Raw genomic sequence first — 230686 nt, forward strand, 5'->3', positions numbered from 1 at the left:
GCTTTCAGCAGGTAAACCAGCCCACCAATCATCAGCGCGAAAATCACAAAGGCTATGCCCACGCGGCGATTGAGGAAAGCCACACCATTCACATAGCCATTGGTCAGACGATCGAAGCTATGGTTGAACCAGACGAAGAATTTGGCCGGTTGATGGTGGCCACTCTTGAGCAAAATCGCGCACAGAGCTGGCGTGAGGGTAAGGGCCACCAAGCCAGAAATCGCCACCGATACGGCAATAGTGATCGCAAATTGCTTATACATCACCCCGGTCATGCCGCCCATAAAGGCCACCGGCAGGAATACCGCGCATAAGACCAAGACAATCGCGACTACGGGGCCGGCGACTTCTTCCATCGCCAGAATCGCGGCTTCCTTGGCCGAGCATTTCTTCTCGGCCATGATCCGCTCGACGTTTTCAAGTACCACGATGGCGTCATCCACCACGATACCAATCGCCAGTACCATCCCCAACAGGGTGAGCAAGTTGATCGAGAAGCCCAAGACCAGCATGCCGGCAAAGGTACCAATCAACGAAATTGGCACGGCAATACACGGAATCAGGGTGGCGCGGAAATTCTGCAGGAACAGATAAACCACAATAAACACCAGCACAATCGCTTCAAACAGCGTGTGCACCACTTTTTCGATCGATACTTTCACGAAGACGGTGGTGTCATAGGGAATATCGTACTGAATACCCTGCGGGAAACGGGTTTTGAGCTGATCCATCTTGGTGCGAATCGCTTCGGCCACCGCTACGGCATTAGCACCAGGCTGCAGATAAATCCCCATGGCCACAGCTTTTTTGCCGTTCAGATTGGCTAAGAGGTCGTAATCCTTACCCCCCATCTCGATCCGTGCAACGTCTTTCAGGCGGGTTTTGGCGCCATCTGCGCTGGCTTTGATGATGATATTGCCAAAGTCTTCAGCAGTTTTCAGCCGGCCTTGCGTATTGACCGTAAAGGTGAAATCGACCTGTTTACTGGTAGGCTGCGCACCGATTTTACCGGCGGCAAATTGGGCATTCTGTTCACGAATGGCCGAAATGATGTCGGAAGTCGTGATACCCAGTTGCGCAATCCGGTCTGGCCGCAACCACACCCGCATGGCGTAGTCGGTGCCACCAAACATCGACAGGTCACCCACCCCTGGAATCCGCTTTAGCTCATCCACGATATTCAACAGCGCATAGTTGGATAGGTAAGTGGTGTCGTAGGTGTTGTCCGGCGAGCTGAGAGTAATCACGTTCAGAATCGAGGTGGATTTCTTTTTCACCGTCACGCCCTGGCGTTTTACTTCTTCGGGCAACTGCGCCATCGCCGCAGAAACGCGGTTATTGACGTTAATCGTGGCCTGATCAGGGTCGGTGCCGATTTCAAAGTACACGTTCAGCGACATCTGCCCATTCGAGGCTGAGCCGGACTGCACATAAATCATTTTTTCCACGCCATTGATCTGCTGCTCCAACGGGGCAGCGACCGTCTGGGCAATCACTTCTGGGGTGGCGCCAGGGTAAAACGCGGTAACCGAAACCACGGGCGGGGTAATGCCGGGGTATTGCTCCACCGGCAAAGAGCGCATCGCGGCCAAGCCGGCGAGCACAATAATGATCGAGATGACCGAGGCGAAGATCGGTCGTTCGATAAAGAATTTCGAAAACATGGCGATCCTCGCTTAGGATTTGGCGACGGCTGAGGCGCTGCTGGCGGCGACGGGTTTCACCACTGCGCCCGGTTTGGCCTTGATCAGGCCTTCCACAATCACGGTGTCACCCACATTCAGGCCAGACTCCACCCGCACCATGCCGGCGGTGGTACTCGGCTGCACTTTCACTGGGCGCGGATTGACTTTGTTGTCTTTATCTACCGTCATCACCAGTTTGTCGGCTTGCGACTGCACAATCGCGCGTTCCGGAATCAAGATCGCGTTCTGGTAGGTACCAAAATCAAGGTGCAAGCGCACAAACTGGCCTGGCAGCAATTTGCCTTGCGGGTTGCTAAAGATCGCCCGGGCGCGAATGGTGCCGGTTTTGGAATCCACCCGGTTATCCGAGAAATCGAGCTTACCACTGTGCTCATACGCGCTACCATCGGCAAGCCGAAGCGTGGTTTTGATATTGCGCTGATCGTTCAGATTCACCTGCTTGCTTTTGGCCATCTGCTCCAGGCGCTGGCGGTCTTCTTCTGAATACGAGAAGGTGACATACAGCGGATCAAGCTGCGAAATGGTGGTCAGCCGGCCTGATTCGCCCGATGGCGAGATCAAGCTCCCCTCTGATTGCGCTACCGTACTGGTCATGCCTGAAATCGGCGCCACCACTTTGGTGTATCCCAGATTTAGCTCGGCTTCGCGCACTTTGGCTTCGGCAGCTGAATTACTAGCCACTGCCGCGGCGTAGCTGGCCATTGCATCATCGTAATCTTTACGGCTAACTGCGTTTTCTTTAAATAACGGAATAATCCGGTCGCGATCGGCGCGGGCTTTTTCCAGCTTGGCTACTTCAATGGCCAGATTGCCTTTGGCCTGATCCAGTGCTGCTTTGTAGGGCTCGGGGTCGATTTCAAACAACACTTGCCCGGCGGCAACATTCTGGCCTTCCACATAGGTGCGTTTTTGCAAAATGCCGCTCACGCGTGAGCGCACTTCCACATCGCGATAGCCTGCGGTTTCACCCAAGACTTCGTAGCTCAGTGGCGCAGAGCCGCTGGTCACCTTAATCACGGTAACGGGGGCCGGTGGGATTTCCCGTTGTTGTGGCTTTTCACCGCAGGCGGTCAGTAAGCCAGCCAAGGCCAGCGAAGCCAGCAAAATGCGGCTGGATTGAGGTTTAAAAGCGTGGGTCATGGCCAGCTCCGTAGGGGTATATGATGAAAAGTATCGCTAATTATGATTTATATACGCATACCTGCCTGGGTATTCTTCTTTTGCAGGCAAGTTTACTAAGTGATTTTCAGTGTATCGCTAGGGCGCATAATTATGCTTGAACAATATTACGCGACCGTATGTATTTATACCTAAAGCTAGGCGTTGGTTCGTGTAATTTTTGCTAGAAAAAAGGGCCGCCAATCTGGTAGCCCTTTGTAAGTTTAATGCGATTGGCATTTAGCAGGTATGCTGACCACCATTGATGGCCAGATTAGCTCCGGTCATAAAACCGGAAATATCGCTCGCCAAATAGCTGATCAAGCCCGCGATTTCTTCCGGTTTACCTAGGCGTGCCACCGGAATTTGCGCCACAATTTTCTCGCGTACATCTTCGGGCACCGCCATCACCATTTCCGTTGCGATATAGCCTGGGGAAATCGTATTCACGGTTACGCCTTTGCGCGCCACTTCTTGTGCCAGCGCCATGGTGAAGCCATGCATGCCGGCTTTCGCTGCCGAGTAATTGGTCTGACCAAACTGGCCTTTCTGGCCATTGATCGAAGAAATATTCACCACTCGGCCCCAGCCGCGCTCAACCATGCCATCCACAAATTGTTTCGACACGTTAAACACCGAATCGAGGTTGGTGCCAATCACCGCATCCCAATCGGTTTTGCCGAGCTTTTTGAAGGTGGCATCACGGGTAATGCCGGCGTTATTGACCAGCACATCAACCGGGCCAATCTGGGCATCGACGGTGGCTTTGAGCGCCACGCAGGCGTCAAAATTGGTGACATCGCATTCAAACGCTGCAAAATCGTAGCCAGCCGCTTTGTTGTCGGCGAGCCAAGCCTCTTGTTTGCCTGGTTTGGAATAGGTGGTGATCACTTTAAAACCGTCGTCGGCCAGTTTGCGGCAGATTGCCGTCCCGATGCCGCCCATACCACCTGTAACGAGAGCTACTTTTGCCATACTTCGTATATCCTTGATGTTTGAATGAATGCCTCTGCCGCTGGTGGGCAGAATATTGTTGTTCTTGCGCAAGACCCTTGTGAGGCTGGGCAAGCGTAGCTAAGGGCTATCCCCTATGTAAATTGGAATATTGCCTTAAGTGACATAATGGATACACTTTCATGAATAGTAATCAACCGGTGGTGCTCATTTCTGGCTGTTCGAGCGGTATTGGGCTATATGCTGCGCAATTTATGCAACAGCATGGCTGGCAAGTGATTGCCACAGCGAGAAAAAATGACCATGTCTTATATTTGCAATCGCTAGGGCTTACTGCCTTACAACTGGATGTCGCCGACAGCGAGTCGATTGCTTTTTGTGTGGCGGCCACCTTGGCGCTCACTGGCGGGCGTTTGGATGCGGTGTTTAACAACGCTGGCTTTGGTGTGCCGGGCGCGGTGGAAGATTTAAGCCGCGCCGCGATGCGGCATCAATTTGAAACCAATGTGTTTGGCGCGATAGAACTCACCAATGCGGTATTGCCACTCTTTCGCCGCCAGGGCCACGGCCGGATTGTGTTTAATAGCTCGGTACTTGGCTTTGCGGCGATGCCGTATCGGGGGGCGTACAACGCCAGCAAATTTGCGCTCGAGGGTTTTGCCGATACTTTGCGGCAGGAATTAATCGGCACTCAGATAAAAGTGAGCCTGATTGAGCCCGGCCCGATTGTGAGTCGCTTTCGCGCCAATGCGTTTGAAGAATTTAAGCGCTGGATCAATAGTGAGGCGAGTTTTCACGCCCCGGCTTATGCCGCCATGGCGCGGCGCCTACTCAAAAGCGGGCCACCCGCGCCATTTACGCTACCAGAGAGCGCCGTGGCCGAGGTATTGCTCGCGGCGCTAACAAGTGCAAGGCCTCGCGCCCGATACCGCGTCACCAAACCCACGCAGTGGTTCTGGTATTTGAAGCGCATCTTGCCCAGCGCGTGGCTTGATCGTGTGTTACTGAAAGCTTCGGGTGATGAACCAGGCGTCGCCTATGGTCGCCGCAGCGAATAAAGGCGGTTAAAGTCAGTGCTAAATGCGAAATGCACAATAATGGCCCCTTGTCCAGAATTGAGCTTCGCCTTGTGGTTCGGGTAGAATAGGGGATTCAAACTTGTGCGCTCTTAACATGACCAAGTATATCTTCGTAACCGGTGGCGTTGTGTCTTCGCTCGGCAAAGGCATCGCCGCCGCGTCTCTGGCTTCGATTCTCGAATCGCGCGGCCTCAATGTCACCATGATGAAACTGGATCCGTACATCAACGTCGATCCGGGCACCATGAGCCCCATGCAGCACGGTGAAGTCTTCGTTACCGAAGATGGTGCGGAAACTGACCTCGATCTCGGTCACTATGAGCGCTTCATTACCGCCAAAATGGCGAAACGCAATAACTTCACGACCGGTCAGATTTATGACTCGGTGATCAAGAAAGAGCGTCGTGGCGATTATCTGGGCAAAACCGTACAGGTTATCCCGCACATTACCGATGAAATCCGTCTGTTTGTTGAGCGTGGCTCAAGCGGTGCGCAGGTGGCGGTGATTGAGGTGGGCGGCACGGTGGGTGATATTGAATCGTTGCCATTCCTGGAAGCCATTCGCCAGATGGGCGTCTTGCTGGGCAAGGAAAACACCTGCTTTGTGCATCTATCCTACGTGCCGTATATCGCGGCTGCAGGTGAGATCAAAACCAAACCCACCCAGCACAGCGTGAAAGAGCTGCGCGAAATCGGTATTCAGCCCGATGTACTGATCTGCCGCGCCGATCGCATGGTGCCGGATGAAGAGCGCCGCAAAATTGCGCTGTTCACCAATGTGTCGGAAAAAGCCGTGATTTCGTGTCCGGATCTGGATTCGATTTATAAAATTCCGCGTGCGCTGTCTGAGCAAGGCATTGATGACATCATCTGTCGCCAGTTTGGCCTCGATTTGCCTCCAGCTAATCTATCGGTTTGGGATGGCATCGTCGATGCGATTCAAAACCCTCAGCAGACCGTGAATATTGCCATGGTTGGCAAATACGTCGAACTGACCGAATCGTACAAATCGCTGATCGAAGCGCTGAAACACGCAGGCATTCATACGCGCTCGGAAGTCAAAATCCATTTCGTGGATTCCGAGTCGCTGGAAACCGAAGGCCCAGGCTGCCTGAAAGACATGGACGCGATCTTGGTGCCAGGCGGTTTTGGTAAACGCGGCGTTGAAGGCAAGATTGTGGCGGTGCGCTTTGCGCGCGAAAACAATATCCCATATATGGGGATTTGTTTGGGTATGCAGATCGCGCTGATCGAATTTGCGCGTGATCTGGCCAATATGCCGGGCGCTAACTCGACCGAGTTTGATCTGGAAACCGAATATCCGGTGGTGGCGCTGATCGACGAGTGGGTGAACCACGACGGTAAAGTTGAAAAACGCGACGAAAACTCAAATATGGGTGGCACCATGCGCTTGGGTGCGCAGCAATGTCGCTTGGAAACTGGTACGCTCGCCGCCAAAATTTATGGCAATGAGCTGATTACCGAGCGTCATCGTCATCGCTACGAAGTGAATAACTACTATCTGGATCGCCTGCAAGCAGCCGGTCTGAAAATCAGTGGTAAATCCGTGGGCGCCGAGCAGTTGGTGGAAACTATTGAGCTGGCTGAACATCGTTGGTTCTTTGCTTGTCAGTTCCACCCCGAGTTCACCTCAACGCCACGTGATGGCCATCCGCTGTTCAAGTCGTACATTGAGGCGGCGATCGCCTATGCGCGCGAAAACGGCCGTGAAGGTCTGAGCTGCTAAGCAATACTGCAGGATCTTTGATCCTGATCTACAGGGTATAGCCTGCAAAGCTATACCCTGTCTATTTCCCAAGGCAATACAAAGAAGGGGTATCTCATGAAGCTGTGTGGCTTTGAAGTTGGATTGGATCAGCCATTTTTCCTGATTGCCGGTCCATGTGTCATCGAAAGCGAGCAACTTGCCATTGATACCGCTGGCCAACTGAAAGAGTTGACCAGCGCGCTGAATATCCCGTTTATCTACAAATCTAGCTTTGATAAAGCCAATCGCTCGTCAGGCAAATCATTCCGTGGCTTGGGGATTGATGAAGGTCTGCGTATTCTGAGCGAAGTAAAAAAACAAATCGGCGTGCCGGTGCTGACCGATGTGCATACCGAGGCGGAAGCGCCCATCGTGGCGCAAGTGGTTGATGTGCTGCAAACCCCAGCCTTTTTGGCCCGCCAAACTGATTTTATCCACGCGGTCTGCGCCACTGGCAAACCGGTGAATATCAAAAAAGGTCAGTTCATGGCCCCGTGGGACATGAAACATGTGATTGCCAAAGGCAAAGAAGCCAATGGTGGTCTGGATAATCTAATGGTCTGCGATCGCGGCACCTCATTTGGCTACAACACGCTGATTAGCGATATGCGCGGCCTGATGGTGATGCGCGAAACCGGTTGCCCGGTGGTCTTTGATGCCACCCACTCAGTGCAGCAGCCAGGCGGGCAGGGCGATCGCTCCGGCGGTCAGCGCGAAATGGTGCCGGTCTTGGCGCGCGCAGCGGTAGCCTCGGGGATTGCGGGCCTCTTTATGGAAACCCATCCTAATCCGTGCGAAGCGTTATCTGATGGCCCTAATGCCTTCCCATTGCCACGGATGCAGGAATTGCTGATTACGCTCAAGGAAATTGATCGTGCGGTTAAGGCACACTCTTTCATTGAGCATACCTTGTAATTTCTTTGCGATATGCGGTGGGATTAATTCACCGCAGCTGTCATATTTATTGTATATATTCGTACCTATCTTCAAACCAACTGAGGTATAACGCCCATGAGCGCGATTGTTGAAGTGATCGCCCGCGAGATTTTGGACTCGCGTGGTAACCCGACTGTAGAAGCCGATGTATTGCTGGAATCAGGTGTTATGGGCCGCGCTGCGGTTCCATCTGGTGCCTCTACCGGCGAGCGCGAAGCGCTGGAACTGCGTGATGGCGATAAATCACGCTATCTGGGTAAAGGTGTTCTGAAAGCGGTTGAAAACATCAACACCGAAATCTGTGAAGCCATTATCGGCCTGGACGCTGCAGATCAAGCCTTCATCGATCAAACCATGTTGGATCTGGACGGCACTGAAGACAAGAGCCGTATGGGCGCTAACGCGATCCTGGCCGTATCTATGGCTGTTGCCAAAGCTGCCGCCGAAGAAGCCGGTCTGCCACTGTACCGCTACGTAGGTGGTTCAGGCCCAATGTCTCTGCCAGTACCAATGATGAACGTAATCAACGGTGGTGAGCACGCTTCGAACAGCCTGGATTTCCAAGAGTTGATGATTGTGCCAGTTGGCGCGCCAACCTTCCGTGAAGCACTGCGTTATGGCGCAGAAGTCTTCCACAACCTGAAAAAAATCCTGCACGACAAACACCTGCCAACTCAAGTGGGCGATGAAGGTGGTTTCGCGCCGGACGTAGCTGGCCCAGAAGATGCGCTGGATCTCTTGATGGCTGCGATTGAGAAAGCAGGCTACAAAGCCGGTACCGATTTCCGTATCGCACTGGATTGCGCGGCTTCTGAATACTTCGACAAAGAAACCGGTAACTACGTATTCAAGAAATCAGGCGGCCGTACTTTCACGTCGCTGGAAATGGTTGATTACCTGGAAAGCTTGGTTAACAAATACCCAATCATCTCGATTGAAGACGGTATGGGCGAGCGCGACTGGGATGGTTGGAAACTGCTGACCGACCGTCTGGGCAAGCGTGTACAGCTGGTGGGTGACGATCTGTTTGTGACCAACACCAAAATTCTGGCCGAAGGGATCAAAAAAGGCATTTGTAATTCGATCCTGATCAAAGTAAACCAAATCGGTTCACTGTCAGAAACTCTGGCTGCGGTTGATCTGGCTAAACGCCATGGTTACACCTCGGTAATGAGCCACCGCTCAGGCGAAACCGAGGATTCAACCATCGCCGATCTGGCTGTGGCCACCAACTGCATGCAGATCAAAACAGGTTCTCTGAGCCGTTCTGATCGTATCGCTAAATACAACCAGATCCTGCGTATCGAAGAGGAACTGGGCGATGCAGCGGTTTACCCAGGTGTGAACGCGTTCTACCAGCTGAAAGGCTAAGACGCGTTGTGTTATGGCTGCAGCGCTGATGTCAGCTCGACCTTGGCCGCGCAGCCATAGTAAGATCAAAACCGGAGTATGTACTCCGGTTTTTTCTATGAATGGTCTGTTTCGGTTTCCTGAATGCGTATTCTTGCTTTAGTTTTGGCTGTGCTGATTATTGCTTTGCAATGGCCGCTTTGGATTGGCAAAGGCAGCTGGATGCGCGTATGGCAACTGGATGAACAGCTGGTGCAACGCCAAGCTGAAAATGCCAAACTCAAAGAGCGCAATGAAGCACTGGATGCCGAGGTGAGCGACTTAAAAACCGGCTCGGAAGCTATCGAAGAGCGGGCCCGCAATGAGCTGGGTATGATTCGCCAAGATGAAGTGTTCTTCCAGGTGCTTGATCATAGCAAGCCAGCGATCATTAGTAGCAGTCCAACTAAAACTACATCACAAAAGTAAACTGTACCGGTACATTTTCCTAGGTACTGCACCCTAGGTCAATCTGTTATGCATTTGCGATATCGGCTATAGTACTCCTTACCCAAGGAGAGCCCGATGAGCGAACAAATCACCCCACCTCGCAAAACCCTGTATCTGCAATTGGCCGATGAAATGGCCGAGGCGATTAGTACGGGTGTGCTGCGCGTCGGGGAGAAAATGCCATCGATTCGCAAGCTGTCTGGTCAGCGCCAGCTGAGCTTATCCACGGTGATGGAAGCCTATCGGGAGCTGGAAGATCGTGGCTTGATTGAGGCGCGTCCACAGTCAGGTTTTTATGTGCGGCAGCGGCTTAGTTTTGCCACGCCCGAGCTCACAACGCCACCTAAAAATCCCTCACATGTCTTTATCGACCCTCTGCTTACCCCATCCGCAGTGAATCGCACCAATAAAGAAATTCGCGTCGATTTTGGCATGGCGATACTCTCGCCCAAATTATTCCCGAATGCGCAAATCCAGCGCATGCTCTCGCAAATCACCCGCCAATTCCCTGATCTGGTGGCTGACTACGGCGAACCACAAGGCGATTTGGAATTACGCCGGCAGATTTCTCGCCGCTCACTGATCTGGGGTGGCAAAGTGGAAGCGGACGAAATCATTATCACTCAGGGTGGGATTGAGGCACTGAATTTGTGCCTGCGCGCTGTGACCCAGCCGGGTGATGTGGTGGCGATTGAATCACCAGCCTATTTTGGCTTATTGCAGATTTTGGAGAGTTTTAAGCTCAAAGCCTTGGAAATCCCGACCCACGCTAAAACCGGTATTTCGATTGAAGCGCTGGAACTGGCCACGCGCAATGGCGAAGTCAAAGCTTGTGTGTTGCTGCCTAACTTTGCCAACCCATTAGGCAGCCTAATGCCCGATGAAAACAAGCAAAAATTGGTGCAGCTACTTGAAGAGCGCAATATCCCGCTAATTGAAGATGATATCTACGGCGAGTTTTGCTATCAGGGCGATCGGCCGATTCCGGCCAAAGCATTTGATAAAACCGGCAATGTCATGTTGATGTCCTCGTTTACCAAAATAGTGGCCCCGGGTTTTCGGATTGGCTGGGTGGTAGCCGGCAAATGGCAAAAGCAGATCGAGCAGCTGAAATTTATTAATACCTATTCCACGCCATCGCTGTTACAGCGGGCCATGGCGCGTTTTCTGGAAACCGGTGGGTATGATCATCACTTGCGCCGCTTGCGCAAAAGCTGCGCCGAGCAAGTGAATCACGCGGTGAATGCCATTCAACGCTATTTCCCGGCAGATACCCGACTCAATGTGCCACAGGGGGGGTATATCCTCTGGGTTGAGCTTAATAGCCGCATAGACACCATTACCCTGCTGCAAGACGCACTTGCCGAAGGGATTAGCTTCACACCTGGCTCGCTATTTTCACCTAGCAATAGCTACCGCAACTGTTTGCGCATCTGCTGTGTTGAGGAATGGACCACACGGCACGAAAAAGCCATCGCCCGCTTGGGCGAATTGGCCCGCAAACAGCTGGGCGCACCGGAAAGCGTGCCGCTAGCAGCACACTAAGTCCAGCACGCGCAGCGGAGTTGGCAAAGCTAGGGCCGCTCAAGCCAAGACCCAAGCCGAACCAGCCCCCGCTATTCGCTGGCCACGCTGCGGATTACCGTCGAGCAGCTATACGGGCCAGCGGCTTGGGCTTCGACACAGGCCGCGGAATAAGACATCTGGCAGGGGGGATTATCGCCTTTTTCATCCACCCACAGCACTTGCAGCCGCTCGCCGCAGCGCTGTTCGATCAGGGTGTTGATGTGCAATAGGTCTTCGACCAGCTCGCCAGCTTGAACGCTAGCGGCGCCAACGCATAAAGCGCCGGCCAGTAGGATAGAGCGCAGCATAGTGCCTCCTCGGCTAGCGAGGAGGATGCACCGTGCATCAAACGCCAACCTGTAATTGCACTATTGCTCCTCAAGCGGCGCTGGCAAGCGCTATTGCCTGAAAGGTTGAAACTTACAGACTAGCGGCAGAGTAACCTTACTGTTAGCAGGGTTAAGCGTGGCGGGGCTGGCTACCTGCATGCAGCCATTGCTGGGCCCACTGCAGCAGTGGCTGCCAGCGCGAGGTGCTGGGTTGGCTTGCGCCAATGCGCAATTGGCTATCGCTCAAGGCCTCGACCAGCACTGCTTCCCAGCCTTGTACTTGCCAGGCTTCGCCGGCCTGAAGCACGACATCATGGCCATCGTCGGTGAGCCAGATGGTGCCATGGTCACAGTGGATCCAGGCAAATTGTTGCTGATTCAGGCTGAGTAATTGTGAGCGGGTAAGGGTGGTCTGAGCCATGATCGTACTCCTGCGAGGTTTTAGCTAGAATACGCCGCCACCAGAGTACGCTACAGAGGCACAACTGTACTGTATTTAGGTGTACAGGCAGGTTGAACAGATGAACTGTTATGCTGTTTTCGGGCTCACACTGTCTGCTGCTGACAGCTTTAGCCGGCTTTGCGCAATTGCCGCAACTTAAATCGCGCCGGATCAATTGCATTCAATAAGCTTTTTTCGATGGGCTGTGGCTCAGCATTGAGCTGGCAAGCCAAAACTTCCGCCGCCAGTGCATGCCAAGTAATGCCGCGCGAGCCAAAGCCCACGCAGCAATACAGCCCAGATTGACGGGGCATTTGAAACAGTTGGTGCACAGGCTCATCGATTTCTCCCGCCACGTGCAGCTGCCCGACCAAGGGCAGGCGATCAAGCGAATTGGGGCGCGCGCAGGTGCGCGTGCTGGCCTCGGGGCTGGTAATTTCATGCCCGAGCAAATCGGCCGCGCCCGCCAGATTGCTGGCCGTGAGCTCGGCAAGGCTGGCCGCGCCTACCTCGGCTGCACCGGTGCAACGCCAGCCTGCTAGCGCAGGGGTAAGGTAGCGGGCCGCGGAGAGGCTAGGCACATGCTCAGATACGGCAACAGCGGGGATTTTCGTCACCGAACGCCAGCTTTCACTCAGCGGTAACTCGCCTGCCGGCCACAATTGCTGAACAGAGTGCGCATTGGCGAGGATAAGTACTTCGGTGCGGGCCAGTAACGTATTGTCCGCGCCGAAAATGTGCCATGCGTGCTCGTGTTGCTCGATACGGCTAACAAAGGTATTGACCTGTATGCTAATTAGATCAATCGCCGTAGCGATATACCCCTGACACAAACTATAAGGGTTCACCCACAGCGACTTTTCCAGCCACCACGCACCATAGCTGACCGGATAGCCTAACTGTACGGAACAGGTGGCGGCATCCAGATATTGCAACACGTCAGGTGGAAATTGCAGGGTAGCGGCGGTGCTCGTTAGCAGGGCGTCTTGTTCGGCGTCTTTGGCCAATTGCAGATGGGGCCCGCAGCCCGCAAGTACAGTTGAGCCCAGCTGCCCAATCCGCTGCCGGCTCAGCGCCAAGCCCGCCCGGCTCAGACGGGCGAGGGCGTTATCATCCTTGCTAAAGGTAGCGTGGCACAGGCCCACATGATTGCCCGAGGCGCGCTGGGCTACATCCGCTTCGGCCTCAAAGATTTCAACCTGCCAGCCACGCTGCGCCAATGCCGCAGCCGTCGCGCAGCCGGCCATGCCGGCGCCAATAATCACCGCACGTTTTGGGTGTGGGCGCGCGGGATGAGGACGAAACACGCGGGGCGGCTTGGGGATGCGCGCACAGCGCCCCACCAGCATTTGCCGTTTACTGGCAAAGCCCGCGACTTTTTCAACAGCAAAGCCCGCTTCGGTAAGCCCACGGCGAACTGCGCCGGCCACCGTGTACGTAGCGAGCGTGGTATCGGTATGGGCCAGTCGCCACAGCGCCTTAAACACGGGCAGGCACCACATCTCGGGGTTTTTGCTTGGGGCAAAGCCATCGAGGTAGATCGCATCCACCTTGGCCTGCAGCTCGTGCAGCATGCTTTGCACCTCACCCAACAGCAAGGTGAGAATGACCCGTCCACCCGCCAGCTCCAGCCGATGAAAGCCTGGGGTGAGCGCTGGCCAGATAGCCAACAGCTCGCTGGTGAAGGTACTTAGCTCAGGGTAGCGCTGATACAGCTGGCTTAAATCGGCGCGACTAAACGGATGTTGCTCTACCGAGATGAAATGCAAGCGCGCCGAGCGGTGCGGATCATTGGCCCAGGCCTGCCAGGTGGCTAAAAAACTTAAACCCTGCCCAAAACCAGTTTCAAGAATGGTGAAGCATTCGCGCTGCTGCCAGCGAGCAGGTAAGCCGTTGCCCGCCATAAACACGGCTTGCGCTTGCGCCAAGGCGCCATGCGCGGAATGGTAAACATCGGCATAGCGGCTGGAATACAAAGTACCATCAGCGGCGAAATCAAGCGTAGCGGCTTGCAGCGGGGTATAGACCATGGCAAAACAGCAGGGTTAGGCGGACGCAACGGGCGGATGCAGTGGTTCCCCGCGCAAAAAGGCTCGTCGTGCGGCAATGCCAAGGCTAATTGCCAGCACGCACAGCACCACAAAACTACGATTGCCCCACTGAGCATGGCCCCATTTTAACAGCTCGATGCCACCAGCAAACACCGCCATATTCAGCATGCCGAGCGCCGCGGCCACTACGCCTTTGGCTTGCTCACTACTAAATAAAGTCAGGCGATACAGTGCAGCATTAATCATGCCCATGCCAAACGCCGCAACGGCCAGCGACCAGGCCAGCCAGCGCCAAGCGGTGGGCTCGGCCAGCAGATACAAGCCCGCCAGCGCCCCAGCCAGCAAAGGGATCGAGCCGATGGTAATCAGCCGCTGTATCGGCAATTGGCTAATCAATTTGGCCAAAGCGATATTGCCGAGGATCAGGCCACCAAACACCGGAAATTGCCACCAGCCGTATTCCAGCGTGCTAAGCCCGGCATCCTGCATCAAAATCACCGGCGCCAGCGCAATCCAGCCCAGCAAGGGCACCGCATTCAGGCTGAGCGCCACCGCGCCCAGTACAAAGCGGCGATTGGTGTAGATTTGGCGATAATCTTGCCAGAGCTGGCGTGGATGCAATGGTTCGGCGAGCTTGGGTGAGGTTTCCGGCATTTTGTACCACAGGCCCAGGCAAGAAATCGCCGACACCACGGCCACTACGCCAAAAATCCAGCGCCAATCACCCAGCTGTAACACTGCAGCACCGGCTACCGGGCCAACTAGAGGTGCAATCAGTGCCACATTGGCCATCAGCGCCATCACCCGCACGGCCATGGTTTCGGTGAAGCTTTCCTGAATGGTGGCATAGCCCACAGCGCCGATAAAGCACAGGCCAATCCCCTGCAAAAAGCGGAAAGTGAGAAACAGCCAGAAACTATGCACCCAGATAATGCCAATACAGCTCAGGGTGAAAAACACGGCGCCGGCCAACATCACTGGCCGCCGGCCAAGGCGATCAGATAAAGGCCCCAGCAGCCATTGCAGGCTAGCGCCACCCAGCAGGCACAAGGTCATCGCCGTCGGTATCCAGGCGGGGTCGGCGGCAAACTCGCGCACCACGGCTGGCATGCCGGGCAAGATCATGTCATTGGAAATGTAGGTGGCAAACTCAAAGAGCACCAGAGCCAGCGGGAACAATAAAGTCGCCCAGCTCAGCTGGCTAATTGGGGCAGGGCGTGCAACAGACATGCAGTATTCGCTCGCAAAACCTGTATTGTCGCAGGCTGGCGGGCAGAAAGATTGGTAAAAATACACTGGCATGCGCATTTGCGCAGGCTGGGGCCAAGATTTATCCCCGCGCCAGCCTCACTGCGGCATAATGAAAGCATTCTTCCATGGGGGTCGTACAATGACAAAAACCGAATTGATTGCCATCATCCATAACCTGGCCAGCATCGAGCACCCGGATCTCAACAAAAAGACCGTTGCGGCTTTGCTCGACACCCTGTCGGAAGTGATTACCGCCACGGTAAGCGGCGGCGGCGAAGTAACCCTGCCGAATGTCGGCAAAATTGCGCTGAAATCGCGCGATGCGCGTGTGGGCCGCAACCCACGAACCGGTGAAGCGGTGCAAATCCCAGCCAAGAAAGTGCTGAAATTTACCCCAGCCAAAGCGCTGAAAGATGCGGTAGCAGGCGAGCAGAAATAAGCAGCGCACCGCGCGCTTTGCGCAGCCAATAAAAAACCGGCTTTAAGCCGGTTTTTTATTGATACCTACTGATTACTGATTGATACCTACTGCTAGTATAGGGCTGTAGCGCAGATTAAAAATAGCCTATAGCCCGATACCGCCGCTAAATCAGTCTTCGCGACGCATTTGCGGGAAAAGAAAAAATAAATTAAGTCTTTGAATTAAATGGATATATTGATTTTTTATATTTTAACATACCCCCATTGATACCCCCAGAAAAGTAAAACCCATTCCTTATTGTTAAAGATCGTTGCCTTCCTACCGCTTTAGAAGCGGCATCACTCGGCTTTGGCCTGCTGCGCAAGAACATCCAGAGGTTGAGTTTGCGCGATGAAATCAAGAATTTTTCCCACCGTAAGGCCGTGCTGTGTGGCCATATTTCGAAATGTAGCCCGGGTATTTTCGTCCACTTCCGTGTTCATCTGTACCGGAACCCATACATTTTTGTCGCCGGCGGCCTTGGCTGCTTGGGCGGCTTCGTAGCGGCTCTGGCGTGACTTTCGTTTGCGCGCTGCTGATCCGGGCATGGGTTTTCCTTGAGTGACTAGCGGCAGAGGATAGCGAGACAGGCGCGGCAGAGCAACGGGGTCAGAAATGGGGTGGTATTGCCTTCTCGATGCTGGAGTGAGTCGGGTGGTTATGGGGGCTGTTTGGCGGGGGTATCGCAGAGAAATAAGGGGGCTTTGTAAGGTCTTGATTTTGCGGTCGCTGGGAGGGCACACAGAGAAAAAAACAGGGTTTTTTGTAGTAGATTGCTGCTAAGTGATTGAATACAAAAGAATGTGCTTGCTCTATTTCGCTGGAAATCTACTACGTTTCGCTGCAAATCTACTACATTTCATTTTCGCCTTTTGGAGTAAATCGGGCGAAAAGCCAATGCTGCCGCGGGTTTGAGCGGTGAAAAGCAAAAAAGCCAAAACTACTACGTTTTGGAGTAGTTTTGCCGCGAAATGTAGTAGTTCGAAAAAAGGCCATTTTTGAAATGTAGTAGTTGCCTATTTTTTAATCTTTTCACTTTTCTTCTCTTTCTCTTTGAAAAATAAAGAAAAAAGAAGAAATATAGAAAGTGTTGCAAAAAAGACACGTAGTAGATTTTGGCCGAAATGTAGTAGATTTGGGGGGAAGTGTAGTAGATTTTAGAGGGTAGTGTAGTAGGGGGTTGCCTTAGATAATCAATGACTTAGCGCAAAGCTACTACAAACTACTACAGTTTTTTCACCTCCCTGTGACTTCCCAATGGGATTTTTAAGGGGAGAGAACCACTTATCCACAACAAAAAATAGGCAAATGGGCCTGATGGCCATTTTGATCCATTTCCCTTTTCATCGCGGTATTTCACGCCCTGTAACCAAAAATGCCGGATTCTGGCTTGTTCGTAAGATTTTCAAAGTGTATAAGTACGGGTACTCATACAAGCATGGGCTTTTTCTAATCGTGAAATACATTCGGAAAACCGCTAAAAAATTGATGGCTGAGTGTGACATTCAGACGGACGGCAGGGTGACTGACTTTGCCGAGAAGGCGCAAAACGCCTTAGAAAGAGTTGCTGATGCCAAAGCCGCAGGCGATAGCTGCGAGATGAGGGCTGCTGCGGCTGCTTATGGCGGCTTGGTGAAGCGTTGGCGGCGTTACGTGATTCAGCAGCTCACTGAAGCGGCTTTTCTCGGTTTGGATACCAGCCGGGTAAAAGTGCGGGAATGGCAACTGGGCTGTTTCGGGCAATCGTTGGCGTCCGCCGAACTAGCCCGCTATGCAAAACCCGCCCGTAGTGGAGGCGGGCGGGTGGATGCCAGCTTGCCGCAGGCGGTTATTGCACGGGAATGCGCCCGCCAATTCGAGGCGCTACGCGATGAACTGCGCCGGATCGGCAATTAGCCAGAATAAATCAGGCTGATTGCTTCTGCTGCTGATAGCCCCATGAAATGAATCATCAGCGGAGAAACGACTCAATTATCCTGCCTGTTCATGGCTCGGTGACAGATGGATGTTGAACTGTCCCAAGCGGTTTAGGCTGATTTCTTGCAGTTTTTGAACCCGTCGCCCAGCAATCACCTTAGTGGCTTCATCGCCAATGACCGCGCCGCTGGACAACAGTTGCTGCTTGAATACCCGACTAGTTTTAATCGGCATGGCGTCAAATTTGGAACGTAAATGGCTGGCTGTAGACAGGTGATCCATGATGTGGCTAGCGCGGACGCACAATACGGGTTCACCGTCTCGATTACTCCAGCAGAAGGGATAATCGAAACGCCCAGCCTCCAGCTCAGAGGCGAATATTTCCATGATCCACACCCAAGGTTGCCGATCACTATCGGTTTCCGTGATGTGGCGGTTCATTTCCGCCAGCAAGTCATTGACGAAATTGCCCTCGTCCTGGTCCAGCCCGGTAAAGTCGCACAGCAGCGTCCAAGCGGTCAAAATGGCCGCATAGTTCTCCCGCATCCGGGCTGCGGTCGGGTCTTGCAGGCTGGCACGGCTGTAATTGCTGCAAGTGGTCAGCCAGCGCTGAAAACTCTCCCGGATCGCGCTTGGTGCCGTCTTGGCCAGAAACTGCAGCCACTGCCAAAGTGGAAATTGTGACAAGTCACGTGGCAGCAACGGGCCTTGTTTGGCCACTGACAGCGTGGTGCGGCAAATCTTGGATTGCAGCGATTGCACATCCACTTCTTCACCGGCCAGCAGTACAGGGGCGCACATCAGGTAAGGCAGGGCGCTGGAGCCGACCTTGGTGTAACTACTACGGCAAGTGCTTTGCAGTAGCTCGTCGATATCACCCAGCACAACACGTGGCAGCTTGGAAAATTCATCCCAGGCAACCGGCTGTGAGGTGTACGACACTGACATGCGGCGGCGGTGATCTGTCTTGAGCGATTGCCCTGAAAACACCGTGAAAGCGGTATGGCGCTCCAGTGATTCCATCAGTTTGGACTTGCCCGCGCCTTTTTCTGCCTGCATCTGAAAGTGTGGGTAAAAATCTAGCACGTTTTTCAGGTGTGCGCCCAGTAGCCATACCAGCGCTATGCTGGCCGCGTTCTGCTTGAAGGTCTGCTGATAGGCGCGAATCACCCGCGCCGCCTGCTCTGGCGTACCACGTGGGAAAGTGAGCGTGGAATAGGGGCATTGCTTGTCCGGATCGAGAAAAAAGCAATCCTTGCCTTCCCGCGCCGTCAGTTCGCCATTATTCCAGGCGAGCCCGACGAAATTCACCACGTTTTGCTGATTCAGGCTGGCCGTGCGCTCCAGAATATTCACCATGCGCTTGAATTCGCCAGGTTTCCAGATTGCGCCAAAGCGCTGCCCCCACCAGTCCAGATTGTGCAGCTTGTCTTCGGTTGCCACATGGCGGCATAGCTGATCGCCATGCCGTGCTGTTTGTGCGCTGACGCCGAACAGTAGCTCATAACTGGTGTCCGGCATCCCGGAAAGTGTGGCCTGATGCCCCTGGATGCGCAGGCGGTTTAGCGCGGCAATACGGAATGAGCATAGATCACCCAATGTTTCCCGTTTCGGCTCTTCACCTTCATTGCTTTGCTCGAATTTTTCCACGTACTGGGTAAAGTCGGGGCGGCAGCGGAAACGCCAGTAAACGCTTAGATCGTGCGTGGGTAGGAAAATCCGGCGCCGACCTTCCAGTTTGCTGCGGTCTCCTTCGCCCCCAGCTGGCATACCAGCGATCAGCCAGGGTTCTAGTCTCTTCAGGCGTTTGGTCAATTCCGCTGCGCCATGCTGCTGAAGCACATCGTTGATGTCCTCGCCATCCTCCCAGTCCATCATATCGACAAGCTGTGCCGCGATACCATGACGTACCAGTTCATCGTTCAGTGCCCAAGCCGCCTTCAGCCCTGCACGCTCCCCACTGGCGGGGTTTACTGCATCGGCGTGATCCAGCGCCACAATCACACGCTTGCCATGTAGAAATGCCCAATCAATTTTGGTCGCATTGCTGGTGCCACGCAGCGCCAACACGGCAAAGCCATTGCCAAGCCCGTGCTCGGCGCAGCTTTCAATCGAAAGCGCATTGATCGGGCTTTCTACCAGATACACGACTCGCGCCCGCTGCAGGCGTTGTAGATCGCTAGTCCAGCCAATGCCGTCGCGCTCGCCCTGGCAACTGGTTTTGCTTCCGCCATTCAGTTCAGGATCGGCGTAACGCAGATCAACCGCCGCCACGCGTGCCGGGCTTTGCCGGCGGACGATAAAAGCCACCGCCGCGCCGCCGTGCCCAACCTGGCCAGCGGCGATGCTGCCGCTTTGCCAGCTATTCCAACCCAGTGATTTTTGTTGGATGGCATGCCTTATTACGCTCTCGGTAATGCCTCGCCCTTTGAGGTAATCCACAGCAGATTCCGGTTTTTCCAGGCAACGATCGGCGATGAACTCTGCTCGAGTTTTTTCAAGCGGTTTGCCGACAGGGCGGCTCTGTCCACTGGGCATCGGCAGACCGTACCAGTCGCCGAGCAAGCGAGCGGCTTCCACGGGGGTTCGCAGCTCCGGTTTGCAGAAAAGGGTCAGATCAATGCAACTGCCTTGCGCTTCGCCGGAATGGTCTTTCCAGGCTCGCCCACCATTGAAGACAGACAGCGATGCGCCTTTGTCTGGGTGATGCGGACTGTGGTAATTGCCATTCTTGCCTTGGCGTTTTAGACCTAGCTTCCCAGCCAGATCATGCAGGTCAATATGTTCTTTCAGGCTGGCAAAGTATCCGCCCAACTGGCCGGTTTCGTGTGTACCCGGAGTCATGATTGGTCTCCCCAACGAAACATTCCATAGGCGCGCTCCAGATAGTCATTCGCCATCATGCGTTCATCACTGCCATTACTGCTAAAGTGGTCGGCACGCGGCTTGGCGATGTAGTTCTGCAGCTCGGAGGCATCAGCAATGAAGCCTCGCAAAACACTTTCAGCACTCATGCGGTAACTGTTACAAAGCTCAACGAACTCAGGGGGGATTTGCAGGGTGAGTGGTTCTGTTTCATCCGGGATAAATGAGCCTTCAGCACCAGGTATAATCTCGGATGGAGCGCTGAATTCGGTCAGTTGATCGCACCACCAGCCTAGGTGTTGTTTATCCTCATCGCGCCAATCTAGGCCAGGCCTGCGCCGGAGAGTCGGCTCCAGATAGGGGGTGAAGCGCCAGAAGCCCTCATCATTGACGTATTGCTCAGCAATGCCTATTTTGCCTATTTGCTGGCATTGCCAATCATCACTGACAGGGGCACAAGGCAAGGTCAATTGCTGTTCGGTTTCGCCTAGAATCAGCGATATGGTCAGCTGCCCATCGGCTACGGCACGCAAGGTGGCGTCATAAAGCTTATTCATTGCACACCTCCGGAAGTAGATACAGCCTGCTGCACCATTGCGTGTAGGCGATTCAAGACAAGAGCGGCCTCTTGGTCGTCCAAAGCCACACCATTGAGCTGCAGCAAGAGTCCTTCCAGCACACCACGGGCATAAGCTGCCGCCGTATCAATCTGCAGGTCTGCGTTTTTACTCGTTAAGTCTCGGTCAATGCGAGCAAAGCTCTGCAGGCACTCACCCAGTTCCAGTCCAAGATTGCGTCCTTGCTGCTTTGCCAGATTGGCCATTTCATCCGCCATTGCTTTTTTGCGATTCATTATCTCGTCCCCCTCAGTCGATTAAGCTGTGTAGTGCAGTTGTGGTTTTCTCAAGACGTGCCACGATGGGCATCAGAAGACACTGCAGAATCGCGCAATTGATGGATTGGGTTTCCGAGTGTCCAAGCAGGGTGAGCAAGGCGCGTAATCCATCCTCCTGATCGACCAAGGCTTGATGTACATGGTGCAATTGCTCGCTCAGGGACTTCAGAGCCTCTGCCTGGGCAGGGGATTTGGCGCTGGCCAGTAGCTCGCTTAGTGGTAGTTCCACCACGTTGCATTCTGGGAGCGATGGGATAGTGTAGAGATCGCGCTTCATGCTACCACCCCCACTGCAAAGCCATTCGCTGTGGCGTGGTAGATGGCGCGCTGGCCTTTGGCGGTCAGCAATGCGGCCAAGGCGCGGGCTTCGGGCTCACTGGCCACGATGGAAACAAGGGAAGCAGAAACAGGGAATAGCGTGCGCAGGGCGCGGCGGAACTTGGACATGGGTAGTCCTCCAGTGTGATGAGCATGTAGCCCACCGCTCCGTCGCCAAACGGAGGAGGCAGGCGCGTGGCGGGGTTGGCGAACCGGCACACTGGAACCGGCATACCCGAAGGTATCCCCACCACGGCCCGCCATTGAAGACGTACCTGTAGTGTTGCAGACGGACGTAAAAATAGCCGCAAGGCGGCTGTCCGCCAGTGTAATCGGGTCGCCAAACCCGGCTGCACGATTGAGTGCAGCTGCTGCATTCTTGGTTGAACTGAAGGGCGTGTCAAGCCAGATGAGTGAAAAACGTTCTTGCTCACCCACACGCTGTGATGCAAAATGCAATTTCTTCTTACTCCGCGCTGATATGGGTTGGGTGAGGGGATTGAAAAATTGATTTGAGCCCCGTTCGCGGGGCTTTTCTTTTGACTGCTGCATAGCAAATTCCTTGATGATGAGCGGCATTGCCGCGTGTTATGTCCTCTTCGCTGTCCCGGTGAATGGTCAATTCGGTTGGCGATTGAATACGTACCCCACGCGTTCAATCCCGTTTAGCAATCGGCTGTTATGTATCCTTGTGCGTTGTATTGCACCCCGGCTGAATCAGCGACATAACTCATGACTTGATTGCGTTCAGTACTGACGTATTTGAATTTCTGCTTATTCAGAAACTTGATGCAGTCCTCGCAGATTTTTCCGGTGTTTTCATCGATGCGAATGGCGATATTGTCGAAAATAAGAACCAGATCGCCGTCTTTGGCGTTGGTGATTTTCAAGCCGCCAATCCCGTTGTCATCTAGCCAGCGTTGAATCAGCGGTATTTGCTGACTGTCTGCCGCGCGTCCGGTGAAAATGCGCACCTCATATTTGCCGTCATCCACCCACTTTTTAACGCGGGTCAGCATGCTGGCAATCGGGTTGCCAATCTGCCGTGCGGCAAGACCGCCGTACACGCTTTCTGCCAAGGTGCCGTCCAGATCGACACCAATCCATTTTTTGTTTGACATAGCATTCCTCCAAGCTGCAGAACACGGGCGCAGCAATCCCCGCACACTGGTAGCCAGTGCGAAAAAAATGAATGAGTTTTTGCTGTTAAACCGGCGGAGCTGCCGGGTCGGGCTTGACCACGGGCAAAGCACAGTTTGGGTTAGGGTGGTTGGCAGGAACTACTGTCCGTATTAGTTCGGTAACGCCGATCGCGATATGGCCACAATGGTCATTGCTGCAACGGTAGTAGGATTCCTTGCTGAGTAGCGAAGCAGTTTTGCTGGTGCGGATATGCATGGCTTTTCCGCAATGGGGGCAGAGCATGGACATGGCAAACCCTCATTTCAGACCAAGCTCTACCATGGCGCGGTGTCTAGCCGTTGCACTCAGCCATTCATATTCATTGCAGCTGGGTACCGCCGCAGCCAGGTCAGTGATCGAGTCCGGGATTTTCGGCGCAATATCCGGCATGGCTTTCCGGATTTCGAAAAGGGTCGACTCAAGATCCTTGCTGTGAATGCCGCCGGAAAACCAATCTTTCTCGGCATTGGTTTGCAGTAGTCGTGCGATAGCGGCAGGTGGCAATTCCTGATAATCCGGCAGCTGAATTCGCATCGCACTGACCAATAATCCCATTGCTTGGCTCTGGCATAGTACCTGGATGGCATGATCCCGTAGGATCTCGGCAATACGATTTTTGGCCAAATTACGCTGCTCTGCGGCATTGTCGCGCGCAGTCATGGTCTCGAAAACCAGCAACTGTTTTTCCTTGATCAGATCGGCGCGAAGCTCTTGATAATCTTCCAGCAGCGCGTAGGCACTGCGCTCTTTCGCTTTGGCTGCTTTCAGTGGCTTGGTGTCGCCGCCCAAAATCGAAGTAATCAGCGATTTACGCTCTGTGCGAGTGGCTTCGGCTTCACCTTCTGCGGCGGCAATCGTTTTGTCGATGGCCGTTAGCTTTTCATTCAGTCCCTGGACTACATCATGCTTGGCGAGAAAATCTGCTAAGGCGGACTGGTAATTAGCCTTCAGCATGTTGATCTCAACCTGCTGTTCTTGAGTTAAAAAATCCATTTCACACCTCATCAATTTTTGTGTACTTGCTGTTTCAGAATGCGTTGTTGCCAGGCAATCAAATCGCTTTCAAGCCAGGCGATGGCACGACCACCGCAGCTGATTTGCTTCGGAAACTCGTTCCGGGCCATGCGGGTGTAGATGGTCGTTGTGCAAAGTCCGGTGATGCGGCGTACTTCGGGGAGTCGTACAAACCGATCCAGTTTGGGTGATTGGGTAGGAGTGTCTGATTGAGCAGCGCTCGCCATGATTTACCTCTCGCTGTTGTTTACCAATAACCGCTGGCATGCATTGCCTTGCGGTATGGACTAACAATGCCGGATGGCGAAACGGTGGTCATTTGTTTGCTGTTGTGCCAGAGGCGGCACAACAAGAACTTTTAAATTGGCATCTTCCGGCATGTCAGCGCATATCGTTGAAACCCGAAAGCGGTATCTCGCTAAAACTATCCGTAACCATCGGCAGTGGAGGCTGCCGGGGCAAAAACGCCGGTTTTGCAGGTGCGCTGGCAGTTAAAAGCGGTCTGCGTGCCTTGGTGGAAGTCTGTTTTGCAGTTGCTCAGCTTGGCGTGTGCTGACAACTGGTTTGAAGTCCAAACACCACCTATGACATTGCATAAATCCGCAAGCTTTTTCCGAGCCTTTTACCTCCGTGCCACGCCAGCGCTTCTGCGGGCTGGCGCGTTTTATGCCGCTGCATTGAAAACGAAGGAGGAAGAGCGGGGGTGAGGCGGGGCTTCAATCGCGCGCCGGGAGTGCAGAAGGGTAGTGGCCTTAAAATGCCCCCTACTGGCGAGCCAGATGCCTTATTTGCATCGCATGAATGTCACGCCTACCTGTGCTAGTGTTCGAAGTGAGACGCGTCAGAGCGCGTTTATGTGCCAAACAACGGCAATCAAAGGAGAGGACAATATGGGTAAGTGGATTGGTGTAGATCTTGACGGAACACTGGCAGTGCATCACGGCTATATGTGCGGGGGGATTGGTGAGCCTATCAAACCGATGCTGGATCGAGTACGTGAATTGATCGACACCGGTAGAGAGGTGAGAATTTTTACCGCTCGCGCTTCTGACCCTAGTCAGTTGCAGCACGTAAAACAATGGTTATCCGCACAAGGTCTTGGCGGCCTTGCCATTACCAACATCAAAGATTTTGACATGGTGGCGCTATACGATGACAAAGCCATGAGGGTAAAGCGCAATACCGGCTACATCTGCCCAGGATGTTACCGAATGAAGTATCAACATGCATAAAGGCGCCCATTTTTTAAGCAGGGTGGTTGGCCGCCCAATTTACAAGAGTGCGCCCAACTAGTTTGCATGCTTATCCACACAATTCGGGGATAACTTTGTTCGGTGCCAACAGGGGCAAGGACACACCTTCCTTACGAACCCTGTCCAGATAATCCGCCCAGCACTGCAGCATCGCCAAGCGTTCCGGCATGTAGTATGCACGGTTATAGGCTGCGCGAACCTGATTGGGCTCACCGTGCGACAATTGGCGCTCCACTGCATCTGGGTTAAAGCCTGCTTCATTCAGAATTGTTGAAGCAGTTGCCCTAAAGCCATGTGTGACGAGATGGCCGTTGCTTTTATCCTTCCCTGCATACCCCATACGTTCAAAAGTTTTAAGCGGCGTAGCGGCACTCATGTGTTTGTGTTTTTTTCGAGCCATAGCGGGAAATACATATGGGTTTCCATCTTGCCTAAACTTCTGCAACTCGGAAAAAATAGCTAACACTTGGGTGGGGAGTGGCACGACGTGTGGGCTGCCCGCCGCTTTAAGCTTGTGTTTCAGCTTTCGATTTTCTGGTGGAATTGTCCATTCCGCCTTATCAAAGTCTATGTGCGCCCATTCAGCCATCACTGTTTCTCCAATCCGAGTAAAGCAGATCATTACCACCTGGATCAGAAGTCGCGTCTGAAGTGCGCAGTCTTCGCTTGAAAAGAGCCGCTGTAAAAAAGCCGGTAGCTGCTCGCGTGAAAGCGCCGCCCGCGCTTTACTGACTGGCGCTTGCAATGCCCGAACCAAAGGAGCGGCAGGATCTGACTCCGCGAGACCTGAAGCAATCGCAAGCGCAAAAATTGCCGAACAACGTTCGCGTAGTCGTTTAGCGGTATCCCGCTTGCCCGTCTGTTCAATACGTCGCAATACAGTCAGCAACTCAGCGGATGTCAATGCTCGGATTGGCCTTGTACCTATGGATGGGAAAAGATGAATTTCCAGTGAGCGCAACACGCCACGTGCATGACCTGGAGCCCATTGTGCGGCCTCAATCCGGTGCCACTCCCTTGCAACAACTTCAAAGCTGTCGCGCGCGGCCATCTGACGCGCAAGTTTTACTGCCTTGCGAGCAGCTCCAGGGTCAGTGCCTTGAGCTAACAGCAGGCGGGCGGCATCACGCTGTTGGCGGGCCTCTTTGAGCGTTACCTCGGGATAAACGCCTAGAGCCAATAATTTTTCCTTGCCCCCCCACCGGTATTTCCAGCGCCAGTATTTTGCACCAGTCGGCATTACCCAGAGAGATAGCCCCAAGGAGTCGGACAACTTCAGGGGCTTGCCATCATTTCTTGGCTTAGCATTGTCTGCCTGTAACTTGGTTAGAGACATAAAACCTTAACTGGGGGTATCTGTTGATGGAGATGAACGAAATATACCCCTAAATATACCCCCAAAGATACCCGGTTTTTGCTAAAAGTTAGCGAAACTTGGCGAAAGAAAAAGCCCGCTTAAACCTAAGTTTTTCGCGGGCTTTTTGGGTCTTGATGGAAGATTTCGATTAATCTTCGCGACGCATTTGCGGGAACAGGATCACGTCACGAATACTTGGCGCGTCGGTCAGCAGCATCACCAAGCGATCGATACCGATACCGCAGCCGCCAGTTGGCGCCAGACCGTATTCCAGTGCGCGGATATAGTCGGCATCGAAGTGCATGGCTTCATCGTCGCCAGCTTCTTTCAGATCCACCTGCGCCTGGAAACGCGCGGCTTGATCTTCCGGATCATTCAACTCGGAATAGCCATTGGCGTGCTCACGGCCCACGATAAACAACTCGAAGCGCTCGGTAATGCCCGCTTGCGTATCCGATGCGCGCGCCAGCGGTGATACCTCCGCCGGGTAATCGATGATGAAGGTCGGTTCCCACAATTTCGCTTCGGTGTTTTCTTCAAACAGGCTCAGCTGCAGGCCGCCGATGCCATCGGTCAGCACGGGCTTACCACCCAGACGCGCGATTTCGGCTTTCAGGAAGGCGCGGTCGTGCAGTTGCTCGTCGGTGTATTCTGGGTTGTAGTGCTTGATGGCATCCACGATGGTGAAGCGGGCAAAGGGCTTAGACAGATCCACCGTTTTGCCTTGATATTCCACGACCGCATGGCCGGTGGCTTCGATCGCGCACGCACGGATAATGCCTTCGGTCATTTCCATCATGCGCTGGTAATCCGCATAGGCCTCGTAGAATTCCACCATGGTGAATTCTGGATTGTGGCGAGTACTCATGCCTTCGTTGCGGAAGTTGCGGTTGACTTCAAATACCCGCTCCAGACCGCCCACAACCAGACGTTTCAGATACAGTTCAGGCGCAATCCGCAGGTACAGCGGCATATCCAGCGCATTGTGGTGCGTCTGGAATGGCTTGGCCGAAGCGCCGCCCGGAATCGGGTGCATCATCGGGGTTTCCACTTCCAGATAACCTTCGCCCGTCATAAATTCGCGCAGGCGTTGCACGATTTTGCTGCGTTTAATGAAGGTGTTACGGCTGTTTTCGTTGGTGATCAGATCCACATAGCGCTGGCGGTATTTGGTTTCTTGATCGGTCAGGCCGTGGAATTTCTCTGGCAGTGGGCGCAGTGATTTGGTCAGCAGACGCAGCTCGGTCACATGGACGGACAATTCACCGGTTTTGGTTTTCATCAGCGTACCGCGTGCGGCGACGATATCGCCCAAATCCCAGGTTTTAAAGTCGCTGTATACGTCTTCACCCACGGCTTGGCCGCTGATGTAGAACTGAATGCGGCCAGAGCCATCCTGAATCGTGATAAAGCTGGCTTTCCCCATTACCCGCTTGAGCATAATCCGGCCGGCCACACTAACCGCAATGGCTTGCGCTTCCAGCGGCTCTTTCTCGAAGTGACCATATTCAGCGGCCAGATCGGCAGCCAGGTGTTCACGTTTGAAGTCGTTCGGGAAAGCAACGCCTTTGCTGCGGATCGCAGCCAGTTTGGCGCGACGCTCGGCAATGATCTGATTTTCGTCTTGCGGGAGGATTTGTTCTTCTGACATGGGTATGTGCCTGCAGTTTAGATCTGGGTTTATTTCGGGCAGATACCCCTGAGGGTATCTGCGTAATCACTTATACGCCCTGTTTCAGGCTGGCCTCGATAAAGCCTTCAAGGTCGCCATCCATGACCGCCTTGATATTGCCAACCTCGTAGTTGGTGCGCAAATCTTTGATCCGGCTCTGGTCGAAGACATACGAGCGAATCTGATGTCCCCAGCCGATGTCGGATTTGCTGGCTTCCAGCGATTGCTGGGCTTCCATCCGTTTGCGCAATTCCAGCTCATACAATTTCGCGCGCAGCATTTTCCAGGCTTCGTCGCGGTTTTTGTGCTGCGAGCGGTCGTTCTGACATTGCACCACGGTATTGGTCGGGATGTGGGTCAAACGCACGGCTGAATCGGTTTTATTAATGTGCTGACCACCCGCACCCGAGGCGCGATAGGTGTCGGTACGTACATCCGCCGGATTGATTTCGATCTCGAAGCTGTCATCCACCTCGGGGTAAACGAAGACCGAGGCAAACGAGGTATGGCGGCGGTTATTCGAATCATAGGGCGAGCAGCGCACCAGGCGGTGTACGCCGGTTTCAGTCCGCAAGAAACCATAGGCATAGTCACCGGTCAGCTTGATGGTGGCCTGGCTGATACCCACGATATCGCCATCGGATTGCTCCATCACTTCTACACTAAAGCCTTTGCGCTCGCCGTAACGCACGTACATGCGCAGCAGCATGCCGGCCCAATCTTGAGCCTCAGTACCACCCGCACCCGATTGAATATCGATAAAGCATGGGCTTGGATCCATCGGATTATTAAACATCCGGCGAAATTCCAGCTTGGCCACTTCGGCTTCCAGCGTGGTGTAGTCGTCGTTGATGGCGCCGATGGTGTCGAAATCGTCTTCCAGCTTGGCCATCTCGAAGAGTTCCAGCGCGTCAGTCACCGCGCCACTGACTCGGTCAAGCACATGCACCACGTCTTCCAGTGATTTGCGTTCGCGGCCGATTTCTTGGGCTTTTTTCGGGTCGTTCCAGATTTCCGGATCTTCCGACAGGCGCACGACTTCTTCCAGGCGATCGACTTTGCCGGGGTAATCGAGGTAACGTTTCAGTTCATCAGCGCGCTGGCCGAGTTCTTTAAGCTGGTTTTCAATCTGGTTGAGCTGTTCGCTTTCCATGCGATGTTCCGCGTCCATGCTGATGCAAAACATCAAATTATATCAGTCCGCCCCCGCTTTGGGGGCGGAATTTCAGCGCCACTCAGACGTTCAGCCGCTGGCGTAGCTCGCGGATCGCCGCCGAAATCATTGCAAGGTCAGCCGGGCAGGCGCGTAACTCGGCAAACATATGCTGCACACGGCCAATGGCCGCTTGCTCGCTCGCCAGCCACTCGCCCAGTGCATCACTGCGCTGTTCGCGCTCGGCCCACACGCGGCGGGTCAGGGCGATTTGCACGGCGCTCAGATCATCGCGCACCGCCATGCGTGCCAGTGTTTGCCAGCGATTATCGCGCGGCAGCTGCTCGATCAGGCTATGCAACCATGGCAGATCCAGTGCTTCGCCCACGGCCAGATGCAACTGCAATTGCTCGGCCAGCTGGCCGCTGTCGTTGGCCGCCAGTGCCAGCTCCAGCAAGGCTTGGATTTCTTGCAGCACCAACACCTGCATCGCAAGTCCCGCCGGTACTTTGGCCGCGAGCCACTGAGCTTTTTGCTCGGCGTGACGCTCGCTGGCGGCCAGCCATTCTGGCGCTTTGGGCAGGGCCAGCGCAGCGCAAGTGCGCAAATGATCGTGCTGCGCAGTGGTGAGCGGGGTTTGGATCAGCCAGCGCGCGACACGCTCGGTATAGCGGCGTATGTGCAGCAAGAGCTCGCCCTGCGTTTCGGCATCCACACTGCCATCGGTGGCTTCAATCGCCCGTGCCAGCGTTTCTGCATCGAGCAGCGTTTCGGCCAGCAGCAGCGCAGCCACGACTTCGCTGGCGCTATGCTCGGTTTCTTCCTGCAGCCGATAGGCCACAGTCATGCCGTAGCGATTAATTACATGATTGGTGAGGACGGTGGCGACGATTTCGCGGCGCAGCGGATGCTCGGCAATTGCACTGGCATAGCGCTCAGCCAATACCCCTGGGAAGTATTTGCCTAGCAGGCCGTTCCATTGGGGATCATCGATCAATACCTCGGCGAGCAAGGCTTGCTTGAGCACAATCTTGGCATAGGCTAGCAAGACCGCAAGCTCGGGGCGATACAAACCTAACCCAGCTTGCTGACGTTCCAGTAGCTGGCTATCGCTGGGCAGGTATTCGATCCGCCGCGAGAGTTTGCCCGCGGCTTCCAGTGCCTGCATCATCCGGCCATGCACGCTCAGTAGTGAACGCGCTTGCCGATGTTCCAGCGAAATGGCCAGCGTTTGCAGGCTATTGTCGCGCAAGACCAGCTGGCCCACTTCGTCGGTCATGCTGGCGAGCAGCTCATTGCGCTGCTTGAGGGTGAGATCGCCCGCGGCAATCAGCCGACCGAGCAGGATTTTGATGTTCACCTCGTGATCCGAGCAATCTACGCCTGCCGAGTTATCAATGGCATCGGTATGAATCCGCCCGCCCTTGGCCGCGTATTCAATCCGCCCCAACTGGGTAAAGCCCAGATTACCGCCTTCGGCCACCACTTTGCAGCGCAAATCGCGGCCATCAATGCGTACCGCATCGTTGCTGCGATCATTGGCTTCGGCGTGGGTTTGGCTGCTGGCCTTCACATAGGTACCAATGCCGCCGTTGTAAACCAGATCGACCGGCGCCTGCAAAATCGCCTGAATCAAGGCGTTCGGTTCCAATTCAGTCGCCTCGATCGCGAGCAGGGCTTGCACCTGTGGGCTAAGGCGGATGGTTTTGGCATTGCGCGGCCAAATCCCGCCACCAGCCGAAATTAGCTCGGCCGTATAATCAGCCCACGATGAGCGCGGCAGAGCAAAGAGGCGCTCACGCTCGGCGAAACTGGCAACCGGATCAGGGTTCGGGTCGAGGAAAATATGTCGATGATCAAATGCGGCCACCAGTCGGGTATGTGGCGAGCGCAGCAAACCGTTACCAAATACGTCACCCGACATATCGCCAATCCCCACCACCGTAAACGCTTCACGGCGGGTATCCAGCCCTTGCTCCATAAAGGCGCGCTCGACTGAAACCCAAGCGCCGCGGGCGGTAATGCCCATTTTTTTATGGTCGTAGCCTACCGAGCCACCGCTGGCAAAGGCATCATCCAGCCAGAAGCCATATTCTTGCGAAATCTGATTGGCGATGTCTGAGAAGGTAGCCGTGCCTTTATCGGCGGCCACCACCAGATAGGGGTCATCTTCATCGCGACGCAAAACATCGAGCGGCGGCACAATCTGCCCATTGACGAGGTTGTCGGTTAAATCCAGTAGCCCACGGATAAAGGTCTGGTAGCAGGCGATACCGCTGGCGAGCCAGGCTTCGCGCTCGGCGGGCGGATTTTTAACGATAAAGCCGCCTTTTGAGCCCACCGGCACAATCACGGTGTTTTTCACCATTTGCGCTTTCACCAGGCCCAGCACCTCGGTGCGGAAATCCTCACGCCGATCCGACCAGCGCAGCCCGCCGCGCGCAACTTTGCCACCGCGCAAATGCACACCTTCCATCGCGGGTGAATACACAAAAATCTCGTACAGCGGCACCGGCTGCGGCATAAAGCTGATCCGGCCCGAGGCGATTTTGAAAGAGAGATAGCCCTTGGGTTGGCCATGCTGCCGTTGATAATGGTTGGTACGCAGCGTGGCGCGTATCGCTTGCACATAGGCAGTCAGAATGCGTTCTTCATCCAGATTGGGCAGCGCTTTGGCCGCTTGCTCGACTTCTTCGAGCACAATATCGGCCACGGCCGGCTGGGCGTTGGCGGGGTTGAGCAGGTGATCAAAGGCATTCACCAGCTGTTTGCTCAGCAAGGGGTATTTGAGCAGGCAATCGCCGATCGATTCCATCGCAAATTTCAGCGCAACCTGCTTCAGATAGCGCGCATAGGCGCGCAGCAATAATACTTCGCGCCAGACGAGGCCGGCTTGCAATATCAGCCGATTGAAATGGTCGTTCTCGGCTAAACCTGCAAACAGTGCCAAAAACGCCTCGACCACACGCGCCCGTTCTTCCGGTTTTTCTAGCGAGGTATTGGCCGGCAAGCGTACGCCGATATCCATGATGCAAAAACTACTGTCATCAGCGAGTTGTAGCAGATACGGCCGCTCATCCAATACCCGTAAGCCCAGATTTTCCAGCAAGGGCAGGCAATCCGAGAGCTCGATCGCCTGACTGCGGAACAGCTTAATCCGCCAAATATCCGCCCGCAGCGGGTCGCCAGCTTGCAAGGTCACCACCAGCCGGTTTTCCAGTCGGCACTGCTCTAGCGCTTCAATATCATGGGTAGCCACTCGCGGGCTGAAGTCGGCGCAATAGGCGCTGCCAAAGGCATTTTGATAGCGCTGAAAAAGCTCGGCCGCACGCTCTTCGCCATTGGCCAGAATCAGCTCGCGTTGCAGGCTATCTGGCCAGCGCTGTGCTAATTCGGCTATCTGCGTTTCAATTGCTTGACCATCATAAAGGCCGCGCTGTTCGGCCGGCCGGCGCACAATAAACTGAATCCGTGCGAGGCTGGCATCGCCCAGCAATACAGTGTATTCGACGCTGCTGCCACCCAAGCGCTGCAACAGCAGCTTTTCAATTTTGACTCGTACCTCGGTGCTGTAATTATCACGCGGTACAAACACCATCACCGACACGTAGCGCTGATAAATATCATCACGGAAAAACGCCCGTACCCGTGAACGCTCATGCAGCGAAACAATCCCCAGCGCAATGCGCTGCAGCTCGGGCACTTCGATTTCGATTAGTTCATCCCGTGGGTAGGTGTCCAGCGTATTCAGTAGCGCCTTGCCGCGGTAGCCGCTTAAATCGGCCTTGCTCAATTGCAGCACGGCATCGATTTTTTGCCGTAGCAACGGGATTTTGCGCGGCTGTAGCATATAGGCGCTGGCGGAATAAAGCCCCACAATCCGCGTTTCGCCGCACAGCACGCCATTGGCGTCAAATTGGCGAACCAAAATCGTATCGAGATATACCGGCCGGTGGATGCTGGAGCGGCGATCCGATTTCGTGAGCATCAGTAGGCGATCTGGCGCATAAGCAATCGCGCGTAATTCGGGGCTAAGGCTGCGCCAGATTTTGGATGGCGTAGTTTCACCCGCATCGCGCAAAATACCAAGGCCGCTATTGGCTTGTAGCGTGAGCTCGTCGCTCGCAAACTGATATTGCCGCATCCCCAGAAACACAAAATGCCCAGCCAGCAGCCATTCGAGAAAGGCCACGCTTTCTTTGACGGCAGGGGCGGGCAAGGGCGGCGGCTGATGGCGTAGTACTTCCAGTAAATCAACAACGTGTTCGGCCATGCGGCTCCAATCCGCGACACAAGCCGTGATTTGCGCTAATACATTTTCGATGCGCTGCTGCAACTCGGCCAGCCTAGCCGGCTGACTAATGCGGGTGATCTCAAAATGCATCCATGATTCTTTGCACACCAGCGCATCATCTTGCTCGGTAAAATGACCTTGTTCGTCTCGATGCACGGTAATTACCGGATGTATCACCATGGAAGCCTGATATTTCAAAGCATTCAGCGCCATACCCACCGAATCAACTAGAAATGGCATGTCATTGATCACGATCTCGACAATCGTATGCATGCTTTGCCAGCCATGCTCGGCCTGATTGGGGTTGTAGATGCGGACTACGGCTTGTCCCGCTGGGCGCTGCTGGGCCAAGCGCCAATGCGCCAATAGTGCGCCACCCCAATCGCTGATTTGCCGCTGCGGCCAGTCTTCGTCCGGTACGTCGGCAAAATAGCGCTCAGCAAACAGCTGCTGTTCAGTTTGACCATGCTGGGCTAACCAGCTGCTTAATTCGTGCGGTAAGGCCATGACCGGCTCCGGGGTGAACTGATCTTTGCACTGTAGAACGCCGGCGCGGCTTTCTCTAGCTGGGGGAAGGCTTTACGTTTGACGGCTCAGATGTGGGATTTGCCACAATCAGCAAGCTGGATGCAGTAAATTGAATGACCAACGGTGTTGGCTTGTATATTATGGAATGCTAATATAGTCAAGTGAAGCAGTGCCATTTAAACAGGTGAGATCATGAGCCAGCCGCATATCCAGCGCCCCAGCACCGCACCATCGAGTAGTGCGCATGATCCCATGCTGCGCGCCTGTCGCGATATCGCCGTAAAAATGCTCACCGAGTCACTCGAGCAATTTTTTGTACGGCTAGAAGAAACCTATTTCCAGCTAGCCGACACCAGTTTTGACCGCCGCCTGCGCGATGATTTTTTTGCCGCCCGCATCGAAACACACAATAAACGCCAGCAACTAGCTAGCCAGTTTAAAACGCTAATCACCGAAGCGTTCGAGCAGCGGGTGAGCAATCCGGCCACTCAGCCCGAGCAAAAATTCTATTTTGTGAATGCCAACCTTGATCAGCTTAGCCTCGTCGCCAATGAAGAGTACGAAGAAAGCATTGCCGCAGATCAGGTCGTCAAAAGCATTAAACATCAAGGCGGCGAAGAGCTTGATCAGCTGGAGCAGCGCTTTGCTCGCCTGCTCGCCGACAAAAACCCCGATTTTGCCAACCCAATGGCCCCCGAAGCGATTTGCGATGCGTTTTTGCAGGCCTGCAAACAGCTTGAAACCGGCGTAGAAGCGCGCATGGTGGCGATGAAAGCCTTTGAAAAAGAGCTTTCTAGCCAGGTGGCGAATGTGTATCACCAAGTTAACCAGTATTTAATTAAGCAGAACGTGCAACCGTTGGTGGTACGCAGCGCGCCACGTCGCAGCCCTAGCCGCCAAGGTGAAGCCGGGGAAACCAGCGAACGCACGGTGAAGCCAGTGAATCACAGCCCCAGCGCGCTGGCTGATCACCTTAGCGAACTTACTTTGCCGGCTAGCTCGCCCGCCCTGCAGGCGCCGGTCGCGCAGAATGTGACTGAACTGGGCGCAAGTCTTGCCGTACCCAGTACCGCTGCACTGAGTTTGGAAGGGCAGACGCCCGAGTGGAAAACCTTTCTTGATTTGCTGCAACACAAAGGCAGCAGCGAGTTGGCACAGCTCAGCCAAGATCCGCTAGAGCAGGGCATTAATCTGATCGCGATGCTGCGCGAAAGTGGCTGGGCCAAACAGCTGCCCCAACTCAATGCCATGACGCTGGAACTGGTGGCGATGCTCTTCGAGCATATCTTTGATGATCCGCGCCTCAATTCTGTGATGAAAAGCTTGATCGGTCGTTTACAGATTCCGATCTTAAAAGTCGCGATGCTCGACGCGAGTTTTTTTGCGCAAAAAAACCACCCGGCACGGCTGCTCGTAGATCAGCTCGCACTGTGTGCGATGGATGATGAAACCCTGCAGCCAGGGCAGCCGCATTACGAAAAGCTAGCAGAGATTGTGCAACATCTGATCAAGCATTTTGATCAGGATGTGGGGGTATTTGCACAGAGCTACCAAGCGCTACAAGACTATTTGCAAAGCCTGGAAGCTGCGGCGATTGCCACCTTGAGCGAAGAGCTGGATCACTTGGCTGCGAATGAGCGGGCCGAATTGGCGCAAGTCACCGCTGAGCAATTGATTCAAGCTCGCTTGCAGGGGTATAGCGATCTAGCCCAAGTCATTCAAGACTTTCTGGCTATTACCTGGCAAGAGGCGTTACGCCTAGCCTATGGTACCGAAGCAGAAAACACCCCAATGTTTGTCACCCGTCTACAGGCTATGGATGATTTACTCTGGAGTGTGCAGCCCAAAGCCACGCCGGAAGAACGATTCAAAATGGTGAATCTACTCACCCCCATGTTGAAAACCCTGGAGGAGGGGGCATTGGCCGCGGGGCTGGATAAGACCGCCGCCAATGCGTTTTTTGCTGAGCTGGTGCAATGTCATGCCGCAGCAATCCGCAATGGCATCAAACCCGCAGCTAGGGTGGAAGTGCACGCTCCGGTTGAGCCCACACCAATTAGCGTTGCGCCAGTCATCGTCAGCACTTCACCAGCCGTCCCAGTGCAACCTGCAGCTGCAGTTTCTCAGCCTGAAGTCACAACAACTGCCACCACTGAGCTGGTCGAGCAGCTCAGTGGTGAGTTGGATAGCGCCAGCGATGAAGAAGTAAGCCCCGATATCACCCCAGAGTCCACCTTGCCCCGCAAAGGCGAATGGGTCGATTGGCAAACGCCAGAAGGGCATTTCATCCGCTTGCGGCTCTCGTGGATTAGCCCGCAGGGCACTCGGTATGTGTTTACCAATCGCACCGAAAAAGGTCGGGCCTTTTTGCAGGCCGAATTGTTAAATGAACTCTACAGTGGCCGCATGCAACGGCTGGATCAGCAGGCGACGTTGACTGATCGGGCAATGCAGGAGCTGATGAGTGATCTTAGGGCTTAAATTTTGATCTAAGCTTGGCAATCGACAATAAAAAAACCCGCTGTCAAGGCGGGTTTATTTATTCAAATATTGCACAGGATTACGCCACATTAGCCAGTGCTTGTGCCTGCTTTTGCAGCAGTTGCCCAATACCGTGCTCGGCCAAATCCAAGAGCTGATTCATTTCTTGGCGGCTAAAGGCCTTGCCCTCGGCAGTGCCCTGAATTTCAATAAACGCCCCACCCGCCGTCATCACCACATTCATGTCGGTTTCGCAGGCGGAGTCTTCCAGATAATCCAGATCCAGCACGGGCGTATCGCCATATACGCCAACCGAAATCGCGGCCACGGCTTCACGAATCGGATTCTGGCTCAGTTTACCGGCAGCAATCAGTGATTGAATCGCGTCTTGCAGTGCCACATAGGCACCAGTAATGCTGGCAGTACGGGTGCCACCATCGGCCTGAATCACATCGCAATCGATGGTAATTTGCCGCTCGCCCAAGGCTGCTAAATCAACCACGGCGCGCAGGCTACGCCCGATCAGGCGCTGAATTTCTTGAGTACGGCCACTTTGCTTCCCAGCCGCAGCTTCGCGTTTCATGCGGCTACCGGTCGAGCGGGGTAGCATGCCATATTCGGCAGTAACCCAGCCTTCACCTTTGCCTTTTAAAAAAGGCGGTACTTTTTCTTCAACGCTGGCGGTACAGATGACTTTGGTATTGCCAAATTCGACCAATACGCTACCTTCGGCGTGGCAGGTATAGTGGCGGGTAAGGGTAACCTGGCGCAGCTCATTGGGCTGGCGTTGAGAAGGGCGCATGGCATGTATCCGAAAGCGAAAAGTTAAGCCGCAGTATACCGCGCTAGCGGGCTTGCTGGCTCATGTTTGGCATGGCGGTTAGATTTAGCAGCGGTAATTGTTCTTGCTGCCAGGCAAAGAGTGCCTCGGCGGCCATCGGCTTGGCGATGAAATAACCCTGCACCTCATCACAGCCCATCACCGATAGAGCTTGCCAACAGCTCAAGGTTTCAACCCCCTCGGCCACCACGGTTAAGCCCAAAATATGGCCAAGCTCAATCATCGAGCTCACGATCGAGATGCTCTCAAAAGTATGACTCATCGACATCACAAAACTCTGGTCGATCTTGAGCTCATTAATTGGCATTTTGGCCAGATATGCAAACGAAGAATAACCGGTACCGAAATCATCCATTGAAATCTTTACCCCCAGCTGGCGCAGGCGCAGTAAATTTTGTAGCAGCTGATCAGCATGGCGCATAACCCCGGTTTCGGTGATCTCTAGGCACAGATTAACCGGCGCAGGGCAATAGCGAATTTGTGTCTCGATGAAATCGATAAACAGTGGGTCTTCCACATCCGCCACCCCTACATTCACCGAAATACACCAATCTAGGCCTTGCGCCTGCCAGGCTACTTGTTGCGCTAGCGCAGCTTTAATCACCCATTCAGTAATCAGCCGCAGCTTGCCCGATTGCTCGGCAAAGGCAATAAACGCGCCGGGAGGGATCCAGCCGCGTTGTGGATGTTGCCAGCGAACCAGCGCCTCTACCGAGTGCACTTGTGTGCTTTGCATATTCAGCTTGGGCTGAAAATGCAGCACAAGCTGATTATGATCGATGGCTTCGCGCAAATCCCCCATCAGCCGGAACTGATTTTGCCGATCCACTTCACGGCTGGGGTCATAACACACGCACAGTTGGCAGTGCTCTTTGGCGCTAAACAGCGCAATTTCAGCCTGCCGAAGCAAAGCTTCGGCATCGGTCGCATGCAATGGATGGCAGCTGAGGCCAAAACGCATGGCGAGATTGAGGCGATGCTCATCGATGGCGATCGCCGCCGAAATGCTCTGCTCGATATACACAATCATTTCATTCAGCTGAATGCTATTGGTGAAAGGGATTTGCAGTAGAAAATCATTCCCAGACACTCGGCCAATTTGGCGCACGACATTAGGCTGCATTTGCTGCAGCCGATCCGCCACCGTGCGCAGCACATTGTCACCCTCGGCAAAGCCAAAGCAATCGTTCACATAATGAAAATCGGCAAGATTCAGTAGTACTACCGCAAAACTACCTTTGCCATGGCGGATATCGGCGTCGATTTCTTCAACAAAGCGGGTGCGATTGGCCAGCCCGGTAATGCGATCAACAAACGCCAGCTGCTTGAGTAAGTGTTCCCGTGCGTGGATGGCGTCGCCCATCGCATTAAATGCTGTCGCCAGATTGCCCAGCTCATCGTACGAATGGACCGGCATCCGGATATCAAACTCGCCAAGGGTGAAACGCTGCACCGCATGACTAAAATGCCGCAACGGGGCAGTTAGCCTTGAGGCCAGTAACCAGCTCAAAGCACTGCCGATAATCAGCAAGGCCAAGCCAAGTCCAATGGTTTTTGCGCCCACCCACCACAGCTGGGATTGCACCTGCTGCTGCTCCATGTCGGCCCCCAGCAGATAGGGAGTACCATCTGCTGCCGTTCGAAACAAAAGAATGGAGCGAAAATCACCATAGGCATCATGCAATACCCCGCGATAATTTTCTCGACTCAGTAACGTATTGCGCACCCGACCATCATGATCGGCATACGGCTGCATAAAGTGACCAAATTTCCCGGCTGCCAGCTCGATTTCGGGGGCCGAATCCGCCAGATAGACTACCCGGCCATTAATCAGCGCCAAAAGATAAACGTAACGCAAGCCGCTTTGCTGGGCAAATTGGGCCATTTGCCGGGCATGACCGACGTAATCGCCTAATAGTACGGGAGGCTTGGCCAAAGCCTGATCGATGTAAGCCGGTGGCAGGATATAAGGAATGGCCGCGGCCGCAGTTTGCAAACGGCCATCTAGCTCGGCAAATAATGCTTCGCTTAGCTGCTTGTAAATACTGAAGGTAAGAACGACGCTAATCAGCAGATTAAGCGATAGCAGCACCAATAAAACCTTGGCACGGGCACTGCGTAAACGTTCGAGCGTGAATGCAGCCATGCGGGCAACAGGGGCTAGAAATTGAAAACTGCTTTGTTCTAGCCCAATCTGCTGCGCTGCGCAATTACTTAATTACAAAGGCATTGCGATTTATTTCTTCAGCTTGACCCAACTCTGATTTCAATCTAAAGCCCCAAGTGTCACAACGGGCTTTTTGCGGCAGCAAGGTCAATTGCAGCAATTCATCCCGCCGAAAAGCATGAATCTGCACCGGTGTGTTGGCGGTAAAGGCCTGCTGCAAACCATCAAATTGCGCCGCATTCACCCGTAGGTGATCAACGGCCACAATCACATCTCCAGCCGCTAAGCCTGCCGTGGCGGCGGCTTCGCCGCGCAGAACGTGCGTGAGTTTGATCCCAGCTGGATCGGCGCTGTAGCGCACACCCCAGCTCAGTTTTTCGATGAGACCATCCTGCCAGCCGCCTTTATCTTGCGCATTGAGCGCCGGACGGCATTGGCTGTCGATGCCCAGATAGGCAAGGCTTTCGGCTAATGGCAAGGGCTGCGTAGAGCGCAAGGCACGGTCGAAAAATGCGCTTAAATCAAGGCCGCTGGCCTCGCAAGCCAGCGCTTCCCACTGCGCTTCGCCAACGCCAACACCTTTGTGCTCAAAGTCGCGGCCAAAGCGAGCCCACAAGAGTTGCATTACATCATCCAGCGAGCGCTGATTGTGGGTGTGCTGGCGAATATGCATATCTAAACACAATGCCACCAGCGCGCCTTTGGTGTAATAGCTCACCAGCTCATTGGGCGCATTTTCATCTTGCCGATAATACTTCACCCAGGTATCTAAGCTGGAGTCTTCCAGTGTCTGACGTTGGGCGCCATACCCCCGCTCAACCTGCGTTGCCGTTTGTGCCAGCAATTGTAGATATTGCGTCCAATCTATCAGCCCAGTACGCAGTAGCGTTAAATCGTCGTAGTAGGAAGTGATGCCCTCAAAGGCCCACAGCAAGCGCGTATAGTTTTCCTGCTGCAAATCATACGGGGCAAAGACCGCAGGTTTAATGCGCTTTACATTCCAGCTATGGAAATATTCATGGCTACACAGGCCCAAAAACTGCCGATAGCCGGTGCTTTGTTCGGTCTCGCCCATTTTGGGCAAATCGCCGCGCGAGCAAATCAAGGCGGTCGAATTACGGTGCTCTAAGCCACCGTAACCATCCCCAACGGCCACCGTCATAAAGGTGTAATCGTTAAACGGTGCGGGCTCACCGAAAAGACGAATCTGATACTCACAGATGGCTTTTAGGTCTTGCGCCAAACGTGCTAAATCCCCCTGATGGCGGCCGCTAATCACCAAGCGATGTGGCACCCCGCAAGCGGTAAAGCGCACATCACTAAATGGCGCGATCTCTACCGGACAATCAATCAGTTCGTCATAGTTTGCCGCCTGATAGCGGCCAAAACCTTGTGTATCCACGGTGATGGCCGTTAAGCCAGTGGCCACCTGCCAATCGGCAGCGGGCCAGCTGGCGGCGGCGAGGCTCAGCTGATGGGCTTGCTGCTCTGCACCGAGCACTTGCAAGCAAACACTGGTGCCGTTAAAAAACGCCCGCGTCTGATCCAGATACGCTCCGCGCACCGATAAATCAAAGGCATACACTTCGTAATTAATCTGAATCGCCCCGGCAAATTGCGCCACTTGCCAGCTCGATTTATTCAGCTTTTGTACGCGCAATGGCACTAAATGGCCATCCGGCTGGACGCCATGAGCCTGTATCTGCACCACATTGCGGGCGAATTCACGGATGAGATAACTGCCAGGAATCCAAACGGGGAGTTGCAGCTGCTGGCCAGCGGGATCTGGGTGCGCAATCTCAAGTTGAACGGCAAACACATGCGCGCCAATGTCTTGCGGGCGCACTTGATAATGAATAGTCATGCAAATTCCTGAAAACTAGCGTTTGGCGAGGCCAACTTGATTGCGGCCTGCGGCTTTGGCTTCATACAGTGCCTGATCGGCGGCATCGATGAGATTTTGGGCACTCATACCATCAATCAGCTGGGCTACACCGGCGCTGAGCGAGGCCACAAACTGCGCATCATGGCCGCACTGGAGCAGGGCATTAAAGCGCTCGCGCAATTCATCCGTACGCTGGGCGGCTTTGATTAGCGTGTGGTCGCGCCAAATTACGGCAAACTCTTCCCCGCCATAACGGCCAACCAGCTCGGCATTGGGGCTAAATTCCTTCAACAAGCGCGACAAACTCTTGATCACCAGATCACCCACCGAGTGGCCATACTGATCGTTAATGCGCTTGAAATGATCAATATCGATCATGGAATAAGAGAGCTGGCGCGATTCTTTGCTGGCCCGCGCGACTTCCCGGCCGAGTGCGTCGATTAGATTGGTGTGATTGAGTAAACCCGTAAGGCTATCGCGGGTCATCCAGCGGCGCAGAGTGCGGTAACGCTCAACCGTGATGCTGACGGCAGCGATGAGTTCGTCGGGCTCCATATTCTTGACGAGAAAGTCATCGCCGCCCATGCTGCGCGCCATCAGTTGGCGGCCCCGGTGGGTTTCGGTCGAAAGAAACACAATCGGAATCGAATCAAACTGCGGGTGCTGACGAATCACCTTGGCAATTTCATCGCCATGGCACTGCGGCATATAGACATCGAGTAGCAAAATATCCGGCTGATCGGCTTCCAGTCGCTTCAAAATTTGCAAAGGATCGGCCAGATGCTTCACCACCATGCCCGCGCCATGCAGCACCGATTGCGCCCACTTGGCCACCATTTCCGAATCATCTACCAGCAAAATACGGTAGGGCGGTGGGTTACGCTGCTCATCATGATGATCAAGCCGATCAATCAGCGCCTGAATATTAAGCGGATACTCAAAAAAATCAGTAACCCCCGCGCGCAAAAACTCCAGCTGTTTGACGATATCTAGCGCAAATGAGGCGAGGAAAATCGGCCCCTCAAACAAGCGGCGGATTAAGGGCAGGCACTGCAGGGCGCTAAAATCGTTTAGCCCATGCTCATCCAGCACAACGGCGAAGGGTTGCGCACTGTGCATCGCAGCCAGCAGGGCGCTATTGCGATCAAACACCCGGTAATCAAAGCCGAAAAATGCCAGCTGGGCGCCAATTTTGGCCAGCGTGTCTTGATTCGGCGCCACAAAATAAATCAGGCGAGGGGTGGCAGACATGAACAGGTCTCGGTCTTATTCTTGTTGGTAAAGTTGATTGAGTTCGCGGCGCATTTTTTTCGTGGGCCGACCTTTGATATGGGCGTGATCAAACTGCGGTTGCATCGCGCGCATAAATTGCTCACGTTCACGCTGCGCAATACTCTCAGCGGTTTCTGCATACAAAGTGCGGGCCAGCTCGGCTGCGCGACGCTGTTCGCTCAGCGCCAGCACTTGCACCACAAAGCGCCCATGCTCGGTGCGTATTTCGAGGGTTTCCGCTGCTTTCAGGCTACGCGATGGTTTTGCCCGTTCGCCATTCACGTTAACATGCCCGGCAGCAATCGCTTGCACCGCCAAAGAGCGGGTTTTAAAAAAACGTGCGGCCCACAGCCATTTGTCCAGACGGACTTTATCCTGCGTCAATTTCGGCTTTCTCCCAAATCGATGCTTCAATTATATCGTTCAGTTGGCCACTAGCCATGGATAAAAAAACAATCGAGCAATTAAAACAACTGCGCAAAAATCTGCGTAGTGCCAAAGCCACCCCCATTAGCCCGCCCAAACCAAGCGAGGCCGAATTATTTGCCCGCGCCATGCAGGGGGTGCAACCATTAGCGCAGCAGTATATTCAGCATCCGCCACGGCATCCTAGCCCCTGGCCACGGCAACAAGCGGCTGGGCTTACTGAAGTCATCGCTGACATGAGCGACTTCTGGCCTTGGGATGAGCTAGAGCCGGGCGAAAGCCTGCATTTTGTGCGCCCCGGCTTGCGCGTAGAAACGATCCGAAAACTGCGGCGTGGCGATTGGCCGGTGGAGAGTGAATTGGATCTGCATGGTGAAAACATTGATAGCGCTCGCCCCAAAGTCGCGCAGTTTTTGAGCCAGAGCGTGGCGCGGCGTTTGAAATGTGTGCGCATTATTCATGGCAAAGGTCTGAGCTCTCCTGCCGGCCAACCCATTTTGAAACTGAAGCTTAAAAACTGGCTCGCGCAGCGCGATGAAGTGCTGGCCTACACTCAAGCCAGCCCGCAGCTCGGCAGCGCCGGAGCGGTGCTTATTTTGCTGCGCAGCGCCAAAAAATAAGGTGAAGTACATGCAAGCATTTTGGTGGTATTGGCAACATCCGCGCACAAAACAGAGCCTATTTGCGCTGTGGACGCTGGCCATTTGGGTAGGATCATTAGGGCCTGCCGCGCCGCAAGTGGTCGATCAGGGCGACAAAATTCAGCACTTCATAGGGTATGCCACGCTAGCCATTCTGGCATATAGGCTTTGGCCATATACCCTAAGAGTGTGGCTCTTTACTGCGACGATGGGGGTCTTGGTCGAGATCGCACAATCGTTCACCCCTAATCGCAGCTTTGATCCGCACGACATGCTTGCCAACGCGCTCGGCGCCGCGCTGGGCTTGCTGTTCATCCGCTGCTACTCGCGCTGGCGTCAAAGTTGACTAGGCTGGGGTAAACCAATCTGGAGGAATGCCCCATGTCTATGCCCCGCAGCAGTGTCATTAGCGCCATCAGCGCCCAGCTAGAACAGCTTAGCCCCGCCGAATTAGAAGCGCTGTATAACCGGCTATACCCGCAAACGCCCATCGTGCAAGTGGGCCCAGCCTTATTCGAACATCAAGATATGGATGATTGATTTAAAGCAAAAAACCCCGGCATCGACCGCTAATCTGCGCTGTAAATATTAACCGGCCAAAATGCCAAAAATGAATATCCGCTTGTGCGGGAAAGGCATAGAATATTTTCATGCATTCGGAATACCCAAACCCGAATGTCAGTCAGGAATCGAGTATGTAGCAAGCAAATCATTACAACACCGGCTAGAAACTGATCCAGATCAATTTTTTCCGCTGGCGTGGTGATTAGCATAATTGGATGTAATTTTTTTGTATCGGCCGATGCCTGAACGACGTTTGCCGAACAGCGGTAGAACAGCCAAAAGCGGTTTTGGCACAGGATGTCCAGCCGACATCGCCACAAGGAGATACTCATGAACGCCCCAATCGATAAAGCTCTGGATCAATCACAACTGGACGCCTGGCGCGGGTTTGCCGCCGGCGAGTGGCAACAGCAAGTTGCTGTACGTGATTTCATTCAGGCTAACTACACCCCATACGAAGGGGATGATCAATTCTTGGCGGGGCCGACTGAACGTACGACCCAATTGTGGAATGAACTGTCAGCCTTGCTGAAAGAAGAGCGTAAACGCGGCGTGCTGGAAGTATCCGCCCAGTTTGGCTCAACCATCACCGCCCACGATGCCGGTTATATCAATAAAGACCTGGAAACCATCGTTGGTCTGCAAACCGACGCGCCACTGCGCCGCGCGATTATGCCTAATGGCGGTTTGCGCATGGTGCAAAACGGCCTGAAAGCGTATCACTTCGAAATGAACCCGCAAATCGAAGAGATTTACACCAACTACCGCAAAGACCATAACAACGCTGTATTTGATGCCTACACTCCCGAAATCATGGCCTGCCGTAGCTCAGGCGTGATTACCGGTTTGCCAGATTCATATGGCCGCGGCCGGATTATCGGTGACTATCGCCGCGTGGCGCTGTATGGCGTAGATTTTCTGATTGCCGACAAAAAACGCGAAAAAGCCGAGCTCGATGATGTTGCATTCAGCGAAAACGTGATTCGCCTGCGTGAAGAATTGGCCGAGCAAATCAAAGCGCTGAATGAATTGAAAGTCATGGCCAAAAAATATGGCTTTGATCTGAGCCGCCCAGCCGCCACAGCGCAAGAGGCGGTGCAATGGCTGTACTTTGGTTACCTTGCTGCAGTAAAAGAGCAAAACGGTGCGGCAATGTCGATCGGTCGGATTTCGACTTTCCTCGATATTTACTTCGAACGCGATATCAAAGAAGGGCGCATTACCGAATCGCAAGCCCAGGAATACATCGACCATCTGGTAATGAAGCTGCGGATCGTACGTTTCCTGCGCACCCCAGAATACGATGATCTGTTCTCAGGTGACCCAACTTGGGTGACTGAATCAATCGGCGGTATGAGCGAAGATGGCCGTACTTTGGTCACCAAATCAAGCTTCCGTGTACTCAACACCCTGTACAACCTCGGTCCAGCGCCAGAGCCTAATCTGACCGTACTGTGGTCAACGTCATTCCCACAAGGCTTTAAAGAATTCTGCGCAAAAGTATCGATCGACACTTCGGCGATTCAGTACGAAAACGATGACTTGATGCGGCCAAAATGGGGTGATGACTACGCCATCGCCTGCTGCGTATCCGCGATGCGCGTGGGTAAACAAATGCAGTTTTTTGGCGCTCGGGTCAATCTGGCCAAAGCCATGCTTTACGCGATCAACGGCGGTGTGGACGAGAAAACCGGCAAGCTGGTAGCCAAAGGCTTTGAGCCAATTACAGGCGACGTGCTCAATTACGACGAGCTGATGGCCAAATACGACAAAATGCTCGATTGGCTGGCCAAAACCTACGTCACTGCACTCAATTGCATCCACTATATGCACGACAAATACGCTTACGAGCGGATCGAAATGGCGCTGCACGACCGCGATATCCTGCGCACGATGGCCTGCGGGATTGCCGGCCTGTCAGTGGCGGCCGATTCGCTGTCCGCCGTGAAACACGCCAAAGTGCATATCAAACGTAACGAAGCCGGTCTGGCGGTTGATTATGTAATTGAAGGTGAATACCCAGCCTACGGTAACAACGACGATCGCGCTGATGATATTGCGGTGTGGCTGTCGACCACGTTCATGGACAAAATCAAAGCCCAGCCGGTGTTCTACCGTGACTCGATGCCAACGCAATCGGTACTGACCATCACTTCAAACGTGGTCTACGGCAAGAAAACCGGTAACACGCCAGATGGCCGTCGTGCCGGCGCGCCGTTCTCACCAGGTGCAAACCCGATGAATGGCCGCGATAAAAATGGCTTTGTGGCTGCGGGCTTCTCCGTGTCGAAAATCCCGTACGAATCAGCACTGGATGGGGTGTCTTGGACTGCGTCTATGACGCCAGATGCGCTGGGTCACAATGCCAGCGATCGCGTCAAAACCCTGGCTGCGTCGATCGATGGTCTGTTTGGTCCGCACGGCGATGAGTGCCCAACTTGCCAAAGCGCGGAACGCGTAGACCAAGCACTGGCCGAGCTGGAAGAAGGCCCGGATCAGTTGTTCCACCTGAATATGAACGTGCTGAATAAAGACACGCTCCTGGATGCGATGGAACACCCAGAGAACTATCCGCAGCTGACTATCCGCGTTTCAGGCTATGCCGTGAACTTTGTCAAACTGACCCGCGAACAGCAGCTGGACGTGATTAACCGGACTTTCCACGCGAAGTGCTAAACCCAGCTTGGCGATACACCACCCGTGTATCGCCAGCTCAGCAAAGCGTATCAAAGCTTTGTAGCCTATACCCCACAAGGAGAAATCATGGCCCAGTTATTTCATCTGAATATGAACGTGCTGAACAAAGAAACCCTGCTCGATGCGATGGAAAACCCGGACAAATATCCGCAGCTCACTATCCGCGTTTCAGGCTATGCCGTGAATTTTGTGAAACTGACTCGCGAGCAGCAGCTGGATGTCATCAATCGGACATTCCACGAGCAGTGTTAAGCTACAATCCGGAGTAACCCCCAACGGATCGCCGGGCGCGATCCGTTTTTTTTGCATCATTTTTTGCCGCGAGTACCCATATGGAAGCCAATAAACCCCTAGGTGAAATTATCGCACCGGCCTTCGATGCCGAAGGGCGGCAATATGGCTATGTTCATTCCATCGAAACCGGCGCCGCGGTTGATGGCCCCGGCATGCGCTTTGCGCTGTTTGTATCGGGCTGTCAGTTTCGCTGCCTGTATTGCCACAACCCCGACACCTGGAAGCTGCATACCGGCAAGCAATGGACAGTGGATGACATCGTGGCCGAGATTGGCAAATACGCGAGTTTTTTGCGAGTAGCCGGTGGCCTGACGATTTCAGGTGGCGAGCCGCTGATGCAGGCGCATTTTATCGGCGAGATTTTCCGCCGCGCCAAACAAGATTTACGCATCCATACCGCACTGGATACCCAGGGCTTTCTGGCGGCGCATTTGCCGGATGACTATTTCGACAATATCGATTTGGTCTTGCTCGACATCAAGCAAATGAACCCAGAGAAATACGAGGCCCTTACGGGTAAACCACTGCAACCTACGCTCGATTTTGCCCAGCGCCTGTTTAAAATGGGCAAAAAAATCTGGCTCCGTTATGTGCTGGTGCCGGGGTGGTCGGATGATGAAGCAGATGTGCAGGCTTTAGCCGATTATCTCGGTGACATGTCACGCCAATATCCAAATGTGCTGGAGCGAGTCGAAGTACTGCCATTTCACAAAATGGGTGAGAACAAATGGGCAGAGCTAGGGCTGAAATATGAATTGGCCGACACCCAGCCACCGAGCCAAGCTGTGGTGCATCGGGTCCGCGAGCAGTTTCGAGCGCAAGGTATATTTTGCTGTTAAGGGGGTATCAGCCCCTGAAGCATAATTAATAAGAGCTACAGAAATATACCTCCGCCGCAATATTCAGCATCCAAATGCAATGCCAATAAATAACCTCGCCGCAGCGAGGTTTTTTATTGTGCGAGCAACAGCCTGGGACGGCTTATTTTTCGCTCAGTGCTTCTACGCCTGGCAGCGCCTTGCCTTCCAGGAATTCGAGCGATGCACCGCCACCAGTCGACACATGCGATACTTTGTCTTCCAGACCTGCTTTTTCAACTGCCGCAACAGAATCACCACCACCCACAACGGTGATCGCGCCATTGGCAGTAGCATCCACCAGGGCGTGCGCCACGGCGAAAGTACCTGCCGCAGATGCGTCGATCTCGAATACACCCATTGGGCCGTTCCACAGGACAGTTTTGGCTGATTTGATGATATCAGCGTACGCAGCGCGCGTTGCAGAGCCAATATCCACGCCTTCTTGGTCGGCAGGAATCGCAGTAGACGGTACTTCTACCAGACCATCTAAGGTGCGAGCATCAAAATTCAGTGCGCGTGTCACCATGGTATCGCTTGGCAATACTAATTTGTCACCCGCTTGCGCCATCAAATCTCGTGCCAGATCAACTTTGTCGTTTTCACACAGTGATTTGCCGATTTCTAGGCCTTGAGCTTTGAGGAAGGTAAAGGCCATGCCGCCGCCGATGATCAGCTTGTCCACTTTAGGCAGCAGCGCTTGAATCACATCGATTTTGCCCGAGATTTTCGAGCCGCCGATGATGGCCACCAGTGGGCGTACCGGGTTGTTCACGGCTTCGCCGAGGAAATCCAGCTCTTTTTTCAGCAGGTAGCCGGCCGCGCGTGGCAGCTCAACGCCCACCATCGACGAATGTGCGCGGTGGGCAGTACCAAACGCATCATTAATAAATACATCGCCCAGTTTTGACAGGCTGGCGCGGAAGGCGGCCACTTGCGCAGGCTCAGCTTTCACGCTGTTGCCATCGGCATCTTTGGCTTTGCCTTCTTCGGCGATATGGAAACGCACGTTTTCTAGCAACACCACGCTACCCGCAGCCAGCGTCGCGCAAGCGGCTTCTACTTCAGGGCCGACGCAGTCAGCCAGAAACTGTACTGGCTTGCCCAGCAGCTCTTCCAGGCGTTTAGCTACAGGCGCCAAGCTATATTTTTCGACTTTCTGACCGTTTGGACGACCCAGATGCGACATCAGTACAACCGAAGCGCCTTGATCCAGCGCGTAGCGGATGGTTGGCAGCGCGGCGCGAATGCGCTTATCGCTTTCCACTACACCATTTTTCACTGGCACGTTAAAGTCCACGCGCATCAGCACGCGCTTGCCGGCAAGATCCAAGTCTTCGATAAACAGTTTGGCCATAGCTTCCTCAGAAACAGGGGTAGTGAAAAAAGCTTATTGTAGCAAGAGTGGCTGCCTTGAAGCTGACGACGGTTAAAGTTTCTGCTGCTAGTTTGGGTAAAAATGCAGGAAAAGCTGGCCTTGGGTAGAATGAGGGCACTTTCATTGCACCCAAAGCTCGGTTATGTCCCGTTATTTGCCTGAACCTGAATTTGCCCACCGCAATCCATCCAAGATCGGCGTTTTGCTGGTGAATCTGGGCTCCCCGGATGCGCCTACGGCCAAAGCTGTTCGCCCCTATCTGAAGCAGTTTTTATCTGATCCGCGCGTGGTCGAAATCCCCCGACCAATTTGGTGGTTGATTCTCAACGGCATTATTTTAAATATTCGCCCCGCCAAGAGCGCGGCCAAATACGCCAGCATCTGGCAAAAAGAAGGCTCACCCCTGCGGGTGTGGACTGAACGTCAGGCTCAACTGGTGAAAGGCCTGCTGGGCGAGCGTCACCGCGGGCAGCTGGTGGTCGACTATGCCATGCGCTACGGCAACCCATCGATTGCGAGCCAAATCCAAGCCTTGAAAGCGCAAAACTGCCAGCATCTGCTGGTGGTGCCCCTGTATCCGCAGTATGCCGCCAGTACGACCGCCAGTGTGTTCGATGAGGTGAGCAGGGTACTGCAACAAACCCGCTTTATGCCCACGCTGAAAATGCTGGCCCCGTTTTACGATGAAGCAGCCTACATCAATGCGCTAGCTCAACGCGTTCGGGAACACTGGCAGCAAAATGGCCGCGGAGAACATCTATTGATGAGTTTTCATGGCGTGCCACGCTACACGCTCGACAAAGGTGATCCGTATTTCTGCCACGCCCAGAAAACCGGACGCTTACTCGCTGAAGCGCTGCAGCTAGATAAAACCCAATACACAATCGCGTTTCAATCACGCTTTGGGAAAGCTGAATGGCTTAAACCCTACACCACCGACGAGCTCACCCGACTGGCCAAAGCCCAAACTGGCAAGCTAGATGTTATTTGCCCCGGTTTTGTGGCTGATTGCCTGGAAACACTGGAAGAAATTGCCATGGAAGGCAAAGCCGATTTTCTGCAGCACGGCGGTGGTGAATACCGGTTTATCCCGTGTTTAAACGATCATCCAGCCTGGATTAGTGGTCTTTCGGAGCTGATTGAGCGCGAGCTGACAAGCTGGCTGACAAACGGTCATTTTGCCAAAAATGAAAAAAATGCACTAGAACAAAGAGATAGATTAAGTAAGGATTTATTCTTACAAAAATGATCTTGGGCTTTGGCGAAATAACCGCTAAACTCTGCGGTAAGTTTATTCTTACAAAAATGAGGAAGCTGAAATGGCGACTCGACTGTTCCTGGCTGAAGATGATCTGATTCTGGCCGACGCGCTGAAAACTAGCTTGTCGCAAGCTGAATTCCAATGTGATTGTGTGAACGATGGCGCGCTGGCGCTGCAAATCTTGCTGCACAATGACTACGACGCGGTAGTGCTGGATATCGGTCTGCCCAATATGGATGGCCTGACAGTGCTGAAAAACGTTCGCCAGCACAAACCGTCGCTGCCTATCCTGATTCTGACTGCGCTGGATGGCCTGGATGAGCGCGTAGCCGGTCTGGATGCCGGTGCCGATGATTATCTGACCAAACCATTTGAATTCTCTGAGCTGGAAGCCCGCCTGCGCGCCTTGCTGCGCCGTAGCCAAATTCTGCCGCAATCTGTGCAGCAACTGGGCAATCTGCGTCTGGATCGTGCCGGCCAGCGCGCTTGGTGCAATGATTCGCCACTAGATCTGTCTGCGCGTGAACTGACCGTGCTGGAAATCCTGATGTCCAATATCGACCGCGTGGTGACCAAAGAACAGATCGTGAGCGAGCTGGGCAACGAGAACGCGGAAGTAGGTCTGAACGCCATCGAGGTGTATGTACACCGCCTACGTAAAAAACTGGAACCATGCGGTGTAGTGATCCGCACCATCCGTGGTCTGGGCTACCTCCTCGAGAAACAACAACCTCTGGCTACGGATGCTGCTAACTAAGCGTTCACTGCAACGTCGTATCGTTTTATGGACCGTTTTGCCGTTGCTGGCCTTGTGGCTGGCGGCGGCGGCGGTCATTTATTTTGTCTCGTTTCATTACCTGACCGATAACAACGATGCCACGCTGGCACGATTTCAAATCGAGCTCACCAAAACGCTGCAACAGGATGTACAGCAGGGCAATGAGCTGACTGCGGGCCTGATCCGGCAGCGCACAACCCAATTGCTGGCATTAAGTCAGCCTGAGCATTTTCATTTTGCCGCGCTAATCGATCATCAGCAGGCCATCAATACCCCACTGCAAGCCTTTGATAGCCACCCGAGCGCACAAGCTCAGCAGCGCCTTTTTGATCACAGCGTTCAGCATCATGCTTATCGGGTACTGCATGCCAATATCCCGCCTTCCGGCCAACACCCGGGTTGGCAAATCGAAATTGCCAAATCCCTAGATAGCCAGATCGATGCCCTGCATGCGTTTATGCTGCGCATTGCCTTGCCCCTGATCGCCATTTTGCTGCTGATTAGCATTTTGATCTGGTATGGCATTAAAAATAGCCTTAAGCCATTGCTGACCTTAAAGCAAATGGTAGAAACCCGCCAACCACAAGACTTATCACCCTTGGTCTTGCCCAATGCACCGGAAGAGCTCGAAGCACTCTCCAGCGCATTGAATCAGCTACTGACCAGCACCGAAGAAAGTATGAACCGGCAGCGGCGCTTTATTGCCGATGCGGCACATCAACTGCGCACCCCCTTAGCGGGCCTAAAATCGCAAACCGAGCTCGCCATGCGTGAAAACAGCCCGGAAGGGCTGCGCGAGCGGCTGAATATGGTCCACACCAGCGCCACCCGCAGTATTCACTTAGTGAATCAGCTGCTCACGCTGGCCCGCTCTGAGCCGGGTAGCCTTAATGGCATTCCGAAGGTGAAAATGGATTTGGCGCGGATTATCCGCGACCTGACCAGTGAGTTGGTACCACGGGCTTTGGCGGCAAGGATTGATCTGGGATGCGATTGCCTTGTGAATGAGGCGTGGATTGAAGGTAACTCTGCGCTGCTGCGCGAGCTATTTATCAATCTGGTCGAAAATGCCATTAAATATATTCCGCGCGATGGCAGCGTGACGGTACGTCTGACCGAGACCCCAACTCAATACGTGGTAGATGTAGAAGACAATGGCCCCGGCATTCCCGATGCGGATAAGCAGCGGGTATTCGAGCGTTTCTTCCGCCGCGAGCAAACCGGCAATGGCTGTGGCTTGGGGATGGCGATTGTGAAAGAAATTGTCGAGCGGCATGACGGCACGGTAGAGCTGCTGGATGCTGACCCATCAGGCCTGATCGTGCAGGTGGTATTGCCAAAGAACCTAATCAATTCATAGCACTCAGGGCAATACCCTGGATGGGTATATTGCTTTTACAGAGTGCTAAAGTTAAAAAGCCATCCAGCCCTGATCGACAGGGGCTGGATGGCTTTTTTATTGGCTCGCCGTCAGGCTAGCAGTAGGGGCTGCGCTTAAAACAAGCGAGCAAGTAGGGCTTTATCGTACTGGGCGGCCAGCGGAATTTGCACCTGAATGCCATTACCTGGCGCTACTTCGATGGCATTGCCGCGCTTGTCACGCATAGCTTCTACTTGCACATTGATATTGCCACTGGGGTGGATCACTTCCAGCGTGTCACCGAGCGAAAATTTGTTTTTCACTTCGATGCGCGCCCAGCCATCTTCGATGCTCACGATTTCACCCACAAACTGGCTACGTTTGGCTTTGGAATGACCATCCATATAGTTCTGGTATTCGTGCGTGTGGTGACGCTGATAGAAACCATCGGTGTAACCACGATTGGCCAAGCCTTCCAGATCGGCGAGCAGAGCCGGATTAAATGGACGACCGGCCACCGCATCATCAATTGCTTGCCGGTAAACCTGCGCCGTGCGCGCCACGTAATAGAGTGATTTGGTACGGCCTTCGATTTTCAGCGAATCGACGCCAATTTTAACCAGCCGCTCCACATGCTCCAGCGCACGCAAGTCTTTGCTGTTCATGATGTAGGTGCCGTGCTCGTCTTCCATAATCGGCATCAACTCACCCGGGCGATTACCTTCTTCGATCAGATAGGTTTTATCGGCCAGCGGGTGACGTTCGGCGCCACCGCAGGCGGCAAAGCTCTGATTGGCGTCGCTCATTGCTTGATTGAAATCAAACTGAATCACCTGCGCTTTTGGCGCGACATCACCAGCGTCATCAGTCACGGTGTCATGGGTTTTGTAATCCCAGCGGCAAGCATTGGTACAGGTGCCTTGATTCGGGTCACGATGATTAAAATAGCCCGAGAGCAAGCAACGGCCCGAATACGCAATACACAGCGCCCCGTGCACAAAGACTTCCAGTTCCATGTCCGGGCACAGTTGGCGTATTTCTTCAACTTCATCCAGGCTCAGCTCGCGCGACAAAATCACGCGCTCCAAGCCCAACGATTGCCAGAATTTCACCCCGGCGTAGTTCACGGTATTGGCTTGCACCGACAAGTGAATCACTTGCTCCGGCCATTTTTCGCGCACCATCATAATCAAACCCGGGTCGGCCATGATCAGGGCATCCGGTTTCATCGCGATCACCGGTTCCATATCCGCCAGATAGGTTTTGACTTTGGCGTTGTGCGGCAGAATATTGCTGGCCACAAAGAATTTCTTGCCCCGAGCGTGCGCCTCGGCAATCCCGACCCCGATTTCTTCGAGGCCAAAATCGTTATTCCGTGCCCGCAGGCTGTAACGGGGCTGACCGGCATACACCGCATCAGCACCAAAATCATAAGCGGCACGCATCCGGTCTAGCGTACCGGCCGGCAGCAGTAATTCAGGCGCTTTTAGCATCTTGATTTCCCAAATAAAAAACCTCGCAAGGGCGAGGTTGTAGGCCGCGACAAAAGCCGGCCAGATCAATAACTTAGCGCGATTATAGCAAAAATGCCCCCACAACGAATAGGGGGAAGCAGGCAATAATTAGCACGCCTCATTTTCCTGCGCCGCCAGCAAGCTATGCGCCGTGACGAGGCCAGCATCCCAGGTCATTTCTGGCAGCCGCGCGATCGTGTCGGCAGCGCTAAACCGCTGAAAACCGGCCACTTCGCCATCCTGATTATTGGGGGTCACGCCTTCGGGCACGACGAGATCGTAGCAATACAGCACCTCATGGTGCGTGCCATCGCTTTCGTTACGCAGGGTGCGTAGCGTAGCGGTCGGGATGGCTTGGGCGGCCAAGGCAGGGGCGATGCCTGCTTCCTCACCCAGCTCGCGGATCACGCACTCGCCTGGTGATTCATCATGGGGTATACCGCCAGCAGCCAGATTATCTAAGCGATTGGGGTCTATACCCTTGGTAGAAGCGCGCCGGCCTAGCCAATAATCGCCATTGACCGTACGGCCATTGATATGCGCCGCCTGACTACACAAACCCAGCCGCCGAAACGCACCGCGCTCGAGGGTAAATAGGGCCGTACCTAAATCTGGCGCATCGTCAGCGAGTAGCGGGTGCACGCTGTAGCGCTCGTTGCGCCACACTTTGATGAGGCCCGCCGCGCGCAACGCCAACGCCGCCTCATCAAGCAGCGCCTGCACCTCAGACTCGCTGCAGTCAAGCCGCAACTGGCCGGCTTGTAGTTGAAAATGGGGTGACCAGCTAGTTAAAAAGGCCAGTGTCGGCGCCTCTAGCCAACCCAACCGGTGTTCTTGCCAATACCAGGGGGTCAGCCCCGCCGAAGAAAAGACGGGCTGGCTAGCCAGATAAGCAGTAATTGCGTCGCGCAGCGGCATTTTGGGTACCTGTTCACCGGGAAAGTGTCGGTCAAAGCGGCAATTTTGCTACAATCGCGCCATAACACGCTACCGCAAAACAAGAACCTATCCTTGGAGTCACCACGATGAGCAAGATTCGCCAGGACGATCTGATCGCCAGTATCGCCGACAGCCTGCAATACATCAGCTACTACCACCCCAAAGACTACATTCAGGCCTTGGGCCGCGCCTACGAGCTGGAAGAAAGCCCTGCCGCGAAAGACGCTATTGCGCAAATTCTGACCAATAGCCGCATGTGTGCCGAAGGCCATCGCCCGATTTGCCAAGATACCGGCATCGTCACCTGTTTTGTGCGGGTTGGGATGGATGTGCAGTGGGAAGGCGCTACCATGTCGGTCACCGATATGATCAATGAAGGCGTACGCCGGGCTTATCTGCACCCCGATAACAAGCTGCGCGCCTCAATCTTGATGGACCCAGCTGGCGGGCGCAAAAACACCAAAGACAACACCCCGGCCGTAATTCACTATGAAATCGTGCCGGGCAATACCGTTGAAGTCGATATCGCGGCCAAAGGCGGCGGCTCGGAAAACAAAACCAAATTCGTGATGCTCAATCCATCGGATTCGATTGTGGATTGGGTGCTGAAAACCGTGCCGTTGATGGGCGCGGGCTGGTGCCCACCCGGCATGCTCGGCATCGGTATCGGCGGCACGGCCGAAAAAGCCATGGTGATGGCCAAAGAAGCGTTGATGGAAGAAATCGATATCCATGAGCTGATCGCCCGCGGCCCGCAAAATCGGGTTGAAGAACTGCGTATCGAGCTGTACGAAAAAGTGAATGCGCTGGGGATCGGCGCGCAAGGCCTGGGTGGCTTGGCCACCGTGCTGGACGTAAAAATCAAAGACTACCCAACCCATGCTGCCAGCCTGCCGGTGGCAATGATTCCAAACTGTGCCGCCACACGCCATGTGCACTTTATCCTGGATGGCTCAGGCCCGGCCGAGCTGGAAGCGCCCAAACTCGAAGACTGGCCAGCCGTCACTTGGACACCATCTGCTGCAGCCACCCGCGTGGACCTCAACACCGTAACCCGTGCAGATGTAGCCAACTGGAAACCCGGCCAAACGCTGCTGTTGAACGGCAAAATGCTCACCGGTCGCGATGCGGCGCATAAGCGCATCGTCGATATGCTCAATAAAGGCGAGCAATTGCCCGTGGATTTCACCAATCGCTTTATCTATTACGTGGGCCCGGTTGATCCAGTACGCGATGAAGTGGTCGGCCCCGCGGGCCCAACCACCGCTACGCGGATGGATAAATTTACCGATCAAGTGCTCGAGCAAACGGGCTTGCTGGGCATGATTGGTAAAGCCGAGCGCGGCCCAGCGGCCTGTGAGTCGATCAAAAAACATCAATCGGTGTATTTGATGGCCGTAGGTGGCGCAGCCTATCTGGTCTCAAAGGCCATTAAAGCCAGCCAAGTCGTCGGCTTTGCCGATTTGGGCATGGAAGCAATCTACGAATTTGAAGTAGTAGATATGCCAGTGACCGTGGCGGTGGATTCTTCGGGAACTTCTGTGCACGCCATCGCACCGAAGGAGTGGCAAGCGAAGATTGGCAAAATTCCGGTGAATGCCGGCTAAGACCGCCCACTCTGCGCAACGCCACCTTCGGGTGGCGTTTTTGTCGGCATGACTTAGTTAAGGTCTTCAATATTAAGACAAAAACGGCGAAAAATTGCCTCGGAATAAAAAATCTGCAATAATCGCCGCCTTTTCGGGCTGAAGTAGCCGCGCTACTTTGGCAATTGATTGATTTGATGGCTTGCCCACCCATCGTTGCAGCGCATTTTGACTGCACAAAGTGGCAAGACCTTCTAGCCCAGGGGGTATTGGACATGTCCAATCTGGCTACAGCTACCAACGCCATTGCACGTAAAATGGCCGAGCTGGATTTAACTTCACCGCTGCCAGTTGCCGCCTATTTTGATGAGCAGCTGTATCAGCTCGAAATGGAAACCCTGTTCGCACAAGGCCCACGCTATATTGGCCACGAACTGATGGTGCCCAATCTGAATGACTATCACGTCCTCGAATCGTCGCACGGTGCGCGTTACCTGAAACGCACCGACCAAGGCGTGAAACTCTTTTCCAATGTGTGCCGCCATCGCCAAGCCGAAATGCTCAGCGGGCGTGGCAATGCCAGCCATACGGTCTGCCCGCTGCATCGCTGGACTTACGATCAGCATGGCCAATTGGTCGGCGCGCCGCACTTTAGCGCCAACCCGTGTCTGCATCTACCGCAAACCGAGCTAACGCACTGGAATGGCCTGCTGTTTGAAAACAATGGCCGCGACATCGAGGGCGACTTGAAAAACCTCGGCGTGCGCAAAGACTTGGATTTTTCCAAGTATGTCTTGCACAGCGTGCAGGTAGATGAATACCAAGGTAACTGGAAAACCTTTATCGAGGTGTATCTGGAAGACTACCACGTGGTGCCATTTCACCCTGGGCTGGGCCGCTTTGTGGAATGCAATGAGCTGAACTGGGAATTTGGTGACTGGTATTCGGTGCAAACAGTAGGCGTGCATCACGAATTATCGCGCCCCGGCTCGAAAATTTATGACGAGTGGAGCAAGCAGGTTAAACGCTATGAAGCAGGCAAAAACCCAAAATATGGCGCGATCTGGCTAACTTACTACCCCAATATCACGGTGGAGTGGTATCCGCATACTTTGGTAATCTCTACCATTATTCCAACCGGGCCACGTAGCTATAAAAACGTGGTGGAATTTTATTACCCAGAAGACATTGCCTACTTCGAGCCGGAGTTTGTCGCCGCCGAGCAGGCCGCCTACGCCGAAACGGCGGTGGAAGATGTGGAAATCATCAACCGGATGGAAGCAGGCCGTACCGCGCTGTTTAAGGCTGGCCGCAATGAAGTTGGGCCTTATCAAAGCCCAATGGAAGATGGCATGCGGCATTTTCATCAGTTCCTGCGCCGGGAGCTGGGCGAGGCCATCGACCGCTTAGCGAAGTAAGCTTAACCCCAACAAGGCAGCGCAAGCTGCCTTGTTGCTTTATAGGGTATTGCCTGCAAAGCTCGATCATTTGATCGTCTCAGGCACATACCCCAGGATGTATTTTGTCTTTAATTGAACGCTGTAAACAATCCGGCCCATTCTGGATGGTGCTCGCCGGCCTGTCATTTGCCATCATGGGTGTTTTTGTTAAATTGGGTAGCGCCCAATTTAGCACCGCGGAGCTGGTGTTTTATCGCTGCGCAGCCGGCTTGCTAGGCATTGCCGCCGTGGTGCTGCCGCAAGGGCAAACGCTAAAAGTGGCCGGCCCTCAGCTACGCCTGCATTTAACGCGTAGTATTTCCGGCTTTTTGGCGCTAATGCTGTATTTCTACGCCATCGGCCACCTACCACTGGCAACCGCAGTCACGCTCAATTACACCTCGCCCATTTTCTTTGTGCTGGTCTTGAGTCTGCATCGGCGCGCCTGGCCACAGTGGCAGCAGGCCGCAAGTGTGGGGTTGGGTTTTTTGGGGGTAACGCTACTCTTGCAACCCACCCTCAATAGTCGGGCGTGGCTGGCCGGGCTAATGGGGCTGGGCTCGGGGATGCTGGCGAGCATTGCCTATCTGGGCGTGAGTGAACTAGGCAAAAGCGGCGAGCCCGAGTGGCGGACGGTGTTTTATTTCTCGCTGGTTTCAACCGTAGGGGCCGGGGCATGGATGCTGCTACAAAGTCAGCCCTTGCATCTGCCCAACTGGCACGAAGCCGGCATTTTGCTGGCCATGGGCATCGCCGCCACGCTCGCCCAACTGGCCATGACCCGCGCCTATCGCAAAGGGCGTTCGCTGGTGGTGGTGAGCCTTGCCTATCTCACCGTGGTGTTTTCTACCTTGTTTACCTGGCTGTGGTGGGGCGAGGCAGGCAACGGCCTCTCGCTCTTGGGGATGCTGATTATCGTGCTGGCAGGGATCTGGGCAGGTGCTACACGGCTGCAACGGCAATAAGGCGCTTGTTTGCGGCATGTCCGGATCATATTAGAATGCGATCAAGAGAGAGGTTTTGATGCGTTTTCTGTTAAGTAATGATGATGGTTATTTCGCCCCAGGCATCGCCGCTTTGGCCATGGCGTTGGGCGAGGAAGGCGACGCCTTAGTTTGTGCGCCCGAACGTGATCGCAGCGGCGCGAGCAACTCCCTCACCCTGGATCGCCCTTTGCAAGTACGGGTTGCACCATCAGGCTTTCATTACGTCAACGGCACGCCCACCGATTGCGTACATCTGGCCGCCACCGGGCTGATGGATGAACTACCCGACATGGTAGTGTCCGGCATCAACCATGGCCCCAATATGGGCGACGATACGATTTATTCCGGTACCGTCGCCGCCGCCACGGAAGGGTTTTTGCTAGGCATTCCGGCCATGGCCATTTCACTGGCTTCGCACAACCCCCAGCATTTTGAAACCGCCGCCAAAATCGCCCGCGAGTTGGTGCAGCGTTTTAAAGCCAAGCCATTAACTGGCCCAATCTTACTGAATGTGAATGTCCCTGATCTGCCCTATGAGCAATTGCGTGGCATTCGCATCACTCGTCTTGGGCGCCGCCACAAATCTGCACCGGTGATCCGCAGCGCAAATCCGCGGGGCGATACCATCTGGTGGGTGGGGCCCATCGGCAAGGTGGCCGATGCCAGCGATGGCACTGATTTTGCCGCTGTCGAGGCGGGGTATGTGTCTGTAACCCCGTTGCAGATTGATCTTACCAATCATACCCAGCTTGGGCAGGTCGAGACATGGCTGAGTCATTCATGATCAGTCACGGCAGCGGAATGACCTCGGCCCGCACGCGGGCGCGCTTGGTCGAGCGTTTACGCCAGCAGGGCATAGGCGATGAAACCGTGCTGGCGATCATCGGCCAGATCCCGCGGCATCAGTTTGTGGATGAAGCTTTATCGCACAAAGCCTATGACGACACCTCATTGCCGATCGGCTTTGGGCAAACGATCTCCCAGCCTTATATCGTTGCGCGCATGAGCGAGCTGGCAGCGCAAGTGCCGCAACGGCAGCAGGTATTAGAAATTGGCACCGGTTGCGGCTACCAGACTGCCGTGCTCGCTAAGCTCTTTAAAACCGTGCACAGTATTGAACGCATTGGCGGCTTGGTACGCCAAACACGCGAGCGTTTGAGTGGCTTAGGCATTCATAATGCCCGCCTGCGCCATGCCGATGGCTTGCCTGGCCTGCCTGAGCTGGCTCCATTTGATGCCATTGTAATTACCGCCGCGGCACCCATCGTCCCAGAAAACCTCAGTGCACAGCTGAGCGATGGGGGCAGGCTGATTTTCCCGGTGGGCAGCCAGCAGCAAGAGCTGCGCATGATCGAGCGCCGTGGGCAAGAGCTGTTTGAAAGTCGGCTCGAAAAAGTCAATTTTGTGCCTTTGCTGCCGGGCATTGCCTAATAAGCACGTCGCATTGCAACAGGATGCTGATAATTACCTGCCGTTTCTCCATAGCTGCCGTGTAAACTAATGCCTTTCGGATCGTCTGCGCACCGCGCAGCGAGGCCCTCATTTGTTTTTGCGGAGAGATGACGTGCGCGTCCCATCCTTGCTGATTGTCTTGCTAAGTACTCTATTGGCCGCCTGCGCCAGCCCACGCACCAGCCCAGCCCCGATTATTGATGGCCAGCAGACACCGACGCCGGCCCCCGTGGCCACCCCCATAGCCGCAGTAGCGACACCATCTCCGGCGCAAATGGGCAATAAAACGCATACCGTTCAAAAGGGCGATACGCTCTACCGGATTGCCACTTTGTATGGGGTAACCACCGCTGAGGTGCAACGCTGGAATCAGCTCAGTGACAGTGGCATCAAAATTGGCCAGGTGCTGGTAGTCGCAGCGCCATTGGGCGAGGGTGGCGTAACCGTGACGCCACTGCAAGATGCCGCACCGAGTAAGGTACAAACCTTCGCGACACCACAGCCGCCGGTCGGTAGTAATACGCCGGTCATCACCAAAACGCATCCCAAAGCCGTCAAGGAAGTCTATAGCCCTCAAGCAGCTAGCCAAGTCGCTAAACTGGCAGACGGCAACACAGTTGCAACAAAACAACAAGCAATTGCAAGCTCCGCGACAGCATCTATAACAAAACCAGTTGCTGCTTCTGCTGTCGCAAATTCAACACCAAACCCCAATAAAGCTGCGGCTTCAGTGGCATCATCTGCGACGCAAAGCAATACCAACGGCACCGAGTTTGGCATGCCAACCAGCGGAAAAGTGATCCGCAAGTTCAGTGAAGAAAGCAAAGGCATTGATATTGCAGGAAAACTTGGGCAATCTATTGTTGCGTCAGCACAAGGAAAGGTAGTTTACGCGGGCGCCGGATTGCGCGGCTATGGCAAGATGATCATATTGCAGCACAGCAATGGTTATCTGACGGCCTATGCTCATAACGATAAATTGCTAGTTAAAGAGGGAGATGTCGTTAAAAAAGGTGAAAAGATCGCCGAAATGGGCAAGTCCGATGCCGATCAAGTGAAGTTACACTTCGAAGTCCGCAAAGGAGGCAAGCCCGTCGATCCGGCGAAGTTCATCGCGACAGAATAGACCATGAGCGAACAGATCGAAGCCATTGAGCAAGACCTCATCGACGAAGTTGAAACACTGGATGAAGAAGCGCAACTGGGCGAGGACAGCGAGGACCTCGACAGCGAAGCCAAGGAAGAAACCGAACGCTACACCAGCGAAAGCACCGGCGATGTTACGCAGATTTATCTGAATGAAATCGGCCAGTGCAAACTACTCACTCCGGATGAAGAGCGCGAATTATCTCGGCAAGTGGTGAAGGGTGATTTTGCGGCGCGGCAAAAGATGATTGAGCACAATTTGCGCTTGGTGGTGAACATCGCCAAGCACTACATCAACCGCGGCATGACCTTGCTTGATCTGATCGAGGAAGGGAACATCGGCTTGATGCATGCGCTGGAAAAATTCGACCCTGAGCGTGGCTTTCGCTTCTCGACCTACGCCACATGGTGGATCCGCCAAAGTATCGAGCGCGCGATCATGAATCAATCCCGCACCATCCGCTTGCCAGTGCATGTGATTAAAGAGCTGAACGTCTATCTGCGCGCGCAACGCCATCTGGAAGCCACACTCGGGCACGACCCAAGCATTGAAGATATTGCCCATCTGCTGGGTAAAGATGTCGAAGATGTGCGCCGCGTCATGGGGCTAAATGAGCGGGTGGCCTCACTGGATGCGCCGCTGGATATTGACCCGATGCTGACTATTGGTGAGTCAATCCCGGATGATCAGCATGATGGCCCCGAATCGACGCTGCAAAATGCCGAAGTCGAGCGCTATGTACGCGAATGGATGAAGCAGCTGAATGAAAAGCAGCGCATGGTGATCGAGCGCCGCTACGGCCTGAATGGCTATGAGATCTGTACTTTAGAGGACCTAGCCGCCAGCCTAGGTCTGACACGGGAGCGGGTACGCCAGATCCAGATCGAGGCCCTGGATCAACTGCGGCGCATCTTACGCCGCTACGGGGTGACGCGTGAAGTTGTGCTCTAAATGCACTCAATGCTAATGTTCAGCCATAATCGTCCATGGCGAGCACCGCAGAAATGAAAAAGCCAGTCAACCGACTGGCTTTTTTACTAGAGATATATCGCTTAACAGCAAGCCAACCGGCTTTGCAGCCAGATACCCCTATGGCGTATTAGATACCGCGCAGCAACTCGTTGATACCAACTTTAGAGCGCGTTTTGGCGTCAACCTTTTTCACGATTACAGCGCAATACAGGCTGTATTTGCCATCGGCACTTGGCAGATTGCCTGATACCACCACCGAGCCGGCTGGAATGCGGCCGTAGCTCACTTCGCCAGTTTCGCGGTCATAAATGCGGGTAGATTGGCCGATGTAGACGCCCATTGAAATCACCGAGCCTTCTTCGACGATTACGCCTTCTACCACTTCCGAACGTGCGCCGATAAAGCAGTTGTCTTCAATGATGGTCGGGCCGGCTTGCAGTGGCTCCAGTACCCCACCGATACCCACACCACCTGACAGATGCACGTTTTTACCGATCTGTGCGCAAGAACCCACAGTGGCCCAAGTGTCGACCATCGTGCCTTCATCGACAAAAGCGCCGATATTGACATATGAGGGCATCAGCACCACGTTTTTGGCAATAAACGAGCCTTTACGCGCGATCGCATTAGGCACCACGCGGAAACCGCCGGCGCGGAAATCCGCTTCGGTGTAATCAGCAAATTTGCTAGGTACTTTGTCGAAATAGTTGGTGCAGCCACCGTCGAGCACCACATTGTCATTGATCCGGAATGACAGCAAAACGGCTTTTTTCACCCATTGATTGGTGATCCATTCGCCACCATTTTTTTCCGCAACACGCAGCTGGCCTTTATCCAGCGCGTTGATCACTTCATTGATGGCATCACGCAGCTCGGCGGATACATTGCTGGGGGTGATATCGGCGCGATTTTCAAACGCGGTTTCAATAACAGTTTGCAAATTACTCATCTGAACTCTCTCAAAAAAACGAGTGCTGGTTGCTCACTCTGAAACAAAAATTTTAAACAGCCGCAGTTTTCCATTGCTGACAGAACGCAACAATCCGCTCTGCTGCGGCGACACATTCATCCAGTGGCGCGACTAGCGCAATGCGCACGTAGCCTTTACCCGGGTTCACTCCATGCGCCTCACGGGCTAGATATGAGCCGGGTAAAACGGTGACGTGCTGCTCGGCAAATAGGCGTGCGGCAAAGTCTTCGTCATCGATCGGAGTCTTGGCCCACAAATAAAACGCTGCATCCGGCAAACCAACCTCTAACACCGAAGCCAGGCGCTCGGTCACCGCAGCAAATTTAGCCGTGTATTGCGCGCGGTTTTCAATCACATGCGCCTCATCGCGCCAGGCTGCAGCGCTAGCCGCCATCACCATGGGGCTCATCGCACAACCATGGTAGGTACGATACAGCAAAAACTTAGCCAAAATCTGCGCATCACCGGCCACAAAGCCTGAGCGCATCCCCGGTACGTTCGAGCGTTTGGACAGCGACGAGAACATCACCAGATTACGGTAATCGCGCCCAAGTTTTTGAGCCGCTTCCAAGCCACCGAGCGGTTTTTCTTCGCCAAAATAGATTTCCGAATAGCACTCATCCGAGGCAATCACAAAGCCATATTGGTCAGAAAGCGCAAACAGCCGCTCCCAATCAGCCAGCGAAGCCACCGCGCCAGTCGGGTTACCCGGTGAGCAAACAAAAACTACCTGAGTCCGTGCCCAAACCTCGGCGGGTACGGAGTCCCAATCGGGTTGGAAGCGATTTTCTGCCACGCAATTGACATACCAAGGCTCTGCGCCCGCCAAGAGCGCCGCACCTTCATAAATCTGATAAAACGGGTTGGGGGACAGTACCACGGGCTGCGCAACCGCACTGGTATCAACCACCGCCTGCACGAAGGCAAACAGAGCCTCGCGACTACCGTTCACCGGCAAGACCTCGGTAGCCGGGTTCAAAGCCACCAAACCATACCGCGCCTTTGCCCAATCCGCGATGCTCTCGCGCAGTTCATCCGAGCCCAATGTGGCCGGATAGCTGGATAAGCCCGCCATGTGACTAAGCAGCGCATCTTTCACCAATTGTGGCGCTGGATGTTTAGGCTCGCCGATCGATAAATTGATATGGGACAACGCCGCAGAGGGGGTAATGCCAGCAAATAGCTGACGCAATTTTTGAAACGGGTAGGGGTGGAGCAGTTCTAGGCGCGGTGACATAAATGGCACGGGCAAAGTAAGGGAAAGCCGCAATTATAGCGGATTGGCGCGCCCTTGCGGCGCGCACCACCGAAGAAATCGGGCTGATTTAGGCGAGTAATTCGTTAAAACTGTGCATGAATTTCTGCACTTTCGGTCCGACCACGGCCATGCAGTAGGGCTGAAATGGATGCTGATTGTAGTAATCGGCATGCTCGATTTCGGCGGGGTAAAACTCGGTTGCAGCCACAATCTCGGTCACGATTGACGCCGGCCAATCGGCTTGTGCTGCCGCGACGGCCGCTCGAGCCAGCTCGGCCTGCGCTTCGTCTTGATAAAAGATTGCAGACCGATACTGGCTACCGACATCGTGCCCTTGGCGATTGAGCGTAGTAGGGTCGTGAATCGCAAAAAACACCGTTAGCAAGGTGGTGTAGCTCACTACTTCAGGGTCATAACTGATCATAACCGCTTCGGCATGACCGGTATTGCCGGTACAAACAGCCTGATAGCTGGGTTCAGGCACATCCCCCCCGATGTATCCAGACTGAACAGCACTCACCCCGCGTACGCGCTGAAAAACCGCTTCCAGGCACCAGAAGCAGCCACCGGCCAAAATTGCTGTTGCGCTTGTTGCCATCAGATTCTCCTGATTTTATTGCCGTGCTGTACGTACGTTGAGCGGCAGATCGGCATTAAAATTAGCCCGATAAGGATTGATATCTAGTCCACCACGGCGGGTATAGCGAGCGTATACCGCCAGTTTTAATGGTTTGCAGGCCTGTTGCAGATCGACAAAAATGCGCTCGACGCACTGCTCGTGAAACTCATTGTGGTTGCGAAATGAAATCAGGTAGCGCAACAAGCTTTCACGATTAATTGGCTGACCCGTGTATTGAATCTGGACACTGGCCCAATCGGGTTGACCGGTAACCAAGCAGTTGGATTTGAGCAAATTAGAACACAGGGTTTCGGTCACCGTGGTGGTGGAGGCATCACAGCGCAAGAGATTGGGCTGGGGTGAATAATCACTCACCTCGATATCGAGGTTGTCGAGATAAAAACCGGGCAGTTCAACAATTTTTTGCTCGGCAAACCGTTCGGTTTCGATCAATTTAACCTGAATATTCGCCCCCACCGCCGCACCAATATCTTGCTTTAGCAGCGCAAGCAGCGCTTCGCCATCAGCGAGCTTGGTCTGGTTAAAGCTATTGAGATAAAGCTTAAACGACTTAGACTCAACAATATTTGGGCTGTCAGCCGGGATTTGAAAACTGACCAGTGCGACCTGCGGTTTGCCGCGAAGATTGAGCCACGACACCTCGTAGGCATTCCAATAATCAAAGCCAAAAAAAGGCAGGGCGCTGGTGATGCCAATCTCGGCGCGCTTACCGCTGCGCGGGATGGGGAACAACAACTCGGGCGCATATTCGGTGATGTAGGAAACTGTTTTGCCCAAGGGCGAAGCGTTAACGTCAGACACAGGCGAGCCTTTTTTGTTCAGCAAAGGATAATTTTAGCGGGAGCGAGGCACAGATGTAGCGCTGTTTAGCGGTATTTACGCATCAGCCCTACCACCACGCCGTAAATCTCTAAGCTTTCGCTGGGACGAATAATGGCAAAATCGGGGTTGTGCGGAATCAGGTAATAGCCCTGTTTATCGCGCCCTAACTCTTTCAAGGTGTATTCGCCATCGACTACGGCCACCACCAAGTCGCCAACATGCGCGGCATGGCGTTTTTCAATGACGGCCAGATCGCCATCATAAATGCCGGCATTCATCATCGAATCGCCGCGCACCTTGATCAAAATTGAATTGGAAGGGCGCGGCATCAGATATTCGTCAAGCGAGATCGCCTCGCTCATCGCATCATTGGCGGCCGCAGGTAAGCCCGCTGGCACATTAAAATCAGCCAACTCACGCTCAAAAAAACGCTTGGTGGGGGCAAGGCGTTTATCCGGCGTCATTTCTAGATACCCCGCCAGGGTAAGGCGCTTAACAAGCGCTGAAACCGCGGACTTCGAGGCCATACCCAGCAGTTCGCCAATAACAGCGTAAGAGGGGAGACTGCGATATTCGCTGTAATAATCCTGCAGTTTGCCCAGATATTCGTGGTCGCGATTTGGATTGGCCATGGCGGCACCCTATGGAACATTCGTTCTTTTAGGTTATTGAACGATCGTTCCGCTGTCAAGCGCCACGGCGGCCAATCTGGTAAACTGCGCTGTTGATTTGCGAATGTGGAAATACAACTGTGCGGATTTTGCTCGCGCCCATGGAAGGCCTGCTCGATTGCGTATTACGCGACGTGATTACTCGCGCTGGCGGGATTGATGAATGCGTAACCGAATTTGTGCGGGTCAGTGGCAGCGTATTGCCCGGGCACACCTTTGAACGGATTGCCCCCGAAATACTCACCCAAAGTCAGACCGCCTGCGGCGTGCCTGTGAAAGTACAGCTACTGGGCTCTGACCCGGCTATGTTAGCGGCCAACGCGGGCAGATTAGCGAGCTACAATCCATTTGGGATTGATCTGAACTTTGGCTGCCCGGCCAAAACGGTGAATCGCCACCGCGGTGGCGCCGTCTTGCTCAATGAACCTGAACTTATCTATCAGATTGTGAAGGCAGTTCGGGAGGCTACCCCGGCGCATATCCCTATTACCACCAAAATGCGCTTGGGCTATGAAGATAAATCGCCAGCTATTGAATGTGCGCAAGCCATGGAAAGTGCAGGGGCCCAAGAAGTGGTGGTGCATGCACGGACCAAAGTTGAGGGCTATAAACCGCCAGCCTACTGGGAACACATCGCTTTAATCCGCCAGGCCGTAAAATTTAATGTGGTGGCCAATGGGGAAATCTGGACCGTCGACGATTTAAAACGCTGCCTAGCGATTTCAGAATGCACCGATGTAATGTTGGGACGCGGCATTGTGGCCAATCCCGGCTTGGCGCTGGAAGCTAAAACTGGGCAAGCGTTAAGCTGGGAAGGTTTGCAGCCGCTGTTTACGGTGTTCTGGCAACAAGTAAAAACGCATTGCTATGCCAAGTATCAGGCTGGCCGCTTAAAACAATGGCTGAACTATCTGCGCCGGCATTACCCAGAAGCCGAGCAGCTATTTGCGCAAATCCGGACTTTGAATACAGCCGAAGAAATCGAACAGCAGTATCCCGCATTGGTCTTGGGGGCAAAATAATGCTGTGCCCAATTTTTATTCCAAAACCAAGGCAGCGAGAATTTTCTCGAGTGCTTCAGCTTGCGTGAGCTGCTGTTGCTGGCAATAGGTGCGGAACTTCTGATGCAAGCTAGCATCGATTTCTACTGACAATGCTTTCGGTAGACGCAACTGATGGTTTTGCGTGGCGCGCTTAATCTGCAACGCCCGCGAGCGGCGCTTGCGTTCAGCAACGCTCATCGCTTGCCCATGCAAAGGGCGCCGGCCGCGGGGCTTTTTATCTTTGCTTTGCTCCATACTGCACCAAGTCATCGTGACAAGTCGCGATAATAACAGCCAACGTGACTAGCGTGGTGGGGCTTCATGGATTTTCAGGCTTAAATGGACATGACATGAAGCCACACCCAGCTCATACTCGCGAGTGTACTTTACATAATATACATTATGCGTATTTTAGATGAAGTGCGTTTGAAAACATGAGAAATATCAACTTTTCATATCCATACTGCATCTACCATGCTTCCATCACCTGAAGATGTTGGCATCACTCAGCAAGTTTGGTCTTTTTTACACCGTTTCATGACGCGTAAATAAAGCACAGACAAGATTAGTTGTCAGACATAAGATGATTACCACAGAAATCCACTTAGTAAGTCAGGAGCACAAAATGGCTGTTACCAATGTTCAAGAACTGGATGCACTGGTCGCTCGAGTAAAAAAAGCTCAGCAACTGTTCTCAACTTTCACCCAGCAACAAGTGGACGAGATTTTCCGTGTAGCGGCGCTGGCAGCTGCTGATGCCCGTTTGCCACTCTCAAAAATGGCTGTGGCCGAAACCGGCATGGGGATCGTCGAAGACAAAGTAATCAAAAATCACTTTGCTTCTGAATATATCTACAACGCCTACAAAACCGAAAAAACTTGTGGCGTACTCGAAGAAGACGAAGCTTTCGGCACCATTACCATCGCCGAGCCAATTGGCCTGATTTGCGGGATTGTGCCAACAACCAATCCAACCTCAACCGCTATTTTTAAAGCCCTTATCTCGCTGAAAACGCGTAACGGTATTATCTTCAGCCCACACCCACGTGCTCGCAAATCAACTTGCGAAGCTGCCCGCATCGTTCTGGAAGCCGCAGTTTCAGCTGGCGCACCACGCGATATTATTGGCTGGATTGATGAGCCCACTGTAGAGCTATCTAACCACCTGATGAAACACCCAGACCTGAATCTGATTCTGGCAACCGGTGGCCCAGGCATGGTGCGTGCGGCGTATAGCTCAGGTAAACCTGCCATTGGTGTGGGTGCCGGTAATACCCCAGTGGTAATTGATGAAACAGCCGACATCAAACGTGCTGTAGCATCGATTCTGATGTCAAAAACCTTCGACAACGGCGTGGTCTGTGCGTCTGAGCAATCCGTTATCATCGTTGATAGCATCTACGAGCAAGTCAAAGAGCGCTTTAACAGCAACGGCGGCTACATTCTGAACAAGAAAGAAACCGAAGCGGTACGTAAAGTCATCCTGATCGATGGCAACCTGAATGCAGGTATCGTGGGGCAATCAGCGCTGAAAATCGCCGAAATGGCCGGCATCAAAGTGCCGCCGTACACCAAGGTGTTGATCGGTGAAGTGGCATCTGTGGGTGAAGAAGAAGCCTTCGCGCACGAGAAACTCTCCCCTACTCTGGCCATGTATCGCGCCAAAGATTTCTTCGATGCCGTGCATAAAGCAGAAGCACTGGTGGCATTGGGCGGGATTGGTCACACCTCATCGCTGTACACCGACCAAGACTTGCAGAAAGAACGTATCGTCTACTTCGGTGACAAAATGAAAACCGCCCGGATTCTGATCAATACCCCTTCATCGCAAGGTGGTATCGGTGACCTGTATAACTTCAAGCTGGCGCCTTCGCTGACACTGGGTTGCGGCTCTTGGGGTGGGAACTCGATTTCCGAGAACGTGGGCCCGAAACACTTGATCAACAAGAAAACTGTGGCGAAGCGAGCTGAAAATATGTTGTGGCATAAACTTCCGAAAAGCATTTACTTCCGTCGCGGTAGTCTGTCTGTGGCTCTGGAAGAGTTGTCGAACAAAAAACGCGCAGCCATCGTGACTGACCGCTATCTGTTCAACAACGGCTATGTGGATGAAACCATCCGCATCCTGAAACAGAATGGCCTGGAAGTTGAAGTGTTTTATGAAGTAGAAGCTGACCCAACTCTGGCCGTCGTGCGCAAAGGCGTGGCAATGCTCAATAGCTTCAAACCTGACGTGATCGTAGCCTTGGGTGGTGGTTCGCCCATGGATGCAGCGAAAATCATGTGGGTTATGTACGAGCACCCAGAAGTACACTTCGAAGATTTGGCCCTGCGCTTTATGGATATCCGTAAACGGATTTATAAATTCCCGAAAATGGGCGTTAAAGCCGAGCTGATCGCGATTCCAACCACTTCAGGTACTGGTTCGGAAGTAACCCCATTCGCGGTGGTAACCGATGAAAAAACCGGCATGAAATACCCTATCGCCGACTATGAGCTGACCCCTAATATGGCGATTGTCGATGCGAACTTGGTAATGAATATGCCAAAATCGCTGACTGCCTTCGGTGGGATCGATGCGGTGACTCACGCACTGGAAGCTTATGTCTCGGTACTGGCGAACGAGTTTAGCGACCCACAAGCACTGCAAGCGCTGAAACTGTTGAAACAGCACTTGCCATCAGCCTACAGCAACGGTGCGAATGACCCTGCGGCTCGTGAAGGCGTACACAACGCCGCCACCATCGCCGGTGTGGCCTTTGCCAATGCCTTCCTGGGTGTTTGCCACTCAATGGCGCACAAAATCGGTGCCGAGTTCCACCTCGCCCACGGTTTGGCCAATGCCCTGCTGATCAGCAATGTGATTCGTTACAACGCGGTGGATATTCCGACTAAACAAACGGCCTTTAGTCAGTACGACCGCCCACAAGCGAAATGCCGTTATGCTGATATCGCCGAGCATCTGGGCTTGCCAGGCAAAAACGATGATCAGAAAGTCGCCGCACTGGTGGCTTGGGTGGACGAGTTGAAAGCTGCGCTGAACATTCCGCAATCGATCAAAGATGCCGGCGTGAACGAAGCAGACTTCCTGGCTAAAGTAGATCGTATCGCCGAAGAAGCCTTCGACGATCAGTGTACCGGCGCCAACCCACGCTTCCCGCTGATCAGCGAGCTGAAACAGCTGTTGCTCGATAGCTTCTACGGTCGCGAATACAAAGAAACCTACGGCCAAGCCTAATCTAGGGTCGCCAACACAAAGCCCCGCACTAGCGGGGCTTTTTTTGTTCTAGATCAATTTATTGGCGCGTTTTGTTCAGTAATGTGCTCAAGTTAGTGCCTGCTATGCCGATAACATCAATAGTGGCTAATGCACTTGCCACCTGTGATGACAACCCAGAGCCAGACCATGCCGATTCGCCCGATTAACTACGCTGATGATTTGAGCACCGCGATTGCCCAGTATCTCGCCAATGCCAGCGAAGTACTCAAACGCGTGGACAGCCTACTGGCCGTCGAGCTCAAAAGCCAAGTCAACCCGCCCCATCACCCAGCCCGCGGCTAATTTCCCGTAGCCACCCATACCTCATCGTGAGTCGCAAGCCGGCTAGTGGCTGGACTTTTCGAGTGGACTTAACTGCAGCTGTTCACCCTGTATCTCCAGTTTAAAACGCCGCAGCACATTCATCCCCAGTAAGATCTCATCCCCCAAACGTGGCACCACTGCAGCAGACACCTGCCGCAAGGTAAATGGCCCTAAGCGCAATTCAGCCAGCACAGTGGCATAGGCCTCAACAGGGCCATTGGCCGTTTGCGTGGTAAAGCGCTCGCCCACCGGTAAATTCAGCTGCCGGGCCAGATCTTCATCCAGCGTCACGCTACTGGCACCGGTATCCATCATTAAAATGGCCGGCACACCATTGAGGGTACCGGGCAGGCGAAAATGTCCATCCCGCCCTTTGCGTACCTGCAGTACTTGGCCGCTCGTGGCTTCTAGCGTCGTGGCGGCCGGCTGACGGCTAAATACAAAATGCTCAAATGCCCCATACACACAGGCCAAAACTAACAGCCAAAACAGCCATAAACCCAGATTGCTACGCAGAAAATTCACAGGGGTATTACCCTCAAAGTTAGATATAAAAAAGGCTAGAGCAATATACCCTAGCCTTTGTTTGACACACTACACGATTTCTTCGAGCTCGCTACTGAGCTCTAACCATTGCAGCTCCAGCTCTTCCAACTGCGCTTTAACTTCGGCATCTTGCCGCAAGGCAGTTTGCAGCTCGTCTTTACGCTCAGCGCTATAGATGCTTTCCTCGGCCAGCAAAGTATTCAGCTCACTTTGCTGCGCTTGTAGCTGCGCCAGGCTTTTTTCAACTTTGGCGAGCTTTTGCTCTAGGGGTTTGCGCAGCGCAGCCAAGCGTTGCCGCTCTTGCGCCTCTTGCCGCTTTTGCTCTTTGCGATTATTGCTCTCACCTGAAGCTGCCGGCTGGGCGCTTGCCGCCTGCTCACCACGTTTTTCCTGGCTGTATCGGCTGTAATCGTCCAGATCGCCATCAAATGGCCGCACGCGGCCACCTTCAATCAGCCAGAAATCATCTACGGTGGCGCGCAATAAATGCCGATCGTGCGACACCACCAATAAGGCGCCTTCGAAATCCTGTAGCGCAAAGGTCAGCGCCTCGCGCATTTCGATGTCCAAGTGGTTGGTAGGCTCATCGAGCAGCAATAAATTCGGTTTTTGCCAGATCAGCAGCGCCAAGGCCAAGCGGGCCTTCTCGCCGCCAGAGAACGGCGCCACCGGGCAAGTGGCCATATCGCCGACAAAATTAAAGCCACCCAAGAAATTGCGATGCTCTTGCTCACGCGTGGTTGGGTCGAGCTTTTGCAAGTGCCACAGTGCGGATTCTTCCAACCGCAGATATTCGAGCTGATGCTGGGCAAAGTAACCCACGCGCAGGCCTTTGCCTTCGGTGCGAACACCTGCCAGCAGGGGCTGCTCGCCGGCCAGCGAGCGTATAAAGGTCGACTTCCCTGCCCCGTTCACGCCCAATAGGCCTAAGCGGGCTTTGTTTTCGAGGCTGAGGTTCAGCCCTTGCAACACCGGCGCAGCGGCCTGATAGCCTGCCACGCCATTTTCCAGCCGTACCAAGGGACTAGGCGACGATTCGGGCTCACGGAAGGCAAAACTAAATGGCGAATCGACATGCGCCGCAGCAATCCGCTCCATTTTTTCCAAGGCTTTCACCCGGCTTTGTGCCTGTTTGGCCTTGCTGGCCTTGGCCTTAAAGCGGGTAATAAAGCTTTCTAGGTGGGCGATCTGCCGTTGCTGTTTTTCAAAGGCCTGGTTTTGCTGGGCCAGTTTCTCGGCGCGCTGGGCTTCAAAATCGGCATAGTTACCGGTATAGAGCTGCATCCCTTGCTGCTCGATATGTAAGATCTGCCCCACGGTCGCATCGAGAAAATCACGATCATGCGAGATCACCAGCAACATGCCGCGATAGGATTTAAGCCAGCCTTCCAGCCAGACTACGGTTTCCAGATCCAAGTGATTGGTTGGCTCATCCAAAAGCAGCAGATCCGAGCGGCACATTAGCGCCTGCGCCAGATTCAAGCGCATACGCCAGCCCCCCGAGAAACTACTCACGGGCCGCTGCATTTCATCGCTGCTAAAACCCAAGCCGGCCAGCAATTTACCAGCCCGCGCAGGCGCAGCGTAGCCATCAATCGCTTCCAGCTGGGCCAGTAGTTCACCATGGCGCACGCCATCCCCCGCCACAGCTGCAAGCGCTGCCTCCACCCGGCGCAACTCCACATCGCCATCCAGCACATAATCTAGCGCTGAGCAGGGCAAAGCTGGTGTTTCCTGCGCCACATGGGCAATCGCCGCCCGCGGGGGCATTAAGAGATCGCCGGTATCCGGGTGGATTTCATCGCGCAGCAAGGCAAAAAAGCTGGATTTACCGGCGCCATTGGCACCGACCACGCCGGTTTTACTGCCGGGATTGAGGGTCAGATCTACGCTATCTAGCAGTACTTTCACCCCACGCCGCAGCGTGAGTGACTTTAATCGAATCATGTATACACCAAGAGGGTAGTAAGCCGCAGCCATTATTAGAAAAAAGCTACAGAGCCATACCCATTAAGAAATCCAGGGGCTAATCACCAATAAAACAGCTATCGCCATCGCGGCTGCCAAAATGTCGTCCACCATCACGCCTAAGCCACCTTTGATCTGGCGATCACACCAGCGAATGGGCCAGGGTTTGACGATATCAAATAAGCGAAACAGCGCAAAAGCCATCAGCCAGCCCAGCCAGCTCTCCGGCGCAAAACACAGCACCATCAACATAGCGACGATCTCGTCCCAGACGATGCCGCCATAATCACTGACGCCAAGCGCCCGGCCTGTGACCTCACAAAACCAGATACCCGCCGCAAACAAGGGCCAACATAGGGCAAAAATAATCGGTGCTGGCAGCCAGATATGCAAAAGCGCAAACAGCGGCAAAGCCACCAGTGTGCCCCATGTGCCCGGCGCGCGCCGAGCCAAACCAGCGCCAAAGCCAAAGGCCAGCCAGTGGGCGGGATGGCGCATTAAAAACGCCCAATCGGGCGTTAGTAATGGCGGCTGTTTTTTATCCTGCGTCATCGTCATCTCAAACTGTGCTCAGCGGCTTTAGGGGGCGCGAAAATGATCAAAGCCACCCAAGCCCAAATCCAGAGTTTCCCCAGCGGCACCCACAAACTGCACGCCTGCGCCCGCGGTTATCTGCCCGATCCGGCTTAGCGCCAAGCCTAGATCCTGGCCAATGGCGGCCAATTGCGGGCGGGCGCTGGTGGGGGCGGTAAAGAGTAGCTCGTAATCATCGCCACCGGCCAGTTTGGCTTCCAAAGCCAGCTCGGCAGGTAAAGCAGCCAATTCGGGTGCAGCAGGAACTGCGTCAACTTCAATTCTGGCCCCGCACTGCGAGCGCTGGCAAATATGGCGCAGATCACCCGCTAGGCCATCAGAAATATCCATCGCTGCATGCACCAGGGGGCGGATCGCCCGGCCTAAGGCCACACGCGGCTGCGGTAAATCCAGTCGCAGATCACAGCGCGCCGCGACCTCAGCCGCTAGATTGACTCGCCCGGTGCGATACATCACCGCCGCGGCGGCCGCGCCCAATGGGCCACTCACCCAGATATCATCCCCTAGCTGCGCCTGTGAGCGCAGCATACGGGCACCAGTTTCTACTTCACCAGCAATCTGGATTGCAATGGTCAACGGGCCCTTGGTGGTGTCGCCCCCCACCAGCTCGATCCCATGCGCATCGGCCAAGGCAAACATGCCGCGGCTAAAAGCGGCCAACCAGTCGGCATCGACACTGGGCAAGGCCAGCGAGAGCGTAAACCAGCTGGGCTTTGCTCCCATGGCAGCCAGATCAGATAGATTGACCGCCAAGGCTTTGTGCCCAAGCCGCTCCGGGTCAGCATCGGCAAAAAAATGCCGGCCGGCCACCAACATATCGGCTGACACGGCCAGCTGATGCCCGGGGCTGAGGCTAAGTAGCGCTGCATCATCGCCAATCCCCACCACCGCCCGCGGTGTGGGGCGAGTGAAATACTGGCGAATCAGATCAAACTCGTTCAAACCACGCCCTCGTTAGCCCTGACGTTTGGCACGAATCGCGGCAAACTCTTCGGCGCGCACTTGCTCGGCCACTTTATCCAGCACGCCATTCACAAAACGGTGGCCATCTGAGCCCCCGTAAGTTTTGGTGAGCTCAATGGCTTCGTTGATGATGACCGGATATGGGGTTTCTGGCATCGAGATAATTTCGAACGCGCCGGTATACAGCACGGCCAGCTCCACGGTACTCACTTCTTCCAACGGGCGATCCACATGCGGCTCGATGGCCTTGGTCAGGCTGGCGGCATCTTTAATCACGCCGAACAAAATCGCGCGGTACAGATTGGCATCGGCTTTACCAAAATAAGTACTGCTCGAGCGCAGATACAGGTCGATGTTGTTCACGGTTTCGTGACTCATCAGGTATTGATATACCCCTTGCACCGCAAACTCACGCGCCCGGCGGCGGGCGGATTTCATTGGGCCTTTTTTGGCCGGGGCTTTTTGTTCTTCGCTCATGCTACTGCCTTTAACAAATTAGCGGTTTCTACCGCAACACGCGCGGCTTCGCGCGCTTTTTCTACAACACGCACTTCGGCCTGTTCGTCGTTTTCGGTGGTCAGAATGCAGTTGGCGATCGGCATTTTGCTATCTAGCGTAATGCGCGTTACACCCGCACCGGATTCATTGGCCACCAGTTCAAAATGGTAAGTTTCACCGCGGATAATCGCACCCAGCGCGATCAGCGCGTCGTAACGACCGCTATTGGCCATCTTTTGCAATACCACCGGAATTTCCAGCGCGCCGGCCACACTGCCCAGCACGATATCGGCGGGCGCTACGCCCAGTTTCACCAGCTCATCCAGGCAGTTGTCGCGCAAGCCTTCGCACACCGGCGTATTAAAACGGCTCATTACCACGCCAATTTTCATGCCTTGGCCATTCAGATTCGGGGCAATTTGCTGGATACCTGCAGGTACACTCATGATTGATCCTTTAGTCTTTTATTGATTCGGTTGGGCAAAACCGGTGATTTCCAAACCAAAACCGGTCATGCTCGGAATTTTGCGCTCAGGCGACATCAGGCGCATGGCGCCCACGCCTAAGTCTTTCAGCATTTGTGCGCCAATCCCATAGGTGCGCATATCCCATTTCTGGGTTTTATTCAGCTGCAGTTCTGGCAAGGCGCGGGCCAGCAGATCTTCGCCAGATTCAGTCCGGTGCAGCAAGATCATCACGCCTTTACCGGCCTGATTGATGGCCTGCAAGCTCGCTTCCACCGACCAAGAATGCCGGCGGCCATCCAGATCTAGCCAATCCATGAGCGAGGCAGGCTCATGCACCCGCACCAAGGTTTCTTCTGTGGGGCAAGGCTGACCTTTAACCAGCGCCAGATGCGTCGATTTGGTGAGTTTATCGCGGTACACCGCCAGCTCGAATTCACCGGCAAAGGTGCGCACGGGGCGGCGGCCCACGCATTCCACCAACGATTCGGTACGGCTGCGGTAATTAATTAGATCGGCGATAGTGCCGATTTTCAGGCCATGCTGCGCCGCGAATTCCAATAGCTCAGGCAGGCGCGCCATGGTGCCATCGTCATTCATAATCTCGCAGATCACCGACGCAGGCGTTAAGCCCGCCATCATGGCCAGATCACAGCCAGCTTCGGTGTGCCCGGCGCGCACCAAAACCCCGCCAGGCTGCGCCATGACCGGGAAGACATGCCCAGGTGAAACCACATCGGCAGCCTTGGCATCAAATGCCACCGCTTTGCGGATCGTTAGCGCGCGATCATGCGCGGAAATGCCGGTGCTGACGCCTTCGGCGGCTTCAATCGAGGCGGTAAAATTAGTACCAAACGACGAGCTATTACTCTGCACCATGGTGGTGAGATTCAGCAGTTTGCAGCGCTCGGGAGTTAGCGTCAGGCAAACCAAACCACGGCCATATTTGGCCATGAAGTTGATCGCCTCGGGCGTCACAAAATCCGCAGCCAGAACCAGATCGCCTTCATTTTCGCGATCTTCTTCATCCACCAACACCACCATGCGGCCGGCTTTTAGCTCGGCGATGATTTCCTGTACCGGGGCAATCTGGCTCATGCGGCGCTCCCTTGCTGCTCTAGCGATACCATCCGTTCAACATAGCGGGCAATCAGGTCGATTTCGAGATTTACCTGCGCGCCAGCTTGCAGCTGGCCAAGCGTGGTCACCGACAAGGTGTGCGGGATTAGATTGATTTCAAATTCGCAACCTGCGGCAGTATCACGCACGGTATTGGTGGTAAGCGAGACGCCATTGACCACCACCGAGCCCTTCGCGGCAAGATAACGCGCCAGCGTGGCCGGCGCAGCAATGCGCAGCAGGCGATTTTCCCCGACCGGATCAAACGCCAGCACGGTGCCAACGCCATCCACGTGGCCGGATACCATATGTCCACCCAACATATCGCCCAAACGCATGGCTTTTTCCAGGTTCACCGGGCCTGGCCGATCAAGGCCAACGGTACAGCGTAGCGATTCATTGGAAACATCAATTTTATATTTGCGCGGGGGTATCTGCTCAATCACGGTCATGCATGCGCCGTTGTGAGCAATACTATCCCCCAGTACTACATTGGAAAGGTCTAATTCGCCTGCATCCACGGTGAGGCGTACGCCCCCGTCAAAGGCGTCCACTGCTTCGATCTGCCCGATGGCCTGAATAATGCCGGTAAACATGTTTAGTCCTTAGGTGCGGTGAATTGGGCCGGATTTGCCTCTTTCACCCGTTGCGAAGATTTCAGTTCATTACAGTGATTGCAGAAATAACTTTTCGCGCCACAAGCAGCGAGAATCTCAAGGGCTTGGCCACAATCGGGGCAACGCAGGGTCGTTGATTCAGTCATGATGAGGCTCCGGCTCAAGCCACCGCGGTGGCTTGAGCAAAGGCGATGTGCGGCTGTGTTAAACGCAAGGTTAGGCGCTGATCGGCGCCCACGCGGCGTTGCTCCAGTAGTGTTAGGCGGTGCTGATCAGCCAAGTCGCTTAAGGTAAAGTCGGCCATGCCGCGCCCTTTGCCCAGCAAGGTCATCGCCTGATAAAGAATGATTTCATCAACCAAACCCGCCTGCAGCAAAGCGCCTACCAGCGTACCTCCCGCCTCGACCAAGACCTGATTAAAGCCTTGCTGCCCCAGATATGCCATGGCGGCATGTAGGTCGAGCTCGCCATCGCACAGCGGTAACTGCACGGCGCAGGATTGCTCACTGTGAAAATGCTGCAGTTCCGCAGGCCCAGCGCCACTGAGCACATGGGTATAACCACCGCTGCTGGTGAGCACCTTTGCAGCATGCGGCGTACGACCTCGGCTATCGAGCACCACCCGTTGTGGCTGCCGGCTTACTGCCAGCTCGCGTACATTCAGCTGCGGATCATCGGCCAGCACCGTACCAACACCAGTGAGCACTGCACAGGCTTGCGCGCGCAAACGCTGTACATCCAGCCGCGCCTCAGCGCCGGTAATCCATTGGGATTGCCCATTCTCTAGGGCAATGCGGCCATCTAAGCTCGCGGCCAATTTAACTGTAACCCACGGGCGCTGGCGGATCATGCGGCTGAGAAAACCTTTGTGTAGCTCGCGCGCCTGCTCGGCCAGCAAGCCATGGGCCACTTCAATGCCATGGTTGGCCAGTCGCGCCAAGCCCTGCCCGGCCACCAAGGGATTGGGGTCACGTAAAGCGGTGATGACGCGGTCGATGCCAGCCCCAATCAACGCATTGGCGCACGGCGGGGTGCGGCCAAAGTGGCTGCAAGGCTCCAGGGTGACATAGGCCGTTGCGCCGACTAATTGACCCGGTGCTTTGGCCTTGGCCATTTTCAACGCCATGATTTCGGCATGTGCGCCGCCCGCTGCTTGGCTATGACCGTAGCCGATGATGTCTTCACCGGCCACAATCACTGCGCCCACACAAGGGTTTGGGCTCGTAAGTGCGGCACCTTGCGCCGCCACTTGCAGCGCTTTGGCCATCATGGCCTGATCAAAGGCGGAAAAACTCATTATTGCTTGCTCACTTCGCGAATCACATCGCGGAAGTCTTCCACATCCTGGAAGGAACGATAGACCGAGGCGAAGCGGATATAGGCGACTTTATCCAACTTGGCGAGTTCAGCAATCACCATCTCACCGATCTGACGGGACATGATTTCGCGCTCACCGATGGTGAGAACACGTTGAATAATGCGGGAAATCGCTTCGTCCACCAGCGGTGTGGGGACCGGACGTTTATGCAGGGCGCGCAGGAAACTGGTGCGTACTTTTTCGCGATCAAACTCAACCCGCTGGCCGGTTTGTTTCACCACCTGCGGCATACGGACTTCGGCGGTTTCGTAGGTGGTAAAGCGCTTATCGCAGATCGCGCAGCGACGCCGGCGACGCACGACATCCCCTTCGTCGGACACTCGCGAATCAACCACCTGCGTATCAGGTGAACCACAAAATGGGCACTTCATGCACGAACCCCGTAAAGATCAACAAAGAACATCAATTAGATCAGTGCTGCGGCGCAAAATACAAGCACCCCAAATACACCGAGTAGGTATATGGTGCCAAAGCTTGTGATAAAACAAGATTCGGGATATACCCTAGAGCACGCAAAAAGTGAATTGTTTGCTCTGTAAATAGAAAAAGGTGGCGCAGCGGCGCCACCTGTCTTCTGAGTACCGCTAAAACTTAGTCGCCGTAAACCGGGAAGCGCGCGGTCAGCGCTTTTACTTTCTCGGCCACTGCTGCGATATTAGCTTCGTCTTCTGGATTATCCAGCACATCGGCGATCAGATTAGCGACTTGAATCGCTTCTTCTTCCTTAAAGCCGCGCGTGGTAATCGCTGGGGCACCGATACGGATACCTGAAGTCACGAATGGGCTTTCTGGATCATTCGGGATCGCATTTTTGTTCACGGTAATGTGGGCTTTACCCAAGAAGGCGTCAGCAGCTTTACCTGTCAGGTTTTTCGGACGCAGATCAACCAGGAACACGTGCGACTCGGTGCGACCAGAAATAATGCGCAGACCACGCTCAGCCAGAGTTTTGGCCATTGCTGCAGCGTTTTTCAGCACTTGCGCTTGGTAAGCTTTGAATTCAGGCGTCGCAGCTTCTTTAAAGGCCACGGCTTTGGCCGCAATCACGTGCATCAGCGGGCCACCTTGCAGTGTTGGGAACACGTTTGAATTCAGGCTCTTTTCAAATTCAGCTTTGGCCAGAATGATACCGCCACGTGGACCACGCAGGGTTTTGTGGGTAGTTGAGGTCACGAAATGCGCGTGTGGCACAGGGTTTGGATACACGCCCGCCGCGATCAGACCGGCGTAGTGAGCCATATCCACCATGAAGTAGGCGCCGACTTTGTCGGCGATTTCACGCATGCGCGCCCAGTCAAAACGCAGCGCATAGGCCGAAGCACCACCGATCAGCAGTTTTGGCTTGGTTTCCAGCGCTACGCGCTCCATATCGTCGTAATCGATTTCTTCGTTTTCGTTCAGACCGTAGGCCACGATATTGAACAATTTGCCGGAAAGATTAGCTGGCGAACCATGCGTCAAGTGACCGCCATGACCGAGGTTCATACCCATTACGGTGTCGCCCGGCTTCAGGATCGAGAAATACACAGCCTGGTTGGCTTGCGAGCCAGAGTGTGGCTGTACGTTGGCGTATTCAGCACCAAACAGCGCTTTGATGCGATCGATGGCAAGTTGCTCGATCACGTCCACATGTTCGCAACCGCCGTAGAAACGTTTGCCAGGATAGCCTTCCGCGTATTTATTGGTCAGCTGCGAGCCCTGCGCTTCCATCACGGCTGGGCTGGTGTAGTTTTCCGAAGCGATCAGCTCGATGTGTTCGTGCTGACGCACGACTTCGCCGGCAATGGCAGCAGCGAGTTCTGGATCATATTGGGCAATGGTTTGTGACTTCGAGAACATGAGCGGGAAGCATCCGTGGCCGTTAAAAGATAGGTAATTCTACCATGACTTAGCGCAAAGCGAGATGCGCTCCAGTCAGGCTGCCACGCAAGATTTTCATACCGGTGGCTGGGCTTTCTTTTTGCGCCAGACATTGCGTAGCGCGACGAAAGCTTGCTTATTGCTCACCCGTTCATCGGACATGGCATCCAGAAACTCGGACAAACTCTTTGAGCGCGCCACGGTATAAAAAATCAGCCCTGCGGTTGGTAGCGATACCGCAGCAAAATACAGCAATTTCATCCACCCCGATTCGGCGGCCAAATCAAATAGATTCATGCCGAGAAAACCGGTGATAGTGGTGCCCAACAAGCCAAAGATAGTCACCACCGTAAGTCGCACCACGGTATCGGCCTGCCGGCGTAAATCATCGTTTTCAAGGTACTGATTCATACTCTGCACCGATTCACGGACTTCTTCATGTTGGCGCACAGTATCAAGGTGACGATTCATCATGCCAAACAGCTGGCTAGAAACGATTTGATGCGAGACTTCGCGAAACCAGTAGCGCTGGTTAAAGCGCAAAAAACTCTCCAGCAACAAGCGGATTTCACGCTTAAAGTGCCGAATCGATAGCGGGTCCTTTAAATTCAGCGCCGACAGCGCCGCCGCCATCCGATCAGAAAACAAAAGCAAAGCCGATTTATGAAAATGCGCAATCAGCACCAACAGAAAGTGCTGATGCCGAAACTGGCCCAGCACGCCGGTATACGGATTACTGTAAAACTCGTTGCCATGCTGCCCCACCATAATAAAGGCATGCCCAGAGCACATCATGCGGGTTGAGGCTGAGCGATGGCGCTGCTCAGGCGCCCAGAAGCGATCAAAGCAACAGTCAGCTTCAAAATCAGCCAACAGTTTCGGTGTAAGGGGCAAAATCTGATCTTCGCCAGGCTTGCCAACCGTACCTAGCGCGTAAAAATCTTCATCCCGTAGCGCAAACGGATCATCCACCGCGATATAGGCCATCAGTGGCATGCGGTGATATTCGATCTGGCGGTAGCGTACTTCTCCTTCAAGGCCGGAATGGTGTGGCACTAAGGGGTTGAGTAAATACGCCCAATGCTCGGCCATACGCGGCGCACGATATTGACCCATATGGCTCAGATAGGCCTGCCGCTCTTCATAGTCGGATTCTGCCAGCACTTCGCCATCTGCATCTAGCCAGGCGACTTTGCGCAAGCAATTGGCCGCCTCGCGCGGACCATCCCATTGCGCCGGGTAGGCGCGACCAAAGCGGAACAAGGCATCTTGCACCCTGCGCAACGGCAGGTCATTGCCCATGATCTCAAACGCTAGAATCACGACATCGACGTCATAAAAGAAATAAAGATCGATGTGCGCCACTTTGAAATGATGGGTAGCGCCATCTTTGAACACCATCAGCACCTGCTGAATGTCGCTACGGCGAAAAACATGCAAGGGAGAGCGACCATAGCTGGCAATATCGCCAGCCATACTCACTTGCTCGCCATACAAAAACCGCTGTACATAAGGCAGAAAGGTGATGAATTCGCGGTAGTGCCGCTCTTCAAATTGTTCAGGAGAAGTATCGAATTCAGTGGCGCGAGGCTGCCACGGCGAGCCTTCGCTGGCGGCGCGCTGCAAGATTTCCCACTGCCGCCCCATGGCTTTGAGTTCGCCGGGCAGGTGGGACATCGGCATTAATTGCAAGGGCCAGATCAGAATCTGGCGAAAATGCCGGACGAGAATATCGCTAGTTGGGGCCATGCCAATTCTCCCGCACGGGGAACTGGCATGGCGGCTGACTTACAAGCCTTTCACGGCGTAGATGGCCAGCGTATTGCGCCAGTAACCCTGGTAATCCATCCCGCAACCGAAGAGGAAACGATCTTCCACCTCTAGGCCCACAAAATCAGCCTTAATGCCTTCGGCTTTGCGATTGTGTTTTTTATCGATCAGCACGGCCACGTGCACGGCACTCGCGCCCTGCTGCTTGCAGTAGTCAACAATGGCAGCCAGCGTGTGGCCTTCATCCAGAATATCGTCAACGATGACCACAGTGCGGCCACGCATGTCTTCGCGCGGCTTCACTTTCCAGTCCAGCTCGCCACCGGAAGTTTCGTGACGATAACGGGTGGCATGCAGATACGCCATTTCCAGCGGAAACTTCAATCGTGGTAGCAAATGCCCAGCCACAATCAAACCACCGTTCAATACGGTATACACCACCGGATTGGTGTGCGCCAAAGCGGCACACATCTCTTGCCCCATGCGATCCAGCGCAGCCACTACTTCGCTCTCCGGATGCAGACAATCGGCGTTATCTAAAATCGTACGTGCCTCTGGCAATTCCATCGTCACAATTCTTTCCTCTACCCAGGCTTAATACCCGGCAAAATCACACACAGTAAACAACTCGATCCCTTGCTGGCGCACCAATTGCGATCCACCCAGCTCGGGCAAATCAACAATGGCCGCGGCCTCAACCACATTGGCACCAATCCGCCGCAGCAAATTGGCCGCCGCAATCATGGTGCCGCCAGTGGCGACCAGATCATCAATCAACAACACACGATCACCGGCTTTACAAGCGTCAGCGTGTAGTTCTACGGTGGCAGAACCATACTCCAGCTCGTATTCCTCGGCAATTGTGTCAAATGGCAACTTACCCTTCTTGCGAACAGGCACAAAGCCCAGATTCAGCTCATAAGCCACCACGGCCCCCAAGATAAACCCGCGCGCATCAACCCCGGCAACCACGTCCAGCTGCTGATCCATGTAACGATGCACAAAGATATCAACCAGCAGGCGAAAGGTTTTCGGGTCTTGCAGCAAGGGAGTAATGTCACGAAACATCACCCCTTCTTGCGGCCAGTTCGGCACCGTACGAATCCGCTCACGAATGTAGTCGGCGTATGGCAGCTCAGACACGGGTTTAGTCATGGCTTAGACTCCGTTTTAGTGGAACAGGGCGAACTTCACCACCCACAATGCAGCAATAATCACTACCGCCAGGCTCAAATCTTTAAAGCGGCCAGCCAATGCTTTGATCGCCACATAGCTAATAAAGCCGAACGCGATACCATCGGCAATCGAGAACGTGAACGGCATCGCCAGTGCAGTCATGACAGCCGGCGCAGATTCAGTCAGATCATCCCAATTGATTTCAGCCAGGCCACGACTCATCAGCACCGCTACGTAGCACAGCGCAGGCGCAGTCGCATACGCTGGTACTGACGCAGCCAGTGGCGACAGGAACAGCGCCAGCATAAACAGCACGGCCACGACAACAGCAGTCAGACCGGTGCGACCACCTACCGCCGTACCTGCGGCAGATTCGATGTAGGCTGTGGTTGAAGAAGTACCCAAAGCGGCACCCGCAGTAATGGCTACCGAATCAGCCAGCAGCGCTTTTTTCAGGCGCGGCAGTTTGCCATCTTTATCCAGCAAGCCGGCGCGGTGCGACACGCCCACCAGCGTACCGGTAGTGTCAAACAGATCAACAAAAAAGAAGACAAAAATCACCCCCAGCAGCGCGCCATTAAAGATGCCAGCTGGCGTCATCAAGGCACTGAAATCCATCTGCATAAAGGTAGGTGCCAGCGATGGGATTGGGGCGAAAACGCCTTTGAACTCTTGCAAGCCCATGGCAATCGCCAGAACGGTAACCGCCAGTACACCAATGATGATCGAGCCTGGCACACGGCGATATTCCAGCGCCACAATCAGGAAGAAGCCCAAAATCGCCAGCAGCACTTTGGGATCAGCCAGGTTGCCCAGCGTAACCAAAGTGGCCGGATGATCCACCACCACACCGGCGTTTTTCAGCGCGATAATGGCAAGAAACATCCCCACACCGGCCGAAATCGCCAGCTTGAGTGAGTGCGGAATGGCATTAACCAGCGCTTCCCGCACTTTAAACAAACTCACCACGAGGAAAATCAGGCCAGACACAAACACGGCACCCAGTGCGGTTTGCCAGCTCATGCCCATACCTTTTACCACGGTAAAAGTGAAATAGGCATTCAGACCCATGCCTGGCGCCAAAGCGATAGGATAATTGGCCACCAGCCCCATAATCGCCGTACCCAGCGCTGCCGCCAAACACGTGGCGACGAACACCGCATTAAAGTCCATCCCGGTAATCGACAAGATCGCCGGATTAACAAATACGATGTAGGCCATGGTCAGGAATGTCGTAAACCCGGCAATCACCTCGGTTTTAACACTCGTCCCATGCTCTTTGAGCTTAAAAAAAGCATCCAGCATGACTCTTCCCCAAACTAAGTTGATGTTATCGTGCATACGCACGTTGCTTTAAATACAAATACGAGCCGGCAGGTGCAACCACACCTGCCGGCTCGTATCGGCATCTCACTGCAAACCGGGCTTTACTGCCCGAAACCGACCAGTGCCAACACACCAATCAGCGCAAAAATCGCGGCGGCCACAAAGCGCACCATACGCAGCACATGCATACGCTTGGCAATCCAATCGCCCAGATACACGGCGGGCACATTGGCCAGCATCATGCCGATGGTAGTGCCAAACACCACCTGCCACAGCGGCTGATATTTTACGGCCAGCGCAACGGTGGCAATTTGCGTTTTATCACCCATTTCGGCCAAAAAGAAGGCCACACAGGTTGCCAAGAAGGCGCCATACGGTTTCACCGTCGCCTCCTCTTCATCCATTTCGTCCGGGATAAGTGCCCAGGCAGCAATCGCCAAAAAGCCGATGCCGACGACCCAGCGTAGCACATCCGCCGAAATGAGCCCGGCCACCTGCTGTCCGATCCAACCCGCTGCAAAGTGATTTAGCACGGTAGCAACAAAAATGCCCGCAACAATCGGTAGCGGGCGTCGGAATTTGGCCGCCAGAATCAGGGACAGCAGCTGGGTTTTATCGCCCATTTCTGCAATCGCTACGACTCCAGTCGAAATCAACAAAGCATCAAACATCATCATCTCCAGGGCAGGCGTAAGACACGAGGCTAGGCGCACGGCCCACCCTCTGAGCATGCGCATAACCTCGGGTCTCATCAGGTGACACTGGGTCACTGCCTGAACCATAAAGCCGCAGGGCTTCAAGTTTGTTGATTCAGGCTCGGCTCACTGCATCGGCCGACGATTACTCCCCCGAAGGAACATCGAATTTTAAAGCCTTCGCCACCTCCTTACAAGTAGGGGTTTGCCGCGATTAGCTTGGCGTGCGAGCAGCTAGTTGGTGTTGCACATGGGCCAAGACCCCGCGGCAACCGTCCTCCACTAAATCCAGCACGTGTTCAAAGCCTTCGGCCCCGCCATAGTAGGGATCGGGCACCTCGTCTTCCTGAAACGCGGCGGCATAGTCCAGAAAGAGCTGGATCTTGCTATGAAACTCAGCCGGGCAACGTTGGCGTAAAGCCGCAAAATGGCCTTTATCCATCGCCAAGATCAGATCAAAACGACTAAAGTCGCTGGCGGCCACCTGCCGCGCCCGCAAATTGGAAAGATCATAACCACGCTTGCGCGCATGCTGCTGCGCTCGGCGGTCCGGCGCCTCACCCACGTGATAATCATACGTGCCGGCTGAGTCGACCTCGATCACATCTTGCAGCCCTTGCACTGCCACCAGTTGCCGGAGCACGCCATCGGCAGTGGGGCTGCGACAAATATTGCCAGTGCAAACCATCAGCACAGAATAAGCTTGACCCATCAATATACCCCCTTCATGTATGAGCTTGAAATCAATACAAATAAATAATCACAGAGCAATACCCAACGCAAAAAATAGAAAAGCCGCCCCAAGGCGGCTTTTTTGCACCCCGAACATGAGCTTAACTAATCTGACCCACACTTGCCTAGCGCCAGATCAAGTCACGCTAATGTCGTACTTTGCTTAAAACTCAGCCCAATCCGCATCCTCGCTGGCTTGTGGCACACTAATTGCGGCCGGCTTTTTACTGGCCAGTTTCACCGGTTTGCTAGCCTTAGCGCTGGCGGCGGTCGGAACCGGTTTATGTACCGGCTCCACCGGTTTGCGGCTGAGCAGCATATGCGAAGTGCGATTCAGTTTAAACGAGCCAATCGCCTGCGCCATGGTTTGCGCCTGTTCTTGCAGGGCTTCGGCGGCCGCCGAGGCTTCTTCCACCAGCGCTGCATTTTGCTGGGTGGTTTCGTCCATCTGAATGACAGCCTGATTGATTTGGGCGATCCCGGCACTTTGCTCAACAGACGCGGCCGAGATCTCGCTCATGATGTCGGTGACCCGCTGAATACTCGACTCAATTTCGCTCATGGTGCTGCCAGCTTCGGCCACCAATTTGGCACCATCATCCACTTTGCTGACCGAATCATTGATCAGATGCTTGATCTCTTTGGCCGCTGAAGCTGAGCGCTGCGCCAGATTACGCACTTCGGCCGCCACCACCGCAAAGCCACGGCCTTGCTCACCAGCGCGGGCGGCCTCTACCGCCGCATTCAGCGCCAAGATATTGGTTTGGAATGCGATGCCGTCAATCACGCTAATGATGTCGACAATTTTACGCGACGATTCATTAATCGAGCTCATGGTTTCCACCACTCGCCCGACTACTTGCGCGCCTTTGGTGGCGACTTCAGACGAGGAGCGCGCCAGCTTGCTGGCAACCTGTGCATTGTCAGCATTCTGTTTCACCGTGCCGGTAATTTCTTCCATGCTGGATGCAGTTTCTTCCAGGCTGGCGGCCTGCCCTTCGGTACGGCGTGACAAGTCACTATTACCTTGGGCAATTTCACTAGCTGCCGCATTAATGGCCATGCCGGCATCCTGAATCTCACTCACCAGCTGCTGCAGATTTTCGACCGTGGTATTCACCCCCTGCTTGGTTTCGCCAAACAGCCCCGGATAATCTTTACTAATGGTCTGGGTGAGATCGCCGCCCGCCAAGGCATTGGCCACCCGCATTACATCGCGCAGCCCGGTTTCGGTCACGGTAGAGAGCTGATTCAGTAATTCACTCAAGCGACGGGTATAGCCCTGTTTTTGCTCAAGGCTAAGCCGCCGGCTAAAGTCGCCCCGCTCGGCGGCGGCTTCGACCACTTGCTCGATTTCTTGCACAATCGCATTGAGCGAGGCCACAGTTTGGTTCACGCCAGCTTTGGTCGCCCCAAACATACCCGGATAATCTTTGGTAATCGTCTGGCTCAGATCCCCCGCCGCCAATGCGCTAGATACGCGCAGCACATCATTAAACCCAACCTCGCAGGTCTCGATCAGCAAGTTCAGATCGGTGATCATCTCGCGGAACATAAATTGATATTGCTCGGCATGGGCCCGCTGGCTGAAATCGCCTTGCGCACCGTCTGCCGCCAGTTTTTTGATATCGCTGCTGATGCTGAGCAATGCGCTTTTCACTTGATCCAGCGCCGCCGTGATCTTGGCTTTGTCGCCGGGTAGGCGCGCCATATCTTGGCTGAAATCACCACGTGAATAGGCGGAGACGATTTCAACAATTTGCATTTTCACACTAATGTGCGAATTCACTAGCTGGTTGATCTCGGTCGCCATTTGCCCGAAACGGCCTTTGAAGGCTTCCGCATTCATTTGCTCCTTAATCCACCCTTTGTCATGCTCGCTGGCCATGCGCGCTTGCTCGGCGATAAAGGCCTGTATCGTTTGCTGCATTTGCTGCATGGCAAACATCACGCTGCGCTGATCACCCGGCTGCAAGTGAATTGGATTATCAATTTTACCCTCCGCCACCGCTAAGGCGACGGCCGCAGCATCGCTGGGCTCCCCGCCCAGCTGCACCATCAAGCGCTTAACGATCTGCCAGGTAATCACGAGGCCAAGTACGATGGCGGCCAGGGACAAATACAAAATCTGATTTTTGGCACTTTCGGCCATTTTCTCGGCCGCGGCCCCCTCCGACTTCATTAAATCTGATTGATAAGTAATGAGCGCATCAATTTTGTCGATGTAATTAAGCTGTGTGGCGCGCATCGAGCCGATCAATAATGCCTTGGCTTCATCGATGCGTTTTTCTTGATAGAGCTGCATGAATTTTTCTAGCTCTTGCACATATTCACCGCGAGCCAAGGTCACCTCTTTCATCAGCAAGCGGCCTTGCTCACTTTTGACGGTGCTATCTAGCTTTTCTAGATTTTCGCTGATCGCTTTACGAGCCTGCGCAATTTGCTCTAGCTGTTTGGATAACTCATTGGGGTCAGTCATCAACATTAAATTGCGCGTTGAACGTGCAACAAGGTTCATATTATTGATGATGGCGTTGGCCTGCACCGTTTTCGGATAACGGTCATTAACCATTTTATTCACGCTTTCATCCAGCAAATCCAGCCGGCTAAAGGCAATCGCGCCGATCACAATCATCAGCAGCAAAATTACGCCAAATCCAAGGCCTAGTTGCGTGCGCACACGCAGTGTTCGAGACGGTGACATGAGTATCTCCCCAAAGCAGCATTCAGCGCAGTCAGGCGGCTGCACGTTTGCATGCTAGACCGCCCTCTTGGGCGCCGCCGCCAAAAGTTGACATAGATCATGTTTTTAACTGTCTGATTCCGACATCTGGCAGTTAGGGCACACGCAAGCAATTTGGCATCGTCAGCGAGCATCGCCTATCTTTAAGCTGTATTACTAACTCCTGACGAGAATCATGTCAGCCTCCAGCGATCCAATGCTCAACACTGTCAGCGCGGCACCGTTATGCAGCGCGGCCTTGTTGCGTCTATTGGGGCAAGTTAGCGGCATGGTATATCGCTGTCGCCTTGATTCGGAGCGCACTGTCGATTTTGCAGCTGAAGCTGCGCTACGCCTGACGGGCTATCCCGCAAGCACGCCATGCCAAGAACTCCCCGGCGGTTGGTTAAGCCTGATTCACCCGGAAGATCGCCCCACTTTTGGGCAACAAAGCCTGGACCGGCTGCAAACACAGCAAGGCTATCAGCTGGAATATCGCTTGGTGCGCAGCGATGGCGCGACGGTATGGGTGCAGGATCAAGGTTATGGGATTTACGACGAAGCCGGGCAATTAATTGGTATTGAGGCACTGGTGCTCGATATTGCTGCGCGCAAAGAGCGCGAGCAGCATTTACTGAGTCACCAGCATCATCTGCAAGCACTGTACGATCAGTCGCCAGATTTATTACTAACCATCGACTGGCAACAGCAGATTATCCTCGACTGCAATCAGACTCTACTCAATACCCTGGGGTACTATAAGCACGAAATCATTGGCCAGAATTGGCTGCAGCTCTATACCCCCGAATCTGCCGCCCTATTTACCGAAAGCTGGCAGCCCTTGCTCTTAAGCAAGCAGGAATTACAGGATGTTGCGCTGGATTTACGCAGCAAACAGCAGCGGGTAATCAATGTTTTATTGCATGCGCACTTTGCCACACCAGAACAAGAAACCACGCCAATCCTGTCAGTCACTTGGCGTGACATCAGCAAACTGAAAAACACCCTGCATGAATTAGCCCGTAGCGAACAAAGGTTGGGCGCCCTACTGGAAAGCAGCGCCGTACCCACAATGATCTGCAGTGGTTTACGCGGTATTAATTATCTCAACCCGGCTTTTATCGAACTGTTTGGTTATAGCAGTGTGGATTTAATCGATCTCACTCAGTGGTGGCAGCAAGCATTTCCTGATCCACACTACCGTACCCACGTTGAGCAGGAATGGAATCAGCGCATCCAGCAGGCACAACAAGGCCAAAGTGCCTTTAGCCGTTTTGTGGCGCATGTTTGCGCTAAAAATGGTCAATACAAGAGCGTGGCGCTGCATTGCACGCCACTCGAAGACGATTGGCAAGATGAAATCGTACTGACCTTCACCGATCTGGGCGCGCAGCTGGCACAGCAAAACGAGCTGGTGGAGCGGGAATTACGCTACCGCTCGCTGTTTGATGCTGCACATTTATCGATCTGGCATGAGGATATGTCCGAGCTGGTGGCCATGCTGGACGAATTGCGCTTAAGCGGCATTAGCGATATCGACGCCTATCTGCGCGACAAACCCGAAGCGCTTTACAGCTTACTGAGCGGCATGAAGGTCACCGATGTCAATCCGGCAACGCTCATCTTGTTTGAAACCAGCAAAGAAGCGCTCTTGCAAGGATTTAGCCAGCTGTTTGGTGAGGGCGCACTGGATGTGGCGCGCGAGGAAATCCGCGCTTTCTGGCGCAAGGAAGAGCGCTTTCGCTCGGAAGTAAATTTAATCACCGCCACCGGCAAACCATTTAAGGCGATTTTGGCCTTCCCGATTCCAGCCAACGTGACCACGGCCAAATATGTCCCGGTGACAGTACAGGATTTAAGCAACCCGCTGGAGCTTAAAAACGAGCTGGCCCTACATGCCGAGATTGTCGAAAACCTGCAGCAAGCCGTGCATCTGATTTCAGCCCGTGATGGCCGCGTGGTGTATGCCAACCCCACCGCTGAAGCGATGTTTGGTTTTGCCGCGGAAGAAATGCTGGGGGTTTCGGTGGCCGAGCTCATCGTGAGTGATGAATCCGCCAGCCCGCATAACAGTCAGCGCCTGCTGCAACTGTTACAAGAACAGGGGCACTGGGAAGGTGAGCTACTGAATCGTCGCAAAGACGGCAGCCAATTCTGGAGCCGCTTAAGTAGCAGCAGCTTCGAACATATGCACTACGGGCCGGTCTGGGTGAGCGTGCAGCGCGACATCACCGAAGAACGCCATGCCCGTGAAGAACTCGATCTGCGCAATCTGCAGCTCAACGCGATTGTTGATATTCAGGGCGACTTTATTAGTAGTCAGAATGAGCGGCAAGCCTTTAACCTTATCCTGCTTGAGCTTCAGCGCTTAAGCCAGAGCGGTTTTACCCTGATCGCCGAAGTCTTGGGGCAAGGCGAACAACGGCAACTCAAAATAAACGCCATCCGCCACCAGCAGTGGGATGCCGCCACAGTGGCACTGTTTGAGCAAAATACCAGTTCAGGCTGGGAGTTTGACTGCACGCTCTGCCCGAGTGCAGCCGAAGTAGTGCAGCAGGGGATGGCTCAGTTCTTGCCACACATCCCCGCCCTTTTGGGCAAGACCGGAGAGCAACTGGGGCTGCCGGCCTTAGGCGCGAGCTGGCTCATTCCCATTCATTATGGCAATCGGGTTAATGGCCTGGTGATTTTGGGCGACCTGCCCACCGGCGGTCTGCAGGTATTAGCTACACTGGAACCGCTGCTGCTGACCTACAGTCAGCTGCTGACGGCGATGCAGAGCAAGCGTGAATTTCGCCGAGCGAACGAGGCCTTGTTTCAACGTGATCAGCTGTGGAAAGCCGCGATCGAGGGCTCCGGGCATGGCGTGTGGGATTGGGATTTGCGCAATCAGCAGATGACCTTCACCGAAACCTGGGCCAATCTCTTGGGCCTACATATTAATGAGCTGGCCAATACCTTTAGCGAGTGGGAGCAGCGCCTGCATCCGGATGATCGTCGCCAGGCGCTTGAACAACTGAACGATTACCTGCAAGGCCGCAGCCAGGCCTACGCTAGCGAATATCGCCTGCGTGGTAAATCGGGCCAGTATGTGTGGATTTTGGGGCGCGGCACGATTGTGCAGCGTGATGAGCAAGGCCAGCCACTACGCATGATCGGCACCAGCACCGACATCACCCAGCGTAAAGCCACCGAAGAGCAATTACTGGCCAATCGGGCGCAGCTGGCGGGCATGATTGATGGCGCTATGGATGCCATTGTCACCACCGATACCGAATTCAATATTATTTTGTTTAACCGCGCGGCCGAGCAGATGTTTGGCTTTCCAGCGAGCCAGATCTTAGGTTGCCCGATCGAGGCTTTGATTCCGGTGCGGCACACCCTCACCCACCGCGAATACATGCACCAATTTGCCCGCGAAGGTGACCACACGCGCAAAATGCGCAGCTACAACGTGCGCCAAGTGCACGGCCGCCGCGCCAATGGCGAAGAATTTCCGGTCGAAGTGTCGATTTCGTATTCGGATAATTACGGCAACCCGATCTACACCGCCATGGTGCGGGATATCACTGAACGCATCGAGCACGAACACAATATGGTTGAGCTCAATGTCAAGCTCGAAGAGCGAGTGATTGAACGTACGCGTGAGCTCGATGCCGCCCGCCACCTGGCCGAAAGTGCCAATCGGGCGAAAAGCGCTTTCGTCGCCAATATGAGCCATGAAATCCGCACCCCGCTCAATAGCGTGTTGGGCATGGCGCATCTGGCGCTGCAAACCGAACTTAATCCGAAACAACGTGATTATCTGCAAAAAATCACCGCCTCAGGCCAACATTTGCTCGGGCTGATTAATGACATTCTCGACTTTTCCAAGATCGAGGCTGGCAAGCTGGAAATCGAACATTGCCCGTTTAACCTAGCCGATATGCTGGCGGAAATTCGCGACATTATGGAGCCGCGCGCCAGCGAAAAACACCTGGCTTTTGATCTCTTTCACGATCAGCTTGAACTGCGCACGGTGGAAGGTGATGCACTGCGCCTGAAACAGGTGTTGCTCAATCTTTTAAGCAATGCCATTAAATTTACCGAACATGGCCGGGTTAGCCTTTGTCTCGCTAGCGATCCGGCCGAGCCAGAGCGGTTGGAATTTAAAGTCTGCGACACCGGTATCGGTATCCCGCAGCATGCGCAGCAACGCCTGTTTGAGCCCTTTGATCAGGCCGATAGCTCAACCACCCGTAAATATGGGGGCACCGGGCTTGGGCTGGCGATTAGTCGGCAGCTAGTTGGGCTGATGGGGGGTGAGCTCAAGCTGCGCAGCCAGCTGCATCTGGGCAGTGAATTTAGTTTTGCCATTCGCCTGCCCATCAGTGCCGAGCAACTCCCCGCCAGCACCACGCATGGCTCTGCACAGCAAACCTTGCCCAAGCTGGCTGGCAAGCGCGTACTCTTGGCGGATGATCATCCGTTTAACCAGCAAGTGGGGGCCGATCTACTTAGCCAGGTGGGTATTCAGGTGGTGATTGCCAACGATGGCCGCGAAGCCGTACGCCTCGCCGAGGCCGAGCTATTTGATGCGATTTTGCTCGACATCCAGATGCCCGAAATGGATGGCTACACCGCGTGCAAAATCCTGCGCCAGAATCCGCGCTTTAAAGACTTGCCCATCATCGCAATGACGGCGAATGTCTCGACCGAAGATCGGCAGCTGTGTCGGGAAGCGGGGATGAATGACTTTCTTGGCAAACCGGTCCAGCCTGACAAACTCTACCAGACCCTGACGTATTGGCTGCAAAGCAATACTATGATTGACCTGCCAAGCTATACCCCTACTCCTACAGATCGACATCCATTGTTTGATCCAGCCGTTTTAAACGCCATGTTTGGGGCTGACCCGCAGCGGCAACACAAATATCTGCAGAAATTTGCTGATACGCTGCGCGAGGGTTTGGCGAACCTGGCCCCAGAGCTGGCCGCCGGCAATTTGCATAAAATCAGCGCCGAATGTCATCGGCTGAAATCTGTGGCCCGCACCGTGGGCGCCATGGCCTTAGGCGAACGTTTGGCCGACCTGGATACCCACCAAACCACGCTACCGCTAGACGTAATGCGCGAAAAAATCGCGGAACTACAGCGCTTATTTACGCAAACCTGTGCCCATCTGCAAACCCAAGGGCTGCTTGCAGCCAGCTGCGAAGCGGAGCCACAGCTGAGTATCCATAATGTTGATCCGGAATTGCGGGTCATGCTGCTGGATGACGATGTATTTATGCTGGATTTACTGGCCCAGCATCTGCAAGACCTTGGCCTGGTGCACATTACCCGCTGCCTAGATGCCCATGCCGCCCTAGCTCAGCTGGAGCAAATGGAAACGCCAGACTGGATTTTGTGTGATCTGCAAATGCCGGATATGGATGGCATCGCATTTTTGCGCCAACTGGGCCAACAGGCCTTTACCGGCCAAGTGGCGATTTTGTCGGGGCTGGATGACAACGTTCTCAAAGCCACCGAGAAACTCGCCCATTCGTTCCGCCTGAATATCCATGGTGCGCTGAGTAAACCGATCCGCAAAGAGGATCTGGCGCGCTTGCTCAGTGAATCTGCGCAATTACAGCCACGGCTGCAGCATGCTGCCGGCTCGCAAACCATGCAGCTTGAGCGCAGTGAGCTGGAATGGGGGCTGGCGAATGGCGCGATTGAGCTCTTTTATCAGCCTAAAGTCAGTACCCGCACGCATACCGTCGTGGGGGCGGAATGCTTGGCGCGCTGGCGCCATCCGCAGCGTGGCCTGCTGGGTCCCTATACCTTTGTGCCCGCGCTGGAGCAACATGGCTTGGTGGATGAACTGACCTTTCAAGTATTGCGTCTGGCCGTGAGCCAGCTGCGGCAATGGCAAGCCGCTGGCATGCAGATCAAGTTGTCAGTCAATGTGTCGATGGACAATCTACACCGCTTGGAGCTGCCTGAGCTCTTTTGCCAAGTGCTGGACGACAATGACATCGCCCCGGAATCCATCACGCTGGAAATCACCGAAACCCAGCTCTCGCATGATTATGTATTGAGCCTCGACATCCTGACCCGGCTGCGGATCAAAGGGTTTGGGCTATCGATTGATGATTTCGGGACAGGGTTTTCCACCATGGAACATTTGATGCAAACCCCCTTTACTGAATTGAAGATTGATCGGGCCTTTGTGCGTGGCGCCAGCCAAGATCAATCTGCCCGCACCATTCTGGAACACAGCGTCACCTTGGGCAGTAAATTCAACCTCAATCTGGTCGCCGAAGGCGTGGAAACCCAAGAGGACTGGGATTTAGTGGTCTCAGCGGGTTGCCATGAGGTGCAAGGCTATCTGGTGGCCGAGCCGATGGCAGCTGCCGACTTTTTGGTCTGGAAGCAAAACTGGGAAGCGCACCATTAAGCGCATTAACGAAAAATAGGATCACACCATGTCGCAAGCAGAGCAACCAAGTGTACTGATCGTTGATGATGACCTTTTCATGCTGGATTTTCTGCATGATGCCCTGAGCGAAAGCTGCCAGCTGATTACCGCCGAATCCGGGCAAGAAGCGCTCGATAAAGCGCGACAACAGCATCCGCAGCTCATCATTGCCGATGTGCAAATGCCCGGCATGGATGGCTATACGCTATGCCGAGAGCTAAAAGACGATTTTGATACCTGCGATATTCCGGTGATTTTTTTATCGGCGCTCGATAGTATCGATGATCGGCTGCAAGGCTTTGAAATTGGTGGCGAAGATTACCTGCTCAAGCCGATCAATCCGAAGGTGCTGGAAGCCAAGGTGATCCAGACTTTGCGCCGGGTACAAGAGCGCCAGCAGCTCAAATCCCAAAGTCAATACGCCACCAATACCGCCATGGTGGCCATGACCAGCATGAGCGAAACTGGCATGGTGATTGAAGCCATCAAGCGCTTCAATTTATGCCAAACACCGCTGGCCTTGGCTAGCGAGCTGGTCAATGCGCAAGCGATGTTTGAGGTCAATAGCGTGGTGCAGTTGCTGCTGCCCAATGGTGACTCTTTGATTGTGAATCAGCATGGTCCAGCTTCGGAGCTTGAATCCTCCATCTTGCAGCATATGGCGGGCATGGACCGGATCACCCAATACCGCAATCGCCTCGCCATCACCTACCCGCATACCCGCACCCTGATTACCAATTTACCGCAAGACGACCCCGAGCGTTGCGGGCGGCTACGCGATCACCTTGCCATGCTGGTGGAGGCCGCCGAAGTACGGCTGGATTCGCTTAACACCTCCGCCGAATCCGAATCACGCGGCTCGGTCATTGAGCAAACCATCCAGCAGCTGACCGAAACGCTGGCCAATATTGATGAGCTACAACGCACTGGCCGGGCGTCGGCTTCGCTGATTCTGAATAACATCATCATGCGGGTGGAAGTCGCGCTGGTAGGGCTGCAGCTCACCGACAGCCAAGAAAACGCCCTGATGAGCATCATTCACGATGGGATGGAAGATGTTTCGAGCACCCTATTGGTGGAGGCGCATTTTCAAGATCAGCTCAGCGCCGCTATTCGTGATTTGCAAAAGGCGGTGGGCACTTACCCCACCACCGCGCTGCATAAACAGCAGCAATAAGCGCTACTCTGTACATAAAACAATGCCCCGGATTAACGGGGCATTGTTTTTTTGGGGACTACCGCTGGCACGTTCAATCACTGGCGCTGACTTCAGCGGCTGTTGCCATTACGTACGGTCTCAATTACATAATCCGCCAACGATCGCGCAAGCGCTCCAGGGTTTCTTCCTCGCAGCACAGCGGCCGCCGGCGTTGTGGCTGTTGCCAGTGGCTATTTAAATAGAAAGGTGAGTGCGAAAAAGCATCGTAAGCGGGGGTACGCGCGCCTTCTCGTAAGCGACGAACAAGCTCAGTAAGAAACCGTAGCATGATCAGCTCCTTTTGTTTTTGATATTGCATTAATGTCTCGATGCACTCATCATAGACGGGCGCTAATCCGCCGATAAGCGTTAAAAAACAAACACTCCGTTCTCTCATGAAAACAATCCTGCCACCCGATTCCTTACTTGCCTTTGAAGCACTGGCCCGTCTTGGCAGCTTTACCGCTGCCGCCGCTGAGCGTGGGTGCGCCAAAAGTCATATCAGCCAATTAATCCGTGAATTAGAGCAAGAGCTCGCCACCGTGCTGGTGCTGCGTAGTACCCGGCGGATGACGCTGACCGAGAGCGGGCAAAAACTCTTACCTCATGCGGTGGCCTTGCGCGAGCTGCTCGGCCAGGTCCGGCTGGATATTGAAGACACCCAGCAAGGCCTGGATGGCGATTTATGGATCAGCACCACGCCATCGCTATCGCAGTATGCAGTCGGCCCTTTGATGGCCGAGCTGGCGCGTTTACACCCGGGCTTGCGGATTCGGGTGGATTCCAATAACCGGCTGATTTCGCCTGGGGCGGACGGGGTGGATTTTTGTATTCGGGTCGGCCGGGTGGGCGATGAACGACTGGTGGCCAAAACGCTGGGCTATGCCCATGATAAGCTGTATGCCTCGCCCCGCTATCTGGCCAGCGCGCCACCGCTGACGCATCCGGATCAGCTATTGCAGCACACCACGCTGATTAATGATGATTACCAACATTCGCGCGCATGGCGCTTGCTCAATGGCGAGCAAGAGCTGACCGCCCCACTGCAACCGATTTTATGTAGCGACACCAACCCCACGCTGGCGGTCAGCGCAATCTGTGGTTATGGCATTGCGTTGTTGCCCCAATTTGTGGGGCAAACCTATTGCGAGCTCGGGCTACTGGAGCCCTTACTGCCTGAGTGGCATGCCAACCCCACCCCGGTATACCTCGTCTACCCTTTTCGCGCTTCGGTTCCACGTAAATACCGGGTGTTCATTGATTTTATTGTCGAAGCGCTACGCGAGCGCTTGGCCCCTGGCTAAGGTTTGGGGGCGGTGGCGACCTGGCCAATCGCGCTGGGCGCCGGATTGTCTGGCAATTTCAGCGCGGCATTAATCCCGCGGCTGGTTTGATATTGCTGATAAATATCGGCATACCAGCGTACTTTCTCGCCCTCCAGCTGAGCGGGCCAATACACAAAATACACTTTCACCGGCGCGGCCACCGCTTCGGTGTAGGTTTTTTTGCTCGCCACCCGCTGGCCAATGGTGCCGGCATTCACCCCCAGCACCCAAGCCGCCAACTGCTGCCATTGCTGTACCCGCACGCAGCCCGACGACGCTGCACGGTTTTCCCGGCCGAATAGCCCCTTGCTGGGCGTATCGTGCAAGTAAATGCCATTGCTGGCGGTTAGCTCGAATTTCAGCCGCCCCAAGGCATTATTCGCGCCGGGGTCTTGCACAAAGCGATAGCGCCCCAAGCCGCCTTCAGCCGATACGGTGGCCGGATCGACGGCATTGCCGTCCGCATCGAGCATGCGCAATTTATGCTTCTGGATTTTGGCCAGATTCAGTTTGCCGCCCTGCTGCAGATCATGTTTGATCACCACCGGCGGCACACTCCAGTTCGGGTTGTATTTAATCGCGGCAATCTGGGTGGCCAGCAGCGGCGTTTCGCGATCGGTTTTGCCAATGACAATCCGCGAGCTTAAAACTTGCTGCCCGCCCTGATAGGCCGTGAGGGTATAGGCTGGAATATTAATTACTACATAGCGTTCAGGCGCATGCTGTAGCAGGGTATACATTTGCGGTAATTGCCATTGCAGCAAAGCGGCCCGCTTGGAATCGGTGAGATTGAGATTAAAGCGGGTTTGTTTATCCAGCACCCCATCTTCTTTCATGCTCAGGCCCAGCTGAAACTCACGCAAAGTAGCATCTAGCTCGGGGCCAAATTGCTCATCCAGCGGCAGCGGAAAACCCAGCTCGGTCAGCCGCTGCTTGGCCAATTTCACGTCTTCACCCTGCATACCACGGCGTAATGGCCGCTCACCCGGCACCAGCGTCGCCGTGCTGGCGGCGGACGGGTTAAGCTGTTGGGCATAGTGCTGCAAGGCGGCATATTCCTGCGCCGTCACCGCGTTAGCCGATTGCACCCCAACCAGCCCTAAGCCCCCTAACGCCAACAGCCTGATTTTAAACACGCTCTTACCCGCCTTATTCGTCATCAGCTTTTCATCATGCCATTGTCTGCACGCTCGTTCATCAATGCGTAAGCATATCGAAATCAAATACAACAATTCGCCGCTCAAGCAGCGTTGCTGCCGGCGCTGCGCCGAAACCGGTATAATTTGCCAATGCATACGCTGATACGCCCGCTGCAAAGCAGCGATTTAGCCCCACTCGCCGAGATCGTGCGCGATAGCTTGCTCGCCTGCGATGAGCTGGATTTACAGGATTTAAGCGCCGAAGACATGGCCCGCTGGCAAGAGGAGATTTTGTATCTGCTCACCCATCCGCCGGCGGCCCAATTGGTGAGCCTCGTTGCGACGCAAGCGGGTGTGCTGCAAGGCGTGGCGCAACTGAATAACGATGGCGAAATCAATGTGCTCCTGGTGGCCCCCGCCTGGCAAGATCAGGGCATTGGCGCCGCGCTGTTGCAAGAAATCGCCCTGCATGGTCATTGCGCGCAGCTGGCACAATTGCAAGTGCACAGCACTCACACCGCCTATGGTTTTTTTTATCGCTATGGCTTTCGCCCCGGCAGTCGGGAATTTAACGAATGGCTGATCGCCGATCTTCATCAATGGAAATTCAATCATGAGCAACACCTTACTCACTAACGATCAGCTCGAAGCACTCGATGGCTTTCTGATGTCGCCCCGTACACCCGGCGAAACCATGGACGTGGAAATGCTTGATGGCTTTCTGGTGGCCCTCGCCATCGGCCCGGACGAAGTCGCCGAAGACGAATGGCTGCCCGCCGTTTTTGCCGGGACGCCCCCCGAATTTGACTCGCACGCCGAAGCGGACGAGATCTTTAGCCTGATTCGCCAGCATATGGCTAGCATCAAGGCCGCATTTTCCATCAGCCGCCGCGATAATCCAGGCGAAAATCCACTGTATGTGCCGGTGATTTTGTCGGATGAAGAACAAGACGAGCGCTGGCAAAAAACCATGGGGGCCTACTGGGCGTCCGGTTTTTATGCCGGGATTGAAGCCCGCGCCGAGGCTTGGGATAAGCTCTTAAGCCAGAGCGAAGAGCTCGATAGCGCCGTGGATAAAATTCTGGCACTGGCCCTGACCGATGAAGAAGACCTTGAAGAGGGCCAGAGTCTGCTGGGCATCAAGGAGCGCGAAGAGCGAATTTCCGAGCTGCCATGGCACATCGAAGACGTAATGTACTACGTGTTGGAAAATAAATTCGGCAAGGTTGAGCAAGTGGTTCGCGAAGAGCCGAAAGTGGGCCGCAACGACCCTTGCCATTGCGGCTCGGGTAAAAAATTCAAAAAGTGCCACGGCGCTTGAGCCTCGCCTAATGCTTGCCCAGCTGCTGGCCCCGCTTAAACCCCAGCTCAAAGCCTTTCACCCCTCGCGCATGTTGCTGGGGGCAATGGCGTTTGCTTTGCCACTCGGGGTTTTATTGTGGCTGGGGCAGCCGATGCAAGCCGGCATGCTGGGCTTTGCTGTTTTTTATACGCTGATTAGCGATATTGGCCATCGCCGCCGTGTACGGCTGGAAAGCATGCTACTGGGCAATCTGGCCATTCTGGCCGCCGCTACGCTCAGTATGAGCCTCAATGAGCACTGGGGCTGGTGGCTCAGCGGCATTGTGGTGCTCATTAGCCTCATTGGCGCCAATATGGCAGCGGGTTTTACGTTAGATATCACCCTGCGCTCGATGGCCAGCGCTTATCTGGTGGGGTATCCGGGCTCTTTTATCACCGCGGATTTTTTACCGATGTATGTGCTGGGCGCGGTGCTAACCATGGCGCTGAGTATGGCGTTTGCGCCGCGGATGAATAACCCGCTCAATCTAGTAAAGCCACCGAATTGGCGGCGTGAGTATCATTCACTGCGCAAAGGCGAACGGGCTGGGCTGACTTTTGGCATTTTGCTGGCCTTTGCCTGCACCTTTAGCTTTTTTATTGCCCATCAAGCGGGCCTATCGGTGCCTAGCATCGCGGCGATTACCACCTTGATGGTATTCAAACCCGAACACGCCCAAACCATGACCAATATCTGGCTGCGGATCGTGGGGGTGTTGCTAGCTTCATTGCTAGCCTGGTGGCTGATTTTTCCCTTACATAATTTGTGGCTACTGCTGGCGCTCATTTCGCTGGTGGCCGCCCTACTGCCGATCGCCTTTGCCAATGGGCTGATGTACATCGCTGCCGTTAGTACCCTGCTGATTTATATATTGCTGGCCTTTTTTGGCCTGCATGGCCAACTCGCGAAGCAGGCCGCTGAAAATCGCCTGCTTGAAACCCTGCTCGGGGTGCTGGTGGCTGCGATTTTTGCCATGATTTTTCAAAGCCTCAAACCGGCCAATCCGCCTGAGGCGCCTTTTTAATCCACGAGAAGATCCGCATGCACCGTCTTGTTATTCAGGCTCCGCACATTGAAACCCAGCACCTCAAGCAATTGGCCCGCCTTGCTGGCGCGCACAGCATCGAGGCTATCCATCAGCAAGGCTTTCGCCTGCAGGGCGCCGACATCGCCAATGAAGAGGCAGTAGCTGATTTTTGCCAATCCAATGCGCTGGATTTTGCGTTTATTCCCGAAGACATCCGCGTCACTGACATTGGTCTGGTGGTGATGGACATGGATTCCACCCTGATCACCATCGAGTGCATTGATGAAATTGCCGACATGGTCGGCATTAAGCCAGAGGTCGCTGCCATTACCGCTGCCGCAATGCGCGGTGAGCTGGATTTCAATGCCAGCCTCACCCGTCGGGTGGCCCTACTAGCCGGGCTAGAAGAAAGCGCCTTGGAGCGCGTGTACAGCGAGCGCTTGCGCCTGATGCCAGGTGCCGAGGCCATGCTGAAAGGCTTTCAGGCGGCCGGCGCCAAAACCTTGCTGATCTCGGGCGGTTTTACTTTCTTTACTGAAAAACTACAGGCTCGGCTGGGCCTGACCACCACCATTGCCAATGTGCTGGAAGTCGAAAACGGCAAGCTCACCGGCCGCGTGGTGGGCGATATTATCAATGCCGAGCGCAAGAAAACCGAGCTGATTGCCCACCGCGAAACGCTGGGTCTGCGCCCCGAGCAAGTGGTGGCCATGGGCGATGGGGCCAATGACTTGCCGATGCTGCACGCCGCTGGCTTTGGCGTGGCGCTGCATGCCAAGCCCAAAGTTCAGGCTGAAGCCCCGTACGTGATCAACACCGTGGGTATGGATGGTGTACTCAATTATTTCCTTTAATTGGGAGCAATACCCACTAAGGGTATATTGCAAGGCATCAAGAAAAACGGCACCCAAGGTGCCGTTTTTTACGTGGAGTGCTTAGCATCAGCGCCGCTGTTTAGAGGCCCTGCTGCAAATCGCGAATCAGATCATCCACGTGTTCCAAGCCCACCGAAATACGCACCAAACCATCGCCAATACCCGCAGCGGCGCGGGCTTCCGGTGTCAGGCGGCCATGCGAGGTGGTCGCCGGATGCGTGATGGTGGTGCGCGTGTCGCCCAGATTAGCGGTGCGGCTCATCAGTTGCACGCGATCAATCAAGGCCCAAGCAGCCGCTTTGCCCCCCACCAGATCAAAAGACACCACCCCGCCGCCGCCGGTTTGCTGGCGCTGCGCTAGCTCGTATTGCGGATGACTGGTCAGCCCCGGATAGTAGACTTTGCTCACTTGCGGCTGCGCCTCTAGCCACGTAGCCAATTTGAGTGCGTTTTCGCAATGCGCTTTCATACGGATACCCAAGGTTTCTAGGCCTTTGAGTAGCACCCAGGCATTAAATGGCGACAAAGTCGGGCCGGCAGTGCGCAGGAACAGATATATCGGCTCCAGCATCGCGTGACTGCCCACCACCGCGCCACCCAGCACACGCCCTTGCCCGTCGATGTATTTGGTAGCCGAATGCACAACGATGTCTGCCCCCAGTTTCAAAGGCTGCTGCAAGGCCGGTGAGCAGAAACAATTGTCCACCACCAACAAAGCACCATGCTGATGAGCAATCGCACTAATCGCAGCCAAATCGGCAATTTCAGTCAGTGGATTGGACGGCGTTTCGAGGAAAAACAGCTTGGTGTTCGGCGTAACGGCAGCGGCCCACGCCGCGGGCTCGGTAGGTGACACATAGCTCACCGTAACGCCAAACTTACCCAGGTAGGCATTAAACAGCTGAATCGTCGCGCCAAATAGGCTATTGGACGACACGATATGATCGCCTGCCTTCAAAAGTCCCATGCATAACGCCAAAATCGCGCTCATGCCGGAAGCGGTCGCCACCGCGCGCTCACCCCCTTCCAGCGCCGCCAAGCGTTGCTCAAAGGCGCTCACGGTCGGATTGGTAAAGCGTGAATAAATGTAGCCTGGCATTTGCCCGGTGAATTTGAGTGCGGCTTCTTCGGCCGAGCCCACCACAAAACTTGAAGTCAGATGTATGGCATCGGAGTGTTCGCCAAACTCGGTACGCAGCGTGCCCGCGCGCACGGCCAGGGTTTCGGGGTGCAGATCATCCAGGTCAAACATCAGTATTCCTTTGTCTTTTTATTCAACTGCGGCGCCAAGAAAAACGGGAGCCAAAGCTCCCGTTGCATGGCGTTCTCAGGCCATTAAATCAAATTTTGCTCACCAACACCAATATTGAGGTCGACTACCGAGCCCGTGTTATCGGCTTTGGTCGAGAGCGGCGACAGGCGTTTGGCTTCCAGTTCATCCAGATAAGCATCGGTGATGTCGCCGGTGATATAGCGGCCATCAAAGCAGGAAGTTTCAAACACGCTAATTTTGCCACCGCTGGCATCACTACAGGCTTGAATCAGCGCGCTAAGATCTTGATAAATCACGCCATCAGCACCGATTTCGGCGGCTATTTGTACTTCATCACGGCCAGTGGCAATCAGCTCATTACGGGTTGGCATATCAATGCCATACACGTGAGGGAATTTCACCGGTGGCGCAGCTGAAGCCAGGTACACCTTTTTCGCCCCCGAATCGCGCACCATCTGCACGATTTCTTTCGAGGTAGTACCGCGCACGATCGAGTCATCCACCAGCAGCACGTTTTTGCCACGGAATTCGACTGCAATCGGGTTCAATTTCTGGCGCACCGATTTTTTACGGCTAGCCTGCCCCGGCATGATGAAGGTACGGCCGATATAGCGGTTCTTCATAAAGCCTTCACGATACGGCAGGCCCAGCGCGTCGGCCAATTGCAGTGCGGCATCACGGCTGGTATCCGGAATCGGAATCACCACATCGATATCCAGCGCCGGCACTTGCTGGCGTACTTTCTCGGCCAGCTGCTCGCCCATTTTCAGGCGTGCTTCGTGCACAGAGATGCCATCGATGATGGTATCAGGGCGGGCAAAGTACACATGCTCGAAAATACATGGAATCAGTTGCGGGCTGCTGTGGCATTGCTGGCTATAAAACTCGCCATCAAAAGTCACATAAATCGCTTCGCCGGGGGCAATATCGCGCTCAAATTTAAAGCCCAAGACATCCAAGGCCACCGATTCGCTGGCGACCATATATTCGCGCCCTTCCGGCGTTTCATGCACGCCCAGTGTCAGCGGGCGGATGCCATGCGGATCACGGAAGGCCACCATACCAAAGCCGGCAATGATCGCCACCACTGCATAAGCGCCTTTCACACGGCCGTGTACGGCTTTAATTGCCTCGAAGATGGTCGCCGCATCCACTTGCGGGCCACTCACGCGACGTGAAATTTCGTGCGCGAATACATTACAGAGTGCTTCGGAATCTGAATTGGTGTTGATGTGACGCAGGTCGGTGCGATACATCTCTTCTTTCAGCTGCTTGTCGTTGGTCAGATTGCCGTTGTGGGCCAACACAATCCCGAACGGGCTATTGACGTAAAACGGCTGCGCCTCGGCCAGACTAGAGGCAGAACCTGCAGTTGGATAGCGCACATGGCCAATCCCCGCGTTGCCTTGCAAAGAGCGCATATTGCGGGTGCGAAATACATCGCGCACCAGACCCTGCCCTTTATGCATATGCAGCACATGCTGCTCGGCGGTTACGATACCGGCTGCATCTTGGCCGCGGTGCTGAAGCACCAGAAGGCCATCGTACAACATTTGATTAACCGGCGTTTTGGCGACCACACCTAGAATGCCACACATTGGTCAGAGCCCCTTCGACTTGCAAAAATTCATTCAAATTTGACCTTGCTGGCCAGCACCGGCGGCAGCAATGGTTTGACTAATTCGGCGCTACGCTCAAACAGCGGGCTAAACATGGCATTTCGCCATTCCGGCGAGCGCGGATAGCTCGTTAGTCCCGCCAGCATCACTAAGGTGAGCAACAGCAAAAAGCCACGCGCAATGCCAAACAATGCCCCAAGCAGGCGATCCACCGGCTTGAGGCCAGTGGCCGTAATAAACTGATTCAAGGTGATGCGCACAATGGCCGACAGCAGCCACGTCACAAAAAACACCACCACGAAAGCCGCAATATAGCGCAGGCTCTCAATCTGCAAGCTTGCCGGCAGCCAAGCGGCAACGGTTTCGGCAAAATGACTAGCAGCCCAGAAAGCCAGCACCCAAGCCAGCAGCGCCATGATCTCTTGCGTTAAACCGCGCAACACCGATAGCAGCATGGATAAACCAAGCACGCTAAGCACAATGTAATCAAACTGGGTCATGGTGCAGGTTTGCTAACCAGAGTACCTTGCACACCCAGCGACTCCAGCCGCTTGAGCCAGACTTTGGCCTTGGCCTCATCATTACCCGGGCCAATGCGCACGCGGGTTAGCTCGCCTTTGCTGGTCGTTACAACTTCGCTGCGTGCCGGAATACCAGCGTCTTTCAGTTTTTTCACGGTTTGCGCGGCTTTTTCAGCGTCAGCAAACGCACCAATCTGAATGTAATAGATTTTATCGCTACTACTGCTTGCAGGTGGCAAACCGCCGCCTTCGAGAATTGCTTTGGGATCGGCAGCCGGGGCTTTGGTGGCTTGCGGCTTTTTGGTGCTCAGCGGTGTGGGCTTAGCCGTGGGTTTGGGGGTTGGCGCAGGTTTAGCACTTGGTTTAGGGCTTGGCGCTTTGACAACTTCCACGGGCTGGGCAGGCTCGACCGCTTTCGGCGCGTTTTCCTGATGCGTCACCAATTTACCTGGCAAGGCCACCGGCGCAACACGTGAGGCATCCGCAACCGGCTCGGCAGGCAGTGACTCGGCTTCGATGGCGGCACTTGCCTCTGCGACTACAGCGCTGGCGACCTGACTGCTAGCGGGCTGTGGTGAGTTGAGACTGACGACCGACGATAAAGCCGGTGCGCTGGAAATGATTTCGACGGTTTGTTGCTCAAGTAAGGATTTAGGTGGCTCGCCATCCAGTGCCGTCCACAGCACGGTTAATGCAAAAACCACCAAGGCGATCGCCCCAACCAAACGTCGCCGCGCTCGTTTACGCAGCTGCAACAATTCGTCGCTTACATTCGCCATAAAATTATCCGCGTGCCTGCAGCACTTCCGACACGGTGAAGAAAGATCCAAAGACCAAGATTCTATCAGCTTCGGCAGCGCTCTCACAGGCGGCACGGTAAGCTTTTTCAACACTTTCGTATTGCACTACCCGTGCCCGTGGTGCCCGTTGCAAGATAAGCTCGGCCAGCTGCGCGGCTGGCAGCGCACGCGGCAATTGCGGGGCAGCCACATGCCAAACATCAATCCGGTCGGCCACAATGTCGAGCACACCCGCGACATCTTTATCCTGCATCATACCCAGCACAGCATGTGTCACCGGGTGATACGCCATCTGGTCAAGGCAGCTTTTAAAAACCAATGCCGCATGGGGGTTATGCGCTACATCCAGCACCACAACTGGCCTGCCGGGCAATACCTGGAAACGAGCCGGCCACTCGACTTCAAGCAGGCCACGTTTGATGTCGTTTAAGCTCACAGGAAGCTGCGGCTTGAGCGCCTCGAGCAAGGCGATGACCAAGCTGGCGTTTGCCAGTTGATATTTGCCGCGCAAAGCCGGAATGGGCAAGGCGTTTTTACGAATACCATTGGCCCCTTGCCAGCTCCACTGCTGACCTTCTGCCTGCAGTGCGTAGCCAAAATCACGGCCAATCAGCTGCAATGGCGCGCCGATCTGCGCAGCATGTTCAAGCAAGGTGTGGGGTGGCTGCGGATCAGCACAAAAGGCCGGCACAGCCGCGCGATAGACGCCGGCTTTTTCTAGCGCAATGGCTTCGCGCGTGTCACCCAAATAGGCTTGATGGTCGATCCCGATGGTCACCACCGCCGAGGCGGTGGGCTCAAAGATATTCACGGCATCCAGACGACCACCTAAACCCACTTCCAGCACCATGACATCTACTGCCGATTGCATAAAGTGGTGCACGGCCGCTAAGGTGCCAAATTCGAAATAGCTCAGAGATACATCGCCGCGGGCGGCTTCAATCTGGGCAAAGCTGGCCACGATGTCGTGATCCGCCGCGGGCTGGCCATTGATAGCAATCCGCTCGTTGTAATACAGCAGATGCGGCGAGGTATAAGTGCCCACTTTGTAGCCCGCCAAGCTCAGAATTTTACTGAGCATGGCGCAGACCGAGCCCTTGCCATTGGTTCCCGCCACGGTGATGACCGGACAAGTTGGCACCAAGGCCATTTGCTGCTGTACCGCTTGCACCCGTGCCAGCCCCATATCGATGGCCATAGGGTGCAAACCTTCAAGGTAGCTCAGCCATTCGGCCAGCGAATTGGCCTCACTTAACCTTGCAGCAGTCATTAATTCACAGCAGCCTGATTGTTCAAGAGGGTCAACACATCAGCCAGACGCTGACGCAGCTCGCGCCGATCGACGATCATATCGATAGCGCCTTTTTCCAGCAGGAATTCCGAGCGCTGAAAGCCTTCCGGCAGTTTTTCGCGCACGGTTTGCTCGATCACACGCGGCCCGGCAAAGCCAATCAGCGCGCCCGGCTCGGCCATCACCACATCACCTAGGAAGGCAAATGAGGCCGATACCCCACCCATGGTCGGGTCGGTGAGCAGGGATACAAACGGCAGGTTTTTCTCTGACAGTTTGGTGAGAATGGCATTGGTTTTGGCCATCTGCATCAGGGAATTCAAGCCTTCCATCATCCGCGCGCCACCGGAAGCGGCCACACAAATAAACGGCAGATCGTTTTCCAGCGCCACTTTTACGCCACGCACAAAACGCTCGCCCACCACCGAGCCCATCGAGCCGCCGATGAACTTGTATTCAAACGCCGCTACTACCACTGGCACGGTCAGAATACTGCCCTGCATCACCACCAGCGCATCATCTTCACCTGTACTGGCGGCCGATGCGGTCAGCTGGTCGCTATAGCGCTTGTTGGCCTTGAATTTCAGAATGTCGATCGGTTTAACTTCCGAGCCGATTTCATAGCGGCCTTCGGCATCGAGCAGCTGGTTGAGCCGCGCTCGTGCAGAAACGGCATTATGAAAGCCGCACTTCGGGCACACTTCCAGGTTGTTTTCCAGATCCGAGCGATACAGCACCGCACTGCAGGCCGAGCATTTGCTCCACAGGCCTTCTGGCACTGCCGAGGTATTCGGCGTGGTACGGCTCTTGATCTTGGGGGGTAAAAGTTTCTGCAACCAGCTCATTGTGTACTCCTGCGTCCTCAGACGCGCGCGCTATCCATCGCCGCACGCACTGCGGACAAAAATTCGGTCAGACGTTGCGCAAGCCCCGCCTCACCCTGTTCAACTTCCTGCACCAAGCGTGAGCCAATCACCACCGCATCGGCCACACGGGCCACCTGCTGGGCGGATTGCGGATCACGAATCCCGAAGCCAACGCCAATCGGAATCTGCAGATATTGTTTCAAAAAGGCCAATTTCTCAGCCACATTGGCAACGTCCAGATTGGCCGAGCCTGTTACGCCTTTCAGCGACACGTAGTACACATAGCCACTGGCCATGCGTGCGACTTCTTTTACCCGCTCTTCTGGCGTTGTGGGCGCCAAGAGGAAAATCGGGTCTAGACCGTGTCGTTTGTAAACGGCGACGGATTCTTCCGCTTCTTCGGGGGGCATGTCAACTGTTAATACACCATCCACACCGGCGGCGACCGCCGCTTGGGCGAAAACTTCATAGCCCATCGCCTCAACCGGATTGGCATAACCCATCAAAACCACAGGGGTCGTGGTATTGGTTTGGCGAAATTGCGCCACCAATTCCAGCACCGTGCGCAGTGAGACTTTGTGCGCTAGCGCTCGCTCAGAAGCACGCTGAATAACTGGGCCATCGGCCATCGGATCCGAAAATGGCACGCCCAGCTCAAGGATGTCGGCACCACCAGCGACCAGTGCATGCATCAGCTCTACGGTCAGGCCGGGCTTAGGATCACCAGCGGTAATAAATGGAATCAGAGCCTGACGCTGTTGCGCCTGCAGTTGCTGCATTACTGAATCAATACGTGACATGAGGGTATATCTACCAAACCTATGAATTAATTAGCCTACAGGGCAATACCCTGGCGATTAGAGTTGAATCCCCAATTTGCGGGCAATGGTTGGAATGTCTTTATCGCCACGACCAGACAAGTTCACCAGCAGTACTTGGTCTTTACTCATGGTCTTGGCCATTTTGGCTGCTTGCGCCAGCGCGTGGCTTGATTCCAGCGCCGGGATAATCCCTTCGTACTTACACAGATCATGGAAGCCCTGCATGGCTTCATCATCATTAATCGCCACATATTCGGCGCGACCAATGTCTTTCAGATGGCTATGCTCAGGGCCAACGCCAGGGTAGTCGAGGCCGGCAGAAATCGAGTGCGTTTCGCTGATCTGACCATCGGCATCGTGCATCAGATACGAGCGCTGGCCGTGCAGTACACCCACTTTGGCGTTGGAAGTCAGCGGCGCCGCGTGACGGCCGGTTTCAACCCCATCACCGCCCGCCTCTACGCCAATCAGGCGCACGCCAGGCACTTGGATATACGGATGGAAAATACCAATCGCGTTCGAGCCACCACCTACGCAAGCAATCACCGCATCCGGTTGGCGGCCAAGCATTTCCTGCATTTGTACTTTACATTCTTCGCCAATCACCACCTGGAAATCACGCACCAGCTGTGGGTATGGGTGTGGGCCGGCAGCAGTGCCGATGATGTAGTAAGTAGAATCGACGTTGGTTACCCAATCCCGCATCGCTTCATTCATAGCGTCTTTGAGCGTGCGCGTCCCGGATTCAACCGCAACCACTTTGGCGCCCAAGAGCTTCATGCGGAAAACATTCGGTGCCTGACGGGCCACGTCTTCGGCCCCCATGTACACCACGCACTCCATGCCATAGCGCGCGGCAACGGTGGCCGAAGCCACGCCATGCTGGCCAGCGCCAGTTTCGGCAATCACTCGTTTTTTACCCATCCGCCGAGCCAGCAAGGCCTGACCGATGGTGTTATTGACCTTATGCGCACCCGTGTGATTCAAATCTTCACGTTTCAGATAAATCTGTGCGCCGCCCAGTGCTTCCGACCAGCGCTGTGCATGATAAATCGGGCTTGGACGACCCACATAATGCTTCAAATCATGGCGATATTCGGCCATAAACGCCGGATCTTGAATGGCGGCTTCGAACTCGCGCTTGAGCTCTTCCAACGCAGGCATCAAGGTTTCGGCGACATAGATACCGCCATGTTGACCAAAGTGACCACGTGCATCCGGCTGCTGATATCTGTCGTTCATTTTTTTCTCACACTATGTACGGCATCAATAAATGCCTGAACCCGATCCAAATCCTTGATTCCCTTACTGCGCTCCACCCCGCTGGACACATCGACCGCCCAAGGGCTAACCCGCTCGATGGCCATCGCGACGTTATCTGGATGCAATCCGCCGGACAAAATCAGCGGCAGCGGCAAATCGGCAGGCAGTAACTGCCAGTCAAATGCTTCACCGGTACCGCCCGGCACACCATCCACCCAAGCATCGACCAAAAGGCCACGACACAAGGGATGCGCATATTGCTGGGCATATTCTACCAAATTTATGTCAGGTTTAACCCTGACAGCCTTGATAAATGCGCGCCCGTATTGCACACACTCGGCCAAGCTCTCATCGCCATGAAATTGCAGCAAATCGAGCGGCACTTTCTCCAGCACCGCCCGCACCTGAGCTGGAGTTGGGTTCACAAACAAGCCCACTAAACTCACAAACGCCGGTAAGCCCGAGCACAGCGCCGCAGCTTCCTCGACTGTGACACAACGAGGACTAGGTGGATAAAACACTAGGCCAATCGCATCTGCGCCAAGCGCAATGGTCTGTAACAAGGTCTCGCGATCGCGCAAACCACAGATTTTAATTCGGGTCTTCATTGGCACCCCATCAGATCAAGCCATAGCGGCGGTCTGGCTCGGTCGCCAAACCAAACTCGGCGGGATATGAAACCCCGGTCAGATACAGACCATCAGGCATAAAAGTCGGCGGCGCGACCGCGCGATTTTGCTGAGCGAGCAGCCACGCCATCCAGTCTGGCGATTCATTGCCTTTGCCGATATGCAGTAAGGCCCCCATGATGTTGCGCACCATATGGTGCAGGAACGCCGTCGCGGAGAAATCGAAATACAGCATATTCGCCTGCTGGCCGATTTCGACTCGCAGCATCTGCTTCACAGGCGAGAGGGCCTGGCATTCAGCCGCACGAAAACTGGAAAAATCATGTTCGCCCAATAGATAAGCCGAAGCGGCTTGCATCGCCTCTATACTCACCGGCTGATGCAGCCAGCCCACCTTACCCGCCAGTAGGCTTGGGCGAATGGGGTGTTGCAACAAGAGATAGCGATAATGCCGGGCAGTGGCGACAAAACGCGAGTGAAAGTGTTCGGGCACTTCCTGCGCCCACAAGACCGAAACCCCCGCCGGCAGGAAGCTATTTACCCCACGCACCCAAGCGGTTACAGGGCGATTGGCATCGGTATCAAAGTGAACAATTTGCCGCGTGGCATGCACCCCTGCGTCAGTGCGCCCGGCGGCATGGACTCGCAATGGATGACCAGCCATTTTGCCAACAGCCTGCTCCATGACGCCCTGCACCGTCTGGCGATCGGGCTGGATTTGCCAACCATTGAATGCCTGCCCGTCATACTCGACCGCCAGTGCAAATCGTTTCATACCCACTTTTTAATTCCATTTCAGCAACGTTAAGACACAAGCGCTTAACAGCAGGCATTGTACACCCCATTGCCACGGCTTTAACGTTGGCAGCGCTGGCAAAGGCTGATTTTCCGTTGCCGGCGCTTCGTTAGGCGTATGGAGCTGCGCAAGTAACTGCGCAAAAGTGTGTCGTGTTTCGAGCAACTGCTCTGCAGCCTCTATGGTCAGCGCCAAACGCACTGCAAAACGCTCAATCGGCACACGTAAAAACGACAGCGGCCAAAGTAAATGAACCAAGCCAATCACCAAGTCACGACGCGACAAGTAATGCAAAACGATCTGCAAACTGAGGATCACCGCCGACAAACGCAAGATTTGATCCAGCGCCAGCTTAATACCCTCTTGCGTGGGTGACCAGCTACTTGCCCAGATGTACTCTCCCGGCGTGGTCCAGCCGTAAATCAGCGCCGTAGCCAATAGCAACCACTTGATACGCGGCAGGCTGCGTCTAACACGCTCACGCGCAAGGCACCAAGCCGCAGGCAATAGCAGTGCCAGCAAGGCTAGCAATAAAAAACGCCCTGAATTTGGCAAGCAACAAAGCAGCCAAAGCCAGAGCGTGATTGAATGTACTGCAGGCAAAAATTAACCGTAGCGCTTAGAGTTCGTCCAGCAAACCTTTGGCGGTTGCTTGTTGCTCGCCATTACCTTCTTGCAGTGCTTCTTGCAAGATTTCACGCGCGCCCTCAACGTCACCCATATCGATATAGGCTTTGGCTAGGTCGATTTTAGTTTGCACCGGATCATCCGCCGCAAAATCAAGCTCGCCCGCGGCCGCCGCCTGAGAAAGATCCAAGCTAATATCACCGAAGGTGGTATCTGCTTCCAGCGACGTAGCCACAGCGCCAAGCTCAGGCGCAGCTTCGGCCGCGGATGAACCCAGATCAAAATCAAAATCCAAATCCAATGCGGAAGCATCATCCAAAGCCGCAGCCTCAAGTGCAGTTTCCGGCGCACCGGCTGCTGGCAGATCCAAATCGAAGGATTCAATTTCCTCAACAGCCGGAGCCGCGATATCCAGCGCAGATTCAAGCGGCGCCTCAACGGCCGGCAACTCAAACGACAGATCGTCTTTAATATCGGCCAATGCGGTCTCAGACAAATCCGCACCCAAATCGATCGGCAAATCGAGCGACAGCATGCCATCATCCATAGCGCCTGGCTCAACCGCCGCTTGCGGCTCGAACGCAGTATCTGCACCAAAATCACTTTCAATCAGTGAGTCAATCGCAGCCTCTACATTCTGCTCCGCATCCAGATCCAGATCAAAATCGGCAACCGCATTGTCAGCCGGCGACAAATCTAGTGCGCTAGCAGGCTCAACCACTGCCGCAGCGGCAATTGGCTCGGCAACGGCTGCGACTTCCTTGTCCAGATCCAGCTCAAAATCCAGGTCGTTATTGGCAAACAACTGTGCATCGGGTGCGGTAGGTTCATCCAGCGCCACCGCAGGCTCGCTCAGCGCAGCCGCAGCAACTGCAGCAGGTGCCGCCACAGCGGCTAGTTTGCTGGTATCCACCATACCTGCAGGTTCTTTTTGATACAGTGGATTTTCCGGATCAATTGCGCGGCCATTCATCGCCGCATCACGCCAGAACTCACCCTGACCATTGGTAATCGCAAACAAGGTCGAGGCATGCTCTTCGTAAGACGAAGTATCTTTGCGCGCAGCATAGATATCCAACAACTTCATCCGAATTTCAAGTCGCGACGGATCTTTTTGCAGCGCATCTTTCAAGATTTCTTCAGCTTGCGCATCACGACCATAGGCCATATACACTTCGGCCTCGGCAATAGGATCAACCTCATCGGTATCAATTGTGCCCAGCCCTTGGCGACTAAAGTCAGTCAGAAAAGAGTTTTCGGTTGCCTGCGTGCTAATTACGCCACCACCGGTACTTCCCAGCACAGTGTTGGCCTTTAAATCGCCGCCAGTAATGATGCTGTCTTCAAACACACTTGGCTGCTTGCGGCGGCGCGAATACCACACCCCACCTAGACCCAATGCCAGCGCCAATGCGCCCCCACCCAACACCAGCGGGTTACCGAGTAAGTCGTCAACCAAGCTCGTTTCTTCTTCAACTGGCGCTTCAATTTGCACGCGGCGTTTTGGCTTAGCCGTCGCAACAGCGCTGGCCACGGCTGAAGCAGCCACTGGCTCGCTGGCTGCGACCTCACTCGCCGCCACCGCTGTGGCCGAGGCTGCTGCAGTCGGGGCCGAGGTTGGCGCCGCAGTGGCTGCGGCAGCAGCAGAAGCTTTCATCGCGGCGAGCTTTTCCATGTCCGTGACATTCTTTTGCAGCATCGCGACGCGCTGATTCGCCTCGTCGAGTGCCTTTTGCCGTGCGGCAATTTCTTCTTCCAGCGCCTTCACCTTGGCCCGATCACCGGCTTTTTTGGCTGCATCAGCTGCCTTGGAAAGTTTCAGCACATCTTTGTTGGCATCTGCAGCGGTCTGGCCTTGATCTTGCACCTTAGCCGTAATCTTGCCGCCGCTCGCCTGCTCGCCCAGCTCTTTCGCCGGCGCTTTCGCTGCAGATTCAGCTAGCTTTGTTCGATACGACTTCCAGTCTGCCGCTTGCACCGCCACTTCTTTGCTGGCTTCTTGCCTTGAGATTTGCTGCATTTGCTCAGCAGCAGGCACATTCAGAATTTTGCCGCTTTTTAGGCGGTTCAAATTGCCATCAAACGCACTTGGATTGTTTTTGTAGAGACTGACCAGCACTTGCTCGAGACTCACGCCAGCTGGCTGCACCTCGCGAGCGATCGCACCCAGCGTTTCGCCACTTTTCACTTTATGCTGGCCCGAAGCCGCTGCACCTGCATCACCGTCGGCAGCACGCGATTCTTTCTTCGGTGCCTCACTAGGCGCTTTCGTTTCAGCCGAGCTGTCTGCTACGCGAGCTTTCTTTGCCTTTGCCCCTTTAATCGCACCCTTTGTTTGCGTACCTGGCAGATCGCTACTGGCATAACGTGCCGCGCGATCGGCATTAGCACCACCGGTGTAATCAGCTGGATCGATTAAAGCCGTGTATTCACGCTGAATCCGGCCAGCAGCCCAGTTGAGCTCAACCAGAAGATCAATAAAGGGCTCAGTAATCGGCTGTGACGAATTTACCACCACGTAATACTGGCCATTGGCCCGCTTTTCGATATTAAAACGCAGCCCCAACGATGCAGGTGGATAAGGAATCTGGGCGTTGGAGTAGCTCTCAGGCGGGGCCAAGCTCACCACCAAAGAATCAGCTTCATTTGGCTGCACAGAAACCAGATCGATTTCGCCACGCAGCGGCTGCCCCAGTCCGGACATGACATTCAAACGCCCCAAACCAGCGGCATGACTCATGATTGGCAGCGTGGCCATGGCAACGGCCAACACACAAGCTTTGAATCGAGGTGATTTATGCACGAGCAATCTCCGAAGCGGGCAAACCACAAGTTGCGTCGAGCAGCACACTTGTGGCAACAGGCGTCCCTGTCAGTCTACAAATTTTACTAAAAACAGCCTTCAGACCATCCATCAAGCATCGACAGTCTGGGCACAGTAAATCAGCTTTAAATAAATAATACGGACATTTCAATCATCTATTGAAATTTATATTCGTTTTTCTCGTCAAACGTAACAGCTACGCTACGTTTTTGCGGCATTTTGCCTGCATGCCAATGCGCAAATGCCCATGCCCACAACTCCGGCAAAGAAACTTTACGCAAGTATTCAGGCGGCTCTTGCCAAAGCAAATACAAAGCCTGCCACAGCTGCAAGACCTCGTTCTCCGCCAGCAGCGCCGGCGCCAATGTCTGCTTGCTTAATTTTTCACCACTGGAATTTGTAATCACTGGGATATGCAGATAGGCAGGCGTAGAAAAACCGAGAATTTGTTGCAAATAACATTGTCGCGTTGTCGAGTCTAGCAAATCAGCACCACGAACAATATGAGTCACCCCACAATCGGCATCATCCACCACCACCGCCAATTGATAGGCCCAAAAACCATCCGCGCGTAGCACCGTAAAATCACCAAGTTCACGCCAGAGGTTATGCGCAATAAGCCCTTGCACCGCATCTTGCACCGAGGTCACTTCATCTGGCACTTTGACGCGAATGGCATGTTGCACATCTATGGGCACCAGCAAGTCGCGGCAGCGCCCTACATAGCGAAAGCCATCGATTCCGAACTGCCCATCAGCCTGCAATAATTTCCGACTGCAACTACAGCGGTACGCCAGCTGACTGGCGAGCAGCTCGTCCAACACCTGCTGATATCGATCATGACGCTGGCTCTGCCTAATAACCTCGCCATCCCATTGCATACCGAACCGCAGCATTTCTCGCGAAAAAGTCTCTGCCGCCCCCGGCATTTCTCGTGGCGGATCTAAATCTTCAATCCGCAACAACCAGCGCCCACCACGAGTGCGCACCTCCAAAAAGCTCGCCACGGCAGCCATCAACGAGCCCATATGCAACAACCCCGTTGGACTTGGTGCAAAACGCCCAACATACTCCTTAGACAATATCGACTCCATCTACCGCAAACCAGATCGCGCAAGGGCAATCCAAGCTCTGTTAAAATATGCGCCTAGTTTACTAACCTTCGCCCTCAAGGACCAAGCCATGACCTATGTAGTGACCGACGCCTGTGTAAAGTGCAAATACACTGATTGCGTAGATGTCTGTCCAGTGGACTGTTTTCGGGAAGGGCCTAATTTCCTAGTGATTGACCCAGACGAATGCATTGATTGCTCGCTCTGCGTGGCCGAATGCCCAGTCGAAGCCATCTACCCCGAAGATGATGTGCCCGCCGAAATGCAAGAATACATCAGCCTGAATGCAGAGCTTGCCCAAAGCTGGCCAGCCATCGTGCAAAAGAAAGAGCCACTCCCTGATCATGCTGAATGGGCGGCAGTTCAAGGCAAGATCGATCAAATCGACAAATAAACTTACCTTGCTCAAGCAGAATCAAAGCGTTATACTCTTTGGTTCTTATCCCTTGCCTGACCGTGGTCGCTAACGGCAGGCTGCAAACCACAAGGAGCAACACATGCGACATTATGAAATCGTGTTTATCGTGCACCCAGATCAAAGCGAGCAAGTGCCTGCAATGATCGAGCGCTACAAATCACTGATTACGACTGGTAACGGTCAGATTCATCGCCTGGAAGACTGGGGCCGCCGTCAACTGGCTTACCCAATCCAGAAAATCCACAAAGCACACTATGTTCTGATGAACATCGAGTGCGGCCAAGACACTTTGGCTGAACTGGAACACGCATTCAAATTCAATGACGCCGTACTGCGTCACCTGACTCTGAAAACTGAAGCTGCCATCACCGAAGCATCACCAATGATGAAGGAAGAGAAATCAAAATCTCTGACTCAATCAGCTGGTGAAGGTCAAGCCGCTTAATTTTCGGACTTTGAATTCTGCGTAATCACGTTTTAATCGAAGGACTTCTACTCAACCGGCAAGCTTTACGAACTACCCCAGCTGGCGTTGCAATCATTGAGGGCACAATTAGCCATCAATCAGAGCAAACCGAAGCCGGGCAAAAACGTAAAGTCGATTGTGAAATTCTCTTTGTTGCCCTCGGCAACATCGCGCAGCAAATTGCTCAAGTACCGATTGGTACTGCAATTAAAAGCAAAGGGTTTCTCGCCGCTCGCAGTATGAAATTTCGACAAAGCCTGATTTTCCATCTCGAAGCTTTTGATTTTTTGAATTGAGGATTAAACCATGTCCCGCCAACTCTTCAAGCGCAGAAAGTTCTGCCGCTTTACCACTGAAGGCATCGCTCAAGTTGACTACAAAGACGTAGCCATCCTGAAAGATTTTATCGCTGAAAACGGCAAGATCATTCCTGCCCGCATCACCGGTACTAAAGCCAAATATCAGCGCCAACTGTCGACTGCCATCAAACTGGCTCGCTTCCTGGCTCTGCTGCCTTACACTGACCAACACTAATCGGGAAAGGAGATATCAACATGCAAATTATCCTGCTCGAAAAAGTGGCTAACCTGGGCCAACTGGGTGACGTAGTTAAAGTGAAAGACGGCTACGCTCGTAACTTCCTGATCCCTCAAGGCAAAGCGAAACGCGCGAATGCAGCTAACTTGGCTGACTTCGAAGCTCGCCGCGTTGAACTGGAAGCCAAGCAAGCTGAAATCCTGGCTGAAGCTCAAGCCCGTGCCGCCAAACTGGAAGGCGCTTCATTCACCATCGCGCAAAAAGCCGGTGTTGATGGCCGTCTGTTCGGTTCAGTAACCAACCACGACATCGCCGAAGCCATCAGCGCTTCAGGTGTTGCAGTGAAGAAATTCGAAGTACGTCTGCCAAACGGCCCATTCAAGGCAATTGGCGAGTACGAAGTTGCTCTGGCTCTGCACCACGACGTTGTTGTGAACGTTACTCTGCAAGTTGTTGGCGCCGCTTAATCTCGGCCCACAGCAGCAGCAGAAAAGCCACGCTTAGCGTGGCTTTTCTTTTTTCCGCAGCGAAAAATCTATTTCGCCAATTTCGCCAACACACGCGACACTGCTACCAAACCAAATGTCGCGGTCACTGTCATGGCAGCGCCGAAGCCACCCGCGCAATCCAGGCGCACACCCTCTCCCGCCTGTGGCTTAGCCGCACACACCGAGCCATCGGCCTGCGGATACATCAATTGTTCAGTTGAATAAACACATTCCACGCCCATTTTCTTGCCACTTTTGGCAAAGCCATACTCACGGCGCAATAAATTCCGCACCTTGGCCGCCAGCGGGTCCTGGATCGTTCGGCTTAAATCATCCACTTTAATTTGCGTCGGATCGATTTGGCCACCCGCACCACCCACCGTAATAACCGGCAATTTATTGCGCCGGCAATAGGCCAGCAAGGCTGCCTTCGTCTTAACGCTATCAATACAGTCGAGCACATAATCATGCCCAGCCAGATATTCAGCAAAATTCTCTGGCGCAATGAAATCTTCAATGCTGCGCACCTCTAGCTGCGGGTTAATCGCCAGCAAACGCTCAGCCACTGCCGCCACTTTCATCCGTCCAAACTGCCCCTCTAGCGCCGGCAACTGCCGATTGGTATTGGAAACGCAAATATCATCCAAATCGATCAACGTAACTTGCCCGATCCCAGAGCGCGCCAACGCTTCCGCCACCCACGATCCAACCCCGCCAATGCCGATCACGCATACATTAGCCTGCGCAAACCGGCGCAAAGCGGCTTGGCCATACAAACGGCCGATGCCGGCAAACCGGCGCAAATAGTCATCGCTCAAAGGCGTTTCAAACGCAGAATCTTCAATCACCATATTTTCACTTAAAACAAATCAGCCCCAAATGGGGCTGAGGGGTATATCTATACAAACCAATCAATCTAAGCGCTAGAGAGCAATACCCTATTCAACTTTACGTGGTGCCCGCTTGCGCGTAGCCGCTGGTTTAGGTTCAGCCACCGGTGTTTCTGCGGGAACCGCCGACGGCGGCGTAGTGGGATGCAAATCATCGCTAGCCGCCGCTTTCGGACCGCCGGGCATGCCAAATCCAGTGAATAAATGCTTCGCGCGCTCTTGCAGCTGCTGCTGCATTTCCACAAACATATTGGTACTGCTTTCCAAGTAGTTGCCCATCATATTCTGAATGGCCGGCCCTTGGAATTTCATAAATTCGCCCCAGAGATTGGCATTGCTGAACATCGGGTTGTCGGCCGACATAGTAGATTTGGCCTGATCTTGCAGCCGCCGCTGCATCTCGGCAAACAGTTGCATATTCTTTTCAAGGTAGTTCCCCATCAAGCCCTGCATAGCATGGCCATAGAAGCGGATGATTTGGGTTAGCACATCATACGAGAACATCGGCATGCCGCCGGCTTCTTCTTCCAGAATGATCTGCAATAGCACACTGCGGGTCAGGTCTTCCCCCGTCTTGGCATCTTGAATCAGAATATCGATGCCATCGAGCACCAGTTGTTTAACGTCATTAAGCGTGATGTAGCAGCTGGTGGTCGTGTCATATAAACGACGGTTGGGATACTTCTTGATGACCCGTTTTTCCATGCTCATCTTCCTTTGTTCTCATGCTTTTTGGCAGAGTTCTATTATCCTGCGAGCGCCACGTAATTGCCAGTTTTACCACATTGTGCAACGCAGCAATTAATATTTGACAACAGCAAACCCGTGTTCCACAATGACAGCGGATTGTGCATCGCAGCATCGCCTTTGCGATGTGGCCCAGTAAACCGAATCGTGGAGACCTCGTCATGACTACCGCACAGCAACAATACAGCAATTTTGCAACCGAACAAGTCGAAACCGCCCTGCGCTTTGCCCGTATTTCCCTGGATTCATTTGACCGTCTGGCCAAGCTGCAAATCGAAACTGCTAAAACAGCACTGGAAGACAACGCCAAAGCTGTTAAACAGCTGAGCGGCGTTAAAGATCTGCAAGAAGCAATGAGCCTGCGCCAAAAACTGACCGATGCCGCTATTGAGCAAGCCACCACTTACTCACGCAATCTGTACGAAATCTCTTCACAAGCGCAAGCCGAATTTTCAAAACTGATCGACGAGCGCAATGTCGAGTTCAATAAATCAGTGGTTGCGGGCCTGGATCGCTTTGTGAAAAACGCTCCAGCCGGCGCGGATGCTGCCGTAGCCGCCGTTAAATCGACCGTTCAAGCCACTGCTGCCGCAGTAGACAGCATGACCAAAGCAGCCAAACAAGTGGCCGAGTTTGCCGATGCATCGGTAAAAGCAGCTTCAACTGCTACGGCTGATGCGGTTAAAACTGCAGCCAAAAAAGCCAACGCCAATGGCGCAAACGCTTAATTAAAGCTGCAGCACAACAAAAAAGGCACCGCAAGGTGCCTTTTTTGTTTGCAACCCCTCGCTTTACGAGGGGCAATCAACATTACTCCGCCGCAGGCGCTTGCTCTGCTTCAGCCGCTGGTGCAGCTGCATTGGCTTCATCGTTCAGCACGGCTTTGATCGACAGACGGATACGGCCTTTTTCGTCTTGCTCGATCACTTTCACGCGCACGATCTGACCTTCTTGCAGATGGTCAGCCACATTGGCGATGCGCTCATTAGCGATTTGGCTGATGTGTACCAGACCGTCTTTGCCTGGCATGATCGATACGATCGCGCCGACGTTCTTGTCGAGGATCTTCACCACCGGGCCTTCATACACGCGACCGATTTCAACTTCAGCGGTGATTTCTTCGATCCGGCGACGCGCTTCTTCCGCGCCCGCACCTGAAATTGAGGCGATCGTAATGGTGCCGTCTTCAGCGATATCAATCTGAGTGCCGGTTTCTTCGGTCAGCGCACGGATCACCGAGCCACCTTTACCAATCACATCACGGATTTTCTCTGGATTGATCTTCATGGTGTACAGACGCGGCGCATGGGCGCTCACTTCTTCACGAGCGCCATCCAGCGCGCCTTTCATGATACCCAGAATGTGCTGGCGACCTTCTTTGGCCTGATCCAGCGCTACAGCCATGATCTCTTTGGTAATGCCGTTGATCTTGATGTCCATCTGCAGCGCAGTCACACCATTCTCGGTACCGGCTACTTTGAAGTCCATATCGCCCAGATGATCTTCATCACCCAGGATATCGGTCAAGACGGCAAATGAATTACCTTCTTTAATCAGACCCATGGCAATACCGGCTACGTGGTTTTTCAGTGGTACACCGGCATCCATCAACGCCAAGCAACCGCCACATACCGAAGCCATTGAAGACGAACCATTCGATTCGGTAATTTCAGACACCACGCGCATTGAGTAGGCGAAATCTTCTTTAGCTGGCAACATCGCCACCAGCGCACGTTTCGCCAAGCGGCCGTGACCGATTTCGCGACGTTTTGGCACGCCTACACGGCCAACCTCACCAGTTGAGTACGGAGGGAAGTTGTAGTGCAGCATGAAGTGGTCAGAATACTCACCGTGCAGCGCATCAATCTTCTGCTCATCCAGCTTGGTGCCCAGCGTTGCCGCTACGATGGCCTGAGTTTCACCGCGCGTAAACAGCACTGAGCCGTGTACGCGTGGCAATACGCCAGTGCGGATGCTGATTGGGCGCACAGTGCGGGTATCACGACCGTCAATCCGAGGTTCGCCGGCCAGAATCTGACCACGTACGATTTCTGCTTCCAGACCTTTGAAAATCGATTTGATTTCATTAGCGGCCAGTGTACCGGTCTCTTCGGTGATCAGTGCTGATTTAACCAGCGCCCAAGTTTCATTGATTTTTTGCGTGCGCAGTTGTTTTTGGCGCAGCTTGAATGCTTGTGCCAGACCTTCAGCTGCAATGCCGCGAATCTGGGCGATCAGCGCTTCGTTTTTAACTGGCTCATTCCATTCCAGCAGCTCTGGATTCACTTCATCGGCCAATTCGTTGATGGCATTGATCGCCACTTGCATTTGCTCGTGACCAAATACCACTGCGCCCAACATCACGCTTTCTGGCAATTCGTTGGCTTCTGATTCCACCATCAGTACGGCTTGGTTAGTACCGGCCACCACCAGATCCATCTGGCTGTCTTTCATTTCGGTTAGAGTTGGGCACAGTACATATTCGCCATTGATGTAACCTACGCGGGCCGCACCAATTGGGCCATCAAATGGCACACCAGAGATCGCCAGCGCGGCAGATGCACCGATCATGGCAGGGATATCAGAATCGATTTCTGGGTTGATCGACATCACGGTCGCAACGATCTGGATGTCGTTGTAGAAACCTTCCGGGAACAGCGGACGGATCGGACGATCGATCAGACGGCTGGTCAGTACTTCTTTTTCGCTCGGCTTGCCTTCACGTTTGAAGAAACCGCCCGGGATTTTACCGGCGGCATAAGTCCGCTCGAAGTAATCAACAGTCAACGGGAAAAAGTCTTGGCCGGTTTTTACATCGCGTGCCGCCACGACAGACACCAGAACCACGGTGTCGTCCATATTCACCATTACCGCGCCAGTGGCCTGACGGGCAATTTCACCTGTTTCGATCGTGACATTGTGTTTACCGAAGGTGAATGATTTGCTGATTTTATTGAACACGTTCTGTCCTTTTAACAATTTATCCGCGACCTGGATAAAGGAGATTCCGCTGCGGTAAAGGCGCCTGCTGGGGCTGATGCCACGGCAGTTTACCGCCGACTCCGGCACAACTTGACCCTGCTCTACCGCCGGAATCGCTATTGGGCAGCAACAGGGAATTGGGAAATTCGAGGAGGGATAAAATGAAAAAAGTCGCAGCCTAAGCTGCGACTTTTAGCTGAATTACTTGCGCAGACCCAGCTTAGCAATCACGTTGCGGTAGCTGTCTACGTTAGTGCGTTTCAGGTAGTCCAGCAGACGACGACGACGAGAAACCAGTTTCAGCAGACCACGACGTGAGTGGTGATCTTTTTTGTGCTCTTTGAAGTGAGGGGTCAGATCGTTGATGCGTGCAGTCAACAATGCGATTTGAACTTCAGAAGAACCGGTATCGCCTGGGGCGTGTTGGAATTCTTTAACGATGTCAGCTTTTTGAGCAACAGTTACAGTCATTTTACTACTCCATAAAAAGTGGCAGAGCCACTAGACAAGCCAGACCTGAGCAAACGCCCGGTGTGGCTCCATTAACTGGCGCGCGCCTAAGCGGTTGCCAGCAGACGTTTGGACCGCAGCACGCCATCAGCGCCCACTTCGCCCAAACCGATAAACCGTGCATTATCCGGCTTTTGCCCTTGATCGTAAAGCTTAACTTCACCCCGCTCGCTGGTCGGCAAACCCCGCACCGGCATGCCATGCCGAATGGCCGCGCTTTGCTCGGCCTCGAGATAAAGCGCCGGCAAATTGGATAGCAATTGATCTGCCGACAGCAATAACGCTTCACGCGCCGGCATCTCCAGCGCAATGAAATCATCAAGGCTCACTGCGTCTTCCAAGCGAAACCCACCAGTTAAGGTGCGGCGTAGACCAGTGAGGTATGCACCGCAACCCAAGGCATTACCTAGATCCTGAGCCAATACCCTAATGTAAGTGCCTTTGGAGCATCGCACATCCAACACCAGATCGGGCGCGTTGTACGACACAATGGTGAGCTCATCAATCCGGATTGGCCGCGCTTTGCGTTCCAGCTCCACCCCCTGGCGGGCATACTCATACAACGCTTTACCATCAACCTTGAGCGCCGAATACATGGGGGGGGTTTGTTCGATCTCGCCCATAAACTGCGCCAGCACCGCGGCAACCTCCGCTTCGCTGGCGGGCGCCACGCCCGTTACCGTGATCTCACCCTCGCCATCCAGCGTCGTGGATACCTCACCAAACCGGATATGTGCGCGATAGCCTTTATCCGCGTCCAGCATGCGCTGGGCAAACTTGGTTGCCTCACCAAAACACAGCGGCAATAAGCCGGTGGCGTAGGGATCGAGCACACCGGTGTGCCCACCCTTTTCAGCTTGCAACAACCAGCGGCATTTATTCAGCGCTGCGGTGCTGCTGATGCCAAACGGCTTATCCAGCAGCAACACGCCGTCGAGCTTACGCTTGGCCATCTTCGTCTTTGGCCTTGGGCAACTCGTTGGCTTCGCGGATTTTCTGCGCCAGATTCATCCCGTATTCAATCGATACATCGTAATGAAAATGCAGCTCAGGCATTTTAAACAGCGTAATGGTGCGGGCAATTTGCGCGCGCAAAAAGCCTTTGGCCCGCTCCAGTACCGCGGCGATCTCATCGCGCTCGGCCGCGTCACCCAAGAAGGTATAAAAAATCTTGGCGTGCGAATAATCGCGTGTCACTTCCACATCGGTAATGGTGATCAGCGATGCTTGCGGATGATCGAGCTCAGCGCGGATCACCGTTGCCAGATCACGCTGGATTTGCTGAGCGACACGATCAGCACGGGTAAATTGTTTGCCAGCCATGGTTTTCCTCCTTGGACAGGGCTTGATTACAAATGCAAACAGCGCAAGCCCCTGCGGACTTGCGCTGCCATCAGGCTACATAAAGCAGGTGCGGCAATTACAGCGTCCGCGCCACTTCGATCACCTCGAAGACTTCCAGCTGGTCGCCGACTTGCAGGTCGTTGTAGTTCTTCAGCTGCAAACCACACTCGAAACCGGCTTTCACTTCTTTGGCTTCGTCTTTGAAACGCTTCAGGTTTTCCAGCTCGCCCTGGTGGATCACGGTGTTGTTGCGCAACAGACGGACGCCTGCAGTGCGTTTCACCAAACCATCCATCACCAAACAACCGGCGATCGTGCCAACTTTCGACACGGTAAATACCTGACGAACTTCGACCAGACCGATCACTTGTTCGCGTTTCTCTGGTGCCAACATGCCGGACAGAGCAGCTTTCACATCATCAACTGCGTCGTAAATGATGTTGTAGTAACGGATATCCACGCCATCCGCTTCGGCCAGCTTGCGGGCCGCGGCATCAGCGCGCACGTTAAAGCCAATCACCACAGCTTTTGACGCCAAGGCCAAGTTGACATCCGACTCGGAAATACCACCCACCGCACTGTGCAGAATCTGCACGCGCACTTCGCTGGTCGACAGCTTTTGCAGGCTCTGCGACAGTGCCTCGCTCGAACCTTGTACGTCGGCCTTGATGATGATTGGCAGGTTTTGCACTTCGCCTTCGGCCATCTGCGCAAACATGTTTTCCAGTTTCGCGGCTTGCTGGCGGGCAAATTTCACATCGCGGAATTTACCCTGACGGAACAGCGCGATCTCACGGGCTTTTTTCTCATCCGCCAAGACCATCGCATCTTCACCAGCGGCTGGCACTTCCGACAGACCGAGAATCTCAACCGGAATTGAAGGGCCGGCTTCGTTAATCTGCTTGCCGTTTTCATCCAGCATCGCACGGATACGACCGTACACTTGACCGGCCAGGATGGTATCGCCCTTGCGCAGCGTACCCGATTGCACCAGCAGTGAAGCCACCGGACCACGACCTTTATCCAGACGCGCCTCGATGATAATCCCTTTAGCCGGGCCATCGACTGCTGCAGTCAGCTCCAATACCTCGGCTTGCAGCAAGATCGCATCCAGCAGCTCGTCAATCCCCATGCCTTTCTTGGCAGAGACAGGGATAAACTGGGTATCACCACCCCATTCTTCTGGCACAACTTCTTGCGCCACCAGCTCTTGCTGAATGCGTTCCAGATTGGCTTCTGGCTTATCGATCTTGTTCACCGCTACCACAATCGGCACACCGGCGGCTTTCGCGTGGTGAATCGCTTCGATGGTTTGAGGCATCACACCATCATCCGCCGCTACCACCAGCACCACGATATCGGTCAGCTTGGCACCACGGGCACGCATGGCGGTAAACGCCTCGTGACCAGGGGTATCCAGGAAGGTAATCATACCCTTACCGGTTTCAACGTGGTAGGCACCGATATGCTGGGTAATCCCGCCGGCCTCGCCTGCCGCCACCTTGGCGCGACGGATGTAGTCCAGCAGCGAGGTTTTACCGTGGTCAACGTGACCCATTACCGTTACCACTGGTGCGCGTGGCATCAGATCGTGTTCGGCTTTCTCGGTATCGCCCAGATAAGTTTCCGGATCATCCAGCTTGGCAGCTTTGGCCACGTGACCCATTTCTTCCACCACGATCATCGCGGTTTCTTGGTCCAGCACCTGGTTGATGGTTACCATCATGCCCATCTTCATCAGCGTCTTAACAACTTCAACGCCTTTTACTGCCATTTTGTGTGCCAGATCAGCCACGGAAATGGTTTCTGGCACTTCAACTTCATGCGTTACTGGCTCAGTTGGCGCCTGGAAGCCGTGCGCATTGTCGTTGTTGTTCTGTTTTTTGCCACCCACTTTGCGCGACTTCCAGTCATTGCTACCAGCATCGCCACCACGGGTTTTCAGCGCTTTCTTGTTGCGGCCATCATTCCAGCCGCCTTTTTCATCTTTTTTCGCACCGGCCGGTTTTTTATCGGCCGATTTCGCAGGCGCTGCGGCTGGCGCTGGTTTTTCCGGCGCTTCCAGCGGCGTATCGCGCGGGCGACGGAAATCAACACGGGCACCAATACGTGGACGATCAGCTTCATGACCCGGCTTCACATGCGGTTTAACCGCAGGCTTGGCAGCCGGTGCTGGCGCAGCAACTGGCGCAGGCGCGGCTTCAACCACCGGGGCTGCCGCTACGACTTCAGCTACAGGCTCCACTGGGGCGGCCACTTTCTCAGCCACCGCAGGCTCAACGGCCGCTGGCGCCACCGGCTCAGCCGCCGGTTTAACCGCCGCTTCAGCAGCCTTGGCTTCACGGTTTTGCTTCGCCTGCATTTCCGCAGCTTGAATCGCCGCCAATTCGGCCTGGCGTTTGGCTTGCGCCTCACGATTTTGGCGCTCGGCTTCATCAATCACTGGCGCAGCATTGCCAGCTGGCACCGCCGCAGTCGCAGCCGCGATCACATCCGGTGACACTACGCGTTTTTTGCGCACTTCAACCTGGATCGTCTTGGCTTTGCCCGTGGCATCCGTTTTACGGATTTCGGTGGTTTCTTTGCGCGCGATGGTGATCTTGGGCTTGTCGCCAGCCTGACCATGCTTTTGTTTCAAATGCTCAAGCAGACGTGCTTTGTCGTTGGCACTCAGGGTATCGTCCGCGCTGCTTTTTTGTACACCCGCCGCACGCAGTTGCTCGATGAGCTCCTGCGTGGGCATTTTTAGTTCTGCTGCAAATTGACTGACTTTGGGTTCACTCATTGATTACTCTCCCGCGCCTCGATTAAGCGAACCAGTGTTCGCGCGCTTTCATGATTAGTTGTTTGGCCGCTTCTTCATCGATTCCGGTCATCTCGGTCAATTCATCGACTGCCAGCTCAGCCAAATCATCACGGGTATGTACGTCGTTCTCGGCCAGTTTTGCAGCCAGTTCGGCGGTCATGCCGTCCAGCGATTTCAGGTCTTCGCTTTGATGCTCGAGTTTCTCTTCGCGCGCAATGGCTTGCGTCAACAGAGCGTCACGAGCGCGTGAGCGCAGTTCGTTCACGGTCTCTTCATCAAATGCTTCGATTTCCAGCATTTCATTCAATGGCACATAGGCCACTTCTTCCAGCGTATTAAAGCCTTCTTGCACCAACACGTTGGCGACATCTTCGTCAATGTCGAGTGCTTGCATAAAGAGTTCACGCACTTTCGTGTATTCCTCTTCATGTTTCTGCTCGGCTTGATCAACGGTCATGATGTTGAGTTTCCAGCCAGTCAGCTCGGAAGCCAGCTTCACGTTCTGACCACCGCGGCCAATGGCCATCGCCAGATTGTCTTCATCCACCACCACATCCATGCTGTGGTTGTCTTCATCGACGATGATGGAATTCACTTCAGCGGGCGCCAGTGCATTGATCGCAAATTGCGCCGCATCAGGTGACCACAACACGATGTCTACACGCTCACCGGCCAGCTCATTGCTCACGGCATTCACGCGGGTACCACGTACACCGATACATGTGCCTTGTGGGTCAACACGTTGATCGTTCGATTTCACGGCGATTTTCGCGCGCATCCCTGGATCACGGGCCACGCCCTTCAGCTCGATCAGGTTGTTTTCGATTTCCGGCACTTCCAGCTCAAACAGCTTGGCCATAAATTCAGGTGCAACCCGGCTTAGCACCAGTTGCGGGCCACGGCCCAAGCGATCGATACGCAACAGGAAAGCCTTCGCCCGGTCGCCCACGCGCAGGTTTTCTTTCGGGATCATTTGATCACGTGGCAGCACGGCTTCCAGCTTGCCCATCTCAATGATGGCATTACCGCGCTCGATGCGCTTGATAGTGCCAGTCACAATGTGCTCGCGGCGCTGCAGGAAATCATTCAGATTTTGCTCGCGCTCAGCATCACGGATTTTTTGCAAAATCACTTGCTTAGCGGCTTGCGCACCAATACGGCCAAATTCGATTGGCTCGAGCTCAACTTCCCACACATCACCCACTTTCAGGTCGGCGCTGTAATCAGGCGCATCGGTGATGGCGATTTGGCGTGACGGCTCTTCGTGATCGTTATCTTCAACCACTTCCCATACACGGAAACTACGATGTTCACCGGATTGACGATCAATCGAAACACGAATCTCAACTTCGTCTTCGTAACGTTTTTTGGTTGCCGAAGCCAGCGCCATTTCCAGCGCGGTAAACACCACATCCTTCGCAACATTTTTTTCGTGGGCAAGTGCTTCTACCAGCACCAGAATTTCACGATTCATTGATTATTTCCTCCGGCGAAATGCTTTGCCAAATAGTCGGGCAAGATATTTAAAACTGCGGCTCAAGGCGTACACGATCAATCTGTGACAACGGCAGATTCAGCACCTCGCCATCCACATCGACCACCACGCATTCGTCGATAAAACCTTTCAGCAACCCCACGAGGTTGCGGCGGCGATCAGGCAGCGGCAAGCGCAGCTTTACGCGCACCTTCTGGCCGGCAAACCGTTCAAAATCGGCCGGCTTTTTGATCAGGCGATCCAACCCAGGAGAAGACACTTCCAGCCGCTCGTAAGGAATCTCTTCCACCATAAACAGACGCGTGAGGTGATTACTGACCTCAACGCAATCATCGATGGTGACCCCGCCTTCCTTATCGATAAAGATGCGCATCAAACCATTCGCACCCAACTCGAAATCGACCAGCTCGTAACCCATTGCGGGCAATGTGTTATCCAAGACTGACTGTAAATTAACCGCCATGACCGTATTTTTGCTCCAGAAACAAAAAATGGGCTGCAATACTTGCGCCCATTCGTAAGCACTCCCACCACAGCGGGCGCCGCTAAGCACCTGCCACAATGAAGATTTTGGGGAATTCTATCAGAAAGTCTTTGTCAACGAAATACCACTGGTGAGCAAATGAGTTGAATTCAAACGCGATTTAACCCTACAGTACAACCAACTTGTAAGGAGAAGCACCATGGAAAAGGTATGGCTAGCCAACTACCAAGACGGGGTTAGCGATCAGATTAATCTGGATGAATTTGGGTCGATCCCCGAAGTCATGGCCAGTAGTGTCCGCAAATTCTCCCAGCGCCCCGCATTTGTGAACATGGGCAAAGTACTGAGCTATCAAGACCTTGATACGCTATCGCGTCAATTTGCCAGCTATTTGCAAAATGTCCTGAAACTCCCCGCCGGTAGCCGCGTGGCGGTGATGTCACCTAATTTATTGCAATACCCCGTCGCCATTTTCGGGATTTTGCGCGCCGGCTATGTGGTCGTGAATGTTAACCCGCTCTACACCCCGCGCGAGCTGGAACACCAATTGAAAGACGCCGATGCGGCGGCAATTGTGATTTTGGCCAATTTCGCCCATACCCTCGAAGCCGTGATTGCGCGCACCACCGTGAAGCACGTGATCGTCACCGAAATCGGCGATTTACTCGATTGGCCGAAACGCTGGCTGATCAACGCGGCGGTGAAATACCTAAAGAAAATGGTGCCGCCCTATACCCTGCATGGGCATATTCGTTTTAACGATACAATATCAGGCGGCCAGCAACATACCCTGCAAGAGCCCAAACTCACCCACGACGATCTAGCCTTTTTGCAATACACTGGTGGCACTACGGGCGTGGCCAAAGGCGCCATGCTCACCCACGGCAATATCGTCGCCAATATGCAGCAAGCGCACGCCTGGATTAAACCCGCCGTGAAGGAAGGCGAAGAGATCATTGTAACCGCCCTGCCGCTGTATCACATCTTTTCGCTCACCGCGAACTGCATGGTGTTCAGCAAAATCGGCGCGACCAACTTGCTGATCACCAATCCGCGCGATATTCCTGCCCTCGTTAAGACCATGGCGCAATACCCTGTGACCTGCATGACTGGTGTGAATACGCTATTTAATGCTCTACTGAATAATGCCGAGTTTGCCAAGCTGGATTTCTCGACATGGAAATTAGCCCTGGGTGGCGGCATGGCAGTCCAGCATGCGGTCGCCGAGAAGTGGAAACGCGTTACTGGCGTGCCATTGGCAGAGGCCTACGGTCTCACCGAAACCTCACCCGCCGCGGTGATCAACCCGATTAATATCAAAGAATACAATGGCATGATCGGGCTGCCGATTTCGCAAACCGACGCCGAGATTCGCGATGAAAATGGCCAGCCTTTACCGGCCGGGCAAGCGGGCGAATTATTCTTGCGCGGCCCGCAGGTCATGAAAGGCTACTGGCAACGCCCGGAAGAAACTGCCGCCGTTTTGGGGGCCGATGGGTTTCTGGCCACCGGTGATATTGCGGTGATGCAGCCGAGTGGTTATTTCCAGATCGTGGATCGCAAGAAAGACATGGTGCTGGTATCTGGGTTTAATGTTTACCCGAATGAAGTGGAAAACGTCGTCGCCGAGATGGCGGGCGTGCTGGAAGTGGCCTGCATCGGCGTCGCCGATGAAAAAACGGGTGAAGCCGTCAAACTGGTGATCGTGAAAAAAGACCCCGAGCTCACCAGCGAAGCGGTGATCGCGCATTGCCGCCAGCACCTCACTAACTATAAAGTACCGCGCATCGTAGAGTTTCGCGATAGCCTGCCGAAATCAAATGTCGGTAAAATATTGCGGCGAGAATTACGCCAACCCTAACCTGCGCTGCCCGCGTTGAGAGCAATATGAATCTTTTGCCTTTTTTTAAGTTGATGGCTGAGCGCAGCGCGTCAGATTTATTTCTGGCCGCTGGCTCCCCGATTGTGATCAAGATTCAGGGTGCTTGCCACCCCGTGAACAATCAGGTGCTCAGCGCCGAACACGTCAAACAGCTGGCTTACCAGCTCATGGGCCCCGAACGGGTGGCTGTATTCGAGCGCGAGCTGGAAATGAATATGGCCTATCCCGTGCCCGAGATCGGCAATTTCCGGATCAACGTCTTTAAATCACGCGGCACCGTAGCGCTGGTGGCCCGCTACATCAAACCGCGCGCCGACACCCTTGAAGAGCTCAGCATGCCGCTGCTGCTCAAAGACTTGGTGATGGAAAAACGCGGGATCATCCTGGTGGTGGGCGCCACTGGCTCGGGTAAATCGTCGACGGTATCCGCCATGCTGGAGCACCGCAATGAAAACCACAGCGGCCACATTCTGACGCTGGAAGACCCGATCGAATTTATCTATTCGCACAAAAAATCGCTGGTGAATCAGCGCGAAATTGGTACTGATACGCACAGCTATCACGACGCGCTACGCAATGCGATGCGCGAAGCACCTAATGTGCTGATGCTGGGCGAAATCCGCGACCAGGAAACCATGACCTACGCCATGCAATACGCACAGGCCGGGCATTTGTGCATTTCTACCCTGCACGCCAATAACAGCTACCATTCGCTGAGCCGGATCGTGAATTTTTATCCGCAAGAAGCGCGCGAATCGCTGCTCTACGATATGTCGACTTCACTGAAAGCTATTATTTCGCAACGGCTAGTGCGCACCAAAACGGGCAAACTCAAACCCGCGGTCGAGGTCATGCTCAACACCAACCGGATCGCCGAGCTGATTCGCAATGGTGAGCTCTCCGATATTAAAGAGGCGATGGAGCAAACGCTGGCCGAAGGCTCGCAAACCTTCGAGCAATCGCTGTATCGCATGTACCGCGCTGGCGAGATTGAATTGGACGAAGCGCTGCGTAATGCCGACTCGGCCACCAACCTGTCGTGGATGGTGAATAACGCACAAACCGTCGCCGAGCAGGAAGCCGCGCGCAGCAATAAAAACAAACCCGTCGAAGACGAAGACAACCTCAGCTTCGATATGCCGCTGCACTAAGCCCGCTGCAATTCATACGCGGCGCGACTTGTTCGCGCCGCAACTATTTCTACCGCCGCCATCTGCGCGCGCCATCAGGAACATAACCCATGCATCTTTACGGAATTCCGAACTGCGATACCGTTAAAAAAGCCCGCACCTGGCTCGCCGAGCAAGGCCATGACTACCACTGGCATGATTTCAAAAAGGAAGGTGTACGCATTGAAGAGCTCACGCGCTGGTGCAACGCAGTGGGCTGGGAGAGCGTACTGAATCGGCAAGGCACCACTTGGCGCAAACTGGATGAAGCCACCAAGGCCAGCATCGTCGATCAGGCCAGTGCCATTGCAGTACTGCAGGCCAATCCATCGATGATCAAACGGCCAGTGCTGGAGCGTGACGGGCTCACCCTAGTGGGTTTCAAACCTGAGCTCTATGCCGCGCACATAGGCTAAACTCAAGTTCCAAAATCAAGGGTATATGCTTGTAGACTTTGATTTAAAAAGGCTGCAAGCACATACCCATCATCAATTACGCTGCGCGCGCAATCGCGGCCAAATAGCCCTGCACCGTTTGCGCATAACCGACCTCCAGTGCGTCAGCAATCAGCGCGTGGCCAATCGAGACTTCTTGCAGCCCCGGTACCGCGGCAACAAAGCGGGTGAGATTGTCCTGATTCAGATCGTGACCCGCGTTAATGCCCAGGCCAGCGGCCTGAGCCGCTTGCGCCGCCGCCACAAAGCCCGCCAGCACGGGCTCTTGCTCGGGCGTGCCGTAGGCGATGGCATAGGTTTCGGTGTACAGCTCGATCCGGTCGGCCCCCAACTCGGCCACATAGGCCATCATTTCCGGACGTGGGTCCATAAATAGACTGACCCGCACACCAAGCGCGTGACATTCCGCAATCAAGGGGCGCAGCACCGCCATATCCTGCGGCAAGGTCCAGCCTGCATTGGACGTGAACTGATCCACCGTATCGGGCACAAAGGTCGCCTGATGCGGACGATATTGGCGGATAAAGTCCATCAGATTATGTGTAGGGTTGCCCTCAATATTGAACTCGGCCTGCGGCCAGTTTTGCATCAGGACGGCAAGCTCAGCCACATCGTTAGCGCGAATATGCCGCTCATCCGGGCGCGGATGCACGGTAATACCCTGCGCGCCAGCGGCCAGACACAGCTCCGCCGCGCGGGTGACACTCGGAATCCCCAAATGGCGGGTATTACGCACCAAGGCCACCTTGTTCACATTCACCGACAAGGCACAGCGCGGATGTTTTGTAGCAGACATAAACACTCCAGCCCGAAACCGCCCCAAGAGCCGGCCCCGGCACAATCAAAAAAGCAGCGACAAAAAAGCCGACTTTCGTCGGCTTGGGTTCCGGCCGGAGCCGGCAGGGGCAAGGCCCGCTTATTGGCGGTGGCTGCGAATCACTTGCAGCATTTGCCCAAAGACCCGCGGCGTACCACACAGTACATCGCCAGACTCAAGGTATTTCTCTTCGCCATTCAGGTCAGTCACCAGACCACCGGCTTCTTGCACAATCAGCGTACCAGCCGCGATATCGTGCAATTTCAGATCAAACTCAAAGAAGCCATCGAAGCGACCGCAAGCCACATACGCCAGATCCAGCGAAGCCGCGCCTGGGCGACGCACGCCAGCAGCTTTTTGCGCCATATCGCGGAAGATATTCAGATAGGTTTCCAGGTTTTCAAAGCGGGTATATGGAAAACCGGTGCCCACCAGCGCATCAGACAACTCGCGCACTTTTGAAACGCGAATCCGGCGATCATTCAGGAATGCGCCCACGCCACGCGTGGCGGTGAACAAATCATTGCGGTTCGGGTCATACACCACGGCCTGAGTAATCACGCCTTTGTGTTCCAGCGCGATAGAGATCGCATATTGCGGGAAACCATGCAAGAAATTGGTGGTGCCATCCAGAGGATCGATAATCCAGACGTACTCGGAGTTGCCGCGCGCACCCGACTCCTCTGCTAGAATCGCGTGATTCGGATACGCCTCAAGAATGGTATCGATAATCGCCTGCTCAGCAGCGCGATCAACTTCCGATACGAAATCATTGTGGCCTTTCTTTTCAGGGGTAATCAAATCCAGATTGTTGGACGCCCGTTGGATAACGGTTGCCGCACGGCGCGCAGCGCGCACCGCAGTGTTCAGCATTGGATGCATGGTTTCTCGATTTAAAAGAACATTATTAAGGATATATTCTACCTGCCTTGGCCCGCAGAATAAACCCAGCCATGAATAAAGAAATCAATAAAAATCTCCACGCTGGCGACGAAACCGCCTGTTTGCCACAGATTCGTGTGGTGCTTTCCCATACCAGCCACCCCGGCAACATCGGCTCCACCGCCCGCGCCATGAAAACCATGGGTCTGACCGATCTGTATCTAGTCAACCCGAAAGAATTTCCATCCGAAGTGGCCACCGCGCTGGCATCCAGCGCGGATGACATCCTCGCCAATGCCAAAGTAGTCGGTAGCCTGGCCGAAGCTTTGGCCGGCACCACCATGCAGGTGGCGCTCACAGCCCGCCGGCGCGAGCTCTCGCAAGCATTGCAAACCCCACGGCAAATCGCGCCGGAGATCATCCACACCGCGCGCAGTGATAAACAAGTCGCACTAGTGTTTGGCGCCGAGACCAGCGGCCTGACCATTGATGAGCTTAACCTTTGCAGCCATCGGGTTTCGATTCCGACCAATCCGCACTATTCCAGCCTGAATCTATCGCAAGCGGTACAGGTGCTAACCTACGAGCTACGCACTAGCTGCTTTGAACAGGATTATCTGGATGTGCAACATCTGGACGAAGAGCGTGAGCTGGCAAGCCACGAAGCACTGGAAAAATTCTTTGAACACCTCGAAGAAGTCCTGCTGCGCATCGGCTTTTTGCGCCCGCATGCACCAAAGCGGCTGATGCCACGCCTGCGCCGGCTGTTTGTCCGCGCGCGCATGGAGCGCGAAGAGGTCGACATCATGCGCGGCATTTTGAAAGCCACCACCGAGTTTGATCGCAAATTTTAAGTGGCAAAAAAAATGAAAAAGGGGCCACAAGCCCCTTTTTTATACCTAGCCTGCAGATACCCCACTAGGTATTGCCTTGCAGACCTTATTTGGCCGCCACTTCACCGCTATACTCTTCATACGCCAGCATCGCCTCGGCAGCCGTCATCATGCTGGGGCCACCGCCCATATACACCGCCACCTGCAGCATTTCCAGAAACTCGGCGCGAGTTACCCCTAGTTTTACGCAGGCTTGGGCATGAAAGCCCAAGCAGCCCTGGCAGCGCGCCGCAATCGCGATCGCCATGGCCATCAATTCTTTGTGTTTTTTGCTGATCGCCCCGTCGGTGTGGGTGGCCTTGGTCAGCGCGCCAAACGCTTGCGCGGTATCGGGGATTTCCTGATTAAACTCGCGCAGCTTGCCGCTGATCTCGCGCACGATCTGGTGATAATGTTGTTCGCTCATGCTGTTTCTCCTGTTTTTATCAGCTTAGCCAGTGTAAAACTACTGTTGACCGGCGGCCTTGCGCCAAAACAAAACCGCGCTTGCGCGCGGCTTTGTACCTACCCACCGACTTACAGCACATCCGCGGCGTAATCCGCCAAGCGCGAACGCTCGCCACGGGTGAGCGTGATATGACCCGAATGCTGCCAACCTTTAAATCGATCCACCACATAGGTGAGGCCCGATGAACCCTCGGTGAGGTAAGGCGTATCAATCTGGCTGATATTGCCCAAACAGACTACCTTGGTGCCCGGCCCCGCACGGGTAATCAGCGTTTTCATCTGCTTGGAAGTCAGATTTTGCGCCTCGTCGATGATCAAAAATTTATTCAGGAAGGTGCGCCCGCGCATAAAGTTCAGCGATTTGACTTTGATGCGGCTGCGGATCAGATCCCGCGTGGCTGCGCGGCCCCAATCACCGGCTTCGCTGTCGGTTTGGTTGAGCACATCCAGATTGTCTTCCAGTGCCCCCATCCACGGCAGCATTTTTTCTTCCTCGGTACCGGGCAGGAAACCGATATCTTCCCCCACAGGCACAGTCACCCGGGTCATGATGATTTCGGAGTAAATCTTCATCTCCAGCGTTTGTGCCAAACACGCAGCCAGCGTGAGCAGCGTTTTCCCCGTCCCGGCCTGCCCCAGGAGCGACACAAAATCGACATCAGGGTTCATCAAGAGATTTAGCGCAAAATTTTGCTCGCGATTGCGTGCGGTAATACCCCAAATGGCGTTTTTACTGTGGCTGTAGTCTTTCAGGCTTTCGATTACGGCTTTTTTGCCATCAATCGAGAGTACCCGCGCCTGCAAGGGTTGTTCGCCAGTTTGAAACAGCATCTGGTTTACATACAGCTCGGTCACATCCGGCCCCTGAATGCGCCAGTAGCTGCGCCCCCCTTCTTGCCAGCTTTCCAGGTCTTTGCCATTGCGTTCCCAGAAATTCTGGTCGATTTCACGCATGCCGGTGTAGAGCAGATCGGTGTCTTCCAGCACCTTGTCGTTGGTGTAGTCTTCCGCCGCCAAGCCCATCGTGCGCGCTTTGATGCGCATATTGATGTCTTTGGAAACCAATATCACTTGCCGTTTGGGCTGCATGGCCTGCAGATGATGCACCACGCCCAGAATCTGGTTATCGGCCTTGCCCATCGGCAATTGCGACGGCAGCACACTGGTAATGGCTTCGGATTGCAAGAATAAGCGCCCGGTGGCCTGCCCTTTACTCACTTCTTCCAGCGGCACGCCCTCTTGCAGCTTGTGCTCCATGCCGGCCACCAGCTCTTCCATAAAGCGGCTAGCCTGCCGGGCATTTCGTGCCACCTCGGTCATGCCTTTTTTATTGGAATCGAGTTCCTCCAGCGTCATCATCGGAATAAACAGATCATGTTCCTGAAACCGATACAGCGAGGTTGGATCATGCATCAGCACATTGGTGTCCAGCACAAACAGCTTGCTGACTTTCTGTGTTTTTTTGGTCGCCATGCTGCGTTCCTCCTGAGGTGGGCACAAAAAAGCGGCCAGAAGGCCGCTAAGGAATGACTACTTGAGAGACTGCACGAAGCTGAGCACTTCGGCTGCGTGATTGGGGACTTTCACCCCGCGCCATTCGCGGAGTATCTCGCCCGAGGCGTTGATCACAAAGGTGCTGCGCTCAATACCCCGCACCTGTTTGCCATACATGTTTTTGAGTTTCATCACTCCAAAGGCTTCGCAGGCTTGCTCTTCAGGGTCGGAAATCAATTCAAACGGCAAGCCCAGCTTGGCTTTGAAGTTTTCGTGGCTTTTCAGGCTATCGCGCGACACGCCAAATACCGCGGCACCCGCCGCCAGAAACTGGGCGTGCAGATCACGAAAATCGGCAGTTTCGGTGGTGCAACCAGGGGTATTGTCTTTCGGGTAAAAGTAAATCACCGCCAGCGGGGTGGTCAGGGCAGCCAGATCAAACTGGCCGGCATTGGTCGTGGGTAAAGCCAGTGCTGCACAAGTGGCAGAAGACATGTAAACGCATACTCCGTGATGTTGTTTTAGCTTTCTTTCATTCTCGGCAATTGGCCCTGCCAAGGCAAGGAACACAACAGCCCGTAATGCTTATCTGGGGTGGCGTAGTATCGAATACAAGATGCAGATACAATACGGGCTAAATATTTACAGGCGTGTGACAGCATGAGCATCAAATCTGACAAGTGGATCCGCCGCATGGCGCAAGAGCACGGCATGATCGAGCCCTTTGTGCCAGGCCAGGTCAAAGAAATCAATGGCGAGCGGATTGTCTCTTATGGCACCTCTAGCTATGGCTATGACATCCGCTGCGCCGACGAATTCAAAGTCTTTACCAATCTGAATTCCACCATCGTTGACCCGAAAAACTTCGACCAAAATAGCTTTGTAGATGTATCGGGCAAGGGTTATTGTATTATCCCGCCAAATTCATTCGCGCTGGCGCGCACGGTGGAATACTTCCGCATTCCGCGCAATGTGCTCACGGTGTGTCTGGGCAAATCCACCTACGCCCGCTGCGGCATTATTGTGAACGTAACCCCGTTCGAGCCGGAGTGGGAAGGCTATGTGACGCTGGAATTCTCCAACACCACTCCGCTGCCAGCCAAGATCTATGCCAATGAAGGTGTGGCGCAAGTGCTGTTCTTTGAAGCGGATGCCGATGACATCTGCGAAACCAGTTACCGCGATCGTGGCGGCAAATATCAGGGCCAACACGGCGTAACGCTACCCAAAACCTGAAATGCTGCTATAATGCTTGCTTTCGCGGGCGTCGTATAATGGTAATACCCAAGCTTCCCAAGCTTGTGCCGTGGGTTCGATTCCCATCGCCCGCTCCAGATTAAACAAAAAGCCCATGCTCGCATGGGCTTTTTGTTTGCCGTCTGTTTCTGCACTCCCCCATCCGATGGGTGCCAAAGCTCGGCTAGCCGCTATTAGCCCGCCGTACATCATTCGCCCCCCACTTAGCTATTTACCTACAATGTCTAATTACACGTTCAAGCGGCATCATATCTACGCCAAACTAGACGACTGGTCTAATAGAATAATGACTTGATGATTGATTGATGCAAAGGAGCAAATCATGAACAACGTTAATTTAGCTGGGCAACAGATCGTGATTTTAGGGGGCAGCTCAGGTTTGGGTCTGGCCACCGCACAGCGTGCGATTGATCAGGGGGCTCGCGTGCATATCGGTGCGCGCAATGCAGATCAATTGCAAACAGCGCTACAGCAACTTGGCCCACAGGCCAGCGGCGATGTCTTGGAGATAAGTGATGAAGCTTCAATCAGAGCTTTCTTTGCCAAGCTCACCCAGCTTGATCATCTGGTCATTACCGCGGCCAATAATGCGCCGGGCTTACTGTTGGATACCCCAGTCGAGCAGCTGCGCATTAGCATGGATACGCGTTTTTGGGGGGCGGTGCGCGCTATTCAGGCTGCTGCGCCCAAAATGCCCGCGCATGGCTCGATTGTGCTGACCTCGGGCATGATCAACCAACGCCCACGCCCCGGCATGGCCATCGTGGCCGCGGCCGCCAGCGCGGTGGAAAGTTTGGCGCAATCCTTGGTCGCCGAGCTCGCTCCGCGCCGGATTAATGTGATTAGCCCTGGCCCCATGCAAACCCCTTTGCTACAAAGCGCCATGAATACAGCCCAGCTCAAGCAGCTGGCAGAGCAACAGCCCTTGCAACGCATCGGCGATAGTGACGACTACGCGCAGGCGGCCCTGTTTGCGCTCAGCAATCCTTACCTGAACGGCAGTACCATTCAGCTGAATGGCGGCGCAGCCTGGGTATGAATTGGCCCGACGCTGTGGTTTAGATGCAGCAAGCATGCTGTTTACCACCGTTCACGGCACTAAACCGCCGCCAGCGTAGTGCACCCATGCAGATGCACTGCGCCAGTGGCGTCAGTTAGCGTGGCGCTTAACCGTGAACAGCCGGCATCACTACCGCTTGCGTACCCTGCCCCAGTACCGTGCCACCCTGCTCAGCCGCATATTGCGCTGCGCTGTGGTGATCCGCAAACCAGAGTTTAAGCTGGCCAGCCCCGCTGGCCATAAATTGGGCCGCCTGCAATTGCGGCGCGGCGCCCTGCTGCAAAACGGGGCGAAAAGCTTCCCAGCTGGCAAAACCGGCTTCCAGCGCGAGCATACGCAGCACATGTTTGCGCTGCACCGTGTGGCGCTGCTGAAATAGCTGCGGCAAAGTCGGCTGACCGCACACGCCGGTGTGCAAAATCCGGCGCAAAATCGGCAATGCCAGCGCCGGCGAATCGGACTGCGCCGCGCGGTGATATTGCCGGGCCTGACGCAAATAAAATTGCACGGCGGCCGAGTCGGGGGATGAAGGGGTTAAATCTGTATTGGGCATACCAGCTCCTTAAATAGTGGCCATCTCGCTGTGAGCCACGGAGGGTATGCAAGCTAAAGGCTTGCGCAAAAAATCAGGTGTTTGCACTTTCGCGAGTTGGGCGTCCAGTCAGCCCATGGGTATGGTAATCAATTGCCGGCGCAAAGCAAAGTGACACGCGATAATTCTTTCCCAAGCGTGTTTGCCGAGCGTATGATACAGAACATTCGTTCACCCCATTTTGCCATCATGCTTACACCCCATCTGCGGCAACTGGCGCTCAGCGCCCAAGGGCTGAGCTCGCCCAATCCATTCGGCACGGGTCTGGCCGGCACGCAGGCAGCGATTGAGCACCTGGGCTATGTGCAGATCGACACAATTGCCGTGATCGAGCGCGCGCACCATCACGTGCTGTGGACACGCGTGGCGGATTACTCGCCACAGTGGCTTAATCAGCTGGTAGCGAGCGGCCAGATTTTTGAATACTGGTTTCACGCAGCGGCCTATCTGCCGATGCGCGATTACCGGTTTGCCCAGCATCGGATGGGGCTGGTGCGCGATGGCCTATGGCAGGCCTACCGCGATGTGCCCACCACGCTATTGCAGGAAATACGCCAGAAAATCGCGCTGGCCGGGCCACTAAGCACCCGAGCGCTGAATCAGGGTCACGGCAAAAGCCAGGGCTGGTGGGATTGGGGCCCGGCCAAGCGCGCGATTGAAAAGCTGTTTCTGCGCGGTGAGGTGATGGTGCGCGAGCGGCAAGGCATGGAAAAGATATATGACCTCACCGAGCGCGTGCTCCCTGCGGGTGTCGATACCCGCGCGCCCAGCCGGGCAGAATATGCCGAGTATCTGTTTGCGCTGTATCTACGTAATCAGGCGGTGATCACGCTCAAGCAACTGAATCATTTGCAAGCCGATCGACAGATCAAGGCCTTATTGCAAGAACAGCTGGCCGCCGCCGTTCGCGACGGCCGGGTGCAGCCGCTCACCGATACCCACTCAACCCAACAAAAAACCCCATGGGGGTATATCAATACCGAGCATTATTATCAAGAATCAGCCAGCATTACCCCACCCCAACTTCATCTACTCTCGCCATTTGATAACGCCATCATTCACCGCGAACGCCTGCAGCAGCTGTTTGGCTTTCAGTACACCTTGGAATGCTATGTGCCCGCGGCCAAGCGGCAGTTTGGGTATTTTTGTTTGCCGATTTTGTATGGCCACGATTTTGTCGGCCGGCTGGATTGCAAGGCGCATCGGCGTGAAGTCCGACTGGAAATACTGAGCCTGCATCTGAGCGCCGACTTCCGAGCCGACGCTGCATTTAGCCAAGCGCTGCGCGCGCGCCTGCAGGATTTGGCGGCATTTAATCAGTGCCAAGTGGTGGACGAGCGGGCGATAACTGCCCAGTTACCGCGCAATTAGCGCGCTTGTAGTGCGAATAAAAAAGGCCAAGCGTGAGCTTGGCCTGCTGCGTATCGCGGGCGATGGTTCGCCGCTTTAGATGTTGGCTGCTTACGATGCTTTGCCCATGGCTTTGGCCAGCTGCGCAGCGGATTTTTTGGTGAGTTTATCGATTTCACGCTCCAGATAATCCAGCGTAATGGCTTTGTCTTTCACCTTGGTTTTGCGGGTTTCTTTCAGATGCACCGTGCCGGCCAACAGCTCACCGCTGCTTGCGTCTTCCAGCTGCGCCATGGTCCCTACGCGCACCAGATACGGCTCTTTGCCGACCGCCATTTTGGCGATATTGATGGCGGCTTTGGCGGGTAGCACATCAATCAGATCCAGCCCCGGGCGGGTTTGCGCCAGCCCTGTTACCGCAAAACGCAGGCGCAGGGTGTTGGCATCGGCGGTTTCTACCACTTTAATGCCCTGCTTTTGTAATTCGATGCTAAGTTTGGCTTTGAAGTAATTGGCAATCTTGCTGGCCTCATTCGGTTGCAGCAGCTCCCATTCCTGATTATCGCCCTGACGCAAAAACAGGGGCGCTTCCACAATCACTTGCTGATAGCTCGGCAGGCTCACGCCGGGCTTGAGATACACGCGCTGGCTGGGGTCTTTGGCATCGAGCTGATAAGCCGAAAGCGGAATGGTAAACAGATTATCGCGAACGGCGCTGGTGGCGCTGCTGGCGGCGGCCGTGTTTTCGGCCCAAACCGCTGGGGTGGTCAATAAGGCTGCGGCCAGCATGGCGGCGGTGAAGATCGGTTTCATCGTGGTATCCCTGTAGTTTTCAAACAAGATGATGGTCAGCGCTAAAGTGGCACGCACGTAAGTCGGTATGATGGGTTTTAAGTTCATTGTCAATTTTACCCAAGCACCCGGGCCGCCGGCGTCAGTATTGTTGCAACAGTCCCTCCAGCCGTTGCAAGGCCAGCGCCAGCGTAGTGGGGCTGCAGCCAAAATTTAAGCGCACCCAGCCCGGGAAACCAAAATCAGCACCATCCGATAAACCCAGCCCATGCGCCTCAAACACCGGCAAAGGCTGGCGCGGATCGATGGCGCGGGCATCAATCCAGGCCAGATAAGTGGCTTCGGGCACGGTGAGCTTAAGGCCACTGGTCGGATAGCGCGCAAACAGCGCCGCCAGCGCGGCCCGATTTTGCCGCAAGGTATGCAGTAATTGGGCATGCCAGGCGCCATCGGTGCGGTATGCCGCTTCAGCGCCCAGATAACCCAGCACATTCACGGACGGCACCAGCCCGGCCATTTCGCGGCGAAAGCGCGCCCGCAAGGCCGCATCGGGAATCACCGCCAGCGCGCAGCCCAGCCCGGGGATATTCCAGGTTTTCGAGGGTGCCAATAGCGTGATCGTGCGCGGAGCAAAATCGGCGTCCAGCGCGGCAAATGGCTGATGCTGCAGGCCCTCGTCCAGCAATAAATCGCAATGTATCTCGTCAGAGCACACAATCAGATTGTGTTGGCGGGCAATACCCAGCAGGGTATCGAGCTCATCGCGCTGCCAGGCCCGCCCAACCGGATTATGCGGATGGCACAAGAGCAAGAGCCGGGTGTGCGGGGTGATCGCCGCCGTCAGGGCCGCAAAATCAAACTGCCAGCGCCCCGCTACTTGCTGCAGCGGCACGGCAATCAGCTCGCGTTGCGCCAACCCCGGCGCGCGCAAAAACGGCGGGTAGACCGGGGTCATGGTCAGCACGGCATCACCGGCCTGCCCCACGGCGCGGCATGCCAGATTCAGCCCTTGCACCAGCCCCGGCAACCACACCAGCCAATCGGCCTCGATCTGCCAGTGGTAGACCCGCGCGGCATAATCCTGCACCGCCTCGACCAACGATGCCGGCGGGTTGGTATAGCCCAGCACCCCATGCTGCAAGCGGGCGGCCAGCGCGGCCAATACCTCGGGTGGCGCAGCAAAATCCATATCCGCCACCCACAGCGGCAAAATATCTTGCCCGGCGTATTTATCCCATTTCAGGCTGGCCGTGTGCGCGCGGCTGGGGGGCTGCGTAAACGCGCTCGGCAGTGTTTCGCTCATGCTCTCTCCTTCCCGATCTCGTTGTGTGCCGGCTTAACGTACGTGCACACTGGCCCAGCTTTGCCGGCCAAACGGGTTAACCACATAGCCATTCACTTTCGGCGAGCTAATCACCGCGGCCAGCGGGTGCGCCAGTGGGATCCACAAGGCTTGCTCGGCAATCTGCCGCTGCGCTTGCTGATAATACTGGCTGCGCTTGGCCTGATCGGCGGTAGCCCGCCCCGCCTGAATGGCACCATCGAGGGCTTTATCGCAATAGCGGGCAAAATTGAGACCCGACTCGACCGAGGCGCAGGCAAATTGCGGGGTAAGGAAGTTATCCGGGTCGCCGTTGTCGCCACTCCAGCCCATAAACAGCAGATCGTGTTCCCCGGCCTTGGCGCGCTTGATTAGCTCACCCCATTCGATGGTCTTGATCTCGGCTTTCACCCCGATTTGCGCCAGATCGGCTTGCAGCAGCTCGGCGCCCGCTTTGGGGTTGGGATTGAGCGTACTGCCATTGGGTCGGACCCAAATCGTGGTACTAAAGCCATTGGGCAGGCCGGCCTGTTTTAACAGCTGGCGCGCCTTGGTGACGTTGCGGCCGTTTTGTTTGGGCGGCAGATAGCTCCAGGTGGTGGGCGGATACACGCCCAGCGCGGCGGTGGCAGTGCCTTCAAAGACACGGGCCAGATAAGTATTACGATCAAACGCCAGATTCAGCGCTTGCCGCACGGCGACTTTATCCAGCGGCGGGTGGCTGGTATTGATGGCGACAAAGCCGGTGCCAAACATCGGCGTACTCAGTACTTTGAGCTTGGGGTCATTCTTGGCGGCAATCAGCTCTTGCGGCTTGGGCCCCAGCGCCAGATCACACTCACCCGCTTTCACTTTTTGCACCCGTACCACCGGGTCGGGGGTAATGGCGTAAATCAGCTTGTCGGCCTTGGGTTTGCCGGCCCAGTAGGCCGGATGCGCGTCATAGCGGATCACCGCGTCTTTTTGATAGCTTTTGAGGGCAAATGGGCCGGTGCCGATCGGTTTGCTATTTAGGTCTTTTTGCGCGCCCGCGGCTTCGAGCTGGGCGGCGTATTGCGCCGAGTAGATCGAGGCAAAGCCCATGCTCAAGAGCGGCAAGAAGGTGGCATTGGGCTCACTCAGGGTAAATTGCACGGTGTAATCGTCGAGCTTGCGGATCTCGCTAATCAGCTTATCGAGCTGAAACGATTTGGCGTGCGGATAGCCACTGACCGCCGTGCCATACCAGGGGTGATTGGAGTCGAGCATGCGCTGAAAACTAAACAGCACATCATCGGCATTCAGCGGCCGGCTGGGGCTGAAATAATCGGTGCGCTGAAACGCCACATTGCGGCGCAGCTTGAAGGTGTATTGGCGGTTATCGCTGCTCACCTGCCAGCTTTGCGCCAGACTCGGCAATAATTTGCCGCTGGCCGGGTCAAATTCCAGCAGCCGATTAAAGATCGGATCGGCCGCCGCATTGGTGTTGGTTAGCGAGTTGTATTGCACCACATCAAAGCCATCAGGGCTGGCTTCGGTACACACCACCAAAGGCTTGGCCAGCGTCATACCGGTAGCCAGTATACCCAGCAAACCCATCATCAATTTTGCTTGCATCGCGATACCCCTGTTGATTTTTGAACACTACGGCAAATCCAGCCGTGGCCGGCACAGGGTTTGATCTTAACGATTTATCGCGGCAATGTCAGTCTCATTTCAGCTTAACGCGCATAGGCAGTGGGCAAATCTTCCCAGCGGGTGGTCCAGCTGGGCGAGCGGCGCAGCTGGCGCATACTCCAGCCCGGCTGCTGGCCACCACAGCTGGCCAGCCGGATGCGGCCACGGCCAAAGCGCTGGTTAATCTGATCCAGCGTGGCATTGAGCCCCGCGCGGCGCAGCGGATCGGCGCTGGCGGCAAACAAATGCCCCTGCACCGCCTGGCGCGGGCACAAATCGCTCAAAATCACCCCCGCCTTGGCATAGGCATAACCGGGCTGATACAGCCGCGCCAGCAGCCACAGCGCCACCCGCGTTAGCTGCACGGTGTCATCGCTGGCCTGCGCCAGCGGAAACACCAGATGCCGGCGATACTGCGGCGCCTCGGCGCGAAAGGGATTCGTGCGGATAAACAGCCCGATGCTGCCCGCGGCCGACTGCTGCCGGCGCAGTTTTTCGGCCGCGCGGGCCAGATAAGTGCTAATGGCTTCGGCTAATTCCTGTTGGCTATATACCGGCCGGCCAAAGGAGCGACTGCAAAGGATTTGCTGCTTATCGGCCACCGCGCTTAAGGGCAGGCAACTGAGGCCATTCAGCTCTTGCACCGTGCGCGCCACCGGCAGGCCAAACTCGGCCCGTAGCTGGCTGGCGCTGGCTTGCTGCAAATCCAGCACGGTATGTATATGCCGCAAAGCCAAGCGCTGCGAGAGCTGGCGACCAATACCCCAGACTTCATCCACCGGCGTGGCCGCTAGCCACGCCTGCCGCTGCGTCGGCGTCAGCGTGCGCCAATCGCACACGCCATTGAGCTCAGGCCGCCGTTTGGCCCAGGCGTTGCAGAGCTTGGCCAGCGTTTTGCTAGGGGCAAAGCCCACGCAGACCGGCAGCCCGGTATGCTGGCGCACCCGCTGGCGAATCTGCTGACCAAAGGCTGCGCTATCGATCGCCATGCCCTGCAAGCCCAGAAAACACTCGTCGATGCTGTAGATTTCCTGCCGCGGCGCCATCTGCCCCAACAGCTGCATCACCCGCGCGCTCATATCAGCATACAGAGCGTAATTGCTGCTCAGGGCCACAATGCCATGCTGGCGAGCCAGCGCCTGCAATTCGTGCCAGGGCGCGGCCATATTCAGGCCCAGCGCTTTCACTTCATTGCTGCGCGAGACAATGCAGCCGTCGTTATTCGACAGCACCACCACCGGGCGTCCTTCCAGCTCGGGCTGAAAGACCCGCTGGCAGCTCACATAAAAATTATTGACGTCGACGAGGGCGAACATCTTGGCGAAACGCCTGATAGCAGCCAATCACCACGCCCCAGACTTCCAGGCTTTGCCCTTCTTGCAGCACCAGCGAAGGATAAGCGGGGTTTTCCGGCACCAGCGCCAGATGGCCATTGCGCATAAAGAGCCGCTTGACGGTGAAATCGCCATCCAGCACCGCCACCACCACATCGCCGTGGCGAGCTTCCAGCGCCCGATCCACCACCAGCAAGGCGCCGTGGGCAATGCTGCGCGCCGGATCCGGACCCTGCATGCTGTCACCATCCACGGTAAAGAAAAACGTCGCCTCCGGGTGGCGGATAAAACGCTGATTAAAATCGACCCGCTCTTCGGCCCAATCTTCGGCCGGCGACGGAAAGCCGGCCGGCACCCGCACCCCCATCAGGGGCACCGGCTGCGGCGGCATCTCGGGCGAACAGGGCCAGGGGCCCAGCAAACGACTGAACATGGCAAAACCTCATCACAGCAAGCAATGCCACCATTATAGAACGATTGTTCTATTTGCGCGAGTCGCTCGCCGCGTCGCCGCCCTGCCGCTGCTGATTCAGCGCCTGCAAAATTTCGCTCAAGCCCAGCGGCACCGGCAATTGCGCCAACAGCCAGCGCAGCGCCGCCATCACCGCCTCGGGCCGCGTTTCGGGCTGAAAAGCCTGCAGCGCAGCGCCATGCATCAGCAAGCGCAGCGCTAATAATTCGGGCTCATCGGCCGGCTGTTCGGCCAGTAATTGCTGCTCGGCTTCCTGCATCAGCGGCGCCAGCGCGGCCTGCAGCTGGGCATCGCCGCGGGCGGCCATCCACAGCTCCAGCAAAGCGCGGGTGGCATTCGAAGGCGCTTGGCTGCTGAGGCTATACAGCACCAGATACAACCGGCTGCGCACATCCAGCCCAGCCAGTGGCGCGAGGCGCTCAGCCTGGCCATCCACCACCCAGCGGGCAAAGGCGGTTAAGAGTTGATAGCGACCAGCCGGAAAGTGATAGCGCAAAGCGCCACGGCTCAGTTGCGTGCGCTGGCAAATCGCATCTTCGCTCCAGGCCGCATAGCCTTCGGTGGCCAGGAGGGTTTCGGTAGCGCGCAGTAGCGCCAGCTGAGTGGCTTGCGCGCGAGGTTGCAGACTAGACATGGCGGCATTGTTACAACCCGCCTACGCCGCGTCAACCACGAGTCAGCCTTGGCCGTGGCGAATTTATGCCATGGTCACAAAACATACATCTTTGTATGTTTTCATGGCGACACTTTTCCACGGAGACACTTGCATGACTCGCTCTTCCTTGCTGCTAGGCAGCCTCGCCATGGCGTTGGCCAGCCCCAGCTTTGCCCTCAATATTGTGTTAACCAATGACGATGGTCTCACCAGCAATCTGAAAGCGCTGTATGAAGCGCTCAAAGCCAAAGGCCATGATGTCATCGTCTCGGTGCCATGTACCGGCCAGAGCGGGATGGGGGCGGCAGCAAAATTTCTCACCCCGCTCACCCCGCTCTCGACCAGCAATGCCGATCCGAAAACCGGTGGCTGCCTCAATGGCGCGGCCAGCGCCGGTGAGCCGGCCGTAGGTAAAATGAGCAAGGCAGGCTTTACCAATGGCGACTACCACTATGTGAATGGCACGCCGATTATGGCCACCATGTATGGGCTGGATGTGCTGGCAATGAAACGCTGGAATAAAGCCCCAGATCTGGTGCTCTCCGGCCCGAATGAAGGCCAGAACGTAGGCAGTATCGTTAATAGCTCGGGCACGGTTAGCAATGCCCAGTTTGCCGCTGCCCGTAGCCTTGCTGCGATTGCGCTAAGCGCCGATAGCAACACCACCGATAACACCAATCTGGCCAACCCACTCTCGAGCACCGTCGCGCAACTGAGCCTTACCCTGCTTAATCAGCTGCAAGCCAAGGCCGGTAGCGGCCCGCTGTTACCCGCGGGCCTGGCGCTGAATGTAAATTTCCCTAAAGATCTCAGCAAACCTAGCTGGCGTTTTGCCAAATTTGGCAGCTACAACCTGTATGCACTCAAATTTGTGGAAGACCTTGGCAATGATCCGGCGGCCAAAGCCTACGGTCTGGGCAACTATCATTTCCCTGGCGTTACCATCAGCCCGGTCAGCACGCCAGCCAGCGCCCAGCAGCAGGATGACGAATCGGCCGTGGTACAAAACCAGATTGCCGTCACCGCCATGCAGGTGGGCTTTGAGCATCGCCCCCAAGCGCAAACCTGGTTGCGCTTGCGTCTGCGCGAGTTATTCCAATGAGCGGGGGTCAGCCGATGTGGAAATTGCAGCCCTACCGTACCCCGCTCCTGCTCGGGCTAACCGCACTCAGCTTATTCCTGAGCGCGTGTGGTGGCAGTAGCAGCACCCCGAGTGCCACTGCTAGCCCAACCCCGCAACTCACCGTACCCAATCTGCCAGCCGGTCAATACCGGGTGAGCGTGGGTGAGGATGAACAGCTGCAAATGGGGTTGTATTTCAGCCTCAACGATGGCAGCCGCGCACTACTGTTGCAAGATACCGCAGCTAATACCACGGCGCTGTACCAGCAACAGGCGGGTCAATGGCAACGTATTCCGGCCGCCAGCGGTACGGCTGCGCTGCAGTTCAGCCTGCAACAAGGGGCAAGCCTACCCGCCAGCGATCTGGCTGCCGGGCGTTATATCGCTCAATACAAGGGGCAAAATCTGGCGTGGCAGCTAAATGCACAAGGTGAGATTAGTGCGGCCAGCGGCAGCAGCTGCGCCCTCAGCGGCAAAGTGGCAGCCCCCGCGGCCAATGGTTTGCGCGCCTTGCAGCTCAAACTGGCGCAATGTGCAGGTTTGCCAGCAGAGCTTACGGGTTGGGTTGTGAGCGATCCGGAAGATCAGCCAGCGCAGCAGCGCTGGGTGTTGCACGATGGCCGAACGCTGTACGAATGGCTAGCGATCAGCGACGATCGTTAAGCTAAGTTAGGTATTGCTCTGCAGACCAATAAAATAAATGGCTCCAGAGCAATACCCAAGCATCACCACTCAAGCCAGCAAGCGATAGCCGACACCGGTTTCGGTAAGCAGATAAGTTGGCAGGGCCGGATCATGCTCCAGCTTTTGCCGTAAATGCCCCATATACACGCGCAGATACTGGCTGGATTCGCTGTGATTGGGCCCCCACACCTCACGCAGTAATTCGCGGTGGGTTAGCACTTTGCCGGCATGGCGAATCAAGGTACTGAGCAGCCGGTATTCAATCGGGGTGAGGTGGATAGCCTGCCCGGCTTTGCTCACTTGTCGCTGCACCAGATCCACGCTGACCTCGCCAAACTGAAAAATCTGCGCCGCTTTGGCGCTTTGCCCGGCATGGCGGCGTAGCAAAACCCGAATGCGGGCCAGACATTCATCCACGCCAAACGGCTTGGTCAGATAATCATCGGCGCCGGCATCCAGCGCGGCGACTTTTTCGCCCTCTTGCGCCCGCGCCGATAGCACCAGCAAAGGGATCGACGACCATTCACGCACGCGGCGAATCACTTCCAGCCCATCCAGGTCGGGCAGACCCAAATCCAGAATCACCAGATCCGGCTGCCGGCTGGCGATGGTGATCAGCGCGCGCTGGCCGGTTTCGGCCACATGCACCTGCCAGCCCGCCAGCTCCAGCGTGGTTTGCAAAAAGCGCCGGATCGGCGGATCGTCTTCCACCAGCACAATGCTGGCACTTAATTCGGTCATGCCTGATTCTCAAGGTTGTAGCGGGAGCGGCGGCTCAAGGGTCAGCGCCGGTGGCGGCCGCCGCGGCAGACGAAATTCAAATTCGGCGCCCTGCGGGCTGACATTGCGCGCGCTGATCTGCCCATGGTGGGCCTCAATAATCGCCCGACAAATCGCCAGCCCCAGCCCCACGCCGGGCGTGGCCGATTCGGCATGGCCACGGGTAAATTTATCAAACAAGCGCTCGGCCGCGCCAGGCGGCAAGCCGGGGCCATTATCGCGCAAACGCACGCACAAAGTGTCCGCATCGGTGTGGGCACTGAGCACTAGCGTGCTGCCGGCCGGCGTGTATTTGGCGGCATTTTCCAGCCAATTGACCAGTACCCGCTCGATCAGCACCACATCGTACTCCACCAGCGGCAAATCCGGCTGCAGCTGAATCTGTAGTTGATGCCCAGCCAGTTGGCTGGCGCAGGCACGCACGGCGCTGCCGATTACCTCTTCGAGCACATGCCATTCCAGCTGCAGCACCACGCCCGATTGCAGCCGCGCCATTTCAAGCAGATTAAGCACCAGCTGATTCATGCGCTGTACTTCGTCGGCCAGCGTGGCCAAGGTCTGGCGCTGTTGCTCGGCGCTGAGCCGCAAGGCGGGCTCGGCAGCGGCAGAGTGAATGCCGCCCCCTGCTGGCGCGCCTGCTCCCGCCTGCAACCCTTCTCCAGCCTGCAATAGGCTCACCAAACCCGCTAAGCGCGTAAGCGGCGTACGCAAATCATGCGACACGGCCGCCAGCACGCTATTGCGCAAGCGCTCGCCCTCCATCGCCACAATCGCATCCTGCGCTACTTCCACATAATGCACACGCTCGAGCGACACCGCGATCTGGCTGGCGCAGGTTTCCAGCAAGCGCTGCTGCTCGGGGCTGGCTAATAATTCGGCCTCACCCGGCTGCAGGGCCAACACGCCACGCAGGCGCATCGGCGCTTTGAGCGGCAGATACAGCGCTTTGGCCGCCGGCAAGGTGCGGGTACTCCAGCCGGCGGGCTCGCCCTGGCGAAACACCCAATCGGCCAAGCCCGGATCAAACTCGCCCAGCTCGCCCGCCGCTTGCAGCTCATCGCTGGCATTGGGCAGCAGCAAGAGGCTTTGCCCGCCGAATAATTCGGCCAATTTACGCTGGCCAATTTCCACCACGCCGGCACTGGTCAGCGCCGAAGCCAGCTCACGCCCCAGCTCATACAGCGCCCGTGTGCGGCGCTCGCGATAAGTGGCCACTTGCGCTTCAAAGCGCAGCCGCGCCGCCAGCTGGCTAATTACCAGGGCCACCACCAGCATCAATACAAAAGTAAACAGATACTGGGTATCGCTAACCGTGAACGAGAGCTTGGGCGCCACAAAAAAGAAATCAAAGGTCAAAACACTCAAGATCGACGCAGCCATCCCCGGCCCGCGCCCCCAGCGGATGGCCACCAGCACCACCGCCAGCAAAAAAACGATGACGACATTGGCCGGATCAAACACATGCAATAAGGGCAAGCTCAGCAATGTCGTCAGGCAACACGCGCCCAGCGCGCCAGCGTAGCCAGTCCAGCGTGAACGGGTGGGCACTGGAGCATAAAACGGCTGCGGCGCTTGCGGACGCTCGCCCGGCCGCAGTGGGTCTTCGGCCACCACATACACATCGATATCCGGCGTGGCCTCGGCCAAGCGCTCCGAGAGCGAGCGCCGCCACAGCGTGCGCCAATGGCGCGCATGCGGCCGCCCCAGCACCAGCTTGGACACATTGCGGCTACGCGCATACGCCAGCAGCGTGGTCACCAAGCTGGAGCCGGCCAAGACCGAGGTTTCGGCGCCTAATTCCTGCGCCAAGCGCAAGCTAGACAATACGCGCTCGCGCTGGCCTTTGCTGTGCTGCAAGAGCGCCGGGGTTTCGACATACACGGCCAGCCAATCGGCATGCAGGCTGGCAGCGAGCCGGGCGGCGCTGCGCACCAGTTTTTCCCCCGCCGCGCCCGGGCCCACGCAGACCAAGAGCCGTTCACGCGCCTGCCACACTGGCTGAATCGCCTGATCGGCGCGATAAGCACGCATTTGCGCATCCACCCGATCCGCGGTGCGGCGCAAGGCCAGCTCGCGCAGCGCTAGCAGATTGCCTTTGCGGAAGAAATGCTGCGCGGCACGCTCGGCCTGCGCGCCCAAGTACACCTTGCCGGCCGCCAGCCGATCCAGTAGCTCTTCGGGCGGTAAATCCACCAGCGTGACTTCGTTGGCGGCGTCAAACACCTTATCGGGTACTGTTTCGCGCACCACAATGCCGGTAATTTGCCCCACGATGTCATTGAGGCTTTCCAGATGCTGCACATTGAGCGTGGTGTAGACATCAATCCCCGCCGCCAGCAGCTCTTCCACATCTTGCCAGCGCTTGGCATGGCGGCTACCAGGCAGATTGGCGTGGGCGAATTCATCAATCAGCATCAGCTGTGGCGCGGCCTGCAAAGCCGCATCCAGATCAAACTCGCTCAGCTGCCGACCCTGATACTCGACCACTCGCCGCGGCAGCAGTGGCAAATCCAGAAGCTGGGCTTCGGTTTCCTGCCGGCCATGGGTTTCTACCACACCAATCAGCACCGACACGCCGGCCTGCTGGCGGGCGCGGGCGGCATTGAGCATGGCAAAGGTTTTGCCCACGCCAGCGCAGGCCCCAAAGAAAATCTTCAGCCGGCCGCGGGCCGCGTGGGCTTCTTCACGCTGCAGTTGCGCCAGCAAGGCATCAGGATCAGGGCGGGCCGAGCTACTCATTGCGCTAATTCATCCAAAGCTAAATTAAGGGCCAGCACATTCACCACCGGCTCGCCCAGAATGCCCCATTGTGCGCTGCGGGTATGCTGTTTGACCAGCCGCGCTACCGTCTCCACCGGCACCTGCCGCGCGGCCGCCACCCGCTCCAGCTGATAGGCCGCCGCCGCCGGGCTAATGTGTGGATCCAGGCCAGAGGCCGAAGTGGTCACCAAATCCAGCGGCACCGGCGCGCTTTGCCCCGGGTGCGCGGCCCGCAGCGCAGCCACGCGCTCGCTCACCTGCTGCTGCAAGGTCGGATTCGTCGGGCCCAGATTCGAGCCGCCCGAAGCCAGCCCGTTGTAGGCCAAGGTGGCCGTGGCCGAAGGGCGCGACCAGAAATACCGTGGACCGCTAAAAGCTTGCCCGATCAGCGCCGAGCCCGCCACTTGGCCATCGCGCTGCAGCAAGCTGCCATTGGCCTGCCATGGCCAAATGGCTTGCGCCAGACCGGTGGTCAGCGCCGGATACACCACGCCGGTAATGATCGTGAGGCCCAGCAACAGCACCAGCGCAGGGCGAAATTGTTGCGACAATGATTGCGACATCTTTGAACTCCTTACGGGATAGATACCCTACCCCGGTATAACGCTATAAATCAAACCAAACCAAGCACGGTGAGCAATACATCAATCAGCTTGATCCCAACAAACGGCACCAGCAAACCGCCCAGACCATAAATCAGCAGATTGCTGCGCAAGAGCTGCGCCGCGCTTTGCGCCTGATAACGCACGCCACGCAGCGCCAGCGGAATCAGCACCACGATAATCAGCGCATTGAAAATCACCGCCGACAAAATCGCCGAGGCTGGGCTGGTGAGCCCCATGACATTGAGCGCATTCAATTGCGGATAGGTGCTGGCAAAGGCGGCCGGAATAATCGCGAAATACTTGGCCACGTCGTTCGAGACCGAGAAAGTCGTCAGCGCGCCGCGCGTCATCAGCATCTGCTTGCCGATCTCCACAATCTCGATCAGCTTGGTCGGGTTGGAATCCAGATCCACCATATTGCCGGCCTCTTTGGCCGCCTGGGTGCCGGTATTCATCGCCACGGCCACATCAGCCTGCGCCAAGGCGGGCGCATCATTGGTGCCATCGCCGGTCATCGCCACCAGTTTGCCTTCGGCCTGCGTCTGGCGAATCAGCGCCAGCTTGGCCTCCGGCGTGGCTTCGGCCAGAAAATCATCCACGCCGGCTTCAGCGGCAATGGCCGCAGCGGTAAGCGGGTTATCCCCGGTGATCATCACCGTTTTGATCCCCATGGCCCGCAGCTCGGCAAAGCGCTCTTTAATGCCGCCTTTGACGATGTCTTTGAGCTCAATCACGCCCAGCACGCGCTGGTTTTCTGCCACCAAGAGCGGCGTAGCGCCACGGCGCGCCACTTCGTCGGCCTGTTTGGCCACGCTGGCCGGAAAATCCTGCCCGGCGGCCAGCACATACTGACGAATCGCATCCACCGCACCCTTGCGGATTTCCCGCCCATCCACATCCACGCCACTCATGCGCGTTTGTGCGGTGAACGGGATAAAGCTGACCTGATGTTGCTCCAGCTGCCGCTCGCGCAGATTAAAGCGCTGTTTGGCCAAGACCACGATGCTGCGCCCTTCTGGCGTCTCATCGGCTAGCGAAGCAAATTGCGCCGCATCGGCCAGCGCTTCTTCGCTTACCCCAGCCGCAGGGATAAACTGCACCGCTTGCCGATTACCCAGCGTGATGGTGCCGGTTTTATCCAGCAGCAACACATCCACATCGCCCGCCGCTTCCACCGCCCGGCCCGAGGTGGCAATCACATTGGCGCCCAGCATCCGGCTCATCCCGGCCACACCAATCGCCGAGAGCAAGCCACCAATCGTGGTCGGAATCAGGCACACCAACAGCGCCACCAGTACGGTCAGCGACACCGGTTGCCCACTACCCGCCGCCGCCACGCTAAATTGCGAAAATGGCAGCAGCGTGATGGTCACCACCAGAAACACAATCGTCAGCGCCACCAGCAAGATAGTGAGGGCGATTTCATTTGGGGTTTTCTGGCGTTTCGCGCCTTCCACCATGGCGATCATCCGATCAAGGAAGGCCTCGCCGGGGTTGGCCGTGACGCGCGCCACCACCCAATCGGAGAGCACCCGCGTACCGCCGGTAATCGCCGAAAAATCCCCCCCCGCTTCGCGGATCACCGGGGCCGATTCACCGGTAATGGCCGATTCATCGACCGAGGCCACCCCGACCAGCACTTCGCCATCGGCCGGTACCACGTCCCCAGCCAAAATCAGCAAGAGATCGCCTTTGCGCAGGCTGGCGCTATCGGTGATTTCGGGGTTGGCGGCGGGATCAGGGGTTTTCAGTTTGCGTGCCAGCACGTTTTTCTTGGTGCTGCGCAGACTGGCGGCCTGCGCTTTACTGCGCCCTTCGGCCAGTGCTTCGGCAAAATTGGCAAACAGCACGGTAAACCACAGCCACAGGCTAATGGCGGCAATCAGCCCGGCCGGCGCATCGCCCTGGCCCACGCAGGCTTGCACCCACAGCGCGCTGGTGAACCACGCGCCCACATACACCACCAGCATCACCGGATTGCGCCACTGTACTTGTGGCGCGAGTTTGGTCACAGCAGCCCACAGCGCAGGCTTGACCAGCGCGGGGTCCAGCAGTGATTGACTTTGTGACATCGTCAAATCCTTTTTCTGATTCTTTCTTGGGGTATCGCTATCAAGATCAATATTGATCAGATTTCGATAGCCATACCCACCTAGGTATTCTTCACAAGCAGCTTAGTGCGCCACCTGCCACAGCTGCAGATGCTCCACAATCGGCCCCAGCGCCAAAGCCGGGATGTAATTGAGCAAGCCCACCAGCAACACTGCCCCCACCAACAACCCGACAAACAGCGGGCCATGCGTGGGCAGCGTGCCGGCATTTACTGGCAGTCGCGGCTTGGCGGCCAGCGCGCCGGCCATGGCCAGCACCGGCACAATCACCGCAAAGCGCCCCAGCCACATCGCCGCCCCGAGCAGGAAGTTATAAAACGGGGTATTGGCCGAGAGGCCGGCAAAGGCCGAGCCATTGTTATTGGCCGCGCTCGAGAGCGCATACAGCACTTCGCTAAAGCCATGCGCGCCGGGGTTGAAAATACCGGCCCGGCCACTGGCCAGCGACACCGCCAGCGCGGTGCCCAAGAGCACCAATAGCGGCGTGACCAGAATCACTAGCGCGGTCATTTTCATCTCGAAGCTTTCGATTTTTTTGCCCAGGTATTCCGGCGTGCGGCCCACCATCAGCCCGGCGATAAACACCGCCAGCAAGGCAAACACCAGCATGCCGTATAAACCCGCGCCCACCCCGCCAAACACCACCTCGCCCAGCTGCATCAAGAGCGTGGGGATCATGCCGCCCAGCGGCGTGAAGGAGGCGTGCATGGCATTCACCGCGCCGCAAGACGCTGCAGTCGTGATGGTGGCAAACAGGCTACTGGCCACAATGCCAAAGCGCGCTTCCTTGCCTTCCAGATTCACCAGCTGATCAAGGCCCAGCGTGGCCCAGCGCGGATTACCGGCCTGCTCCGCCGCCACCAGCACGCCGTAGGCCAGCACAAACAGCACGGTCATCGCGGCCAAGATCGTCCAGCCCTGCCGGCGATCGCCCACCTGCTGGCCAAAACTGAGCACCAGCGCCGCCGGAATCAGGAAAATCGCCAGCATTTGCAGGAAATTACTCAGCGGCGTTGGGTTTTCGTAGGGGTGGGCCGAGTTGGCATTGAAAAAACCACCGCCATTGGTGCCCAGCATTTTGATCGCTTCTTGCGAGGCCACCGGGCCCATGGGCAAGGTTTGGGTCTGGGTTGACACGCTTTCAAGCACCGCGTGGCCTTGCGCATCTTTCATGGCTTGGCCAGCGGCATCAAGCTTAGGCTGGCTATAGCTTTGCGCCTCGAGCAGGCGGGCACTTTGGTAAGGCTTGAAGTTCTGGATTACGCCCTGGCTCACCAGCGCCAGCGCCAACAGCAGCGACAGCGGCAGCAAGATGTACAAAGTACTGCGGGTCAGATCGGCCCAGAAATTGCCGATCGTGCGCACCGATTTGCGCGCAAAACCCCGAATCAGCGCCACCGCCACCGCCAGCCCCGTGGCGGCCGACACGAAATTCTGCACCGCCAGCCCCAGCATCTGGGTGAGATAGCTCATGGTGCTTTCGCCGCCATAGCCCTGCCAGTTGGTATTGGTAACAAAGGAAATTGCGGTATTGAGGGCCGAATCGCTACTCACCGCGCCGAAGGCCTGTGGGTTAAGCGGCAGCACGCCCTGCGCACGCTGCAAGGCGTACAGCGCCAGAAAACCCAATACATTAAATAGCAACAGCCCCAGCGCATAGGCCAGCCAGTGCTGCTCTTGTTTGGGTTCGACCCCAGCCAGCCGATACAGCCCGTGCTCCAGCCATTGCACCGGCCGCAACACGCGGGGGATATCGCCGGCCATAACCCTCGTCAGCCAGCGGCTGAGCGGCATCGCCAGTAAAATCAAGACGCCCAGATACAGCGCCAGCTGAAAAAAAGCATTGGCGGTCATTTAAAAACGCTCCGGGTTAAATAGCACATACAACAACAGCCCCAGCAAGGCCAGCGCGAGGCCTGCGGCCACCCACAACATGCTTAACATGCGGTACCTCCCGTGCGTCGGCACAACTGCAGCAGCCCGTAAATCGCCAGATTCAAGGCAAAGGCCAGCAACAGACAATCAAGATCAGACATCAGAATCACCTTGCAAAACGCAGCACCCCCACGGCACTGCGGACGCTGTCACTGTAAGAATCGGCGGGTAAAATCGGTGCAAAAAGGCAGTGGCGCGATATAAAAAAAGTATAAAAATCGCCCGCCACGCCCCGTATTGCGACGGCGGATGGCGATTTTTATGCGCTCTTAATGGGGCAAGGCAGTTTTTTTGCACCGCTTTTGCAGGGCGCGGCCTAGGCTGGCGACGTGTTCAACCACGGAGCAAACCGATGCGACCCATCGCCATCTGCCAACACGAGCGCAACCAAGGCCCAGGTTTTTTACAGCAATACCTCGACCGGTATGCGCTGCCATACCGCATATTTGCTATCGATGAGGGCGATACCCCGCCTAGCAAAGCGGCCGAATTTAGCGGCATTGTGCTCTTGGGCAGCAATGCCAGTGCCAATGACGGCTACAGCTGGCTACGCCGCGAAGATCAATTACTGCAAGATGCGCTGGCGCGGCAGTGCCCGATTCTGGGGCATTGTTTTGGCGGCCAGATGCTGGCCCGGGCGCTGGGCGCCAGTGTGCGGCGCAATAGCGTGCCGCAGATCGGCTGGGGCAAGGTATTGCTCACCCGCTTTAGCGAGGCGCACCATTGGTTGGGGCCCCAACGGGAAATCGAGATCTTCCACTGGCATTTCGAGACTTTTGCCATTCCGCGTGGCGCCAAACGCGTGCTATTTGGCACGCATTGCATGAATAAAGGCTTTGCCTACGGCCCGCATCTGGCCTTGCAATCGCATCTGGAAGTCACCGCCGAGAGTATCGCTGCCTGGTGCGAAGAAGGTGCCGAGCAAATTCGCGCCTATCAGCATCTGCCCTCGGTGCAAAGCTGGGCCGAAATGCAGTTTAAGCTCGATGAAAAAGTCGCCCGCCTGCATCGGGTGGCTGAGCATTGCTATCGCAGCTGGCTCACGCGGGTGGCCGGCTGCCCGCCCGAATCACAATTAAGCCACGCCCCACTAACGGCCCGCCCCCGCGGTGGCGAGAGCTTTGGCAGTTGGCTCGCGCGCGAAGCAGCACCACTACGCGCCACGCAATAGAAAAATACCGGCGACACCACGGGCACTTTTGCCGCGGTGCGTAGTCCAGCGAAATGGATTGCGCCCATCAAGACGGCAGGCTGCTGCAAGCCAGTGGTCACCCCGCCTTGCGAGAATAGCTATCGATTCCATTATGAAATGCAATTAGATCAATCGATTGCCGAGGACTACAGTAAAGCCATCCTGAATTTCACCCACAAGGAGTGTCACCATGTCTTCTGTTAGCAAATGCCCGTTTGCCGCTGCCGCCGCGCCACAAGCCAAAGTCGCAGCCCCGACCAATGCCAGCTGGTGGCCTGAACAACTGCGCCTGAGCATCCTGCATCAGCACGGCGCCGAATCAGACCCGATGGGCGCCGATTTTGACTACGCGGCCGAATTTAAAACCCTAGATCTGGATGCCGTCGTAGCCGATCTGAAAGCGCTGATGACCGATTCACAAGATTGGTGGCCTGCCGATTGGGGCCACTATGGCGGGCTGATGATCCGCATGGCCTGGCACTCGGCCGGCACTTATCGCATTCATGATGGTCGCGGTGGCGCCGGCACCGGCAACCAGCGCTTTGCGCCACTCAATAGCTGGCCGGATAACGGCAATCTGGATAAAGCTCGCCGCCTGCTGTGGCCAATCAAACAAAAATACGGGCGCAAACTGTCGTGGGCCGATCTGATGATCTTGGCCGGTAATGTGGCGCTGGAATCGATGGGCTTTAAAACTTTTGGCTTTGCTGGTGGCCGCGCCGATATCTGGGCGCCCGAAGAAGATATTTATTGGGGGATGGAGAAATCCTGGCTTGCCACCAGCGATCTGCCCAATAGCCGCTACTCGGGCGAACGCCAACTCGAAAACCCACTCGCCGCAGTCCAGATGGGCCTGATTTATGTGAACCCTGAAGGCCCGGATGGCAAGCCCGACCCTGTGGCCTCGGGCCGCGATGTGCGCGAAACCTTTGGCCGCATGGCGATGAATGATGAAGAAACCGTGGCGCTGGTGGCCGGTGGCCACACCTTTGGTAAAGCCCACGGCGCGGGCGACCCGAAACTAGTCGGACCAGAGCCCGAAGCCGCACCGCTGGAAGCCCAAGGCTTGGGCTGGATTAATCAACTGGGCAGCGGCAAAGGCATTCATACCACCACCAGCGGTATTGAAGGCGCGTGGAAACCAAACCCAACCACCTGGGATAACGGCTACTTTGACATGCTGTTTGGCTACGAGTGGGAGCTAACCAAGAGCCCCGCCGGCGCGCATCAATGGACGCCGAAAAACTGTAAACCGGAACATTTGATTCCCGATGCGCATGATCCAAGCATCAAGCATCCGCCGATGATGACCACGGCTGATTTATCGCTACGCTTTGATCCGGCTTACGAAAAAATTTCGCGCCGTTTCCACCAAGACCCAGCCGCCTTTGCCGATGCCTTTGCCCGCGCGTGGTTTAAACTCACCCACCGCGATCTGGGCCCGCGCAGCCGCTACCTGGGTAAATTGGTGCCGCAGGAAGAGCTAATCTGGCAAGACCCCGTGCCGGCCGTAAGCCACCCACTGGTCAACGCCGCGGATATTGCCGCGCTGAAAGCCCAAGTTCTAGCCAGTAACCTGAGCATTAGCCAGCTGGTGAACACCGCCTGGGCCGCCGCCGCCACATTCCGCGGCAGCGATAAGCGCGGTGGCGCCAATGGTGCGCGAATTCGCCTCGCCCCGCAAAAAGACTGGGCCGTGAATAACCCACCAGAGCTGGCGCAAGTGTTGGCGCTGCTAGAAGACATCCGCAACCGCTTTAACGCCGCGCAAAGCAGCGGCAAAGAGATCTCGCTGGCCGATTTAATCGTACTGGCGGGCTCCGCTGCCGTAGAAGCCGCCGCAGCAAAAGCCGGCGTAACCATCAGCGTACCTTTCACCCCGGGCCGGACCGACGCCGGCGCCGAGCAGACCGATGTAGAGTCTTTCGCTGTGCTAGAGCCACGCGCCGATGGTTTCCGCAATTTCACCCAGCTAGGGCTAGAAAACGTCGCCGCCGAATTGCTGATCGATAAAGCGCAATTGCTCACGCTCAGCGCGCCGGAAATGACGGTATTGGTGGGCGGCCTGCGAGTGCTGAATGCCAACACTGGTGGCAGCCAGCATGGTGTATTCACCACGCGCCCCGGCGTATTGAGCACGGATTTCTTTGTGAACCTGCTCGATATGCGCACCCAATGGCAGCCAAGCGCTACCGCGGGTGTACTGGAAGGCAAAGATCGCCGCACCGGCGCACTGAAATGGACGGGCACCGTGGTTGATCTGGTGTTTGGCTCGAATTCGCAGCTACGGGCCCTCGCCGAAGTCTATGCCGCCGCCGACGCGCAGGAAAAATTCGTGCACGATTTCGCCGCCGCTTGGGTCAAAGTAATGGAACTGGATCGCTTTGATTTGCGATAAGCGTTTGAGCAGTAGTTAGATAGAAAACTACCCCGGCCCAGCGCCGGGGTTTGTTTTTGTGTGCTGCGCCGAGGCCTTTAGGTGATGGCCCGCAATCATCTAACTAGACCCAAAGTGAGACAAAGCATGCAAGCGATGTGGCTGTTTGATGACTACGATTTGGTTAAGCATCTGGTCGGATTAGCTGACCTCCAGGGCAACGCCCCAATATCGACCAGTAGTATCAACTATAAACGCGCTAACAGCTCAACTATTGACGATTTGGCTGCGGAGTCAGGCGCAGATAGGGGCGGATGGCGCGATAGCCTTGCGGGAAACGGCGGGCTATTTCTTCTGGATCTTGCAAGGACGGCACGATCACCACCTCATCACCCTCTTGCCAGTCGGCTGGTGTAGCCACCTTGTGGCTATCCGTCAGCTGCAAGGAATCAATTACCCGCAAGATTTCAGTGAAATTGCGCCCGGTGCTCGCCGGATAGGTCAGCGTGAGGCGAATTTTCTTTTCAGGGTCGATGATAAACACACTTCTGACGGTGGCATTGGCCAATGAATTGGGATGAATCATGTCGTACAGCTCAGCCACTTTGCGGTCAGCATCGGCCAGAATCGGAAAATTCACCGTGGTGGATTGCGTGTCGTTAATGTCTTGAATCCACTGCTGGTGTGATTCCAGCGGATCGACACTCACCGCCAGTGGTTTTACATTGCGCCGGGCAAATTCGCCCGCCAGTTTGGCCGTTTTGCCAAGCTCGGTGGTGCAGACCGGGGTGAAGTCGGCCGGGTGTGAAAACAGCACGACCCAGTGGGGGCCAGCCCATTCGTGGAAGCGAATTTCACCAATGGTTGATTGCTGCGTAAAGTCGGGGGCGATGTCGCCAAGTCTGAGGGTCATGTTGGGTCTCCGGTGGTGGACGCAATGAGCTTATCAAAGGCCAAAACAAACAATAAATAATATTAAGTGCATTATTTATATTTAATTGATCTAAACTAATGAGCGGGTTTGAAGCTCAGCAAAGCCTCAAGACCACTGGTTTTCGGCTTGAGCGCTTGGGGTTGATACTGCCCGCAAGGCAGCCAGCGCAGATGACGAATCGCCCCGCCGTAGTCCGCCTCGGTGCGGTGCATGGTCGCGCGATTATCGCAAATCACTAAGTCATCATCCCGCCACTGCCAGCGCACTTGATACTCGGGCAATAAGACACTGGCCTGCAGCTCATTAAGCAGACTGGCGGCAGTGGTGCTCTCCAGCCCATGCAGGCACGTGAGGAATTCACCCAGCAATAAATGATAAGCCCCCGTTTCGGGGTGCTGGTGCACCAGCGGGTGCAGCGCGCTATGTATGCGGCGAGCTTGGGCAAACTCGCGGCGGTGAATCCCGGCCAATTGCTGCACCAGATACTGCCATTTGAGTGGCAAGCTTAAATACCCCCCTGCCGTATTAACCCAAACACCATCGCCACCAAGATCTGGAACAGATACCCCCTGCACAATCGATACGGCAGGCAGAGTTGCAGCAAAAGGTACATCAGGATGCCAATCCGGAGATTGATGCAGGCCCTGCCGGCTGTCTAACTCGTAGCCAACACCCTCGCGGCTGTTCTGACTGAATAAGGGGTGGCGATAAGGAGCGCCAGCCAGGCCCAACCCGAGCTGCAGCAAACTAATGGGGCTAAGTGCTTGGGCGCGAAAAAACAAAACTTGATGACGCAACAAAGCCCCACGCAGCCAGGTCATTTGGTACTGATCGAGCCGACTTAGGTCTAGGCCGCTGATCTGGGCGCCGATCTGCGGACTTAGAAGTTGCAATTGCACACCCGCGGGCGGTTCAAGCGGATAGGTCTGGTACATAAAAATTACCCCACACTCTGCAGTGTGGGGCCCTGTTACCCCGCGCGCGATTACGCCGCAGTTTGGTTAGCGGCAGACTCGTCATTCACCGCCTGGCCTTTGCTGACCTTCGAGCGGGTATGGCTGCGGCGGCCATCGACGGCAAATGGCGCTTCACCATCGACCGTCACCCGGCGCACCACGCGATGGGCATCGCCATAATCATCAATCGCGTAATGCTGCGTAGCGCGATTATCCCAAATGGCCACGTCACCTTCCTGCCAGCGCCAGCGTACGGTATTTTCCAGTCGGGTTACATGGTTTTGCAGCACTTCAAAAATCCGGCGGCCTTCGCCGGCAGGGATACCGACAAAATTCTTAAAGAAATGCCCCAGGAGCAAATGCTTTTCGCCGGTTTCGGGATGAACATGCACCACGGGATGTTCGGTTTCATACACGGTAGAAGTGAACACTTCTTGATATTGCTTGAGCGCCTCGGCGGTGGCTTTGGGTTTGTAGGCGGCATAGTCGTATTCATTGGTATGCACTGCCCATAGGTTTTCGGCCAACTGCTGCAGCTCAGGGCTTAAATCCTGATAGGCCGTATGCGTATTTGCCCAAACGGTATCGCCGCCCGCGGCCGGAATGGTTACCCCACGCAGGATCGACGCTTTCGGGTAGGCATCTACAAAAGTAACATCGGTATGCCAAGAATTGGCCCGGCCGCCACGCTTGGAATCAAGCTCCAAAATTAGTTTGGTGCCAGTCTTGGTATGTGCCGTTGGGTGCTGTACCCCAGCCTGACCAAATAGGCTCACCAGGCCTTCTTGCTGCTCATCATCCAGATGCTGTTGGCCACGGAAGAAAATCACCTTGTATTTCAGCCAGGCGGCACGAATAAAGTTTTGTACTTCTGCCGGCAGGTCTGCGCTGAGTTGAATACCTCGGATTTCTGCGCCGATGCGGCCTGCAATCGGATGCACGCTGAGGCCCTGAGGAGGATTAGCCAGAATATCGCTCATGTTTGATCTCCAGATTGAATAAGGCTGCAAAATTGCAGTCACTCATTCTGTAGCAAACAGCGTGCCAATATTTCCATCAGAAATATCAATGGATTTATTAGAACAAATAAAGCTTTAGCGCCGCCACCCTGTTGCTTTCCCAACAGTCACGCAACAGGATGTGGTAATTGCAGGCATTAATCGTGCGCCAAGGCCAGCTCACCAATTGGGGCTTGCTCGGGCAAAAGGCCGCCGGACTGATGCGCCCAGAGCTGAGCATAGACCCCGCCTTGGGCCAGCAACTCAGCATGGGCGCCATCTTCAACAATCTCACCCTGCGCAAAGACCAAGATGCGATCAAGATGGGCAATGGTTGAGAGCCGATGCGCTACCACCAGCACCGTTTTATTCGCCATCAGATTATCCAGGCTGTGTTGAATCCACCGCTCGGTTTGTGAATCTAGCGCCGAGGTCGCTTCATCCAAAATCAGCACGGGTGCGTTTTGCAGCATGGCGCGGGCAATCGCAATGCGCTGGCGCTGCCCCCCCGAAAGAGATACACCCCGCTCGCCCACCATCGTGTCATAGCCCTGTGGCAAGCGAGCAATAAACTCATGCGCATGCGCCTGACGGGCGGCCTCGATAACTTCCGCGTCGCTCGCCTCCGGGCGCGCATAGCGGATGTTTTCCTTCAAAGAGCGGTGAAATAAACTAGGCTCTTGCGGAATCATGCTGATTTGCTGGTGCAGCGTGGCCAATTGCATCTGGGTAATGGGTACGCCATCCAGCAAAATATCGCCCCGCTGTACGTCATACCAGCGCAACAGCAAGCTAATCAAGGTGGATTTACCTGAGCCAGAATAGCCAACTACCCCCACCCGCTGCCCCGGCGCAATCGTCAGGTTCAGCCCTTGGAATACCGGCCGACCAGGCTGGTAGGCAAATTCCACTTGGCGAAATTCAATTTGCCCATCGCGGATCGGATGCGGGCGCGCATCGTGCTGATCAGTAATTTCATGCGGCCGCACGATGGTATGCACCCCATGCTCGATATTGCCTAAATACTCAAATACCTCGAGAAAGCGTCGCGATAGATTGCGTGCCTCACCGATAATCAGCAAAGACATACTGGTACTCATCACAAATACCGCCACCCCAATCTGCCCTTGCGCCCACAGATACAGGGCAAATGCCAGCATGCCGATTTTTAGCAACATCGCCGAGCCAAATTGATACCAGCGTACCCGTTCGGTGTACCAATTGCTGCGGTTTGCGTGAATGAGTTCTTCATCCAGATGCCGTTGTAAATAATCGCGCTCAAAAGCTTCCTGCGCAAACAGGCGCACATTGGCCAGATTACTCACCGAATCAACAATCTTACCCGCCGTAAAACTACGGGCTGCCGCAAAACGCTGAGCCAGTGGCTGGGCTGTGCGGGCCAGCACATAGCTCATTGTCACATACAGAATAATCCAGCTCAGTAGTACGCCCGCCAGCACTGGCGAAGCGCCCCAGAGTAAAAAACTCGCCACACAGAAAGTCACCAAAATGGGCCAGAATTCGGTGTGCACGGCCCAGATGGTCTGATTCACACTCATGGCAGTTTCAGTCACCCGATGCGCCAGCGCGCCGGAAAATTGCTGGGCAAAATAGCGATGGGAATGATATTGCAGCCAAGCAAATAGGCGCGCGGTGATCCGATGGCGCTGGCGTGGGCCAACATGCATTTGCACCGCCCCTGCCGCCCGGCTCAGCACCAGCTCGGCCACATTCAAAGCGGCAAAGACCAGCACCAGCTGCACTAAGCCGTGCCAATCAGGGCCAGCGGCCTGCGCGCCGGTCACTTGTGCGACCGTTTTACCCAGAATATAAGGCAGCAACATCGTGCAGGTGGCCGCCCCAGCTTCTAGCACCAGCATTAAGGCATACCAGGCCAGAAAAGGTTTAATCATGGCCAAGACAAAGGCCCGCGGCCGGTTGGGCAATGGGCTTGGGAAAATATCAGTCAGCATGGGAAAGGTTATCCAGAAATAACAATAGCCACGGCTTGCCGTGGCTATTGGGTAGGTGCTAATTACACCGCGATAGTTTGCGTGGCTGTTGCCGCGGCCGGATGCGCTGGGCGCGCCAGACCGAGGTTTTCTCGCAAAGTTTGGCCACTATATTGCGTGCGGAACAGCCCTCTAGCCTGCAATACCGGGATCACCAATTCGACAAAATCATCTAGCCCAGTAGGTAGAACCGGCGGCATGATGTTAAAGCCATCCGCCGCGCCGGCCTCAAACCACTCAGCCAACTGATCGGCAATCGATTCAGGTGTACCCACAATCGTACGATGACCGCGCGCACCGGCAATCCGCTGATACAGCTGCCGAATCGTTAAGCCTTCACGCTGCGCAATCGAATACATCAGTGCCTGCCGGCTCTTCATGCCATTGGTTTCCGGTAGATCAGGCAGCGGCCCATCAATCTCGTAGGCACTCAAATCAGCGCCAATCAAGGCGGACAAAAGCCCTACCCCCACCGTGGGGTGAATGAGATCTTGCAAGGCTTGGTATTTGGCCTGCGCTTCTTCCTCGGTACGTCCCACCACTGGGAAAACGCCCGGCATGATCAAAATCTCTTCCGGCTTGCGGCCATAGCGCGCGGCTCTGGTCTTGATATCGCGGTAGAAGGCCTGTGCATCTGCCAGCTCTTGCCATGCGGTAAAGATCACCTCGGCTGATTCCGCCGCTAACTCGCGCCCATCTTCTGATGCACCGGCTTGCACCAATACAGGCTGCCCCTGCACTGGCCGGGCAACATTCAATGGCCCCCGCACCTGGAAAAACTCACCCACGTGATTGGGAACATGGCGTTTATTGCCCTGCAGATAGACACCGCTGGCTTTATCCCGCACAAAGGTATCGTCTTCCCAGCTATTCCAGAGCTTTTTGACCACCTGCACATACTCGCGTGCACGCTGATAGCGCAAGGCATGCGGCAATTGCTCGCGCAGATTAAAATTGCGCGCCTCTTCTTCCGTGGCCGAAGTCACCAAGTTCCAGCCTGCCCGCCCACCCGACAAATGATCCAGTGAGGCAAACTTGCGAGCCAGATGATAAGGCTCGTTGTAGGTTGTCGAAACGGTGGCGATCAGGCCAATATGCTCGGTGACGGCCGATAAGGCAGATAGTAAGGTAAGCGGCTCGAAATGATCTGAATAGGCCGAACGCTCGCCCGCCTCACCCTCACCGCGAGCCGCAAGCCCATCGGCCAGAAACACTGCATCAAACAAGCCGCGCTCGGCAGTTTGCGCTAGGCGTTTATAGTGTTGAAAATCTTGGCCAGCATTAGCTGGCGTTGCCGGGTGGCGCCATGCCGCCACATGATGGCCATAGGCCGGGATAAACGCACCTAAGCGTAATTGGCGTTGACTCATGCGGCCAGCTCCTCTGGGTGAGCCACGATTGGCGCAGCGTGGTGTTCAAACGCTAACTCGATCTCGGGCGGATGCTGCAGGGTGTGATGAATTTTGCACTGCCGGGCTGCTTTTTCCAGTCGCACCCGATCATGCGCCGCCAGCGGGCCATGCAATGTCACCCTCACCACAATCGCTCCAATCCGACTGGGAGCCGAACTTTCATAGCCGGTCACATCGACGGTGACATCCTGCAACTGGCTAATGCCATGGGTTTGTGCAAAATGTCGAATCGTACCGGCAGTGCACGCCCCCAATGCCCCCAAAATCAGCTCACCCGCTCGAAAGGCGTCGGGCGCATTCTCGCCATTACTCGCTCTGCCAACGGCCACATGGGCGGCGCGTGTTTCGATATGCAGATACGCAGCGCTATCTTGGCGCACACGCACTTGAATCACATCATTACTCATACTGTTACTCCTCGTTGGGGTAGCCTGCTTAGCCAGCTCCCCCGGCGCTAGGATTAGAATGGACGGCTACCCGCCAGGCTGACCCGCTTTAATACGCGGCGCTCAGTCTCGGGAAACGCCGTCCGTGAGTGCAATGTCGCCTGGTTATCCCAGTACATGATGTCACCCAAAGCCCAGCGATGCTCATAGCGGTATTTATCTTGCTGAATATGGGCCCGTAAGCGCGCAATCAGCGCCTCGGCTTCAGCCTGATCGATGCCTAGGATTTCTGACTCGGTATGGGTCGACAAAAACAGTACTTTCTTGCCACTGTCGGGATGAGTGCGCACCAGCGGATGCGGGAAACCCGGGCCAAGGATTGGCCGGGCTGGGCTGCGATATTTCGGATATTCCGCCTCAAGCCCTTCCGCTTTACGCTGGGCATTAAGCACATGGCGCAAGAATGGGTTGTAGGTAATGTGCTGCAAGCCTTCCAACTGAGCTTTGGTAGCTTCGTCCAGATCCAGATAGGCTTGATGAATGTTGTACCACGAGGTATCACCCCCGACTGCTGGCAGCTCAACGGCATACAGCAATGACCCTGCCGATGGGATCGGGGTCCATTGATGGTCGGCATGCGGGGTTAACTCGCCATTACCGGTATAACCGCCATCGACATTCGCCACGCGTACTACATCCGGCGCTTTACCAGCGGTGTTGGAGGCCAGTACTGGCACATCTTCTGGGGGCACAAAGACCGAGCCAAAATACGTGGCAAAGCGCAGCAAGGCCGAGTCATCGAGCTCTTGGCGCTTAAAGATCAGAATAAAGTGCTCATGCAGCGCCTTTTTCAAGCGCAAGATGGTGCTTGGATGTTGCGGCTGGTTGGCATCGATCCCCGTCACCGTTGCGCCCAAGGCGCCGTCAACCGGCGTGATTACGATATCGGCCGGGTTTTGCCATTGCACGGTCGCGGTAACCGGCCCCTGTGGTAGTAGCGCACGAGAAACATCATTGGTCAGGTTTTTTACATCAGCCAGATTGGTCATACGGAATTCTCCTTGGTGAGTGACTAGTCGCATTCAGCAGAATCCATGCCAGAGCGCTCAAGTCTTTTATTCCTAAGGTTTCCGTTGTTATTCACCGCGTAACTGCTGTGTTTTGCGCTGCGCAACGCAGCAAACTGCTGCGATATCACCACCCATCCAAAACCGGCACCAACCCGCCTTATTTCACCCCATCTGACTGCACTGTTGATTTTTCAACAGATTGCTGACGGCGCGCAGCGGCCGCTGTTGCGTTCTGTTCAATTATAACTGTTTTTTCTATAAGAACACGTTGGCACACCTTTTGCTCATATTAAATCGCCAGCGCATCGTGCAGGGAGTGCGATGCCCCGAAATTGGCTGACCTCATTCGGAAATGAAACGGAGAACAAAAGATGATCAAAAGACTGCCCCCCATCGCGGCCAGCCTACTGCTGCTAAGCACCGTGGCCCATGCGGCCGATGCCGATGCCCTACAAAAGCAGATCAATGAATTGAAAAAAAGCCTCGAAGCCCTGCAGGCCCAGGTGAAAGAGCAAGCTGCGGCCAAAGCCAGTGGCGAAGCCGCCGCCGAATACGCCACCAAGGATGAGCTGCAAGGTCTGACGGCCGACTTGGAAAACTACAAATACCAAGTTCAGCGTGATCAAGACACCAAAACCGCCAAATCTACGCGTGCGCTGGTCGTGGGCGGCACCGTACAAGCTCGGGCCGGCTATAACAGCCTGGCTACTAATAATGCGGTGACCGACAACCGCAAAACCAGCTTTGATATCCCTACCGCGGTGCTGACCTTTACCGGTAATGCGTATAAAGATTACGACGAAGGTCGCAATCTGACTTATGCACTGCGCTTTGGTTACTCACCCCAAAGTACCGCCACCCAGCTGCTGGATACCAGTAATTTCAACTTGCTGGATGCCAACCTGACCTATCAAATCTTGCCGACCATCTCGCCTGATACTGGCCGTCTGGCCGTTACCTTTGGCCAGCAGCTGGTGCCATTCGGCCTAGAGGCGGCCGCCACCGAAGATTTGAAACCGGTGATCAATAACGCGCAGTTTGTCGGGCGTTTGGGCTTTGGCCAGCGACAGATCGGGATTGGCTTAAGCGGCGACCTGTGGCCCGAGGTGGATTACGGCTACAACTACCGCGCCCCGGTATTCCAATACATCGTGGGTCTAGTTAACGGTAATGGCCCAAATAAATCCGACAACAACGACCACAAAGACTTTATTGGTCGGGTGGCCTTCACCGCGCCAGCAGAATACAACTCATGGCTGCGCCAGCTGACCATCGGCGCCTCGGTGTACCTGGGCAAACAGAATCTGGCCATTGGTGCAGACCGTGTAGGCCAAGGTGCGAAAGATCGCTATGGCATTGATGTTAGCTACAACCATCACCCATTTGGCTTCACTTATGAGTTTGTGAAAGGGACTGATGGCACGGTCAGCGGCACCAAAGCCAAACCTGTCTTTGGCGAGCTGAAGAGCCAGGCCCACACCGCCACCTTCTTCTACAACTTTGGCGAGCAATTCGTTAAAGGCTATCGCGCACAGGGTCGCTACGACGACTGGTGGCCCGTGTCATACCAGCCCTTTGTCCGCTACGACAGCTTTGACCCCAATACCAGCAAGCAGAACGACAAGGTCAATATCACCACAGCAGGTCTGAATATTTTCTTCGCCGAAACGACCAAGTTCCAGCTCAACTACAACCGCCGCGACGATCAGGCCACCAAGGTGAAATCGAACGAGTGGCTCGCTCAATTCCAATACGGCTTCTAAGCCTTGCACGCCCCGAACACTGAGAGATACACGATGAAAAATAAAATTTTTGCACTAAGCACTCTGACCCTCACCCTGATCGCAGCCAGCCCGGCTTGGGCTGACCCAGCCAAAGTCATCCGTATTGGGGTGGCCACCGTCGGCACTGGCGGCAAACCGGTCTTTGGCGGTTCTTCCGCAGCCACGGCCGCGACTCGCGGCCTGATTGAAGAAGAATTCAAAAAAGACGGCATCAAGGTGGAGTGGAATTACTTCAAAGGTGCCGGCCCAGCAGTGAATGAAGCGCTGGCTAACAAACTGCTGGATTTTGCGTGGCAAGGTGACTTGCCCGCGATTGTGGCCAAAGCCAGTGGTTTGAAAACCAAAATCTTGCTCGCGAACGGCACGCTGGGCACCACCTATCTCGCGGTCCCCGCAGATTCACCGGCCAAAAAGCTGGAAGACCTGAAAGGCAAAAAAGTAGCCCTCTTTAAAGGCACCAATGGCCAGCTGGTAGTGAATAAGGTGCTCGATCAATACGGCCTCACCGAAAAAGACTTCAAGCTGATCAATATGGATACGGCGACCACTCAAGCGGCAATCGCCACCAAGGATGTGGATGGCGCATGGTTTGGCTATGACGTTTTCCAATTGGTAGATCGCGGTGTGGCAAAAGTGATTTGGTCGAATAAAGAAGGTCCATTATCACTTACCCGCCAAACGCATTTCTTGGTGACCGAAGACTTTGAAAAGGCCAATCCGGAAATCACCCAGCGGGTAGTGAATGTGCTGGTCCGCACGGCCGCGGATATTTCCAAACCGGAAAATGCCGAGAAAGTGCTGCAAGAATGGTCCAAGTCAGGCGTGCCGTATGCGTCATTCAAGAAAGACTACAACGGTGGCGCTGATATCAAACGCCGCTCTAGCCCGCTGCTGGATGAGTTTTTCTACAACCACTACAAGGATGCCGTACAGGCCTCATTGAAATTCAAGCTGATTCGCAAGGATTTCGACGTCAATCAGTGGTTTGAGCCCAAATACCTGAATCAGGCCCTGAAAGAACAAAAGCTGGAGAACTTCTGGACCGCTTACGACGCCAAGGGCACCCCCAAAGGCGGTAAGTAATGACAGCTGGCACCGAGCAGACCGCCGCGGTGCCAGCGGTTTCGGCCCGCTGGTTTCTGCTGAATTTTGTGGCGCTGTCTTTACTGGCCGGGGTCGGGGTGGGGATTGCCAAGGTGAGCACCGCGCTCTATGCCTTGCATCTGCACGCCAGCAATGCCGAGATCGGCCTGATCAGCGCGGCGCAGATGGTGGGCATGCTGTTTATGAGTATCCCGGTCGGTTTGCTGCTGGATCAGGTGGGTGCCATGAAGATGTATTTGAGCGGCACCTTGATTGCGGCCCTGCTGTATTGCCTGACGCCCAGTATTGGCGAAGCGTGGTTTTTGCTGGTGTGCACGGCGCTGGTGAGCTTTTGCATGCCCTGCCGTTTTATTGCCCTGAATGCCGTGTTTATGCAGCAACTGAATCAGGTCGGTGAAACCAAAGCCGGTTGGTTTCGTGGCTGCCACATGATTGGCATGTTTTTACTGGGGCCCGCCATTGCCACCGCCTTGATTGCTGCTTTGCCCTTTGGCTGGGTGTATCAGCTGATTGGCATCAGCTTTGTCCTCACTTTGCTGATCGCGCCACGGGTGCTGCGTATTTATCAACCCAAAGCCGTCAGCCACCCAGGTGGTGCCATCTGGCCGCGGGTGCGCAGCCAATTTGGCCTGCTGCGCCGGCATCGCGCCTTGCAGCAATGTGGCGCGATTGAGGTGCTGGTGAACAGCAGCATGATGTTTTACACCGCCTTCATCGTCGCGATTGCGGTCCGTGATTTTGGCCTATCGGCCAGTGCCGCCGCCAGCCTGATCACCAGTCAGGGCTTGAGCTTTATCTTGGCGCTGATGCTGCTGGGTGGCGTAGCGCAAAAGCTGGGACGGCGGGCCGTGTATCGGCTGGGCTTTACCGGCGGCGCGCTGAGTTTATGTCTGCTGGGCCTCGCCCCCTGGGGCGCTGCGCTGTGGGTGGGCGGCTTGCTGCTTGGGCTGGCTCTGGGCTGGTTACAGGCAGCGAATATGACCCGGGTAGCCCAGCTGGGTGAGGATCTGGGGCAAGGCCAGGTGGCCGGATTAATGGCCCTGATCGGCCCATTGGGTGGTTTTAGCGGCACGGTGATTGGCGGGCTATTTGGCCAGCTGATTCATCTGCAATGGTTGTTTTTGTTTTTTGCCGGCTGTTTTGTGCTGGCGGCGGGGTTTAGTTTGCGCCCTGCAGCCAGCACAGAGACGGAGCACGAACTTAATTATCAAGGAGTATCGCAATGAGCACAGCGATTACATTAAATCAGAGCGATATACCCGCCGAGGTATCCGCCAAACGCCCGAGCCAGTGGCGACAAAAAACGGGGCAAAAACTGCAGCAAATTTTGTGGGCATTGGTCTTGCCGCTGCTCGTTCTGGGCTTATGGCAAATCACCAGCGCTCACGAATGGGTCTCCCCGCAAATCCTGCCACCGCCCTCTTTGGTGTGGCAAACCCTGACCGAGCTGTGGCAAAGCGGCGATCTGACCAGCAATTTGCAAATCAGTGTCGAGCGCGTGGCCTATGGCTTTGGGGTGGGTACAGTGGTGGGCTTGCTGCTAGGCGCCTTGATGGGGCTATCGAAAACGGTGGAAGCATATTTATTCCCTACCTTTAAAGCCCTGAGCCAGATTCCGGCGCTGGGCTGGATTCCGCTGCTGATTATGGTGGTGGGCATTGGTGAATCGATGAAGATTTTGGTGATTGCCAAAGCGGCCTTGGTGCCGGTCACGGTCAATACCTTGCAAGGTATCCGCAATATCCCGCCCCAATTTGCCGAGGTGGCCAAGGTCTATCGCTTTAACACCCGCCAATTACTGGCCAAGGTGGTAATCCCGGCTGCCTTGCCCTCGCTGTTTACCGGTATTCGCTATGGCCTCACCCATGCCTGGCTGGCCCTGGTGACTGTTGAGCTCCTGGCCTCAAGTGAAGGCATTGGCTTTTTGATGGTCTGGGGCCGGCAGTTGTTCCAGCTGGATCTGGTGCTGGCCACGGTGGTGATCATTGGCGCAGTGGGTTTGTTAATCGACCAGTCGCTGCAATGGCTGGAAACCCATTTCCTGAAATGGCGTCGCGTTGCGTTTTAAGTTTGAGTGAGGTGTGTGATGTCTGCATTTAAAACCCGTTTACAGGCGCTGGGCCAGCGTGATTTTCGCGGGCTCGTCCTGCCGTTGGGGCTGATCCTAGCTTGGTATTTGATTAGTAAATTTAACTTGGCCAACAGCGCGATTCTGGCTTCGCCGTATGAAGTCTGGAAAGAAGGCTATGGCCAGATCAGCAGCGGGGCCTTTGCCCTTGATCTGGTCTATAGCGTATCCCGCAATCTGGGTGGCTTTGTAGTGGGGGGCACTGCCGGGCTGATTTTGGGTAGTTTGCTGGGCGTATCTCGCTGGGCCGATCGCCTGATCAGCCCGAGTTTTAACACCATCAAGTCGATTGCCATTTTTGCCTGGATTCCACTGATTTCGGTGTGGTTTGGCATGGGCGAGCCGGCCAAGATCATTTTCATCGCGATTGCGGCCTTTTACCCCACCACGATCAATACCTACGAAGGCATCCGCAGCGTGCATCGCGATCATGTTGAGGTGGCGCGGGTGTTTGAATTCAGCCGCTGGCAGCTGTTTCGCAAAGTGATTTTGCCGTCGGCTTCGCCGCAAATCATTACCGGCATCCAACTGGCGCTGATTTATAGCTGGCTGGCCACGATTGGCGCCGAGTATTTCCTCAAATCCGGCCACGGCATTGCCAACTCGATGATTGATGGCCGCGAGCATTTCAATATGGGCTCGGTGCTGTTTGGTGTGGTGGTGGTCGGCGTAGTGGGCGCCATCGTCAATCAACTGGCCTTCAAATTAGAAAAACACCTGCTGGGCTGGCGTAACCGTACCGCCTGATTGGCGCCGTACGCCCCTTGCTGAATCCGCATTGGCTTTGAAACTTTGTATTGAATAAGGAATAACCTCATGAGCGCCTTGGGCACCCTCGATTTTAAAAACGTCAAAAAACAATATCACGTGAAAGGCGAAACGCTGGACGTGCTGGATGGTATTAATCTGCACATCAAACCCGGTGAATTTGTCAGCATTGTGGGTAGCTCCGGTTGCGGCAAATCGACCCTGCTGCGCCTAGCGATCGGTCTGGATGATGATTATCAGGGCGATATTTTGCTCGATGGCGCCCGCATCAAGGGCACCAACCTCAAGCGCGGGATTGTATTTCAAGAGCACCGGCTCTTTCCTTGGCTCACGGTCGAGCAAAACGTCGGCCTGGCTTTGGAAAACTCAACGCTCAGCAGCAATGAACGGGCGAAAACCATTGCCGAACATCTGGAATTGGTGGGCCTGAAAGGCTTTGAGAAAGCCTACCCGTATCAACTTTCGGGCGGAATGAGCCAACGGGTGGCCATCGCCCGCGGGCTGGTGAATCGCCCGGAAATCCTGCTCTTGGATGAGCCATTTGGCGCGCTGGATGCTTTGACCCGCGCCAATCTGCAAAACGAATTGCAACGCATTTGGCAAACCGAAGGCATCACCATGATTTTGGTGACGCATGACGTGGAAGAAGCAGTCCTGCTCGGTGATCGGGTGGTGATCATGGAGCCGCGTCCGGGCCGGATTAAACGCACGGTCGAGGTGGATGTCCCGCATCCGCGCCAGCGCACCGATTTGCGGCTGGCCGCCATTAAAGACGATGTACTCAGCGAATTTGGCCATGAGCATGACACCGCCCTGCAGCCCGCAGCGGAAGGCTTCGGCTTTAAAGACTATCTGTTTGCGTGGTGATACGGCATGGCTCAACAACCGAACTTTTTACTGATTGTGGCCGATGACCTGGGCTTTTCGGATCTGGGGGCTTTTGGCAGCGAAATTAGCACCCCGAATCTGGATGCCTTGGCCCTGGCCGGCGTGCGCTTTACCGATTTTCATGCTGCCTCGGCATGCTCGCCCACCCGGGCGATGATTCTAAGTGGCACCGATCATCATCTGGCAGGCCTGGGTACTTTCGCCGAGATCCTCACGCCGGCCCACGCGGGCCAGCCTGGCTATGAAGGCTATTTAAATGACCGCATTGCGCCCTTGCCGCAAATTTTGCACGATGCCGGTTACTACACCATCATGTCAGGCAAATGGCATCTGGGGAAAACGCTGGATCGCACCCCAGCGGTACGCGGGTTTGAGCGCTCGTTTGCGCTGCTGCCAGGGGCGGCGAATCATTATGGGTTTGAGGCGCCGATAGGCGAGGAAGAGATTCCGCGCCTGTTGAAAAGCACCCGCGGCTTATATGCCGAAGACGGCGCTTTTGTCGACACGCTGCCCGATGATTATTACTCCAGCGATTACTTCACTGACAAACTGCTGCAGTATTTCGCCGAAGCCCCCGACGAGCGCCCGTTTTTCGCCTATCTGCCCTACTCGGCCCCGCACTGGCCCCTGCAAGCACCTGATGAGCTGATCGCCAAATATTCCGATTACTACCATACGGGCCCTGAGGCCTTGCGCCAGGAGCGGCTGAGCCGACTCAAAGCGCTGGGCTTAGTCGATGCGGGCGTTGAAGCGCACCCGGTCGTGGCCAGCAATGCCGAATGGGAAGCCTTAAGCCAAGAAGAGCGCGCGATCTCTGCACGCACCATGGCCGTGTATGCTGCGATGGTTGAGCGGATGGACTGGAATATTGGCCGCGTGATAGCCCAGCTCAAAGCCACAGGGCAGTTTGACAATACTGTCATTCTCTTTTTGTCGGATAACGGCGCCGAAGGTGCACTGCTGGAAGCGCTACCGGCGTGTGGCCCCAATCTGGCCCAAGTCATCGCCGACTATTACGACAACAGCCTTGAAAATATCGGCCGCGGTAATTCGTATGTCTGGTATGGCCCACGCTGGGCGCAAGCCGGCACGGCACCTGCTCGGCTGTACAAGGCCTTTACCACTGAGGGTGGCATCCGTGTACCGGCGCTGTTGCATTATCCACCGCTGGCACGGCAAGGCGAAATCTCTCACCGTTTTGCCACCGTGATGGACATCACGCCGACCTTGCTGTCACTCGCAGGCGTGAATCACCCACATCCCGTTTTTCATGGCCGCGAGGTACTGCCGCTGCGCGGGCGCTCGCTGCAAGCCTATCTGCAAGGCGAGCAAGATCATATTCACCCGCACAATCAGGTCACAGGCTGGGAACTCTTCGGGCGCAAGGCCATCCGCCGTGGCGACTGGAAGGCCGTGTTTATTCCCGAGCCGCAAGGGCCTTCGCGCTGGCAACTCTACGACCTGAGCACCGATAAAGCCGAACTGTATGACCTTGCCCAGGCCCGGCCCGATATCTTGAACCAGTTGCTGACCGACTGGCGTGACTATGTGGCCGAAACTGGCGTACTTGAAAACATACCCACCCCCCCTTTACTTTGAGAGGCCACGGAATGTCTAACCTACAGCTTGATACCCAGCAGCTGGCTGAGCAGTATGATCAGATCAGTGATCTGCAATATGAGCATGGCCAGCATTTGCTGGCGGCCTTGCAACTGAAACCCGATGCCCGCCTGCTCGATATTGGCACCGGCACCGGGCGCCTCGCCGCCCTCGCAGCGCAGCGCTATATCCACCGCCATGGCCAGGTCGTGGGGATCGATCCACTGCCCTTACGCATCGACATTGCCCGCCAGCGGGCCAGTAGCCTGCAGCTCGCGCATTTAGATTTCAGCGTGGGTCGGGCAGAAAATCTGCGCCAGTTTGCCGATGCCCAATTTGATGCGGTGCTCCTCAATAGCGTCTATCACTGGCTGCCAGATAAAGATCAAGCCCTGGCCGAAGCCTTTCGCGTACTCAAACCCGGAGGCAGGATTGCCATCAGCACGGCGTCGCGCGAAAGGCCGCACGATATCCAGCAATTGGTTCAGCGCAGTGTGGCCAAGCTCAATTTGCGCCGCAATGCCGAAGTGGGGAGTACGCCTTTCCGGGTTAGCCATGCTCAGCTCGCCAGTCAGCTGGAAGGGGCCAGTTTCATCATCGAAGAAATTCTGCTACGCCGTTTTGCGGATCTATTCCCCAATGCCGAGGCAGTGATTGATTTCAGTAATGCCAGCTCATTTGGCAATTTCCTCAGTGAGTTCCTGCCGGATATCCGCAGCGAAATCCTGCGTGAATTACGCACCGAGCTCAGCACACGCCAACAGCTTAGCGGCGTACGCCTGCACCGTTATCTGCATTTTGCCGTAGCCATCAAACCCTAAACCAAGGAAGACTGACATGCCTAAATTATTCATTGCCGCTGGCGCTTGCTCGTTTGGCACCCATGTGGTGGCGCGAGAACTGCAACTGCCGATCGAGATCGTCAAAGTGCCGTTGCGCACACCGGATTCACCGATTCACCACATCAATCCGCTCGGTCGCGTACCCGCCTTGCAGCTGGATAATGGTGAAGTGATTACCGAAAACAGCGCCATCCTGCCCTTTCTGGCCGATCAGACCAGTGACCATCAGCTCTTCGCCCCGGTCGGTAGTAGCGAAAGAGCCAAGATTCAATCGTGGATCGGTTATCTCAGTAGCGAGTTGCATGTGGGGGCGTTCCGCCCCTTCAACCGCCCCGAGCGCTATTTAGCGGATAGCGAACAGCATCCAGCCATCAAGGCGCAGGCGCGCACCCAAATCGAGAGCGCCTTGCAACATCTGGAAAAACATCTGCAAGATGGCCCGTATCTGGTCGGCCAGCGCTTCACGATTGCCGATGCCTATCTGGGGGTGTTCTTAGGCTGGATCAGTCGCTTTAACGATTTGCTCAGCCAATATCCGGGGCTGCAGCGCGCCTACACGCAGTTTACCCAGCGCCCGAGCGTGCAGCAGAGCCTGGCCTTTGAACAGGCCTAAAGCAGCGGGAAGTCAATCCTCGCTCATGTACTAATAGCCCGCCCGGTGCGGGCTGTTAGTACTGGTGTGGCGGTTTGGGGTGGGTGATTTGATGATCTGGACCATCTGCAAAGTGCGCTCGAGCCAGAACTGCTTCTGATCTAACCGCGTCGGCGGCTAGATCACATAGTCATCCACATCGGGGCCCAGAATCTGATAGCCATGCTCATGCAGCAGTCGATAGGCCTGATCCAGTTGCCGGCTAACACGGCGCAATCGCGGTTTTTCCAGCGGAATATGGTTCACCGGTAATTGGTGCCGCTGCAGCCATGCGCGCACCAAGGCAATGCCTTTATCACCCAAACCCGGCACGGCCAATAATTTGCGATAACTGAGTTTGGCGATTTGATGGGGCAAGAGCACATCTTGCTGGGTAAACGACAGCAGCGCATTGACTTGCCGGCGGGTTAGCGGCGCATAATCATCCAGCGCCGGCACGCTGTGGCTGAGCGTTGCCGCGGGGTCACCGTCTGCGGCCGGGCGTTGAGGGCCAGTTTTGTCAGCCCCCATAGCCATGAAAGACTCTGTCAGCGACATTGAGCCATTCCTTTGCGCTAAGCGCATGTATTTCGTCAGTTGCCGGCATTATCGCCGAGCCAAAATAAAAACATTAAGAATATATATTCATTTCAATATAACCATAAGAAATAAAAAATGAGCTTAAGTTTGACACTGGCCAGCCAGCTGATCCCGCTCTCTTTTCTGGCCGGCTTAATAGATGCGGCCATTGGGGGTGGCGGCCTGATTTTATTGCCAGCCTTGTTCACCGCCCTACCCAAAGAGCTACCACTGCATCTCTTAGGCACCAATAAAATGACCGCGATTTGGGGCACTTTGCTCGCGACCCGGCAATACCTGCGGCAAGTAAAGGTGCCATTGCAGCGCACCCTGCTGCTGGCCAGCACGGCGGCCTTGGGCAGTTTGCTGGGGGCACATTCGATCGGCTTATTCCCTGCGGCACTATTGCGCCCCGTCGTGGCGGTGCTGCTGCTGGCGATTTTGCTCTATACCTTGCGCAAACCCGAGCTGGGCCAGCGTGACCAAACCCTAGCCACCCCAAGGCCGATGGCTGCGGGGCTGCTTTTTGGCATTGGAATTGGCTTTTACGATGGTTTCTTTGGGCCGGGCACCGGGGCCTTCTTGCTGTTCTGGCTGGTGCGTTATGAAGGGCAGCAATTTTTGCGGGCGGCGGCGATAGCCAAAGTGGTGAATCTAAGCACCAATGCGGCGGCCTTACTGATTTTCGTACCGCAGCAAGCGGTCTTGTGGGGCTTAGCCCTCCCGCTGGCCGTGGCCAATTTGCTCGGCAGCTGGGTGGGCACCCGGCTGGTACTGCGCTTTGGCAATCGCTTAATCCGCTATTTATTTATCGCTTTGGCGAGCGGACTGCTCATCCGGTTAGCGTGGCAAATTTTCGCCGACTGGCGCTAGCCCTCTTCAGTCCAGTTCAGGCCAGCGCCTGCGCCAAATCCGCCAGCAAATCGCGCGTATCCTCAATCCCTACCGATAAGCGCACCAGGTGATCGCCGACCCCCAGTGCCTGTCGCTCTGCCGGGCTCAGATTGGCGTGCGTCTGGAGCGCTGGTACGGTAATCAGGCTCTCCACCCCGCCCAGACTCTCGGCAAAACTGATCCACTGCAAACGTTCTATCAAGCGGCGAACAGCCGCTTCATCGGGCAGACTAAAACTGATCAGCGAACCAAACCCGCTGGCGAACTGGGTAATGGCCCGATGGGCGGGGTCGCCGGTCAAACCCGGGTAGCGCAGCTGGCTCACCTGGGGCTGCTCGGCTAACCATTGCGCCAGAGCGAGCGCATTGCGCTCCTGCTGCGCCAGACGCAAAGCCAGGGTTTTAATGCCACGGACGACTAGCCAGGCATCTTGCGGCCCCAGCGTTGCGCCGATGGCATTTTGCAAATAGCCCAACTCAGCCGCCAAGGCGGCATCGCGCACGGCCACCACCCCGGCAATGGTGTCGTTATGCCCACTCAGGCTTTTGGATGCCGAATGCAACACAATATCAGCCCCATGGCGTAGGGGCTGAAACCAGAGCGGGCTCAGCAGCGTGTTATCCACGATCAACCGCAATTGCTGCTGTTGGGCCAGCGCGCTGATGGCGGCAAAATCGGGCGCATCCAGACAGGGATTCGATAAAGATTCCAGCAAAATCGCCTTGGTATTGGGCTGGCTGGCCGCAGCGAATGCCGCCGCGTCATGCAGGGGTACATAGCTAATCTGTAAGCCAAAACGGGCAAACACCTGATCGAGCAAGCGATAGGTGCCGCCATAACAGCCCGCACTCACCACCAGATGATCGCCGGCCGAAAACAGCGCCAGCACGGTCGACAAGGCGGCCAAACCGCTGGCAAAAGCAAAGCCATGGCTACCCCCTTCCAGCTCAGCGATGGTGTGCTCCAGTGCCTGCCGGGTTGGATTGCCCGAGCGGCTGTAATCAAAACCTGTACTTTGGCCTAGGGCCGGATGCGCAAAGGTCGCGGTTTGATAGATGGGGGTACTGATCGCCCCACTATGGGTATCGGTCTGCAAGCCACCTCTGGCAAGCTGTGTAGCAATATACATAGGTTTATTCCTTAATCACGCACAGCAATCCGCCCGTAGCGTTCGCCGCACCATTGCAAGCTGGCGCACAAAGCCCAATACACCAGACCAATAAATAGAAAAATCTCTAAGGCGTACACCTGCTCACGGCTATTGACCTGATTGGCCACAAGGGTAAAGTCAGCCACGCCGACGATATACGCCAGCGAGGTATCTTTAACTAAGGTGACCCATTGATTAAGCCACGAGGGGCGAATAATGCGCAGCGCCTGCGGCAACACAATCCAGCGCAAGATTTGCCCGCGGCGCATCCCGCTCGCCTGCGCGGCTTCCCACTGCCCGCGTGGCACAGCTTGCAAGCCCGCTTGGACGGCATAGGCCAGATAGGCGCCCGAGACCAAGCCCAGCGCGACGATCACGGTCCAGGTGCCGGGCACATCCAAGCCAAACACAATCGGCAACAAAAAATAGCACCAGAACATCAGCAGCAACACCGGGATGGCGCGCAAAAATTCACAGCCCCAGCGCAACAGCGCCCCACCCCAGCCGGCCCACAGCGCCAAACCGCTGGCCAGCCCCAGCACGGTGGCCAGCGCCCCGCCCCCCAAGGCCAGCAAACAGGTCTGCACCAAACCTCCCAAAGGGCCATGCGGCCAGGCGCCAATCAGAAAAAACAGCCAATTATCGGTAATCACCGGCCAATTCATCGCTTCGCCTCCAGTCGGGGCTGGGCCCAGCGCTGTGTCAGTAGATTCAACAGCACATACAGCAGCGTGGCCACCGCAAAGGCCTGGAACGTCAGCAAAGTCTGAGCATCCACCTGACGCGATCGATAGGATAATTCCATCACCCCTATCGCCATGGTCAGTGAGGTATTTTTGATGGTATTGAGGCCCTGCCCCAGAAGCGGGATACGGGCAATCTGCCAAGCTTGCGGCAAAATGATCCAGCGTAAGACCTGCCAAGGTCGCAGGCCATGGGCTTGCGCGGCCTCCCATTGGCCACGGGGCACGGCATTGAGCCCGGAGCGCACATCTTCGGCCATATAGGCCATGGCATATAGGCTTAATGACCACCACGCGGCCAAAAACTCAAATGAGGGCCAACCCAGACTTAAGTCCTGCCATTGCCAGAGCACATGGGGGGTATTGAGCCAAATTTTCGCGGCCTCCGGCAGCATCCCGCCCACCGCGAAATACCAAAACAGCACTTGTACCAAAAGCGGCGTATTGCGCAGCGCATTATGCGGCAGCGCCAGCCACGGCCAATGCCCTTGCTGCCGCGCTATACCCAGCAGTACCCCCAAGATTAATCCAGTCAGAATGACCGCCGCAGACAGCGTGATGGTCAGCACCAGCCCCTGCAAGAGCCAGCCTAGCTGCTCACTGCCCAATAATCCTTGTCCAAGCCATGCTGGCATCACTTTCTCCCCAATACAGGCGAATCGCCCGTGGTGAAAATAAACCGGCCAGACTGATCGAGTCTGGCCGGTCGGCAGATCGCGGGGGCTGCAGGCATCCGCTCCCCGCTTCACCCGCCCTGCTACGTCTTGTGCGCTGCACTTGGCACAGGGGCGGATGACAGGGTGCGGGCCTTGCTTAGCCGCCCCAGCGCTGAGCTTGCAGGCTTAGGTTGGATCGCCGATTTTGAAGTCGCGTGGCAATGGCGCTTTGGTTTTGGGGCCAAACCAGCGGTCATAAATCTGTTTGGCCTGACCGGTTTTTTCCAGCTCTTGCAAAGTGGCATTCACAAATTGCGCCAACCGCTCTTCGCCGCGTGGCAGGCCAATACCCTGATATTCACGCGTGAGGGCAAAAGGGGAAATTTCGTATTTGGCTTTATCGGGGGCATTGGCCAGCAGCGCCAGCAGCTTGGCGTCATCCTGCGTAATCGCCTGCACATTGCCGTTGCGCAAGGCGGTAAATGCCAGCGGGGTGTCATCGTAGGCCACCACTGGTGTTTGCGGGTATTTCTCGCGCAGCAGCGCTTCCTGCGTCGTGCCCTTATCCACGCCGACACGCAAGGCTTTGATGTCATCGGGCTTTTTCAGCCCCCCTTTTTTGGCAATGAATTTTTGGCCGGTGGCAAAGTACGGCACGCTAAATTCCACCTGTTTGCGCCGCTCTTCGGTGATGGTGAAATTTGCGGCCACCAGATCGACTTTATTCGCGGTCAACAGTGGAATTCGATTGGCCGGGTTAGTGGCTTGCAGTTCGAGCTTCACGCCAAGCTTTTTTGCCAAGGCTTGCGCCACATCGACATCCAAACCAGCCAGCTGGCGAGTTTGCGGGTCAACAAAGCCAAACGGCGGGTTGCTATCGAATGCGGCCACACGCAACACACCGGCTTTTTTAATCTCATCGAGCTTGTCGGCCCAGACTGCGCCAGAGAACAAGGCGAGGGATACAGCTAAAGCAATCGTTTTTTTCATCGTAGGGTCTCTCCCGAAGGTGTTCAGTCACGGCCTGAGATGTTTGCCCACTGCCGCGGCAGACGTGAATCGCTGCTGACTGCATCTTCCCCTAGTTTTGATATTCCAATAAATAATATTTTGTGATTTTTATATAACCAAAGACAAATATCCAATGCTTACGATGCTGTGAAGCACGCAGACTCTGGTGCAATCTGCTGCGCAGGCAACAGCGCGCAGCAATATTCCAATTTAATCTATAAGAATATTCATTAATTATTTTTAGAAATATACAGCAGGCCGTATAGTCGCTCTCAAGCCATACAGAACAACAACGCTTGGAGAGTATATGTCCACTGTAGTCTTGCTGGCAGGCAGCCCGAGCCAGCCCTCGAAATCCACCGCCTTATTGCAGCGCGCCGCCAAACTGCTGCGCAGTCAAGGGGTAAAGGTTATTCAGTACGGCGTGCATGACTTTCCAGCCGAAGATCTGATTAACGCCCGCTGGAATAGCCCGGCCATTAGCGAATTTAGAGCCGTCATTGCCGACAGCGATGGCTTGATTATCAGCACGCCCGTGTACAAAGCGGCGTACAGCGGCGTGATCAAAGCCATTCTTGATCTGCTGCCTGAGCGGGCACTCGAAGGCAAAGCGGCGCTGGCTTTGGCCACCGGGGGCAGCCCCGGACATCTGTTGGCGGTGGAATACGCCTTGCAGCCGGTGCTATCGGCACTGAAAGCCCGCCATATTGTCGGCGGGGTTTACGCCACCGACAAGGATTTTACGAGCCAAGAGCCGACTGGCTACCAAATCGCCCCCGAAATCGACGAGCGCCTCGCCTTGGCCATCGGCCATTTCCTCGCGCACTTGAGTAATCCGGGTCGGGTCCAGCTCGACCCGGCCCAGTTGGCCGCTCGCATCCAGCAGGCCAGCATCAGTATCTGATTCATTAATGTTTCGTAGCCACTTTCTTTACCTTTCCTGAGGAGCAATACCATGAGCATCAAATCAATCAACGTACGTAACCAATTTCGCGGCACCATCAAAGAGATCATCGAAGGGCCAGTGTTATCAGAAGTGGATGTACTCACCCCATCAGGTGTGGTCACTTCGGTCATCACCACCCGCTCACTCAAAGAGCTGGATCTGAAACCGGGCCGTGAAGTGATTGCCTTTGTGAAATCAACCGAAGTGTCGATTGCCACATTGTAAGCACTTGCGCTGGGCATACCTGCCCAGCGTATATTCATCAAGCCATTATTCTGCAGTGTCTTGATGAATATACCCATAAGCCACCACCAGGAGAACGCCATGCCCGATAACTCGACGACCGTGCTGACCTTTCCCGATCAGGAACAAAGTCCGCTCAGCATTCGGGCCAAAGCCTTGGTATTTGCCGACCCGGAATCCCAGCAATTGCTGCATGAAGTAGAGCGGGTCGCACCATCCGAAGCGCCGATTCTCATCCACGGTGAAACCGGCACGGGTAAAGAACTGGTCGCCCGCCATGTGCACCGGATCAGTGGCCGGAGAGGCCCATTTGTCGCGGTGAATTGCGGCGCGATTAGCGAAACCCTGGCCGAAGCCGAGCTATTCGGTCACGAGGCTGGCGCCTACACCGGTGCGGTAGGCAGCAAAACCGGCTGGTTCGAGGCGGCCAATGGCGGCACCCTGTTTCTCGATGAAATTGGCGATTTACCGCTGGCCTTGCAGGTAAAACTGTTGCGCGTGATACAGGAACGCGAGGTGGTACGGGTTGGCGCCCGCAAACCCACCCCCATTAATGTACGACTGGTTGCGGCCACCAATGTGGACTTGGCACAGGCAGTGAATGCCGGGCATTTCCGCCAGGATTTACTCTATCGGCTTAATGTGGTGAGTATCAATATTCCAGCCTTGCGTCAGCGCCGGGCCGATATTCAGCCGCTGGCCGAGCACTTTTTGGGCATTTATGCCCACAAGCTGGGTTATGGTGCACCCGCCCTCACCCCCGGCAGCGTACTGGCGCTACAAAGCTACAGCTGGCCGGGCAATATTCGCGAGCTGGAAAATGTGATGCATTACGCGCTGCTGGTCTCCAGCGGCCGAGAAATCCGCCCCGAACACCTCAAACTCAACGCCATCACCAGCCATGGGCAAGAAACCGCAGGCAGTGGCGACCCGCTGCAAATTATTCGCCAGCAACTGCATAAATTATTTCAGGCTGAGCAGCCTGAGCTCTTTGAGCAAGTCGAAAATCTACTGGTTCGTTCTGCGTACGAATACACCCGCTACAACCAGGTGCGTACCGCCGAACTTCTCGGGCTCACCCGTAATGTGTTGCGCACCTTGCTCAAAAGGCATGGTTTGCTGAACGACCCGCACCATCCCACCACCACCACGACGACTGGACGAGAAATAGCATGGAATATCGTAAATTAGGCCGTACCACACTGGATGTCAGCGTGATTGGCCTGGGCACCATGACCTGGGGCGAACAAAATACCGAAGCTCAGGCTCATGAACAGATTGATTTTGCACTGGCTGAAGGCGTTAATCTGCTCGATGCAGCCGAAATGTATCCGGTGCCACCCAAGCCGGAAACCCAGGGCCGCACCGAAAGCTATATCGGTAGCTGGTTTAAAAAAACCGGCCGCCGGCATGAAGTAGTACTGGCCACCAAGGCCGCTGGGCCCGTTCGCCAGGCGCATCAGCCCAATCACCTGCGCAATGGCCAAACCCATTTCACCCGCGAAAGCCTGACTGTGGCATTGGATGCCAGCCTGGCTCGCCTGCAAACCGATTACATCGATCTGTACCAGCTGCATTGGCCCGACCGCAGCACCAACACTTTTGGCCGTTTGGCCTACCCATGGATCGACGACGAATACACGGTGAGCATTGAAGAAACGCTGTCGGTGCTAGCTGATTTTGTTAAAGCCGGTAAAGTGCGGCATATCGGGGTGTCGAATGAAACGCCGTGGGGCGTGTCGCGCTTTTTAGCGGCTCATGACCAACTGGGCTTGCCACGCATCGCCAGCATCCAGAACCCCTACAGCTTACTCAACCGCACCTTTGAAATCGGCCTAGCGGAATTTAGCCACCGTGAACAAGTCGGCCTGCTGGCGTATTCGCCACTCGCTTTTGGCGTGTTAAGTGGCAAATACCTGCATGGTGCGCGGCCAGCAGGTTCCCGCCTGGCCCTGTATGAGCGTTTTAGCCGCTACAACAATCCGCAAGCGCAAGCAGCCACCGAGCAATACGTGGCCTTGGCACAAGCGCATGGCCTGAGCCCAGCTCAACTGGCACTGGCCTTCGTCAATAGCCGGCCTTTTGTCAGCAGTAATTTGATCGGGGCCACCAATCTTGAACAGCTAGCCGAAAACATCGGTAGTATTCGCGTGACCCTCAGCCCTGAGGTGATCGCTGCGATTGATGCTATTCAGGCGCAAATCAGCAACCCTGCGCCGTAATCCCTCCCCCCTGGGCCTCCAGGGGGGGCTCACCGATACCTGCCATGCCTACTGAACTGCCCTCACTGCGCCACCATCGTCCTTTTCAAGCATTTTGGCTCTCCCGCACCTTAACTGCGGCGGCCTTTCAGATTCTGGCTGTGGCCACAGCCTGGCAGATGTATAGCCTGACCGGCAGCGCCCTCGACTTGGGGCTGGTCGGCTTACTAGAATTTGCCCCGCGGATTCTATTCCTGCTACAAATTGGCCAAGTGGCCGACCGTTATGATCGGCGGCTCATTGCGGCCACGACGAAAGCCGCACAAGCGCTGGCGGCCTTGCTGCTGTGTGCGCTGACGCTCCATGGCGGCTTGAGCCGCGAGCTTTTGTTCGGGCTGGCCTTCTGGCTGGGAACGGCAAGGGCTTTTGAAATGCCAGCCATGCAGGCCTTACTACCGAATGTGGTACCGCCAGCCCTATTACCCGCCGCGATCGCGGCTTCGGCATCGGCCATGCAAGCCGCCACCATTGTCGCACCGGCGGCAGGGGGCTTACTTTTCGCCGCCGATCCGGCCGCGACCTATGCGCTGAGTGGCCTCTGCATGGCTTTGGGCTGCGCCCTGATGTTTGTGATCAAGAAACCGCCACGCAGCGAGCGGCAAAGCGTCAAAGGCTGGGAAAATCTCCTTGCGGGGCTGCATTACATTCGCGCCCGCCGCGATTTACTTGGGGCAATCTCGCTCGATTTGTTTGCGGTGCTACTGGGTGGGGCTACCGCTTTATTACCGGTGTTTGCCAGCGATATCTTGCGCACCGGCCCCTGGGGCCTGGGCTTGCTGCGCTCGGCACCGGCAGTGGGGGCCATCGGCATGTCGATTGTGCTGGCGTACTACCCCTTACGCCGTCGCGTGGGCCAGCTGATGTTTGCCGCCGTGATCCTGTTTGGCCTAGCCACGATCGTGTTTGGGCTCTCCTCTTCGCTATGGCTTTCCTTGTTGGCGCTGGTGATCTTGGGGGCCGCCGATATGATCAGCATGGTGGTTCGCGGCGCGCTGGTGCAATTAGAAACACCGGATGACATGCGCGGGCGGGTCAGTGCCATTAATGGGCTCTTTATCGGTGCATCCAATCAGCTGGGCGAATTCGAATCCGGCCTCACCGCCCATTGGTTTGGCCCGCAAGCAGCAGTCGTATTGGGCGGTCTGGGTACTTTGGTCGTGGCTGTACTGTGGATCCGCTGGTTTCCCGGCCTTTATCAGCGCCAAACTCTCAGCTCGCTGCCTGAATCACAAGGAAAAACATGAAAAAAACGATCGTGATTGTCGGTGGTGCCGGCGGTATCGGCAGCGCCACAGTGCAGTTATTTGTGCGCCAGCATTATCAAGTGGTCATCGTTGATCGCGACCCTGAACAGGGCCGCTTGCTGCAGCAGCGCTATGCAGGGGCGGTCGAGTTTATCGCTTGCGATATTCAGAATCAGGCCAGCATTACCAGTCTGGTGCTGGATTTAACGCGGCGTTACGGTGCAATCAGCCATCTGATCACTCTGGCGGGGCGGGCCCTGCCCGAGGAATTTCTGCCGCTTGCCGAGATTCCGGCCGATAAGCTACTCGATTCGCTGGATCTGAATCTGGGCAGCCAGCTGTTATTGGTACAGCAGCTGCTGCCACTTCTGCGGGCCTCGACGCACCCTAATCGCGCGATCACCTTTGTGTCGTCAATTAACGGGCTAAAAGCCTATGGCAGGGTGGCCTATAGCGCGGCCAAAGCGGGCTTAAGTGGCCTCACCCAGAGCCTGGCGCTTGAGCTCGGCCCGGAAGACATCCGCGTGAACTCGGTAGCCCCGGGCACGGTGCTCACGCCGTTGGCGCTGAGCGAGCCCAAAGATTTTAGCGCGTTAAAAGCGGGAAGCTTGCTGAACCGCTTGGCCACCGCGGATGAAATTGCCCAGGTTTTGTTTGCGCTGAGCGAGAGCCTAACTTGCCTCACCGCGCAGACACTGATTGCCGACTGCGGGCAAAGCGCCAAAGGCTATCGCTAACATACCCCCTTGCCGTATATCCTTCATAATCATAATTATCAATAACTACAGGGCAATACCTTTCGGTATTGCCCTGCCAGGCTGCTGAAAAGTGGTTGAACAAAAGGCTGCAAGTCTCGGCTAAGCCGAGCCTGGGAAATAAGGCTTTCAATCTGCCGCCTTGATGTTCTATTCCCGCCCTTCCCGTCCCCTCCTTGAGGGGAGCCGCACTTCGCGCGTGGGGTTTCTCATCAATCTGACAGGGCAATACCTTTCGGGATTGCCCTGTTTAGTTGAATAAAATCCAAGCTAATTAAGCCGCTTGCTCACCCTCGTCCGCTTGGTATCGGCTGCTAGGGATCGGTAGGCCTAGATTGCCACGCAGCGTCGATGATTCATATTCAGTGCGGAACAGGCCACGTTTTTGCAGAATCGGGATCACCAAGTCAGCAAAATCGACCAGGCCACCTGGATAAGTCGGCGCCAACAAGTTGAAACCGTCGGCTGCGCCGCCCACGAACCACTCTTCCAGCTGATCGGCAATACGCTCTGGCGTGCCATGAATCACGCGATGCCCACGGGCCCCGGCTACCCATTCATACAAGCCGCGGATGGTAAGATTTTCGCGTGCAGCCAAGTCCAGCAATAGCCGCTGGCGGCTCTTGTTGTTGTTGGTTTCCGGTAGATCTTGCGGTACGGGCCCATCCAGATCGTAATCGCGCAGCCCCTCCAGCCCGCCTAGGCTCGCCAGCAGACTCAGACCAATCTTAGGATCAATCAATTCACGCAATTGTTCTTTCTTGGCGAGGGCTTCGGCCTCGGTGCGGCCAATCACGGGGTATACCCCTGGCAAAATCTTGATGTGATCCGGGTTGCGGCCGTATTTATTGGCTGCGCGGGCTTTCACATCCCGATAAAAAGACTGCGCGTCTTCCTGCGTTTGCCAGGCAGCAAAGATGGCCTCGGCGGTTTGCGCCGCCAGCTCGCGGCCGGGTTCGGATGCCCCTGCCTGCACCAACACCGGGTGTCCTTGCGGCGAGCGCGGCACATTCAGCGGCCCCTTCACCTTAAAGTATTCACCCTGATGATTCAGCAGATGCAGTTTGCTCGGGTCGTAATACACCCCTGAGGCTTTGTCGTAGAGATGCGAGCCTTCATCCCAGCTATCCCACAGCCCTTTCACCACATCGACAAACTCAGCGGCGCGGCGATAGCGTTCAGCGTGGTCCGGATGCGCCTCCAGGCCAAAGTTAAATGCCGCTTCGGCATTGCCTGACGTCACCACATTCCACGCGGCCCGCCCGCCACTAATCAGATCCAAAGACGCGTATTTACGGGCGATATGCCATGGCTCGTTGTAGGTGGTCGAAGCCGTGGCCACAAAGCCAATATTCTTGGTGACGGCAGCTAGCGCGGAATAGAGGGTGATGGGCTCAAAACCTGTGCTCAGCTCACGACGGCTGCGCAAATCCTGATCGCCACCGCCGCCCCAGATGCCATCGCTATCGGCGGTGAAGATGGTATCGAATTTTGCAGCTTCGGCGATCTTGGCCAGCTTTTTGAAGTGTTCAAAATCCGTTGAGCCGGCCGGATTGGTATCCGGATGACGCCAGGCCGCCGCATGGTGGCCAGAAGGTGAGAGAAATACGCCCAGTTTCAATTGTCGTTTGTTACTCATGCTCTGCTCCCTATGGATTGGATATGGGTTGGATATGGGCTGCACAGGCAGCCATAGCCCTACTAGAGCAATGGGTATGCCAACCACAGAAGAAAGAAGACAAGCAATTGTTTTTTATGAATATTTCATTCAAACCGACCCCGTACCTCAGGCAAGTGGGGCTTGCCGTGTTGCGCCATCAACACGCTACAGCGCAGCCTGCTGAAAAGTGCACAGCGCGCCTTGAACTCCATCTGCTGACTTTTCAACAATGTGCTGAATACTGAGCACAAAAATCACCACTCATGCCGTAAGCAAATGACACACCATGCGATCACGTCACACTGCCTCAGACAAAACAAAGACTTACTGCGCAAGACTTTTCTGCGCCGACTTGGCATGCCAATTGCATTAAAGGTGATTCAGTCAGGGATGCGACTGAACTGCAGTGCTCACAAGGCGCCGCAGTATTCACACCAGCATAAGGAACAATACAAAATGACAATTCATCAACCTCAACGAACATGGCGCACGCTACTTACCACCGCGCTGTTACTGCTCAGTACGGCAGCATTGGCTGATCCCGCCAAAATTATCCGGATTGGCGCCGCTGGCACGGGCACCGGTGGTCGCCCGGTGCAAGGCGGTGGCTCCATTGGCTCGGTCAATATTCAAGGTCTGCTGGAAGAAGAGTTCAAAAAAGACGGCATTAAAGTCGAATGGAGCTTTTTCAAAGGTGCAGGCCCAGCCGTCAACGAAGCCTTAGCCAATAAATTGATCGACTTTGCCTGGGTTGGCGATCTGCCTACCCTTATCGGGAAAGCCAGTGGGCTGAAAACCAAGATTATTCTGGCCAACGGCGTACTGAGCCATACCTATTTGCTAGTGCCGGCCGACTCGACCGCGACCTCGATTGAAGACTTGAAAGGCAAAAAAATCGCCGTCTTCAAAGGCACCAAAATGCAGCTGGCCGCGAACAAAATCCTGGAACAGCGCGGGCTGTCCGAGCGGGATTTTAAGACTATCAATATGGATGTAGCGACGGCTCAGGCCGCGCTGGCGACCAAAGACATTGATGGCGCCTGGCTGACACAAGGCGGCTTTCAACTGATTGATCGAGGTATCGCCAAAATCATCTACTCCACCAAAGGCCAGCCATTAAGCCAGACCAGCCAGGCCAATCTACTGGTGACCGAAGAATTCGAGCGCGATAACCCGCAACTGGTCCAACGTTTGGTGAAGGTAGCGGTGAAGTCGGCCCACGAAATCTCATTGGATGCCAATCGAGATAAAACACTGCAAGAATGGTCGAAAGACGGCGTGCCATTCTCGTCTTGGAAAAAAGAGTATGACGGCACCTCTCTCAAGCAACGCTCAAGCCCATTGCTGGATGAGTTTTTTATCGCGTTTTATAAAGATGCACTGCAATCAGCACAGAAGTACCGAATGATTCGCGGCAATATCAATTTTGATCAATGGATAGAGCCAAAGTACGTGAATCAGGCCGTGAAAGAGCTGAAACTGGAAAACTTCTGGCTGGAGCTGGATGCCAAGGGCAACCCGAAGGTAAAACGGGGTGGCTAATTGCCGCTCAAGCTGACTCACGCACGGGAGTGCCTTAGCCAAAACTAAGGGCACCCTCGCAGTTGGGTATTTGGGGGGATGGGCTGGCTCATGCCCTCATCCGCCCGCTTGATCACAGGCCCTGCTGCTGGCACAGCAAAACGCCGACGTTCATTCTGTACCACAGCCCCGCCACACCCGAGGCGAACCTCCCCCCTGAAAGTGACCGTGCCATTCCGCTGGCTTAGGCGTAAAATAGCGGCCATCGCACACAAGTCTAATACGCACGCTTTCTTCTTTCAAAATCGCGCTGCTAATAGGACGAGTCTTAAAAATAGACCGTGCAAACGTAAATCAGACCGTAGACATGCCGCAGACAAATACACCAGCAGATCAAGCCAAGCCGTCATTCAATTCAGGGCTAACACCCCCTCGCCGCTTTGCGATTGCCCCGATGCTCGACTGGACCGATCGCTATTATCGGCGCTTTGCCCGCGAGCTATCGCAGCAATGCTGGCTGTATACCGAAATGGTGAATACCGGGGCGATTTTGCATGGCGACCAGAGCCGGCATTTGCGCTTTGATCCGTGCGAGCAGCCGATTGCGCTGCAGCTGGGGGGCAGCGAGCCGGCCGACCTGGCCCGCTGCGCCAAGATTGCGCAAGACTGGGGCTATGATGAGGTGAATTTGAATGTCGGCTGTCCGAGCGAACGGGTGCAATCCGGCTCATTTGGCGCCTGCCTGATGCTGGAGCCCCAGCTGGTGGCCGATGGCGTGAAGGCGATGCGCGATGCCTGCAGCATTGATGTCACGATCAAGCACCGCATCGGCATTGATCAGATTGAAGACTACGCATTTGTGCGGGATTTTATTGGTGAGATAGCGGCGGCTGGCTGCAGCACCTTTATCGTGCATGCGCGCAATGCCATTTTAAAGGGCCTGAGCCCCAAGGAAAACCGTGAAATCCCGCCACTGAAATACGATTATGTCTATCAGCTCAAACGGGATTTCCCGGCGCTGGAAATCCTGATTAATGGCGGCATTACCACCATGGCGGAGTGTCAGACGCATCTACAGCATGTGGATGGCGTGATGGTGGGTCGCGAGGCGTATCACAATCCGTGGCTGCTGACCGAGGTGGATGCCCAATTGTACGGCGCGCCGGCCCGACAGCGCAGCCGTGCCGAAGCCATGCTAGCGCTGCGCCCATTTGTGGAAGCGGAGCTGGCCAGTGGCACCCCGCTGCGCTTTATTGCCCGGCATATTTTAGGGCTGTATCAGGGACAGTATGGTGCGCGGCAGTGGCGTCGCATGCTGTCTGATGCCACACTACTGAAAAATGCTGACTGGTCGCTGATTGAGCGTGCAATCCAGGAGATTGAGGCGAGCCAGGCCCGGCGCGAAACCACTGAATAAGGAAAACCCACCCATGCTACGTCGTTGTGCTGCTATTTTGTGTTGCGCCCTGGCCCTACCGGCGGTTGCGGATGACATTATGCTGATCGGCACCATGGGTAATAAAGGTGTGTTTCAAATCAATGGCCTGCACAAAACCTTAAGTAGCGGGCAGGAAAGCGGGGCTTTTAAAGTAATCCGCATTGAAGGCGAATCTGCGGTCGTGGCCAGCAATGGCCAGCAACGCACTTTGCAGCTGGGCCAGGGCTATGTGGCAAGCAGCGCCAATCCAACCGACAATCAGGGCGGCACCTTGGTGCTGCAACCTGATCAGCTCGGGCATTACAGTACCGAGCTCACCATCAATCGTGTAACTTTGCCCGGGGTGATTGATACCGGCGCCACGCATTTATCGCTGAGCCGCAATCAGGCTGCGCAAATGAAAATCAGCACCCAGGGCGCCCTAACCGGTCGCTCGCAAACCGCCAATGGCATTGTCGGGGCCTGGATGGTGCGGGTGCAGCAGTTGCAAATGGGTAAAATCACCGTTTATGACGTGCAACTGGTGGTGCGCGATGTAGACGATAATGGCCCGATCCTGATTGGCACCAGCCTGCTCAATCGCTTTCAGATGAAGCGTGAACAAGATCTGATGATACTGAGCAAAAAAGCCTACTAACCCCAGGTATATACTCCTAGCCCTTTACAGATTTAGCTTTACAAGCCATACCCCATGAAGAAAATTGTGCTCGCCAGCAATAATGCCGGCAAACTGAAAGAATTTGGCCACTTGCTTGCGCCACTTGCGCTGGAAATCGTGCCCCAAGGGGCGCTCAATGTACCGGAGTGTGCCGAGCCTTTTGGCACATTTGTCGAAAACGCCCTTGCCAAAGCCCGCCATGCCGCGGCGCTCACCGGCTTGCCGGCGCTGGCGGATGACTCGGGCCTCTGTGTCGCCGCACTGGGCGGCGCGCCGGGCGTACTTTCCGCCCGTTACGCCGGCGAGCCTAAATCCGATAGCCGCAATAATGAAAAACTACTGACCGCCATGGCCGGCCAAGCCGATCGCCGCGCTTGGTACTACGCGGCACTGGTGCTGGTGCGCAGCGCTGATGACCCGCAACCGCTGATTGCCGATGGCGTGTGCCTGGGCGAAATTGGCCATGCGCTGGCTGGGGATGGTGGCTTTGGGTATGATCCGTTGTTTGTCCTGCCGCAATGGGGCAAAACCGTGGCGCAAATCAGTGCCGAAGAAAAAAGCCAGATCTCGCATCGCGCCAAAGCCTTGCAGATATTACTGGCCAAACTGCAGGAAACCGGATTATGAGCCGCCCCGCCGACGATGAAAGCCGCTGGGCTCGCTGGTGTCGCGATGACGGCTCAGTGGTCTCATGCACCGAAAAAGTCAAAGTAATGAATGAAAACCTCGACGAGCTGGCGCAAATGGCGCAAGACCTGTTCGAGGATGGCCTGCTGATGGAAGTCTCGGCCGAACAGATGAAAACCGTGCTGCACCAGCTGGTGGAAGCGCTGCACAACCCCTATCAATCCTGAGCTATCTCGCAAGGAACACCATGTTAAAACCCACCCTGCTCGCCCTCGCCCTGACTTTGCCTGCATTGGGCATGGCCGCTAGTAAACCGAGCAAAGCCGCTGCCTCAAAAGCTTCAGCCAGCGCGGAAGTCGACAACCCATTTACGGCCGAGCGCAATCAGGCGGCGGGCAACTTGAGCACAGCCATTGTGATCGTGCAAAAAATGGGTCTGGAATGCAAAGGCAAAGGCGGTTTGAGCGAAGAAAAAATCAAAACCACCCAGCAAAAATGGCTGAAAACCAACCGCGACTATCTGATGATGCACGCCGACTATATGAATGGCTATTTGGGCAGCATCAAACAAATTCAGGGTGAAGAAGCCGCCCGCAGTGCGGTTGAAGACATGCGCAAGCTTTTCAACACGCAAGCCAATGAAGCCATCAAAGCATCGATGGAAAAAAATGGCCAAGACACTGCCTGCACGCGTTACTACGAGGCGATGGATGCCGGCAAAATGGACATCAAATCCAGCCACCCCGACTACAAAGTGCTGAAAGGCATGCTCGATTACTCGCAGAAAAACGCGCCGAAAAAGTAAGCCATGCAGTCGATTTCCCTCAGCCAGCTGCGTAGCTCCGGCCTAAGCGCGCTGCCGCCGCTGGCCTTGTATATCCACTTTCCGTGGTGCATTAAAAAATGCCCGTACTGCGATTTCAACTCGCATGCGGTCAAAACCGGCCACAGTGAAAGCGGCCTGCCTGAAGCGCAGTATATCGCCGCGCTCTTGGCCGATCTGGAAAGCAATCTGCCGCAAATCTGGGGCCGCCCGGTCAGTAGTATTTTCATGGGCGGCGGCACGCCAAGCTTATTTTCAGCCGCCAGCATGGCCCAGCTACTGGATGGCATTCGCGCGCGGGTCAAGCTGCACCCCGATGCCGAAATCACGCTCGAAGCCAATCCGGGCACCTTCGAGGCCGAGAAATTTGCCGGCTACGCGGCGGCCGGCATCAATCGGCTCTCGATTGGCATTCAGAGCTTTAATGATCAGCACCTGCAAGCGCTCGGTCGGGTGCATAGCGCAGGTGAAGCACTGCGCGCCATCGACATCGCCCAGCGGCACTTTAGCAATTTCAATCTGGATATCATGTACGCGCTGCCGCAGCAAACGCTGGCCCAAGCGCAAGCTGATATCCGCCAGGCGATTGCCTGTGGCTCCACGCACTTGTCGGCCTATCACCTCACGCTGGAGCCCAACACGCTGTTTCATCGCTATCCACCCGCCCTGCCCGATGACGATCTAGCGGCCGATATGCAAGAAATGATCGAAGCCGAGCTGGCTAGCGCCGGCTTTGGCCACTACGAAACCAGCGCGTTTTTCAAACAATCACCCCAGCATGACTATCGCAGCCGGCATAATCTCAATTACTGGCAATTTGGCGATTATCTGGGCATTGGCGCCGGCGCGCACGGCAAGATCAGTTTTCACGATAAAATCATTCGGCAAACCCGCTTTAAGCAGCCCAGCGAATATCTCACGGCCATGGCCAGTGGTAGCGCAATCCAAAGCGAAACCGAAGTCGATCCGGCCGAATTGCCGTTTGAATTCATGCTGAATCTGCTGCGCCTCACCGAGGGCTTTCCGCTGGCGCTGTTTACCGAGCGCACCGGGCTGCCGCAGCAGCGGATAATTTATCAAATCGAGCAAGCCTGTGCCGAAGGCCTGCTCAGCCGCGACCTGCACTGGGTGAAGCCCACCGCACAGGGGCAGCGGTTTTTGAATGTATTGATTGAACGTTTTTTACCCGAAGCATAAATAGGTATATCGCCACAGGCCAACTATCAAAAGGCCTGTGGCCATATACCCATCAGGATAAAGTATGGAATGGCCTGTTGCGGCGCTCAGCGCTGCAGAAAAATACACCTTGCTCACCGATTGTGTGGTGCCCCGCCCGATTGCCTGGGTCACCACGCGCGCCAGCGCGGGCGAGATCAATATCGCCCCGTTCTCGTATTTCAATATCGTGAGCACCGAGCCGATGATTGTCTCGCTGAGTGTCAATCGCCGCCTCGGCCCCGATGGCCGCAGCGAGCAAAAAGACACCGCGCTGCATTTAAGCCAAGGTGGCGATTGCGTGATTCATATCCCGTCGCACGACCACGCCCCAGCAGTGCACGCTACGGGCTCGAGCACACCGCCGTCGCAAGAACAAATCGACAGTCTCGGCCTGCAATTTGCCCCCGCCCAAACCGTCAAAGCGCCGCGCATCGATGATTGCGCCGTGGCGCTGGAAGGTCGACTATTGCAAGCGATTGCCGTGGCTGACCGGCAGCAAACTGTGGTAAGCGATCTGCTGCTGATCGAAATCAGCCACATCTACGCCGCCGATGATGTGCTGCACAATGGCCGCGTTCATCCCGAGCCCTATGCCATTAACGCCAACAAACGCCCGTAACTTCATCACTAAGGAAGCATCATGAGCAAAGAAATCATCCATTCAGATCACGCCCCTAAAGCCGTTGGCACTTATTCGCAAGCGGTTAAAGTCGGCAACACCGTTTACCTGTCTGGCCAGATTGGTCTCGATCCAGTATCGGGCGAGCTGGCCGATGGCTTTGAAGCGCAAGCGCATCGCGTGTTTCAAAATCTGCGCGCGGTGTGCCAAGCGGCTGGTGGCGATTTGTCGGACATCGTGAAACTGGGCGTATTTGTGGTTGATCTGGCCAACTTTGCCAAGCTCAATGAAATTATGGGCGAATACTTCAGCCAGCCTTTCCCGGCTCGCGCCGCCGTGCAAGCCGCCGCCCTGCCTAAAGGCGCGCTGGTCGAAGCCGATGCGGTACTGGTGCTGGCTTAATATACCTGCCATTGTATCTATCGCTAGCGCATATCTAATATGCGCTAGCAGCCTATACCCCTAGCTGCGGAGACGCTCATGGCTTTTCAAAACCCCAGTGATGATGAAATTCGCCGTATTTTGCAAAATACTCGCCGCATTGCCGTGGTGGGTTTATCCGATAAGCCCACTCGCGCCAGCCATGGCGTGGCCCGCCTGATGCAGCAATGGGGTTTTCAGATTATTCCGGTCACGCCCAAGCCGGCCGCCGAAATCCTCGGCGAGCCAGTGTATGCCGATCTGGCCAGCGTGCCGGGCGAGATTGATCTGGTGGATGTGTTTCGCCGCAGCGAAGAAGCCGGTGCCGTGGTCGATCAGGCAATTGCGTGCGGCGCAAAAGCCATCTGGCTGCAACTCGATATCATCGATGAAGCTGCCGCGGCGCGCGCGCAAGCGGCTGGCATACCCATCGTGATGGATCGCTGCTTGATGGTGGAATACGGCCGGCTGTTTGGCGAAAACAACTGATTGACCCCTTGCTAGCTCGCCAGCATGGCCCAAATTGTCGCGACCAGCACGCATCGCCCAAGCGAAACTTGCCGCGCCTCGGCCAGCGCATTAGCCTAGTGCGATGACCTTGGCTTGCCGGGCTTTCGAGCTAGCCGCCAACAGTATTTCTGGGGCGGGCGAAAAATAATTCGTTTTACCCCGCCCGCCAGCCCTGCTGCAATAAGGGCTATTTTTATATTCGGATGACATCAATGCAGCTGCACTTCAGCAAAATGCACGGCCTGGGCAATGACTTTATGGTGATTGATGGCGTGCGCCAAAACGTTCAACTGAGCAGCGCGCAAATCGGTCAGCTGGGTCATCGCAATTTCGGGATTGGTTTTGACCAGCTCTTGCTGGTGGAGCGCAGCGCCACCCCTGGCATCGATTTTCGCTATCGGATTTTCAATTGCGATGGCTCGGAAGTGGAGCAATGCGGCAATGGCTCGCGCTGTTTTGCCCGTTTTGTCTACGACCAAGGCCTCACCGACAAAACCGAAATCGCCGTTGAAACCGCCAAGGGCGTGATTTACCCGCAATTGGCCGCCGATGGGCAGGTGACCGTGAATATGGGCGTGCCCCGCTTTGCCCCGGCCGAGATTCCATTTCAAGCCCCCAATGAAGCCATTATCGATCCGCTGATCGTGGCCGATGTGGTGCGCGATATTTCGGTGGTGTCGATGGGCAACCCGCATGCGGTGCAGGTGGTGGACGATGTCGACACCGCGCCGGTGGCCGAGCATGGCCCGCTGATCGAAAACCACCCGCGTTTTCCGCAAAAAGTGAACGCCGGCTTTATGCAGATTCTGAGCCGCGACGAAATTCGCCTGCGGGTGTTTGAGCGCGCCGCCGGCGAGACCCTGGCCTGTGGCACTGGCGCTTGCGCCGCTGTGGTAGCAGGCATTCGCCGCGGCCTTTTGAATGACACTGTGCTGGTGCATACCCGGGGTGGCGATTTAAGCATCCGCTGGGCTGGCGCTGGCGAACCGGTCTGGATGACCGGCCCCGCTGTGACGGTATTTACCGGCACGATCGAGATTTAACCCCGCAGACAGGATACCGCAATGCAAGCTGCCGATATTGTTCAATGGTTAAAGCAGAATCCCGAATTTTTCGATGAATTCGCCGATGATCTGGCGCAAATTTATGTGCCCCACAATCACGGCGGGCATGCGGTATCGCTGGCCGAGCGCCAATTACTGACCCTGCGCGACCGCAATCGCCAGCTGGAAGGCCGTTTGAGCGAGCTCTTGCAATTTGGTGTGGAAAACGACCAGATTTCCGATAAATTGCACCAGCTCACCGTTGATTTGATGAAGGCCGCCGATCTGCGCGGCATTCTCGGCACTTTGGAATACCACCTGAAAGAGCGCTTCAATGTGCCTTGCATGGCGCTACGCCTGTGGCTGCCGGCCGATGGCCATCAGTTGATGGAGTTTTCACCGGTGGGCGAAGCGATCCACACGCTGGCCAGCAATCTGGTTTCGCCCTATTGCGGCCCCTATGTCACCGATGAAGTGCTGGATTGGTTTGAGATCGGCGCGGGCGAATTAAAATCCTTTGCCCAGTTTGCACTCAAAACCGGCGAGCGCCCATTTGGCATCTTGGTTTTGGCCAGCCAAGATAGCGAGCGTTTCTACCCCGATATGGGCACGCTGTATTTGCAGCGCCTGTCCGAATTGGTGTCGGCGGCCATTCGCCGCGTTATTCCGGATCATGAGAGCGCCTGAGTTCATCCCCGACCCGCAGCTGGCCGAGACCTTACCGGCCAGTAGTCGGGCGAGTTTTGAGCATTTCATCCGCTATCTGGTGGGTGAAAAAATGGCCAGCCCGCACACGCTGAGCGCCTATCAGCGCGATCTGAACACACTGGCGCGGCTGGCGGGCGAGCGTGAACTCACAAGCCTGAATGCCCTCACCCTACGCGGGTTTGTACGCACCCTGAGCCAGCAAGGCCTGTCTGGGCGCAGCATCGCCCGCACGCTATCGGCCTGGCGGACGTTTTTTCAGCTGATGGTGCGGGATTTTCACTGGCCCACCAATCCACTCAGCGGGATCAAAGCCCCCAAAAGCGGCAAGAAACTGCCCGAAGTTTTGAATGTGGACGATGTGGTGGGGCTGCTCGACCACCTCCCCGACGACAATGCGCTGGATTCGCGTGATAAAGCGATGTTTGAGCTCGCCTATTCGGCGGGCCTGCGGGTGAGCGAAATTGTGGGTCTGCAACTGCCCTTGCTGGATTTGGCTCACGGCATGGCCACGATTCACGGTAAAGGCAATAAAACCCGGCTGGTGCCGATTGGGCAAGAGGCGCAGCAAGCCCTGCGGCAATGGTTATTACGCCGCCCTGAGCTGGTGCGCGGCAGCACGCAGGCCGTGTTTGTCAGCCAGAATGGCGCCGCGCTCACCACCCGCGCCGTACAGCTACGGCTGCGCCACTGGCAGCAAACCCTTGGTATAGCCGAGCCCCTCTATCCGCATAAACTGCGCCACAGTTGTGCCACGCATTTGCTGCAATCATCAGGCGATTTGCGGGCGGTGCAGGAGCTGCTGGGTCACGCCAGCATCGCCACCACCCAGGTGTACACCCATCTCGACTTTCAGCATCTGGCGCAGGTCTATGACGCTGCGCACCCACGGGCGCACAAACGCGAGTCGGACGACGACAATTCGGAATCCAAACAAACAAGGCATACATAGGTGGGTATAAGCCCACAATGCTCAGCATATATTGCCTGCAGCGCAATACCCCACCCACGGCCTCACCAAGCTACGCGCTCTGCCCCAGCTCACCAGTAAATTCGAACAGATCGTAGCCGTTTTGCTGCTCCACCAGTTTGGCCGAGCGCACATGCTGCTCACCGGCGGGTAAGGCCACGGTGTAATCGCGCAGCGGGATATATTCCCCTTTCGGCGTGGCGATGCGTGGGCCTTGTTTTAAGGCCGGAATCGCCGGCAGCAGCAAGGCGGGGAAAAACGCTTGCGCAGCGGCGGTGCTCTGCCGCATCAGCAGCGGCTGGGCCTTGGCGCTCATCACTTGCAGCCCCATTTCCATCGCGCCGGTGGGGTGTTGCTGCAGCCAGCGCACCGAGGCAATCATCCAGTTGCGCTCATCGCTGACCGACAGCGCCACCAGATCGCCGGGCAACACATGCTCGCGCGGCAAATCATTGGCCAGAATGCCATAGCCGCCCGGGCTTTCATTCACCACCTGCCACTCGGTGAGTAATAAATCCTCATGCCCGAGCGCTGCGCTGCGCCCCGGTGGCGTGAGCTGCTGCCCGCCATTGAGGCGAATCACCGCCCGCTGCAAGCCAAACGCCACCCGCACCTTGGCCGCAGTGGGGATACGCTGATACAAGCGGTGCGGCACGATGCTCCATTGCCGGATCACCCGGCGCAAGATCTCCAGCCACATCAGCACCTTGCTGCGATCTTTGGCCATCGGTGCTTTGGCTTCCACCGAATGCTCGGCCTTATGCAAGCGCTTGGCGAGCTCGATGGTATCAAACAACACCGCCTGACCCAGATACGGCTCCAGCGAGCGATTGCCGACGTAATACGGTGCTTTATCGCTATTGAGCTCGATTAAAAAATAGCCTGCGCTGGAGCTGAGCTTACCCAGCGGCTGAAAGTGCGCATACGGCGCATAACTTTCGATAATCTCGATGACCTTATCAAACTCAGGCCCGGCAAAGCGGTGCGGATCGGCCAGCGCCAGCAGCACCAGCTGCTTATAAAGCGTCGCCAGCGGGCGGCTGGTTTTGTCTTTGGGGTTGTCGTTTTTGGGCTCGTCGAGGATTTTATGCTCGACCCCATAGCGAAACAGCTGATGCGCTTCCTGCCACAAGCCCGGTGGCAAAGGCTGATACAGCCGGGCCGACACCTGCGCCACTCGCCAAAAACTATACAAGGTGGCCTGAATCAGCGTGGGCGGGATTTTATTGTGGCTGGTAAACAGGCCCAGGATTTTCTCATCGAGCTTATCCTGCATGGCGATTTTCCAGCCGGTGGCCATCGCCAGCCAGACATTGCGCGCCAGCTGCGCCGCGGTGCGGGCGCTTTCGTGCATTGGCAGCGCGGGCGAGGCATAGGCCAGCTCAAAACCCCCGGTGAGCATTTCCAGCGAATTTTGATATTGATTTAAGAGCTGAATGCGCGCTTCGGGCTCCAGCTTCACCTGATTGAGCACGGTGAGCGCATCCAGCAGCATGCGGCCGGCTTCGATCACATTGCCGGTGGGCAAAGCGATTAGCCACTCCTTCACTTGCTTCGGGTCGGTCTGCACTGTGGCAGCCAGGCTCGGATCAATGGCAGGCACCGCAAATTTCAAGATCGCATCCTCTAGCTGGCCAAACTCTCATCCAGGGCCCGCAAAGTGGCGCCCAGCAATAGGCGCGCGTCTTCCGGTTGGATAATGTAGGGTGGCATAAAATAAACGGTATTTCCAACCGGTCGCAGCAACACGCCGTGGGCCAGCGCACACTGGAAGAAGCGGCTGGCAAAGCCGGCTGGCGCATCCAGCACATCAAAGGCCCAAATCATGCCGCGCTGACGCCAATGCCGCACGCGCGGATGCGCCGCCAGTGGCGCAAAGATTTGATTCAGCTCTTGGCTTAGCACCCGGTTGCGCGCAATCACCTGATCGGTGCGGAAGATCTCCAGCGTAGCCAGCGCCGCGGCGCAGGCCAGCGCATTGCCGGTGTAGGAATGCGAATGCAAAAAGCCGCGCGCGGCCTCATCGCTATAAAAAGCCTGATAAATCGCATCCTGGCACAGCACCACCGCCAGCGGCAGATAGCCACCGGTAATGCCTTTGGATAAACACAGCAAATCCGGCTGAATACCGGCCTGCTCGCAGGCAAACATGCTGCCGGTGCGGCCAAAGCCCACCGCAATTTCGTCGGCAATCAGCAAGACTTGATACTGATCGCAGAGTATACGCGCCTGAGCCAGATAATCCGGGGCATACATGGCCATACCCACCGCCCCTTGCACCAGCGGCTCGATAATCAGTGCGGCGATCTCATGGCGATGCTCCGCCAGCACCCGGGCCAGATCGGCCAATGCACGCTGGGTGTAATCCGCAGCGCTTTCGCCAGGCGCGGCCAGCCGCGGATCCGGGCTTTGCACGCAGAAATTCTCCCGCACCAAAGGGGCATAGGCGGTGCGGAAAATCGGCACATCGGTTACCGACAAAGCCCCCAGCGTTTCGCCGTGATAGCTGTCCGCCAGATACACAAAGCGGCTTTTTTGCGGCTGGCCTAAATTGCGCCAGTAATGCGCGGCCATTTTCAGCGCGATTTCGGTGGCCGAGGCGCCATCCGAGCCATAAAACGCATGCCCCAAACCGGTAAGCGCGCCCAGCTGCTCGGATAATTCCACCACAGGCGCGTGGGTAAAGCCGGCCAGCATGACATGCTCGAGCTGCTCCATTTGTGCGCTAATCGCAGCTTTAATGCGCGGCTCGTTATGGCCAAACAGATTCACCCACCAGCTCGACACGCCATCCAGCAGGCGATGGCCATCGTAATCGGTCAGCCACAAGCCATCGGCGCGGGCGATCGGCACCAGCGGCAAGCTTTCATGCCGTTTCATCTGGGTACACGGATGCCACACGGCGGCGAGGCTGCGGGCTAATAAAGATTGGTTGTTGTGCATTTTTTCCATATCAGCATTTTCGCATAAAGCGCTGTCAATCGGGCATTCTACGGGCTATCAGCTATAGTCACTGCCAACAGAAATACCGACAATTCGTCTTCAATTCTCATTATCGAGCCACCATGCCTGATTTTCGCAGCGATACCGTCACCGAACCGACGCCGGCCATGCGGCTGGCCATGAGCCAGGCGGCGGTGGGCGACGATGTGTATGGCGACGATGCCACGGTACAAACCCTGGAACAAGCCGCCGCCACCAAGCTGGGCAAGGCCGCGGCGCTGTTCGTACCTACCGGCACATTTGGCAATCAGCTGGCCATCGCCACGCATTGCCAACGGGGCGACGAGCTGATCGCCGACGAAGGCAGCCATATTGTCTGGCACGAAGCCGGCGCCAGCGCCTATATCGCCGGTGTGCAGCTGCGGGCGATTGCAAGCAGCGATGGCGCCCCTAGCGCCGACGACATCGCGCGGCGCATCCGCCATGGGCAAGATATTCATGAGCCCAAAACCGGGCTGATTTGCCTCGAAAATGCGCATTCCAATGGCCGGGTAATCCCGCTGGCACAGATGCAAGAGATCTGGGCGCTTGCGCAGGCTGAGGGCATTCCGTTGCACATTGATGGCGCGCGCATTTTTAATGCCGCCACCCATCTGGGCGTGCCGGTAACCGCGCTAACCCAGTATTGCGACACGGTGATGTGTTGCCTCAGCAAAGGGCTCGCGGCCCCTATCGGCTCGATCTTGGCCGGCCCAAGCGAATTCATCGCCCGCGCGCGGCGCCTGCGCAAATTGCTGGGCGGCGGCTGGCGCCAAGCCGGCGTGCTGGCGGCGCCGGGGCTGATTGCCTTAAATGAGATGAGCGCCCGGCTGGAGGAAGACCACCGCCGTGCCCAAGCGCTGGCCGTGGCACTGCAAGGCATTGACGGCATCGAGATTGATCCTGCGCAGGTAGACATCAATCTGGTGTGGTTTCGGATCACCCGCCCACTGGATGTCGCCGCGCTGATGCAAGCCCTGGCAGCGCAAGGCATTAAGGCCAATCCGCCCGAGCATGGGCTAATGCGGCTGGCTACCCACTGGCAAATCAGTGATGCCGATATCGCCGCCGTAGTGGCCGTGCTGCGCGCGCAGCTGGCGGCGGCAAACTAATACCCTTGTAAGCAGCACTATGCCTGCTGAATAATCGAGACACTGGCAGCTAAAAAGGCAACCTTGTGATTGTTTTAGAAAATCTGAGTAAAGCGTACCGCGTTAATGGTCGTGAGATTCCGGCCTTAAAGCGCATCGATCTCACCATCGCCGCGGGCGAAATCTTTGGCATTATTGGTCATTCCGGCGCGGGTAAATCCACCCTGATCCGCCTGATCAATCAGCTGGAGCGCCCTAGCGGTGGCCGCGTGTTGATTGATGAAGTGGACATGACCGAGCTTTCCAGCGATGGGCTGCGCAAAGCCCGGCAGAAAATCGGCATGATTTTCCAGCATTTTAATCTGCTGATGAGCAAAACGGTGGCGCAGAATATCGCCTTCCCGCTGGAAGTGGCCGGCGCCGAACCTACCAGCATCGCTCCCCGGGTAAATGAGCTCTTGGCCCTGGTGGGGCTTACCGAGCACGCCAACAAGTACCCATCGCAACTCTCTGGCGGGCAAAAGCAACGTGTGGGCATTGCCCGTGCGCTGGCCAACAACCCCAAGCTGCTGCTGTGTGATGAAGCCACCAGCGCACTCGACCCGCAAACCACGGCTTCGGTGCTGCAGCTTTTGCTGGAAATCAACCAAAAGCTGCAGCTCACTATTGTGTTGATCACCCACGAAATGAACGTGATCCGTACTATTTGCGATCGGGTGGCGGTGATTGATGGCGGCGAGATCGTCGAAATGGGCCCGGTTAGCCGCGTGTTTTTACACCCGCAGCACCCCACAACCCGCCGCTTTGTCTACGAGAGCGAGCACATCGACGAAAACCACGAAGCCGATGATTTCGCCCACGTGCCCGGCAAAATCGTGCGCCTCACCTATCTGGGCGAAGCCACCTACCAGTCGCACCTGAGCAGCCTAGCGCGTGAATACGAGGTGGATTTCTCGATTCTGGCCGGCCGTATCGAGCGGATCAAGCACACCCCCTGCGGGCAGCTCACCCTGGCCCTGCAAGGCCCCAAAGTGGCCCTGATGCTGCAACAGCTGGCCCACGAAGGGATTGAAATCGAGGAATTACGCGCATGATCAACGAACTCTTTGCCAATATCGACTGGGCCGACATCGGCACCGCCACGCTCGATACGCTCAGCATGCTGGGCGGCTCGCTGCTGTTTACCCTGGTGCTGGGCCTGCCACTGGGCATTTTGCTGTTTCTTACCGGTAAACGGCAGCTGCTGGAGCAGCCGCTGGTTTACAACCTGCTGTCGTTTCTGGTGAATGTACTGCGCTCGGTGCCTTTTGTGATTTTGCTGATCATCATGATCCCATTCACGGTACTGATTACTGGCACGTCGCTCGGGGTAGCCGGGGCGATTCCACCGCTGGTGGTGGGCGCTACGCCCTTTTTTGCCCGCCTGGTAGAAACCGCGTTGCGCGAAGTGGATCGCGGCATTATCGAGGCCACCCAGGCCATGGGCGCCACCACTGGGCAGATCGTCATCAAAGCGCTGCTGCCCGAAGCCATGCCCGGCATTCTAGCCGCGATCACCGTTACCGCGATTACCTTGGTGTCGTATGCCGCAATGTCGGGCGTGATTGGCGGCGGCGGCTTGGGCGATCTGGCGATTCGCTTTGGCTATCAGCGTTTCCAGACCGATGTCATGGTCGTGACCGTGGTGCTGCTGCTGATTCTGGTGCAGATTTTGCAAATGGTGGGCGATAAACTGGTCCAGCATTTCAGCCGCCGCTAAGGCGCGGGCGCTGAGTACAAAAGCATATATTTATAACCAAACAGTATTTTCGGCCACACCGGCGGACTGATAAGCTAAACGCCATGTACCCATCTGGGTATCTGCTGCAAAGCTATCACTCCAAAAGAGTTGAACCCTATACCCCTCCCAAAAGGAATCGACATGAAAAAGCTGCTCACCCTGATTACCGTTGCCGCCGCCTTTGCTGGCACCACAGCCTTGGCAGGTGAAAAACTGAGCATCGGCGCCACGGCCGTGCCACACGCCGAGTTGCTGGAATTCGTAAAGCCTACCTTGGCTAAACAAGGCGTGGATCTGGATATCAAGGTCTTCACCGACTACGTACAACCAAACGTACAAGTGGCAGAGAAAAAACTGGATGCCAATTTCTTCCAGCATCAGCCTTACCTGACCGAATTTAACAAAGGCAAAGGCACTAGCCTCGTGAGCGTAGCCGGCGTGCATGTCGAGCCATTTGGCGCGTATTCAAGCAAAGTGAAAAAACTGGCCGATCTGAAAGAAGGCGCCACCGTGGCGATTCCAAACGACGCCACCAACGGCGGCCGCGCCCTCTTGCTGCTGGATAAAGCCGGCGTGATCAAACTGAAAGACAACAAAAACATTCTAGCCACCAGCAAAGACATCGTTGGCAACCCGAAAAAATTGAAATTCAAAGAGCTGGAAGCCGCCACACTGCCACGCATTTTGAATCAAGTTGATCTGGCGCTGATCAATACCAACTATGCACTGGAAGCCAAGCTGAACCCAAGCAAAGACGCACTGGTGATCGAAGGTAAAGAATCTCCATACGTGAATATCCTGGTAACTCGCACCGATAACAAAGACGCCGCTGCCGTGAAAAAACTGGCCGCCGCTTTGAAATCACCAGAAGTGAAGAAGTTCATCGAAGAAAAGTATAAAGGCGCGGTAGTATCTGCGTTCTAACACTCTGTGTTAACCGCCTCGCCTCACGCGAGGCGGCGCCTAAATTCACTGGACATGAGTACAGGCAAACCATATGAAAACCCCGCTGTAATGGCGGGGTTTTCTTTTTGCCGCTTTGAATAATCGGGATTGTACGACGGTGACGAGCGCCAACCCCAGCATGAAATCACTCGCAGGTACAAGCTGAGCGAATTAGCCACCAAACAATGCGGATTAATGCTCACGCGCAGCAACTAGATTAAACTAGATGAAGGGCTGGTTTCGGCCATAATCGGTCACTCAGGCATTGCGATTAAGGTTCAATTGAGCGTCGGTAAGGCTCACCATTGCAGACGCTCAATTCGCAATTAAAATGCCACACTAGCTCGGCTTTAGTAGACGGTCAGGCCTCTATCTATATCGATGGTACGAAATCTACAACTGCACATCGCGACAAGCTCAAAATGAGAAATTAATAATGATAGGGCTAACGTTACTGGCTATTGCACTGGTTATTTCATCGTTTTACTAGGGGTGGCGACATCTTCATCTATTAAGACCAAGACTCTTCGCTTCACTTTACTTGCTTTTTTGCTGTCGCCGGTGGGTTACAAAATTTTTGATATGTATTACGGGAAATACAAATTTGATGAAATGTGCAGGGCGAATGCAGGGTTGAATATATATGCAAATAATTTGTCCCCTACAAAAAAGATTAGGTTAGTGGAAGGGTATGCGTCTGATTCTGCAGTAAGCATTTTGAATCATTATCCAAGTCTTAATGAAGTTGAGGCTCCGGATGAGGTGAATTGGATGTTTGGTGCATTTTCTATATATCGCCGAGGAAGTGGTGGCGCCATTGAATCAGTATTAATTGGGGAAGTGCTAATGAATGACAAACGAAAATCATACCACCCAGCTTCATCAATTGCAGATTATCAACTTGCAATAAAATCGACGTGTATTCCTGAGAAAAGAATTATGAAGTGGAAAACTGACTTGCTGTCACATAATGGAAAATTGTTGGCTGCTGTTGTTGGCTATCACTATAACTGGACTGGTTGGTTTTTTCTTTCTTGAGCTCATGCGGAGAGTTTCCTTCAGAGAAAGCTGATTCAAAATTAATTAATCTTGTCGTTGAAAGTAAATAGATAAAGCATGCTATGGCCGAGGAGTTTCGCCCAAACGCACTACTGAGCGACAGTTTTACTATTGAAACCCGCCATTCATATTATCGGTTAACCGATGTCTACTATGGGTCGTGAGCTGCCTGTGGTTGCAACTTCGGGCGTATTTCGAGACTGATGTAGGCCACTGGCAGCTGTCGGCCAATAGCGGACAATCGTGTAAATGTATAAAAAGGACTTTGTGCGTTTAATTGCTTTTATGCTTCTCTGCTTTAGCTCTATGCTTGCCCATGCAGAAGTAATGGATAAAGAATTTTCACTTCAGACGATAATAATTTTTTCGACCGTCAGTGCGGCATCTGTTTTCTTTGTTGCTAAATATAGGTCCAAGTGGATATTTCTTGTTGCCCCAATTATTGGTTTTTTCTTGTGGGCGCATTTAGCAGAATTGCTTGACCCGTATGTCGGCGATGCAATCGCTTCTGAAGCAGGAAAAATTTATATTTTTATTTCTTGGATGTCGCCAGTGCTTATTCTGACTGCTGGGTTAGTCGGTCTTTTAGTAGGTAGGCGCAGATAGTCTAATAAGTTTTGCTGAATATGTTAGGTCTGCTCTGGGTCGATTTCAGCCACTCCAGCTTTGCAATTAGCAGTCACAGAGCGCGCCAATCTGAGCCAGTCTACCCAAACAACAAGATGGCTAGCTTCTCGACCCAACTGCAAGCCGGGGAGGCATACCCGCCGGGGCCTAATACGACGGATGTGCGGGTAATTTGAACTGGCGGCGTAGCCAGCGGATGGGGGCGCCCACTACGGGCAATTTTTGCAGTAGCTCTTCGGCCGCATCCCAGTAATCGCGATGCAGGCGCAATAAGCCATCAGCGCCAAAAACCAGATGCGAGCTGCCGGTGACCGCATACAGCTGCCCTTTCAGGCTAAATTCAAATACCCAAGTCACAAAGGCCTGGCGGCCGTCCACCAATTGCTCGCCGATGATAAAGCGCGGCCCTTCGGTGGTGGCAAACATATGCTGGAAAATCGCCTCAATACCCGCATGCCCCACCACTTCGTTAAATGGATCTTTAAACCGCGCCTGCGGCTGATAAAACTCGGCCACGCGCGCGAGCGTTGCAGGGCTCAGGCTGGCATACCACGCCAGCACCGCGGCCAGCTGGGCGCGGGTTTGCTCGGTACTGCTGGCTGGGGCTAGCTCGGTCTGGATTAGCATCGCTTAGCGTGCTCCTTCATCGTGGCGCAAAACGGATTGACTGGGTGCCTTGCGCGGGGGCTGATAAGGCATACCCGGCAGGGTATTGCCCACAAAGCGTTGCAAAATATAAAACCGCAGCCGATACGGTAAGATACGCGCGAGTTTTAGCCACCAGGTAAAGCGCTGCGGAAAATGAATTTCAAACGCCCCACGCGCCACCCCGCGCCAGATGGCGCTGGCCGCTTGCGCCGGGGTTTGCAGCGCGGGCATCACAAACTGATTTTTGGCGGTCAGCCCGGTTTGCACAAAGCCGGGGTTGATTAAATACACATTCAGCCCGTGCGGCGCCAAATCACAGTACAGGATTTCCGCCAGATTGATCAAGGCGGCTTTGCTGGGGCCATACACGCTGGCGTTCGGTAGCCCGATCAGGCCCGCCACGCTGGCAATCAGCCCGATACCGCCCTGCCGGCGCGCCAGCATATCGGGCAATACCGTCTGTAGCGCGTGATAGACGCTAGCCAGATTCAGCTGCAAGGTGGCCTCGGCGCGCGCCGCATCCACTTCCCACACCCTCTCGGGGCGATAATCTGCGGCGCAAAACAGCACCAAATCGGGCGAGCCAAACTGCGCCAACAATTGCGCATAGGCTGGCGCCCAAGCTGCCGCATCTGTCACATCCAGCGGCAACACCAGCGCGGCCGGGTGCTGGGCGGCCACTTGCTGCAGCGCGCTTTCGCGCCGGGCGCTCAGTGCCACCCGCGCCCCAGCGGCTAGCGCTTGCTCGGCCAGCGCCGCGCCAATACCGCTTGACGCCCCGATCAGCCAGATGACTTGCCCAGCCAGGCTGGGCAGCGGTCGGTTTAATGGTCGCCACATGGTTTACTCCTTCTTGCGAAAGAACAGCGTGACCTCCCCAAGCTCGATGCCAAACTTGGACATGCTGGCCCGGTTGATCATGGTTTTCTCGTCAATCAGAAACATCCAGTCATCAAACTGCATGTGATAGGTTTTGCCATCGACCGGCAGGCGCAGCGTATAGCGCCAATTGAGGGCATTGCCGGCCACCTCGCCCAGCGCTTCGCCTTCCACATCGGCGGCGGTGCCGCGCCAACGGCCATCGCTGCCTTGCCGCAAAGTCCACACCCGCTGCTGTGTGCTGCCATCGTCGTACACAAAGCGCTCATCCAGCACCAGCGCGCCTTGCTGATACGTCCCGGTGATGTCGACTTTAAAGCGCTTCACTACTTTGCCACCGCGTTGCTGAAACATGCCCCAGGCCTCGGTCTGGCCACTGAAATAGCGCACCAGATCCAGCTCGGGCTTGGCCGCCTGATATTCGTGCACCTTGGGTGCCGCGCAGGCCGTCAGCAGGCCGCATACACCTGCGAGTAGCGTGGCGGTAATCGATTTACGCATGATGAGACTCCAGACGTTCAGGCGCAGGATAGCGCCGCAATAAGCACAGGGCTGCCAGCTTGAATAGGCATGGCAAACCGGCGTAAACCCAAGCCAGCGCCGGCCCCGCCGGCTGGCCGGGCTGATAATCGAGTAGCGCTAGCAGCGGTAGTGCCAAACCTGAAACCGCCAGCGCCAGCTTGCCGAGCAAAGTCCACAGCCCAAAGTAGCCAGCGGCCGCCTCGCCGGGCCGAATGCAGCCAGCCAGCAATACGGGTGGCAAAGCCAGATCAGCGCCCAGCGCCAAACCCGCCAAAATGCAGATCAGTAAATACGCTTGGCTATCCCCGGCGCCCAAGAGGCTGGCACCGCAAAACGCCACCAAAGCCAACAACATGCCCAAGCGCCAGGTGCACAGCGTGCCCAACCGAGCCGCGAGGCGCACCCACAGCGGCAGACCAATTGCGGCCGCCAGAAAATACGCGCCCAGAAAAAGGCCAATCTGCGCGCCAGCCTGCAGCCGGTCTTGAATGAAAAACGGTGCCAAGGTAGCGGGTATGGCTACCGATACGGCGTTAATCCAATACGGCCAGCACAGGCGCACAAAAGCACGATTACCGCGCCATTGCTGCCAGCTTTCGCGCCAGCTGGGCTGAGTAACCGCCGCCCGCTGCCACGCCGGTGCCCAGCGCTGCAGTAGCCCTACCCCAAGCAGCAGGGCCAGCACAAAAAAGCCGCAATACCACCACAGGCCATTGACTCGCTCCGCCGCCGGCTGCGCCAGCCAATAGGCCGGAACCACGCTGGCCACCACCACGCCAGCCAGCCCTAACCCTTCGCGCCAACCCGCCGCCCCGAGCAAGAGCCCACCGGCCGCTTGCGCGGCTGTGCCAACATTCTGTGACTTGTCATCATTTACTACCGCACTTGCTGCGGCTGGATGGGCCTCGGGTGTGGGCGAATTAACGCTTGCCGTCAGCCGCGCCCCCCAGGCCAGGTAGGCAATATTGAGCATACTGTGGGCGGTATAGGCCAGCACCAGCATCACCCCAAGCCATAGCAGCAGATACCCCCCCTCAACTGGTGGCAACCATAAACCACTAAAACCCAGCGCCAGCAAAATGGCGCCCAGCCAAAACCAGCGCTGCAAACCCGCGCCCTGCAGGCGATCAATCCACCGCCCCAACCACGGGTCTTGCACGGTATCGACCAACCGCGCCAAAAACAGCACCCAGCCCGTACCCGCCAAAGCCAAGCCCAGCTGCGTGCTGTAATAGGCCGGAATCTGCACATACACCGGCAAAGCCGCCATCGCCAATGGCAGGCCTAGCGCCCCATACGCGGCTAAAGCCAGCTGGGATTGGCCGCCCGCTGGGCTAGCTGTCTGCGCTGGCGCGGCGCGCTCGGCCGTCATGGCATCGTCCCCAGCAGTTTGGCGCGCAAACCCTGATCTTTGGTCCGCGGGTCGAGCCAGATAGCAAAAAAAGCCTCGGCAAATTGCTGATCGCGAATCTCGGCTAGCTGGCGCTCGGCACTGTAAAACGTGCAGCCCACACCGGGACGGAACACCCCGATCAGCTGCTGGCCGGGCTCGACATCGGTAAATGCCCGCTGCATCAGCCCTTCCCAGCGCTGGCGGGTGGCCTCGTCATAGCGTGGCCCCAGCAAGCGGGCGATTTCATCGCTGCTGGTGCTGACAAACTGCGCGCGACTGATGCTGCGGTGATATGTGAGCTCGAGCGCGAACGGCACGCCGCTGGCCCAGGCCGCCGGCAGACGCGAGCTTTCGCTCCACAGCCGGGCGGTGTAAATGCGCAGCCCCAGCCAGCGCAAATCGCCACTGCCCACCACTTTGGCCTGCGGCAAATCAGCACGCCAGACATTCGCCAAGGCAGGTATCGGCTGCCAGCCAAATCCCCAGAAGGCCATGATGGCAATACCCCGGGCGAGTTTACTTTTGCAAACAGAATTGAACGACATCGGTGCGCCCCTCGTCGAAACCCGCTTCGCAATAGCACAGGTACAGCCGCCAGATGCGGATAAACGCCTCGTCAAAGCCTTGCCCGCGCACGGCCTCGAGCGCAGCTTCAAAGCCCTGCCGCCAGCGGCGCAGGGTTTCGGCATAATCAGGGCCAAAACGATATTGCTCTGCGGTGCTAAGGCCAGCTTTCGCCGCTTGGGCCACAAAACCGCTCGGGCTTGGCAACATGCCGCCGGGGAAAACGTATTGCTGGATAAAATCGGTACCGCTGCGATAGCGCTCGAAATAGGCTTCGTCGATGGTGATGGACTGCACCAGCGCCTTGCCCCCGGGCTTCAAGCGCTCGGCCACGGTGCTGAAATAACGGGGCCAATAGGCTTCGCCCACCGCCTCGAACATCTCGATCGACACAATCGCGTCGTATTCGCCCGTGAGATCGCGGTAATCGCAGATTTCCAAGGCCACCAGATCATTAAGCCGCGCCGCATCAATGCGGGCTTGCGCCACCGCCAGCTGCGAGGGCGAAATGGTGATGCCGTGCACGGCAATGCCTTGTCGGCCGGCTTGCTCGGCAAAGCCGCCCCAGCCGCAGCCGATTTCCAGCACCCGATCGCCGGCTTTTAGGCCCAGCACATCGATAATGCGCTGATATTTCGCCACCTGCGCCGCCTGCAGGCTTTGCTGCAGGTCGCCGGCAAACACCGCGCTGGAATAAGTCCAACTCGGGTCCAGCCACAAGCGGTAAAAATCATTGCCGATGTCGTAATGGGCATGAATGTTTTTCTGGCTCCCGCGGCGAGTGTTGGCGCGCAGCAGGTGTTTGAGGCGATACCACAGCTTGCCCAGCCAGCCGCCAAACAGCATTTGCTCCAGTACAGCCTCGTTGCGGATCGCCAACCGCAGTAGCGAAGTCAGGTCGGGGCTATCAATCCAGCCTGCCTGATAGCTTTCGGCAAAACCAATATCTCCAGCCTGTAAAATCCGCTGGCAGGCGCGCCAATCGCTAATCTGCAAAAACGCGCTGGGCGGCTCATGCAGATTCCCGAAAGTCAGGTAATCGCCTTCCGGGGTTTGCAACTGCAAATGGCCCTGCTGCAAGCGGCCTAGCAGCGATAAAAACACCCGCGCGGCCGCCGGCATGGCAGCACTGCGCTGGGCAGTTGAGGCGAGAGTTCGGGTTTGGCTCATGCTTGTGTCTCCTGCTCGATCACGGCCGGCAAGGGGGCGCCTTGCACGCTTAGCGCCGGCACAGGGCTGGCCGGCTGCCGGTAAAACGGCACTTTTTTCCACCATAATTTGAGGGCTTGCCAATGAATACGGCCTATCACGCCCAGCGTGAGTAAGGGCTGGGCCAGCAAGGCCTGCGCCAGATTGCGCGCGGTCAGCGGCTGACGATGGCCGCCAATCGCGGTTTTCAGCAGCAAGCCGTGTTCATCGTGATAATCAATCGCCATCAGGCTGGTTTGCGCGGTTTCGCGCACTCTGAATTCGTAATGGCCAGTCACCGCACAAAACGGCGATACATGCATTAATTTGCGGGCATAAAGCGGGGTATCGGCCCCAATCGCTTGCCCATCTTGCCCTAGCAAGAGATACCTATGGGTATCACCGAAGGTATTGTTCACCTCGGCCAACACCGCCACCAGCGCGCCGCTGCGGTCATGGCAATACCAGAAGCTCACCGGGTTAAACACAAACCCCAGCACGCGGGGGAAAGTTTGCAGCCAGATTTCGCCATCGGCGCTGATCTGCTGCTCAGCCAGTAATTGCCGCGCCCAGTGCGCCAGATCGCTGCCATCGCGCGGGCCGTAGTCACGGGTGCGCAGGCACACCGGCCGCCAGCGATCGATACCCAGCCAGGCATTGCCGGCGTCGCTAAGCCGATCAAGATTCAGGCGCAGGCAAAACACCGGATATACAAAGCGGTTGCGACTGGGGCGCAGGCGATCATGCATCACCTGCCCGCGCAGCAAATAGGCCGTGGGCTGCATTAGCTTAACCTCGCCCAGTCGGGCGCCAGGCCAAAATCGGCCACCACGCGCAGCGCCGATTTCAAGCCGTCTTCGTGAAAACCATAGCCGGTCCAGGCGCCGGCAAACCAGGCCCGATCCTGCCCCTGAATGGTGGCGAGCGCTTGCTGGGCATTGATTGCCGCTTGGTCAAACACCGGATGCTCGTACTCAAAGCGCGCTATCGTGTGCTCGGGTGCCAGCGCGCTGAACGGATTGAGCGTCACCACCACCGCCTGCTGGCATGGTAGGCGCTGCAGTTGATTCAAGAGATAGCTCACGCACACCGGGCGCTCATCGCCCACTTGCGCGCCACCGAGGTAATTCCAAGCCGACCAGACTTTTTGCCGCCGCGGCAGCTGGCGCACGTCGGTGTGCAAATACGCGGTATTGGGCTGATAGCGCACGGCGCTAAGCACCGCGCGCTCGGTCGGGCTGGCATCGGCCAGCATGGCCAGCGTTTGTGGCGCATGCGTGGCAAAGACCACCGCATCAAAATATTCAGTGCCGGCGGCACTGGTGATGGCCACGCCATCGGGCGTGCGCTGCACTTGGCTCACCGGGCTATTGAGCCGCACATCGCTTAAAGTGTTGGCGATTTTACGCACATATTCGCGCCCGCCGCCAGCCACGGTGAACCATTGCGGGCGGTTATTCACTTGCAGTAGCGCATGGTTAAGACAAAAGCGCAGGAAAGTCGCCGCGGGGAAAGTCAGAATGTCGTTGGGCGAACTCGACCAGATGGCCGCCGCCATCGGCAGCAAATACTGATCACGAAACGCCGCGCCGTAGCCATCTAACTGCAATAGTTCGCCTAGATTCAGCCCTTCCTGGCTGGCACGTTGCAGATTATCCACCGCAGCGGCATTAAAACGCAGAATGTCGCGCAACATGCCCAAAAAGGTTGGTTTGAGTAGATTGCTACGCTGGGCAAACACGGTATCAAGATTGGTGCCCGCCCATTCCAGCGCGCCATCGTTCAGCGACACGCCAAACGACATATCGGTCGCGTAATGTTCAACGTTTAGCTCGGCAAACAGCGCTAAGAGATTGGGATAAGTGCGCTCGTTGAAGACCAGAAAACCGGTATCGACCGGAAAAGTGTGGCCTTCTAGCGTCACTTCCACCGTGTTGGTATGGCCGCCCAGATAGTGGCCGGCCTCAAAAAGGGTGACCTGATGTTCACGTTGCAGGAAGTAGGCACTGGCCAGACCGCTGATGCCGGCCCCGATCACTGCAATTTTTTGTGGCTGATTGGCCATGATTCACACCGTTTATCGTTTTGCGGGATGTAAAAATGCGCTTGCTGGTGATAACATTACTACCAGTTCGAAATAAAATCTACTACTCAGTAGCAAAATACACAGATGAGTATCCTCAGCAAACTCAGTTTTAAAGATCAAGCCTTCAAATTGCGCGAAAACGCGATCCTGGATGCGACCACCGACATCCTGAAAGACAAAGGCTATGACCTGATGACGATGGACGATGTGGCCAATGCGGTCGGCATCTCCAAGCCCAGCCTGTATAAGCACTTCAAATCCAAAGAAGAGCTGATTGGCGAGGCCATGATCCGCCTGATTGATGGCGCCATCGATTTTCTCGATCAGCTGGATCGCAATCTCAGCCCCATCGAGCAGATCAGCGCCATGCTGGAATGGGCACTGCGGGTGCGGCTGGAAGGCGGCATGCCCTTCCTGCCCAGCACCAGCGCCCATGTACGCGATATGCTCACCCGCAATTTGAAATACGTAGCGCGCATCCTGAAGCTTAATCACCAGCTGGAAAAACTGGTGAGCAAGGCGCAAAAAGCCGGCGACCTGAATCCCGACCTGCCCAGCGACGTGATTTTGTTTAGCTATTACTCGCGCACGTGTGACCCAGCGGTGGAATTTTTGCAGCGCTACAGCAAGCTCGATAACGAAGCCATCATCCAGCATATGCTCAAAGTATGTTTTGCTGGCCTCGGCGGCCCCAACCACACCCATTAAAGCTCTAGCTCACGGCCGGCGCGGCGAGTGCGCAAATTAATTGTTCAGACAGGTTAGAACGGTTATAAAGCGCTTAGCGAACTCTGGAACCCGCCATGCTGCGCCGCCTGTCGTTTTTCTCTCTGTTTTTTCTGCTTGCCGCCCTGTTGGTCACCGATCTGGCCGGGCTGCAACTCACGCGCCGGCTGGATTGGCAGCTGGGCGACTGGCTGCTGCGCCAGCATAGCGCCACCCGCGCGGCCAGCAGCGACGTGGTGATTGTCGACATCGACCAGAAAAGCCTGGAAGAAATGAACGAAGTGGCCAGCAAATGGCCATGGCCGCGCTCGGTACACGCCGAGCTGATCGACTATTTAGCGGCGCAACAGCCAGCCGCCATTGTGTTCGACATTATGTTTAATGAGCCGGACACCTTTGGCACCGAATCCGATGCGCTCTTGCGCGATACCGCCAGCCAGTATCCCAATCTATACTTTGCCCAGACTCGGCTAGAAGATGGTACCCCCCAGCTGTTAGCCAAACTGCCTGCCAGCGTGGGCCTGCGCCGCACGGCCCAGGCCGCCAGCGACGCCGCGGCCGTATTACTGCTACCCACGGTGCTAGCGCCCGAGGCTTGGCGCGGCGGGCTGATTAATTTTGCCGCCGATGACGACGGCATTGGCCGACATTATCTGTTTTACGATGCTGTGGCTGGCTGGCAGCTGCCATCGCTCCCCTATCGGCTGGCGCTGGATCAACACTGGCTGGCTCCCGAACAGCCACTGCCCCCCCGCTTTCGGCTTAATTGGCAACAAGCGCATCCGCACATCAGCTACAGCAGCCTGTACCAAGCCGCCAATAGCGCCAACAACCCACGCCCCGCCAATGAATTTCGCGGCAAGATTGTGCTGATCGGCACCGCGGCACCGGGCTTGCAGGATTTGCGCCCGACGCCACTGAGCCAAAGTTACCCAGGAGTCGAAATATTGGCCACCGCGATCGACAATCTGCGCCATGGCGACTGGCTACGCGATAGCCCACGCTGGCCGCTGATTGGGGCGGGCCTTCTTATCATGGGTATATTGCTGTACGGCTTTCATAACAAGACCAACACGCTAATACTGGGTGGTGGTATGTTGGCCATCACGCTCTTTGCCATCCTACTGAGTCGCTGGGCCTTAAGTCAGCAGCTCTATCTGCCGGTGGCCGGCCCGCTGGTGTGGAGCTGGACTTATTTCTGGTTGGCAGCCCTGATGGCGTATCTGGCGGAAAAAGCCAGCCGTGAACAGGCCATTGCGATGTTTTCGCGTTTTCTGGATTCCCGTGTGGTGGGCGAGCTGATTGCCAATGGGCAAATCAATGTGGGCCAAAAAGCCCAGTCGCGCGAAGTGAGCGTGCTGTTTTCGGATATTCGTGGCTTTACCACGCTATCGGAAAGCCAATCGCCCGAGTTTATGGTCGAGCTGCTCAACCGCTACTTCTCACGCCAGGTAGCGGTGATTTTCAAGCACGGCGGCACGCTGGATAAATTCATTGGCGATGCCATCATGGCTTTCTGGGGGGCGCCGGTGGATGACCCGCGCCATGCCGAGCGAGCCATTGCCGCCGCGCTAGATATGTCGCGCGAACTGGATATATTCAAGCAGGAACTGGCCGCGCAGGGCGCGCAATTTAATGTCGAGGCCTTTGATATTGGCATCGGCATTCATACCGGCCCAGCGGTGGTGGGCTTTATTGGCGCCGATAGCCGGCTGGATTACACCGCGATTGGCGACACGGTGAATCTCGCCTCACGCATTGAAGGCCTCACCAAAGGTGTGAGCCGGATTCTGGTTTCCAATGACACACAGATCGCCTGCACGGCCAGCGGCAGTCAGGCGTATGATTTTATTAATCAGGGCACGCACAGTGTGAAGGGCCGCGAGCAAGCGGTCACCCTTTTTGAACCGCAGGTGAAAGCATGAAAACCGTCCTTTATTCTTTATTGCTTGTTAGTGCGCTGGCCGCCGCCGAATCGGGCACGGTGATCCGCAAAACCGATTTGCGCGACAAGCCCTTTCTAGATGCCAAGGTGCTGGCCCCCGTGGCGACCGACACGCAGGTGGATATTCGCGGCCGCAAAGGCGCCTGGATGGAAGTGCGCCTGCCCAATGGCCAGCAAGGCTGGATCAAGCTTTTGAATGTGCGCACCAGCAGCGGGCAAACGAGTTCCAGCGCTGCCCTATCCAATGTGTTGCGTACCGGCTCATCGGGTAAAACCGTCACCACCGGCGTGAAAGGCCTAACCGCCGAACAAATCAATAATGCCTCGCCCAACCCGGCCGAAGTGGACCGGATGAACGGTTATTCGGTATCGGGCAATGAGGCAAAAATCCAGGCTTTGAACTATGGTCTGAAAGCCATGGGCGTAACCCCCATCACCCCAAGTAATGGCAACAACACGGAAGAGCAGCAAAACCCGAATATGCGGAGGCGCTAAATCATGCCTAAGCCCGTTTTCTCTCCTGACCTGACTACGCTGTGTAAACCGATGCTGGCGCTACTGATGGCGGCGAGTATCGGCAGTGCACAGGCCATTGATCTGAATAAACTCTTGAGTGGCGAAAACCTCAATACTGCGATCAATATCCTGAGTAATGCCGGGGATGCGGCCAAGGCCAGTTCTGGCAATCTGGGGCCCGAGCAGGAAGACGCACTGGGCCGCAGCGTGATGGCCAATCTGCTCGGCGCCGCGCCACTGGTGCGCGATAGCGCCTTACAGCGCTATGTGAATCAGGTTGGGCGCTGGGTGGCGCTGCAATCGGATATGCCCAATCTGAACTGGCGCTTTGGCGTGATTGATAGCCCGAATATCAATAGTTTTGCCGCGGCGGGGGGCTATATTCTGATTACCCGCGGGCTGTGGGATAGGCTGGAAAACGAAGCAGAACTCGCCAATGTACTGGCGCATGAAATCATCCACGTAACCCGCAAACACCAAATTAAAGCCATCGCCAGCAGCAAAACCCAGCTAGCTGGCAGCCAGCTCATCTCGCTGATTGCTGATTACAACAGCAATAAATCCTACTCCAAAGTGGGTGAAAAGCTCGGCAAAGCCGGCTCTGAGATTTTCGTGCGCGGGCTAGATAAAAACGATGAATTCGAAGCCGACCAGCTGGGTATGCAGCTGGCGGCCAAGGCCGGCTACAACCCCTACGCAATGGTCAGCGTCTTGCAGCTACTGGGGCGGGTTAATCCGGCCGACAGCACGGTGGCGCTGATGTTTAGCACCCACCCCTCGCCGCAAGATCGCCTCAATAGCATCGATAGCGCAATTGGCGATAAGCTTGAGCCATGGGCCGAGGGTGTCGAAAACACAGCGCGCTTCAATCAGGTAAAACGCTAGGGCAAAAGGCTGATTTTTACCGGCCGCGCCAGGCTGCGCGGCCGTATAATCAGGGCATCATCTGACCAGCAACCGGATTGCCCCATGCAACAGGATCAACTGATTAGCACCTGCCAGCAACGTCGCACCAACTTAGCCAGCCAATTGGCGCCGGGCGTGGTGATTATCCCGACTACTCAGGAAATCGCCCGCAACGCCGACACCTGTTTTCCTTTCCGTTTTGATTCCAGTTTTTACTATCTCACCGGCTTTACCGAGCCTGATGCCGTGCTGGTGCTGGTGATCGGTGAAGCGCGCACCGAGCAGATTTTATTTTGCAGCCCGAAAGACATTGAGCGCGAAATCTGGGATGGCTATCGCTACGGCCCCGCTGCGGCGGCCGATACCTTTGGTTTTGATGCCGCGTATTCGATCGAAGAGCTCGATCGCAAAATGCTCGACATCCTATCCAACCAGCCGCGCATCTACTACCCGCTAGGCAAGGAAATGCGCTGGGATCGCCGGGTAAACCGCTGGCTCAATGAAGTGCGCGCACTGGTGCGCACTGGCGTAACCGCGCCAGACAGCCTGATTGATGTGCGAGGCTTGGTGGATGAAATGCGCCTGCACAAAGACGAATTCGAGATCGGTATTTTACGCGCTGCGGGCCAGATCAACGCCCAGGCGCATATCCGCGCCATGCAGTTCACCCAGCCGGGCCAGTATGAATACCAAGTCGAAGCTGAAATTTTGCATGATTACTATCGCCAAGGCAGCCGTTTCCCGGCTTATGGCAGTATTGTGGCCGGTGGCGCCAATGCTTGCGTGCTGCATTATGGCGAAAACAATGTCCGCCTGAATGCCGGCGAATTATTGCTGATCGATGCCGGTTGCGAGCTACACGGCTATGCCAGCGACATTACCCGTACCTTCCCCATTAGCGGGCGCTTTAGCCCCGAGCAACGGGAGGTGTATGACATCACCCTCGCCGCGCAGGAAGCCGCGTTGGCGCATTGCCGCCCGGGCGACACCTGGAATGCGCCGCATGATGCGGCAACCCGCGTGCTGGCGCAGGGCATGCTGGATTTGGGCTTTCTCACCGGCAGCCTCGATGAAGTGCTTGAAACCGGCAGCTACCGGCAGTTTTACATGCACCGCACCGGCCACTGGATGGGGCTGGATGTGCATGATGTCGGCAACTACAAACTTGATGGCCAATGGCGCTCGCTGCAGCCGGGCATGGTGCTGACGGTAGAGCCTGGCTTTTATATCCGCCCGGCCGACAATGTACCGGCGGCGTTCCACAATATCGGCATCCGCATCGAAGATGATGTGCTGATCACCGCCGACGGCTATGAAAACCTGACCGCCGATTGCCCGAAAACCGCCAGCGACATCGAGGCCATTATGGCCGCCGGCCGTTAATGGCTAAGCGCTAGCCCATCAGCCTAGCCGGCCCCGCTGCGGGGCTGGCCGGCAAACTGGTACACTGCTGTTCTTGTCTGCTTTTTGGCGCGCCGCGCCGCACGGTTGAATCGATGCAAAATCGCACTTTGCCTGCCCATGTCGAAATCTTGATTGTTGGTGGTGGCCCGGTGGGCGCCCTACTGCTGCAATTACTGCGGCAAAGCGGCCATGATGTCTGGCTGTGCGAAGCGCGTGCCAGCGTCGGCCCCGATCCTCGGGCGCTAGCCATTGCGCAGGCCAGCATCACCGCGCTGCAAGCGGCGGGGCTGTGGTCGCCCGGCCTGCCCGCTACGCCCATTACCCATGTGCATGTCTCGCAAGCGGGCACACTGGGGCGCACGGTGCTGGCCGCGGAGGAACTGGGCCTCGCTCAGCTCGGAATGACCGTCCCCTATCAAGCGCTAGCCCAACATGCGCTCGATACCTTGCAGCGCGAGTCGGCGCCTATCCTCACCGGAGCCAAGGTAACCCGCATTCGCCAGCTGGCGCGCTATGCGCAAGTCGAGATCGACACCCCCAGCGGCGCACATGCACTAACATGCCGGCTGCTGGTGCTGGCCGATGGTGGGCAATTGCTCAGCCAGTTGCATGATGTGCAGCAAACGGTGAAATCCTATCAGCAACATGCGGTGCTGGCCCGGCTCACGCCCAAGCATCCTCATGGGGGTATAGCCTACGAGCGCTTTGCTGATGATGGCCCGCTGGCATTACTCCCCAACGGTATCGATTACACCTTAGTCTGGACGCAAAGCCCTACCGCTGCGGCGGCGCGCCTGGCCATATCGGATGCGGATTTTCTGGCGGCCGTTAGCGAGCGCTTTAGCGACCGGATTAGCGGCTTTAGCGCGGTGCATGAGCGAGCCAGCTGGCCGCTGGCGCTGAAAACCCTCAACTCGGTCGTTGGCCAGCGAGTAGTTTTGATCGGCAATGCGGCGCAAACGCTGCATCCGGTGGCGGGACAAGGCCTGAATCTGGGTCTGCGTGACGCGAGCACTCTGGCTCAGTTACTGGCCAACACGCCCAAATCCGAGCTGGGCGAGCCAGAGCTACTGCAGCGCTATCGCCAGCTACGCCAGCGTGATGCTGGCCTGGTGACGCATTTTACCGACAGCCTGATTAGCCTGTTTGATACCGCCAGCCCACCGCTCAAGCACGCCCGCTCGCTCGGTTTGCTGGCAATTGATCAACTGGGCTGGCTGCGTAAAGGTTTTGCCAAACGAATGGTGTATGGTGCGCGCTAAACCCTGCCCAGTGAAGCCCGCCTTGTGACAACCCTTGCCCTGCTGTTCCCGATTATTGCGCCGGTACTGTTGATTGCACTGTTTGGCTGGGGCTATGCCCGCTGGCGGCCGATTGATATGAGCGCCACCAATCGGCTGAATGTCGAGCTGCTCTCGCCGCTCTTGGTGTTTAGCGCCATGACGCAAAAACACGCATCTTTTACCGATTATGGCCCGCTACTGCTGGCAGTTTTAGTGGTGACATTAGGTTCGGGCGCGGTGGCATGGCTGGTGGCGCGCCAGCTGGGCTACGCCCGCGCGGCCTTTAGTGCCCCGCAGATGTTTACCAACACGGGCAATATCGGCCTGCCACTGTGGCTATTTGCCTTTGGCGAGGCACATTTTCCAGCCGCGATTGCGGTGTTTGTGCTGCTCAATCTGCTGCATTTCACGCTCGGCATCAAACTCTTTAACCGCCAGGCGCCGCTACTTAGTGTGCTACAAACCCCGATGATCTGGGCCTTAGTCGCGGGCTTGGCCGTACAGGCCAGTGGCTATCTCTTGCCGGAATGGCTGGCCAAAGCCATCAAGATGCTGGGCGAAGTGGCGATTCCGCTGATGCTATTTGCCCTGGGGGTGCGAATGGCGCAATTTAAAGTCACCCGCTGGCGCGCTGGGCTGCTGGGTGGGCTGTTGTGCCCCGTGGTGGGTTTACTGCTGGCCTGGCCCTTAAGCCAGGTCCTGCCCGCAGGCCAAGCCGGGATTTTATTGCTGTATGGCGCGCTGCCGCCGGCGGTGCTCAATTACCTATTTGCCGAGCAATACCAGCAAGACCCCGAGCTGGTGGCGGCGCTGGTGGTTGCCGGCACTTTGCTTAGCCTGATTTTTATACCACTTGGGCTATGGCTGGGGCTGTCACACTAATTGTGCAAAACGGGCATAGCTCTAGCCCTGCACCGATTCCACTTCTTCCGCCCGCAAATGCATACCTTGTAAACGACGCATCAGATTTTCCATCTGCACGGCCGTAAGTGGCCGCGAATAATAATATCCCTGCATCGAATCACAGCCGGCTTCGCGCAGGGCTTGCATTTGCGCCACGGTTTCAACACCTTCCGCCACCACACTGAGGCCGAGTTTTTTGGCCATGGCAATAATCGTTTGCGCAATCGCCGTGTCATCCTGATCGGCGGGAATCCCTTCAACAAAGGAGCGATCGATTTTCAGGATATCAAGTGGCAGGTTTTTCAGCTGCGAAAGCGAAGAATAACCAGTGCCAAAGTCATCAATCGCCAGGCTCACGCCCATCATTTTCAGTGCATCCATAATCTGCACCGCCTCATTGAGGCGACGCATAATCAGGCTTTCGGTGACTTCTAATTCCAGCAAATATGGCGGAAAGCCAGTATCAGCCAGCACCGTGGCCACCTGATCCACCAGCACCCCGGGCTTAAACTGCCGCACCGATAGATTCACCGCCATCTTGGGCACCATAATGCCGGCCTGGCGCCAGCTCTCGGCGGTGAGGCAGGCCTGGCGCAAAACCCAATGCCCGATCGGGATAATCATGCCGGTTTCTTCGGCCAGCGGAATAAACTCGGCCGGCGAAATCCAGCCCAATTCCGGATGCTGCCAGCGCAGCAGACATTCCATGCCGCTGAGCTGGCCCGTGGCCAGATTCATCTGCGGCTGAAACACCAGACTAAATTGCTGGCGCTCCAGCGCGAAACGCAGCGCCGATTGCAGCGAAAACTGCTGGCTACTTTCGCGATTCATTTCCTGCGCATAAAACTGCAGCGCATTTTTGCCCAGATCTTTGGCGCGGTACATGGCCAGATCGGCGTTGCGCATCAGCTGCATGGCATGCGAGCCATCGTTGGGATACATGCTGATGCCAATCGAGCCGGTGACAAAGAGTTCCTGCCCATGCAGATGATAGCTTTCGGCTAGGGCCTGCAAAATACGCTCGGCCACTTGGGCGGCTTGATTCACCTGATGAATGTTTTCCAGCACCACGGTAAATTCATCGCCGCCCAGGCGAGCGATGATGTCATCCTGCTTTAAATGCTGGCGCAGGCGCTGCGCTACAATCCGCAGGAGCTGATCGCCCACATCGTGGCCAAGGGTATCGTTGATGGATTTAAACCGATCCAGATCGATAAACAGCAGCGCCAAGCCACGCCGCTTGGTGCTGGCGCGGGTGAGTGCTTGCGATAGCGCCTCATGAAAACCATTGCGGTTGTACAGACCAGTGAGCGAATCGTGGGTCGCCAGAAAAGTCGCCCTTTGCTCGGCCTGTTTGCGGCTGGTGTAATCGGAAAACACACCGACATAGCGCGAGAGCCGGCCTTCGTGATCGTGCACCGCGCTGATCGACAACCACGCCGGATACAGCTCGCCACTTTTGCGCTTATCCAGCATTTCGCCTTCCCAGTGACCGTGGGCGCTGAGCTGCTCAAGCAGCATGCTCTGGTATAAATTGGGGTTGCCGGGGCGAGTATCAAAAATCCGCGATGGGCGCCCCACCGCTTCGCCTTCGCTATAACCGGTTATGCGGGTAAAGGCCGGATTGACGGCCAACAGACGATGATCGGCCGAGATCATCATGATGCCTTCCGAGGCATGCTGAAAGACTTGCTTGGCCACTTTGGCTTCGGCCATCGCCAAGGCGTTTTCTCGGCGCACTACCGCCAGCCAGATCCCGGTTTGCAGCGCGATCAACAACAGAAACTGCTGCGCCACCACCAGCCCGTCGCTCATCACTGCCCGCACCGGCGCACTGGCCAAAATTAGCAAAATCACCGTGATCAAGAGGCTATTGCTGATCTGCCCCAAGCGCAGCGCAGCCCACACCATCAACGGGAAGCACAGATAGGTGAATTGCAAACTGGCTACATCAAAATTGCCCAGCATCAGCATCGCGCCCGAGGCGGTGATGGTCACGACCGTGGTCGTTTCGATTAGCCAATTGGCGCGCAGCAGCTTGCGATCCAGAATAAAGCTGCGATAACCGGTCACGCACAGCAAACAGGATAAGGTAAAGGCCAGCCAGCTCATGGGCGCCGAATGCGCATCCCAATGCCAGCCCAGGCTCGTGGCCAATAGCGTGTGCAGCAGCCAAAACAATGTAGCGCCAATCCCGCCACTACAGAGCAAGAGCTGCAAAGCGTCGCTAACCGCCCAGACGCTTTTCTGATAAACCGGGCGCAAGGCTACCGTGATCGCCGCCACACTGGCAAGCTCTGCCAGTACCAAAAGTAAATTAGGCTGCAGCGCGGCGGGCAATAATTGCGCGGCCAAAACAGCTACACCCAGCCAGGGTATAACGCCAAAGCCCTTTTCCAGCATGGCCAGCAGCGCAATACCCACTGATAAATTCAATGGGCCATAGCTTTGCCCAGCCACCAACATGGTTTGATCGAGTAACGCGGCGCCTAAATAGCACAGAGGCCAGGCCAGAGCAGAAAGACGTTTCATTGACAGCGGCGCGTAGCAAACAGAAGCAAATACGGAACACCATCTTTGCCGGTTTTAGGTCTTTCGTCCATGCTCGGCCATAATACTGAGGATTACGCCCAACATTTTGCGTTGTGAACTACAGCACTTTGACCAAAGATCCATGAGCCAAGACTACCTGCAGTTCGCCCCGGAAGACCCTCATCAGCAGCCTGGCAGCCCGCCCTGGCAGATTCTGGTGGTCGACGACGAAGAAGATGTGCATCTGAGCACCCAGCTGGTGTTAAAAAATCTGCTGCTTTTGGGTCGCCCAATTGCGCTCTCGCACGCCTACAGCGGGCAGCAAGCCTTTGAGCTGCTGCGCCAGCGCAATGATTTTGCCGTCATCTTGCTCGATGTGGTGATGGAAGACGACTTTGCCGGGCTGGATTTAGTCGCGAAAATCCGCGGTATTTTGGGCCTGAAAGAAGTGCGGATTATTTTGCGCACCGGCCAGCCGGGCTACGCCCCGGAGCCGGGGATTTTTAATCTGCACGATATCAACGATTACCGCCTGAAAACCGAGCTCACCAGCAACCGGCTCATCACCTCGATTTCCGCCGCGCTACGCAGCTATGAGCAAATCTGCACGCTGTCGAACAATCGCCGCGGGCTGGAAATGATCGTGCACACCGAAATGCAGCTGATGGAATGCCGCGAATTCGGTGAGTTTTCCCGCATTATTCTGGCTAATGCCAGTGCGATTTTTGGCCGTGAATGCCAAGGGCTGGTGGCACAACTACCCACTGCGCCAGGCCAAACCGCCTTCATTGGCGCCATTAGCCCGGCGCTGACTGCTCAGGCGGAAAACATCTTGGCGCGCCGGCCCATCCCTAGCTCGAATCATCATTTTGATTCGCGGGAAATGTGGCTGCATTTGCAGGCGGGGCTTGATCAGGCCGTGATTTACCTGCAATTTGCCGCTGCACTCACCGAATTTGTGCACTTCGCCCAGCTGGCGAATGTGTTTGCGGCCAATACCTCGGCTTGCTACGGTCATTTGCGCCAGCTCGAACGCCTCAATTATCTGGCCTACCACGACGAGCTTACCGGCCTGCCCAATCGCCATGGCCTCTTGGCGGCGCTTGAGGCG

218 protein-coding genes and 1 tRNA gene (2 of these 219 running past the window's edge) are annotated in these 230686 nt (G+C 55.6%); 99 read left to right on the forward strand and 120 right to left on the reverse strand.

What is annotated here, in order from left to right; genetic code table 11:
- The 3 genes from QV747_RS02635 to QV747_RS02645 all read right to left on the reverse strand — a co-directional run.
- Positions 1-1664 carry the 5' portion of an efflux RND transporter permease subunit gene (locus QV747_RS02635; RefSeq protein ID WP_273428898.1) on the reverse strand. 1486 nt of this gene lie to the left of the window's left edge, so only the first 1664 of its 3150 coding nucleotides appear in the window; it begins with the start codon at positions 1662-1664; its stop codon lies off the left edge, out of view.
- A 12-nt stretch (positions 1665-1676) separates the two neighbouring features.
- Positions 1677-2846, reverse strand: a complete 1170-nt coding sequence (locus QV747_RS02640) for an efflux RND transporter periplasmic adaptor subunit (protein WP_273428899.1) — start codon at positions 2844-2846, stop codon at positions 1677-1679.
- A 258-nt stretch (positions 2847-3104) separates the two neighbouring features.
- The gene (locus tag QV747_RS02645) at positions 3105-3839 is read right to left on the reverse strand and encodes a beta-ketoacyl-ACP reductase (RefSeq protein WP_273428901.1); all 735 of its coding nucleotides are present in this window, start codon (positions 3837-3839) and stop codon (positions 3105-3107) included.
- Positions 3840-4000: 161 nt separating this feature from the next.
- Between QV747_RS02645 and QV747_RS02650 the strand changes: the two genes are divergently transcribed.
- From QV747_RS02650 to QV747_RS02675, 6 genes are all read left to right on the forward strand, one after another.
- Positions 4001-4876, forward strand: a complete 876-nt coding sequence (locus QV747_RS02650; protein WP_273428902.1) for an SDR family NAD(P)-dependent oxidoreductase — start codon at positions 4001-4003, stop codon at positions 4874-4876.
- A gap of 115 nt (positions 4877-4991) precedes the next feature.
- The gene (locus tag QV747_RS02655) at positions 4992-6644 is read left to right on the forward strand and encodes a CTP synthase (protein ID WP_273428903.1); all 1653 of its coding nucleotides are present in this window, start codon (positions 4992-4994) and stop codon (positions 6642-6644) included.
- A gap of 96 nt (positions 6645-6740) precedes the next feature.
- Entirely contained in the window at positions 6741-7580 is an 840-nt protein-coding gene (gene kdsA / locus QV747_RS02660) for a 3-deoxy-8-phosphooctulonate synthase (RefSeq protein ID WP_028449326.1), read from the forward strand.
- 96 nt (positions 7581-7676) lie between these two features.
- Positions 7677-8972, forward strand: a complete 1296-nt coding sequence (gene eno / locus QV747_RS02665) for a phosphopyruvate hydratase (protein ID WP_028449327.1) — start codon at positions 7677-7679, stop codon at positions 8970-8972.
- 123 nt (positions 8973-9095) lie between these two features.
- A complete protein-coding gene (ftsB, locus tag QV747_RS02670) occupies positions 9096-9419 on the forward strand; it encodes a cell division protein FtsB (RefSeq protein WP_028449328.1) in 324 nt (107 codons plus the stop codon).
- 96 nt (positions 9420-9515) lie between these two features.
- Positions 9516-10985 (forward strand): PLP-dependent aminotransferase family protein, encoded by a 1470-nt coding sequence (locus QV747_RS02675; protein ID WP_051258791.1) that lies wholly within the window; start codon positions 9516-9518, stop codon positions 10983-10985.
- Between the two features lie 71 nt (positions 10986-11056).
- On the opposite strand, the gene QV747_RS02680 is transcribed toward QV747_RS02675, so the two are convergent.
- The 4 genes from QV747_RS02680 to QV747_RS02695 all read right to left on the reverse strand — a co-directional run bounded on the left by QV747_RS02680 (position 11057) and on the right by QV747_RS02695 (position 15058).
- The gene (locus tag QV747_RS02680; protein ID WP_273428907.1) at positions 11057-11314 is read right to left on the reverse strand and encodes a hypothetical protein; all 258 of its coding nucleotides are present in this window, start codon (positions 11312-11314) and stop codon (positions 11057-11059) included.
- A 151-nt stretch (positions 11315-11465) separates the two neighbouring features.
- On the reverse strand, positions 11466-11756 hold the full coding sequence (locus QV747_RS02685) for a DUF2917 domain-containing protein (protein ID WP_273428910.1): 291 nt from the start codon (positions 11754-11756) through the stop codon (positions 11466-11468).
- A 149-nt stretch (positions 11757-11905) separates the two neighbouring features.
- Positions 11906-13807, reverse strand: a complete 1902-nt coding sequence (gene mnmC / locus QV747_RS02690) for a bifunctional tRNA (5-methylaminomethyl-2-thiouridine)(34)-methyltransferase MnmD/FAD-dependent 5-carboxymethylaminomethyl-2-thiouridine(34) oxidoreductase MnmC (protein ID WP_273428912.1) — start codon at positions 13805-13807, stop codon at positions 11906-11908.
- Positions 13808-13822: 15 nt separating this feature from the next.
- Positions 13823-15058 (reverse strand): MFS transporter, encoded by a 1236-nt coding sequence (locus QV747_RS02695; RefSeq protein ID WP_028449332.1) that lies wholly within the window; start codon positions 15056-15058, stop codon positions 13823-13825.
- A 160-nt stretch (positions 15059-15218) separates the two neighbouring features.
- On the opposite strand from QV747_RS02695, the gene QV747_RS02700 reads away from it, so the two are divergent.
- On the forward strand, positions 15219-15518 hold the full coding sequence (locus QV747_RS02700; protein WP_273428914.1) for an HU family DNA-binding protein: 300 nt from the start codon (positions 15219-15221) through the stop codon (positions 15516-15518).
- Between the two features lie 320 nt (positions 15519-15838).
- Here the strand turns inward: QV747_RS02700 and QV747_RS02705 are convergent, their stop codons facing one another.
- On the reverse strand, positions 15839-16087 hold the full coding sequence (locus tag QV747_RS02705) for a hypothetical protein (RefSeq protein ID WP_273428916.1): 249 nt from the start codon (positions 16085-16087) through the stop codon (positions 15839-15841).
- A 769-nt stretch (positions 16088-16856) separates the two neighbouring features.
- On the opposite strand from QV747_RS02705, the gene QV747_RS02710 reads away from it, so the two are divergent.
- Complete coding sequence (locus tag QV747_RS02710) at positions 16857-17435, forward strand: hypothetical protein (protein ID WP_273428918.1); 579 nt, start codon at positions 16857-16859, stop codon at positions 17433-17435.
- A gap of 75 nt (positions 17436-17510) precedes the next feature.
- Here the strand turns inward: QV747_RS02710 and QV747_RS02715 are convergent, their stop codons facing one another.
- From QV747_RS02715 to QV747_RS02750, 9 genes are all read right to left on the reverse strand, one after another.
- Entirely contained in the window at positions 17511-20300 is a 2790-nt protein-coding gene (locus QV747_RS02715) for a toprim domain-containing protein (protein WP_273428919.1), read from the reverse strand.
- Positions 20297-20878, reverse strand: coding sequence for a hypothetical protein (locus tag QV747_RS02720; RefSeq protein ID WP_273428921.1), 582 nt, complete (start codon positions 20876-20878; stop codon positions 20297-20299). The genes QV747_RS02715 and QV747_RS02720 overlap by 4 nt, the downstream gene beginning before the upstream one ends.
- Positions 20875-21174 carry a hypothetical protein gene (locus QV747_RS02725; RefSeq protein WP_273428922.1) on the reverse strand — a complete coding sequence of 100 codons (300 nt, stop codon included), beginning with the start codon at positions 21172-21174 and terminating at the stop codon, positions 20875-20877. Before QV747_RS02725 ends, QV747_RS02720 begins: the two co-directional genes overlap by 4 nt.
- A 13-nt stretch (positions 21175-21187) precedes the next feature.
- On the reverse strand, positions 21188-21493 hold the full coding sequence (locus QV747_RS02730) for a DUF1484 family protein (protein ID WP_273428923.1): 306 nt from the start codon (positions 21491-21493) through the stop codon (positions 21188-21190).
- Complete coding sequence (locus tag QV747_RS02735; protein WP_273428925.1) at positions 21490-21663, reverse strand: hypothetical protein; 174 nt, start codon at positions 21661-21663, stop codon at positions 21490-21492. Before QV747_RS02735 ends, QV747_RS02730 begins: the two co-directional genes overlap by 4 nt.
- Positions 21664-22199: 536 nt before the next feature.
- The gene (locus tag QV747_RS02740) at positions 22200-22655 is read right to left on the reverse strand and encodes a hypothetical protein (RefSeq protein ID WP_273428927.1); all 456 of its coding nucleotides are present in this window, start codon (positions 22653-22655) and stop codon (positions 22200-22202) included.
- A gap of 85 nt (positions 22656-22740) precedes the next feature.
- Complete coding sequence (locus QV747_RS16580) at positions 22741-22965, reverse strand: ogr/Delta-like zinc finger family protein (RefSeq protein WP_373317273.1); 225 nt, start codon at positions 22963-22965, stop codon at positions 22741-22743.
- 9 nt (positions 22966-22974) lie between these two features.
- Positions 22975-23709, reverse strand: coding sequence for a hypothetical protein (locus QV747_RS02745; RefSeq protein ID WP_273428929.1), 735 nt, complete (start codon positions 23707-23709; stop codon positions 22975-22977).
- An 11-nt stretch (positions 23710-23720) separates the two neighbouring features.
- On the reverse strand, positions 23721-23957 hold the full coding sequence (locus QV747_RS02750; protein WP_273428930.1) for an AlpA family transcriptional regulator: 237 nt from the start codon (positions 23955-23957) through the stop codon (positions 23721-23723).
- Positions 23958-24049: 92 nt separating this feature from the next.
- On the opposite strand from QV747_RS02750, the gene QV747_RS02755 reads away from it, so the two are divergent.
- On the forward strand, positions 24050-24286 hold the full coding sequence (locus QV747_RS02755) for a hypothetical protein (RefSeq protein WP_273428932.1): 237 nt from the start codon (positions 24050-24052) through the stop codon (positions 24284-24286).
- A gap of 334 nt (positions 24287-24620) precedes the next feature.
- Positions 24621-24962 carry a hypothetical protein gene (locus QV747_RS02760; RefSeq protein ID WP_273428933.1) on the forward strand — a complete coding sequence of 114 codons (342 nt, stop codon included), beginning with the start codon at positions 24621-24623 and terminating at the stop codon, positions 24960-24962.
- Positions 24963-25032: 70 nt separating this feature from the next.
- Here QV747_RS02760 and QV747_RS02765 read toward each other — a convergent pair whose 3' ends face one another.
- The 4 genes from QV747_RS02765 to QV747_RS02780 form a co-directional block, all read right to left on the reverse strand.
- A complete protein-coding gene (locus QV747_RS02765) occupies positions 25033-26319 on the reverse strand; it encodes an integrase arm-type DNA-binding domain-containing protein (protein ID WP_273428935.1) in 1287 nt (428 codons plus the stop codon).
- Between the two features lie 169 nt (positions 26320-26488).
- Positions 26489-27991: a lysine--tRNA ligase gene (lysS, locus tag QV747_RS02770; protein ID WP_028449334.1), complete on the reverse strand. Its 1503-nt coding sequence runs from the start codon at positions 27989-27991 to the stop codon at positions 26489-26491.
- Positions 27992-28061: 70 nt separating this feature from the next.
- Positions 28062-29165 (reverse strand): peptide chain release factor 2, encoded by a 1104-nt coding sequence (prfB, locus tag QV747_RS02775; RefSeq protein ID WP_028449335.1) that lies wholly within the window; start codon positions 29163-29165, stop codon positions 28062-28064.
- Positions 29166-29247: 82 nt separating this feature from the next.
- Complete coding sequence (locus tag QV747_RS02780; RefSeq protein ID WP_273428937.1) at positions 29248-33966, reverse strand: NAD-glutamate dehydrogenase; 4719 nt, start codon at positions 33964-33966, stop codon at positions 29248-29250.
- A 213-nt stretch (positions 33967-34179) separates the two neighbouring features.
- Between QV747_RS02780 and QV747_RS02785 the strand changes: the two genes are divergently transcribed.
- A complete protein-coding gene (locus QV747_RS02785) occupies positions 34180-36468 on the forward strand; it encodes a DUF1631 family protein (RefSeq protein WP_273428939.1) in 2289 nt (762 codons plus the stop codon).
- A 79-nt stretch (positions 36469-36547) separates the two neighbouring features.
- Here the strand turns inward: QV747_RS02785 and rph are convergent, their stop codons facing one another.
- The 5 genes from rph to QV747_RS02810 form a co-directional block, all read right to left on the reverse strand.
- Positions 36548-37270 (reverse strand): ribonuclease PH, encoded by a 723-nt coding sequence (gene rph, locus QV747_RS02790; protein ID WP_273428941.1) that lies wholly within the window; start codon positions 37268-37270, stop codon positions 36548-36550.
- 43 nt (positions 37271-37313) lie between these two features.
- Complete coding sequence (locus tag QV747_RS02795; protein ID WP_273428942.1) at positions 37314-39455, reverse strand: bifunctional diguanylate cyclase/phosphodiesterase; 2142 nt, start codon at positions 39453-39455, stop codon at positions 37314-37316.
- 64 nt (positions 39456-39519) lie between these two features.
- The gene (locus QV747_RS02800) at positions 39520-41340 is read right to left on the reverse strand and encodes a M61 family metallopeptidase (RefSeq protein WP_273428944.1); all 1821 of its coding nucleotides are present in this window, start codon (positions 41338-41340) and stop codon (positions 39520-39522) included.
- Between the two features lie 15 nt (positions 41341-41355).
- Positions 41356-42612, reverse strand: a complete 1257-nt coding sequence (locus QV747_RS02805; protein ID WP_273428946.1) for a diguanylate cyclase — start codon at positions 42610-42612, stop codon at positions 41356-41358.
- A 15-nt stretch (positions 42613-42627) separates the two neighbouring features.
- Complete coding sequence (locus QV747_RS02810; RefSeq protein ID WP_273428948.1) at positions 42628-43017, reverse strand: RNA-binding S4 domain-containing protein; 390 nt, start codon at positions 43015-43017, stop codon at positions 42628-42630.
- A gap of 56 nt (positions 43018-43073) precedes the next feature.
- Between QV747_RS02810 and QV747_RS02815 the strand changes: the two genes are divergently transcribed.
- The 6 genes from QV747_RS02815 (at position 43074) to pflA (ending at position 48094) form a co-directional block, all read left to right on the forward strand.
- Positions 43074-43679 (forward strand): Smr/MutS family protein, encoded by a 606-nt coding sequence (locus QV747_RS02815; protein WP_273428950.1) that lies wholly within the window; start codon positions 43074-43076, stop codon positions 43677-43679.
- A gap of 10 nt (positions 43680-43689) precedes the next feature.
- Complete coding sequence (locus tag QV747_RS02820; RefSeq protein ID WP_273428952.1) at positions 43690-44046, forward strand: VanZ family protein; 357 nt, start codon at positions 43690-43692, stop codon at positions 44044-44046.
- A gap of 35 nt (positions 44047-44081) precedes the next feature.
- Positions 44082-44240 carry a hypothetical protein gene (locus QV747_RS02825; protein WP_156128972.1) on the forward strand — a complete coding sequence of 53 codons (159 nt, stop codon included), beginning with the start codon at positions 44082-44084 and terminating at the stop codon, positions 44238-44240.
- A gap of 354 nt (positions 44241-44594) precedes the next feature.
- Positions 44595-46940: a formate C-acetyltransferase gene (pflB, locus tag QV747_RS02830; protein WP_273428955.1), complete on the forward strand. Its 2346-nt coding sequence runs from the start codon at positions 44595-44597 to the stop codon at positions 46938-46940.
- 24 nt (positions 46941-46964) lie between these two features.
- Positions 46965-47213, forward strand: a complete 249-nt coding sequence (locus tag QV747_RS02835; RefSeq protein ID WP_273428957.1) for a glycine radical domain-containing protein — start codon at positions 46965-46967, stop codon at positions 47211-47213.
- A gap of 80 nt (positions 47214-47293) precedes the next feature.
- Positions 47294-48094 carry a pyruvate formate-lyase-activating protein gene (gene pflA, locus QV747_RS02840; RefSeq protein ID WP_273428959.1) on the forward strand — a complete coding sequence of 267 codons (801 nt, stop codon included), beginning with the start codon at positions 47294-47296 and terminating at the stop codon, positions 48092-48094.
- 142 nt (positions 48095-48236) lie between these two features.
- Here pflA and pgk read toward each other — a convergent pair whose 3' ends face one another.
- Entirely contained in the window at positions 48237-49469 is a 1233-nt protein-coding gene (pgk, locus tag QV747_RS02845) for a phosphoglycerate kinase (RefSeq protein ID WP_273428961.1), read from the reverse strand.
- Positions 49470-49632: 163 nt separating this feature from the next.
- Here pgk and hemH point away from each other — a divergent pair, with 163 nt between their 5' ends.
- From hemH to QV747_RS02860, 3 genes are all read left to right on the forward strand, one after another.
- The gene (gene hemH, locus QV747_RS02850) at positions 49633-50739 is read left to right on the forward strand and encodes a ferrochelatase (protein WP_273428963.1); all 1107 of its coding nucleotides are present in this window, start codon (positions 49633-49635) and stop codon (positions 50737-50739) included.
- Between the two features lie 70 nt (positions 50740-50809).
- Positions 50810-51508 carry a response regulator transcription factor gene (locus QV747_RS02855; protein WP_028449520.1) on the forward strand — a complete coding sequence of 233 codons (699 nt, stop codon included), beginning with the start codon at positions 50810-50812 and terminating at the stop codon, positions 51506-51508.
- Positions 51495-52889: a HAMP domain-containing sensor histidine kinase gene (locus QV747_RS02860; protein WP_273428965.1), complete on the forward strand. Its 1395-nt coding sequence runs from the start codon at positions 51495-51497 to the stop codon at positions 52887-52889. Before QV747_RS02855 ends, QV747_RS02860 begins: the two co-directional genes overlap by 14 nt.
- Before the next feature lie 134 nt (positions 52890-53023).
- Here QV747_RS02860 and yegQ read toward each other — a convergent pair whose 3' ends face one another.
- Both yegQ and QV747_RS02870 read right to left on the reverse strand, forming a co-directional pair.
- Positions 53024-54382, reverse strand: coding sequence for a tRNA 5-hydroxyuridine modification protein YegQ (gene yegQ / locus QV747_RS02865; protein ID WP_273428967.1), 1359 nt, complete (start codon positions 54380-54382; stop codon positions 53024-53026).
- A gap of 129 nt (positions 54383-54511) precedes the next feature.
- Complete coding sequence (locus QV747_RS02870; protein ID WP_273428969.1) at positions 54512-55321, reverse strand: DUF4743 domain-containing protein; 810 nt, start codon at positions 55319-55321, stop codon at positions 54512-54514.
- Positions 55322-55428: 107 nt separating this feature from the next.
- Between QV747_RS02870 and QV747_RS02875 the strand changes: the two genes are divergently transcribed.
- The 7 genes from QV747_RS02875 to rpoS all read left to right on the forward strand — a co-directional run bounded on the left by QV747_RS02875 (position 55429) and on the right by rpoS (position 62903).
- Positions 55429-56949, forward strand: a complete 1521-nt coding sequence (locus tag QV747_RS02875) for a fumarate hydratase (RefSeq protein WP_273428971.1) — start codon at positions 55429-55431, stop codon at positions 56947-56949.
- 254 nt (positions 56950-57203) lie between these two features.
- On the forward strand, positions 57204-58346 hold the full coding sequence (locus QV747_RS02880) for an aromatic ring-hydroxylating dioxygenase subunit alpha (RefSeq protein ID WP_273428972.1): 1143 nt from the start codon (positions 57204-57206) through the stop codon (positions 58344-58346).
- Between the two features lie 104 nt (positions 58347-58450).
- Positions 58451-59332: a DMT family transporter gene (locus tag QV747_RS02885; protein ID WP_273428974.1), complete on the forward strand. Its 882-nt coding sequence runs from the start codon at positions 58451-58453 to the stop codon at positions 59330-59332.
- A 58-nt stretch (positions 59333-59390) separates the two neighbouring features.
- Entirely contained in the window at positions 59391-60137 is a 747-nt protein-coding gene (surE, locus tag QV747_RS02890; RefSeq protein WP_273428975.1) for a 5'/3'-nucleotidase SurE, read from the forward strand.
- Between the two features lie 17 nt (positions 60138-60154).
- The gene (locus tag QV747_RS02895) at positions 60155-60784 is read left to right on the forward strand and encodes a protein-L-isoaspartate(D-aspartate) O-methyltransferase (protein WP_373317278.1); all 630 of its coding nucleotides are present in this window, start codon (positions 60155-60157) and stop codon (positions 60782-60784) included.
- Positions 60785-60917: 133 nt separating this feature from the next.
- The gene (locus QV747_RS02900) at positions 60918-61931 is read left to right on the forward strand and encodes a peptidoglycan DD-metalloendopeptidase family protein (RefSeq protein WP_273428979.1); all 1014 of its coding nucleotides are present in this window, start codon (positions 60918-60920) and stop codon (positions 61929-61931) included.
- 3 nt (positions 61932-61934) lie between these two features.
- A complete protein-coding gene (rpoS, locus tag QV747_RS02905; RefSeq protein WP_047392458.1) occupies positions 61935-62903 on the forward strand; it encodes an RNA polymerase sigma factor RpoS in 969 nt (322 codons plus the stop codon).
- Between the two features lie 148 nt (positions 62904-63051).
- On the opposite strand, the gene dapD is transcribed toward rpoS, so the two are convergent.
- The 5 genes from dapD to QV747_RS02930 form a co-directional block, all read right to left on the reverse strand.
- Entirely contained in the window at positions 63052-63873 is an 822-nt protein-coding gene (dapD, locus tag QV747_RS02910; RefSeq protein WP_028449355.1) for a 2,3,4,5-tetrahydropyridine-2,6-dicarboxylate N-succinyltransferase, read from the reverse strand.
- Positions 63874-63925: 52 nt separating this feature from the next.
- Entirely contained in the window at positions 63926-65131 is a 1206-nt protein-coding gene (gene dapC, locus QV747_RS02915) for a succinyldiaminopimelate transaminase (RefSeq protein WP_273428981.1), read from the reverse strand.
- A gap of 88 nt (positions 65132-65219) precedes the next feature.
- Entirely contained in the window at positions 65220-65750 is a 531-nt protein-coding gene (gene msrA / locus QV747_RS02920) for a peptide-methionine (S)-S-oxide reductase MsrA (protein WP_273428983.1), read from the reverse strand.
- 15 nt (positions 65751-65765) lie between these two features.
- On the reverse strand, positions 65766-66593 hold the full coding sequence (gene queF / locus QV747_RS02925) for an NADPH-dependent 7-cyano-7-deazaguanine reductase QueF (RefSeq protein WP_273428985.1): 828 nt from the start codon (positions 66591-66593) through the stop codon (positions 65766-65768).
- A gap of 65 nt (positions 66594-66658) precedes the next feature.
- Positions 66659-67246, reverse strand: coding sequence for a LexA family transcriptional regulator (locus QV747_RS02930; protein WP_047392466.1), 588 nt, complete (start codon positions 67244-67246; stop codon positions 66659-66661).
- Positions 67247-67365: 119 nt separating this feature from the next.
- Between QV747_RS02930 and QV747_RS02935 the strand changes: the two genes are divergently transcribed.
- Complete coding sequence (locus tag QV747_RS02935; RefSeq protein ID WP_273428987.1) at positions 67366-68307, forward strand: tRNA-dihydrouridine synthase; 942 nt, start codon at positions 67366-67368, stop codon at positions 68305-68307.
- 15 nt (positions 68308-68322) lie between these two features.
- Here the strand turns inward: QV747_RS02935 and QV747_RS02940 are convergent, their stop codons facing one another.
- Positions 68323-68526 carry a hypothetical protein gene (locus QV747_RS02940; protein WP_273428989.1) on the reverse strand — a complete coding sequence of 68 codons (204 nt, stop codon included), beginning with the start codon at positions 68524-68526 and terminating at the stop codon, positions 68323-68325.
- 427 nt (positions 68527-68953) lie between these two features.
- On the opposite strand from QV747_RS02940, the gene adhE reads away from it, so the two are divergent.
- Both adhE and QV747_RS02950 read left to right on the forward strand, forming a co-directional pair.
- Positions 68954-71566, forward strand: coding sequence for a bifunctional acetaldehyde-CoA/alcohol dehydrogenase (gene adhE, locus QV747_RS02945; protein ID WP_051258800.1), 2613 nt, complete (start codon positions 68954-68956; stop codon positions 71564-71566).
- A gap of 129 nt (positions 71567-71695) precedes the next feature.
- A complete protein-coding gene (locus tag QV747_RS02950) occupies positions 71696-71890 on the forward strand; it encodes a hypothetical protein (protein ID WP_156905360.1) in 195 nt (64 codons plus the stop codon).
- 42 nt (positions 71891-71932) lie between these two features.
- Here QV747_RS02950 and QV747_RS02955 read toward each other — a convergent pair whose 3' ends face one another.
- From QV747_RS02955 to QV747_RS16585, 19 genes are all read right to left on the reverse strand, one after another.
- A complete protein-coding gene (locus QV747_RS02955; RefSeq protein ID WP_273428992.1) occupies positions 71933-72436 on the reverse strand; it encodes a TIGR02281 family clan AA aspartic protease in 504 nt (167 codons plus the stop codon).
- 69 nt (positions 72437-72505) lie between these two features.
- A complete protein-coding gene (locus QV747_RS02960) occupies positions 72506-74404 on the reverse strand; it encodes an ATP-binding cassette domain-containing protein (protein ID WP_273428994.1) in 1899 nt (632 codons plus the stop codon).
- Between the two features lie 63 nt (positions 74405-74467).
- Entirely contained in the window at positions 74468-74977 is a 510-nt protein-coding gene (locus QV747_RS02965; protein WP_373317274.1) for a phosphatidylglycerophosphatase A, read from the reverse strand.
- A gap of 27 nt (positions 74978-75004) precedes the next feature.
- A complete protein-coding gene (thiL, locus tag QV747_RS02970; RefSeq protein WP_273428996.1) occupies positions 75005-75961 on the reverse strand; it encodes a thiamine-phosphate kinase in 957 nt (318 codons plus the stop codon).
- 12 nt (positions 75962-75973) lie between these two features.
- Positions 75974-76420 carry a transcription antitermination factor NusB gene (nusB, locus tag QV747_RS02975; RefSeq protein WP_034619224.1) on the reverse strand — a complete coding sequence of 149 codons (447 nt, stop codon included), beginning with the start codon at positions 76418-76420 and terminating at the stop codon, positions 75974-75976.
- Positions 76421-76455: 35 nt separating this feature from the next.
- The gene (ribH, locus tag QV747_RS02980; RefSeq protein ID WP_273428997.1) at positions 76456-76926 is read right to left on the reverse strand and encodes a 6,7-dimethyl-8-ribityllumazine synthase; all 471 of its coding nucleotides are present in this window, start codon (positions 76924-76926) and stop codon (positions 76456-76458) included.
- A gap of 18 nt (positions 76927-76944) precedes the next feature.
- The gene (gene ribBA / locus QV747_RS02985; RefSeq protein ID WP_273428998.1) at positions 76945-78042 is read right to left on the reverse strand and encodes a bifunctional 3,4-dihydroxy-2-butanone-4-phosphate synthase/GTP cyclohydrolase II; all 1098 of its coding nucleotides are present in this window, start codon (positions 78040-78042) and stop codon (positions 76945-76947) included.
- Complete coding sequence (locus tag QV747_RS02990) at positions 78039-78659, reverse strand: riboflavin synthase (protein ID WP_273428999.1); 621 nt, start codon at positions 78657-78659, stop codon at positions 78039-78041. The genes ribBA and QV747_RS02990 overlap by 4 nt, the downstream gene beginning before the upstream one ends.
- A 2-nt stretch (positions 78660-78661) precedes the next feature.
- Positions 78662-78826, reverse strand: coding sequence for a zinc-ribbon domain-containing protein (locus QV747_RS02995; protein WP_084414500.1), 165 nt, complete (start codon positions 78824-78826; stop codon positions 78662-78664).
- 14 nt (positions 78827-78840) lie between these two features.
- A complete protein-coding gene (gene ribD / locus QV747_RS03000) occupies positions 78841-79977 on the reverse strand; it encodes a bifunctional diaminohydroxyphosphoribosylaminopyrimidine deaminase/5-amino-6-(5-phosphoribosylamino)uracil reductase RibD (RefSeq protein ID WP_273429002.1) in 1137 nt (378 codons plus the stop codon).
- Positions 79977-80429, reverse strand: a complete 453-nt coding sequence (gene nrdR / locus QV747_RS03005) for a transcriptional regulator NrdR (RefSeq protein ID WP_028449369.1) — start codon at positions 80427-80429, stop codon at positions 79977-79979. Before nrdR ends, ribD begins: the two co-directional genes overlap by 1 nt.
- Before the next feature lie 220 nt (positions 80430-80649).
- On the reverse strand, positions 80650-81897 hold the full coding sequence (glyA, locus tag QV747_RS03010) for a serine hydroxymethyltransferase (RefSeq protein ID WP_273429003.1): 1248 nt from the start codon (positions 81895-81897) through the stop codon (positions 80650-80652).
- 96 nt (positions 81898-81993) lie between these two features.
- The gene (locus QV747_RS03015; RefSeq protein WP_047391875.1) at positions 81994-83667 is read right to left on the reverse strand and encodes a CorA family divalent cation transporter; all 1674 of its coding nucleotides are present in this window, start codon (positions 83665-83667) and stop codon (positions 81994-81996) included.
- A 39-nt stretch (positions 83668-83706) separates the two neighbouring features.
- Positions 83707-84255: a hypoxanthine-guanine phosphoribosyltransferase gene (locus QV747_RS03020; protein ID WP_211227578.1), complete on the reverse strand. Its 549-nt coding sequence runs from the start codon at positions 84253-84255 to the stop codon at positions 83707-83709.
- A gap of 27 nt (positions 84256-84282) precedes the next feature.
- Complete coding sequence (locus tag QV747_RS03025) at positions 84283-84843, reverse strand: adenine phosphoribosyltransferase (RefSeq protein WP_273429006.1); 561 nt, start codon at positions 84841-84843, stop codon at positions 84283-84285.
- A gap of 15 nt (positions 84844-84858) precedes the next feature.
- Entirely contained in the window at positions 84859-86205 is a 1347-nt protein-coding gene (locus QV747_RS03030; protein ID WP_197053773.1) for an NCS2 family permease, read from the reverse strand.
- An 86-nt stretch (positions 86206-86291) separates the two neighbouring features.
- Positions 86292-86861 carry a TMEM165/GDT1 family protein gene (locus QV747_RS03035; RefSeq protein ID WP_034619136.1) on the reverse strand — a complete coding sequence of 190 codons (570 nt, stop codon included), beginning with the start codon at positions 86859-86861 and terminating at the stop codon, positions 86292-86294.
- A 238-nt stretch (positions 86862-87099) separates the two neighbouring features.
- Positions 87100-87597: a low molecular weight protein-tyrosine-phosphatase gene (locus QV747_RS03040; RefSeq protein WP_273429010.1), complete on the reverse strand. Its 498-nt coding sequence runs from the start codon at positions 87595-87597 to the stop codon at positions 87100-87102.
- A 183-nt stretch (positions 87598-87780) separates the two neighbouring features.
- A complete protein-coding gene (locus tag QV747_RS16585; RefSeq protein ID WP_373317275.1) occupies positions 87781-90321 on the reverse strand; it encodes a methyl-accepting chemotaxis protein in 2541 nt (846 codons plus the stop codon).
- Positions 90322-90535: 214 nt separating this feature from the next.
- Here QV747_RS16585 and QV747_RS03055 point away from each other — a divergent pair, with 214 nt between their 5' ends.
- Together QV747_RS03055 and QV747_RS03060 are read left to right on the forward strand one after the other, a co-directional pair.
- On the forward strand, positions 90536-96760 hold the full coding sequence (locus QV747_RS03055; RefSeq protein WP_273429011.1) for a PAS domain S-box protein: 6225 nt from the start codon (positions 90536-90538) through the stop codon (positions 96758-96760).
- A 28-nt stretch (positions 96761-96788) separates the two neighbouring features.
- Complete coding sequence (locus tag QV747_RS03060; RefSeq protein ID WP_047391869.1) at positions 96789-97958, forward strand: two-component system response regulator; 1170 nt, start codon at positions 96789-96791, stop codon at positions 97956-97958.
- 124 nt (positions 97959-98082) lie between these two features.
- Here the strand turns inward: QV747_RS03060 and QV747_RS03065 are convergent, their stop codons facing one another.
- Entirely contained in the window at positions 98083-98376 is a 294-nt protein-coding gene (locus QV747_RS03065; RefSeq protein ID WP_273429013.1) for a hypothetical protein, read from the reverse strand.
- Here QV747_RS03065 and QV747_RS03070 point away from each other — a divergent pair.
- Positions 98375-99283: a LysR family transcriptional regulator gene (locus tag QV747_RS03070; protein WP_028449381.1), complete on the forward strand. Its 909-nt coding sequence runs from the start codon at positions 98375-98377 to the stop codon at positions 99281-99283. The two genes, QV747_RS03065 and QV747_RS03070, sit on opposite strands and share 2 nt — an antisense overlap.
- Here QV747_RS03070 and QV747_RS03075 read toward each other — a convergent pair.
- Entirely contained in the window at positions 99280-100464 is a 1185-nt protein-coding gene (locus QV747_RS03075; RefSeq protein WP_273429015.1) for a L,D-transpeptidase family protein, read from the reverse strand. The two genes, QV747_RS03070 and QV747_RS03075, sit on opposite strands and share 4 nt — an antisense overlap.
- A 129-nt stretch (positions 100465-100593) precedes the next feature.
- Between QV747_RS03075 and QV747_RS03080 the strand changes: the two genes are divergently transcribed.
- The 4 genes from QV747_RS03080 to serB are packed head-to-tail and all read left to right on the forward strand — an operon-like array spanning position 100594 to position 103666.
- Positions 100594-101079, forward strand: coding sequence for a GNAT family N-acetyltransferase (locus tag QV747_RS03080; RefSeq protein WP_034619140.1), 486 nt, complete (start codon positions 100594-100596; stop codon positions 101077-101079).
- Positions 101057-101764: a UPF0149 family protein gene (locus QV747_RS03085; RefSeq protein WP_273429017.1), complete on the forward strand. Its 708-nt coding sequence runs from the start codon at positions 101057-101059 to the stop codon at positions 101762-101764. The genes QV747_RS03080 and QV747_RS03085 overlap by 23 nt, the downstream gene beginning before the upstream one ends.
- A 10-nt stretch (positions 101765-101774) precedes the next feature.
- Positions 101775-102809 carry an FUSC family protein gene (locus QV747_RS03090; RefSeq protein WP_028449384.1) on the forward strand — a complete coding sequence of 345 codons (1035 nt, stop codon included), beginning with the start codon at positions 101775-101777 and terminating at the stop codon, positions 102807-102809.
- Between the two features lie 17 nt (positions 102810-102826).
- Positions 102827-103666 carry a phosphoserine phosphatase SerB gene (gene serB / locus QV747_RS03095; protein WP_273429020.1) on the forward strand — a complete coding sequence of 280 codons (840 nt, stop codon included), beginning with the start codon at positions 102827-102829 and terminating at the stop codon, positions 103664-103666.
- Positions 103667-103766: 100 nt separating this feature from the next.
- Here serB and QV747_RS03100 read toward each other — a convergent pair whose 3' ends face one another.
- The 13 genes from QV747_RS03100 to gluQRS form a co-directional block, all read right to left on the reverse strand.
- Entirely contained in the window at positions 103767-104939 is a 1173-nt protein-coding gene (locus tag QV747_RS03100; protein WP_273429022.1) for an O-succinylhomoserine sulfhydrylase, read from the reverse strand.
- An 83-nt stretch (positions 104940-105022) separates the two neighbouring features.
- Positions 105023-106558, reverse strand: coding sequence for an amidophosphoribosyltransferase (gene purF / locus QV747_RS03105; RefSeq protein ID WP_028449387.1), 1536 nt, complete (start codon positions 106556-106558; stop codon positions 105023-105025).
- A 29-nt stretch (positions 106559-106587) separates the two neighbouring features.
- Positions 106588-107079 (reverse strand): CvpA family protein, encoded by a 492-nt coding sequence (locus QV747_RS03110; RefSeq protein WP_028449388.1) that lies wholly within the window; start codon positions 107077-107079, stop codon positions 106588-106590.
- Positions 107076-107879 carry an SPOR domain-containing protein gene (locus QV747_RS03115; protein WP_273429024.1) on the reverse strand — a complete coding sequence of 268 codons (804 nt, stop codon included), beginning with the start codon at positions 107877-107879 and terminating at the stop codon, positions 107076-107078. The genes QV747_RS03110 and QV747_RS03115 overlap by 4 nt, the downstream gene beginning before the upstream one ends.
- Positions 107880-107883: 4 nt before the next feature.
- Positions 107884-109170 (reverse strand): bifunctional tetrahydrofolate synthase/dihydrofolate synthase, encoded by a 1287-nt coding sequence (gene folC, locus QV747_RS03120; RefSeq protein ID WP_273429026.1) that lies wholly within the window; start codon positions 109168-109170, stop codon positions 107884-107886.
- On the reverse strand, positions 109170-110036 hold the full coding sequence (accD, locus tag QV747_RS03125) for an acetyl-CoA carboxylase, carboxyltransferase subunit beta (protein WP_273429027.1): 867 nt from the start codon (positions 110034-110036) through the stop codon (positions 109170-109172). The genes folC and accD overlap by 1 nt, the downstream gene beginning before the upstream one ends.
- 17 nt (positions 110037-110053) lie before the next feature.
- On the reverse strand, positions 110054-110857 hold the full coding sequence (gene trpA, locus QV747_RS03130; RefSeq protein ID WP_273429028.1) for a tryptophan synthase subunit alpha: 804 nt from the start codon (positions 110855-110857) through the stop codon (positions 110054-110056).
- 57 nt (positions 110858-110914) lie between these two features.
- Complete coding sequence (gene trpB / locus QV747_RS03135) at positions 110915-112120, reverse strand: tryptophan synthase subunit beta (protein WP_028449393.1); 1206 nt, start codon at positions 112118-112120, stop codon at positions 110915-110917.
- The gene (locus QV747_RS03140; RefSeq protein ID WP_273429030.1) at positions 112117-112749 is read right to left on the reverse strand and encodes a phosphoribosylanthranilate isomerase; all 633 of its coding nucleotides are present in this window, start codon (positions 112747-112749) and stop codon (positions 112117-112119) included. The genes trpB and QV747_RS03140 overlap by 4 nt, the downstream gene beginning before the upstream one ends.
- A 10-nt stretch (positions 112750-112759) precedes the next feature.
- A complete protein-coding gene (gene truA, locus QV747_RS03145; RefSeq protein ID WP_273429031.1) occupies positions 112760-113545 on the reverse strand; it encodes a tRNA pseudouridine(38-40) synthase TruA in 786 nt (261 codons plus the stop codon).
- Between the two features lie 9 nt (positions 113546-113554).
- Positions 113555-114004 (reverse strand): hypothetical protein, encoded by a 450-nt coding sequence (locus QV747_RS03150; protein WP_288791467.1) that lies wholly within the window; start codon positions 114002-114004, stop codon positions 113555-113557.
- Between the two features lie 181 nt (positions 114005-114185).
- A complete protein-coding gene (locus QV747_RS03155) occupies positions 114186-116996 on the reverse strand; it encodes a FimV/HubP family polar landmark protein (RefSeq protein WP_273429035.1) in 2811 nt (936 codons plus the stop codon).
- Positions 116997-117172: 176 nt separating this feature from the next.
- Positions 117173-118111 (reverse strand): tRNA glutamyl-Q(34) synthetase GluQRS, encoded by a 939-nt coding sequence (gluQRS, locus tag QV747_RS03160; RefSeq protein ID WP_273429037.1) that lies wholly within the window; start codon positions 118109-118111, stop codon positions 117173-117175.
- Positions 118112-118199: 88 nt separating this feature from the next.
- On the opposite strand from gluQRS, the gene fdxA reads away from it, so the two are divergent.
- From fdxA to rplI, 5 genes are all read left to right on the forward strand, one after another.
- Complete coding sequence (gene fdxA, locus QV747_RS03165) at positions 118200-118523, forward strand: ferredoxin FdxA (RefSeq protein ID WP_273429039.1); 324 nt, start codon at positions 118200-118202, stop codon at positions 118521-118523.
- Positions 118524-118626: 103 nt separating this feature from the next.
- Positions 118627-118992 carry a 30S ribosomal protein S6 gene (gene rpsF, locus QV747_RS03170; protein WP_028449399.1) on the forward strand — a complete coding sequence of 122 codons (366 nt, stop codon included), beginning with the start codon at positions 118627-118629 and terminating at the stop codon, positions 118990-118992.
- Positions 118993-119027: 35 nt separating this feature from the next.
- Positions 119028-119309: a primosomal replication protein N gene (priB, locus tag QV747_RS16590; protein ID WP_373277560.1), complete on the forward strand. Its 282-nt coding sequence runs from the start codon at positions 119028-119030 to the stop codon at positions 119307-119309.
- A gap of 10 nt (positions 119310-119319) precedes the next feature.
- Positions 119320-119547: a 30S ribosomal protein S18 gene (gene rpsR, locus QV747_RS03175; protein WP_028449400.1), complete on the forward strand. Its 228-nt coding sequence runs from the start codon at positions 119320-119322 to the stop codon at positions 119545-119547.
- A gap of 20 nt (positions 119548-119567) precedes the next feature.
- Positions 119568-120017 carry a 50S ribosomal protein L9 gene (gene rplI / locus QV747_RS03180; protein WP_028449401.1) on the forward strand — a complete coding sequence of 150 codons (450 nt, stop codon included), beginning with the start codon at positions 119568-119570 and terminating at the stop codon, positions 120015-120017.
- 68 nt (positions 120018-120085) lie between these two features.
- On the opposite strand, the gene tcdA is transcribed toward rplI, so the two are convergent.
- Entirely contained in the window at positions 120086-120889 is an 804-nt protein-coding gene (tcdA, locus tag QV747_RS03185; RefSeq protein WP_288791468.1) for a tRNA cyclic N6-threonylcarbamoyladenosine(37) synthase TcdA, read from the reverse strand.
- Between the two features lie 87 nt (positions 120890-120976).
- On the reverse strand, positions 120977-121633 hold the full coding sequence (gene phaR, locus QV747_RS03190) for a polyhydroxyalkanoate synthesis repressor PhaR (protein ID WP_231550467.1): 657 nt from the start codon (positions 121631-121633) through the stop codon (positions 120977-120979).
- Positions 121634-121836: 203 nt separating this feature from the next.
- Between phaR and QV747_RS03195 the strand changes: the two genes are divergently transcribed.
- Entirely contained in the window at positions 121837-122403 is a 567-nt protein-coding gene (locus tag QV747_RS03195; protein WP_047391816.1) for a phasin family protein, read from the forward strand.
- An 82-nt stretch (positions 122404-122485) separates the two neighbouring features.
- Here the strand turns inward: QV747_RS03195 and pnp are convergent, their stop codons facing one another.
- The 7 genes from pnp to rimP form a co-directional block, all read right to left on the reverse strand.
- Positions 122486-124636 carry a polyribonucleotide nucleotidyltransferase gene (gene pnp, locus QV747_RS03200; RefSeq protein ID WP_273429045.1) on the reverse strand — a complete coding sequence of 717 codons (2151 nt, stop codon included), beginning with the start codon at positions 124634-124636 and terminating at the stop codon, positions 122486-122488.
- A 222-nt stretch (positions 124637-124858) separates the two neighbouring features.
- Positions 124859-125128 carry a 30S ribosomal protein S15 gene (gene rpsO / locus QV747_RS03205; RefSeq protein WP_028449406.1) on the reverse strand — a complete coding sequence of 90 codons (270 nt, stop codon included), beginning with the start codon at positions 125126-125128 and terminating at the stop codon, positions 124859-124861.
- An 86-nt stretch (positions 125129-125214) separates the two neighbouring features.
- Positions 125215-126120 (reverse strand): tRNA pseudouridine(55) synthase TruB, encoded by a 906-nt coding sequence (gene truB / locus QV747_RS03210; protein ID WP_273429047.1) that lies wholly within the window; start codon positions 126118-126120, stop codon positions 125215-125217.
- The gene (gene rbfA, locus QV747_RS03215) at positions 126107-126490 is read right to left on the reverse strand and encodes a 30S ribosome-binding factor RbfA (RefSeq protein WP_028449408.1); all 384 of its coding nucleotides are present in this window, start codon (positions 126488-126490) and stop codon (positions 126107-126109) included. The genes truB and rbfA overlap by 14 nt, the downstream gene beginning before the upstream one ends.
- Positions 126491-126587: 97 nt before the next feature.
- Positions 126588-129296 carry a translation initiation factor IF-2 gene (gene infB / locus QV747_RS03220; RefSeq protein WP_273429049.1) on the reverse strand — a complete coding sequence of 903 codons (2709 nt, stop codon included), beginning with the start codon at positions 129294-129296 and terminating at the stop codon, positions 126588-126590.
- 22 nt (positions 129297-129318) lie between these two features.
- On the reverse strand, positions 129319-130791 hold the full coding sequence (nusA, locus tag QV747_RS03225) for a transcription termination factor NusA (RefSeq protein WP_028449410.1): 1473 nt from the start codon (positions 130789-130791) through the stop codon (positions 129319-129321).
- 49 nt (positions 130792-130840) lie between these two features.
- Complete coding sequence (gene rimP, locus QV747_RS03230) at positions 130841-131275, reverse strand: ribosome maturation factor RimP (RefSeq protein ID WP_047391810.1); 435 nt, start codon at positions 131273-131275, stop codon at positions 130841-130843.
- A gap of 220 nt (positions 131276-131495) precedes the next feature.
- Between rimP and QV747_RS03235 the strand changes: the two genes are divergently transcribed.
- The 3 genes from QV747_RS03235 (at position 131496) to QV747_RS03245 (ending at position 134763) form a co-directional block, all read left to right on the forward strand.
- A complete protein-coding gene (locus QV747_RS03235; RefSeq protein ID WP_273429052.1) occupies positions 131496-133157 on the forward strand; it encodes an AMP-binding protein in 1662 nt (553 codons plus the stop codon).
- Positions 133158-133183: 26 nt separating this feature from the next.
- A complete protein-coding gene (locus QV747_RS03240; RefSeq protein ID WP_028449413.1) occupies positions 133184-134329 on the forward strand; it encodes a PilT/PilU family type 4a pilus ATPase in 1146 nt (381 codons plus the stop codon).
- 89 nt (positions 134330-134418) lie between these two features.
- The gene (locus QV747_RS03245; RefSeq protein ID WP_047391802.1) at positions 134419-134763 is read left to right on the forward strand and encodes an ArsC family reductase; all 345 of its coding nucleotides are present in this window, start codon (positions 134419-134421) and stop codon (positions 134761-134763) included.
- A gap of 76 nt (positions 134764-134839) precedes the next feature.
- Here QV747_RS03245 and QV747_RS03250 read toward each other — a convergent pair whose 3' ends face one another.
- Complete coding sequence (locus QV747_RS03250) at positions 134840-135598, reverse strand: pyridoxine 5'-phosphate synthase (RefSeq protein WP_273429053.1); 759 nt, start codon at positions 135596-135598, stop codon at positions 134840-134842.
- Positions 135599-135718: 120 nt separating this feature from the next.
- Entirely contained in the window at positions 135719-136501 is a 783-nt protein-coding gene (locus QV747_RS03255) for an inositol monophosphatase family protein (RefSeq protein WP_028449416.1), read from the reverse strand.
- Between the two features lie 71 nt (positions 136502-136572).
- On the opposite strand from QV747_RS03255, the gene QV747_RS03260 reads away from it, so the two are divergent.
- Entirely contained in the window at positions 136573-137355 is a 783-nt protein-coding gene (locus QV747_RS03260; protein WP_051258805.1) for an RNA methyltransferase, read from the forward strand.
- Between the two features lie 85 nt (positions 137356-137440).
- On the opposite strand, the gene QV747_RS03265 is transcribed toward QV747_RS03260, so the two are convergent.
- The 3 genes from QV747_RS03265 to QV747_RS03275 all read right to left on the reverse strand — a co-directional run bounded on the left by QV747_RS03265 (position 137441) and on the right by QV747_RS03275 (position 139830).
- Positions 137441-137800: a carboxymuconolactone decarboxylase family protein gene (locus tag QV747_RS03265; protein ID WP_273429056.1), complete on the reverse strand. Its 360-nt coding sequence runs from the start codon at positions 137798-137800 to the stop codon at positions 137441-137443.
- 110 nt (positions 137801-137910) lie between these two features.
- Positions 137911-139314 carry a PhoH family protein gene (locus QV747_RS03270; protein WP_028449419.1) on the reverse strand — a complete coding sequence of 468 codons (1404 nt, stop codon included), beginning with the start codon at positions 139312-139314 and terminating at the stop codon, positions 137911-137913.
- A gap of 57 nt (positions 139315-139371) precedes the next feature.
- Positions 139372-139830 carry a peroxiredoxin gene (locus QV747_RS03275; protein WP_028449420.1) on the reverse strand — a complete coding sequence of 153 codons (459 nt, stop codon included), beginning with the start codon at positions 139828-139830 and terminating at the stop codon, positions 139372-139374.
- Positions 139831-139995: 165 nt separating this feature from the next.
- Between QV747_RS03275 and dcd the strand changes: the two genes are divergently transcribed.
- From dcd to QV747_RS03290, 3 genes are all read left to right on the forward strand, one after another.
- Positions 139996-140571 (forward strand): dCTP deaminase, encoded by a 576-nt coding sequence (gene dcd, locus QV747_RS03280; protein ID WP_028449421.1) that lies wholly within the window; start codon positions 139996-139998, stop codon positions 140569-140571.
- A gap of 24 nt (positions 140572-140595) precedes the next feature.
- Positions 140596-140669, forward strand: a tRNA-Gly gene (locus QV747_RS03285).
- A 245-nt stretch (positions 140670-140914) separates the two neighbouring features.
- Positions 140915-141631: an SDR family oxidoreductase gene (locus QV747_RS03290; RefSeq protein WP_273429058.1), complete on the forward strand. Its 717-nt coding sequence runs from the start codon at positions 140915-140917 to the stop codon at positions 141629-141631.
- Positions 141632-141758: 127 nt separating this feature from the next.
- Here the strand turns inward: QV747_RS03290 and QV747_RS03295 are convergent, their stop codons facing one another.
- Positions 141759-142205, reverse strand: a complete 447-nt coding sequence (locus tag QV747_RS03295) for a hypothetical protein (protein WP_273429060.1) — start codon at positions 142203-142205, stop codon at positions 141759-141761.
- Between the two features lie 228 nt (positions 142206-142433).
- On the opposite strand from QV747_RS03295, the gene QV747_RS03300 reads away from it, so the two are divergent.
- Positions 142434-143615 (forward strand): winged helix-turn-helix domain-containing protein, encoded by a 1182-nt coding sequence (locus tag QV747_RS03300; protein WP_273429061.1) that lies wholly within the window; start codon positions 142434-142436, stop codon positions 143613-143615.
- A gap of 90 nt (positions 143616-143705) precedes the next feature.
- Here QV747_RS03300 and QV747_RS03305 read toward each other — a convergent pair whose 3' ends face one another.
- From QV747_RS03305 to QV747_RS03330, 6 genes are all read right to left on the reverse strand, one after another.
- A complete protein-coding gene (locus tag QV747_RS03305; RefSeq protein WP_273429062.1) occupies positions 143706-144407 on the reverse strand; it encodes a DUF3313 domain-containing protein in 702 nt (233 codons plus the stop codon).
- A gap of 121 nt (positions 144408-144528) precedes the next feature.
- Positions 144529-145689, reverse strand: a complete 1161-nt coding sequence (locus QV747_RS03310; RefSeq protein ID WP_273429064.1) for a MalY/PatB family protein — start codon at positions 145687-145689, stop codon at positions 144529-144531.
- Positions 145690-145722: 33 nt separating this feature from the next.
- The gene (locus tag QV747_RS03315; protein ID WP_273429065.1) at positions 145723-147303 is read right to left on the reverse strand and encodes an ABC transporter substrate-binding protein; all 1581 of its coding nucleotides are present in this window, start codon (positions 147301-147303) and stop codon (positions 145723-145725) included.
- A gap of 104 nt (positions 147304-147407) precedes the next feature.
- Entirely contained in the window at positions 147408-148679 is a 1272-nt protein-coding gene (locus QV747_RS03320) for a Y-family DNA polymerase (RefSeq protein ID WP_273429067.1), read from the reverse strand.
- Entirely contained in the window at positions 148654-149130 is a 477-nt protein-coding gene (locus tag QV747_RS03325) for a LexA family transcriptional regulator (RefSeq protein ID WP_047391774.1), read from the reverse strand. The genes QV747_RS03320 and QV747_RS03325 overlap by 26 nt, the downstream gene beginning before the upstream one ends.
- 49 nt (positions 149131-149179) lie before the next feature.
- Positions 149180-149803 carry a TetR/AcrR family transcriptional regulator gene (locus tag QV747_RS03330; RefSeq protein ID WP_028449443.1) on the reverse strand — a complete coding sequence of 208 codons (624 nt, stop codon included), beginning with the start codon at positions 149801-149803 and terminating at the stop codon, positions 149180-149182.
- 133 nt (positions 149804-149936) lie between these two features.
- Between QV747_RS03330 and QV747_RS03335 the strand changes: the two genes are divergently transcribed.
- Both QV747_RS03335 and QV747_RS03340 read left to right on the forward strand, forming a co-directional pair.
- Positions 149937-150926 carry a 5'/3'-nucleotidase SurE gene (locus QV747_RS03335; protein WP_273429069.1) on the forward strand — a complete coding sequence of 330 codons (990 nt, stop codon included), beginning with the start codon at positions 149937-149939 and terminating at the stop codon, positions 150924-150926.
- Between the two features lie 14 nt (positions 150927-150940).
- Positions 150941-151609, forward strand: coding sequence for a hypothetical protein (locus QV747_RS03340; protein WP_273429071.1), 669 nt, complete (start codon positions 150941-150943; stop codon positions 151607-151609).
- A 69-nt stretch (positions 151610-151678) separates the two neighbouring features.
- Here the strand turns inward: QV747_RS03340 and QV747_RS03345 are convergent, their stop codons facing one another.
- The 6 genes from QV747_RS03345 to QV747_RS03370 form a co-directional block, all read right to left on the reverse strand.
- Positions 151679-152371 (reverse strand): response regulator, encoded by a 693-nt coding sequence (locus QV747_RS03345; protein WP_273429072.1) that lies wholly within the window; start codon positions 152369-152371, stop codon positions 151679-151681.
- A 9-nt stretch (positions 152372-152380) separates the two neighbouring features.
- Entirely contained in the window at positions 152381-155149 is a 2769-nt protein-coding gene (locus QV747_RS03350) for a sensor histidine kinase KdpD (protein ID WP_273429074.1), read from the reverse strand.
- The gene (gene kdpC, locus QV747_RS03355) at positions 155146-155733 is read right to left on the reverse strand and encodes a potassium-transporting ATPase subunit KdpC (RefSeq protein WP_273429076.1); all 588 of its coding nucleotides are present in this window, start codon (positions 155731-155733) and stop codon (positions 155146-155148) included. The genes QV747_RS03350 and kdpC overlap by 4 nt, the downstream gene beginning before the upstream one ends.
- 50 nt (positions 155734-155783) lie before the next feature.
- Positions 155784-157847 (reverse strand): potassium-transporting ATPase subunit KdpB, encoded by a 2064-nt coding sequence (gene kdpB, locus QV747_RS03360; protein WP_273429078.1) that lies wholly within the window; start codon positions 157845-157847, stop codon positions 155784-155786.
- A gap of 102 nt (positions 157848-157949) precedes the next feature.
- Positions 157950-159740 (reverse strand): potassium-transporting ATPase subunit KdpA, encoded by a 1791-nt coding sequence (gene kdpA / locus QV747_RS03365; protein ID WP_273429080.1) that lies wholly within the window; start codon positions 159738-159740, stop codon positions 157950-157952.
- A complete protein-coding gene (locus QV747_RS03370) occupies positions 159741-159830 on the reverse strand; it encodes a potassium-transporting ATPase subunit F (RefSeq protein ID WP_156128955.1) in 90 nt (29 codons plus the stop codon).
- A 343-nt stretch (positions 159831-160173) separates the two neighbouring features.
- Here QV747_RS03370 and QV747_RS03375 point away from each other — a divergent pair, with 343 nt between their 5' ends.
- A complete protein-coding gene (locus tag QV747_RS03375; protein ID WP_273429083.1) occupies positions 160174-160992 on the forward strand; it encodes a type 1 glutamine amidotransferase in 819 nt (272 codons plus the stop codon).
- 211 nt (positions 160993-161203) lie between these two features.
- The gene (katG, locus tag QV747_RS03380) at positions 161204-163411 is read left to right on the forward strand and encodes a catalase/peroxidase HPI (RefSeq protein WP_273429084.1); all 2208 of its coding nucleotides are present in this window, start codon (positions 161204-161206) and stop codon (positions 163409-163411) included.
- A 250-nt stretch (positions 163412-163661) separates the two neighbouring features.
- On the opposite strand, the gene QV747_RS03385 is transcribed toward katG, so the two are convergent.
- The 7 genes from QV747_RS03385 to QV747_RS03415 all read right to left on the reverse strand — a co-directional run bounded on the left by QV747_RS03385 (position 163662) and on the right by QV747_RS03415 (position 171137).
- The gene (locus QV747_RS03385; RefSeq protein ID WP_273429085.1) at positions 163662-164303 is read right to left on the reverse strand and encodes a peroxiredoxin; all 642 of its coding nucleotides are present in this window, start codon (positions 164301-164303) and stop codon (positions 163662-163664) included.
- A 95-nt stretch (positions 164304-164398) separates the two neighbouring features.
- Positions 164399-165259 carry a TauD/TfdA family dioxygenase gene (locus QV747_RS03390; protein ID WP_273429086.1) on the reverse strand — a complete coding sequence of 287 codons (861 nt, stop codon included), beginning with the start codon at positions 165257-165259 and terminating at the stop codon, positions 164399-164401.
- A 50-nt stretch (positions 165260-165309) separates the two neighbouring features.
- Entirely contained in the window at positions 165310-166260 is a 951-nt protein-coding gene (locus QV747_RS03395; protein ID WP_273429088.1) for a TauD/TfdA family dioxygenase, read from the reverse strand.
- A 176-nt stretch (positions 166261-166436) separates the two neighbouring features.
- Positions 166437-168251, reverse strand: a complete 1815-nt coding sequence (locus QV747_RS03400; protein WP_273429089.1) for an ABC transporter ATP-binding protein — start codon at positions 168249-168251, stop codon at positions 166437-166439.
- Between the two features lie 62 nt (positions 168252-168313).
- Positions 168314-169660 carry an LLM class flavin-dependent oxidoreductase gene (locus QV747_RS03405; RefSeq protein ID WP_273429092.1) on the reverse strand — a complete coding sequence of 449 codons (1347 nt, stop codon included), beginning with the start codon at positions 169658-169660 and terminating at the stop codon, positions 168314-168316.
- Positions 169657-170109 carry an OsmC family protein gene (locus QV747_RS03410; protein WP_273429094.1) on the reverse strand — a complete coding sequence of 151 codons (453 nt, stop codon included), beginning with the start codon at positions 170107-170109 and terminating at the stop codon, positions 169657-169659. Before QV747_RS03410 ends, QV747_RS03405 begins: the two co-directional genes overlap by 4 nt.
- Positions 170110-170162: 53 nt before the next feature.
- Positions 170163-171137, reverse strand: coding sequence for a TauD/TfdA family dioxygenase (locus QV747_RS03415; RefSeq protein ID WP_273429096.1), 975 nt, complete (start codon positions 171135-171137; stop codon positions 170163-170165).
- A gap of 392 nt (positions 171138-171529) precedes the next feature.
- Here QV747_RS03415 and QV747_RS03420 point away from each other — a divergent pair, with 392 nt between their 5' ends.
- The 9 genes from QV747_RS03420 (at position 171530) to QV747_RS03460 (ending at position 180884) form a co-directional block, all read left to right on the forward strand.
- A complete protein-coding gene (locus tag QV747_RS03420) occupies positions 171530-172921 on the forward strand; it encodes a hypothetical protein (RefSeq protein WP_273429098.1) in 1392 nt (463 codons plus the stop codon).
- A 33-nt stretch (positions 172922-172954) separates the two neighbouring features.
- On the forward strand, positions 172955-174025 hold the full coding sequence (locus tag QV747_RS03425) for an ABC transporter substrate-binding protein (protein ID WP_273429100.1): 1071 nt from the start codon (positions 172955-172957) through the stop codon (positions 174023-174025).
- A complete protein-coding gene (locus tag QV747_RS03430) occupies positions 174025-175272 on the forward strand; it encodes an MFS transporter (RefSeq protein WP_273429102.1) in 1248 nt (415 codons plus the stop codon). Before QV747_RS03425 ends, QV747_RS03430 begins: the two co-directional genes overlap by 1 nt.
- Entirely contained in the window at positions 175269-176114 is an 846-nt protein-coding gene (locus QV747_RS03435; protein ID WP_084414519.1) for an ABC transporter permease, read from the forward strand. Before QV747_RS03430 ends, QV747_RS03435 begins: the two co-directional genes overlap by 4 nt.
- A gap of 18 nt (positions 176115-176132) precedes the next feature.
- A complete protein-coding gene (locus tag QV747_RS03440) occupies positions 176133-176921 on the forward strand; it encodes an ABC transporter permease (protein WP_273429105.1) in 789 nt (262 codons plus the stop codon).
- Between the two features lie 69 nt (positions 176922-176990).
- A complete protein-coding gene (locus QV747_RS03445; RefSeq protein WP_273429107.1) occupies positions 176991-177809 on the forward strand; it encodes an ABC transporter ATP-binding protein in 819 nt (272 codons plus the stop codon).
- A gap of 6 nt (positions 177810-177815) precedes the next feature.
- On the forward strand, positions 177816-179429 hold the full coding sequence (locus QV747_RS03450; protein ID WP_273429109.1) for an arylsulfatase: 1614 nt from the start codon (positions 177816-177818) through the stop codon (positions 179427-179429).
- 11 nt (positions 179430-179440) lie between these two features.
- Positions 179441-180250 carry a class I SAM-dependent methyltransferase gene (locus tag QV747_RS03455; protein WP_273429112.1) on the forward strand — a complete coding sequence of 270 codons (810 nt, stop codon included), beginning with the start codon at positions 179441-179443 and terminating at the stop codon, positions 180248-180250.
- A gap of 16 nt (positions 180251-180266) precedes the next feature.
- Positions 180267-180884, forward strand: coding sequence for a glutathione S-transferase C-terminal domain-containing protein (locus QV747_RS03460; protein ID WP_047391719.1), 618 nt, complete (start codon positions 180267-180269; stop codon positions 180882-180884).
- Positions 180885-181040: 156 nt separating this feature from the next.
- Here the strand turns inward: QV747_RS03460 and QV747_RS03465 are convergent, their stop codons facing one another.
- Positions 181041-181460 carry a hypothetical protein gene (locus QV747_RS03465; protein WP_273429115.1) on the reverse strand — a complete coding sequence of 140 codons (420 nt, stop codon included), beginning with the start codon at positions 181458-181460 and terminating at the stop codon, positions 181041-181043.
- Positions 181461-181577: 117 nt separating this feature from the next.
- Here QV747_RS03465 and QV747_RS03470 point away from each other — a divergent pair, with 117 nt between their 5' ends.
- Positions 181578-182354 (forward strand): TSUP family transporter, encoded by a 777-nt coding sequence (locus QV747_RS03470; protein ID WP_034619174.1) that lies wholly within the window; start codon positions 181578-181580, stop codon positions 182352-182354.
- A gap of 16 nt (positions 182355-182370) precedes the next feature.
- Here the strand turns inward: QV747_RS03470 and QV747_RS03475 are convergent, their stop codons facing one another.
- From QV747_RS03475 to QV747_RS03490, 4 genes are all read right to left on the reverse strand, one after another.
- On the reverse strand, positions 182371-183504 hold the full coding sequence (locus QV747_RS03475) for a PLP-dependent aspartate aminotransferase family protein (protein WP_273429118.1): 1134 nt from the start codon (positions 183502-183504) through the stop codon (positions 182371-182373).
- A gap of 11 nt (positions 183505-183515) precedes the next feature.
- Positions 183516-184190, reverse strand: a complete 675-nt coding sequence (locus QV747_RS03480; RefSeq protein ID WP_273429119.1) for an amino acid ABC transporter permease — start codon at positions 184188-184190, stop codon at positions 183516-183518.
- The gene (locus tag QV747_RS03485; RefSeq protein ID WP_273429121.1) at positions 184187-184903 is read right to left on the reverse strand and encodes an amino acid ABC transporter permease; all 717 of its coding nucleotides are present in this window, start codon (positions 184901-184903) and stop codon (positions 184187-184189) included. Before QV747_RS03485 ends, QV747_RS03480 begins: the two co-directional genes overlap by 4 nt.
- Before the next feature lie 207 nt (positions 184904-185110).
- Positions 185111-185914 (reverse strand): ABC transporter substrate-binding protein, encoded by an 804-nt coding sequence (locus tag QV747_RS03490; RefSeq protein WP_273429122.1) that lies wholly within the window; start codon positions 185912-185914, stop codon positions 185111-185113.
- A gap of 328 nt (positions 185915-186242) precedes the next feature.
- Between QV747_RS03490 and ssuE the strand changes: the two genes are divergently transcribed.
- From ssuE to QV747_RS03520, 6 genes are all read left to right on the forward strand, one after another.
- Positions 186243-186839 carry an NADPH-dependent FMN reductase gene (gene ssuE, locus QV747_RS03495; protein WP_273429123.1) on the forward strand — a complete coding sequence of 199 codons (597 nt, stop codon included), beginning with the start codon at positions 186243-186245 and terminating at the stop codon, positions 186837-186839.
- Between the two features lie 51 nt (positions 186840-186890).
- Positions 186891-187106 carry a molybdopterin-binding protein gene (locus tag QV747_RS03500; RefSeq protein ID WP_028449472.1) on the forward strand — a complete coding sequence of 72 codons (216 nt, stop codon included), beginning with the start codon at positions 186891-186893 and terminating at the stop codon, positions 187104-187106.
- A gap of 99 nt (positions 187107-187205) precedes the next feature.
- Positions 187206-188315 carry a sigma-54-dependent Fis family transcriptional regulator gene (locus QV747_RS03505; RefSeq protein WP_273429124.1) on the forward strand — a complete coding sequence of 370 codons (1110 nt, stop codon included), beginning with the start codon at positions 187206-187208 and terminating at the stop codon, positions 188313-188315.
- Complete coding sequence (locus QV747_RS03510) at positions 188297-189346, forward strand: NADP(H)-dependent aldo-keto reductase (RefSeq protein ID WP_273429125.1); 1050 nt, start codon at positions 188297-188299, stop codon at positions 189344-189346. Before QV747_RS03505 ends, QV747_RS03510 begins: the two co-directional genes overlap by 19 nt.
- 44 nt (positions 189347-189390) lie before the next feature.
- Positions 189391-190629, forward strand: coding sequence for an MFS transporter (locus QV747_RS03515; protein WP_273429127.1), 1239 nt, complete (start codon positions 189391-189393; stop codon positions 190627-190629).
- Positions 190626-191366: an SDR family NAD(P)-dependent oxidoreductase gene (locus QV747_RS03520; RefSeq protein WP_273429128.1), complete on the forward strand. Its 741-nt coding sequence runs from the start codon at positions 190626-190628 to the stop codon at positions 191364-191366. The genes QV747_RS03515 and QV747_RS03520 overlap by 4 nt, the downstream gene beginning before the upstream one ends.
- Before the next feature lie 292 nt (positions 191367-191658).
- Here QV747_RS03520 and QV747_RS03525 read toward each other — a convergent pair whose 3' ends face one another.
- Entirely contained in the window at positions 191659-193023 is a 1365-nt protein-coding gene (locus QV747_RS03525) for an LLM class flavin-dependent oxidoreductase (RefSeq protein ID WP_273429129.1), read from the reverse strand.
- 23 nt (positions 193024-193046) lie between these two features.
- On the opposite strand from QV747_RS03525, the gene QV747_RS03530 reads away from it, so the two are divergent.
- The 14 genes from QV747_RS03530 to QV747_RS03595 all read left to right on the forward strand — a co-directional run bounded on the left by QV747_RS03530 (position 193047) and on the right by QV747_RS03595 (position 203578).
- Positions 193047-193289, forward strand: a complete 243-nt coding sequence (locus QV747_RS03530; protein WP_273429130.1) for a hypothetical protein — start codon at positions 193047-193049, stop codon at positions 193287-193289.
- A gap of 211 nt (positions 193290-193500) precedes the next feature.
- Positions 193501-194586 (forward strand): ABC transporter substrate-binding protein, encoded by a 1086-nt coding sequence (locus QV747_RS03535; RefSeq protein ID WP_273429131.1) that lies wholly within the window; start codon positions 193501-193503, stop codon positions 194584-194586.
- Between the two features lie 433 nt (positions 194587-195019).
- On the forward strand, positions 195020-195982 hold the full coding sequence (gene dusA / locus QV747_RS03540) for a tRNA dihydrouridine(20/20a) synthase DusA (protein WP_373317277.1): 963 nt from the start codon (positions 195020-195022) through the stop codon (positions 195980-195982).
- Positions 195983-195995: 13 nt separating this feature from the next.
- Positions 195996-196640 (forward strand): TIGR02281 family clan AA aspartic protease, encoded by a 645-nt coding sequence (locus QV747_RS03545; RefSeq protein WP_273429135.1) that lies wholly within the window; start codon positions 195996-195998, stop codon positions 196638-196640.
- 54 nt (positions 196641-196694) lie between these two features.
- A complete protein-coding gene (rdgB, locus tag QV747_RS03550) occupies positions 196695-197288 on the forward strand; it encodes an RdgB/HAM1 family non-canonical purine NTP pyrophosphatase (RefSeq protein ID WP_273429137.1) in 594 nt (197 codons plus the stop codon).
- Entirely contained in the window at positions 197285-197515 is a 231-nt protein-coding gene (locus QV747_RS03555) for a hypothetical protein (RefSeq protein WP_047391964.1), read from the forward strand. Before rdgB ends, QV747_RS03555 begins: the two co-directional genes overlap by 4 nt.
- 20 nt (positions 197516-197535) lie before the next feature.
- Positions 197536-198093: a hypothetical protein gene (locus QV747_RS03560; RefSeq protein ID WP_273429139.1), complete on the forward strand. Its 558-nt coding sequence runs from the start codon at positions 197536-197538 to the stop codon at positions 198091-198093.
- Between the two features lie 3 nt (positions 198094-198096).
- Positions 198097-199308, forward strand: a complete 1212-nt coding sequence (gene hemW, locus QV747_RS03565; RefSeq protein ID WP_273429141.1) for a radical SAM family heme chaperone HemW — start codon at positions 198097-198099, stop codon at positions 199306-199308.
- 64 nt (positions 199309-199372) lie between these two features.
- Positions 199373-199948 (forward strand): flavin reductase family protein, encoded by a 576-nt coding sequence (locus QV747_RS03570; protein ID WP_047391971.1) that lies wholly within the window; start codon positions 199373-199375, stop codon positions 199946-199948.
- 21 nt (positions 199949-199969) lie between these two features.
- Entirely contained in the window at positions 199970-200350 is a 381-nt protein-coding gene (locus QV747_RS03575) for a Rid family detoxifying hydrolase (RefSeq protein ID WP_028449483.1), read from the forward strand.
- Between the two features lie 78 nt (positions 200351-200428).
- Positions 200429-200857 (forward strand): CoA-binding protein, encoded by a 429-nt coding sequence (locus QV747_RS03580; RefSeq protein ID WP_273429143.1) that lies wholly within the window; start codon positions 200429-200431, stop codon positions 200855-200857.
- A 233-nt stretch (positions 200858-201090) separates the two neighbouring features.
- Complete coding sequence (gene dapF, locus QV747_RS03585) at positions 201091-201921, forward strand: diaminopimelate epimerase (RefSeq protein WP_273429145.1); 831 nt, start codon at positions 201091-201093, stop codon at positions 201919-201921.
- A 21-nt stretch (positions 201922-201942) separates the two neighbouring features.
- Positions 201943-202608 carry a DUF484 family protein gene (locus tag QV747_RS03590; RefSeq protein ID WP_273429147.1) on the forward strand — a complete coding sequence of 222 codons (666 nt, stop codon included), beginning with the start codon at positions 201943-201945 and terminating at the stop codon, positions 202606-202608.
- Positions 202595-203578: a tyrosine recombinase XerC gene (locus QV747_RS03595; RefSeq protein ID WP_273429149.1), complete on the forward strand. Its 984-nt coding sequence runs from the start codon at positions 202595-202597 to the stop codon at positions 203576-203578. Before QV747_RS03590 ends, QV747_RS03595 begins: the two co-directional genes overlap by 14 nt.
- 70 nt (positions 203579-203648) lie before the next feature.
- Here QV747_RS03595 and QV747_RS03600 read toward each other — a convergent pair whose 3' ends face one another.
- Together QV747_RS03600 and QV747_RS03605 are read right to left on the reverse strand one after the other, a co-directional pair.
- Positions 203649-205211, reverse strand: coding sequence for a hypothetical protein (locus tag QV747_RS03600; RefSeq protein WP_273429151.1), 1563 nt, complete (start codon positions 205209-205211; stop codon positions 203649-203651).
- Positions 205212-205222: 11 nt separating this feature from the next.
- Positions 205223-206548 carry an adenosylmethionine--8-amino-7-oxononanoate transaminase gene (locus tag QV747_RS03605; protein ID WP_273429153.1) on the reverse strand — a complete coding sequence of 442 codons (1326 nt, stop codon included), beginning with the start codon at positions 206546-206548 and terminating at the stop codon, positions 205223-205225.
- Positions 206549-206661: 113 nt separating this feature from the next.
- On the opposite strand from QV747_RS03605, the gene ltaE reads away from it, so the two are divergent.
- The 6 genes from ltaE to QV747_RS03635 all read left to right on the forward strand — a co-directional run bounded on the left by ltaE (position 206662) and on the right by QV747_RS03635 (position 212059).
- Positions 206662-207690, forward strand: a complete 1029-nt coding sequence (gene ltaE, locus QV747_RS03610; RefSeq protein WP_273429155.1) for a low-specificity L-threonine aldolase — start codon at positions 206662-206664, stop codon at positions 207688-207690.
- Positions 207691-207755: 65 nt separating this feature from the next.
- The gene (locus QV747_RS03615) at positions 207756-208763 is read left to right on the forward strand and encodes a methionine ABC transporter ATP-binding protein (RefSeq protein ID WP_273429156.1); all 1008 of its coding nucleotides are present in this window, start codon (positions 207756-207758) and stop codon (positions 208761-208763) included.
- Positions 208760-209428, forward strand: a complete 669-nt coding sequence (locus QV747_RS03620; protein WP_273429158.1) for a methionine ABC transporter permease — start codon at positions 208760-208762, stop codon at positions 209426-209428. The genes QV747_RS03615 and QV747_RS03620 overlap by 4 nt, the downstream gene beginning before the upstream one ends.
- A gap of 162 nt (positions 209429-209590) precedes the next feature.
- Positions 209591-210373, forward strand: a complete 783-nt coding sequence (locus QV747_RS03625; protein WP_273429160.1) for a MetQ/NlpA family ABC transporter substrate-binding protein — start codon at positions 209591-209593, stop codon at positions 210371-210373.
- 582 nt (positions 210374-210955) lie between these two features.
- Positions 210956-211432: a hypothetical protein gene (locus tag QV747_RS03630; RefSeq protein WP_273429161.1), complete on the forward strand. Its 477-nt coding sequence runs from the start codon at positions 210956-210958 to the stop codon at positions 211430-211432.
- Positions 211433-211702: 270 nt separating this feature from the next.
- Positions 211703-212059, forward strand: coding sequence for a hypothetical protein (locus QV747_RS03635; protein WP_273429163.1), 357 nt, complete (start codon positions 211703-211705; stop codon positions 212057-212059).
- A 168-nt stretch (positions 212060-212227) separates the two neighbouring features.
- On the opposite strand, the gene QV747_RS03640 is transcribed toward QV747_RS03635, so the two are convergent.
- The 8 genes from QV747_RS03640 to QV747_RS03675 are packed head-to-tail and all read right to left on the reverse strand — an operon-like array spanning position 212228 to position 219339.
- Positions 212228-212707 carry a nuclear transport factor 2 family protein gene (locus tag QV747_RS03640; RefSeq protein ID WP_273429164.1) on the reverse strand — a complete coding sequence of 160 codons (480 nt, stop codon included), beginning with the start codon at positions 212705-212707 and terminating at the stop codon, positions 212228-212230.
- Positions 212708-212710: 3 nt separating this feature from the next.
- Entirely contained in the window at positions 212711-213568 is an 858-nt protein-coding gene (locus QV747_RS03645) for an SDR family NAD(P)-dependent oxidoreductase (RefSeq protein WP_273429166.1), read from the reverse strand.
- Positions 213569-213571: 3 nt separating this feature from the next.
- A complete protein-coding gene (locus QV747_RS03650) occupies positions 213572-214108 on the reverse strand; it encodes a DUF3833 domain-containing protein (RefSeq protein WP_028449496.1) in 537 nt (178 codons plus the stop codon).
- Positions 214101-215501 (reverse strand): MFS transporter, encoded by a 1401-nt coding sequence (locus QV747_RS03655; protein WP_273429169.1) that lies wholly within the window; start codon positions 215499-215501, stop codon positions 214101-214103. Before QV747_RS03655 ends, QV747_RS03650 begins: the two co-directional genes overlap by 8 nt.
- Complete coding sequence (locus QV747_RS03660; RefSeq protein WP_273429170.1) at positions 215498-216067, reverse strand: chalcone isomerase family protein; 570 nt, start codon at positions 216065-216067, stop codon at positions 215498-215500. The genes QV747_RS03655 and QV747_RS03660 overlap by 4 nt, the downstream gene beginning before the upstream one ends.
- Positions 216039-217256: a cyclopropane-fatty-acyl-phospholipid synthase family protein gene (locus tag QV747_RS03665; RefSeq protein WP_273429172.1), complete on the reverse strand. Its 1218-nt coding sequence runs from the start codon at positions 217254-217256 to the stop codon at positions 216039-216041. The genes QV747_RS03660 and QV747_RS03665 overlap by 29 nt, the downstream gene beginning before the upstream one ends.
- On the reverse strand, positions 217253-218059 hold the full coding sequence (locus QV747_RS03670) for a DUF1365 domain-containing protein (RefSeq protein WP_273429174.1): 807 nt from the start codon (positions 218057-218059) through the stop codon (positions 217253-217255). The genes QV747_RS03665 and QV747_RS03670 overlap by 4 nt, the downstream gene beginning before the upstream one ends.
- On the reverse strand, positions 218059-219339 hold the full coding sequence (locus tag QV747_RS03675; protein ID WP_273429175.1) for an NAD(P)/FAD-dependent oxidoreductase: 1281 nt from the start codon (positions 219337-219339) through the stop codon (positions 218059-218061). Before QV747_RS03675 ends, QV747_RS03670 begins: the two co-directional genes overlap by 1 nt.
- Positions 219340-219444: 105 nt before the next feature.
- On the opposite strand from QV747_RS03675, the gene QV747_RS03680 reads away from it, so the two are divergent.
- The 7 genes from QV747_RS03680 (at position 219445) to QV747_RS03710 (ending at position 227022) form a co-directional block, all read left to right on the forward strand.
- Positions 219445-220068 (forward strand): TetR/AcrR family transcriptional regulator, encoded by a 624-nt coding sequence (locus tag QV747_RS03680; protein WP_273429177.1) that lies wholly within the window; start codon positions 219445-219447, stop codon positions 220066-220068.
- A gap of 95 nt (positions 220069-220163) precedes the next feature.
- Entirely contained in the window at positions 220164-222011 is a 1848-nt protein-coding gene (locus tag QV747_RS03685) for a CHASE2 domain-containing protein (protein ID WP_273429179.1), read from the forward strand.
- Positions 222008-222526: a hypothetical protein gene (locus QV747_RS03690; RefSeq protein ID WP_028449503.1), complete on the forward strand. Its 519-nt coding sequence runs from the start codon at positions 222008-222010 to the stop codon at positions 222524-222526. The genes QV747_RS03685 and QV747_RS03690 overlap by 4 nt, the downstream gene beginning before the upstream one ends.
- Positions 222527-222529: 3 nt before the next feature.
- Positions 222530-223432, forward strand: coding sequence for a M48 family metalloprotease (locus QV747_RS03695; RefSeq protein ID WP_273429182.1), 903 nt, complete (start codon positions 222530-222532; stop codon positions 223430-223432).
- A gap of 84 nt (positions 223433-223516) precedes the next feature.
- Complete coding sequence (gene pepP, locus QV747_RS03700; protein WP_273429185.1) at positions 223517-224836, forward strand: Xaa-Pro aminopeptidase; 1320 nt, start codon at positions 223517-223519, stop codon at positions 224834-224836.
- Between the two features lie 113 nt (positions 224837-224949).
- Positions 224950-226119, forward strand: a complete 1170-nt coding sequence (locus tag QV747_RS03705) for an FAD-dependent monooxygenase (RefSeq protein ID WP_273429187.1) — start codon at positions 224950-224952, stop codon at positions 226117-226119.
- Between the two features lie 24 nt (positions 226120-226143).
- On the forward strand, positions 226144-227022 hold the full coding sequence (locus QV747_RS03710) for an AEC family transporter (protein WP_273429189.1): 879 nt from the start codon (positions 226144-226146) through the stop codon (positions 227020-227022).
- Between the two features lie 21 nt (positions 227023-227043).
- Here the strand turns inward: QV747_RS03710 and QV747_RS03715 are convergent, their stop codons facing one another.
- On the reverse strand, positions 227044-229575 hold the full coding sequence (locus QV747_RS03715) for a bifunctional diguanylate cyclase/phosphodiesterase (RefSeq protein WP_273429191.1): 2532 nt from the start codon (positions 229573-229575) through the stop codon (positions 227044-227046).
- Between the two features lie 142 nt (positions 229576-229717).
- Between QV747_RS03715 and QV747_RS03720 the strand changes: the two genes are divergently transcribed.
- A protein-coding gene (locus QV747_RS03720) for a bifunctional diguanylate cyclase/phosphodiesterase (RefSeq protein ID WP_273429193.1) crosses the window boundary here: on the forward strand, positions 229718-230686 show its 5' portion. 1203 nt of this gene lie beyond the right edge of the window; 969 of the gene's 2172 nt are visible here — the first part of the coding sequence; the start codon lies at positions 229718-229720; its stop codon lies beyond the right edge, outside the window.

The organism is uncultured Chitinibacter sp., from assembly GCF_945957625.1.
GTDB classification, from domain to species: domain Bacteria; phylum Pseudomonadota; class Gammaproteobacteria; order Burkholderiales; family Chitinibacteraceae; genus Chitinibacter; species Chitinibacter tainanensis.

Coding starts and splice junctions, on each gene's coding strand:
- QV747_RS03625 (WP_273429160.1), top strand. CDS start 209,591: ATGAAAAAGCTGCTCACCCTGATTACCGTTGCCGCCGCCTTTGCTGGC.
- QV747_RS03040 (WP_273429010.1), bottom strand. CDS start 87,597: ATGGGTCAAGCTTATTCTGTGCTGATGGTTTGCACTGGCAATATTTGT.
- QV747_RS03390 (WP_273429086.1), bottom strand. CDS start 165,259: ATGTACCAGACCTATCCGCTTGAACCGCCCGCGGGTGTGCAATTGCAA.
- glyA (WP_273429003.1), bottom strand. CDS start 81,897: ATGTTCTCGAAGTCACAAACCATTGCCCAATATGATCCAGAACTCGCT.
- QV747_RS03250 (WP_273429053.1), bottom strand. CDS start 135,598: ATGTCTGCTACAAAACATCCGCGCTGTGCCTTGTCGGTGAATGTGAAC.
- QV747_RS02800 (WP_273428944.1), bottom strand. CDS start 41,340: ATGACTATTCATTATCAAGTGCGCCCGCAAGACATTGGCGCGCATGTG.
- QV747_RS03300 (WP_273429061.1), top strand. CDS start 142,434: ATGCTTACACCCCATCTGCGGCAACTGGCGCTCAGCGCCCAAGGGCTG.
- QV747_RS03560 (WP_273429139.1), top strand. CDS start 197,536: ATGTTAAAACCCACCCTGCTCGCCCTCGCCCTGACTTTGCCTGCATTG.
- QV747_RS03020 (WP_211227578.1), bottom strand. CDS start 84,255: ATGGAATTGCCAGAGGCACGTACGATTTTAGATAACGCCGATTGTCTG.
- QV747_RS03660 (WP_273429170.1), bottom strand. CDS start 216,067: ATGTCGTTCAATTCTGTTTGCAAAAGTAAACTCGCCCGGGGTATTGCC.
- QV747_RS03425 (WP_273429100.1), top strand. CDS start 172,955: ATGAAAAATAAAATTTTTGCACTAAGCACTCTGACCCTCACCCTGATC.
- rpsR (WP_028449400.1), top strand. CDS start 119,320: ATGTCCCGCCAACTCTTCAAGCGCAGAAAGTTCTGCCGCTTTACCACT.
- QV747_RS03015 (WP_047391875.1), bottom strand. CDS start 83,667: ATGGCCCCAACTAGCGATATTCTCGTCCGGCATTTTCGCCAGATTCTG.
- rph (WP_273428941.1), bottom strand. CDS start 37,270: ATGCGCCCTTCTCAACGCCAGCCCAATGAGCTGCGCCAGGTTACCCTT.
- QV747_RS03080 (WP_034619140.1), top strand. CDS start 100,594: ATGCATACGCTGATACGCCCGCTGCAAAGCAGCGATTTAGCCCCACTC.
- truB (WP_273429047.1), bottom strand. CDS start 126,120: ATGGCCAAGCGTAAGCTCGACGGCGTGTTGCTGCTGGATAAGCCGTTT.
- QV747_RS03345 (WP_273429072.1), bottom strand. CDS start 152,371: ATGACCGAATTAAGTGCCAGCATTGTGCTGGTGGAAGACGATCCGCCG.
- rpoS (WP_047392458.1), top strand. CDS start 61,935: ATGAGCGAACAGATCGAAGCCATTGAGCAAGACCTCATCGACGAAGTT.
- QV747_RS03445 (WP_273429107.1), top strand. CDS start 176,991: ATGAGCGCCTTGGGCACCCTCGATTTTAAAAACGTCAAAAAACAATAT.
- QV747_RS03485 (WP_273429121.1), bottom strand. CDS start 184,903: ATGCCAGCATGGCTTGGACAAGGATTATTGGGCAGTGAGCAGCTAGGC.
- msrA (WP_273428983.1), bottom strand. CDS start 65,750: ATGGCAACAAGCGCAACAGCAATTTTGGCCGGTGGCTGCTTCTGGTGC.
- trpB (WP_028449393.1), bottom strand. CDS start 112,120: ATGAACGACAGATATCAGCAGCCGGATGCACGTGGTCACTTTGGTCAA.
- QV747_RS02780 (WP_273428937.1), bottom strand. CDS start 33,966: ATGGCCTTACCGCACGAATTAAGCAGCTGGTTAGCCCAGCATGGTCAA.
- kdpB (WP_273429078.1), bottom strand. CDS start 157,847: ATGTCACAAAGTCAATCACTGCTGGACCCCGCGCTGGTCAAGCCTGCG.
- QV747_RS03245 (WP_047391802.1), top strand. CDS start 134,419: ATGCATCTTTACGGAATTCCGAACTGCGATACCGTTAAAAAAGCCCGC.
- truA (WP_273429031.1), bottom strand. CDS start 113,545: ATGAAACGATTTGCACTGGCGGTCGAGTATGACGGGCAGGCATTCAAT.
- QV747_RS03410 (WP_273429094.1), bottom strand. CDS start 170,109: ATGAGTAATGATGTGATTCAAGTGCGTGTGCGCCAAGATAGCGCTGCG.
- QV747_RS02940 (WP_273428989.1), bottom strand. CDS start 68,526: ATGAGCGTTGCTGAACGCAAGCGCCGCTCGCGGGCGTTGCAGATTAAG.
- QV747_RS02655 (WP_273428903.1), top strand. CDS start 4,992: ATGACCAAGTATATCTTCGTAACCGGTGGCGTTGTGTCTTCGCTCGGC.
- QV747_RS02765 (WP_273428935.1), bottom strand. CDS start 26,319: ATGTCTCTAACCAAGTTACAGGCAGACAATGCTAAGCCAAGAAATGAT.
- QV747_RS03195 (WP_047391816.1), top strand. CDS start 121,837: ATGACTACCGCACAGCAACAATACAGCAATTTTGCAACCGAACAAGTC.
- QV747_RS02640 (WP_273428899.1), bottom strand. CDS start 2,846: ATGACCCACGCTTTTAAACCTCAATCCAGCCGCATTTTGCTGGCTTCG.
- ribH (WP_273428997.1), bottom strand. CDS start 76,926: ATGAGTGTACCTGCAGGTATCCAGCAAATTGCCCCGAATCTGAATGGC.
- QV747_RS03520 (WP_273429128.1), top strand. CDS start 190,626: ATGAAAAAAACGATCGTGATTGTCGGTGGTGCCGGCGGTATCGGCAGC.
- QV747_RS03350 (WP_273429074.1), bottom strand. CDS start 155,149: ATGAGTAGCTCGGCCCGCCCTGATCCTGATGCCTTGCTGGCGCAACTG.
- QV747_RS03110 (WP_028449388.1), bottom strand. CDS start 107,079: ATGACCCAGTTTGATTACATTGTGCTTAGCGTGCTTGGTTTATCCATG.
- QV747_RS03590 (WP_273429147.1), top strand. CDS start 201,943: ATGCAAGCTGCCGATATTGTTCAATGGTTAAAGCAGAATCCCGAATTT.
- QV747_RS02820 (WP_273428952.1), top strand. CDS start 43,690: ATGCAAGCATTTTGGTGGTATTGGCAACATCCGCGCACAAAACAGAGC.
- rimP (WP_047391810.1), bottom strand. CDS start 131,275: ATGGCGGTTAATTTACAGTCAGTCTTGGATAACACATTGCCCGCAATG.
- QV747_RS02785 (WP_273428939.1), top strand. CDS start 34,180: ATGAGCCAGCCGCATATCCAGCGCCCCAGCACCGCACCATCGAGTAGT.
- ribD (WP_273429002.1), bottom strand. CDS start 79,977: ATGAGTTTTTCCGCCTTTGATCAGGCCATGATGGCCAAAGCGCTGCAA.
- surE (WP_273428975.1), top strand. CDS start 59,391: ATGCGTTTTCTGTTAAGTAATGATGATGGTTATTTCGCCCCAGGCATC.
- QV747_RS03605 (WP_273429153.1), bottom strand. CDS start 206,548: ATGGAAAAAATGCACAACAACCAATCTTTATTAGCCCGCAGCCTCGCC.
- QV747_RS03385 (WP_273429085.1), bottom strand. CDS start 164,303: ATGACCCTCAGACTTGGCGACATCGCCCCCGACTTTACGCAGCAATCA.
- kdsA (WP_028449326.1), top strand. CDS start 6,741: ATGAAGCTGTGTGGCTTTGAAGTTGGATTGGATCAGCCATTTTTCCTG.
- QV747_RS03265 (WP_273429056.1), bottom strand. CDS start 137,800: ATGAGCGAACAACATTATCACCAGATCGTGCGCGAGATCAGCGGCAAG.
- QV747_RS02685 (WP_273428910.1), bottom strand. CDS start 11,756: ATGGCTCAGACCACCCTTACCCGCTCACAATTACTCAGCCTGAATCAG.
- phaR (WP_231550467.1), bottom strand. CDS start 121,633: ATGGAAAAACGGGTCATCAAGAAGTATCCCAACCGTCGTTTATATGAC.
- QV747_RS03645 (WP_273429166.1), bottom strand. CDS start 213,568: ATGTGGCGACCATTAAACCGACCGCTGCCCAGCCTGGCTGGGCAAGTC.
- QV747_RS03535 (WP_273429131.1), top strand. CDS start 193,501: ATGACAATTCATCAACCTCAACGAACATGGCGCACGCTACTTACCACC.
- QV747_RS03440 (WP_273429105.1), top strand. CDS start 176,133: ATGTCTGCATTTAAAACCCGTTTACAGGCGCTGGGCCAGCGTGATTTT.
- QV747_RS03680 (WP_273429177.1), top strand. CDS start 219,445: ATGAGTATCCTCAGCAAACTCAGTTTTAAAGATCAAGCCTTCAAATTG.
- QV747_RS03115 (WP_273429024.1), bottom strand. CDS start 107,879: ATGGCGAATGTAAGCGACGAATTGTTGCAGCTGCGTAAACGAGCGCGG.
- QV747_RS03400 (WP_273429089.1), bottom strand. CDS start 168,251: ATGCTGACTGATATTTTCCCAAGCCCATTGCCCAACCGGCCGCGGGCC.
- QV747_RS03480 (WP_273429119.1), bottom strand. CDS start 184,190: ATGAATTGGCCGGTGATTACCGATAATTGGCTGTTTTTTCTGATTGGC.
- QV747_RS03060 (WP_047391869.1), top strand. CDS start 96,789: ATGTCGCAAGCAGAGCAACCAAGTGTACTGATCGTTGATGATGACCTT.
- QV747_RS03670 (WP_273429174.1), bottom strand. CDS start 218,059: ATGCAGCCCACGGCCTATTTGCTGCGCGGGCAGGTGATGCATGATCGC.
- QV747_RS02825 (WP_156128972.1), top strand. CDS start 44,082: ATGTCTATGCCCCGCAGCAGTGTCATTAGCGCCATCAGCGCCCAGCTA.
- QV747_RS02745 (WP_273428929.1), bottom strand. CDS start 23,709: ATGGATTTTTTAACTCAAGAACAGCAGGTTGAGATCAACATGCTGAAG.
- QV747_RS03500 (WP_028449472.1), top strand. CDS start 186,891: ATGAGCATCAAATCAATCAACGTACGTAACCAATTTCGCGGCACCATC.
- prfB (WP_028449335.1), bottom strand. CDS start 29,165: ATGGAAAGCGAACAGCTCAACCAGATTGAAAACCAGCTTAAAGAACTC.
- yegQ (WP_273428967.1), bottom strand. CDS start 54,382: ATGCTAAAAGCGCCTGAATTACTGCTGCCGGCCGGTACGCTAGACCGG.
- QV747_RS03450 (WP_273429109.1), top strand. CDS start 177,816: ATGGCTCAACAACCGAACTTTTTACTGATTGTGGCCGATGACCTGGGC.
- QV747_RS03075 (WP_273429015.1), bottom strand. CDS start 100,464: ATGACGAATAAGGCGGGTAAGAGCGTGTTTAAAATCAGGCTGTTGGCG.
- QV747_RS02860 (WP_273428965.1), top strand. CDS start 51,495: ATGCTGCTAACTAAGCGTTCACTGCAACGTCGTATCGTTTTATGGACC.
- katG (WP_273429084.1), top strand. CDS start 161,204: ATGTCTTCTGTTAGCAAATGCCCGTTTGCCGCTGCCGCCGCGCCACAA.
- QV747_RS03570 (WP_047391971.1), top strand. CDS start 199,373: ATGGAATGGCCTGTTGCGGCGCTCAGCGCTGCAGAAAAATACACCTTG.
- QV747_RS02725 (WP_273428922.1), bottom strand. CDS start 21,174: ATGAATCGCAAAAAAGCAATGGCGGATGAAATGGCCAATCTGGCAAAG.
- QV747_RS02680 (WP_273428907.1), bottom strand. CDS start 11,314: ATGCTGCGCTCTATCCTACTGGCCGGCGCTTTATGCGTTGGCGCCGCT.
- fdxA (WP_273429039.1), top strand. CDS start 118,200: ATGACCTATGTAGTGACCGACGCCTGTGTAAAGTGCAAATACACTGAT.
- QV747_RS03290 (WP_273429058.1), top strand. CDS start 140,915: ATGAACAACGTTAATTTAGCTGGGCAACAGATCGTGATTTTAGGGGGC.
- gluQRS (WP_273429037.1), bottom strand. CDS start 118,111: ATGGAGTCGATATTGTCTAAGGAGTATGTTGGGCGTTTTGCACCAAGT.
- QV747_RS02995 (WP_084414500.1), bottom strand. CDS start 78,826: ATGACTGAATCAACGACCCTGCGTTGCCCCGATTGTGGCCAAGCCCTT.
- QV747_RS03030 (WP_197053773.1), bottom strand. CDS start 86,205: ATGCACGATAACATCAACTTAGTTTGGGGAAGAGTCATGCTGGATGCT.
- QV747_RS03415 (WP_273429096.1), bottom strand. CDS start 171,137: ATGACCAATCTGGCTGATGTAAAAAACCTGACCAATGATGTTTCTCGT.
- QV747_RS02695 (WP_028449332.1), bottom strand. CDS start 15,058: ATGTCTGTTGCACGCCCTGCCCCAATTAGCCAGCTGAGCTGGGCGACT.
- nusA (WP_028449410.1), bottom strand. CDS start 130,791: ATGAATCGTGAAATTCTGGTGCTGGTAGAAGCACTTGCCCACGAAAAA.
- QV747_RS03695 (WP_273429182.1), top strand. CDS start 222,530: ATGCCTAAGCCCGTTTTCTCTCCTGACCTGACTACGCTGTGTAAACCG.
- lysS (WP_028449334.1), bottom strand. CDS start 27,991: ATGTCAGAAGAACAAATCCTCCCGCAAGACGAAAATCAGATCATTGCC.
- nusB (WP_034619224.1), bottom strand. CDS start 76,420: ATGAAATCCGCCCGCCGCCGGGCGCGTGAGTTTGCGGTGCAAGGGGTA.
- kdpA (WP_273429080.1), bottom strand. CDS start 159,740: ATGACCGCCAATGCTTTTTTTCAGCTGGCGCTGTATCTGGGCGTCTTG.
- QV747_RS03705 (WP_273429187.1), top strand. CDS start 224,950: ATGCAAAATCGCACTTTGCCTGCCCATGTCGAAATCTTGATTGTTGGT.
- eno (WP_028449327.1), top strand. CDS start 7,677: ATGAGCGCGATTGTTGAAGTGATCGCCCGCGAGATTTTGGACTCGCGT.
- QV747_RS02795 (WP_273428942.1), bottom strand. CDS start 39,455: ATGGCTGCATTCACGCTCGAACGTTTACGCAGTGCCCGTGCCAAGGTT.
- dapD (WP_028449355.1), bottom strand. CDS start 63,873: ATGAGTAATTTGCAAACTGTTATTGAAACCGCGTTTGAAAATCGCGCC.
- pflA (WP_273428959.1), top strand. CDS start 47,294: ATGGAAGCCAATAAACCCCTAGGTGAAATTATCGCACCGGCCTTCGAT.
- serB (WP_273429020.1), top strand. CDS start 102,827: ATGCACCGTCTTGTTATTCAGGCTCCGCACATTGAAACCCAGCACCTC.
- QV747_RS03025 (WP_273429006.1), bottom strand. CDS start 84,843: ATGACTAAACCCGTGTCTGAGCTGCCATACGCCGACTACATTCGTGAG.
- QV747_RS03090 (WP_028449384.1), top strand. CDS start 101,775: ATGCTTGCCCAGCTGCTGGCCCCGCTTAAACCCCAGCTCAAAGCCTTT.
- QV747_RS03140 (WP_273429030.1), bottom strand. CDS start 112,749: ATGAAGACCCGAATTAAAATCTGTGGTTTGCGCGATCGCGAGACCTTG.
- adhE (WP_051258800.1), top strand. CDS start 68,954: ATGGCTGTTACCAATGTTCAAGAACTGGATGCACTGGTCGCTCGAGTA.
- QV747_RS03240 (WP_028449413.1), top strand. CDS start 133,184: ATGAATCTTTTGCCTTTTTTTAAGTTGATGGCTGAGCGCAGCGCGTCA.
- QV747_RS02875 (WP_273428971.1), top strand. CDS start 55,429: ATGAGCAAGATTCGCCAGGACGATCTGATCGCCAGTATCGCCGACAGC.
- QV747_RS03270 (WP_028449419.1), bottom strand. CDS start 139,314: ATGGCGACCAAAAAAACACAGAAAGTCAGCAAGCTGTTTGTGCTGGAC.
- QV747_RS03505 (WP_273429124.1), top strand. CDS start 187,206: ATGCCCGATAACTCGACGACCGTGCTGACCTTTCCCGATCAGGAACAA.
- rpsO (WP_028449406.1), bottom strand. CDS start 125,128: ATGACTGTAACTGTTGCTCAAAAAGCTGACATCGTTAAAGAATTCCAA.
- dcd (WP_028449421.1), top strand. CDS start 139,996: ATGAGCATCAAATCTGACAAGTGGATCCGCCGCATGGCGCAAGAGCAC.
- nrdR (WP_028449369.1), bottom strand. CDS start 80,429: ATGAAGTGCCCATTTTGTGGTTCACCTGATACGCAGGTGGTTGATTCG.
- pgk (WP_273428961.1), bottom strand. CDS start 49,469: ATGGCCAAACTGTTTATCGAAGACTTGGATCTTGCCGGCAAGCGCGTG.
- QV747_RS03255 (WP_028449416.1), bottom strand. CDS start 136,501: ATGCATCCAATGCTGAACACTGCGGTGCGCGCTGCGCGCCGTGCGGCA.
- QV747_RS03490 (WP_273429122.1), bottom strand. CDS start 185,914: ATGAAAAAAACGATTGCTTTAGCTGTATCCCTCGCCTTGTTCTCTGGC.
- QV747_RS02870 (WP_273428969.1), bottom strand. CDS start 55,321: ATGCCGCTGCGCGACGCAATTACTGCTTATCTGGCTAGCCAGCCCGTC.
- QV747_RS03305 (WP_273429062.1), bottom strand. CDS start 144,407: ATGAAACCGATCTTCACCGCCGCCATGCTGGCCGCAGCCTTATTGACC.
- QV747_RS03235 (WP_273429052.1), top strand. CDS start 131,496: ATGGAAAAGGTATGGCTAGCCAACTACCAAGACGGGGTTAGCGATCAG.
- rpsF (WP_028449399.1), top strand. CDS start 118,627: ATGCGACATTATGAAATCGTGTTTATCGTGCACCCAGATCAAAGCGAG.
- QV747_RS02855 (WP_028449520.1), top strand. CDS start 50,810: ATGGCGACTCGACTGTTCCTGGCTGAAGATGATCTGATTCTGGCCGAC.
- QV747_RS03320 (WP_273429067.1), bottom strand. CDS start 148,679: ATGTTCGCCCTCGTCGACGTCAATAATTTTTATGTGAGCTGCCAGCGG.
- QV747_RS03275 (WP_028449420.1), bottom strand. CDS start 139,830: ATGTCTTCTGCCACTTGTGCAGCACTGGCTTTACCCACGACCAATGCC.
- QV747_RS03100 (WP_273429022.1), bottom strand. CDS start 104,939: ATGTTTGACCTGGATGATCTGCACCCCGAAACCCTGGCCGTGCGCGCG.
- QV747_RS03635 (WP_273429163.1), top strand. CDS start 211,703: ATGTATAAAAAGGACTTTGTGCGTTTAATTGCTTTTATGCTTCTCTGC.
- QV747_RS03430 (WP_273429102.1), top strand. CDS start 174,025: ATGACAGCTGGCACCGAGCAGACCGCCGCGGTGCCAGCGGTTTCGGCC.
- QV747_RS03315 (WP_273429065.1), bottom strand. CDS start 147,303: ATGCAAGCAAAATTGATGATGGGTTTGCTGGGTATACTGGCTACCGGT.
- QV747_RS03620 (WP_273429158.1), top strand. CDS start 208,760: ATGATCAACGAACTCTTTGCCAATATCGACTGGGCCGACATCGGCACC.
- QV747_RS02705 (WP_273428916.1), bottom strand. CDS start 16,087: ATGCCCGGATCAGCAGCGCGCAAACGAAAGTCACGCCAGAGCCGCTAC.
- QV747_RS03375 (WP_273429083.1), top strand. CDS start 160,174: ATGCGACCCATCGCCATCTGCCAACACGAGCGCAACCAAGGCCCAGGT.
- QV747_RS02750 (WP_273428930.1), bottom strand. CDS start 23,957: ATGGCGAGCGCTGCTCAATCAGACACTCCTACCCAATCACCCAAACTG.
- rdgB (WP_273429137.1), top strand. CDS start 196,695: ATGAAGAAAATTGTGCTCGCCAGCAATAATGCCGGCAAACTGAAAGAA.
- QV747_RS03640 (WP_273429164.1), bottom strand. CDS start 212,707: ATGCTAATCCAGACCGAGCTAGCCCCAGCCAGCAGTACCGAGCAAACC.
- mnmC (WP_273428912.1), bottom strand. CDS start 13,807: ATGGTCTATACCCCGCTGCAAGCCGCTACGCTTGATTTCGCCGCTGAT.
- hemW (WP_273429141.1), top strand. CDS start 198,097: ATGCAGTCGATTTCCCTCAGCCAGCTGCGTAGCTCCGGCCTAAGCGCG.
- QV747_RS03510 (WP_273429125.1), top strand. CDS start 188,297: ATGGAATATCGTAAATTAGGCCGTACCACACTGGATGTCAGCGTGATT.
- QV747_RS03555 (WP_047391964.1), top strand. CDS start 197,285: ATGAGCCGCCCCGCCGACGATGAAAGCCGCTGGGCTCGCTGGTGTCGC.
- dapF (WP_273429145.1), top strand. CDS start 201,091: ATGCAGCTGCACTTCAGCAAAATGCACGGCCTGGGCAATGACTTTATG.
- QV747_RS03455 (WP_273429112.1), top strand. CDS start 179,441: ATGTCTAACCTACAGCTTGATACCCAGCAGCTGGCTGAGCAGTATGAT.
- QV747_RS02715 (WP_273428919.1), bottom strand. CDS start 20,300: ATGACTCCGGGTACACACGAAACCGGCCAGTTGGGCGGATACTTTGCC.
- QV747_RS03260 (WP_051258805.1), top strand. CDS start 136,573: ATGAATAAAGAAATCAATAAAAATCTCCACGCTGGCGACGAAACCGCC.
- pflB (WP_273428955.1), top strand. CDS start 44,595: ATGAACGCCCCAATCGATAAAGCTCTGGATCAATCACAACTGGACGCC.
- QV747_RS03370 (WP_156128955.1), bottom strand. CDS start 159,830: ATGTTAAGCATGTTGTGGGTGGCCGCAGGCCTCGCGCTGGCCTTGCTG.
- QV747_RS03330 (WP_028449443.1), bottom strand. CDS start 149,803: ATGTCTAGTCTGCAACCTCGCGCGCAAGCCACTCAGCTGGCGCTACTG.
- QV747_RS03295 (WP_273429060.1), bottom strand. CDS start 142,205: ATGCCCAATACAGATTTAACCCCTTCATCCCCCGACTCGGCCGCCGTG.
- QV747_RS03665 (WP_273429172.1), bottom strand. CDS start 217,256: ATGAGCCAAACCCGAACTCTCGCCTCAACTGCCCAGCGCAGTGCTGCC.
- QV747_RS03395 (WP_273429088.1), bottom strand. CDS start 166,260: ATGAGCGATATTCTGGCTAATCCTCCTCAGGGCCTCAGCGTGCATCCG.
- QV747_RS03580 (WP_273429143.1), top strand. CDS start 200,429: ATGGCTTTTCAAAACCCCAGTGATGATGAAATTCGCCGTATTTTGCAA.
- QV747_RS02650 (WP_273428902.1), top strand. CDS start 4,001: ATGAATAGTAATCAACCGGTGGTGCTCATTTCTGGCTGTTCGAGCGGT.
- QV747_RS03070 (WP_028449381.1), top strand. CDS start 98,375: ATGAAAACAATCCTGCCACCCGATTCCTTACTTGCCTTTGAAGCACTG.
- ltaE (WP_273429155.1), top strand. CDS start 206,662: ATGCCTGATTTTCGCAGCGATACCGTCACCGAACCGACGCCGGCCATG.
- QV747_RS02930 (WP_047392466.1), bottom strand. CDS start 67,246: ATGGCCAATCCAAATCGCGACCACGAATATCTGGGCAAACTGCAGGAT.
- QV747_RS02735 (WP_273428925.1), bottom strand. CDS start 21,663: ATGTCCAAGTTCCGCCGCGCCCTGCGCACGCTATTCCCTGTTTCTGCT.
- QV747_RS02990 (WP_273428999.1), bottom strand. CDS start 78,659: ATGTTTACCGGCATTATTCAGGCCATCGGGCAGATCGAAGCAGTGGAC.
- QV747_RS03465 (WP_273429115.1), bottom strand. CDS start 181,460: ATGTCGCTGACAGAGTCTTTCATGGCTATGGGGGCTGACAAAACTGGC.
- pepP (WP_273429185.1), top strand. CDS start 223,517: ATGCAACAGGATCAACTGATTAGCACCTGCCAGCAACGTCGCACCAAC.
- infB (WP_273429049.1), bottom strand. CDS start 129,296: ATGAGTGAACCCAAAGTCAGTCAATTTGCAGCAGAACTAAAAATGCCC.
- QV747_RS03335 (WP_273429069.1), top strand. CDS start 149,937: ATGACTCGCTCTTCCTTGCTGCTAGGCAGCCTCGCCATGGCGTTGGCC.
- ribBA (WP_273428998.1), bottom strand. CDS start 78,042: ATGAGCCAGATTGCCCCGGTACAGGAAATCATCGCCGAGCTAAAAGCC.
- QV747_RS02760 (WP_273428933.1), top strand. CDS start 24,621: ATGGGTAAGTGGATTGGTGTAGATCTTGACGGAACACTGGCAGTGCAT.
- QV747_RS03690 (WP_028449503.1), top strand. CDS start 222,008: ATGAAAACCGTCCTTTATTCTTTATTGCTTGTTAGTGCGCTGGCCGCC.
- QV747_RS02720 (WP_273428921.1), bottom strand. CDS start 20,878: ATGAATAAGCTTTATGACGCCACCTTGCGTGCCGTAGCCGATGGGCAG.
- QV747_RS03530 (WP_273429130.1), top strand. CDS start 193,047: ATGGGTTGGATATGGGCTGCACAGGCAGCCATAGCCCTACTAGAGCAA.
- QV747_RS03470 (WP_034619174.1), top strand. CDS start 181,578: ATGAGCTTAAGTTTGACACTGGCCAGCCAGCTGATCCCGCTCTCTTTT.
- rbfA (WP_028449408.1), bottom strand. CDS start 126,490: ATGGCTGGCAAACAATTTACCCGTGCTGATCGTGTCGCTCAGCAAATC.
- QV747_RS02805 (WP_273428946.1), bottom strand. CDS start 42,612: ATGTCTGCCACCCCTCGCCTGATTTATTTTGTGGCGCCGAATCAAGAC.
- QV747_RS03460 (WP_047391719.1), top strand. CDS start 180,267: ATGCCTAAATTATTCATTGCCGCTGGCGCTTGCTCGTTTGGCACCCAT.
- QV747_RS02700 (WP_273428914.1), top strand. CDS start 15,219: ATGACAAAAACCGAATTGATTGCCATCATCCATAACCTGGCCAGCATC.
- QV747_RS03065 (WP_273429013.1), bottom strand. CDS start 98,376: ATGAGAGAACGGAGTGTTTGTTTTTTAACGCTTATCGGCGGATTAGCG.
- ssuE (WP_273429123.1), top strand. CDS start 186,243: ATGTCCACTGTAGTCTTGCTGGCAGGCAGCCCGAGCCAGCCCTCGAAA.
- QV747_RS16580 (WP_373317273.1), bottom strand. CDS start 22,965: ATGTCCATGCTCTGCCCCCATTGCGGAAAAGCCATGCATATCCGCACC.
- QV747_RS03475 (WP_273429118.1), bottom strand. CDS start 183,504: ATGTATATTGCTACACAGCTTGCCAGAGGTGGCTTGCAGACCGATACC.
- QV747_RS03595 (WP_273429149.1), top strand. CDS start 202,595: ATGAGAGCGCCTGAGTTCATCCCCGACCCGCAGCTGGCCGAGACCTTA.
- QV747_RS03340 (WP_273429071.1), top strand. CDS start 150,941: ATGTGGAAATTGCAGCCCTACCGTACCCCGCTCCTGCTCGGGCTAACC.
- QV747_RS03525 (WP_273429129.1), bottom strand. CDS start 193,023: ATGAGTAACAAACGACAATTGAAACTGGGCGTATTTCTCTCACCTTCT.
- QV747_RS03310 (WP_273429064.1), bottom strand. CDS start 145,689: ATGAGCGAAACACTGCCGAGCGCGTTTACGCAGCCCCCCAGCCGCGCG.
- QV747_RS02710 (WP_273428918.1), top strand. CDS start 16,857: ATGGCCATTTTGATCCATTTCCCTTTTCATCGCGGTATTTCACGCCCT.
- QV747_RS03055 (WP_273429011.1), top strand. CDS start 90,536: ATGTCAGCCTCCAGCGATCCAATGCTCAACACTGTCAGCGCGGCACCG.
- QV747_RS03085 (WP_273429017.1), top strand. CDS start 101,057: ATGAGCAACACCTTACTCACTAACGATCAGCTCGAAGCACTCGATGGC.
- trpA (WP_273429028.1), bottom strand. CDS start 110,857: ATGTCACGTATTGATTCAGTAATGCAGCAACTGCAGGCGCAACAGCGT.
- ftsB (WP_028449328.1), top strand. CDS start 9,096: ATGCGTATTCTTGCTTTAGTTTTGGCTGTGCTGATTATTGCTTTGCAA.
- QV747_RS02645 (WP_273428901.1), bottom strand. CDS start 3,839: ATGGCAAAAGTAGCTCTCGTTACAGGTGGTATGGGCGGCATCGGGACG.
- QV747_RS02965 (WP_373317274.1), bottom strand. CDS start 74,977: ATGACGCAGGATAAAAAACAGCCGCCATTACTAACGCCCGATTGGGCG.
- purF (WP_028449387.1), bottom strand. CDS start 106,558: ATGTGTGGCATTCTAGGTGTGGTCGCCAAAACGCCGGTTAATCAAATG.
- QV747_RS03420 (WP_273429098.1), top strand. CDS start 171,530: ATGATCAAAAGACTGCCCCCCATCGCGGCCAGCCTACTGCTGCTAAGC.
- tcdA (WP_288791468.1), bottom strand. CDS start 120,889: ATGGTGATTGAAGATTCTGCGTTTGAAACGCCTTTGAGCGATGACTAT.
- QV747_RS03515 (WP_273429127.1), top strand. CDS start 189,391: ATGCCTACTGAACTGCCCTCACTGCGCCACCATCGTCCTTTTCAAGCA.
- QV747_RS03435 (WP_084414519.1), top strand. CDS start 175,269: ATGAGCACAGCGATTACATTAAATCAGAGCGATATACCCGCCGAGGTA.
- QV747_RS02675 (WP_051258791.1), top strand. CDS start 9,516: ATGAGCGAACAAATCACCCCACCTCGCAAAACCCTGTATCTGCAATTG.
- QV747_RS02740 (WP_273428927.1), bottom strand. CDS start 22,655: ATGTCAAACAAAAAATGGATTGGTGTCGATCTGGACGGCACCTTGGCA.
- QV747_RS03715 (WP_273429191.1), bottom strand. CDS start 229,575: ATGAAACGTCTTTCTGCTCTGGCCTGGCCTCTGTGCTATTTAGGCGCC.
- QV747_RS16585 (WP_373317275.1), bottom strand. CDS start 90,321: ATGTCACCGTCTCGAACACTGCGTGTGCGCACGCAACTAGGCCTTGGA.
- dapC (WP_273428981.1), bottom strand. CDS start 65,131: ATGTCACCGCGCCTAGAACTGCTCCACCCCTACCCGTTTCAAAAATTG.
- QV747_RS02880 (WP_273428972.1), top strand. CDS start 57,204: ATGTCCAATCTGGCTACAGCTACCAACGCCATTGCACGTAAAATGGCC.
- QV747_RS03035 (WP_034619136.1), bottom strand. CDS start 86,861: ATGTTTGATGCTTTGTTGATTTCGACTGGAGTCGTAGCGATTGCAGAA.
- QV747_RS03685 (WP_273429179.1), top strand. CDS start 220,164: ATGCTGCGCCGCCTGTCGTTTTTCTCTCTGTTTTTTCTGCTTGCCGCC.
- folC (WP_273429026.1), bottom strand. CDS start 109,170: ATGACTGCTGCAAGGTTAAGTGAGGCCAATTCGCTGGCCGAATGGCTG.
- QV747_RS03650 (WP_028449496.1), bottom strand. CDS start 214,108: ATGCGTAAATCGATTACCGCCACGCTACTCGCAGGTGTATGCGGCCTG.
- accD (WP_273429027.1), bottom strand. CDS start 110,036: ATGAGCTGGTTGCAGAAACTTTTACCCCCCAAGATCAAGAGCCGTACC.
- dusA (WP_373317277.1), top strand. CDS start 195,020: ATGCTCGACTGGACCGATCGCTATTATCGGCGCTTTGCCCGCGAGCTA.
- QV747_RS02895 (WP_373317278.1), top strand. CDS start 60,155: ATGACCTCGGCCCGCACGCGGGCGCGCTTGGTCGAGCGTTTACGCCAG.
- QV747_RS03325 (WP_047391774.1), bottom strand. CDS start 149,130: ATGTTCAGTCGTTTGCTGGGCCCCTGGCCCTGTTCGCCCGAGATGCCG.
- QV747_RS02960 (WP_273428994.1), bottom strand. CDS start 74,404: ATGATTCGATTAAAGTCACTCACGCTGCGGCGTGGGGTGAAAGTACTG.
- QV747_RS03545 (WP_273429135.1), top strand. CDS start 195,996: ATGCTACGTCGTTGTGCTGCTATTTTGTGTTGCGCCCTGGCCCTACCG.
- QV747_RS03405 (WP_273429092.1), bottom strand. CDS start 169,660: ATGAGTCAACGCCAATTACGCTTAGGTGCGTTTATCCCGGCCTATGGC.
- QV747_RS03575 (WP_028449483.1), top strand. CDS start 199,970: ATGAGCAAAGAAATCATCCATTCAGATCACGCCCCTAAAGCCGTTGGC.
- kdpC (WP_273429076.1), bottom strand. CDS start 155,733: ATGTCGCAATCATTGTCGCAACAATTTCGCCCTGCGCTGGTGCTGTTG.
- QV747_RS03675 (WP_273429175.1), bottom strand. CDS start 219,339: ATGGCCAATCAGCCACAAAAAATTGCAGTGATCGGGGCCGGCATCAGC.
- QV747_RS02950 (WP_156905360.1), top strand. CDS start 71,696: ATGCACTTGCCACCTGTGATGACAACCCAGAGCCAGACCATGCCGATT.
- QV747_RS02730 (WP_273428923.1), bottom strand. CDS start 21,493: ATGAAGCGCGATCTCTACACTATCCCATCGCTCCCAGAATGCAACGTG.
- hemH (WP_273428963.1), top strand. CDS start 49,633: ATGTCCCGTTATTTGCCTGAACCTGAATTTGCCCACCGCAATCCATCC.
- QV747_RS03655 (WP_273429169.1), bottom strand. CDS start 215,501: ATGACGGCCGAGCGCGCCGCGCCAGCGCAGACAGCTAGCCCAGCGGGC.
- QV747_RS02815 (WP_273428950.1), top strand. CDS start 43,074: ATGGATAAAAAAACAATCGAGCAATTAAAACAACTGCGCAAAAATCTG.
- rplI (WP_028449401.1), top strand. CDS start 119,568: ATGCAAATTATCCTGCTCGAAAAAGTGGCTAACCTGGGCCAACTGGGT.